Annotated in this window: 191 protein-coding genes and 1 pseudogene (2 of these 192 only partly in view); 102 read left to right on the top strand and 90 right to left on the bottom strand. The window is 58.7% G+C overall.

Annotated features, from left to right (window positions below; all coding sequences use genetic code 11):
• The 5 genes in view from lptB to AO353_RS05155 are tightly spaced (at most 7 nt apart) and all read right to left on the bottom strand, a layout consistent with a single transcriptional unit that may run on beyond the window.
• A protein-coding gene (gene lptB, locus AO353_RS05175) for an LPS export ABC transporter ATP-binding protein (RefSeq protein ID WP_019691895.1) crosses the window boundary here: on the bottom strand, positions 1-218 show its start. It extends 508 nt beyond the left edge of the window; only the first 218 of its 726 coding nucleotides appear in the window; it begins with the start codon at positions 216-218; its stop codon lies beyond the left edge, outside the window.
• The gene (lptA, locus tag AO353_RS05170) at positions 218-763 is read right to left on the bottom strand and encodes a lipopolysaccharide transport periplasmic protein LptA (RefSeq protein ID WP_019691896.1); all 546 of its coding nucleotides are present in this window, start codon (positions 761-763) and stop codon (positions 218-220) included. Before lptA ends, lptB begins: the two co-directional genes overlap by 1 nt.
• Positions 750-1322: an LPS export ABC transporter periplasmic protein LptC gene (gene lptC / locus AO353_RS05165; RefSeq protein ID WP_054593992.1), complete on the bottom strand. Its 573-nt coding sequence runs from the start codon at positions 1320-1322 to the stop codon at positions 750-752. The genes lptA and lptC overlap by 14 nt, the downstream gene beginning before the upstream one ends.
• A gap of 7 nt (positions 1323-1329) precedes the next feature.
• Entirely contained in the window at positions 1330-1854 is a 525-nt protein-coding gene (locus tag AO353_RS05160) for a KdsC family phosphatase (protein ID WP_054593991.1), read from the bottom strand.
• Positions 1854-2828: a KpsF/GutQ family sugar-phosphate isomerase gene (locus tag AO353_RS05155; RefSeq protein ID WP_054593990.1), complete on the bottom strand. Its 975-nt coding sequence runs from the start codon at positions 2826-2828 to the stop codon at positions 1854-1856. The genes AO353_RS05160 and AO353_RS05155 overlap by 1 nt, the downstream gene beginning before the upstream one ends.
• 276 nt (positions 2829-3104) lie before the next feature.
• Between AO353_RS05155 and AO353_RS05150 the strand changes: the two genes are divergently transcribed.
• The 10 genes from AO353_RS05150 to hisC all read left to right on the top strand — a co-directional run bounded on the left by AO353_RS05150 (position 3105) and on the right by hisC (position 11071).
• The gene (locus AO353_RS05150; protein ID WP_054593989.1) at positions 3105-3914 is read left to right on the top strand and encodes an ATP-binding cassette domain-containing protein; all 810 of its coding nucleotides are present in this window, start codon (positions 3105-3107) and stop codon (positions 3912-3914) included.
• Positions 3914-4711: a lipid asymmetry maintenance ABC transporter permease subunit MlaE gene (mlaE, locus tag AO353_RS05145; RefSeq protein WP_054593988.1), complete on the top strand. Its 798-nt coding sequence runs from the start codon at positions 3914-3916 to the stop codon at positions 4709-4711. Before AO353_RS05150 ends, mlaE begins: the two co-directional genes overlap by 1 nt.
• Entirely contained in the window at positions 4711-5178 is a 468-nt protein-coding gene (gene mlaD / locus AO353_RS05140; RefSeq protein ID WP_054593987.1) for an outer membrane lipid asymmetry maintenance protein MlaD, read from the top strand. Before mlaE ends, mlaD begins: the two co-directional genes overlap by 1 nt.
• 11 nt (positions 5179-5189) lie before the next feature.
• Positions 5190-5849 (top strand): MlaC/ttg2D family ABC transporter substrate-binding protein, encoded by a 660-nt coding sequence (locus AO353_RS05135; protein ID WP_054593986.1) that lies wholly within the window; start codon positions 5190-5192, stop codon positions 5847-5849.
• A complete protein-coding gene (locus AO353_RS05130) occupies positions 5846-6151 on the top strand; it encodes an STAS domain-containing protein (RefSeq protein WP_054593985.1) in 306 nt (101 codons plus the stop codon). Before AO353_RS05135 ends, AO353_RS05130 begins: the two co-directional genes overlap by 4 nt.
• Before the next feature lie 114 nt (positions 6152-6265).
• On the top strand, positions 6266-6517 hold the full coding sequence (locus tag AO353_RS05125) for a BolA family protein (protein WP_019691904.1): 252 nt from the start codon (positions 6266-6268) through the stop codon (positions 6515-6517).
• A 22-nt stretch (positions 6518-6539) separates the two neighbouring features.
• Positions 6540-7805, top strand: coding sequence for a UDP-N-acetylglucosamine 1-carboxyvinyltransferase (murA, locus tag AO353_RS05120; RefSeq protein WP_054593984.1), 1266 nt, complete (start codon positions 6540-6542; stop codon positions 7803-7805).
• A 125-nt stretch (positions 7806-7930) separates the two neighbouring features.
• Positions 7931-8566, top strand: coding sequence for an ATP phosphoribosyltransferase (hisG, locus tag AO353_RS05115; protein ID WP_007941260.1), 636 nt, complete (start codon positions 7931-7933; stop codon positions 8564-8566).
• A 124-nt stretch (positions 8567-8690) separates the two neighbouring features.
• The gene (hisD, locus tag AO353_RS05110) at positions 8691-10016 is read left to right on the top strand and encodes a histidinol dehydrogenase (RefSeq protein WP_054593983.1); all 1326 of its coding nucleotides are present in this window, start codon (positions 8691-8693) and stop codon (positions 10014-10016) included.
• Positions 10017-10018: 2 nt separating this feature from the next.
• Positions 10019-11071, top strand: a complete 1053-nt coding sequence (gene hisC / locus AO353_RS05105; protein ID WP_054593982.1) for a histidinol-phosphate transaminase — start codon at positions 10019-10021, stop codon at positions 11069-11071.
• Between the two features lie 162 nt (positions 11072-11233).
• Here the strand turns inward: hisC and AO353_RS05100 are convergent, their stop codons facing one another.
• From AO353_RS05100 to algW, 3 genes are all read right to left on the bottom strand, one after another.
• Positions 11234-11962 (bottom strand): DUF4198 domain-containing protein, encoded by a 729-nt coding sequence (locus tag AO353_RS05100; protein ID WP_054593981.1) that lies wholly within the window; start codon positions 11960-11962, stop codon positions 11234-11236.
• Positions 11963-11974: 12 nt separating this feature from the next.
• A complete protein-coding gene (locus tag AO353_RS05095) occupies positions 11975-14080 on the bottom strand; it encodes a TonB-dependent siderophore receptor (RefSeq protein ID WP_054593980.1) in 2106 nt (701 codons plus the stop codon).
• 141 nt (positions 14081-14221) lie between these two features.
• Entirely contained in the window at positions 14222-15376 is a 1155-nt protein-coding gene (gene algW / locus AO353_RS05090; RefSeq protein WP_054593979.1) for a Do family serine endopeptidase AlgW, read from the bottom strand.
• 102 nt (positions 15377-15478) lie between these two features.
• Between algW and AO353_RS05085 the strand changes: the two genes are divergently transcribed.
• The 3 genes from AO353_RS05085 (at position 15479) to cysN (ending at position 19231) form a co-directional block, all read left to right on the top strand.
• Positions 15479-16237, top strand: a complete 759-nt coding sequence (locus tag AO353_RS05085) for a Nif3-like dinuclear metal center hexameric protein (RefSeq protein WP_054593978.1) — start codon at positions 15479-15481, stop codon at positions 16235-16237.
• A gap of 168 nt (positions 16238-16405) precedes the next feature.
• On the top strand, positions 16406-17323 hold the full coding sequence (gene cysD / locus AO353_RS05080; protein ID WP_019691910.1) for a sulfate adenylyltransferase subunit CysD: 918 nt from the start codon (positions 16406-16408) through the stop codon (positions 17321-17323).
• Between the two features lie 9 nt (positions 17324-17332).
• On the top strand, positions 17333-19231 hold the full coding sequence (gene cysN, locus AO353_RS05075) for a sulfate adenylyltransferase subunit CysN (RefSeq protein ID WP_054593977.1): 1899 nt from the start codon (positions 17333-17335) through the stop codon (positions 19229-19231).
• Between the two features lie 203 nt (positions 19232-19434).
• On the opposite strand, the gene AO353_RS05070 is transcribed toward cysN, so the two are convergent.
• The 3 genes from AO353_RS05070 to AO353_RS05060 form a co-directional block, all read right to left on the bottom strand.
• Positions 19435-20343 (bottom strand): acyltransferase, encoded by a 909-nt coding sequence (locus AO353_RS05070; RefSeq protein WP_054593976.1) that lies wholly within the window; start codon positions 20341-20343, stop codon positions 19435-19437.
• Entirely contained in the window at positions 20344-22443 is a 2100-nt protein-coding gene (pta, locus tag AO353_RS05065; RefSeq protein ID WP_054593975.1) for a phosphate acetyltransferase, read from the bottom strand.
• A 61-nt stretch (positions 22444-22504) separates the two neighbouring features.
• Positions 22505-22843 carry a DUF3565 domain-containing protein gene (locus tag AO353_RS05060; RefSeq protein ID WP_081013853.1) on the bottom strand — a complete coding sequence of 113 codons (339 nt, stop codon included), beginning with the start codon at positions 22841-22843 and terminating at the stop codon, positions 22505-22507.
• On the opposite strand from AO353_RS05060, the gene AO353_RS05055 reads away from it, so the two are divergent.
• From AO353_RS05055 to AO353_RS05045, 3 genes are all read left to right on the top strand, one after another.
• Entirely contained in the window at positions 22812-23297 is a 486-nt protein-coding gene (locus AO353_RS05055) for an FKBP-type peptidyl-prolyl cis-trans isomerase (protein ID WP_054593973.1), read from the top strand. The genes AO353_RS05060 and AO353_RS05055 overlap by 32 nt on opposite strands.
• 124 nt (positions 23298-23421) lie before the next feature.
• On the top strand, positions 23422-23904 hold the full coding sequence (locus tag AO353_RS05050) for a glutathione peroxidase (protein ID WP_019691915.1): 483 nt from the start codon (positions 23422-23424) through the stop codon (positions 23902-23904).
• Between the two features lie 188 nt (positions 23905-24092).
• On the top strand, positions 24093-25196 hold the full coding sequence (locus tag AO353_RS05045; RefSeq protein ID WP_054593972.1) for an NADH:flavin oxidoreductase: 1104 nt from the start codon (positions 24093-24095) through the stop codon (positions 25194-25196).
• On the opposite strand, the gene AO353_RS05040 is transcribed toward AO353_RS05045, so the two are convergent.
• Complete coding sequence (locus AO353_RS05040) at positions 25165-26400, bottom strand: glycosyltransferase family 4 protein (protein WP_054593971.1); 1236 nt, start codon at positions 26398-26400, stop codon at positions 25165-25167. The genes AO353_RS05045 and AO353_RS05040 overlap by 32 nt on opposite strands.
• A gap of 83 nt (positions 26401-26483) precedes the next feature.
• Positions 26484-28076: a family 20 glycosylhydrolase gene (locus AO353_RS05035; protein ID WP_081013698.1), complete on the bottom strand. Its 1593-nt coding sequence runs from the start codon at positions 28074-28076 to the stop codon at positions 26484-26486.
• 285 nt (positions 28077-28361) lie between these two features.
• Here AO353_RS05035 and AO353_RS05030 point away from each other — a divergent pair, with 285 nt between their 5' ends.
• Positions 28362-29003 carry a hypothetical protein gene (locus tag AO353_RS05030; protein WP_054593970.1) on the top strand — a complete coding sequence of 214 codons (642 nt, stop codon included), beginning with the start codon at positions 28362-28364 and terminating at the stop codon, positions 29001-29003.
• Positions 29004-29315: 312 nt separating this feature from the next.
• Positions 29316-32354 carry a hypothetical protein gene (locus AO353_RS05025; protein WP_152031060.1) on the top strand — a complete coding sequence of 1013 codons (3039 nt, stop codon included), beginning with the start codon at positions 29316-29318 and terminating at the stop codon, positions 32352-32354.
• 219 nt (positions 32355-32573) lie between these two features.
• On the opposite strand, the gene cysZ is transcribed toward AO353_RS05025, so the two are convergent.
• Entirely contained in the window at positions 32574-33329 is a 756-nt protein-coding gene (gene cysZ / locus AO353_RS05020) for a sulfate transporter CysZ (RefSeq protein ID WP_054593968.1), read from the bottom strand.
• A gap of 315 nt (positions 33330-33644) precedes the next feature.
• On the opposite strand from cysZ, the gene trxB reads away from it, so the two are divergent.
• Entirely contained in the window at positions 33645-34607 is a 963-nt protein-coding gene (gene trxB / locus AO353_RS05015) for a thioredoxin-disulfide reductase (protein ID WP_054593967.1), read from the top strand.
• Between the two features lie 164 nt (positions 34608-34771).
• On the opposite strand, the gene AO353_RS05010 is transcribed toward trxB, so the two are convergent.
• Positions 34772-35110 (bottom strand): HopJ type III effector protein, encoded by a 339-nt coding sequence (locus AO353_RS05010; RefSeq protein WP_054593966.1) that lies wholly within the window; start codon positions 35108-35110, stop codon positions 34772-34774.
• 565 nt (positions 35111-35675) lie between these two features.
• Between AO353_RS05010 and AO353_RS05005 the strand changes: the two are divergent.
• The 5 genes and pseudogenes from AO353_RS05005 to AO353_RS04985 form a co-directional block, all read left to right on the top strand.
• Positions 35676-35843: pseudogene (locus AO353_RS05005) on the top strand (2-isopropylmalate synthase); the annotation flags it as partial.
• 62 nt (positions 35844-35905) lie between these two features.
• Positions 35906-36646, top strand: a complete 741-nt coding sequence (locus tag AO353_RS05000; protein ID WP_054593964.1) for an AraC family transcriptional regulator — start codon at positions 35906-35908, stop codon at positions 36644-36646.
• A gap of 204 nt (positions 36647-36850) precedes the next feature.
• Positions 36851-38353, top strand: a complete 1503-nt coding sequence (locus AO353_RS04995; RefSeq protein WP_054593963.1) for an efflux transporter outer membrane subunit — start codon at positions 36851-36853, stop codon at positions 38351-38353.
• On the top strand, positions 38350-39522 hold the full coding sequence (locus AO353_RS04990; protein ID WP_054593962.1) for an HlyD family secretion protein: 1173 nt from the start codon (positions 38350-38352) through the stop codon (positions 39520-39522). The genes AO353_RS04995 and AO353_RS04990 overlap by 4 nt, the downstream gene beginning before the upstream one ends.
• Positions 39515-41059, top strand: coding sequence for an MDR family MFS transporter (locus AO353_RS04985; protein WP_054593961.1), 1545 nt, complete (start codon positions 39515-39517; stop codon positions 41057-41059). Before AO353_RS04990 ends, AO353_RS04985 begins: the two co-directional genes overlap by 8 nt.
• A gap of 215 nt (positions 41060-41274) precedes the next feature.
• Here the strand turns inward: AO353_RS04985 and AO353_RS04980 are convergent, their stop codons facing one another.
• The 7 genes from AO353_RS04980 to AO353_RS04950 all read right to left on the bottom strand — a co-directional run bounded on the left by AO353_RS04980 (position 41275) and on the right by AO353_RS04950 (position 46065).
• Positions 41275-41661: a cupin domain-containing protein gene (locus AO353_RS04980; protein ID WP_054593960.1), complete on the bottom strand. Its 387-nt coding sequence runs from the start codon at positions 41659-41661 to the stop codon at positions 41275-41277.
• A 32-nt stretch (positions 41662-41693) separates the two neighbouring features.
• A complete protein-coding gene (locus AO353_RS04975; RefSeq protein ID WP_054598174.1) occupies positions 41694-42557 on the bottom strand; it encodes an AraC family transcriptional regulator in 864 nt (287 codons plus the stop codon).
• 734 nt (positions 42558-43291) lie between these two features.
• Entirely contained in the window at positions 43292-43588 is a 297-nt protein-coding gene (locus AO353_RS04970; RefSeq protein WP_054593959.1) for a DUF1244 domain-containing protein, read from the bottom strand.
• A 68-nt stretch (positions 43589-43656) separates the two neighbouring features.
• Entirely contained in the window at positions 43657-44028 is a 372-nt protein-coding gene (gene folX, locus AO353_RS04965) for a dihydroneopterin triphosphate 2'-epimerase (protein WP_054593958.1), read from the bottom strand.
• A 2-nt stretch (positions 44029-44030) separates the two neighbouring features.
• Positions 44031-44591 (bottom strand): GTP cyclohydrolase I FolE, encoded by a 561-nt coding sequence (gene folE, locus AO353_RS04960; protein ID WP_054593957.1) that lies wholly within the window; start codon positions 44589-44591, stop codon positions 44031-44033.
• A 23-nt stretch (positions 44592-44614) separates the two neighbouring features.
• Positions 44615-45325: a dihydromonapterin reductase gene (gene folM, locus AO353_RS04955; RefSeq protein ID WP_054593956.1), complete on the bottom strand. Its 711-nt coding sequence runs from the start codon at positions 45323-45325 to the stop codon at positions 44615-44617.
• A 170-nt stretch (positions 45326-45495) separates the two neighbouring features.
• Positions 45496-46065 carry an antibiotic biosynthesis monooxygenase gene (locus AO353_RS04950; protein WP_054593955.1) on the bottom strand — a complete coding sequence of 190 codons (570 nt, stop codon included), beginning with the start codon at positions 46063-46065 and terminating at the stop codon, positions 45496-45498.
• Positions 46066-46271: 206 nt separating this feature from the next.
• Between AO353_RS04950 and AO353_RS04945 the strand changes: the two genes are divergently transcribed.
• Positions 46272-47222 (top strand): MerR family transcriptional regulator, encoded by a 951-nt coding sequence (locus AO353_RS04945; protein WP_054593954.1) that lies wholly within the window; start codon positions 46272-46274, stop codon positions 47220-47222.
• Between the two features lie 3 nt (positions 47223-47225).
• On the opposite strand, the gene AO353_RS04940 is transcribed toward AO353_RS04945, so the two are convergent.
• Together AO353_RS04940 and AO353_RS04935 are read right to left on the bottom strand one after the other, a co-directional pair.
• Positions 47226-47831: a hypothetical protein gene (locus tag AO353_RS04940; protein WP_054593953.1), complete on the bottom strand. Its 606-nt coding sequence runs from the start codon at positions 47829-47831 to the stop codon at positions 47226-47228.
• A 54-nt stretch (positions 47832-47885) separates the two neighbouring features.
• Positions 47886-48359: a PAS domain-containing protein gene (locus AO353_RS04935; RefSeq protein WP_054593952.1), complete on the bottom strand. Its 474-nt coding sequence runs from the start codon at positions 48357-48359 to the stop codon at positions 47886-47888.
• A 153-nt stretch (positions 48360-48512) separates the two neighbouring features.
• On the opposite strand from AO353_RS04935, the gene AO353_RS04930 reads away from it, so the two are divergent.
• The 12 genes from AO353_RS04930 (at position 48513) to AO353_RS04875 (ending at position 62301) form a co-directional block, all read left to right on the top strand.
• Positions 48513-48968 (top strand): flavodoxin, encoded by a 456-nt coding sequence (locus AO353_RS04930; RefSeq protein ID WP_054593951.1) that lies wholly within the window; start codon positions 48513-48515, stop codon positions 48966-48968.
• Between the two features lie 195 nt (positions 48969-49163).
• Entirely contained in the window at positions 49164-49946 is a 783-nt protein-coding gene (locus AO353_RS04925) for a class II aldolase/adducin family protein (RefSeq protein ID WP_054593950.1), read from the top strand.
• A complete protein-coding gene (locus AO353_RS04920; protein ID WP_054593949.1) occupies positions 49946-50848 on the top strand; it encodes an alpha/beta fold hydrolase in 903 nt (300 codons plus the stop codon). The genes AO353_RS04925 and AO353_RS04920 overlap by 1 nt, the downstream gene beginning before the upstream one ends.
• Before the next feature lie 199 nt (positions 50849-51047).
• Positions 51048-51623, top strand: a complete 576-nt coding sequence (locus AO353_RS04915; RefSeq protein WP_173860022.1) for an RNA polymerase sigma factor — start codon at positions 51048-51050, stop codon at positions 51621-51623.
• Positions 51620-52609, top strand: a complete 990-nt coding sequence (locus AO353_RS04910; RefSeq protein ID WP_054593947.1) for a FecR family protein — start codon at positions 51620-51622, stop codon at positions 52607-52609. The genes AO353_RS04915 and AO353_RS04910 overlap by 4 nt, the downstream gene beginning before the upstream one ends.
• 178 nt (positions 52610-52787) lie before the next feature.
• Positions 52788-53195: an ExbD/TolR family protein gene (locus AO353_RS04905; RefSeq protein WP_054593946.1), complete on the top strand. Its 408-nt coding sequence runs from the start codon at positions 52788-52790 to the stop codon at positions 53193-53195.
• 4 nt (positions 53196-53199) lie between these two features.
• Positions 53200-53949 carry an energy transducer TonB family protein gene (locus AO353_RS04900; protein WP_054593945.1) on the top strand — a complete coding sequence of 250 codons (750 nt, stop codon included), beginning with the start codon at positions 53200-53202 and terminating at the stop codon, positions 53947-53949.
• A 58-nt stretch (positions 53950-54007) separates the two neighbouring features.
• Positions 54008-56251 (top strand): TonB-dependent receptor family protein, encoded by a 2244-nt coding sequence (locus AO353_RS04895; RefSeq protein WP_054593944.1) that lies wholly within the window; start codon positions 54008-54010, stop codon positions 56249-56251.
• Positions 56252-56286: 35 nt separating this feature from the next.
• On the top strand, positions 56287-56931 hold the full coding sequence (locus tag AO353_RS04890) for a MotA/TolQ/ExbB proton channel family protein (RefSeq protein ID WP_054593943.1): 645 nt from the start codon (positions 56287-56289) through the stop codon (positions 56929-56931).
• A gap of 38 nt (positions 56932-56969) precedes the next feature.
• Positions 56970-58670, top strand: coding sequence for a bifunctional metallophosphatase/5'-nucleotidase (locus tag AO353_RS04885; protein WP_054593942.1), 1701 nt, complete (start codon positions 56970-56972; stop codon positions 58668-58670).
• Positions 58671-58807: 137 nt separating this feature from the next.
• Complete coding sequence (locus AO353_RS04880; RefSeq protein ID WP_054593941.1) at positions 58808-61249, top strand: TonB-dependent siderophore receptor; 2442 nt, start codon at positions 58808-58810, stop codon at positions 61247-61249.
• Positions 61249-62301, top strand: a complete 1053-nt coding sequence (locus AO353_RS04875; protein WP_054593940.1) for a hypothetical protein — start codon at positions 61249-61251, stop codon at positions 62299-62301. Before AO353_RS04880 ends, AO353_RS04875 begins: the two co-directional genes overlap by 1 nt.
• Before the next feature lie 21 nt (positions 62302-62322).
• On the opposite strand, the gene AO353_RS04870 is transcribed toward AO353_RS04875, so the two are convergent.
• The gene (locus AO353_RS04870; RefSeq protein WP_054593939.1) at positions 62323-63198 is read right to left on the bottom strand and encodes a helix-turn-helix domain-containing protein; all 876 of its coding nucleotides are present in this window, start codon (positions 63196-63198) and stop codon (positions 62323-62325) included.
• Positions 63199-63337: 139 nt separating this feature from the next.
• Between AO353_RS04870 and AO353_RS04865 the strand changes: the two genes are divergently transcribed.
• Entirely contained in the window at positions 63338-64240 is a 903-nt protein-coding gene (locus tag AO353_RS04865; protein ID WP_054593938.1) for a DMT family transporter, read from the top strand.
• Between the two features lie 48 nt (positions 64241-64288).
• Here AO353_RS04865 and AO353_RS04860 read toward each other — a convergent pair whose 3' ends face one another.
• A complete protein-coding gene (locus tag AO353_RS04860) occupies positions 64289-64798 on the bottom strand; it encodes a DUF2165 family protein (protein ID WP_054593937.1) in 510 nt (169 codons plus the stop codon).
• A gap of 248 nt (positions 64799-65046) precedes the next feature.
• Between AO353_RS04860 and AO353_RS04855 the strand changes: the two genes are divergently transcribed.
• Complete coding sequence (locus tag AO353_RS04855; protein ID WP_054593936.1) at positions 65047-65439, top strand: hypothetical protein; 393 nt, start codon at positions 65047-65049, stop codon at positions 65437-65439.
• A gap of 62 nt (positions 65440-65501) precedes the next feature.
• On the opposite strand, the gene AO353_RS04850 is transcribed toward AO353_RS04855, so the two are convergent.
• Both AO353_RS04850 and AO353_RS04845 read right to left on the bottom strand, forming a co-directional pair.
• A complete protein-coding gene (locus AO353_RS04850; protein ID WP_054593935.1) occupies positions 65502-66476 on the bottom strand; it encodes a 2-hydroxyacid dehydrogenase in 975 nt (324 codons plus the stop codon).
• 737 nt (positions 66477-67213) lie between these two features.
• Positions 67214-68182 carry a LysR family transcriptional regulator gene (locus tag AO353_RS04845; protein ID WP_054593934.1) on the bottom strand — a complete coding sequence of 323 codons (969 nt, stop codon included), beginning with the start codon at positions 68180-68182 and terminating at the stop codon, positions 67214-67216.
• A gap of 188 nt (positions 68183-68370) precedes the next feature.
• Between AO353_RS04845 and AO353_RS04840 the strand changes: the two genes are divergently transcribed.
• From AO353_RS04840 to AO353_RS04820, 5 genes are all read left to right on the top strand, one after another.
• Positions 68371-69882 (top strand): efflux transporter outer membrane subunit, encoded by a 1512-nt coding sequence (locus AO353_RS04840; protein WP_054593933.1) that lies wholly within the window; start codon positions 68371-68373, stop codon positions 69880-69882.
• Between the two features lie 10 nt (positions 69883-69892).
• A complete protein-coding gene (locus AO353_RS04835) occupies positions 69893-72079 on the top strand; it encodes an FUSC family protein (RefSeq protein ID WP_054593932.1) in 2187 nt (728 codons plus the stop codon).
• Entirely contained in the window at positions 72069-72269 is a 201-nt protein-coding gene (locus tag AO353_RS04830) for a DUF1656 domain-containing protein (protein WP_054593931.1), read from the top strand. The genes AO353_RS04835 and AO353_RS04830 overlap by 11 nt, the downstream gene beginning before the upstream one ends.
• 10 nt (positions 72270-72279) lie before the next feature.
• Entirely contained in the window at positions 72280-73143 is an 864-nt protein-coding gene (locus tag AO353_RS04825; protein ID WP_054593930.1) for an HlyD family secretion protein, read from the top strand.
• Positions 73144-73338: 195 nt separating this feature from the next.
• Positions 73339-74082 carry a hypothetical protein gene (locus AO353_RS04820; RefSeq protein ID WP_054593929.1) on the top strand — a complete coding sequence of 248 codons (744 nt, stop codon included), beginning with the start codon at positions 73339-73341 and terminating at the stop codon, positions 74080-74082.
• Between the two features lie 151 nt (positions 74083-74233).
• Here AO353_RS04820 and AO353_RS04815 read toward each other — a convergent pair whose 3' ends face one another.
• The 12 genes from AO353_RS04815 to AO353_RS04765 form a co-directional block, all read right to left on the bottom strand.
• A complete protein-coding gene (locus AO353_RS04815; protein WP_054593928.1) occupies positions 74234-74605 on the bottom strand; it encodes a DUF6124 family protein in 372 nt (123 codons plus the stop codon).
• Between the two features lie 225 nt (positions 74606-74830).
• Complete coding sequence (locus AO353_RS04810; RefSeq protein ID WP_054593927.1) at positions 74831-75229, bottom strand: hypothetical protein; 399 nt, start codon at positions 75227-75229, stop codon at positions 74831-74833.
• Between the two features lie 197 nt (positions 75230-75426).
• Complete coding sequence (locus tag AO353_RS04805) at positions 75427-76698, bottom strand: hypothetical protein (RefSeq protein ID WP_054593926.1); 1272 nt, start codon at positions 76696-76698, stop codon at positions 75427-75429.
• A 241-nt stretch (positions 76699-76939) separates the two neighbouring features.
• A complete protein-coding gene (locus tag AO353_RS04800) occupies positions 76940-77764 on the bottom strand; it encodes an SDR family oxidoreductase (protein WP_054593925.1) in 825 nt (274 codons plus the stop codon).
• A gap of 39 nt (positions 77765-77803) precedes the next feature.
• Positions 77804-78268 carry a hypothetical protein gene (locus AO353_RS04795; RefSeq protein WP_054593924.1) on the bottom strand — a complete coding sequence of 155 codons (465 nt, stop codon included), beginning with the start codon at positions 78266-78268 and terminating at the stop codon, positions 77804-77806.
• Positions 78269-78770: 502 nt separating this feature from the next.
• Positions 78771-80156 (bottom strand): IS4 family transposase, encoded by a 1386-nt coding sequence (locus AO353_RS04790; RefSeq protein WP_054593923.1) that lies wholly within the window; start codon positions 80154-80156, stop codon positions 78771-78773.
• A 282-nt stretch (positions 80157-80438) separates the two neighbouring features.
• Positions 80439-83003, bottom strand: a complete 2565-nt coding sequence (locus AO353_RS04785; protein ID WP_054593922.1) for an Ig-like domain repeat protein — start codon at positions 83001-83003, stop codon at positions 80439-80441.
• 144 nt (positions 83004-83147) lie between these two features.
• Entirely contained in the window at positions 83148-85106 is a 1959-nt protein-coding gene (locus tag AO353_RS04780; RefSeq protein WP_054593921.1) for an Ig-like domain-containing protein, read from the bottom strand.
• A 56-nt stretch (positions 85107-85162) separates the two neighbouring features.
• Complete coding sequence (locus AO353_RS04775; protein ID WP_054593920.1) at positions 85163-85690, bottom strand: hypothetical protein; 528 nt, start codon at positions 85688-85690, stop codon at positions 85163-85165.
• A 64-nt stretch (positions 85691-85754) separates the two neighbouring features.
• The gene (locus AO353_RS04770; RefSeq protein WP_237142962.1) at positions 85755-90053 is read right to left on the bottom strand and encodes a neuraminidase-like domain-containing protein; all 4299 of its coding nucleotides are present in this window, start codon (positions 90051-90053) and stop codon (positions 85755-85757) included.
• A 16-nt stretch (positions 90054-90069) separates the two neighbouring features.
• Positions 90070-90348 (bottom strand): neuraminidase-like domain-containing protein, encoded by a 279-nt coding sequence (locus AO353_RS31470; protein WP_237142961.1) that lies wholly within the window; start codon positions 90346-90348, stop codon positions 90070-90072.
• A gap of 154 nt (positions 90349-90502) precedes the next feature.
• A complete protein-coding gene (locus AO353_RS04765) occupies positions 90503-95638 on the bottom strand; it encodes a Tc toxin subunit A (protein WP_054593919.1) in 5136 nt (1711 codons plus the stop codon).
• 1138 nt (positions 95639-96776) lie between these two features.
• Here AO353_RS04765 and AO353_RS04755 point away from each other — a divergent pair.
• The 4 genes from AO353_RS04755 to AO353_RS04740 all read left to right on the top strand — a co-directional run bounded on the left by AO353_RS04755 (position 96777) and on the right by AO353_RS04740 (position 112144).
• On the top strand, positions 96777-101408 hold the full coding sequence (locus AO353_RS04755) for a SpvB/TcaC N-terminal domain-containing protein (protein WP_054593917.1): 4632 nt from the start codon (positions 96777-96779) through the stop codon (positions 101406-101408).
• Positions 101405-104257 carry an RHS repeat domain-containing protein gene (locus AO353_RS04750; protein WP_219731481.1) on the top strand — a complete coding sequence of 951 codons (2853 nt, stop codon included), beginning with the start codon at positions 101405-101407 and terminating at the stop codon, positions 104255-104257. Before AO353_RS04755 ends, AO353_RS04750 begins: the two co-directional genes overlap by 4 nt.
• 201 nt (positions 104258-104458) lie before the next feature.
• Positions 104459-109264, top strand: a complete 4806-nt coding sequence (locus AO353_RS04745; protein WP_054593916.1) for an NEL-type E3 ubiquitin ligase domain-containing protein — start codon at positions 104459-104461, stop codon at positions 109262-109264.
• Positions 109265-109399: 135 nt separating this feature from the next.
• Positions 109400-112144 carry an RHS repeat domain-containing protein gene (locus AO353_RS04740; protein WP_054593915.1) on the top strand — a complete coding sequence of 915 codons (2745 nt, stop codon included), beginning with the start codon at positions 109400-109402 and terminating at the stop codon, positions 112142-112144.
• 111 nt (positions 112145-112255) lie between these two features.
• On the opposite strand, the gene AO353_RS04735 is transcribed toward AO353_RS04740, so the two are convergent.
• From AO353_RS04735 to yaaA, 13 genes are all read right to left on the bottom strand, one after another.
• Positions 112256-113707 (bottom strand): mannose-1-phosphate guanylyltransferase/mannose-6-phosphate isomerase, encoded by a 1452-nt coding sequence (locus tag AO353_RS04735; protein ID WP_054593914.1) that lies wholly within the window; start codon positions 113705-113707, stop codon positions 112256-112258.
• A gap of 309 nt (positions 113708-114016) precedes the next feature.
• Positions 114017-114670, bottom strand: coding sequence for an alginate O-acetyltransferase AlgF (locus AO353_RS04730; RefSeq protein ID WP_054593913.1), 654 nt, complete (start codon positions 114668-114670; stop codon positions 114017-114019).
• Between the two features lie 14 nt (positions 114671-114684).
• Positions 114685-115860: an alginate O-acetyltransferase gene (locus AO353_RS04725; RefSeq protein WP_054593912.1), complete on the bottom strand. Its 1176-nt coding sequence runs from the start codon at positions 115858-115860 to the stop codon at positions 114685-114687.
• An 11-nt stretch (positions 115861-115871) separates the two neighbouring features.
• Positions 115872-117428 (bottom strand): MBOAT family O-acyltransferase, encoded by a 1557-nt coding sequence (locus tag AO353_RS04720; RefSeq protein WP_054593911.1) that lies wholly within the window; start codon positions 117426-117428, stop codon positions 115872-115874.
• Between the two features lie 209 nt (positions 117429-117637).
• The gene (locus AO353_RS04715; RefSeq protein WP_054593910.1) at positions 117638-118762 is read right to left on the bottom strand and encodes a mannuronate-specific alginate lyase; all 1125 of its coding nucleotides are present in this window, start codon (positions 118760-118762) and stop codon (positions 117638-117640) included.
• An 8-nt stretch (positions 118763-118770) separates the two neighbouring features.
• Positions 118771-120219 (bottom strand): alginate O-acetyltransferase, encoded by a 1449-nt coding sequence (locus AO353_RS04710; RefSeq protein ID WP_054598173.1) that lies wholly within the window; start codon positions 120217-120219, stop codon positions 118771-118773.
• An 11-nt stretch (positions 120220-120230) separates the two neighbouring features.
• Positions 120231-121823, bottom strand: a complete 1593-nt coding sequence (gene algG, locus AO353_RS04705; RefSeq protein ID WP_237142960.1) for a mannuronan 5-epimerase AlgG — start codon at positions 121821-121823, stop codon at positions 120231-120233.
• Positions 121824-121849: 26 nt separating this feature from the next.
• Entirely contained in the window at positions 121850-123334 is a 1485-nt protein-coding gene (locus tag AO353_RS04700; protein WP_054593908.1) for an alginate export family protein, read from the bottom strand.
• Positions 123331-124755, bottom strand: coding sequence for an alginate biosynthesis TPR repeat lipoprotein AlgK (gene algK / locus AO353_RS04695; RefSeq protein ID WP_081013697.1), 1425 nt, complete (start codon positions 124753-124755; stop codon positions 123331-123333). Before algK ends, AO353_RS04700 begins: the two co-directional genes overlap by 4 nt.
• 9 nt (positions 124756-124764) lie before the next feature.
• Positions 124765-125934, bottom strand: coding sequence for an alginate biosynthesis protein Alg44 (locus AO353_RS04690; RefSeq protein WP_054593906.1), 1170 nt, complete (start codon positions 125932-125934; stop codon positions 124765-124767).
• A gap of 35 nt (positions 125935-125969) precedes the next feature.
• Positions 125970-127451, bottom strand: a complete 1482-nt coding sequence (gene alg8, locus AO353_RS04685) for a mannuronan synthase (protein ID WP_162491268.1) — start codon at positions 127449-127451, stop codon at positions 125970-125972.
• Between the two features lie 74 nt (positions 127452-127525).
• The gene (locus AO353_RS04680; protein WP_054593904.1) at positions 127526-128842 is read right to left on the bottom strand and encodes a nucleotide sugar dehydrogenase; all 1317 of its coding nucleotides are present in this window, start codon (positions 128840-128842) and stop codon (positions 127526-127528) included.
• An 805-nt stretch (positions 128843-129647) separates the two neighbouring features.
• Entirely contained in the window at positions 129648-130427 is a 780-nt protein-coding gene (gene yaaA / locus AO353_RS04675) for a peroxide stress protein YaaA (RefSeq protein WP_054593903.1), read from the bottom strand.
• A 305-nt stretch (positions 130428-130732) separates the two neighbouring features.
• Here yaaA and AO353_RS04670 point away from each other — a divergent pair, with 305 nt between their 5' ends.
• The 6 genes from AO353_RS04670 to AO353_RS04645 all read left to right on the top strand — a co-directional run bounded on the left by AO353_RS04670 (position 130733) and on the right by AO353_RS04645 (position 136008).
• A complete protein-coding gene (locus AO353_RS04670) occupies positions 130733-131857 on the top strand; it encodes a polysaccharide deacetylase family protein (RefSeq protein WP_054593902.1) in 1125 nt (374 codons plus the stop codon).
• 349 nt (positions 131858-132206) lie between these two features.
• Positions 132207-133598 carry a PhoH family protein gene (locus tag AO353_RS04665; protein WP_054593901.1) on the top strand — a complete coding sequence of 464 codons (1392 nt, stop codon included), beginning with the start codon at positions 132207-132209 and terminating at the stop codon, positions 133596-133598.
• A 152-nt stretch (positions 133599-133750) separates the two neighbouring features.
• A complete protein-coding gene (moaC, locus tag AO353_RS04660) occupies positions 133751-134224 on the top strand; it encodes a cyclic pyranopterin monophosphate synthase MoaC (RefSeq protein ID WP_054593900.1) in 474 nt (157 codons plus the stop codon).
• Positions 134221-134463 carry a MoaD/ThiS family protein gene (locus tag AO353_RS04655; protein WP_054593899.1) on the top strand — a complete coding sequence of 81 codons (243 nt, stop codon included), beginning with the start codon at positions 134221-134223 and terminating at the stop codon, positions 134461-134463. The genes moaC and AO353_RS04655 overlap by 4 nt, the downstream gene beginning before the upstream one ends.
• A 3-nt stretch (positions 134464-134466) precedes the next feature.
• Complete coding sequence (moaE, locus tag AO353_RS04650; protein WP_054593898.1) at positions 134467-134919, top strand: molybdopterin synthase catalytic subunit MoaE; 453 nt, start codon at positions 134467-134469, stop codon at positions 134917-134919.
• Between the two features lie 312 nt (positions 134920-135231).
• Entirely contained in the window at positions 135232-136008 is a 777-nt protein-coding gene (locus tag AO353_RS04645; RefSeq protein WP_054593897.1) for an ABC transporter substrate-binding protein, read from the top strand.
• 176 nt (positions 136009-136184) lie between these two features.
• On the opposite strand, the gene AO353_RS04640 is transcribed toward AO353_RS04645, so the two are convergent.
• From AO353_RS04640 to AO353_RS04620, 5 genes are all read right to left on the bottom strand, one after another.
• The gene (locus AO353_RS04640; RefSeq protein ID WP_054593896.1) at positions 136185-136811 is read right to left on the bottom strand and encodes a helix-turn-helix transcriptional regulator; all 627 of its coding nucleotides are present in this window, start codon (positions 136809-136811) and stop codon (positions 136185-136187) included.
• Between the two features lie 89 nt (positions 136812-136900).
• Positions 136901-138028 (bottom strand): NAD(P)/FAD-dependent oxidoreductase, encoded by a 1128-nt coding sequence (locus tag AO353_RS04635; RefSeq protein WP_054593895.1) that lies wholly within the window; start codon positions 138026-138028, stop codon positions 136901-136903.
• A gap of 124 nt (positions 138029-138152) precedes the next feature.
• Positions 138153-139109, bottom strand: a complete 957-nt coding sequence (locus tag AO353_RS04630) for an ornithine cyclodeaminase family protein (protein ID WP_054593894.1) — start codon at positions 139107-139109, stop codon at positions 138153-138155.
• Between the two features lie 128 nt (positions 139110-139237).
• The gene (gene rhlB, locus AO353_RS04625; RefSeq protein WP_054593893.1) at positions 139238-140713 is read right to left on the bottom strand and encodes an ATP-dependent RNA helicase RhlB; all 1476 of its coding nucleotides are present in this window, start codon (positions 140711-140713) and stop codon (positions 139238-139240) included.
• 96 nt (positions 140714-140809) lie between these two features.
• Positions 140810-141466, bottom strand: a complete 657-nt coding sequence (locus tag AO353_RS04620; RefSeq protein WP_054593892.1) for an alpha/beta hydrolase — start codon at positions 141464-141466, stop codon at positions 140810-140812.
• 466 nt (positions 141467-141932) lie between these two features.
• Between AO353_RS04620 and AO353_RS04615 the strand changes: the two genes are divergently transcribed.
• The 9 genes from AO353_RS04615 to AO353_RS04575 all read left to right on the top strand — a co-directional run bounded on the left by AO353_RS04615 (position 141933) and on the right by AO353_RS04575 (position 150477).
• The gene (locus AO353_RS04615) at positions 141933-142964 is read left to right on the top strand and encodes an amino acid ABC transporter substrate-binding protein (RefSeq protein ID WP_019691964.1); all 1032 of its coding nucleotides are present in this window, start codon (positions 141933-141935) and stop codon (positions 142962-142964) included.
• A gap of 65 nt (positions 142965-143029) precedes the next feature.
• Positions 143030-144211, top strand: coding sequence for an amino acid ABC transporter permease (locus tag AO353_RS04610; protein WP_054593891.1), 1182 nt, complete (start codon positions 143030-143032; stop codon positions 144209-144211).
• Between the two features lie 10 nt (positions 144212-144221).
• Positions 144222-145319, top strand: a complete 1098-nt coding sequence (locus AO353_RS04605; RefSeq protein WP_054593890.1) for an amino acid ABC transporter permease — start codon at positions 144222-144224, stop codon at positions 145317-145319.
• 10 nt (positions 145320-145329) lie between these two features.
• A complete protein-coding gene (locus tag AO353_RS04600) occupies positions 145330-146094 on the top strand; it encodes an amino acid ABC transporter ATP-binding protein (protein WP_008053474.1) in 765 nt (254 codons plus the stop codon).
• A gap of 450 nt (positions 146095-146544) precedes the next feature.
• Entirely contained in the window at positions 146545-147204 is a 660-nt protein-coding gene (locus AO353_RS04595) for a FadR/GntR family transcriptional regulator (RefSeq protein ID WP_054593889.1), read from the top strand.
• Complete coding sequence (locus AO353_RS04590) at positions 147194-148510, top strand: CynX/NimT family MFS transporter (RefSeq protein ID WP_054593888.1); 1317 nt, start codon at positions 147194-147196, stop codon at positions 148508-148510. Before AO353_RS04595 ends, AO353_RS04590 begins: the two co-directional genes overlap by 11 nt.
• 113 nt (positions 148511-148623) lie before the next feature.
• Entirely contained in the window at positions 148624-149094 is a 471-nt protein-coding gene (locus AO353_RS04585) for a nuclear transport factor 2 family protein (protein WP_054593887.1), read from the top strand.
• A 39-nt stretch (positions 149095-149133) separates the two neighbouring features.
• On the top strand, positions 149134-149454 hold the full coding sequence (locus AO353_RS04580; RefSeq protein WP_054593886.1) for a GIY-YIG nuclease family protein: 321 nt from the start codon (positions 149134-149136) through the stop codon (positions 149452-149454).
• A gap of 87 nt (positions 149455-149541) precedes the next feature.
• Positions 149542-150477 (top strand): glutathione S-transferase family protein, encoded by a 936-nt coding sequence (locus tag AO353_RS04575; protein ID WP_054593885.1) that lies wholly within the window; start codon positions 149542-149544, stop codon positions 150475-150477.
• A 162-nt stretch (positions 150478-150639) separates the two neighbouring features.
• Here AO353_RS04575 and AO353_RS04570 read toward each other — a convergent pair whose 3' ends face one another.
• Both AO353_RS04570 and yejK read right to left on the bottom strand, forming a co-directional pair.
• Complete coding sequence (locus AO353_RS04570) at positions 150640-150990, bottom strand: glutaredoxin family protein (protein ID WP_054593884.1); 351 nt, start codon at positions 150988-150990, stop codon at positions 150640-150642.
• Positions 150990-151994: a nucleoid-associated protein YejK gene (gene yejK, locus AO353_RS04565; RefSeq protein WP_054593883.1), complete on the bottom strand. Its 1005-nt coding sequence runs from the start codon at positions 151992-151994 to the stop codon at positions 150990-150992. The genes AO353_RS04570 and yejK overlap by 1 nt, the downstream gene beginning before the upstream one ends.
• A 396-nt stretch (positions 151995-152390) precedes the next feature.
• Here yejK and AO353_RS04560 point away from each other — a divergent pair, with 396 nt between their 5' ends.
• Complete coding sequence (locus AO353_RS04560) at positions 152391-152672, top strand: HU family DNA-binding protein (RefSeq protein WP_007905514.1); 282 nt, start codon at positions 152391-152393, stop codon at positions 152670-152672.
• Positions 152673-152819: 147 nt separating this feature from the next.
• On the opposite strand, the gene rlmF is transcribed toward AO353_RS04560, so the two are convergent.
• The 5 genes from rlmF to AO353_RS04535 form a co-directional block, all read right to left on the bottom strand.
• Positions 152820-153842 (bottom strand): 23S rRNA (adenine(1618)-N(6))-methyltransferase RlmF, encoded by a 1023-nt coding sequence (rlmF, locus tag AO353_RS04555; RefSeq protein ID WP_054593882.1) that lies wholly within the window; start codon positions 153840-153842, stop codon positions 152820-152822.
• 245 nt (positions 153843-154087) lie between these two features.
• Positions 154088-156934 carry a valine--tRNA ligase gene (locus AO353_RS04550; protein ID WP_054593881.1) on the bottom strand — a complete coding sequence of 949 codons (2847 nt, stop codon included), beginning with the start codon at positions 156932-156934 and terminating at the stop codon, positions 154088-154090.
• 219 nt (positions 156935-157153) lie between these two features.
• Positions 157154-157576 (bottom strand): hypothetical protein, encoded by a 423-nt coding sequence (locus AO353_RS04545; RefSeq protein WP_054593880.1) that lies wholly within the window; start codon positions 157574-157576, stop codon positions 157154-157156.
• Between the two features lie 7 nt (positions 157577-157583).
• Positions 157584-158012 (bottom strand): DNA polymerase III subunit chi, encoded by a 429-nt coding sequence (locus AO353_RS04540; RefSeq protein ID WP_054593879.1) that lies wholly within the window; start codon positions 158010-158012, stop codon positions 157584-157586.
• A 60-nt stretch (positions 158013-158072) separates the two neighbouring features.
• A complete protein-coding gene (locus AO353_RS04535; RefSeq protein WP_054593878.1) occupies positions 158073-159563 on the bottom strand; it encodes a leucyl aminopeptidase in 1491 nt (496 codons plus the stop codon).
• Between the two features lie 307 nt (positions 159564-159870).
• On the opposite strand from AO353_RS04535, the gene lptF reads away from it, so the two are divergent.
• The 8 genes from lptF to pdxJ all read left to right on the top strand — a co-directional run bounded on the left by lptF (position 159871) and on the right by pdxJ (position 168322).
• Positions 159871-160989 carry an LPS export ABC transporter permease LptF gene (gene lptF, locus AO353_RS04530; RefSeq protein WP_054593877.1) on the top strand — a complete coding sequence of 373 codons (1119 nt, stop codon included), beginning with the start codon at positions 159871-159873 and terminating at the stop codon, positions 160987-160989.
• Positions 160982-162043 carry an LPS export ABC transporter permease LptG gene (gene lptG / locus AO353_RS04525; RefSeq protein WP_054593876.1) on the top strand — a complete coding sequence of 354 codons (1062 nt, stop codon included), beginning with the start codon at positions 160982-160984 and terminating at the stop codon, positions 162041-162043. The genes lptF and lptG overlap by 8 nt, the downstream gene beginning before the upstream one ends.
• A 171-nt stretch (positions 162044-162214) precedes the next feature.
• A complete protein-coding gene (lepA, locus tag AO353_RS04520; protein WP_054593875.1) occupies positions 162215-164014 on the top strand; it encodes a translation elongation factor 4 in 1800 nt (599 codons plus the stop codon).
• A gap of 5 nt (positions 164015-164019) precedes the next feature.
• Complete coding sequence (gene lepB, locus AO353_RS04515) at positions 164020-164874, top strand: signal peptidase I (RefSeq protein ID WP_054593874.1); 855 nt, start codon at positions 164020-164022, stop codon at positions 164872-164874.
• A gap of 179 nt (positions 164875-165053) precedes the next feature.
• A complete protein-coding gene (gene rnc / locus AO353_RS04510) occupies positions 165054-165743 on the top strand; it encodes a ribonuclease III (protein ID WP_019691997.1) in 690 nt (229 codons plus the stop codon).
• Positions 165736-166638, top strand: a complete 903-nt coding sequence (gene era, locus AO353_RS04505; protein ID WP_054593873.1) for a GTPase Era — start codon at positions 165736-165738, stop codon at positions 166636-166638. The genes rnc and era overlap by 8 nt, the downstream gene beginning before the upstream one ends.
• 201 nt (positions 166639-166839) lie before the next feature.
• Positions 166840-167529, top strand: a complete 690-nt coding sequence (recO, locus tag AO353_RS04500) for a DNA repair protein RecO (protein WP_054593872.1) — start codon at positions 166840-166842, stop codon at positions 167527-167529.
• 49 nt (positions 167530-167578) lie between these two features.
• The gene (gene pdxJ, locus AO353_RS04495; RefSeq protein ID WP_054593871.1) at positions 167579-168322 is read left to right on the top strand and encodes a pyridoxine 5'-phosphate synthase; all 744 of its coding nucleotides are present in this window, start codon (positions 167579-167581) and stop codon (positions 168320-168322) included.
• Positions 168323-168446: 124 nt separating this feature from the next.
• Here pdxJ and mltF read toward each other — a convergent pair whose 3' ends face one another.
• On the bottom strand, positions 168447-169907 hold the full coding sequence (mltF, locus tag AO353_RS04490) for a membrane-bound lytic murein transglycosylase MltF (RefSeq protein ID WP_054593870.1): 1461 nt from the start codon (positions 169905-169907) through the stop codon (positions 168447-168449).
• Positions 169908-170193: 286 nt separating this feature from the next.
• On the opposite strand from mltF, the gene purL reads away from it, so the two are divergent.
• The 4 genes from purL (at position 170194) to AO353_RS04470 (ending at position 176203) form a co-directional block, all read left to right on the top strand.
• Positions 170194-174090 carry a phosphoribosylformylglycinamidine synthase gene (gene purL / locus AO353_RS04485; RefSeq protein ID WP_054593869.1) on the top strand — a complete coding sequence of 1299 codons (3897 nt, stop codon included), beginning with the start codon at positions 170194-170196 and terminating at the stop codon, positions 174088-174090.
• A gap of 5 nt (positions 174091-174095) precedes the next feature.
• The gene (locus AO353_RS04480; protein WP_054593868.1) at positions 174096-174407 is read left to right on the top strand and encodes a YqfO family protein; all 312 of its coding nucleotides are present in this window, start codon (positions 174096-174098) and stop codon (positions 174405-174407) included.
• 916 nt (positions 174408-175323) lie between these two features.
• The gene (locus AO353_RS04475; RefSeq protein ID WP_054593867.1) at positions 175324-175713 is read left to right on the top strand and encodes a DUF6124 family protein; all 390 of its coding nucleotides are present in this window, start codon (positions 175324-175326) and stop codon (positions 175711-175713) included.
• A 190-nt stretch (positions 175714-175903) separates the two neighbouring features.
• The gene (locus AO353_RS04470) at positions 175904-176203 is read left to right on the top strand and encodes a hypothetical protein (RefSeq protein ID WP_054593866.1); all 300 of its coding nucleotides are present in this window, start codon (positions 175904-175906) and stop codon (positions 176201-176203) included.
• 240 nt (positions 176204-176443) lie between these two features.
• On the opposite strand, the gene nagE is transcribed toward AO353_RS04470, so the two are convergent.
• The 7 genes from nagE to AO353_RS04435 all read right to left on the bottom strand — a co-directional run bounded on the left by nagE (position 176444) and on the right by AO353_RS04435 (position 185131).
• Positions 176444-178159, bottom strand: coding sequence for an N-acetylglucosamine-specific PTS transporter subunit IIBC (nagE, locus tag AO353_RS04465; RefSeq protein WP_054593865.1), 1716 nt, complete (start codon positions 178157-178159; stop codon positions 176444-176446).
• A 28-nt stretch (positions 178160-178187) separates the two neighbouring features.
• Positions 178188-180704 carry a phosphoenolpyruvate--protein phosphotransferase gene (gene ptsP, locus AO353_RS04460; protein WP_054593864.1) on the bottom strand — a complete coding sequence of 839 codons (2517 nt, stop codon included), beginning with the start codon at positions 180702-180704 and terminating at the stop codon, positions 178188-178190.
• Positions 180705-180728: 24 nt separating this feature from the next.
• Entirely contained in the window at positions 180729-181739 is a 1011-nt protein-coding gene (locus tag AO353_RS04455; protein WP_054593863.1) for an SIS domain-containing protein, read from the bottom strand.
• Complete coding sequence (gene nagA / locus AO353_RS04450) at positions 181732-182838, bottom strand: N-acetylglucosamine-6-phosphate deacetylase (RefSeq protein ID WP_054593862.1); 1107 nt, start codon at positions 182836-182838, stop codon at positions 181732-181734. Before nagA ends, AO353_RS04455 begins: the two co-directional genes overlap by 8 nt.
• A 31-nt stretch (positions 182839-182869) precedes the next feature.
• Positions 182870-183601, bottom strand: coding sequence for a GntR family transcriptional regulator (locus AO353_RS04445; RefSeq protein ID WP_054593861.1), 732 nt, complete (start codon positions 183599-183601; stop codon positions 182870-182872).
• 435 nt (positions 183602-184036) lie between these two features.
• Positions 184037-184540, bottom strand: a complete 504-nt coding sequence (locus tag AO353_RS04440; protein ID WP_054593860.1) for a L,D-transpeptidase family protein — start codon at positions 184538-184540, stop codon at positions 184037-184039.
• A 39-nt stretch (positions 184541-184579) separates the two neighbouring features.
• Complete coding sequence (locus AO353_RS04435; protein WP_054593859.1) at positions 184580-185131, bottom strand: NUDIX hydrolase; 552 nt, start codon at positions 185129-185131, stop codon at positions 184580-184582.
• Positions 185132-185279: 148 nt separating this feature from the next.
• On the opposite strand from AO353_RS04435, the gene AO353_RS04430 reads away from it, so the two are divergent.
• The 5 genes from AO353_RS04430 (at position 185280) to purT (ending at position 188659) form a co-directional block, all read left to right on the top strand.
• Entirely contained in the window at positions 185280-185879 is a 600-nt protein-coding gene (locus AO353_RS04430; RefSeq protein ID WP_054593858.1) for a CoA pyrophosphatase, read from the top strand.
• Positions 185880-185945: 66 nt separating this feature from the next.
• Positions 185946-186470, top strand: a complete 525-nt coding sequence (locus AO353_RS04425; RefSeq protein ID WP_007936184.1) for a gamma carbonic anhydrase family protein — start codon at positions 185946-185948, stop codon at positions 186468-186470.
• Positions 186467-186682, top strand: coding sequence for a DUF1289 domain-containing protein (locus tag AO353_RS04420; RefSeq protein ID WP_054593857.1), 216 nt, complete (start codon positions 186467-186469; stop codon positions 186680-186682). Before AO353_RS04425 ends, AO353_RS04420 begins: the two co-directional genes overlap by 4 nt.
• Before the next feature lie 228 nt (positions 186683-186910).
• Positions 186911-187378, top strand: a complete 468-nt coding sequence (locus AO353_RS04415; protein WP_054593856.1) for a VUT family protein — start codon at positions 186911-186913, stop codon at positions 187376-187378.
• Between the two features lie 99 nt (positions 187379-187477).
• A complete protein-coding gene (purT, locus tag AO353_RS04410) occupies positions 187478-188659 on the top strand; it encodes a formate-dependent phosphoribosylglycinamide formyltransferase (RefSeq protein WP_054593855.1) in 1182 nt (393 codons plus the stop codon).
• Positions 188660-188761: 102 nt separating this feature from the next.
• Here purT and AO353_RS04405 read toward each other — a convergent pair whose 3' ends face one another.
• The 3 genes from AO353_RS04405 to AO353_RS04395 all read right to left on the bottom strand — a co-directional run bounded on the left by AO353_RS04405 (position 188762) and on the right by AO353_RS04395 (position 192240).
• On the bottom strand, positions 188762-190078 hold the full coding sequence (locus tag AO353_RS04405) for an MFS transporter (protein WP_054593854.1): 1317 nt from the start codon (positions 190076-190078) through the stop codon (positions 188762-188764).
• A 71-nt stretch (positions 190079-190149) separates the two neighbouring features.
• Positions 190150-191415, bottom strand: a complete 1266-nt coding sequence (locus AO353_RS04400) for a transporter associated domain-containing protein (RefSeq protein WP_054593853.1) — start codon at positions 191413-191415, stop codon at positions 190150-190152.
• 12 nt (positions 191416-191427) lie between these two features.
• Positions 191428-192240, bottom strand: coding sequence for a cytochrome C assembly family protein (locus AO353_RS04395; RefSeq protein ID WP_054593852.1), 813 nt, complete (start codon positions 192238-192240; stop codon positions 191428-191430).
• A gap of 208 nt (positions 192241-192448) precedes the next feature.
• On the opposite strand from AO353_RS04395, the gene ffh reads away from it, so the two are divergent.
• The 11 genes from ffh to AO353_RS04340 all read left to right on the top strand — a co-directional run bounded on the left by ffh (position 192449) and on the right by AO353_RS04340 (position 202979).
• Entirely contained in the window at positions 192449-193825 is a 1377-nt protein-coding gene (gene ffh, locus AO353_RS04390; RefSeq protein ID WP_019692014.1) for a signal recognition particle protein, read from the top strand.
• Positions 193826-194074: 249 nt separating this feature from the next.
• On the top strand, positions 194075-194326 hold the full coding sequence (gene rpsP / locus AO353_RS04385) for a 30S ribosomal protein S16 (protein ID WP_003209587.1): 252 nt from the start codon (positions 194075-194077) through the stop codon (positions 194324-194326).
• 5 nt (positions 194327-194331) lie between these two features.
• On the top strand, positions 194332-194871 hold the full coding sequence (rimM, locus tag AO353_RS04380) for a ribosome maturation factor RimM (protein ID WP_054593851.1): 540 nt from the start codon (positions 194332-194334) through the stop codon (positions 194869-194871).
• A 2-nt stretch (positions 194872-194873) separates the two neighbouring features.
• On the top strand, positions 194874-195626 hold the full coding sequence (trmD, locus tag AO353_RS04375; protein WP_019692017.1) for a tRNA (guanosine(37)-N1)-methyltransferase TrmD: 753 nt from the start codon (positions 194874-194876) through the stop codon (positions 195624-195626).
• Between the two features lie 45 nt (positions 195627-195671).
• Positions 195672-196022, top strand: coding sequence for a 50S ribosomal protein L19 (gene rplS / locus AO353_RS04370; RefSeq protein WP_054593850.1), 351 nt, complete (start codon positions 195672-195674; stop codon positions 196020-196022).
• A gap of 145 nt (positions 196023-196167) precedes the next feature.
• On the top strand, positions 196168-197064 hold the full coding sequence (gene xerD / locus AO353_RS04365; RefSeq protein ID WP_054593849.1) for a site-specific tyrosine recombinase XerD: 897 nt from the start codon (positions 196168-196170) through the stop codon (positions 197062-197064).
• A 331-nt stretch (positions 197065-197395) separates the two neighbouring features.
• Positions 197396-198127, top strand: a complete 732-nt coding sequence (locus AO353_RS04360; RefSeq protein WP_054593848.1) for a DsbC family protein — start codon at positions 197396-197398, stop codon at positions 198125-198127.
• Positions 198128-198263: 136 nt separating this feature from the next.
• Positions 198264-199568 (top strand): homoserine dehydrogenase, encoded by a 1305-nt coding sequence (locus tag AO353_RS04355; protein WP_054593847.1) that lies wholly within the window; start codon positions 198264-198266, stop codon positions 199566-199568.
• A gap of 66 nt (positions 199569-199634) precedes the next feature.
• Positions 199635-201044: a threonine synthase gene (thrC, locus tag AO353_RS04350; protein ID WP_054593846.1), complete on the top strand. Its 1410-nt coding sequence runs from the start codon at positions 199635-199637 to the stop codon at positions 201042-201044.
• A 119-nt stretch (positions 201045-201163) separates the two neighbouring features.
• Positions 201164-202507 carry a transporter substrate-binding domain-containing protein gene (locus AO353_RS04345; protein WP_054593845.1) on the top strand — a complete coding sequence of 448 codons (1344 nt, stop codon included), beginning with the start codon at positions 201164-201166 and terminating at the stop codon, positions 202505-202507.
• 184 nt (positions 202508-202691) lie between these two features.
• Entirely contained in the window at positions 202692-202979 is a 288-nt protein-coding gene (locus AO353_RS04340; protein WP_054598172.1) for a DUF3509 domain-containing protein, read from the top strand.
• A gap of 167 nt (positions 202980-203146) precedes the next feature.
• Here the strand turns inward: AO353_RS04340 and AO353_RS04335 are convergent, their stop codons facing one another.
• Together AO353_RS04335 and AO353_RS04330 are read right to left on the bottom strand one after the other, a co-directional pair.
• Complete coding sequence (locus AO353_RS04335) at positions 203147-204100, bottom strand: TIGR02285 family protein (RefSeq protein WP_054593844.1); 954 nt, start codon at positions 204098-204100, stop codon at positions 203147-203149.
• Entirely contained in the window at positions 204054-205253 is a 1200-nt protein-coding gene (locus tag AO353_RS04330) for a CaiB/BaiF CoA transferase family protein (protein ID WP_054593843.1), read from the bottom strand. The genes AO353_RS04335 and AO353_RS04330 overlap by 47 nt, the downstream gene beginning before the upstream one ends.
• A 149-nt stretch (positions 205254-205402) precedes the next feature.
• On the opposite strand from AO353_RS04330, the gene AO353_RS04325 reads away from it, so the two are divergent.
• The 3 genes from AO353_RS04325 to AO353_RS04315 all read left to right on the top strand — a co-directional run bounded on the left by AO353_RS04325 (position 205403) and on the right by AO353_RS04315 (position 209208).
• Entirely contained in the window at positions 205403-205945 is a 543-nt protein-coding gene (locus AO353_RS04325; protein WP_054593842.1) for a YaeQ family protein, read from the top strand.
• A gap of 66 nt (positions 205946-206011) precedes the next feature.
• Complete coding sequence (gene recJ / locus AO353_RS04320) at positions 206012-207721, top strand: single-stranded-DNA-specific exonuclease RecJ (RefSeq protein ID WP_054593841.1); 1710 nt, start codon at positions 206012-206014, stop codon at positions 207719-207721.
• Positions 207722-208101: 380 nt separating this feature from the next.
• Positions 208102-209208 carry an NADH:flavin oxidoreductase/NADH oxidase gene (locus tag AO353_RS04315; protein WP_054593840.1) on the top strand — a complete coding sequence of 369 codons (1107 nt, stop codon included), beginning with the start codon at positions 208102-208104 and terminating at the stop codon, positions 209206-209208.
• Between the two features lie 186 nt (positions 209209-209394).
• Here the strand turns inward: AO353_RS04315 and AO353_RS04310 are convergent, their stop codons facing one another.
• Positions 209395-211029 carry a glucan biosynthesis protein D gene (locus AO353_RS04310; protein WP_054593839.1) on the bottom strand — a complete coding sequence of 545 codons (1635 nt, stop codon included), beginning with the start codon at positions 211027-211029 and terminating at the stop codon, positions 209395-209397.
• A 484-nt stretch (positions 211030-211513) separates the two neighbouring features.
• Here AO353_RS04310 and AO353_RS04305 point away from each other — a divergent pair, with 484 nt between their 5' ends.
• Positions 211514-211699 (top strand): hypothetical protein, encoded by a 186-nt coding sequence (locus AO353_RS04305; RefSeq protein WP_054598171.1) that lies wholly within the window; start codon positions 211514-211516, stop codon positions 211697-211699.
• Positions 211700-211777: 78 nt separating this feature from the next.
• Here the strand turns inward: AO353_RS04305 and AO353_RS29510 are convergent, their stop codons facing one another.
• The 11 genes from AO353_RS29510 to AO353_RS04255 form a co-directional block, all read right to left on the bottom strand.
• Entirely contained in the window at positions 211778-212068 is a 291-nt protein-coding gene (locus tag AO353_RS29510; protein ID WP_081013696.1) for a type II toxin-antitoxin system RelE/ParE family toxin, read from the bottom strand.
• Positions 212037-212294 (bottom strand): CopG family ribbon-helix-helix protein, encoded by a 258-nt coding sequence (locus AO353_RS04300; protein WP_054593838.1) that lies wholly within the window; start codon positions 212292-212294, stop codon positions 212037-212039. The genes AO353_RS29510 and AO353_RS04300 overlap by 32 nt, the downstream gene beginning before the upstream one ends.
• 173 nt (positions 212295-212467) lie before the next feature.
• A complete protein-coding gene (locus tag AO353_RS04295; RefSeq protein WP_054593837.1) occupies positions 212468-213955 on the bottom strand; it encodes an APC family permease in 1488 nt (495 codons plus the stop codon).
• Positions 213956-214215: 260 nt separating this feature from the next.
• Complete coding sequence (locus tag AO353_RS04290) at positions 214216-215640, bottom strand: gamma-aminobutyraldehyde dehydrogenase (protein ID WP_054593836.1); 1425 nt, start codon at positions 215638-215640, stop codon at positions 214216-214218.
• Between the two features lie 176 nt (positions 215641-215816).
• A complete protein-coding gene (locus tag AO353_RS04285; protein WP_054593835.1) occupies positions 215817-216659 on the bottom strand; it encodes an ABC transporter permease in 843 nt (280 codons plus the stop codon).
• Entirely contained in the window at positions 216649-217596 is a 948-nt protein-coding gene (locus tag AO353_RS04280) for an ABC transporter permease (RefSeq protein WP_054593834.1), read from the bottom strand. The genes AO353_RS04285 and AO353_RS04280 overlap by 11 nt, the downstream gene beginning before the upstream one ends.
• Before the next feature lies 1 nt (position 217597).
• Positions 217598-218635, bottom strand: a complete 1038-nt coding sequence (locus AO353_RS04275) for an ABC transporter ATP-binding protein (RefSeq protein WP_054593833.1) — start codon at positions 218633-218635, stop codon at positions 217598-217600.
• A gap of 237 nt (positions 218636-218872) precedes the next feature.
• Positions 218873-220024: a putative ABC transporter substrate-binding protein YdcS gene (ydcS, locus tag AO353_RS04270; RefSeq protein ID WP_054593832.1), complete on the bottom strand. Its 1152-nt coding sequence runs from the start codon at positions 220022-220024 to the stop codon at positions 218873-218875.
• Between the two features lie 87 nt (positions 220025-220111).
• Positions 220112-221602, bottom strand: a complete 1491-nt coding sequence (locus AO353_RS04265; protein ID WP_081013695.1) for a gamma-aminobutyraldehyde dehydrogenase — start codon at positions 221600-221602, stop codon at positions 220112-220114.
• Between the two features lie 103 nt (positions 221603-221705).
• The gene (locus AO353_RS04260) at positions 221706-222620 is read right to left on the bottom strand and encodes a LysR family transcriptional regulator (RefSeq protein WP_054593830.1); all 915 of its coding nucleotides are present in this window, start codon (positions 222618-222620) and stop codon (positions 221706-221708) included.
• 283 nt (positions 222621-222903) lie between these two features.
• Entirely contained in the window at positions 222904-224184 is a 1281-nt protein-coding gene (locus AO353_RS04255; protein WP_054593829.1) for a glycoside hydrolase family 68 protein, read from the bottom strand.
• A 657-nt stretch (positions 224185-224841) separates the two neighbouring features.
• Between AO353_RS04255 and AO353_RS04250 the strand changes: the two genes are divergently transcribed.
• The 6 genes from AO353_RS04250 to AO353_RS04225 all read left to right on the top strand — a co-directional run.
• Entirely contained in the window at positions 224842-225210 is a 369-nt protein-coding gene (locus tag AO353_RS04250) for a DUF6124 family protein (RefSeq protein ID WP_054593828.1), read from the top strand.
• A gap of 237 nt (positions 225211-225447) precedes the next feature.
• A complete protein-coding gene (locus AO353_RS04245; RefSeq protein WP_054593827.1) occupies positions 225448-227070 on the top strand; it encodes a methyl-accepting chemotaxis protein in 1623 nt (540 codons plus the stop codon).
• Entirely contained in the window at positions 227070-227606 is a 537-nt protein-coding gene (locus tag AO353_RS04240) for a chemotaxis protein CheW (protein ID WP_054593826.1), read from the top strand. Before AO353_RS04245 ends, AO353_RS04240 begins: the two co-directional genes overlap by 1 nt.
• Positions 227603-228880 (top strand): CheR family methyltransferase, encoded by a 1278-nt coding sequence (locus tag AO353_RS04235; protein WP_054593825.1) that lies wholly within the window; start codon positions 227603-227605, stop codon positions 228878-228880. The genes AO353_RS04240 and AO353_RS04235 overlap by 4 nt, the downstream gene beginning before the upstream one ends.
• On the top strand, positions 228877-229560 hold the full coding sequence (locus AO353_RS04230) for a chemotaxis protein CheW (RefSeq protein ID WP_054593824.1): 684 nt from the start codon (positions 228877-228879) through the stop codon (positions 229558-229560). Before AO353_RS04235 ends, AO353_RS04230 begins: the two co-directional genes overlap by 4 nt.
• Positions 229557-230686, top strand: partial view of a hybrid sensor histidine kinase/response regulator gene (locus tag AO353_RS04225; protein WP_054593823.1) — the 5' end (the start) only. The gene runs 1165 nt beyond the window's last position; the window shows 1130 of its 2295 coding nt (coding positions 1-1130); it begins with the start codon at positions 229557-229559; its stop codon lies beyond the right edge, outside the window. The genes AO353_RS04230 and AO353_RS04225 overlap by 4 nt, the downstream gene beginning before the upstream one ends.

Here is a 230686-nt window from a genome sequence, read left to right as displayed (position 1 = left end):
TGCATTGGCTGGTGGCTGACGTCCAGGTCGTCGATCAGTACGCGACCCTGATCGGCCTGGACCAGGCCCACGATCATGTAGAAGCAGGTCGTCTTGCCGGCACCGTTCGGGCCAAGCAGGCCGACGATCTGGCCGCTGTCGATCGACAGGCTGACGTCACGCACGACCTGGCGGCTCTTGTAGCTCTTGGCCAGATGCTGGGCTTTCAGAGTTGCCATTACTGGGCCTTCTGCTCGTCGGTTTTCTTTTTCGGCTGGATCACCATATCGACCCGTGGGCGCGGCGCGGTGACCGAGGCACCGGTAGCGCGGCCTGCGTTAGCAACCTGCTTAACGGTGTCGTAGACGATTTTCTCGCCTTCGGTGGTGTTGCCTTCGTTGATCACCTTGGCGCGGTCGATCAGTACGATGCGGTTTTGCGCGGCATGGTACTGGATAGTCACCCCGTAGCCCTGGACGGGTTTCGTGTCGGTCGGCTTTTGCAACTGCTCGAAATACGCCAGGTTGCCCACCGAGGTCACGACATCGATGTCGCCGGCCTTGGTGCGGGTGATGGTCACGGTGTTGCCTTTGATGATCATCGAGCCCTGGGTAATGATCACGTCACCTTTGTAGGTGGCCACGCCATTCTTGTCGTCCAGCTGAGCATCGTCAGCCTGAATGCGAATGGGTTGCTGGCTATCGTTCGGCAGAGCCCAGGCGCTCACGCTTCCCAGTGCTGCGCCCAGACTGAGCAAAATAGGGAGAGTTTTAACGAGCCTCATACTGTCCTCTTACGTTCGATAGCAGGTGTATCCTGCTGTCTTTCAAATACGCTTTCATTCCGTTACCAGTCGATACACCACCAGCGCCGTCGATTCTAACGGCTTGCTGGGTCTGCGCATATTGCTGTTGCGGGAATACCGTCATACGACTACTGGTAATCAGCATCGGGCGGTTCTGCTCGTCCGTGCGTGCGATACGTACCGAGTCGATCAATTCAACTTCAGTGCCGCCTGAGTTGACCTCGCCACGCTTGCTCTGGACGTGCCAGGGGTACGCGGTGCCCCGATACATGTTCAGGTCGGGGTTGGTCAGCAGGGTGATGTCGGTCGCTTTGACGTGCTCGACCTTGTCGGACGTCAGGTCATACTGCAATTTGCCATCGGGCAGGTACTGCACGCTATGGGCGTTGATGGCGTAGTAGTCGATCTGGCTCTCGTCGACGTGCGCTACCGGCTTGTCGAGAAAGCGTTCCGGGCTGATGTTCCAGTAGCCAACGGCCGCGAGCAACGCGGCAATGACCCCGAAAAACACTATGTTGCGAATTTTCTTGCTCAGCATAAGTGGCTCACAGGTACGCGGCATTAGCCGCTTCAAGGTTGCCCTGGGCACGCAGGATCAGCTCACAGAACTCGCGAGCGGCACCTTCGCCGCCACGGGCCTGAGTGATGCCGTGAGCGTTTTCGCGGACGAAGCTGGCGGCGTTGGCCACTGCCATGCCCAGGCCAACACGGCGAATCACCGGCAGATCCGGCAGGTCGTCGCCCAGGTAGGCAACCTGTTCATAGCTTAGGCCCAGTTGCGCCAGAAGCTCGTCGAGCACTACCAGTTTGTCCTCGCGGCCCTGATACAGGTGAGGAATACCAAGGTTTTTGGCGCGTCGCTCGACCACCGGGGTCTTGCGTCCGCTGATGATGGCGGTCGTCACGCCGGAGGCCATCAGCATTTTGATGCCCTGGCCGTCGAGCGTGTTGAAGGTCTTGAATTCGCTGCCGTCTTCGAGAAAGTACAGGCGGCCGTCGGTCAGCACGCCATCGACGTCGAAGACCGCGAGCTTGATGTTTTTGCCGCGTTGCAGCAGGTCGGTGCTCATTACATTACTCCCGCGCGCAGCAAGTCGTGCATGTTCAAGGCGCCCACTGGACGGTCCTCGTTGTCGACCACCACCAGTGCGTTGATTTTGTGGTCTTCCATGATTTTCAGGGCTTCGGCGGCGAGCATTTCGGCGCGCGCAGTCTTGCCATGAGGCGTCATGACGTCGTCAATGGTGGCTTGATGGATGTCAATGGTCCGGTCCAGTGTGCGACGCAGGTCGCCGTCGGTGAAAATGCCGGCGAGTTTGCCGTCAGCTTCCAGTACCACGGTCATGCCCAGGCCCTTGCGGGTCATTTCCATCAGCGCGTCTTTGAGCGGTGTGCCGCGGACTACTTGCGGCAGCTCCTGGCCGGCATGCATGACGTTTTCGACTTTCAGCAACAAACGGCGACCCAGAGCGCCGCCCGGGTGTGAGAACGCGAAATCTTCGGCAGTGAAGCCGCGGGCTTCCAGCAAGGCGACGGCCAGTGCATCACCCATTACCAGCGCTGCCGTGGTGGAGGAGGTCGGTGCCAGGTTCAGCGGGCACGCTTCGTGCTCGACATGAACATTGAGGTTCACCTCGGCAGCCTTGGCCAGCGGCGAATCAGGATTGCCGGTCAGGCTGATCAGCTTGATGCCCAGACGCTTGATCAGCGGCAGCAGCGTGACGATTTCATTGGTGGAGCCGGAGTTCGACAGCGCGAGGATGATGTCATCGCGAGTGATCATGCCCATGTCGCCGTGACTGGCTTCAGCCGGGTGTACGAAAAAAGCCGTGGTGCCGGTGCTGGCGAGGGTGGCGGCAATCTTGTTGCCGATGTGCCCGGATTTGCCCATGCCGACCACGACCACGCGGCCTTTGCTGGCCAGAATCATCTCGCAAGCGCGTACGAAATCTGCGTCGATGTGGGCCAGCAAGCCTTCTACGGCTTCAAGCTCGAGGCGGATGGTGCGTTGTGCTGATTGAATCAGGTCGCTGGATTGGCTCATGTCAGAAATCGTATAGCCTGAGAAAAGGCGGCGATTATAGCGGTAATGAGCAAATCCCTCACGTTAGTTCGTCGTGCTTTATTCAGGCGCCCCCCGCAAACGCTGAAACTTGTGTCTATTTGCCTGTCTTGATGCTGAACACCGCGGGCTTCGGCCTTGGGCGCTTTGCATTAGCGGTGATATAGTTCGTCGCCAGTTCGGCCTGCCCAGGATGTTGTGTGCTCTCGGCAGGGAGCCCGGCGTCCGAGTGAGAGGCTTGCATCGCAAGGAGTTTAGATGAGTGCCGATAACGCCTACGCGGTCGAGCTGAAGGGAGTGTCCTTCAAGCGCGGCGCGCGCAGCATTTTCAATAATGTCGATATTCGCATTCCGCGCGGTAAGGTCACCGGCATCATGGGACCTTCCGGTTGCGGAAAAACCACGCTGCTGCGCCTGATGGGCGCACAGTTGCGCCCTTCAAGTGGCGAAGTGTGGGTCAACGGGCAAAATTTGCCCACGCTGTCTCGTAGCGACCTGTTCGATGCGCGCAAGCATATGGGCGTGCTGTTTCAGAGCGGCGCGCTGTTCACGGACCTCGATGTTTTCGAAAACATTGCCTTTCCGCTGCGTGTTCATACCAAACTTCCGGATGAAATGATCCGAGACATCGTCCTGCTCAAATTGCAGGCGGTGGGGTTGCGCGGTGCTATCGACCTGATGCCCGATGAGTTGTCCGGCGGCATGAAGCGCCGTGTTGCGCTGGCACGGGCGATTGCCCTCGATCCGCAAATTCTGATGTACGACGAGCCTTTTGTCGGTCAGGACCCAATCGCCATGGGCGTTCTGGTGCGCCTGATCCGTCTGCTTAACGACGCCTTGGGCATCACCAGCATCGTGGTTTCCCATGATCTGGCCGAAACCGCGAGTATTGCCGACTACCTGTATGTTGTAGGTGATGGGCAGGTGTTGGGGCAGGGGACTCCCGATGAGCTGATGAATTCCGATAATCCGCGGATTCACCAATTCATGAAGGGTGATCCAGACGGGCCGGTACCGTTCCACTTTCCAGCGACGGATTACCGCGCAGATCTTCTGGGGAAGCGCTGATGCGCAAGATTTCACTAATAGAGAGAGTTCGTCGATTCGGCCAGGCCGGCATCGACAGCGTCGCGGTGCTCGGTCGTTCATCACTGTTCCTGTTTCACGCCCTGCTGGGGCGTGGTGGCGTCAGCGGCGGATTTGGCTTGCTGGTCAAGCAGTTGCACTCGGTCGGCGTGATGTCCCTGGTGATCATCGTGGTCTCCGGGATATTCATCGGCATGGTGCTGGCGCTACAGGGCTTCAACATTTTGTCCAGCTACGGTTCGGAGCAGGCGGTCGGGCAGATGGTTGCGCTGACGCTGTTGCGTGAGCTGGGGCCGGTGGTGACCGCATTGCTGTTCGCCGGGCGTGCCGGTTCTGCGTTGACCGCCGAGATCGGCAACATGAAGTCCACCGAGCAGTTGTCCAGTCTGGAAATGATTGGCGTCGACCCGCTCAAGTACATCATTGCCCCCCGTCTGTGGGCCGGCTTCATTTCCCTACCAGTGCTGGCGATGATTTTCAGCGTGGTCGGTATCTGGGGCGGTTCCTGGGTGGCTGTCGACTGGTTGGGTGTGTATGAAGGTTCCTACTGGTCGAACATGCAAAACAGCGTGACGTTCGACGGTGACGTATTCAATGGCATCATTAAAAGCATTGTCTTTGCCTTTGTCGTGACCTGGATCGCCGTATTTCAAGGCTATGACTGTGAGCCCACTTCGGAAGGGATCAGTCGTGCCACCACCAAAACCGTGGTGTATGCCTCATTGGCCATCCTCGGCCTGGACTTTATTTTGACTGCCTTGATGTTTGGAGATTTCTGATGCAAAACCGCACCCTGGAAATCGGTGTCGGCCTTTTCTTGCTGGCTGGCATCCTGGCTTTAGTGTTGCTTGCCCTGCGGGTCAGTGGACTGTCCCCTGTTTCGAGCACCGACAGCTATAAACTTTATGCGTACTTCGACAATATCGCCGGTTTGACGGTCAGATCAAAAGTGACCATGGCCGGTGTGACCATCGGCAAGGTCACGGCAATCGATCTGGATCGCGACAGCTTCACCGGACGAGTGACCATGCAGCTGGAAAAGCGGGTAGATAATCTGCCGACCGACTCCACTGCATCTATCCTCACCGCTGGCCTGTTGGGTGAGAAATACATCGGTATCAGCGTGGGCGGGGAACAGGCCCTGCTCAAGGATGGCGGGACCATCCATGACACGCAGTCGTCGCTGGTGCTCGAAGACCTGATCGGTAAATTCCTGCTCAATACCGTTAGCAAAGACGCCAAATAAGGAGTTTTTTCATGATCTCAACCTTGCGACGTGGCCTGTTGGTATTACTGGCGGTCTTGCCGTTCATGGGTAACGCCGTGGCTGCGCAGTCCGCGCACGATATCGTGCAGGACACCACCAATCGGTTGCTCGCCGATCTGTCGGCCAATAAAGCGAAGTACAAGCAGGATCCGAACGGTTTCTACGATGCCTTGAACACCATCGTCGGGCCCGTGGTGGATGCCGAGGGCATCTCCAAGAGCATCATGACGGTCAAGTACTCGCGCAATGCCACACCTGCGCAAATGAAAACCTTTGAAGATAACTTCAAGCGCGGGCTCTTCCAGTTCTATGGCAATGCTTTGCTTGAGTACAACAATCAGGGCATTACCGTTGATGCGGCCAAGGATGAATCGGGAGACCGTACCAGCGTTGGCATGACGGTCAAAGGCAGCAACGGCGCGATCTATCCTGTGTCCTACACACTCGAAAAGATCAATGGCGAGTGGAAGCTGCGTAACGTGATCATCAACGGCATCAACATTGGCAAGCTGTTCCGTGATCAGTTCAGCGACGCGATGCAGCGCAATGGCAATAACCTGGACGCGACCATCAATGGTTGGGCCGGTGAAGTCGCCAAAGCCAAGGAAAAGACCGACGCAGAAACGACTCAGAAGAAGCCCGCCCAATGAGTGAGTCGGCTGTCAGCATGGGCGAGGCCGGTGAGCTGATGCTCAGCGGCGTACTCGATTACCGTACCGGGCCGGCCCTGCGCAAGCAGGGCCAGGCCTTGATCAAGTCGAGCACGGCGTCAGCCCTGGTAGTTGATTGCTCGGGTGTGCAAAAGTCCAGCAGCGTCGGTTTGTCGTTGTTGCTGTGTTTCATGCGTGACGCGCAAGCGGCGGGCAAGGCGCTGAGCATCCGTGCCTTGCCTGACGACATGCGTGAAATCGCTCAGGTCAGCGAATTGACCGAGCTGTTGGCACACCCCTAACTATCATCTATAAAGAAGCCCCCCGTCAGAGTCCTGCTATGCGGGGTTCGCAGGCGCGGGGCTTTTTTGTATGATGTCCGACCCGCGCGCACAGGGCGCCGATTGAGGTTGAGCATGCAGGCCAACGAAGTGAAGAGCTTTCTTGAAGGAAAGCTGTCCGAAACTCTTTTATCAGTACAGGTAGAAGTTGAGGGCGAAGGCTGCAACTTTCAGCTGAACGTGATTAGCGATGAACTGGCGGCATTGAGCCCGGTCAAGCGTCAGCAGCAGATCTATGCCCATTTGAACCCATGGATCACCGATGGCAGCATCCATGCGGTCACTATGAAATTTTTCAGCAGCGCGGCCTGGGCCGAGCGCACCTGAGCCCAAGGGCGTCGAGATTCTTATGGATAAACTGATTATTACCGGCGGTGTTCGTCTTGATGGCGAAATCCGCATTTCCGGGGCAAAGAACTCTGCCCTGCCGATTCTGGCGGCAACGCTGCTGTGCGATGGCCCGGTTACCGTCGCCAACCTGCCGCACCTGCACGACATCACCACCATGATCGAGCTGTTCGGTCGCATGGGCATTGAGCCGGTGATCGACGAGAAACTCAGCGTCGAAATCGACCCGCGGACCATCAAGACCCTGATCGCTCCGTACGAACTGGTTAAAACCATGCGTGCGTCGATTCTGGTTCTGGGCCCGATGGTTGCGCGTTTCGGTGAAGCTGAAGTCGCACTGCCTGGCGGATGCGCCATCGGTTCGCGTCCGGTCGACCTGCACATCCGTGGCCTTGAAGCCATGGGTGCAGTCATTGACGTGGAAGGCGGCTACATCAAGGCCAAGGCGCCAGAAGGCGGCCTGCGCGGTGCACATTTCTTCTTCGATACCGTCAGTGTGACCGGTACCGAGAACATCATGATGGCAGCCGCCCTGGCCAAGGGCCGCAGCGTTCTGGCTAACGCCGCTCGTGAGCCTGAAGTCGTCGACCTGGCGAACTTCCTGAACGCCATGGGCGCGAAGGTTTCCGGTGCTGGCACCGACACCATCACCATCGACGGCGTCGAACGTCTGCACACGACCACTTACAAAGTGATGCCGGACCGTATCGAAACCGGTACTTACCTGGTGGCTGCTGCCGTGACTGGCGGCCGTGTGAAGGTCAAGGACACCGATCCGACCATCCTTGAAGCCGTTCTGGAAAAACTCAAGGAAGCGGGTGCCGAAATCACTACCGGCGAAGACTGGATCGAGCTGAACATGCACGGCAAGCGGCCGAAAGCCGTCAACGTGCGAACCGCTCCGTACCCGGCGTTCCCGACCGACATGCAAGCGCAGTTCATCTCCCTCAACGCGATTGCCGAAGGCACGGGCGCTGTGATCGAGACGATCTTCGAAAACCGCTTCATGCACGTTTACGAGCTGCACCGCATGGGCGCTCACATCCAGGTCGAAGGTAATACCGCGATCGTCACCGGCATCGAAAAGCTCAAGGGCGCGCCAGTCATGGCCACCGACCTGCGGGCTTCGGCCAGCCTGGTGATTTCGGCGCTGATCGCCGAAGGCGACACGCTGATCGATCGCATCTACCACATCGACCGTGGTTACGAGTGCATCGAAGAGAAACTGCAGATGCTCGGCGCGAAAATCCGCCGCGTACCGGGCTAGTTTCTGCTTCATGGGCGCAGGGACGTGCCCGTTGATTTGTTAAGATCGAGCCCGTTACGGCTCGATGTGTGTCCGGCGCCATTTGCGACCGGGCATGAGTACCTTGATAAGGACTGACGTTTCCCATGTTGACCATCGCACTGTCCAAGGGCCGCATCCTTGACGACACCCTGCCGCTTCTGGCTGAAGCGGGCATCGTGCCGACCGAGAATCCGGACAAGAGCCGCAAGCTGATCATCCCCACGACCCAGGCCGATGTGCGCTTGCTGATCGTGCGCGCCACCGATGTGCCGACCTACGTCGAGCATGGTGCCGCTGACCTGGGCGTCGCCGGTAAAGATGTGCTGATGGAATACGGCGGCCAGGGCCTGTACGAGCCACTGGACCTGCAAATTGCCCAGTGCAAGCTGATGACCGCGGGCAAAGTCGGCGCGGTCGAGCCCAAGGGCCGTCTGCGCATCGCCACCAAGTTCGTCAACGTTGCCAAGCGTTATTACGCAGAGCAGGGTCGTCAGGTCGACATCATCAAGCTATATGGCTCGATGGAGTTGGCACCGCTGATCGGTCTGGCGGACAAGATCATCGACGTGGTCGATACCGGCAACACGCTGCGGGCCAACGGCCTGGAGCCACAGGATTTCATTGCTGCCATCAGCTCCCGGCTGATCGTCAACAAAGCTTCGATGAAAATGCAGCACGCCCGTATCCAGGCGTTGATCGACACCCTGCGCAAGGCAGTGGAGTCTCGACACCGCGGCTGATTCACCTGCGCGACGTTGAGTCGCGCCCGTCTATCCGCCTCATAGCCAGAATTCTCAGGTGCCCAAGCGGATCGAACGGTAGCTTCGGGCGCCTGAGTTTTTGCCAACCTATGAGGCTCTCGCTATGACCGCACCGACTGCAATTCGCCGACTCAACGCTGCTGACCCGGATTTCGCGCATCATCTGGATCATCTGCTGAGCTGGGAAAGTGTGTCTGACGACTCGGTCAATCAGCGGGTGCTGGACATCATCAAGGCTGTGCGTGAACGCGGCGACGCGGCGCTGGTTGAATTCACCCAGAAGTTCGACGGTCTGCAAGTGGCGTCGATGGCCGACCTGATCCTGCCGCGCGAGCGCCTGGAACTGGCACTGACCCGGATCACCGTGCCTCAGCGCGAAGCGCTGGAAAAAGCCGCGGCGCGGGTGCGCAGCTACCACGAAAAACAGAAGCAGGACTCCTGGAGCTACACCGAAGCCGACGGCACGGTGCTGGGCCAGAAAGTCACGCCGCTGGATCGCGCCGGTCTGTACGTCCCGGGCGGCAAGGCGTCTTACCCGTCTTCGGTGTTGATGAATGCGATTCCGGCCAAGGTGGCCGGTGTGACCGAGGTGGTCATGGTCGTACCGACGCCACGCGGTGAAGTCAACGAGCTGGTGCTGGCGGCGGCGTGCATCGCGGGCGTCGACCGGGTGTTCACCATCGGTGGCGCGCAAGCGGTTGCCGCGCTGGCCTATGGCACCGAAAGCGTGCCGAAGGTCGACAAGGTCGTCGGCCCGGGCAACATCTATGTCGCCACCGCCAAGCGCCACGTGTTCGGCCAGGTCGGTATCGACATGATTGCCGGCCCTTCGGAAATCCTTGTGGTGTGCGACGGCCAGACCGATCCGGACTGGATCGCCATGGACCTGTTCTCCCAGGCCGAGCACGACGAAGACGCCCAGGCGATTCTGGTCAGCCCCGACGCCGGGTTCCTCGACCAGGTGGCGGCAAGCATCGCCAAACTGCTGCCGACCATGGAGCGCGCCGAAATCATCAACACCTCGATCAATGGCCGTGGTGCGCTGATTCAGGTTCGCGACATGCAGCAAGCCATCGACGTGGCCAACCGCATTGCGCCGGAACACCTGGAACTGTCGGTGGCCGATCCGCAAGCCTGGTTGCCGCAGATCCGCCACGCCGGCGCAATCTTCATGGGCCGCCATACGTCCGAGGCTTTGGGCGATTACTGCGCCGGTCCCAATCACGTGCTGCCGACTTCCGGCACCGCGCGTTTCTCCTCGCCGCTGGGCGTGTATGACTTCCAGAAACGTTCGTCGATTATCTTCTGCTCCGAGCAGGGTGCCTCCGAACTGGGCAAGACCGCTTCCGTGCTGGCCCGTGGCGAGTCGCTGACCGCTCACGCCCGCAGCGCCGAATACCGCATCGTTGACGACAAGCAGGGGAACTGAGCATGAGCAAATTCTGGAGTCCATTCGTCAAGGATCTGGTGCCATACGTACCGGGCGAGCAGCCGAAACTGGCGAAGCTGGTCAAGCTCAACACCAACGAAAACCCTTACGGCCCATCGCCTAAAGCACTGGCGGCGATGCAAACCGAACTGAATGACAACCTGCGTCTGTACCCGGACCCCAACAGCGACCTGCTCAAGCAGGCAGTGGCTGAGTATTACGATGTACAGGGCAATCAGGTGTTCCTCGGCAATGGTTCCGATGAAGTCCTGGCGCACATCTTTCACGGTTTGCTGCAACACGATAAACCGCTGCTGTTCCCGGACATCAGCTACAGCTTTTATCCGGTGTATTGCGGCTTGTACGGCATTCCATTCGACGCGGTGCCGCTGGACGAGCAGTTCCAGATTCGTGTTGCGGATTATGCCAAGCCGAACGGCGGGATCATTTTCCCCAACCCGAACGCCCCGACCGGTTGCCTGTTGGCGCTGGACGCCGTCGAGAAAATTCTCAAGGCCAGCCCTGATTCGGTGGTGGTGGTCGACGAAGCCTATGTCGATTTCGGCGGTGAAACCGCAATCAGCCTGGTCGACCGTTACCCGAACCTGCTGGTGACTCAGACCCTCTCCAAGTCGCGTTCGCTGGCCGGTTTGCGCGTGGGCCTGGCGGTGGGGCATCCGGACCTGATCGAGGCGCTGGAGCGGATCAAGAACAGCTTCAACTCCTATCCCCTGGATCGCCTGGCGATTGTCGGTGCGGCAGCGGCGTTTGCCGATCGTGCATACTTCGACAAGACCTGCCAGCTGGTGATCGAGAGTCGCGAGTGGGTGGTCAAGCAAATGCAGGAGAAGGGCTTTGAGGTGTTGCCGTCGGCGGCGAACTTCATCTTCGCCCGTCACCCGCAGCATGATGCGGCAGGCCTGGCAGCGAAGTTGCGCGAGCAAGGCGTGATCGTCCGGCACTTCAAGCAGGAACGGATTGCCCAGTTCCTGCGTATCACCATCGGTACACCAGAGCAGAACCAGGCGTTGATCGACGGCCTCGGCGATCTCTGAAGCTGCAGCTGATCCTGTGGCGAGGGAGCTTGCTCCCGCTCGACTGCGAAGCAGTCGTAAATCCAGCACCTGCGACCTGTCGTTCAGAACGCAGTAGCTGATTTAAGGGCCGCTTCGCGACCCAGCGGGAGCAAGCTCCCTCGCCACAAGGATGTGCAAGTCTTACTCGTGATGCGGTTCACCGAGGAACGTCAACGAACTGAACACCCCTCGCGACGCCACATCGGGATTGTCCTTCAACGGGATTTCCACCTGCGCGGCAATCACATTCAATCCTTCATTGCGCACCAGCACCTGCGCCCGGCCTTCAGCATCGGTTTCCGTACTCAAGGTGTTCGGCGCATTGCGATAGTCGCCAATCAACTTGATCCCCGCCGCCGGTTTGCCATCAAGCAGCACCCGCACCGGCAATGATTTGCCCGGGCCGACGGTCAGCGGATCAACTTCCGGCAAAATCAGCAGTTTGATCTGATCAAGTGCAGGTAGCTTCGCTCCTGGCTGATAAATCGCCAGGCTGTACTTGAACGTCTGGGTCGACTCGATGGCGCCCGGCACTTTGCTGCGCCCCTGATTGATCCACTTTTTGTCGGCGGTCTGCGACCACATGCCATTGTCCAGCGCCACGGCCAGCACCGCTGGCGATTTGAGCGGTTGCAGGCGCGCGTGATCGGCCAGGCGTTCTACGGTAACCGGGATCATCTTGCCGCCGATGTCGTAGGCCCAGGCGCCGCTGATTTTCTGCGCCTTGAAGGCATTGTCTTCGGCGCCGTGGCCGTAGATGACTTCGATGTTGCCGCGACGTTGTTCGGTCCACAGGCCATGGGCCGAGACCTGGCCGGTAAACATCAGGCCGAGCAGCAGGCTGAGCGCTACGGGTTTGAGGTGTGGCATGGTGACTTCCTTTTACAGGTTGAGTGTCAGGCTGACGGTGAAATTGCGCGGCTCGCCGGGGTTGACCCAGTAGTTGCTGTAGGAGCGCTCGAAGTATTTCTCGTCGAAAAGGTTGTTCAGGTTCAGCCCCAACGTGACGTTTTCACTGGCCTTGTAATGGGCCAACAGGTCGACGGTGTGGTAGGCCGGCAGTTCGAAGTCGCTGCCGGCTTCGCCCGATCGATCGCCGACATAGGTGTAGGCCGCGCCGACATCCGAGCCACGCAGCAGACCTTCCTGAAATTCATAAACGCCCAGCAAACTGCCGCTGTGCCTGGCCACGCCGAGAATCCGGCTGCCGGTCGCAATGGCTTTGTCGCCTTGGGTAACCTCGGCGTCGATGTACGCAAACGCACCAATCACTCGCACAGCGTCAGTGAGTTGCCCGCTCACTTGCAGATCGAAACCCTGGCTGCGGGCCTTGCCCATGGCGCGGTTGCTATCGGTGGCGGGGTCGAGGGCGAGGACGTTTTCTTTTTCGATATGAAAGGCGGCGAGGGTGCTGCTCAGGCGCTCATCGAACAGCTCGCTCTTGATCCCGATCTCGTAGCCAACGCCTTCTTCCGGATCGAAGGATTTGCCTGTGGCATCCAGGCCGTTGTTGGGTTTGAACGAGGTCGAGGCGTTGGCGAACAGTCCATGCTGTGGCGTCAGTTGATAGAGCAGGCCGGCGCGTTGGGTCAGAGCGTCGTGGTTCTGTCGGCTGCGGTTGTTCAGCGTGTGATCGTCGATGGTTTGCTCGAAGTGTTCCAAGCGTGCCCCGAGCATGCCGCGCAGGCGGTCGGTGAACACGATCTGGTCCTGAAGGTTCAGTGCCTGACTTTCGACCTGCTCGAAAAAGTCCGGGCCCGAGCGCTTGCCATCGGGTTTGGGCTGACCGTAAACCGGGTCGTAGATATCGATCGCGTAAGGGCCGCCAGCGATAGTGGTGACCCGCTCGTTCTTGCGGAAGTTTTCGTACTCGCTGCCAATCAGCAGTTCGTGTTGCCAGCTGCCGATGTCGAACAAACCGCGCAGTTCGAGCTGGGTGATGCTGTCGTGCCAACGGTTGTCGCGCTCACGGTAACGGCGGTTGACCGTGTGTTGATCGGCGTTCAACGGGCGGGCTTCCGAGGCAAAGCCCCAGAGTTTACCTTCTTTGTAATGGCTGGCCAGGCGCAGTTTCCAGGCGTCGTTGAGGTGGTGTTCGAGGGTCGCCTGCAACAGATTGTTGTGGTTGTCGATGTTGCCGTCGTCAGGTTCACCGAGGAAGGTCGAGCGCGAGACACCGCTCCAGCTGTTGTTCGGCGTGACGATGCCGCGGTCGAAGGTCGAGCTGTGCCGGACAATCTCGCTTTCCAGCAGCAGGCTGGTGTCCGGGTTGAGTTGCCAACTGAGCGACGGCGCAACGAACACTCGCTGGCTGTCGACGTGATCACGAAAGCTGTGGTTGTCCTCGACCGCCAGATTGACCCGTGACAACACATTGCCTTGCGGGTCGAGCGGGGTGTTGACGTCCAGCGCGGTACGGTAACGATCCCAACTGCCGGCGCTGGTCTGCAAGGTGCTGAAGGCTTCGGGCTGCGGTTTTTTGGTGACGATGTTCACTGTACCGCCAGGGTCGCCGCGCCCGTAAAGACTGGCGGCGGGGCCCTTGAGCACTTCGATGCGCTCGACGTTCGCGGCGTCCGGGGTGCTTGGGTAACCGCGGTTCGCGCTGAAGCCGTCCTTGTAGAACTCCGAGGTGGTGAAGCCACGCACGCTGTACTCATACAGCGTCAGGCCGCCGAAGTTGTTCTGTTTCGATACGCCACCGGCAAACTCCAGAGCGCGCTCGACATTGTGGCTGCCCAGGTCCTTGAGCACGCTGGCAGGAATCACGCTGATGGATTGCGGGATATCGCGGATTGCCGTGTCGGTTTTGGTCGCGCTGGATGATCGCGTGGCGCGATAGCCGTTCACCGGGCCGGTGGCAGACTCGTAATCAGAGGTGACACTGATGGTGTCCAGTTCAAGCGGTTGTGGGTCTTCGGCGAACACCGGATCCCCGAGCAGGCCCAGGGCCAGGCCTGCCAGAGGAGCAAATTTACGAGACGGCATGAGAGCGTTCCAATAGCGATATTGAAACAATATAACATGCCTAATGAGAATGTATGCTTTTAGGGCTCGTCTGCATCAGCAGAGGTATTGGGTGTTGCCGAAGGCGTTAAAAGATCACAGCCTCCGGCAACTCCTATGGGCTTACTCTTCTTCTTTGACCGGGGCGGGTGGCGGACGCAAGCCGATTTCCGCAGTCAGCTTGAGCTCCTTACCGTTGCGCATGACCTGAACGGTGACCTTGTCAGTCGGCTTGATCCGCGCCACCTGGTTCATCGAACGGCGGCCATCGCCGGCCGGTTCGCCGTCAATGCTGAGGATCACATCGCCCAATTGCAGGCCGGCTTTTTGTGCCGGGCCGTCGCGGAAAATCCCCGCGACGACAATCCCCGGACGCCCGGACAAGCCATACGATTCCGCCAGTTCCTGGCTCAATGGCTGCACTTCAATCCCCAACCAGCCGCGAATCACCTGGCCGTGTTCGATGATCGACTTCATCACTTCCATCGCCAGCTTGATCGGAATCGCGAAACCAATGCCTTGTGAGCCGCCGGACTTGGAGAAAATCGCGGTGTTGATCCCGGTGAGGTTGCCGTTGGCGTCTACCAGCGCACCGCCGGAGTTGCCCGGGTTGATCGCGGCGTCGGTCTGGATGAAGTCTTCGTAGTTGTTCAGGCCCAATTGGTTGCGCCCGGTGGCGCTGATGATGCCCATGGTCACGGTCTGGCCGACGCCAAACGGGTTGCCGATGGCCAGCGCGACATCGCCGACGCGGATGTTTTCCGAGCGGCCGACGGTGATCGACGGCAGGTTCTTCAAATCGATTTTCAGTACCGCGAGGTCGGTTTCCGGGTCGCTGCCGATCACGCGAGCCAGGGTTTCACGACCATCCTTGAGCGCGACGACGATCTGGTCGGCGCCGGTGGTCACGTGGTTATTGGTCAGCAAATAACCTTCAGGGCTCATGATCACCCCGGAACCGAGGCTCGACTCCATGCGCTTCTGCTTGGGCGCGTTGTCGCCGAAGAACCGCCGGAACTGCGGGTCTTCAAACAGCGGATGGCTGGTTTTGTTGACCACTTTGGTGGTGTAGAGGTTGACCACTGCCGGTGCGGCAATGACCACGGCATCGGCGTAAGACACCGGCCCCTGTTGGGTCTGAGTGGTTTGTGGGGCTTGTTGCAGGTTCACATCCAGACTTGGCAGTCCGACCCATTGCGGGTAACGCTGGATGATCAACAACGCGATAAGCACGCCGGCCAGCAGCGGCCAGCCAAAAAAACGCAGACCCTTGAACATTGAACAAATCCTGGGAGGTTACGGAGGGCCGCCTGTGGCCCATAATGTCGCGCATTATACGAGGCCGCGCGCGCCTCTGAACGGGATATTTAGGAGTCTTTTATGGCCGTCGCCCTGAGCACCCTGGTAGAAGAAGCGGATCGTTACCTTGCCAGTTCGCGGATTGCCGACTATTGCCCCAATGGCTTGCAAGTCGAAGGTCGGCCGCAGGTCACGCGTATCGTCAGCGGTGTCACGGCCAGCCAGGCGTTGCTCGATGCAGCGGTCGAAGCCAAGGCCGATCTGGTGCTGGTACACCACGGCTACTTCTGGAAAGGTGAAAACCCCTGCATCACCGGTATGAAGCAGCGTAGGCTCAAAACCCTGCTCAAGCACGATATCAGCCTCCTGGCTTATCACTTGCCGCTGGATTTGCACCCGGAAGTGGGCAACAACGTGCAATTGGCTCGCCAACTGGACATTACCGTCGAAGGCCCGCTGGACCCGGAAAACCTCAAAGTGGTCGGGTTGGTCGGCTCGTTGGCCGAACCTATGACCGCGCGCGACTTTGCCCGTCATGTGCAAGAGGTCATGGGCCGCGAGCCGTTGCTGATCGAGGGCAGCAAAATGGTCCGGCGCGTCGGCTGGTGCACGGGCGGTGGCCAGGGCTATATCGATCAGGCGGTGCAGGCCGGTGTCGACCTGTACCTGAGCGGTGAAGCGTCCGAACAAACCTTCCACAGCGCCCGAGAGAACGACATCAGCTTCATCGCCGCCGGTCATCACGCCACCGAACGCTTCGGCGTACAGGCGCTGGGGGATTATCTGGCTCGACGGTTTGCCCTTGAACACATTTTCATCGATTGCCCGAATCCGATTTGATAACCGAAAATCAACGATGGGAGCGGGCCTGCGGCGCCCGAACGAGCAGGTATATTCATATGCTCTTTCGATCTAGTCGGCGTCCTGATTAGAAGAGGTCGCTGTGCTAGCATTCGCCGCTCGAACACGGCCCGCTGGCCGTTCATAAGAAAGCTTTCGTGAGTAGCCATGGTCGACAAACTGACGCATCTGAAACAGCTGGAGGCGGAAAGCATCCACATCATCCGCGAGGTGGCCGCCGAGTTCGACAACCCGGTGATGCTGTACTCCATCGGTAAAGACTCCGCCGTGATGCTGCATCTGGCACGCAAGGCGTTCTTCCCGGGCAAGCTGCCGTTTCCGGTGATGCACGTCGACACCCAATGGAAATTTCAGGAGATGTACAGCTTCCGCGACAAGATGGTCGCAGAGCTGGGCCTTGACCTGATCACCTACGTCAACCCGGAAGGCGTGGCTCAAGGGATCAACCCCTTCACCCACGGCAGTGCCAAGCACACCGACATCATGAAGACCGAAGGCCTGAAACAGGCTTTGGACAAGTACGGCTTCGACGCAGCCTTCGGTGGTGCGCGCCGCGATGAAGAGAAATCCCGCGCCAAAGAGCGCGTGTACTCGTTCCGCGACAGCAAGCACCGCTGGGATCCGAAAAACCAGCGCCCGGAGCTGTGGAACGTCTACAACGGCAAGGTCAACAAAGGCGAATCGATCCGCGTATTCCCGCTGTCGAACTGGACCGAGCTGGACATCTGGCAGTACATCTACCTTGAAGGCATCCCGATCGTCCCGCTGTACTTCGCCGCCGAGCGCGAGGTCATCGAGAAGAACGGCACGCTGATCATGATCGACGACGAGCGCATCCTCGAGCACCTGAGCGACGAAGACAAAGCCCGCATCGTCAAAAAGAAAGTGCGTTTCCGTACCCTTGGCTGCTACCCGTTGACGGGCGCGGTGGAGTCCGAGGCCGAAAGCCTCACGGACATCATTCAGGAAATGCTCCTGACGCGAACTTCCGAGCGCCAGGGCCGAGTCATCGATCACGATGGCGCCGGCTCGATGGAAGACAAAAAACGTCAAGGTTATTTCTAAGGGGCTGTCATGTCGCATCAATCTGATTTGATCAGCGAGGACATCCTCGCCTACCTGGGCCAGCACGAACGTAAAGAGCTGCTGCGCTTTCTGACTTGCGGTAACGTCGACGACGGCAAGAGCACCCTGATCGGGCGTCTGCTGCACGACTCCAAGATGATCTACGAGGATCATCTGGAAGCCATTACCCGCGACTCGAAAAAAGTCGGCACCACCGGTGACGACATCGACCTGGCGTTGCTGGTCGACGGCCTGCAGGCCGAGCGCGAACAAGGCATCACCATCGATGTTGCGTACCGCTATTTCTCCACCGCCAAGCGCAAATTTATCATTGCCGACACCCCTGGCCATGAGCAGTACACCCGCAACATGGCCACCGGTGCATCCACCTGTGACCTGGCGATCATCCTGGTCGACGCCCGTTACGGCGTGCAAACCCAGACCCGTCGCCACAGCTTCATTGCCTCGTTGCTGGGCATCAAGCACATCGTCGTCGCCATCAACAAGATGGACCTCAAGGACTTCGATCAGGGCGTGTTCGAATCGATCAAGGCCGATTACCTGAAGTTCGCTGAAGGCTTGAAAATGAAGCCTACCAGCATGCACTTCGTGCCGATGTCGGCGCTGAAGGGCGATAACGTGGTGAACAAATCCGAGCGCTCGCCGTGGTACACCGGCCAGTCGCTGATGGAGATCCTTGAAACCGTGGAAGTCGCGGGCGACCGTAACTTCACCGATCTGCGTTTCCCGGTGCAATACGTCAACCGGCCGAACCTGAACTTCCGCGGTTTCGCCGGCACCCTGGCCAGCGGCATCGTCAAGAAGGGCGACGAAGTCGTGGTGCTGCCGTCGGGCAAAAGCAGCCGCGTGAAATCCATCGTCACCTTCGAAGGTGAGCTGGAACACGCAGGTCCGGGTCAGGCCGTAACGCTGACCATGGAAGACGAAATCGACATCTCCCGTGGCGACTTGCTGGTGCATGCCGACAACGTGCCGCCGGTCACCGACAGCTTCGAAGCGATGCTGGTGTGGATGGCTGAAGAGCCGATGCTGCCGGGCAAGAAATACGACATCAAGCGCGCCACCAGTTACGTGCCGGGCTCGATCGCCAGCATCGTCAACAAGGTCGACGTGAACACTCTGGAAGAAGGCCCGGCCAGTGCCTTGCAGCTGAACGAGATCGGTAAGGTCAAGATCAGCCTCGACGCGCCGATTGCCCTCGACGGTTATGAAAGCAACCGCACCACCGGTTCGTTCATCATCATCGACCGCTTGACTAACGGCACCGTCGGCGCCGGCATGATCGTCGCCCAGCCTTTGGCGCATGGCAGCTCCACGCATCATGGAAAATTGGCCCATGTAGCCACCGAAGAGCGTGCCCAGCGCTTCGGCCAGCAACCGGCTACCGTGCTGTTCAGCGGCCTCTCGGGCGCGGGCAAAAGCACTTTGGCCTATGCAGTTGAACGCAAGCTGTTCGACATGGGCCGTGCGGTGTTTGTGCTCGATGGGCAGAACCTGCGTCACGACCTGAACAAAGGCCTGCCACAGGATCGCGCCGGGCGTACCGAGAACTGGCGTCGTGCGGCTCACGTCGCACGTCAGTTCAACGAAGCCGGTTTGCTGACCCTGGCGGCGTTTGTCGCACCGGACGCCGAAGGCCGTGCACAGGCCAAGGCGCTGATTGGCGATGACCGCTTGCTGACCGTTTACGTGCAGGCGTCGCCGATGGTCTGCGCCGCACGCGATCCGCAAGGGTTGTATGCTGCCGGTGGCGACAACATCCCGGGCGATTCCTTCCCGTATGACGTGCCGCTGGACGCCGACCTTGTGGTCGACACCCAGACGCTGTCGCTGGAAGAAAGCGTCAAGCAAGTGCTGGACCTGCTGCGTAAACGCGGCGCGATTTAAGCTTCACGCGCACTAAAAAGCCCGCAACCGAGTGATCGGTTGCGGGCTTTTTGTTGATCCGCTTTTGTGGCGAGGGAGCTTGCTCCCGCTGGAGCGCGAGGCGGTCCTGAAATCAGCGAACGCATTCTTTCTGTAAGAGTGCGTCGGCTGGTTTTGCGGCCGCTGCGCGACCGAGCGGGAGCAAGCTCCCTCGCCACAGGAGGTCAGCGTTTTCCGGGATACTCGCGATGCATCTGCTCAAGCAGTGCATCCTTGTCTTGCCACAACTGGTTGATCCAGCCCTGGAACTCCAGGCGGTACACGCCATCCTGGTCGTAGTTCTTGCCGATGAACTGCGGCGGGATCTTCAGTTCCTGAAAGTGCACCACCACGTCTTTCACGTTGCCACACAGCAGGTCCCAATAACCGGGGCGCCCGGCCGGGTAGTGAATGGTCACGTTGACGATGGCTTCCAGTTGCTCACCCATGGCGTCCAGCACAAACGCGATACCGCCCGCCTTGGGCTTGAGCAGGTAACGCAACGGCGATTGTTGTTGCGCATGCTTGCCTTCGGTGAAGCGCGTGCCTTCGACGAAGTTGAAAATCCCCACCGGATTATTGCGGAACTTGTCGCAGGTCTTGCGAGTGGTTTCCAGGTCTTTGCCTTTCTTCTCCGGGTGCTTTTCCAGATAGGCCTTGGAGTAACGCTTCATGAACGGGAAGCCCAGCGCCCACCAGGCCAAGCCGATCACCGGCACCCAGATCAGCTCTTGCTTGAGGAAGAACTTCAGCGGGCGAATCCGGCGATTGAGCACGTACTGCAACACCATGATGTCGACCCAGCTCTGGTGGTTGCTGGTGATCAGGTACGAGTGCTGATAGTCCAGCCCTTCGAGCCCGCTGAGCGTCCAGCGCGTGTGCCCGAGCAAATCCATCCAGGCCTTGTTGTTGCTGATCCAGGCTTCATGGATGTGGCTCATCAGCCAATCGGTGAAGCGCTGTGCGGTCGGGAAGGGCAGTAACAATTTGAAGATTGCCACGACAAACAGCGGTGTGCAGCAGACGATCGTGTTCAGCGCCAACAACAGCGAGGCGATCACGCCTCGCAAGGGTGCAGGTAGAGAATCCAGCATTTAAACATCCATGGGTCGGTTGGCGGCTTGAATCGCAGTCAGGGCAATGGTGTAGACGATGTCGTCGACCTGAGCACCGCGCGGCAAGTCATTTACCGGTTTGCGCAGGCCTTGCAGCATCGGTCCGAGGCTGACGCAGTCGGCGCTGCGTTGCACGGCTTTGTGGGTGGTGTTGCCGGTGTTCAGGTCGGGGAAAATGAACACGGTTGCCCGACCGGCTACCTGACTGTTCGGCGCCAGTTGCCGGGCCACGTTTTCGTTGGCCGCGGCGTCGTACTGCAACGGCCCGTCGATCAGCAGCGCGTTCTGCGCTTCGTGGGCGAGCAAAGTGGCTTCGCGGACTTTCTCGACTTCTTCGCCGCTGGCCGATTCACCGCTGGAGTAGCTGAGCATCGCCACTCGTGGCGTGATCCCGAAGGCGGCGGCAGAGTCGGCACTTTGCAGGGCGATCTCGGCCAGTTCACTGGCGCTCGGGTGCGGGTTCATGATGCAGTCGCCGTAGACCAGCACTTCTTCCGGGAACAGCATGAAAAACACCGACGACACCAACGTGCAGCCGGGTGCGGTCTTGATCAGTTGCAATGCCGGGCGAATGGTATTGGCGGTGGAGTGGATGACCCCGGACACCAGTCCGTCGACTTCATCCAGTGCGAGCATCATGGTGCCGATCACCACGGTGTCTTCCAGCTGTTGCTCGGCCATTGGCGCGTTGAGGCTTTTGGTCTTGCGCAACGCGACCATCGGCTCGACATACCGCTGACGGATCAGGTCCGGGTCGAGAATCTCCAGGCCCTCAGGCAACTCGATACCCTGGGCGCGCGCGACTGCTTGCACGTCTTCGGGTTTGGCCAGCAACACGCAGCGAGCAATCCCGCGGGCCTGGCAGATCGCTGCCGCCTGTACCGTCAAAGGTTCGCTGCCTTCTGGCAGGACGATGCGCTTGTTGGCAGCCTGGGCGCGCTGGATCAGTTGATAGCGGAACACCGCTGGCGACAGGCGCATTTCACGCGGCGTGCCGCAGCGCTGGTGTAGCCAGTTGGCGTCGAGGTGGCTGGCGACGAAATCGGTGATGATCTCCGCACGCTCGCGGTCGTCGATCGGGATTTCCTTGTTCAAACCGTTCAACTGGTTGGCGGTTTCGTAGGAGCCAGTGCTCACCGACAACACCGGCAGACCGGCCTGCAAGGCGCCTCGGCAGAGGTCCATGATCCGTGGGTCGGGCAGGGTGCCGCTGGTCAGCAGCAGCCCGGCCAGCGGCACGCCGTTGATCGCGGCGAGGCTGACGGCGAGGATGATGTCGTCGCGATCGCCGGGGGTTACCACCAGCACGCCGGGCTTGAGCAGTTCGACCGTGTTGCGCATGGTGCGGGCGCAAATGATGATCTTGCTCATGCGGCGGGTTTCATAGTCGCCGGCATTGAGCACCTGAGCGCCCATCAAGTCCGCGACGTCACGGGTGCGCGGGGCGTTCAGTTCCGGCTGGAACGGAATGCAGCCAAGCAGCCGGAAGTCGCCGCTGCGCAGCAAGGGCGAGTGTTCCTTCAGGCGCGCGGCGAAAGCCTCCATGCTTTCATCGGTTTTGACCTTGTTGAGAATCACGCCGAGCACTTTCGGGTCTTTTGGACCGCCAAACAATTGCGCTTGCAACTCGACCCGGCCAGACAATTCGGTGAGCACTTCGTTTTCCGGTGCCGAGACCAGAATCACCTCGGCATCCAGGCTTTTCGCCAGGTGCAGGTTGACCCGCGCGGCGTAGCTGGCGCTGCGGGTCGGGACCATGCCTTCGACGACCAGCACGTCTTTGCCGATGGCGGCTTGCTGGTACAGGGTGATGATTTCTTCCAGCAACTCATCCAGCTGACCGTCGCCGAGCATCCGCTCGACGTGAGCCAGGCCCAGCGGTTGCGGCGGCTTCAGGCCGTGGGTGCGGGCCACCAGTTCGGTGGAACGTTCAGGGCCGGTGTCGCCAGGGTGCGGCTGGGCAATCGGTTTGAAGAAGCCGACTTTCAACCCGGCTCGCTCAAGGGTACGTACCAGCCCGAGGCTGATGGAGGTCAGACCCACACCAAAATCGGTGGGCGCGATAAAAAAAGTTTGCATGCGGATTCTCTGGAGGTGCATGGCAAGGGTGAACGCCTATGACTGGCCTTCTACCGATATTTCAGACGTCAAGGTTATCGCTAACCGAGCCCTGAGCGCACCAACCGCAATCAAAGGGTTGGCCTATTTTTTCAATACGCTTGGCAGGGTCCAGAACCCAGGTTCGTGATTGCCAGGGTGGCTGGTGGCGCAGATGCTGGGTATGGCCGCAGGAAAGCTCTACAACCCAGTGTCCGTCCTCGTCCTGATGGAAGCCCTGGATCGTCGACCCTGCCGAAGCGACCCGTCCGTCCGGGTTCTGTTCGCTTTCGGGCGTTTGCTTCGCTAAACTGGGTCTTTCTATATTCTTATGCAAAAGGTCTCGCCCCATGCTGATCGCCGCCAATAAGGCTGTCTCCATCGACTATACCCTGACCAACGACGCTGGTGAGGTCATCGACAGCTCCGCCGGCGGCGCACCGCTGGTGTACCTGCAAGGCGCAGGTAACATCATCCCGGGCCTGGAAAAAGCCCTGGAAGGTAAAGCAGTCGGTGACGAACTCAACGTCGCCGTAGAACCTGAAGATGCCTACGGTGAATACGCTGCCGAACTGGTCAGCACCCTGAGCCGCAGCATGTTCGAAGGCGTCGACGAACTGGAAGTGGGTATGCAGTTCCACGCTTCCGCGCCAGACGGCCAGATGCAAATCGTCACCATCCGTGATCTGGACGGCGACGACGTGACCGTTGACGGCAACCACCCGTTGGCCGGTCAGCGTCTGAACTTCAAGGTCAAGATCATCGACATCCGTGATGCCAGCCAGGAAGAAATCGCTCATGGTCACGTCCATGGCGAAGGTGGCCATCACCACTGATTTTCTGCGCTAAGCTTCGAGAACTGGAGAGGCGCCCGAGGGGCGCCTTTTTAGTCCGCGGCTGTCCTTGGCGACATCGCCAAGAGGCTGTTTCGAGAAGAACACGGGAAATTTGGAGTTCGTCATGAGTGCTTTTCACGACCTTACATTGAAAGCTTTGGATGGCCAGGAGTTACCTCTGGCGCCCTTCAAAGGGCACGTCGTGCTGGTGGTCAACGTCGCCTCCAAGTGTGGTTTGACCCCACAGTACGCTGCTCTGGAAAACCTCTACCAGCAATACAAGGGCAAAGGTTTCAGTGTGTTGGGTTTGCCGTGCAACCAGTTTGCCGGGCAAGAGCCAGGCACTGAAAGCGAGATCAAAGAGTTCTGCAGCCTCAACTACGGCGTGACCTTCCCGCTGTCCAGCAAGCTGGAAGTCAACGGTCACGACCGTCATCAGCTGTACCGGTTGTTGGCGGGCGAGGGCGCGGAATTCCCGGGTGACATCACCTGGAACTTCGAGAAATTCCTCCTCGGTAAAGATGGTCGCGTGCTGGCGCGTTTCTCGCCACGTACTGCACCGGATGATCCGACGATCGTCCAGGCGATCGAAAAAGCCCTGGTCTGAATCTGTCTCCCGCAGGAGCACGGCTTGCCGGCGATAGTGATCTCAAGAACGCCATCGCCGGCAAGCCGTGCTCCTACAGACCCCTCCCTGTCTTTTGAACCTTAATCACCTAAATCAATAGTGCTATTCAAGGCTGGCAAGTCTCCATATTATCGCCGTCATAAAGTTATTTTCACGTGGAGCGTCCCATGCCCGTCAAAGCCTTGTTCAAACCGTTCAGCCTCGGTGCCCTGAAGCTGCCGACCCGTGTGGTCATGGCGCCGATGACCCGTTCGTTTTCCCCGGGCGGCGTACCGAATTCGAAAGTCATCGAGTACTACCGCCGCCGTGCTGCGGCGGGTGTAGGCCTGATCATCACCGAGGGCACAACGGTTGGCCACAAGGCTTCCAACGGTTACCCGAACGTCCCGCACTTTTACGGCGAAGCGGCGTTGGCCGGCTGGAAAAAAGTCGTTGATGCGGTCCACGCCGAAGGCGGCAAGATCGTTCCGCAGTTGTGGCACGTCGGCAGCGTACGGCGCATCGGCACCGAGCCGGATGCGAGCGTGCCGGGCTACGGGCCATCGGAAAAACTCAAGGACGGTCAGGTCGTGGTTCACGGCATGACCCAACTAGACATTCAGGACGTGATCGCGGCCTTCGCCCAGGCCGCAAAAGACGCGCAGAGCATTGGCATGGACGGTGTGGAGATCCACGGCGCCCACGGCTATCTGGTCGACCAGTTCTTCTGGGAAGGCAGCAACCAGCGCACCGACGAATACGGTGGCAGCCTGGCCAATCGTTCGCGCTTTGCCATTGAGCTGATCCAGGCCGTGCGTGCGGCGGTTGGTCCGGGCTACCCGATCATCTTCCGTTACTCGCAGTGGAAGCAGCAGGACTACACCGCACGTCTGGTGCAAACTCCGGAGGCGTTGGGCGAATTTCTCCAGCCACTGTCCGATGCCGGCGTGGATATCTTCCACTGTTCTACGCGGCGTTTCTGGGAGCCGGAGTTCGACGGCTCCGAACTGAACCTGGCAGGCTGGACCCGCAAACTGACGGGCAAGCCGACGATCACCGTGGGCAGTGTGGGGCTGGACGGTGAGTTCCTGCAGTTTATGGTCAACACCGACAAAGTCGCGCAACCGGCCAGCCTGGAGAACCTGCTGGAACGTTTGAACAACCAAGAGTTCGACCTGGTGGCCGTGGGACGCGCCTTGCTGGTCGACCCGGACTGGGCGCAGAAAGTCCGCGAAGGTCGCGAGCAGGACATCCTGCCGTTCAGTCGTGAGGCGTTGATGACGCTGGTTTGATCGAATGGGGCATGGCCATCAAGGGCTGTGCCCCGATTTGCATCTCGCAAGCCCCGCGCAACTGTCCTTCAAATTGCTCGACGATTGCCCCCCAGCCCTGCCGACTGGCGTGCTGACGCGCGTTGAGTCGTATGCAGCGCAAGGTTTCTGCCTCTTCCAACAACCAACGGGCGGCATCGCAAAATGCCTCTTCGTCCCCCGGCATCGCCAACACGCCGTTGTAACCATGGCGAATGTGTTGAGCTGCGGCCGCCTGATCGTAAGCCACCACGCCCAATCCGGAGGCCAGTGCTTCCAGCACCACATTGCCGAAGGTTTCGGTCAGGCTCGGAAACAGAAACAGATCCCCGGACGCGTAGTGACACGCCAAGGCTTCTGCGCGCTGCGAGCCACAGAAGATCGCGTCGGGCTGTGCCTTTTCCAGCAGCGCACGTTGCGGACCATCACCGATCACGATCAGCTTTATTCGTCGTTGTGGATAAGACGACTGCAAAGCCTGGTAGCAACGTTTGAGCAGACCGAGGTTTTTTTCCTGAGCGAGCCGGCCGACGTGAATCAACGCGATGTCGTCGTTCTCCAGCCCCCAGCTTTCACGCAGCGAACCCAGGCGTTTAGCCGGGTGGAACAGTTGACTGTCGACGCCACGGGACAGCAGCGCCAGGCGCTCGAACTGCCGACGTTCCAGCTCCATTCGCTGGCTGGCGCTGGGCACCAGGGTCAACTTGGTGCGGTTATGGAACCAGCGCAGGTAATGCGTCAGTAACCGGGTCAACAGTCCCAGGCCGTACTGGTTGGAGTACTGCTGGAAGTTGGTGTGAAACCCGCTCACCACTGAAATACCCAGCCGCCGCGCCGCGCGCAAGGCCGACAACCCCAGTGGTCCTTCGGTAGCGATGTAGAGCACGTCCGGGCGATGACGCTGCCAGCGCCTGAGCAACTTGTGCATCGACGACTGGCCCCATTGCAGCCCCGGATAACCCGGCAGCGGCCAGCCGCGGCAGAGCAGTAGTTCATCGTCGCTGAGGCGGGTCTGATCGCTGCCCTGGCGCGGTCGCACCAGTTCTACCAGGTGTCCGCGTGCGCGCAGACCTTCGCACAGGCGGCCAAGGGTATTGGCCACGCCATTGATTTCCGGAGGGAAGGTTTCGGTGATCAGAGTGATATGCAGAGCTGTCGTCATGGCCTCAGTGTCGACTGAGGCCATGTCGCCATTGTGTCAGCGCGATGATGGATTTATGACGATGAGCTCGTACGGCTGCGCTGAGTCTCTAGCTGGCCACCGAGGTATCAAGGGCGTGGTGGGGCATAGCGAACCGAACGGGCGATCAGTGACAGGGATTTATAGTCTGGGGCGGCATTCGGTGACCCCCATGCGCGCTGCCCCAGTGGCAACATCCACTGTCTCAGATGCGACCAGATCTTTTCAGGTGTCATGTGCGCGGCTTCGTCGGCCCATATCTGTATGCCTCCCCCCAGCACGGCGGGATGGGCTGGATCTATGACGGTATGCCCAGACCCCGCATCGTCCATGAACATGTTGGGGCGCCAGTGATCATAAATACCGTGGGGTGAGTGCAGGGGATCAAAAAGGTTTTCCCAGCCTGGCCTAATGACAAAATAAAAGTCACCGTGGGCATTTATCACGCGGTAGCCGTCATCGATCAACGCTTGCACATTCTTCTCGTTGCGCTTGCTGCCCCAGATACTCCAGCACTTGATTGCAACGTTTTTATCCACAGAAATCTTTTGATCTTTTTCAACGACTGCATCGTTCCACATTCGCGCAACCTTGCCTTTTTGCTGCACAAAGCTCGCGACTTCGTTGACGAATTTCCTTACACCATCCCGTGAGTCTGCGTTGGACGGCCCGGAATCTTCCCGCGCGTACCGAGCCAGTTGTGGCGTGTTGGTCGGAAAGATCGGACTGAGGAAGTACTCGTCGGCCTCCAAGTTGTAACGGGTGCAATCCGGAAACATATCGAGAAGGTCGCTGACAAGCGCCATGAGAAATTCGCGAGCGGCCGGGATGCTGAAATCGAGCGCTTTTGGCACGATCGTGTTGTTCGAGAGCTTAAGCTGAAACTCCGGCCTGTTTTGCAGAATCCACTGCATATGCCCAGGCCATTCCATCCCGGGGATGACCTCAATGTGAAGGGTGGCTGCTGCATCGAGGATTTTCTTGAGGTCCTTTGCGCTCCAGGCATCGGGGCTGGCGGTGTCCTGGGCGGAAGGGAATACGACCCGTACCCCCTGATCGTCGGTGAGGTGTAAATACAGGGTGTTGAGCTGGTTCCAGGCCATCTCATGCAGCAGGTCTATCATCCATTCAGGACTGTAATACTTGCGGCCCACATCGATTAGCACCGAGCGCTCCGCATAAGCAGGTGCATCAATGACAACCCCAGGTTCAAGACTGGTCGAAACGAGTACCGCTTTATGCAGGGTCGTCAGTGCCAGGGCCATGGCTTCCAGGGTTTTCGCGGTGACATGGACGGTGTTGGTGATATCGATTCGGTAGGTCTCGGGTGCGCCGTTGACCGGAATTGGAACACCAGCGGTATCCGGGTCGGACAGTGTCAGCTTTACATCACCCGACGCAGGGCTATTCCCTGACGCAAGCATAATGGCAGGCGGTTGCACGAGCGCGGCGGCGAGGGCGAAGCCGAATGCCAACCGTGTCGCCAAAGGACGCAGGCTCTCATCGTCAATGAGGATGCGCGTCTTTTCGCTGATGAGGTAGACAAAACCGGCTTCAGGGTGAGCGTGCAGCGCGGCTGGACTCATGTCGAACCAGGGAAAGCGCGGGTTTTGATATCCGTTAGCGGGATTGTTGGACGCCACTATGCTGGCGGCGATGGAGCTTTGGATGGACGTTGTCATTGAACCGGATCTCCATATGCTGAGGTCGTGACTCATCCCTGAATGCTTGAGGGTCTGGACGTGGGTGAGCCCTCGTGACTCATTGGATACCTGATGCTCGAGGCTGGCTACTGTAAGAAATACTAGGTCGGGGTAAATATCGCTATGGGGGTTATCAGCATTGCTTGTGCTGATAGCCGTTCGTCTGGACTGTCAGTTTTTACAGGTAGCTTTACGCGTGTGTCGGAGATAGAAGTGCCCCAGAAGCCGCAGGCAATTGTGCCGGGTACCAGGAGCATCGCGATCATGACTGCCCCAGAAAAAGCACCTAAAAAACCGAAGTCTGACAAATCAGCAACCAGCCTCTCCAGTGCCGCAGAGGGTACGGTCGCCTCTACCCCCGCCCCGCCGACGATTACTGCGCCTTTAAACAAAAGCAAACACATTGTCGGCCGTGTATTTCTTGAGGGGATTTGTTCGCAGGACGCCAGGGTTGAAGTGTGGAACTACGACAATAGCAAGTTGGCCAATGCCACTGTCATAGGCACGCGTTGGTTTTATAGTCGCAAATGGGATGCAGGCGACAAGCATTTCAAGGTCGTGCAATTCGTGGCGGGGGTGCGTTCTTTGCCAAGTGAGCAGCATGAGTTCCGAGTCACCGTGGGACGCTGTGCACCGCTGATTACGATTCCGGCGGATGGACAGGTCTTCAAACCAGGGCTGATTCGGATCAGCGGAACCTGTTGGACGGAGGCGTTATCGGTTCGAGTGCTGAGTCATGACAATAGTGAACTGGGCGTCGCCACGAGACAGCCGGGCAGTAGCACTTGGTATTACGAGCGTATCTTCGATGTCGGCATTGGCATAAAGCACATTATGGTGAGACAAGAGGTTGCGGGTGAAACGTCTGACACCGGCGGCGTGATTGAGTTTCACGTCAGGACGTAGCACTGGTTCATTGCGCACAACACGGCAGATTGATGGTCTGCCGTTACCCTTCGTCTGCATCATTGTGCAGTGGCGAAGCTGCATTTTAACGTGCTCGTTTACACAAAATCCGGAACACGCCTCTGCGTGCAATCACTTGGAGCTGCTTTCGCCAGCCCATTCATATCTGACTATCAAGCGCTCCTCGCCGCTGGTCGGAAACCGCGGCCTACCTGTTATTTCTGACAGTGGTCAGCGCCTTGAAGCCAGATGTTAGATGGCGTCAACGCTGCCGCTCACGTTGCGGCGACTCTTGCGAAATGGAGATTGCTCATGACCGCTCAAGTTACTGCATCCCAAACACACGCCCCTGTCCCGGATCTCGACAAGTTTAACGTCGATCCGACGGTGGGTGACGATGATCTGGACTCATTCGGCACCATCCGCACGTTCGGAGCGCTGATACCTACAGATAAACTGCTGCCCGATGACATGATCTATGTCGAAATGACTGGTGAGCCCGGCACCCCGGAAGGTGGAAAGTCCAAGAGCCGGACGGTGCTTCTAGGGCCGAGAAACCCCAGGCTTCTGAATCTCGATAATGAGGTCGTTGCGTTTATTCTGGGCAAAAAAATGCTGGTGACCTACACCATCCTGCGTGAAGGCGAGATCGATAAAACCTCTGATCCGCTGATTCTCAACGTGCTCCCCCTGCCCCGAAATGAGTTGAAAGCCGCCCGGATCATCGAGGCTCAGGACAACGGTCATGGCCCAGAACTGGACCTGACCAGTAACACTGCCGAGTGCACGGTACGTCTTGGAGACTGGCCGCTGCGGGCCAAAAATCAACGGTGCTGGGTTTACCTGAAGGGCAAGAACGCCGGTGGTGATTACCTGTATCCCGTGATGGAATCGGAGCCGGTGGATGAGGACTGGCTCACACAAGGTTATCGCAAGGTGAAGGTGCCTTATGATTATTTCAAGGCGTTACTTAATGGCTCGCTGTTGAAGGTCTTCGTCAAGGTCGCACTGAATCAGGTGGACGATGAGACCCAGGCGTTCGATTTCGAGGAGCGGGTCTATACCGTTAAAAATGTCGAGGTAGCAAAGCCTGAGATCACCACGGTGACCGATCTCAAAGGTGTCGAGATATCCAACCCCGGTACGACCAAGTACACCACAGTCAAACTCAAAGGCCGCGCCGAGCCCAATCAGCTTCTCGACATTTTTGATGGAGAATTGATTGTGGGTAACCCCACGGCCGATGAACAGGGCGATTGGGAGCACAGGCTCGAACGCTTAAAAGAGAAAGACTACGAGATTTTCGTCGAGGGGCCCAAGGGGCTGACGTCTGATGGCTGGGAATTCCGGGTGGAAGAGTTGCAGGCACCCACCATCGATACAGTGAAAGACAGCAAGGGCGAGCCTGTGGGCGAGGGCGAAACAACGCTAGATGGTGACCTGAAGGTAGAAGGCAAGGCAGAGGATGGTTACGAAGTCGAGATCTTTGATGGCAAGACTTCAGTGGCTTTGCTCAGGGTTTACGGTGGTATCTGGGAGCTGAGGAAGTCGTTCAGCAATAGAGAACATGTTTTGAAAGCCGTGGGGCGCTATGGCGATGATCGGCCGGCAGAGTCCGCACCGCGGAGTTTTACGGTGGCGGTGCAGGCCAGCAAACCCACGATCGAGAAGGTGACAGACTCCAACGGCAAGCCTGTCCCCCACGGTAGTAAGACCAGGGATACCAGGGTAAAACTTGAAGGCACAGCGTTGCCTTACCAGGAATTGAAAGTTTTTGATGGCGAGCAGCACATCGACAGCGTCACGACTGGAAAGGACGGTGTCTGGCTGTGCGAGCTGATCGACTTGAGTCAATCAGAGCATCCGATCAGGGTCGAGGTGAGGCCTGGGGTGGATTCGGGTGTCTGGAGTTTTACCGTAGTCGAGTTGGTGAAACCGACGATTGACGAAGTGAAGGACGTCGCAGGCACAACGATTGGCGATACCGTCACGACCAACAAAACACCGTTGACGCTCAACGGCACGGTAGCTGCCGGTAATCAAGTCGACATGTACGACGGCGCCAGCAAGCTGGGCGTAGCCACGATGACGGGGTCTACCACGTGGGAGTTCAAGACGCAGGTACTGTCTCTAAAAACGTATGTGTTCAAAGCCGTAGAGCAAGGTGTCGGCGGGCCGGAATCAGCGACCCGGACCGTTACCGTGACGGCGGTGGTGAAACCGACGATTGATGGAGTGAAGGACGTCGCAGGCACAACGATTGGCGATACCGTCACGACCAACAAAACACCGTTGACGCTCAACGGCACGGTAGCTGCCGGTAATCAAGTCGACATGTACGACGGCGCGAGCAAGCTGGGCGTAGCCACGATGACGGGGTCTACCACGTGGGAGTTCAAGACGCAGGTACTGTCTCTAAAAACGTATGCGTTCAAAGCCGTAGAGCAGGGTGTCGGCGGGCCGGAATCAGCGACCCGGACCGTTACCGTGACGGCGGTGGTGAAACCGACGATTGATGGAGTGAAGGACGCCGCAGGCACGACGATTGGCGATACCGTCACGACCAACAAAACACCGTTGACGCTCAACGGCACGGTAGCTGCCGGTAATCAAGTCGACATGTACGACGGCGCCAGCAAGCTGGGCGTAGCCACGATGACGGGGTCTACCACGTGGGAGTTCAAGACGCAGGTACTGTCTCTAAAAACGTATGTGTTCAAAGCCGTAGAGCAAGGTGTCGGCGGGCCGGAATCAGCGACCCGGACCGTTACCGTGACGGCGGTGGTGAAACCGACGATTGATGGAGTGAAGGACGTCGCAGGCACGACGATTGGCGATACCGTCACGACCAACAAAACACCGTTGACGCTCAACGGCACGGTAGCTGCCGGTAATCAAGTCGACATGTACGAAGGCGCGAGCAAGCTGGGCGTAGCCACGATGACGGGGTCTACCACGTGGGAGTTCAAGACGCAGGTACTGTCTCTAAAAACGTATGCGTTCAAAGCCGTAGAGCAGGGTGTCGGCGGGCCGGAATCAGCGACCCGGACCGTTACAGTGCAAGCAAGCGATGTGATTCCGCAAATCATCAAGATGACCTACACCAATGGAGGAGCCCCTGTCTACGATGGCGACATCATCACGGATGGCCGTGTGACAGTGACCGTGGGGATTACAGCTGGAAAACAGGGCAGGATTGCTAGCGCTACGGTCTCGAACGGTCCCTTCCCTGTGAATGGAGCGGGCCAAGCTACCGTGTCCATGATCTTTGGCAAGGGAGACCATTACATTCGCGTTCACGAAGTCCCTGCCGGGAAAGACTCTCCAGTTTTTACCCTCTATGTGAAATAAATACGGTCGTTTTGAGCGGCGATTTCCAGTTCGTACTTGATCCGTCATCGGGCTCTTGCTGCAGATGATGACAGGCAAGTCGCCGGCCACCGATCAATGGCATCGAGCAGAACCTGCTCAAACAAAAGCCCACGCAAGATCATTGCGTGGGCTTCTTTTTAAGTGCTGCGTCGCCCGTTACGCAACCGTCCGCGGCTCGGCTGCGGCAGCGGTTCTTGCTCAGGCGGAGTTTTTCTTCAGTGCATGGTCCCCACGCTCACGCACCCAAAACAACGTCGCGCCAGCCACGGCCGCCGGCATCATCAGGATGTTGACCAGCGGGATCAGCAGCGCCAGATAGACGATCCCGCCAAAACTCATGCTCTGCCAGCGTTTCTGGCGCAGCCAGGCGAGCATCTCGTTCCAGCCGAGTTTGTGGTTATCCGCCGGGTAGTCGATGTACTGGATTGCCATCATCCATACGCCAAACGCCAGCCATAGTGGGGCAGCGACCAGGTTGACCACCGGGATGAATGAAAGGATCAGCAACGCGAGGGCCCTGGGCAGGAAGTAGCCGAGTTTGCGCATTTCCCGGGCGAACGTGCGCGGGATCATCGCGATCAGTTCGCTCCAACTGAAGGTCGGGAAGTCATCAGTGCCACGCACCACCACTTCGACTTTCTCCGCGAGAAAACCGTTGAAGGGCGCGGCGATCACGTTGGCGAGCATGGTGAAGGTGAAAAACACCATCAGCGCCACCAGAACGACGAACAACGGCCAAAGTACATAGCTGAGAAAACTCAGCCAGCTCGGCAGTGAAGGCATCAGGGTGTCGACCCACAGGCTGAACTGATGGCCGGCGAAATAAATCAATCCGACGAACAGCACCAGGTTGATGACCAGCGGCAACAACACGAACAAACGCAGGCCGGGACTCAAGACCAGCTTCAGGCCTTCGCGCAGGTATTGCGGGCCGGACAGAACGGGGGCGGGCATAGTGGGCTCCGAGCAATGGGAAAACGCGCCGACCTTACCGGCTTTGCCACACAGGCGAAAGCGCGGTAATGACATCGACATTAACTGTAACAAAGGCGTCTTTAAATCAGCCTCCAGGGGATAGAGACCGCCTATGAGCTGGATTGTTATTCCGTATTTCCTTAATCTTCGCCTCCTCGATACGCTGCACCCACTATTTTTCAGGGCTGTCCAACTACGGCGCTTCCCCAAGTGCTTGCACAGTCCTTTTTTAATTCCAGCCGGTCATCCGGCGTTCCGCGCCAGGTAATACCGGCCGGTCGATAGGAGTGAGTCATGTCTGATGTACGTCATTCGCGAGTGATTATTCTTGGTTCCGGCCCAGCCGGTTACAGCGCTGCGGTCTATGCTGCCCGCGCCAACCTCAAGCCGTTGCTGATCACAGGCATGCAGGCTGGCGGTCAACTGACCACCACCACCGAAGTCGACAATTGGCCGGGCGACGTGCACGGCCTGACCGGCCCGGCACTGATGGACCGGATGAAAGAACACGCCGAGCGCTTCGAGACCGAAATCGTTTTCGACCACATCAACGCTGTCGACTTCGCCTCCAAGCCGTACACCCTGACGGGCGACAGCGCCACTTACACCTGCGACGCACTGATCATCGCGACCGGTGCCAGCGCACGTTACCTGGGCCTGCCGTCGGAAGAAACCTTCATGGGCAAAGGCGTGTCGGCCTGCGCAACCTGCGATGGTTTCTTCTACCGCAACCGTGAAGTGGCCGTGGTCGGCGGCGGTAACACTGCTGTCGAAGAGGCGCTGTACCTGGCCAACATCGCCAGCAAAGTGACCCTGATTCACCGTCGCGAAACCTTCCGCGCCGAGAAAATCCTGATCGACAAGCTGCATGCACGAGTTGCCGAAGGCAAGATTGTCCTCAAGCTGAACTCGACTCTGGACGAAGTGCTGGGCGACAACATGGGCGTGACCGGCGCTCGTTTGAAGAACAACGACGGCAGCTTCGACGAGCTGAAAGTCGACGGCGTGTTCATCGCCATCGGCCACACGCCGAACACTTCGCTGTTCGAAGGCCAACTGACCTTGAAAGACGGTTATCTGGTGGTGCAGGGCGGTCGTGAAGGCAACGCAACGGCGACTAGCCTCGAAGGCATCTTTGCTGCCGGCGACGTGGCTGATCACGTTTACCGTCAGGCGATCACCTCGGCCGGCGCTGGTTGCATGGCGGCCCTGGACGCAGAGCGTTACCTGGACGACCTGCAGAACGCCAAGTTCTGAAATCGTTGAAATGAAAAAACCGGCCTCGGCCGGTTTTTTTGTACCCACTGCTTTTGTGGGAGCCGAGCTTGCTCGCGATAGCGATGTATCAGTCGACATCAGTTTTGAATGTGACGCAGCCATCGCGAGCAAGCTCCCACAGGGTGTTGCATCCAATCTGGAAATCAGCGACGGGTCAGTGGCTGCGCTGTGAACTTCACCCCAGCCAAACCCTGCGCAATCAACGCGCGGATGTTGCCATGGTCGCTGCCATCCGGCGTAGCAACCACCGAGCGGTAATGCTCACCAAACGCCAGCAGCGCTTCTTCATCGCTCAAGCCTTCCAGCAGCGCCAGGCCGAGGGTCTTGCACGAGCCTTCGTTCTGTCCGGCGGCGTTTTCCACGCCACCATTGTTGAAGGCTTGAGGCTGGTAATCATAGCCAGCGGCGATGAACGCCAGGGTATCGGCGAAGGCGTGTTCACCGCTCTTGAGGCTGGCGCGCAGGGTGTTCAGATCGGTCATCGCTTACGGATCCTTCTTAACTGTTATATGCGATATTTACGAGTGTATTCAGGTAGTTGCAGATAGTAACTTTTTTTACTTTCTTTGAGCTCATTTCGAACCACATGCAAGCTTGCAGACGCGGTCCTTTGCTATCGTCCGAGCACCTGCTGAGTTATGGCGAGAGAGTGTATGGAGCTTCAGGAGTATTTCGCATCTGGCTGCTGATTGCTCCGTATAGACACCCGTGACGTTTGCGTAGGCACGAGTCCTGAGTGTCACAAACACAAGGTGCGGAACTGCACTCCACTTGACCACAAGAGCTTCGCGGTCATTGGACTGCAGCGATCTGGCAATGTAGCTGAACTCCCTCCTTTCAGAATTCAAATTGTGCTTTTTTGCCATGCTCAAGCATAAAGAACTCATGAATTTAATATTTTTAGTGAAAATTGTGATTTTTTTGATGTTCTGAGTGTGAGAACACAATTTGTGTCAAACCATGTTCGTTTAGTATTTGATCCAGTGATCGATGGCGGCAGGTGCCGAGCCTGCCGTCAGACGGACTGTTCTAAAAAGGAGAAGCGCTATGATGCTCAAGGACCCTTCCAGCAAATATCGACATTTCACCACGGTAGACCTGCCAGACCGCGCATGGCCCGGCAACGTCCAGTCAGTTGCGCCTACGTGGTGCAGCGTCGATATGCGCGACGGCAATCAGGCCTTGATTGAGCCAATGAATGCCGAACGCAAGCGCTGTCAATCGTGCGTCGCACCTTGGGCTGCTCAGCGTAATGAACGTTGCAGTGCCTTGCTGACATGACTGCGCGTACAGCCCTGGCGACGCTCGCCGGTAACTACGGTCATGGGGACATAGTGGCTTCGCATCGGCATGCCGAAGGGCAGTTGGTGTACGCCATCAGTGGCGTGATGCTGGTCTCGGTCTCCGGGACGACTTGGGTGGTGCCTTCCGGTCATGCGCTGTGGGTACCCTCGGGTATGGAGCACGAGATTCGCATGACTGGCGAGGTACGCATGCGCACCTTGCTGATTACGCCTGGCGCCCACGACGTTCTGACGCAAGAGTGTCAAGTCATCAAGGTTTCGCCGCTGCTGCGTGAGCTGATCGTAGCGGCTGGCGATCAGTCCGACGATAAAGGTGCTTTGGCGCGCCATGCACAGATTGTCGAGCTGATCTTCTCGGAGCTCGACAGGGCACAGAAGGTGCTGGCTCATGTACCGATCCCTACCGAGCCTCGGCTCAAGTTGCTGTGCGCCGGCTTCATCGATAATCCATCTCAGGACTCGAAGCTGGAGAGTTGGGCTGAACAGCTCAACATGAGCTCTCGCACCCTGGCTCGCCTGTTCCAGAAAGAACTGGGCATGAGCTATGGGGAGTGGCGCAAGCGCACCCGGTTGCTTCTCTGCCTGCAGCGGTTGGCTTCTGGCGTGTCGATTCTGGATGTGGCACTGGAACATGGTTACCAAAGCCCCAGCGCATTCGCCGCCATGTTCAAGCGCACCATGGGCTTCACTCCGAGCCACTGCCGTTCGGCGTAGCTTCCTCCTGTAGTCAGCAATCCTTACAGAGCATGGCTCACTTTATGTGGGCCATGCTTGCGCTTGCCTGCGGCTCGGGAGCTCTCAAGGCGGTCGCGAAGGGCATGTTGTCTCAATCGAAACGACAGTTGTCTGGAACTCGGGAGAAGCGCAGACCTGCGCTCTCATAACCTGCATCCCTACTCAGAACTCTGGATTTCTGCGATGCGTTCGCCCTTTTTTACCGCGTGGCACGGCCGTCTTTCGCTTGTGGGCATGGCCTCTATTGTCTTGGCTGGCTGTGCCGCATGGACGACTCATCAGCCGGCGCAGCCGCACCCGGAGCGCATCAATGCCCTGAGCCACCTGCCCCAAGGCGTTTCAGCCCAGGCGTTGCCCGAACGTTGGTGGCAGTTGTACAACGATCCGAAACTCGATGCGCTGGTGCAGCAGGCGCTGGAGCACAACCGAGATCTGGCGGCCGCCCAGGCCCACGTTCAATCGATGCTGGCCGGGATCATGCAGGCCGATGCCGAGCGCTGGCCGTCCACTCAAGCGTCACTGGGAGCCGCCTATGGCAAAACTACCGATGACCAGACACTCGCCAAGGCCACCGACAGCCACGCCCCGTCTCAATGGGCGTTCAATCCCGGCTTCGAATTGGCGTATCAAGTTGATATCTGGGGCCAGGTTCAGCACGCCATCGAGCGAGCTCAGGTTCAGGCCGCTGCCGCACAGGATGCTGAAGACTTGTTGCGCATCACGATCGTGGCGCAAACCACCCGGGCCTATGTGAATGCTTGTGTCTTGGGCGCACGGGCCAAGGTCGAGCGCCATTCACTGGAAGTGGTTGGTCAAAGTCTGGCGTTGATTGACCGTCAGCGTCAGGCCGGTGTGGTGACTGATTTTGAATATGTTCGGATGCAGGCGTTGCAGGGGGAAACCCTGGCCCTTCTGCCAATGCTGGAGGCGCGTCGGCAAGCAGCGCTGTACGAACTGGCGATGTTGACCGGTGTGGCCGATCTGGAGCAGGACTCTGGCGCGGCGACCTGTGAAGTGGTGCCGAAGCTCAATGCTGCGCTTCCCGTGGGGGATGGCTGGCAACTGCTGGCGCGTCGCCCTGATATTCGCCAGGCCGAGCGAGTGCTGCAAGCGGCTTCGCTGCAGGTGGATATTGTTCAGGCCGATCTGTACCCGAAGGTGACCTTTGGCGCTTCGGTGTCCTCATCCAGCCACACACCCCATGAGCTGGGAGACAGCAGCGCGGTGATGTTTGGTATCGGTCCGCTGATTTCCTGGCAGTTTCCCAACTGGCGAGTCAATCGCGCACGGGTCAACCAGGCCCGGGCACTCGAGCAGGTCGACGTGGCGCAATTCGAGGCCAGTGTGCTCAAGGCCCTCAAGGAAGTGCGTCAGGCCTTGGCTTTGTATGACGGAGAGCGGCAGCGCCACGCAGCCTTGAGTCAGGCGCTGGACAGCAGTCGCCAGGCCTACAAGTTGGCCCAGCTCAATTACAACGCCGGGTCTATCGACTTCCTTGACGTGCTGGACAGTGAGCGCGAGCTGATTCGCTTGCAGGCCACGCGCGCCGATGCAGATGGCCGTTTGCTGCAGCGCCAGATCGCTCTATTTAGCGCCCTCGGCGGCGGTTGGCAGTCGTCTTCCTCTGATATCCCGGTCGATGCGCCTTCTCACGCTCCCCTCACCTTTTCCGGTACCCAGCCATGAATATCGCCGTTGATGATAAAACCGCTTTCCAGCATGAGCATGAGAGTGTGATCCAGCAGCTCATGCATGAGCGTAAGCAGCGTCGCAAAAGAACTCTGATCCTGCTGGGAGGTGGCGCGGTGTTGGTCGGGGCGGTGGCGTTCGGCATGTATTGGATGACAGTCGGCCGTTACCTGGAGCAGACCGATGATGCGTATGTGCGTGCTGATTGGATTCCCATCAGCCCCCGGATTTCCGGATACGTGGCTCAAGTGCTGGTGGAGGATGATCAGCCCGTCAAGCGCGGGGATGTGCTTGTGCGCATCGAGGATAGAGACTATCTGGCGCGGCTGGAACAGGCGCGCGCCGAATTGGCTGAAACTGAAGCATCGGTGGCAGCGCAGCAGGCCAACCTGCAAGTCACCGACAGCCTGATCGCCCAGCAGAAGGCCGGCCTTACCCAAGCTGACGCTCGCCTGCGCAGCGCGCATGCCGAGCGGCGTCGCGCGAGCCTCGATGAGCAACGCTACGAAGGCTTGGTCCGCGAACACGCCGCCAGTGCCCAGCGTTTGGAAAGTGCAGCCGCCAGCTACGCCCAGGCCAATGCCGCGGTGGACATTTCCCAGGCGATGCAGCGTCAGCAAGATACTCGGTTGAATGTCGCCATTACCCGGCGTCAAATGGCTGAAGCCTCACTCAAGCAAAAGATCGCCCGGCGCAGCCAGGCTCAGGCTCAGTTGAGCCTGGCGACTAACGCTTTGGAGGATACGTTGATCCGCTCGCCGATCGACGGTGTCGTGGGGCAGCGCAAGGTGCGTACTCGCCAATATGTGGCGCCGGGGTTGCCGCTGCTGGCGGTGGTGCCAACGCAGCAGGCCTACGTGGTGGCCAACTACAAGGAAACCCAGCTGCGCGACATGCGCGCCGGACAAGCGGTTGATATCAGTGTCGACAGCTATTCGGGGCGCAAGCTCAAGGGCCACGTAGTCAGTTTCTCGCCGGGTTCGGGTGCGATGTTTGCCTTGCTGCCCTCGGACAACGCCACCGGTAACTTCACCAAGATCGTGCAGCGTTTTCCCGTGAAGATTGTGATTGATCAGCACGATGACGGCGGCCCCATTCTGCCGGGCATGTCCGTGATCACGACCGTCGACACCCACCCAGCCGGGCAGGGCGATTCGCATGACTGACGCCGAAGAGAAAGCGGTTTCCTTTCGCGCATGGGTTGCGGTGATCGGAGGGCTGTTCGGTTGTTTCATGGCAGGCATGAACGTCCATGTGACGAGCGCGGCGCTGCCGGAAATCGAAGGCTCATTGGGGGCGACCTTCGAGGAGGGGTCCTGGATTTCCACTGCTTACCTGGTCGCAGAAATCGTGATGATCCCGCTGACCGCCTGGCTGGTGCAGGTATTCTCCCTGCGTCGCGTGATGCTTGTGGGCTCATGTGTATTTCTAGTGGCATCCATTGCCTGTTCCTGGGCACCGAACCTTGAGGTGATGATTATTATTCGGGTGATTCAGGGGGCTGCCGGCGCGGTGCTGATTCCCTTGTCATTTCAGTTGATCATCACCGAGCTGCCGCCCAGCAGGATTGCGATGGGCATGGCGTTGTTCGCCCTGTCCAACAGCGTTGCCCAGGCGGCCGGGCCGTCCATCGGCGGCTGGCTGACCGACGCCTATTCCTGGCGCTGGATCTTCTATCTACAGCTGGCTCCGGGCATTCTTTTGCTGCTGGCGGTGGCGTGGTCAATCGACGCGAAACCCATGCAATTGAGCTTGCTCAAGCGCGGCGACTGGGGCGGTATTACCGCCATGATCGTCGGCTTGGGCGGATTGCAGATTGTCCTTGAAGAAGGCGGCCGCAAGGATTGGTTCGGCTCTGACTTTATTGTCTGGATGTCGGTGATAGCCGGCGTGGCACTGTTGTACTTCGTACTGTCACAGCTGTACGGCAGCCGTTCCTTTATCAACCTGCGCTTGCTCAAAAGCTACAACTTCGGGGTGGCCAGCGCGGCAATGTTCATTTTCGGCGGAGCTACCTTCGGCCTCGTGTTCCTGGTCCCCAACTACCTTTCCCAACTGCAGGGGTATAACGCCAGAGAAATTGGCATCAGTCTGATTGCCTACGGCATGGTGCAACTGGTGCTGGCGCCGTTCATGCCGCGCCTGATGAAGTGGCTGAACCCTAAAGTCATGGTCGCCTGCGGGTTTTTCATCATGGCCTTGGGTTGCTATCTCGGTGCGCACCTGAACGTCGACAGCGCGGCCAACGTGATCATTCCTTCCACCGTGGTGCGGGGCATCGGACAGCCCCTGATCATGGTGGCTCTCTCGGTACTGGCGGTTTCCGGGTTGGCCAAAAGTGAAGCAGGCTCCGCTTCTGCATTGTTCTCCATGTTGCGCAACCTCGGCGGTGCCGTAGGCACTGCAGGGCTGACGCAGGTCGTCGCTCTGCGCGAACGCTTTCATTCCGAGCGGGTAGGAGAGTCCATCACCTTATTTTCCCCTTCCCTTCAGGAGCGCCTGCGCATTGGCATGGCGGACAGCGAGGCGTTCGTATTCAACCAGCTTTTGCCCGCTCAACAACAAGTGATCGAGGGCCTGATTCACACCGTGCGCCGTGAGGCGTACCTGATGGCGTACAGCGATGCGTTTTATGTGTCCTGTATTGCCCTGACCCTGTGTGGGTTGGCAGCGCTGGTGTTACGGCAACAACCGAAGGACTGAAAAAAATCGCAGCGGTATGACTGACCCACATAGGTAACAAAACGGTTCAAGCACATAGGTAACAGTTTTTAACTGGCCCTGGATCATCCACTGCGGTTACCCAAAAACGTTTTTACGCAGCCGGGGCTGAAAATCGCCATTCGCTGCACAAGACTGGCAAAGATCTTCTGTGAAAGGCGAGCGCCGTCAAACCCAGGCGAGACGGCGCCAGCTATTTAGATCCAAATGTCGTTGTTGGCCGTGCGCTCTCCACCTTCATGGCCCGTATTCAGTATCCCACGAGGTTCGATCATCATCAGTCTTGCCTCACCTTCTGCGGCTGTTCTGTGCTCCACTCCTCGTGGCACGACATACAACTCGCCTGGACCTACGTATACGCAGCCATGGGGTAGGTCGATACGCAGCTTTCCCTCGATCACGAGAAATGCCTCGTCGGTCTCAGGGTGGGAATGCCAAATGAACTCGCCTTCGATGCGCACGACCTTGAACTGGTAGTCGTTCATTTCGGCGACGACCCGCGGGCTCCATTGCTGATCTATGAGCGAGGCTTTGTGCGCGAGGTTAATGGCTTGCAAGTTCGGTTCGTTATGGGCGTGGTGCATGACGGATCCTCTATCAAACGGGAGTCGTCAGCCTAGCGAAGGAGCGCTGAGGCATTCTTGTACGATCCTGCAAGTTGACGGTGTGCTCGGATGCGTTCTAGCCAAGACGATGGGGGGACGCCATAACAACGAGTGAAGTGCCGTGTCATATGGCTCTGGTCATGGAAGCCGGCCGCAAGAGCGGCATCCACCAGCGTGAATCCATCCAGGATCAATGCGCGGAATTGATCCAGACGACGCAAGGTCACGAACCGGTAAGGACTGGTGCCATACAAGACCCTGAAGTCTCGGGAGAGGCTCCAGCGTTCGCGCCCGCTAATGTGCTCAAGCATCTCCAGGGTAATGCTCAGGTGAAGATGAGCCATGATGAATTCCCTTGCCCGCTCGGTAGCCCGGTAATCCAGGCGCTTGCGCCCGCGCGGTTTACCTGCGACCGCCCGTAATGCAGTTGCCAGATCAAACAGTGCGTCCTGTTCTTCCAGCGCGTCGAGAGGATGATCCATTGCCTGCACAAAAGATTCACTGGCCTGATACAGGCGAGGGTCGTTCGACAGCCCGCCGACAATGTATGGCAATGGTTCACCACCCAGTACTTGCTGAATCAGGGCCGGATCAACATAGGCCATACGATAGCGGAAACCCGCCTCTGTTCCCGCCATGCCGTCATGCAGTTCATCCGGGTGCAGTATTAGCGTGTTTCCCGGCAAACCGTGGCGCAGTGCGCCCTTGTAGTGAAAACTCTGCACGCCCGAGAGTGTTCGACCAATGGAGTAGGTATCGTGGCGGTGCGGATCGTAGCCATGACCGCCGAACCAGGCTTCGATTCGCTCAACTCGCCCTGGTTGAGCGTTTCGCACGACCCAGTCGGTGGCTGGTGCCAGTTCGGTTCGATCCATGAATTCGGCACCCAAGAGGACGACGGTATCTCTGCTCGGTGAATGAGCGTTATAAAATCACTATACCTGCGACCAAGGGTTGGTGTCAGGGGCCTCTTGCCAGCCAGAGTGTTGAAACGCATCCGCGAACGATTGGCGCTGGGCTTTCGATAGCGGTGTTTCGCCCGTTGTCTTTCGGTTGCTGTTCGGGAAAGGGCTGCGTGGGAAGGTGGCTGCGTCACCAGTGATGATCAGGATAGTCAGACCACGCCGGCCGAGCGCCTGAAGCACGGACTTTGTACAGTCATGGATGCGTCTCCGGGAGGTAGTAGCCCCCCTTGGTCAGCCATGTGGCCGAGATAGCCGTTGATCAGTTCGTTGATCAAATGCTCTTGGCCTCGCCACGGTCAACGTCGCGCCAATCGATGTCATGCGCCTGGAGGAAGCTGAAGAAGTCTTACAGAGCACGGCCAGTACTTGGCCAGGACTTCATTGACCCTATGACCCCGTGCAGAAGGTAGCGAAGGAACACCACTTTCCATCGTGTCCCAAAGCAGGATCGGAAAGCCGCTATACGGACGCCCGGCAATCACCAGATCTTCGGTAGCCCAAACAAGCTCCATCAGCCAGCCCGACTCTGATGAATCGAAAATCCTTATCGAATAGAGTCAGAGTCAGAGGCTTAAGCCATAGCGTCTGAAGCTGTTTAACTCCTTGTTTGTAAAGCTAACCTGTTACCAACGACTGGCAAGTGCCTAATCATGGGTTTTTCCTTTGGCGAACGCCGCTTGCTGGTCGGCGCTGGCTTCTTGCTGGTATTGGGCTTTCCACTCGGCGTACGGCATGCCGTAAACCACTTCGCGGGCGTCATCGAGGCTGACCTCGATCTGGCGTTCGTCGGCGGCGGCCTTGTACCACTTGGACAGGCAGTTGCGGCAGAAACCCGAAAGGTTCATCAGGTCGATGTTCTGCACATCCTTGCGACTGTCCAGGTGCGCGACCAGTCGGCGGAAGGCAGCAGCTTCAAGTTCCAGGCGTTGTTGTTCGGTCATGATGGGCTCGGTGCTATCAAATCGTGGCGCGGATAATAAAAGCCTGGCGGTTTATGCGCCAGGCACGGTCAGCGACTCGCGGCGAGGGTAATCGATACCGACTCGGCGAAACGCAGGGCGTGGGGTTTGTCGACTTCGACTTCGGCGTAAAGCACGCTTTGGTTGGCCATGATCAGATCGAGTATCTCCTGGGTCAGGCGTTCGAGCAGGGCGAACCGGTTGCCTTCCACATGGGCGATGATCGCCTTGGTAATGGTGCGGTAATTGAGCGCATGATCGATATCGTTGTCGCGCACGGCGTCTTGCGCGGCATAGAGGATGGTCAGGTTGATCAGCACATCCTGCTTGTTGAGGATTTCGTCCTCATTGATTCCGATGAAGGTCCGTAGACACAGGTCCTTGACCCGAATGCGGGCCATTCCTGGTTGAAGTTGTGGCATTGCTACTTGCTCCGTCCAATCAATTGCAGGAACTCCTGACGGGTGTTGCTCGACTCGCGGAAGGCGCCGAGCATCACCGAGGTGTTCATGGTCGAATTCTGTTTCTCGACGCCGCGCATCATCATGCACATGTGCTGGGCTTCGATCACTACCGCAACACCGGCGGCCTGGGTGACGCGCTGCACCGCCTCGGCGATTTCCCGGGTGAGGTTTTCCTGGATCTGCAAGCGCCGGGCGAACATGTCGACGATTCGCGCGATCTTCGACAGGCCCAACACCTTGCCGGTAGGAATATAAGCCACATGGGCCTTGCCGATGAAGGGCAGCAGGTGATGTTCGCAGAGCGAGTAGAGCTCGATGTCGTCGACGATCACCATTTCATCGTTGTCAGAGGCGAACAGCGCGCCATTGACGATCTCGTCGACGCTCTGCTCGTAACCATGACACAGGTACTGCATGGCCTTGGCCGCTCGGGCCGGAGTGTCCAGCAAACCTTCGCGTTCAGGGTCTTCGCCCAAGCCTATTAAGATTTCACGATAATTCTGGGGCAGCGATAGGGTCATGGAACATCCTCGCGGGGGGCGGCCTATTTGACGTGCCGTCCGCCGTTGACGGTCAGGGTCGTGCCGGTGACATAAGGGTTGTCCAGCAAGTAGCGCAGGCTCTGGTAGACAACCTCGCTGCCGGGTTCGATACCCAGCGCAGACTTGGCCAGGGCCTTGGCGCGGTACGCCGCGTCGTCGTCGGGGTTAAACAGTAGCAGGGCTGGCGCGATACCGTTGACCTTGATTTTCGGGGCGAATTTCGCCGCGAAGGACAAGGTCAGGCTGTCGAGCCCGGCTTTGGTGGCGCAGTAGGCAATGTGCTTGCTGCTGCCCTTGCGCGTGACATCGTCGCTGATATGCACGATGTCGGCGGGGCTGGAGCGCTCCAGCAAGTCGGCACAATGCAGGTTGATCAGATAGGGCGCAAGCATGTGCACGCTGAACATCTGGGTGAACGCAGCCACTTCGGTGTCAGGGGTTTCGGCCAGCCAGGCAGAAGCGTTATGCACAATCGCCCGCAAGCTCTGGGTATGGGCTTTGAGTTGCGTGATAAACGCCAGGATTCCGGCCTCGCTGGAGAAGTCGGCAAACAGTGTAATCGCGCCTAGGTCGCGCAGTGTTTGCACGCCCGGGCGTTCGCTGCGGTAGCTGATGATCACGCGGTGACCTTCTTCCAGCAGCCGCTGCGCGCAGTGCAGGCCGACACGTTGGCTGGCGCCGGTAATGAGGATCGGAGCTGAGGAAGAGGTCATGGATGGCTCGCATCGCGGGTATGGCAAAACTATACCAGCGACGAGTGCTGCATACCTACGTCAAGCGCTACCCCTGTAGGAGCAAGGCTTACCCGCGATGAAGGCGACCTGGTCTATCTGTTACAACGAGTTATCGTTTATCGCGGGCAAGCCTTGCTCCTACAGGAGGGCTAGCGATTCTGGGTGGACGGTGCCGTGGGCAATGGCCGCCCCTGTGTGTTGTTCAACCAGCCGGCCAGCAGGTGGGTCGACAGCGGGATGAAGAAGTAGACCATCAAAGGCGTCAGGGCCAGGGTGCTGACGAACACTCGGGGCAGCAGGCTTATGTCGCCCAGCAGCGGGCCGAGTACAAAGTTGAACAGTAGCGAGACCGGGAAAAATGCCAGCCAGATCGCCACGGCCTGTTTCCAGCGAGGTGGACGTTGCCCGACTGCACCGAACCAACCGTCGATGCCGCTGACCCGATGCTCGGAAGGGTGGGCAAACAACTCGCTGCCACGTGCCAGCCACGCCGTGCGCGAGACGGAATGCTCCCACGCATGCAGGGTTTGCTCATCGGCGAAGCGGAAAATAATCTGGAATTCGTCATCGCCGGGCGGCGGTGCAAGCACGCCAGAGCCGAGATAACCAGGAAAATCAGTGGCCAGTTGTTCGCCTTCGCGCAACCAGGCGATCAGGTCCTGATAACGCCCGTTGGCAACGCGACGTGCAACCATCAGGGTGACGGGTGAGGTAGACATTGTGTATCTCCGTAGGACAAGCACGCGGTTCCGGGTAGGAGGCGTACAAAACGCAGCACCGGGGTAAAGGGCTGCGTTTAAAAGCAAGCAAGGATTATTCCCGATTTCACTCGATACTCCAAAGATGTTGGTCGAATAAGCCCCTCTTGAATGTAGAAGACCGATCAGGGCTAAATGGGATCCAATCTGACACGGACGTCCTAGTAATGGCTATTACGGCTATGCCTCACCCGCCTCCGCTCTTGATAAAGCAGGAGCAGCTGTTCCCTATTCGTGAAGTGTCACGCCTGACGGGCGTCAATCCGGTGACCTTGCGTGCCTGGGAGCGGCGCTATGGTTTGATTCAACCAGCACGCACCGAAAGTGGGCATCGGCTGTACTCCATGACCGATATTGAACGGGTTCAGAGCATTCTTGGCTGGATCGGACGGGGTGTGGCAGTCAGCAAGGTGGGCAGGATTCTGGCGAAGATCAGCGAAGTCCAAGCATCGCCCAGTATCATTGCGGACGAGTCAGTTCAGGCTGACTATGTTCAATGGCAAACACAGATCAAAGCGGCGCTCAATCATTTCGACGATGTGGAATTGGGCCGGATTTATGGGCAGGTATTTTCCACGTATTCCCTGACCGTGGTGTTCCAGCACATTTTGATGCCGCTGTGGATACAGTTACTCCAGCAACACGATCTGTTCGGAGAAACCAGCGAGTGGGTGATGCTGGACGGGTTTCTACGTACCAGGGTTCTTCAGCGTTTATTTTTGTTGCGGGGGACGCAGCCGTTGCGGGTAGTCGTTTCTGCTATTGATGGGCAGTGCCGCAAGCTTGAGTTGCTCTTGGCGGCTTTGTATATGGGCAGTGTGCAGGTGGGAATCAGGCTGTTGGCACTGGGGCAGCCCTTTGATGAACTGACTCTGGTCTGTGAAAAGATCAAGCCGCACGCGCTGGTGCTGTTCTCCAATCAATCGCCTACACCTGACTTTATCCGTCGTCTGAATCGCTTGGCGATGGGCCTGGATTGCCGTCTGATGCTCGCTGGTGATTCGGCGGATCTGGCACAGGAGAGCCTGGTCGGATCGTCGATTGGCTGTATTGGAAGTGAAGGGGGACTGATGCAGCAACGTTTGCAGCAGTTCCTCGCGGGAACGCTCGATACCTGAGGCTCAGATGTGCAGCGCGGGATGTGTCAGGCGATGCTGCTGGAGAATGTACTGACGCAGGCGTTCGGTTTCATCCTTGTCGCTTTGGTTGAGCCGATAGGCGTAATAGCCCTGTTCGGTTTCTCGCTCGAAAGCCCCGCGCAATGCAATGCGTTCGTAGCCTGAAGGGCTGAACCACAGTGCGAAACTTTTCGGTGGCTTGGTACGGTTGCGTACCTCCAGCAAGACTCCCTTGAACGACACTTCGTGCACCCATAGCGTGCCGGGTTGGCCTTTGGCGTTCTCCAGGGCTACGGGTTCTTCAAGCGCCAGGCGCCAGGGGCGAACCATCGGTCCGTCCTCGTAGATGCTCGGTACGCCCAGGCGCAAATGCAGCGCATGAAACTCATCCTCCACCAGGTGCAGAGGAAAGGTCATTTGCTGATTTTCGAAGTGTGCCTGGATGGTGACCTGCTCGTTGGCCGCCAGGCGTGTCAATAAATCGCGGATTTGCGAGCCCCCATTCACCAGCAGGCTCGACGTCGCATCGCGAACATTGAGCTGCGGGTTGTGCTGCATGGTCTGGATGAAATCCAGTTCATCCTGAGTCAGGAGGGTATCGCGATGCATGGTTCGCTCGAAAGAAGTAATTACAAAGTCACTGGTGATTGTAGTTAATGACCATTAATTCGACAGCTGGTTTTGACCGTTTGTCGCTTTGAGTGCCTGTAGTTCCGCTTGAACTTCGGCTAGTTGGGCTTCCAGTTGGTTAACCCGTTGTTGCGTCTTGACCTGAAGGGTGACGTCTTTCTGCACGCCGATAAAGTAAGTCTGCTTGTCATTTTCGTTGTAGACGGTTGAAAGCGACAGCTCATTCCAGAAGTGTGTGCCGTCCTTGCGATAGTTGTGCAGTATTTCCCGGCAGGATTTTCCAACCTTCAACGTTTCACGGATCAGGCTGAGTGCAGCCTGGTCGCGGTCCCCGGACTGGAGAAAGCGACAGTCCTGATACAGGATTTCTTCAGCGCTATAGCCGGTCAGTTTTTCGAAGGCGGGGTTAACGTAGATCAGGATGTTGTCTTCGCCTTCCCTTTCCGCGATGACGATTCCATCGTTCGAAGCGTTGATTGCCAATTGCATCAGTTGGGCATTGATCATCAGAGAATCCTTTCTGCATCGAATGACGAGATGCATTCTATGACATGGCTGTGGACTGTCCACTGGCCACCAGACCTAATTGCGAGGCAATCGCAGCTTTTTTGCCTCAGCTGTTAATATCCGGGTCTTTTACTCTGCTTCAGGATCAGATTGATGAAAGTCGCCATTCTTTCCGGCTCGGTGTACGGCACGGCTGAAGAAGTCGCCCGGCATGCGGCCAACCTTCTCAAGGCTGCAGGTTTTGAAACCTGGCACAACCCGCGTGCAACCCTGGCCGATGTCCAGGCGTTCGCTCCCGAAGCCTTCCTGGTCGTAACCTCGACCACGGGTATGGGCGAGTTGCCGGACAACCTGCAACCGCTGTATTCGATGATTCGCGATCAACTGCCCGCTGCCTGGCGCGGTTTGCCGGGAGCGGTGATTGGCCTGGGGGATGCCAGCTACGGCGATACTTTCTGTGGTGGCGGTGAACAAATGCGTGAGCTGCTCGGTGAATTGGGCGTGCGCGAAGTGCTGCCCATGCTGCGCCTGGACGCCAGCGAAAGCGTGACCCCGGAAACTGACGCCGAACCTTGGTTGGCGGAACTGATCAGCGCGCTACGCGGCTGACCGCACACATGCACCTGTTTGCGACGCCGCTAATGATCCGGGTGTTGTGACATCGCTCACGTCTTTTAGCGGCCGAAGGCTTGCTGACTCGTTGGGTCAGTAAGCTGGCTGCGAATGCAACTACACGAACCCCGACAGCTGACTAGACTGCATTTACCCCTACGAAATTAATAATAAGAACCAGAGGTCCTTGCCGTGAGCGTAACCCCCGTTCAATCGACATCCGATGTGCAAGACCGGGTTAGCGCCGCCGAGTGGCAAACCCGTGTCGATCTGGCGGCCTGCTATCGGCTGGTGGCGCTGCAGGGGTGGGACGATCTGATCTTTACCCACATCTCCGCCAAAGTGCCGGGGACTGAAGATTTTTTGATCAATCCGTTCGGAATGATGTTTCACGAAATGACCGCGTCGAGCCTGGTGAAAGTCGATCAGGCCGGCAACAAGCTGATGGACAGCCCCTACGAAATCAATCCCGCCGGATACACCATTCACAGCGCCGTGCATGAAGTGCGTCACGACGTGGTGTGCGTGCTGCATACCCACACGGCGGCCGGTGTGGCGGTTTCCGCGCAGAAGCAGGGCGTATTGCCCATCAGCCAGCAATCACTGTTTGTGCTCTCCAGCCTGGCGTATCACGCCTATGAAGGTGTCGCACTCAACCACGACGAAAAGGCGCGCCTGCAAGCCGACCTCGGTGAAAACAGTTTTCTGATGTTGCACAACCACGGGCTACTGACCTGTGGCAGCAGCATTGCCGATACCTTCTTGATGATGTTCACCTTCCAGCGTGCTTGCGAGATCCAGGTGCTGGCGCAGAACGGCGGGGCTGAACTGATTGCCATCGAACCGCAGATCCTTGCAGGCGCCAAGGCGATGATTGCCGGCGTGACCAAAAGTGCTCAAGGGATGGGCGGCGCGCTGGCCTGGCCGGCGCTGCTGCGTAAACTCGATCAACAAGCTCCGGGTTTCAGACTCTAATGCCACTCTCCGAGATCCCTCTGTGCGTCTGGCGCAAACGCGGACAGAGCTTTGTGTTCCGTGGCCAGACCATTCGCTATTGGGTGGCCGGGCAAGGTGAGCCCTTGTTGCTGATCCATGGATTCCCCACCGCCAGTTGGGACTGGCATTACCTTTGGCAACCCTTGACCCAGCGGTATCGGGTGATCGCCTGCGACATGCTCGGTTTTGGTGACTCGGCCAAGCCACTGGACCATGAATATTGCCTGTTGGAGCAGGCCGATTTGCAGCAGGCACTGCTGGACTATCTGGGTGTCCGGCAGCCTGTGCACCTGCTGGCGCATGATTACGGTGACAGCGTGGCTCAGGAGTTGTTGGCCCGACATAATGAGGCGCGTGTCGAGATTGGCAGTTGTGTGTTCCTCAACGGTGGCCTGTTTCCCGAAACCCATCAGCCGGTGTTGATGCAAAAACTGTTGCTCAGTCCGTTGGGCTGGATGATCGGACGGGCGTTCAGTCGGGATGGGCTGGTCAAGAGTTTCCGGCAGATCTTTGGTCCCCGGACCCGTCCAAGTGAAAGCGAGCTGGATGATTTCTGGAGCCTGATCGACAACAACCGTGGCACGCGGATCATGCACAAGCTGATCAACTATATCCCGCAACGCCGCATACAGCGGGACAGGTGGGTCAAGGCCATGCAAGCGGGCACCGTTGCGATGCGGGTGATCGATGGCGAAGTCGACCCGGTGTCCGGCGCCCACATGGTCGAACGCTACCGCCAGTTGATCCCCAATCCGGACACGGTATTGCTACACGGAATTGGTCATTACCCGCAAATCGAGGCGCCGATCCAGGTGCTCAAGCACTACCTGGCGTTTCGTGACCAGCTGGATCCCCCCGCGTTGAAAACCGCCTGTTCCTGACCCCGCGTATCGACCCTTGTTGTCACCCATCACACGGGAGCAGCCTGGTTCCCGTGTCGCAAATCACTGCATTCGCCAATCAGCTCAGACCGACTGAGTAGCGGGCTCTGATCAGAGTCTTTTGCACATGAGAATATTTATCATTAATATTGGCGCACCGTTGACCCTGCGTAGGGCATGGACCACGTTGAGTCGGCCTTTGATGATCAATACTCCACCCGAATCCCAGAACATCGACGGCTCCGACAGCCCGGACAGTCGCGCGTATTTTCTGAGGGTATTCTTGTCCCAGCGGCCGCAAATGGAAGCGTTGGTCAGTCGGCGCGTGGGCTGTCGGGCGACGGCTGCCGATCTGGTGCAGGACCTGTTTCTACGTTTCTGGCGTCGACCATTGGTGCAAGTCGAAGAACTCAGCACGTACCTGTTGCGCTGCGCCGGCAACATTGCTATCGACCATCTACGCAGCGAAGGTGCGCGGGTGCGACTCAACGAAGGCTGGCTGCCGGAGCAACAGCACAACCTCAGCGTCGAGCCGCAAGCGGCGCTGGAAGCTGGCAATGACCTGCGTCATGTCGAGGCGGCGTTGCGCGGTTTGCCCGAACGTACCCGGCAGATTTTTCTGCTCAACCGCATCCACGGGCGCAAGTACGCCGAAATCGCCAAGGCCATGGGGCTTTCCCAAAGTGCCGTGGAAAAACATATGATGCGCGCCCTCGAAGCCTGCAAGGCCAGTCTGCGAGAACCTGAATCACGCACGCCAGGGACAGCCCCGTGAATCACACCGTCAATGTCACTCCGACGCCGGCTCAGGAGCAGGTCGCGCTGGCCTGGCTGAGCCTGTTGCAGGATCAGCCGAGCAGCGGCGATCACGCCACGTTCGGTCGCTGGTTGCAGGCCGATCCGGCGCATGCCGAAGCCTACGCCCGGGCGCAAGTGGTCTGGGAAATGAGCGAAGCACCGGCTCGTACCCTGGCCGACGAAGACGCCTTTGCCCTGCAGGGTTATCTCAATGCGATGCAGCGCTCCAGACGTTCCGGCGTGCGGCGCTGGTCTGGCGGTTTGGCCATGGCCGCCTGCTTGCTGCTGATGGTTTCGATAGGCGCCGGCTGGCAGCCCTCGCGTTGGTTCGATGATTTAACGGCGGACTACGTCTCGGCACCGGGTGAAGTGCGCAACGTGACCTTGGCCGATCAATCCCGAGTCATCCTCGATGCCGACAGCGCCATTGCCGTGGATTTCAGCCACGGTGAGCGGCATGTTCGGCTGCGCCGCGGTGCAGCCTTTTTCAACGTGAGCCATACCGGCGAGCCCTTTGTGGTCGATGCCGAAAAAGGCGAGGCGCGGGTGCTCGGCACGCAGTTCGAAGTGCGCTTGCAACCGGCGGGCGTGCAGGTGACGGTACTTTCTGGACGCGTCGGTGTGACGCCGACCAAGGGCGCCGAGCAGCAGGTGCTGACGGCCGGCCAGCAAGTGGCTTATGGCGCTGGCAGCGCAGCAAAACTCCACGCCGTCGACAGTGAAGCGCAACTGGCCTGGCGTCAGGGCTGGCTCAATTACTACAAGTCACCCTTGGCCGATGTGGTGAAAGACCTCGACCGCTATTACCCGGGGCGGATCGTGGTGCTCAACGACGACCTGGCCGCGCGACGGATCAGTGGCAGCTTTCCGAGCAAAGACCCGCAAGCGGTGCTCGATTCCCTGCAAGGGGTGTTGGGGTTCGAGCAGCACAGCCTGTTGGGACGGGTGATTATTCTGCGCTGAGGGTGAGGGCGATATCGAGCCCTCACGATGCGTCATCCAATGGTCATCTCAATAGTCCCTTTCTGTAACCAAAACGATACAACTCCCGAGGATGATCTTCGCATTCCTGAGCAAATGGTCAGGAACCGCCGGAGGGCACATTCATCGTTCAGATGATTGAATAACAGGGAGAGGTGCGATGCGCAGTTGGGATGTTACCCACAAGAAAAAAGCTCACATCGAGATCATTCCGATGATCGACGTGATGATGTTTCTGTTGGTGTTCTTCGTATTGATCAGCCTGAACGTGATTCCGGCCGTGGGCATCAAGACCCAGTTGCCGGTCGCCAGTCAGGCACAACAACTCAAGCCACAAAACAAAGCCATCATTACTCTTGGCCTCGACGAGCGCTTGCAACTCGACGGTCAGGACATCAACGAAAGTACCTTGCTAGCGCAACTTAAAGTGCTGAATAACGGCGCCGAGAAGTTGGTCATTATCATCAACAGCGATCAGGGCGTTGAAGTCAAACGCCTGGTGTCGGTGATGGATTTGCTCAAGGGCAATGGCTTCTCCTCCGTTTCTATTGCTACGCGCAAGACCTGACGCCATGTTCAGTCTTTATAAAGCTCGCCAATGGATCGCGTGCCTGCTGCCGGCTTGCCTGGTGGTTATCGTGATCTACACCAGCCAGTTGCAGAGTTTGCAGATCAAACCGGTGTATGACGACAGCACGGTAGAAATCGCGCTGATGGATGCGGCCGAGTTGCTGGCCGCCGTCGAACCCACGCCCGAGCCTCCACCCCCGGAACCCGAGACACCGCTGGTCGAGCCCGAAGTAGTGGAGCCGGTGGTCATCGAACCGCCTAAACCAAAGCCTGTGGTGAAACCCCGGCCGCCAGCGCCAAAACCGGTAGTGGTCAAGCAAGCACCAGCGCCTGCCGCCACCGCAGCCATAGCGAAAAGCACTGCGCCGGTACCGGCTCCGGTGATCACGACCGCCGCGCCAAAACCCGCCACAACCGTTGCAACAGCGGCCGCGGAGCCGAGCAATGCAGCGCTGGAAAGTGTGTACACCACCGCGCTGCGCAACGAACTGGAAAAGCACAAGCAATACCCCAGCAGCCGCGAAGCGTCACTGCAACGCCCGCATGGCGATGTGGTGATCTGGCTGGAAGTCGATCGCGCCGGCAACGTGTTGAACAGTGGTATCGAAAGCAAGGCACCGAACATGTTGCTCAATCGGGCGGCGCAAACCAGTTTGCGTCGGGTGGAGAAAGTCTCGCCATTTCCCTCTGATGCGTTTTCCGGCAAAGACAAACAGCGGTTTACCGCGACCTTTAGTTACAACCTTGAATAGTTTCAACCTGGAATAACCCGCCATCCACTAACAGATAGATGTATGTAAGGGATTACCCGTGAAGATCAATAAACTCTATGCCCTGCTATTAGCATCGGGCCTGGGCGGCTTTGCGCCGCAGGTACTGGCTGATGACTCGGTAGATGTCGGCGCGGTGAATGTGACCGGCAAACAAACCCTGGGCAACGGCCATATGATCAAGGAAGAAAGTGCCAAATCGCGCTCCACCGTGACCAAAGAAGCCATGGACGAAATGGCGCCCACGGCCAACGCCCTGGACAAGCTCAAGTACACACCGGGGATCAACGTTTCCAGCACCGATGCCACCGGACTGAGCGGCACCAGTTTCACTATGCGCGGGATGAACTCCGATCAGGTCGGTCTTTCTTCCGACGGATTCCCGATCAATGATTCGGGTGACTACAACATTTACCCGAACCTGCTTGGCGATCCGGAAAACCTCGCCGAAGTGTTTGTCACTCAGGGCTCCGCCGAGGCTGACGGTCCGCACATCGGCTCCAGTGGCGGTAATATCGGTCTGGTGACGATTCGCCCGGAGAAAGATCCCGGCGTCTTCGTCAAACAGGCCCTGGGTTCAAACAACCTGCACAAGACCTTCGCGCGGATCAACACCGGTGATCTGGGCGGCTTCAAGACCTGGGTTTCGGCGTCGCATACAGAGGGCGACAAATGGCGGGGCAAGGGCTCATTGCTGGCTGACAAGGTGGAATGGAACACCTTGTTCGAGGACGGCAATGGCAACTCGACCAACGCCATCGTCAAATACAACCGGCAGGAAAACTACAACTACAACACCCTGAGCAAAGCCCAGTTCGAGAACCAGGGGCGACGACTGGATTACGCCGAAAACACCGTATACAACAAGGCCGGCCAGGTGTTGCAGTCCTTCAAGCTCAATCGCAATCCCTTTGAAAGCGTGACGTCTTCGGTCACTCAGCGCTTTCAACTGCGCGATGACCTGAGCCTGACATTCAACCCGTATTACGTCTGGTCCAGCGGCGGCAGCTACAGCAGCCAGACCTCCACGGCACTCTCCAGCACCTCGGACAAGGCCGGTAACTTTGACCTCACAGGGCTGGGTGCCAATACCTACTACCGACCGTCCTGGACCGAGACCTGGCGCCCCGGCATGACCAGCAAACTCAAATGGGACATCAACGATGAGCACAGCCTGGACGTTGGCTACTGGTACGAACGCGCTCGCCAACGCCAGACCCAGCCGTATATCGCGATCGATCCCGGTGGCAGTCCGGTGGATATATGGGGCGACTACGGTGCGTCCAATCAATTGGTCGACCGAAACGGCAAGACCGTTCAGGGCCGCCATCAATACACCGTGACCCCGGCACAAAAACTGTGGATTCAGGACACCTGGCTCGCCACGCCGGACCTGACGTTGACCGGTGCACTGGCGTATCAGTACGTCGAGCGTGAAGGCGACAACCTTGGCAGCCTGACCGACAAGCCGGAAAAGAAGGACGCCCGCTACCACGAGTTCCTGCCCAGCTTCAGCGCCAAGTACCAGATCGATGCGCGCAACCAGACGTTCTATAACGTCACCCGCAACATGCGCACCCCACCCAATTACGTGCTGTACAACAAGGGCGACTCCATCAGCCTGAAACCCGAGTTGAGCTGGAACCAGGAGTTGGGTTGGCGTTACAGCGAAGAGGCCATGGCGCTCAGTGCGAGCCTGTTCTACATCACCTTCAAGGATCGGCAGCTGTCGACTACCGACCTCAATGGCGACTTTGTCGTGGCCAACGTCGGTGAGGTGACCAACAAAGGCCTGGAGCTGGAGTGGAGTGGTTTACTGCCGCACAACTTTAACTATTACGCCTCGTACACCTACACCCGTTCCGAGCAGCAGGACGACTTCAAGAACAAGGGCGTGTTGCTGCCAACCTCCGGCAAGCAGCTGACCAACGTGCCGCAAAACATGCTCAACCTCAGCCTGGGTTATGACGACAACCGCTTCTACGGCAACGTCGCGGGCAAGTACGTGGGCAGTTACTACGGCGATTTGACCAACGACGAGAAGATCGCCGGGCGCACTGTGGTCGACCTCAATGCCGGCGTGTACCTGCCAGTCGATAAGAAGGTGTTCAAGAAGGCGACCCTGCGCTTCTCGATGCTCAACGTATTCGACAAGGAATACCTGGCCTCGGTGCGCACCGTGTCGTTCAACTCGCAACCCACCAATGGCCTGGCCCCAAGTACCGCGTACTACAACGTCGGCGAAGAACGCACGGCCGTGGTTTCGCTGGAAGCGGCTTTCTGATTTCGCTGAATTCGTTCTGACCCGAGGGTTTACCGATGGACATGAATCTGCTGCACGACATTACCTTCTACACCCTGTACGGCGCGGCTGCGATTGCCGCTTTCATCGCCGTCGAACGCGGAATTTACTTCAGCTTCAGCCTGCGGCAGGCGAAAAAACTCGAAGCAGTGCTAAACCCGACCATGCACGCTGTCGAGGACCTTCCCGCCGCGTTGTGCCAGCGCAACAGCCTGCCACTGGAAATGCTTGAAACGCTGTTTGCGCACAAACAAGGGCTGGCGACGCACAAGGATCTGGAAGACCTCAGTGAGTCGATCTACATTTCTACCCGCAGCAAGCTGATGCACGGTTTGTGGTTGCTCGAAACCGTGGTTACCGCAGCGCCATTGCTGGGGTTGCTGGGGACGATTCTGGGGATCATCGACACCTTCAAGGCATTGGCCGAGACCGGCGTTTCGGACCCCGGTGAAGTCTCCAAAGGCATTGGGACTGCGCTGTACGCCACGGCGCTTGGGATCGCCGTCGCGTTGGGCAGCATGATTTTCCACAACCACTTCCAGGACCGGGTCGAGCGTATTACCGACCACCTGAAAATCCTCCTGCTGCGTGCAGGGATGGGGACTACGCTAAAACAGGTTGAAGTGCCGCAAGCGATACACGGCCAACTGCAATCGGCCTGATCTCCTGCGGATTTCGATTAGCGAACAAGGATGACCCCATGACACATCATTCCCTGCCAAGGCTGCTCAGTGCCGTCGCCCTGGCTATCGCCGCGCTGGGCGGTTGCGCCCATGTTCAGCCACCAGCCCAACCGGTTGCCGTGAACATCGTGGCGCTCAACGACCTGCACGGTTACTTGCAGGCCAACCCGTATTCGGTTCGTGACAGCGCGGCCGCTGACGGTGTGCGCATGCTCAAGGCCGGGGGCATTGCGACCCTCGGCGGGATGCTGACGCAACTGCGCAAGGACGATCCACAGCTGTTGTTCATCGGTGCCGGTGACCTGGTGGGTGGCAGTCCACCGCTGTCGGCGATGTGGGCCGACGAACCGACGCTCGAAGCGCTGCGGTCCATGGACATGAAACTCAGCGCCATCGGCAATCATGAGCTGGACAACGGCAAGGCAGAGTTCCTGCGCCAGCTCAATGGTGGCTGCAAATCGACTCGTCCGACCAAGGCCTGTCAGTTTCGCGCCCGCTATCCCGGCAGCGGTTTCCCGTACCTGGCGGCGAACCTGATCGACACCGATACCGGCAAAACCCTGTTGCCGCCGTACCGTATCGAAGAGGTCAAAGGCCAGAAAATCGCCTTTGTCGGCGCGGTGCTGCGCGATGTTGCCTCCGTGGTCAGCGCCAAGGGCCTGCAGGGTTTGCGTACCGAGGACGAAGCCGAGTCGATCAATCGGCTGATCCCGGAACTCAACCGCCAGGGCGTCAATGCGATTGTCGCGGTGGTGCACCAGGGCGGCTCAACCCCCGAACCCTACGACAAACAGGACTGCAGCCAACTGAGAGGCGATATCGTTGATGTGGCCAAGCGACTCGATCCGGCGGTCGATGTGTTGATCTCCGGGCATTCCCATCAAGGTTATCTGTGCAAGGTCGGTCCTCTGCTGGTGACTCAGGGCAGTTCGTATGGGCATCTGATGACCCGCCTGACGCTCGATGTGACTCCTGGTCAGCATCGGGTCACGGGTATTCACGCAACTAATCTGTTGGCCGATCCGACGCAGTATCCAGCCGATCCACAGATGCTTGCCTTGCAGCGGGAAGTTGAAGTACGCAGCAATAACGTGCTGCTCAAACCGGTCGGCGCTATCGCGGCTTCACCGATCACTCGACGTGCCAATGCGGCGGGGGAGACGCCGTTGGGAGACTTGATCGCCGATGCTCAATTGGCGGCAGGCGCCACACATGGTGCGCAAATCGCTTTCATGAACAACGGTGGCATTCGTGGCGACCTGGCCCTGGAGCCTGGTCTCAAACGCCTGAATTATGGGCAGGTGGCGACGGTGCAGCCGTTTAACAACACCCTGATCGCCTTCGACCTGAACGGTCGGCAACTCGAACAATTGCTCAATCAGCAATGGAAGGCCGGAGGCAGTTTTGATGCGCTGCAGGTTTCCAGGGGCTTCAGCTATCGCTGGGATTCCACGCGCCCGCTGGACAGTCGGGTGATTCCAGGCAGTGTTCGTCTCAACGGTAAGCCAGTGCAGCCTGAGCGCAACTATCGACTGGTGGTGAACGGCTTTCTGGCCGACGGTGGCGATCGCTTCAGTCTTTTCAAACAGGGCATCAACCGTAGCGATTTGGAAGTGACGGACCTGGATAGCCTGATCAATTACTTGCACCGCATGGATCAACAAGGCAAACCCGTTGGTTCTGCGAAGAGTGCAGGGCGCATCGTGAAGGTGAAATAGCGCGGCATGTCTGGTTGTGTAAGGGGCTTTGAAACTATTTTCAATTTTCATGTGAGGTAAACCCGAGTGACATTCGTGTAGTGGTGAAAGTGCGATTCATTCGCATCCGCAGCATTTCTACACACAGGTCACGAGCAATGAAGTCCAGGGCAAAATCGGCGGCAGGCGGTTCGGTTAAACAGTGGTTTGGTGCTTCTGCGCTAGCCGTTTCGGTGTTGGCCTTGTTGCCGTTGAGCGTGGCGTGCGCTGCGCAGTCCAGTGAGCAACACCGCGCGCTGTTCAGCTTCAACATTGCCAGCAAACCCTTGCCCCAGGCGTTGAGCGACTTCAGCCGGGTCACCGGCATCAGCGTGGTTTACACCGATGAAGCGCCCTACGGTCTCAGTGCACCGGCCATCAAGGGCGAGATGAGCGCCGAGCAAGCCATGCAACGCTTGCTGAGCAAATCCGGTTTCACCTTTCGTCAGACCGACGCCCACACGCTGGCCCTTGAACCACAGCCCACCGAAGGCGCGCTGAATCTCGGTGCAACCACCATCACCTCGGCGGTTGAGCAACCGATGAGCTATCAGCCGCCGTCCACCACCTCAGTGGCACGTTCATCGGCCTCGCTCCAGGAAATCCCCCAGACCATCAACGTGGTCCCGGCCCAGGTGCTGCGTGACCAAGTGCCGCGCAATCTGGACGATGCGCTGGCCAATGTCAGCGGCATTACCCAAGGCAACACGCTGGGGAGTACTCAGGATTCGGTGATGACTCGCGGGTTCGGTGACAACCGCAACGGCTCGATCATGCGCGATGGCATGCCGCTGGTGCAGGGCCGTGGCCTGAACGCCTCGGTGGATCGGGTTGAAGTCTTGAAGGGACCGGCCTCGTTGCTCTACGGCATCCAGGACCCCGGTGGCGTGGTGAACATGGTCAGCAAGAAGCCCGAACTGACGCAATACAACGCCTTGACCCTGCGCGGCTCGAGCTATGGCAACGGCAAGAACGGCAGCGGTGGCAGCCTCGACAGCACCGGGCCACTGGGCGACTCCGGTCTGGCCTACCGAATGGTGCTGGACCACGAAGATGAAGACTACTGGCGCAATTTCGGCACGCATCGCGAGACGTTGATCGCGCCGTCCCTGGCCTGGTTCGGCGAGAGCACCAAGCTGTTGTTTGCCTACGAGCACCGCGAGTTTCTTGCACCGTTCGACCGTGGCACGGCCATTGACCCGCGCACCAATCATCCGTTGGACATCCCGCGTGGCCGGCGTCTCGACGAGCCGTTCAACAATATGGAAGGCCGTTCGGACCTGTACCATTTCGAAGCCGACCACGAGCTCAATGACAACTGGAAAGCCCACTTCGGCTACAGCTGGAACCGCGAAACCTACGACGCCAGCCAGGTTCGCATCACCGCCATCGACCCGAAAAAAGGCACGCTGACCCGCAGTATGGACGGCACCCAAGGCGCCCTGACCACCGATCGCTTCACCACCGCCAGCCTTGAAGGCAAGGTCGATGTGGCCGGCATGCAACACGATCTGGTGTTCGGTGTGGATGACGAATACCGCAAGATCTACCGCGCCGACCTGATCCGGCAGAAGAGCCTGTTCCCGTCCTTCAGCTATCTGGACCCGGTCTACGGTCGTGAAGTGGCAGGCACCACGGTCAGCGCAGCGGACAGCAATCAGACCGATCTGCTGCGCAGCGATTCGGTGTTCCTGCAGGACTCGATCCACCTGAACGACCAGTGGATTCTGGTGGCTGGCGGACGCTTCCAGGAGTACGACCAGTACGCCGGCAAGGGCCGTCCGTTCAAGGCCAACACCGACAGCAACGGTCAGAAATGGGTGCCGCGTGCCGGCCTGGTGTATCGCTATACCGACGAGTTGTCGTTCTACGGCAGCTACACCGAATCCTTCAAACCGAACTCGACCATTGCGCCGTTGAGCGGCAGCTCGATCGTGCTCGATGGCAGCATTGCACCGGAAGAAGCCAAGTCCTGGGAACTGGGGGCCAAGCTCGACATGCCGGGTCGCGTGACCGGCAATATTGCGCTGTTCGACATCAAGAAACGCAACGTGCTGGTGTCTAACTCCGAGAACCCGTTGGTCACCACCTACAGTGCGGCCGGTGAAGTGCGTTCCCGTGGCCTGGAAGTGGACCTGACCGGTCAGTTGAGCGACCGCTGGAGCATGATCGGCAGCTACGCCTACACCGACGCGGAGGTCACCGAAGACCCGACCTACAAAGGCAAACGACTGCAAAACGTGGCGAAAAACACCGGCTCGCTGTCGGCAGTCTATGACTTCGGCACCATCGTCGGTGGCGACCAGTTGCGGGTCGGCGCAGGCGCCCGGTATGTCGGCGAGCGGGCCGGTAACGCGGTGAACGACTTCGACCTGCCGAGCTATACCGTGGCCGATGCGTTCGCCACCTACGACACCAAACTCGACGGGCAGAAGGTCAAGTTCCAGCTCAACGTGAAAAACCTCTTCGACCGCACCTACTACACCTCGGCCGTCAACCGGTTCTTTGTGTCGATGGGCGATTCGCGCCAGATCTCGCTGTCCAGCACGTTGGAGTTCTGATGAAAGCTTTGAAGATTGCTGTTTTGGCGCTGGCATTTAGCGGTGCGGCGTCTGCCACGCCGGCACCGGATGCCCGGGTTTACCATCGCGAGCAGCAGGTGAGCTTGCCCGGCTCGGGAGACAGCTGGGGTTTTGTCGCCCTCGACCCGACCCGGCCTTATCTGTTTCTGGCCCGCCGGGAAAACGGCCTGAGCGTGTTCGATGTCGAGCAGCAACGTCTGCTGAAAACCATCGACGGCTCAGCGGGCGCCAACGGCGTGGTGTTCGTGCCGACATTGAACCGGGTGTTTGTGCTCAACACCGACGGCAGCCTGGGCGTGGTCGAGTTGTCCACACTCAAACTGCTCAAGCGCATCCCGGTGGCCCAGAGCAACCTCAACAGCGCGGTGTATGAACCGCGCACGGGTCAGGTGATCATCGTCAGCGGTCGGCGCGCCGATCGTTCGACCTTGTTCGTGTTCGATCCGAAGCAAGAGCGCATCAGCGCCGCGCATGAACTGGACGTGAAGAAAATCGACCCGTTGCTGGTCAAGGGCGACGGCAGTTTCTTCCTGCCGATGCGTGATGAGGGCAAGGTCGCTCGTTTCTCGGCGAGCAGTTTTGAAGTCCTCGACACCTGGCAATTCGAAGGCTGCGCGCGACCCAGTGCGCTGGCGCAGGATGCCGAGCGCGGACGTTTGTTCATTGCCTGCCGGGGCGAAAAGCCGCAACTGGTCGTCGCCGATCTTCAGAGCGGTGCGCTGAAGGCCCGTCTGCCGATCACCCGTGACGTCAACGCGCTGGCCTATGACGCGGACAACCGGCAGTTGCTGATCCCCAGCGGAGTCGATGCCAACCTGAGCATCGTCAAGCAACTCGATGCCGATCATTACCAGGCGCAGGCCAGCGTCAGCACCTTGCCGATGGCCTACAACATGGCCTTCGATCCACTCAGTAAAAAGGTTTACCTGCCAGCGATGGACTTCACCCAGCCTGTGCCGAGCAAGGCTGAGCCCAAGCCGGATCCGCTGTTTCACGCCAACACCTTTTCGGTCACCACCCTGGCTCCGTAGGAGCATTGCATCGGGGCCGTGTTAACGCAAAAACGCCTGGCGGTATTCGCCGGGCGTGCCCTTCATGGCCTGGCGAAAGCGATTGGTGAAATGACTGGCGCTGGCAAAGCCGCAGGCGAGGGCAATCTCCCCAAGCGGCTGTGAGCTGTTGCGCAGCAAATGCCGGGCGTGAGCCAGGCGGCGGGCCAACAGGTATTGATGCGGCGGCAGGCCGAAGCTTTCGCGAAACATCCGCGCGAAGTGGTACTCCGACAACGCGCACAAACCGGCCAACTGACCAAGGCTGATCGGCTCGGCCAATTGCTGGTCGATGTACTCGATCAGCTGTCGACGCTGGTGCGCCGCCAGCCCACCCTTTAGGCGCAAACCCTGTCGCAGGCCGACTTGGCTGAGCAACGTGTGGCTGAGCATTTCGTGTGCGAGGCTGCTTGTCAGCAGGCGTTCGCCGGGCTCGTCCCAGTTCAATTCAATCAACTGACGGAAACGCCGGGCTTGCACCGGGTCTTCGAGAAAGGTGCTTTCCTGCAATTGCAGTTCACGCGGTTCACGGTCGAGCAGGGTGACGCAGCCGAGGGCAAATTGCTCGGGGCTGAAGTACAGGTGAGCCAGGCGGATTCCACCGTTGATCACCCAGGCCGACTGGTGTTCGGCGGGCAAGATGCAGAGTTTGTCCGGGCCGCCCTTGGTGCCGGGCTGCTCGCGGCGAAAGGTCCCGGTGCCACCGGCGATGTAGCAGGAGAGGGTGTGATGACCGGGCGCTTCATAGTCCTGGGCGTCGTGATGATTGCTCCACAGGGCTGCAGCCATGCCGTCACCGAGCTCGGCGCTGTGCTCAAGGCGAGCATTCGGCGAGCGGTTGAGGGCTTGAAAGACTTGCAGGGTTTCCAGTGCGGGCATGATCGGCTCTCTCCAACGCCTTGCATCCTACTCCGTCGCCTCGACGCTGCCAGCCCGTCGCCTGACAAAAGCGCAAGTTTATGCAAGCGCACGGCCTGCCTCGAGAACAGACTGAAGGCCATCTTCAGGAGTTGCCGACATGAACCTCTCGCTATACCTGCTCACGGTGCTGATCTGGGGCACCACCTGGATCGCCCTGAAACTGCAACTGGGGGGGGTGGCGATTCCGGTGTCGATCGTTTATCGCTTCGGCCTGGCATCGCTGGTGCTGTTCGTGATGTTACTGCTCAGCCGACGCCTGCAAGTGATGAACCGGCGTGGACACTTGATCTGCCTGGCCCAGGGGCTGTGCCTGTTCTGCATCAATTTCATGTGCTTCCTCACCGCCAGCCAGTGGATTCCCAGCGGTCTGGTCGCCGTGGTGTTCTCCACTGCCACGCTGTGGAATGCGCTGAATGCGCGGGTGTTCTTCGGTCAGAAAGTGGCCCGCAATGTGTTGATGGGCGGCGCGCTGGGGTTGATTGGGCTGGGCTTGTTGTTCTGGCCGGAACTGGTCGGCCATACCGCCAGCCCGCAAACCTTGCTTGGCCTGGCTCTGGCGCTGCTGGGCACACTGTGTTTCTCGGCCGGCAACATGCTCTCGAGCCTGCAACAGAAAGCCGGCCTCAAGCCACTGACCACCAACGCCTGGGGCATGGCCTATGGCGCCGCGATGCTGTCGATGTACTGCCTGGTCAAAGGTATTCCCTTCGACATTGAATGGAATACTCGTTACATCGGCTCGTTGTTGTACCTGGTGATTCCGGGCTCGGTGATTGGTTTCACCGCGTACCTGACCCTGGTCGGACGCATGGGCCCTGAACGTGCGGCGTATTGCACGGTGCTGTTCCCGGTAGTGGCTTTGAACGTGTCGGCCTTCGCCGAAGGCTATCAATGGACCACGCCGGCTTTGGCCGGGTTGGTACTGGTTATGTTGGGTAACGTGTTGGTGTTTCGCAAACCCAAGACGCGAGTGACGGTGGGCAGTGGCAAGTTGGCGTGATCGATCAAGTTACACTTTGCCTTATCGGGGGGATCCGTACGGCGTTGGTTAATTGTCGGTTTTCAGTGACAGATAAATAAGTGCGGTCATCATGTAACCGATAATGCTTCGGGTCCATGCCATGGCATTCCATTCTGCGGAAGTGTCCATGTCGAACCATTCATTGGCGATAACCTGTATGCAGAAGTAATACAAGAAAATGCCGATCATCAAGCCGACAATTCCGTATTTCTTTGCCTCGTGGAACTCTTTACGTGGCGCATTGAGTTTTGTGTAAAGCTGATAGGCCCCCAATAAACAACAGGCGGTGTAGGTTGTCTCCAGGGTGATCATCATCCAGTAGATTCTATGGTGCAGCATGGGGGAGGTGATGGCGCGATAGCGTAGGGCGTCGTTGGGCCGGGTCGTATCCATGCTGAGAATATGTCCAACGAATTCGTAGTTGGAGGTGTAGTCAGTTACATTGCTGATTACAACAAGCAGGCCAAACCCTCCCGCCATTAAAACCAGGGCCAACTTACTGCGCCTGATCAGGCAGGCAGTGGTGAAATTTATCATGGTGCGTACTCTCCATCTCCGGGTCCTGCAATGTGCAGGCAGTTGGGGCAGGAGTTTATAACGCGAAATAAATGGCGGGCAGAGGACTGAATTGCAAGTTGTGTCCTGGCGTACTTAGAGCGGTCGGGTGGTAACTTTTATTTCAGGTTTGTCTACTGTCAGATGTGACAGTAGACGCCTGAGTGCGTTCTGTTTAGCGTGGTCCGGGTTCAGGAAGGCGTCTAGACAATTTCTCAGGTGGAGCTCCCATGAATAAAGATCAACTTGCAATCATCGCGAATATTCGTAAGTCTTTAAATGATCAGCATTATTTGAACGCGGCTTTGCCGTCGGCGCCATTTATCCAGTTGCTGGATGCTGATGGCAAGTTGAGTCATGCGCGTGTTTCGAAGGATGGGCTTTGGGTCGATCTTGTTTATGACGAATTCATGCCCGGTGACACAGTCCTGTTTTATCTGGGGAGCGCCACCCCTGGAATTGTCGATTATGAAGACCGATTTACGCTGAGCGAAGAGAAGAAAATCGTGGCGCTGGTGCCTGAAGACACGATCAATCGATTGATTGGCCAAACGGCATTTGCACTGTACTTCGTGAATGAAACGACACCGTCCAATTTCAAGTACTTCGATGTCATCGAATGACATGATGCGTTGTCATAACGGGGGGGGCAGGGCGCGTTCAGCTGGAACGCGCCCTGTTTCTATCAACCCTTCCACACCTGCGGATTCACCAGATCCTGCGGCCGCTTGCCCAACAGCGCGCTGCGCAAGTTGGCCAAGGCGCGGTGGGCCATGGCTTCGCGGGTTTCGTGGGTGGCCGAACCGATGTGCGGCAAGGTCACGGCGTTCTTCAGCTGGAACAGCGGCGACTCGGCCAGGGGTTCCTTCTCGTAGACATCCAGACCCGCCCCGCGGATCCGGTTGTTCTGCAAGGCCTCGATCAGCGCTGGTTCATCGACCACGGGGCCACGGGAAATATTCACCAGAATCGCGCTCGGCTTCATCAGTGCCAGTTCGCGATGGCTGATCAGGTGCCGGGTCTTGTCGCTGAGCGGCACCACCAGGCAGACGAAATCGGCTTCGGCCAGTAACTGATCAAGGCTGCGAAACTGTGCGCCGAGTTCCTGTTCAAGCTGGGGCTTGCGGCTGTTGCCGCTGTACAGAATCGGCATGTTGAAGCCCAGACGACCGCGTCTGGCGATGGCCGCGCCAATGTTGCCCATGCCGACGATGCCCAGGGTCTTGCCATGTACATCGCAACCAAACAGCGGCGCGCCGACCGTGGCCTGCCATTGCCCGGCCTTGGTCCAGGCGTCCAGCTCGGCGACACGTCGGGCGCTGCTCATCAGCAAGGCAAAGGCCAGGTCGGCGGTGCTTTCGGTCAGCACGTCCGGGGTGTTGGTGAGCATGATCCCGCGTTCGTTGAAGTAGGCCAGGTCGTAGTTGTCGTAGCCGACCGAGACACTGGACACCACTTCGAGTTTGCTGGCGTTCTCCAATTGGGCCCGACCAAGCTTGCGACCGACGCCGATCAAGCCGTGTGCGTGGGGCAGGGCTTCATTGAACTGGGCATTGATGTCACCCAGCTTGGGGGTGGGCACGATCACCTCGAAGTCGTGTCGCAAGGACTCGACCATTTCGGGCGATACACGGCTAAAGGCAAGTACAGTCTTTTTCATCGCAGGAAGGCTCGACAGGCGGAGGAGAATGCCAAGCACGCTAACATTCTCTGACGGGTTTTTGCGAGAGCCGTAGGCTGTGGGCGAACACAAACCCTGTGGCGAGGGAGCTTGCTCCCGCTCGGCTGCGCAGCAGCCGTCAGCCTTTCAATCTCGACTTACCTGAATTAGCTCATTGACGCGATTGCGAGCGCTGCGCACTCGAGCGGGAGCAAGCTCCCTCGCCACACTGGATCGGGTCAATCCTTAGGATCAATTGGCCAACCGTGCCCCGCCCAGACTCCTGCTCAACTCATACGCCACCATGCGAGAGCCGCAGGCTGTGGGCGAACACAAACCCTGTGGCGAGGGAGCTTGCTCCCGCTCGGCTGCGCAGCAGTCGTCAGCCTCTCAATCTTGACTTACCTGAATTAGCTTATTGACGCGATTGCGAGCACTGCGCACTCGAGCGGGAGCAAGCTCCCTCGCCACACTGGATCGGGTCAATCCTTAGGATCAATTCGCCACCCGAGCCCCACCCAGACCCCGCTCAACTCATACGCCGCCATGCGAGAGCCGCAGGCTGTGGGCGAACACAAACCCTGTGGCGAGGGAGCTTGCTCCCGCTCGGCTGCGCAGCAGTCGTCAGCCTTTCAATCTCGACTTACCTGAATTAGCTTATTGACGCGATTGCGAGCGCTGCGCACTCGAGCGGGAGCAAGCTCCCTCGCCACACTGGATCGGGTCAATCCTTAGGATCAATTGGCCAACCGTGCCCCGCCCAGACTCCCGCTCAACTCATACGCCGCCAATTCCGCCTGATGCGCCGCGAGGATCTCCGGCAGCGAGCCCCGCAGGTACTCGACCCAGGTCTTGATCTTCGCATCCAGGTACTGGCGCGACGGGTAGATGGCGTACAGGTTCAGCTCTTGCGAGCGGTAGTTGGGCATGACCCGCACCAGACTACCGTTGCGCAAGCCTTCGATGGCGGCGTAGACCGGCAGCACACCAACGCCCATGCCGCTGATGATTGCGGTTTTCATCGCGTCGGCGGAGTTCACCAGAAACGGTGAGCTGTTGATGGTGACCATTTCCTGGCCTTCCGGGCCGTCGAACAGCCATTTCTCCAGCGGAATCACCGGGCTGACCAGGCGCAGGCAGGCGTGATTCAGCAGGTCGCTGGGCTTCTGCGCGCAGCCGTTGGCTTTTACATAAGCAGGCGACGCGCAAACGATGCTGTAGGTGATGCCCAGCCGTTGCGAAACGAAACCCGAGTCCGGCAGTTCGCTGGCCAGCACGATCGATACGTCGTAGCCCTCGTCCAGCAAATCCGGTACGCGGTTGGCCATGGTCAGGTCGAAGGTCACGTCCGGGTGGGACTTGCGATAGCGGGCGATTGCATCGATCACGAAGTGCTGACCGATCCCGGTCATGGTGTGCACCTTGAGCTGCCCGGCCGGGCGTGCATGGGCGTCGCTGGCCTCGGCTTCGGCCTCCTCGACATAGGCGAGGATCTGCCCGCAGCGCAGCAAATAACGTTTACCGGCCTCGGTCAGGGCGATGCGGCGGGTGGTGCGGTTGAGTAAACGGGTTTGCAGGTGGGCTTCCAGGTTGGAGACCGCGCGCGAGACGTTCGCTGTCGTGGTATCGAGCTGCACGGCAGCGGCAGTGAAGCTGCCGGCTTCGGCGACACAGCTGAAGGCGCGCATGTTTTGCAAAGTGTCCATGGGGTGCTCTCGGGTGCGATGACAAATTGTGACACGAAGTTACGGAGTGCTGTGACCCCGACCAAGGGATTATCTCGTGAACGGTAACAAAGATTCACAGGATTCCCGGCTTATCGCTGCTCAAGCCCACCCCTAGAATTGCGCCCATCTCTTACGGGACGTCCTCCCCACCTCAGGAATTTGCAGCAGTGCCGCGTCGCATCAGCAGAGAGCTGAAGACTCTCAGTGTTTGGGTTTTATCGTTAGCAATCAGCGGCTGCATCGGAACCGGAGGTATTGCGCCACAGGGCAAGGCATTCGACGCCAATACATTGGCCACCGACGAGGCCATTCAAAGCGCCGCCAAGGATGCTCACTGGCCCACCGCGCAGTGGTGGCAGGCCTATGGCGACCCGCAACTCAATCACTGGATCGACCTCGCCGTGCAAGGCAGTCCGAGCATGGCCATGGCCGCTGCTCGTGTGCGTCAGGCCAAGTCCATGGCCGGTGTTGCCGAATCGGCCGAGTCGTTGCAGGTCAATGGCCAATCCACCCTCAAGCGCCATAACTGGCCCACCGATCAGTTTTACGGTCCGGGCGAGCTGGCCAACACCACCACTTGGGACAACAACGCCGCTCTCGGTTTCAGCTACGCCCTCGACCTTTGGGGCCGCGAAAGCAATGCCACCGAACGCGCCGTCGACATGGCCCACATGAGCGCCGCCGAAGCGCGCATGGCTCAGCTCGAATTGCAGAACAACGTGGTCCGCGCCTACATCCAGCTGTCGCTGCATTACGCGCAGCGGGACATCGTGGCCGCGACCCTCAAGCAGCAACAGCAGATTCTGGAGCTTGCACAAAAGCGCCTGGATGGCGGCATCGGTACCCATTTCGAAGTCAGCCAGGCACAAACCCCGTTGCCGGAAACCCATCGACAACTGGATGCACTGGACGAAGAAATCGCCCTGAGCCGCAATCAACTTGCGGCATTGGCAGGCAAAGGTCCAGGGGAGGGCGCACAGTTGCAGCGTCCGACGCTGTCCCTTGGTACCGCACTGAAACTACCCTCGGCATTGCCTGCGCAATTGCTCGGCCAACGCCCGGACGTGGTTGCCAGTCGCTGGCAAGTCGCGGCCCAGGCGCGCGGGATCGAGGTGGCGCACGCTGGCTTCTACCCCAACGTCGATCTGGTCGGCAGCCTTGGTTACATGGCCACCGGTGGCGGGGCGCTGGAGTTTCTGACCGGCAAGAAGCTCAACTACAACGTCGGGCCGGCGATCTCCCTGCCGATCTTCGACGGTGGGCGCTTGCGCTCGGAGTTGGGCGAAGCTTCGGCCGGCTATGACATCGCCGTGGCCAAGTACAACCAGACCCTGGTCGATGCGCTCAAAAGCATCTCCGATCAGTTGATCCGCCGCGAGTCCATGGACAAACAGCAAGCCTTCGCCGAGGAGTCGGTGGCGGCGGCGCAGAAAACCTACGACATCGCGATGATCGCCTATCAGCGCGGGCTCACTGATTACCTCAACGTGCTGAATGCCCAAAGCCTGCTGTTCAAGCAGCAGCAAGTGCAACAACAGGTTCAGGCCGCGCGTTTGAGCGCCCATGCCGAACTGGTCACTGCCCTTGGTGGCGGGCTCGGCGCCGGTAACGACGTGCCGCTAGACGGCAAAGTCCAGGCGCCGAAAACCCCAGCCATTCTCTCTGCCCTCGACCACTGAACAGGACACCATGACTCCCTTGCCTGCACCGCTGCGCTGGCTGTATTCCCTTGAATGGCGCCGGGGTTTTTTCGACTGGGCACGCAGTGACGGCGTGACTTGGGTCTACATCTTCAAGGTGCTGACCGCCGCGTTCCTGACCCTCTGGCTGGCCATGCGCCTGGAACTGCCGCAACCGCGCACCGCGATGATCACCGTGTTCATCGTCATGCAGCCGCAGAGCGGTCAGGTGTTCGCCAAGAGCTTCTATCGCTTCCTCGGTACGCTGGCTGGCTCGGCGGTGATGGTCGCGCTGATTGCCTTGTTCGCCCAGAACACCGAACTGTTCCTCGGTTCGCTGGCGATCTGGGTCGGCATCTGCACGGCCGGTGCCGCGCGTTATCGCAACTTCCGCGCCTATGGTTTTGTGCTCGCCGGTTATACGGCGGCGATGGTCGGCTTGCCGGCGCTGGCGCACCCGGACGGCGCGTTCATGGCGGCAGTCTGGCGGGTGCTGGAAATCTCCCTGGGGATTCTCTGCTCGACCCTGGTCAGCGCCGCGATTCTCCCGCAAACCGCCAGCGCGGCGATGCGCAACGCCTTGTATCAGCGCTTCGGAGTGTTTGCGCTGTTCGTCACCGATGGCTTGCGCGGGCGCAGCCAACGCGAGGCGTTCGAAGCCGGCAACGTGCGCTTTATCGCCGAAGCCGTGGGCCTGGAAGGCTTGCGCAGCGTCACCGTGTTCGAAGACCCGCACATGCGTCGGCGCAATGGTCGGCTCAGTCGCTTGAACAGCGAATTCATGGGCATCACCACCCGGTTCAACGCCTTGCACCAATTGCTCGAACGCTTGCGCAGCAGCGGCACCGAACAGGTAGTGGCGGCGATCAAACCCGGGTTGCAGGACCTCGCCGAAGTGCTCGATGGCTTCTCGGGTCGTGCGCTGACGCATGCCGACGCAGCGCGTCTGGCAGCGCAATTGGCCGCCTATAAAGAAGGGCTGCCGGCGCGGGTGCGCAGCTTGCGGGCGAGCTTTCAGCAGAGCGAACCGAGCGACGCCGAGCAACTGGATTTTCACACCGCCTACGAGTTGCTCTACCGCTTCGTCGACGAAGTGCACAGTTATGCACAGACCCACGCCTCGCTGGCCGAGCACCGCCACGAACGCGAGCAATGGGATGAGCCCTACACCCCGAAAACCAACTGGCTGGCGTCGACCGCGGCAGGCATTCGGGCGTCGTTCATTCTGATTGTGCTGGGCAGTTACTGGGTCGCCACCGCGTGGCCGAGCGGCGCGACCATGACCTTGATCGCTGCTGCCACGGTCGGTCTCTCGGCGGCCACGCCAAACCCCAAGCGCATGGCGTTCCAGATGGCCTGCGGGACGTTGCTCGGGGCGCTGATCGGCTTCGTCGAGATGTTTTTCATCTTCCCGTGGATCGACGGTTTCCCACTGTTGTGCGTGATGCTGGCGCCGGTGATCGTGCTCGGTTCGTTCCTCACCTCACGGCCGCAGTACGCCGGTGTTGGCCTGGGTTTGCTGATCTTTTTCAGCACCGGTTCAGTGCCGGACAACCTGACGGTCTACAACCCGTACACCTTCATCAACGACTACATCGCGATGATCATGGGCATGCTGGTGTGCGCGGCGGCCGGGGCGATCATCCTGCCGCCCAACAGTCGCTGGTTGTGGTGGCGTCTGGAGCAGGACTTGCGCGGGCAAGTGGTGTTCGCCATCAGCGGCAAACTCAAGGGGCTGGCGTCGGGTTTTGAAAGCAGCACCCGCGATCTGGTGCACCAGGCTTATGGATTGGCCACCGGACAGCCTAAGGTGCAACGCGATCTGCTGCGCTGGATGTTCGTGGTGCTGGAAGTCGGTCACGCGATCATCGAGTTGCGCAAGGAACAGGCGATCTTGCCGGTGCACCCGGCCTATGCCGAAACCCAGCCATGGCGTCAGGCGATCAGGGTCATGGGTCGCTCGCTGGTTCGGCTGTTTCTGCAACCGAACCAGAGCAATCTGGAGCGCAGCCTGGTGGCGGTCGACCACGCCATCAGCCGCGTCCAGGCCACCGACGAACCCTTCGCCCCGCACTTCGACACCTCGGCCTTGCGCCGGGTGAAGAGCTACCTGCATTTCATCCGCACCTCGTTGCTCGACCCGCAATCGCCGCTGGCAGCGCTCGCTGCCCCGCAAGGACCTGACCATGCCTCGTGAAATCGCCTTCCACGGCGTGTACATGCCGACCATGACCCTGATGTTTTTCATCGCTGCGGCAATGGCCTGGGCACTCGACCGGTTTTTGTCCGGGTTTGATCTGTACCGCTTCTTCTGGCACCCGGCGCTGCTGCGCCTGAGCCTCTTCACCTGTTTGTTCGGCGCTCTTGCGCTGACTGTTTACTCTTGAGACCGATTCGATGAAAAAACTCTTCAGCCTGCTCGCGACCTTGTTGGTACTGGCCCTCGCGCTGTGGATCGGCCGGACCCTCTGGGTGCATTACATGGACACCCCGTGGACCCGTGATGGCCGGGTGCGCGCCGACATCATCAATGTCGCCGCCGACGTCACCGGCGAAGTGGTCGACGTGCCGGTACGTGACAACCAGTTGGTGAAAAAGGGCGACCTGCTGATGCAGATCGATCCCGAGCACTACCAGATCGCGGTGAAACAGGCGCAATCGCTGGTCGCTTCGCGCAAAGCCACGTGGGAGATGCGCAAGGTCAACGCGCACCGTCGCGCCGACCTCGACAACCTGGTGATCTCCAAGGAAAACCGCGACGACGCCAGCAACATTGCCGACTCGGCGCTGGCCGATTACCAACAGGCCCAGGCACAGCTTGAGGCCGCAGAGTTGAACCTCAAGCGCACCAAAGTGCTGGCGGCGGTGGACGGTTATGTCACCAACCTCAACGTCCATCGCGGCGACTACGCGCGCATCGGCGAAGCGAAAATGGCCGTGGTCGATATGAACTCGTTCTGGGTCTACGGCTTCTTCGAAGAAACCAAACTGCCGCATGTGAAAGTCGGCGATCAGGCCGACATGCAATTGATGAGCGGCGAAGTGCTCAAGGGCCATGTCGAAAGCATATCGCGCGGCATCTACGACCGCGATAACCCGGAAAGCCGCGAGCTGATCGCCGACGTGAATCCGACCTTTAACTGGGTGCGTTTGGCACAACGGGTGCCGGTGCGGATTCACATCGATGAAGTGCCGGACGGGGTGCTGTTGGCGGCGGGAATTACTTGTACGGTGGTGGTCAAGCAAGATGACGTCGAGTAACTTTGCAGCGGGTGAGTTGTTGTTTTTTTGGTGTTAATTGTAATGGGAAGTTAGTTTGGGTTTTTGAATATTTTGTTGTGTGTTAGTTTGCGGGTCGTCACTGTTGTAGGTGGCTTATATTGATTTATATTTAAGGGCTGGTACTTAACCGGCTCTATTTTTTAGTGTGGCAGTATTTTTAAAAAGGATTTTAAAATGACAAAGCTGATAGATATCAGAATGGATAACGGTATCAATGGTATTAAAAAAAGCGTGCCGGTAACACTCGGATTTACCCTTGAAACGGATGGCGCCCCCCCTCCTGTCGGATCACGTCTGGAGTTCCGGGTAAACGAGGACGTGACCTTTCTGCACGTTTCGATGCCTGTCAACGGTGCGCAGATGATTTTTAGACCCAGTTTTAACTCCAGCATGATCACCATTACCGATACGCAAACTCAGGGGTGGAACCCTGGTCGCACAGTAACGTTAATCTCCGAAAAAGAGTTGCGGCCTTCATCCGTTGCCGAGTTGTGCTCCATTCGTTATTACCAGCCGACCCATATGGAGCATTTCTATTGTGGTGTTTTGGCGAAGTATATTGAAGAACAAGAAATTCAGGTGCGCCAGACGTTTAAAGGGGCATGGCAGGATCAGGCCACTAAGGGGTGGATATACAGTTATGACTTTATTCTAAGAGCCACCAGACACTCGATTGCGCAGTGGAAAGTTTCGAGCGCAGGATTACCACTGGGCACGAAAATTTACGCCAATCCCTGGCTCGACATGAGCCATGACGGTACAGAAGGGATTATCGAGTTGCGCACGCCTAAGGGGGGCAAGTATGTGCTGGAGCCGGGCATAGACCTGCCTGTTTCCGTTCAACTGCTTTACCCGGTTGCGTCGGGTCAGAACCCGTCATTCCAGAACGTCCCTAATCTGGTTGCCTACCCGCTCTGACAGGGCAGGATGTGATGAGGCCGGGCCGGGCCATGATCATGGCTCGGCTTTTTGGGGGATTGATAAGATTAAAGTCAAAAGATCGCAGACGCCTTATCTGTTAGCGATCTGTCAGATCAGATGCCGCGAGTCGGTGTGGTGAACACAGTTGCTACGCCGGTTCAGGTGGATCGAGGTGATCCAGTGCCCGATTCACCGCCAACTCGGCCAGTGAAATCATCTGCTGAATCGCCAGTGCGGTATTGCGCTTGGGACCTTCAAGCTCAAACGCCAGATCGCTGGCCATGACGTTCACCGACGCGAGCGTCTCGCAGGCGTGGGCCAGTAGGGTTTCAGAGTCGACATCGGGGGCGATGACGAAAATGCAACCGGGACGTCGGTCGGCCAACAATTGCTTGGTCTCGGGCAGCACCAGGTAATGGTCGAGCGCACGGTGCGCGGCGGCGTGGAGTTCTTTTGAATCGAGGGAGGCGTAGGGGGAGGTGCTGTCGGTTTCAGTGGGATTGGGGGTAGCTTTAGACATGGTGATGCTCCAATAGGTTAAGTCACTCCTATGAGATATCCGGGCTACCACACCCGATCGCTGAATGGGCAGCGACCCGAAAAGGCTATCCGTCCCCCATCACCCAACGCAACCGTCAAAACGTGTCGGAACCGTCCTCAGACGCGCGGGCCATTGTCCTTCAAAAACCTACGCGAGATAAACGTCCTTTTGATCGCTCCCACTCTTCAGTGGGAGCGATCTCATTCAGCCCTGACAATACGTCTCATGCAAATGCCGCCACAGCAACGCACCTGACGGCAGTTTTTCAATCACCGCCGTCGCACGCCGATCATTCAGCACGCCGCTCGCATCGGATTGCACCTCGCGGTAGCTGACGGTGGCGCCGCCTGCGTGTTGGTCAATCCCGCTCCATTCGCTCAGGCTGATTTTCAAGCCCGGGCGAGCGCCGCCGAGTTTATCGAACAGCTCGCTCAAACCTGGATAATCCAGCACATTGCCGCCGGGCACGATCATCGAAAACTGCGGCGAGAAACGCGCCAGCAACTGCGTCAGTAGGCCTTTGTCGGCGCTGCCGGAAAACCATTGCTCGATGTCGACAAGGGTCTGGGTCACTTCGTTGAAGTATTCGCGATAGTCCGTCATGCGGTTTTTCTCCTTGGGTGAGTGAGGGGTAATGTGCGTCAGCAGCTTGGTGGTGTCCAGACGCAGGATGGCTGACAAGGGGAATAGCGCAAGGGCCACTGAAGGTGCAGGCGTTTATTGATTTCATGAAGGTTAAAGGCTGACCACACAGCTCTAACAAGCTGTGTGGTCAGGGGCGCTTGGCAGGGTAGGGAGAATCAGCCCTGATAGCCGTAAACATGGCCGAGTGCGCCACCTAAGCCCAAGGTGTTACCCGCCAGCAGAATACGGCCGGTTGCTTGTGTTTGTAGAAGCGCTGGTGTGGTCACCAGTTGAGTGTCTTCCTGGATGCAACCGTTTTGACCGAAGCTTCGGTCAACGGAGCCGTTGGCCAGATAGCGCGCGATATACAAGCGACTGGAACCGCCAGCGGTGATGATGCTGCCATCCGCCTGCCGGGTCGCACACACCCACTCGTTCCCATGGTCGGCATTGAACGAAGTCAATACCGGGCGACCCTGATTGAACTCGGGGAATGGGTTGCCGGTCGTGTCGAAGCCCACAAGCAGGCCCCAGTTTCTTTGGCCGGAACTTGCCTGGCCAATACCCACGACGTTGCCGGCGGCGGTGTCGATTAGTTCGTGAAAGATAACCGTACCATTCGGAATGTTCACCAGGGAGAAACCGGGTGTTTGAGTGCCGCCAAAGTTCGTATCAAGTTCACCCGTGTGAGAATAACGAGCGACATAGCCTTGTGTTTCAGACGGTGAACGTCGAGCACTACCCGCGACCAGAATAGTGTTATCGGCCTGCACCCGGATGGCAGTGACTGACAGACTGCTGAACGCCTGATGATTGATCTCGAGTTGTCCGGTTTTATTGAAGCTTTTATCCAGATTGCCGCGAGTGTCGACTCGCAACACCAGACCGCTAGAGGTATCCCCCTTCAAGTAGGTTGCGCTGACGAGGATTGTTCCGTCGGCCAGCAATTGCAGGGTGCTGGAGTCGTCAACCAACTCCCCGAGGGCGCTGTTTTCAATGACCACGCAGCCCTGTTCACCAAAGCTGCGGTCAACCAGGCCATTGATATCGAAGCGAGCAATGACCAGGCGTTTCGGGCTGTAAACGTCTACTTCGCGGGACCAGCCCAGCATGATGATGTGGCCGTCGTCCTGAACGGCGAGCTGGCCGCCTGTCGAGTCGTATCCATCGGCAAAGTTGCCTTGCGCCAGGCCCATGTCGGCAAACGAGGTGTCGACGCTGCCATCAGGATTGAAGCGTGCCAGCCCATAGATCCCTTTCAGGTCGCGGGCCAGCCATGCACTCACCAGAATCTTGTCGTCTGCCAACACAGTGAAACCTTTCACATGCCGGTCGGTGTCAAGTGCGTGCTTGAGTTCAAACAGAGTGATAACGCCTTCGAGACCGAAATGCGGATCACGGTCTCCCGGGATGAAAAAAGTAATCTGGTTATGGGTAATAGCGTCCATGGTATTTACCTTGTGTGAGTTTCAGTGTCCGATATGAAGAACGGATTAATTGTTTTTTAGATGTGGTTTTTCATGGGGGCTGATAGGCAGGCCTCATGAGTGAGCAAGTTATAGATCGGTAGATGCTATTGCTATATTTAGTTGCTGGTTTAATGTGTTTGTTTATGTCTGTTGTTTGATTGGTTAGTTGAGGTTTATTGCGGTTGGCTGCGGAGCGATGTCCGCAGCGCGAGGGCGGATGTTAGAGCGTGTTATTGAGCGCAAACTTCTTCTTCAGGATGATATCGAGCAGACCTCTGGGCAGTAACGCGGCCATTAGCGGCAACGCTCGACTGCCATTACCCAGACGCAACAAGTGCGGCGGTTTGCTGTGCTGCACAGCCTTGAGCAGATCGTTGGCAAATGTGCTCGCCGGGGTCGGGTTGTTCTGAGAAGCCTTGGCCCGGGCACGAATTCCCTCGCGCAGCGGCCACCAGGGCGATTGTTCGCTGATCAGTTGTTCGGCTTCAACGCCTGCATTCCTGGCAAAACTGGAGGCGATGGCGCCGGGCTGGACTTCCATCACCCGGATGCCGAAGGGTGCCAGTTCCATGCGCAGCGCATCGCTCAAGGCATGCACCGCGGCTTTCGAGGCGCAATAGGCACCGGCGAATGGTGTGACCAAAACGCCGGAGACGCTGCCGATATTCACCACTAATCCCTTGGCGCGACGCAGCACGGGAAACAGCGCGCGGGTGACACCGACCACGGCAAACACATTGGTTTCGAACTGCCGTTGCATCGCCGCGACACCGCCGTCGAGCAGTGGCCCCATGGCGCCGTAACCGGCGTTGTTGATCAGTACGTCAAGGCCGCCGTGTTGCTGGTTGATCCGCTCACTCAATTGTTCGAGTGCCGGCCCGTCATTGACGTCCAGTTGCACGGCGGTGAACCCGGCTGCGGCGAGTATCGCCACATCTTCAGCCTTGCGCGCGGTGGCCAGGACCTCGAACCCGGCGTTTTTGAAGGCATCAGCCAGGGCGCGGCCAATGCCGCTGGAACAACCGGTGATTAATGCGACGGGCATGGCGCGGTCCTTGTGCAAGTAGAAGGGTGGAGAAAAGGATCAGTCAGAGAAACTACCTTGCAAATGCTCGGCGCGAAACTCCAGGGTTTGCGGGCGATAGCCCGGACGCAGCGGCGGCATCGGCAAGCAGTCTTCCCACGTGGCGCCGGCCTGTAATTCGCCGGGGCCACGGTAGCGCGGCGCGGCGTATTGATTGTCGGCCAGGTTGACCGTATCGCCCGGCGCATAGGCGGCGATCCGCCAGCGCAACTCGGTCAGCGGCACGTCGTTGCCGTTGTTCAGCTTCAGTTCCAGCGGACGATCCGCCGGGCAGTGTTCCGGTGCGTAGCTGATGCGCAACTCCAGCCGCGCCAGTTGCTTGATCTCGCGGTTGTCCAGCCATATCACCCAGGTCGCGACCAACCCCAGCCCGATCGCCGCCGCCAAAGAGACCGGCAAGGCTTTGGCCGGATAGCGTAGCAAGAGGATCAGCCAGGTGATGACGAGCAGGACGCCGATGAACATGACGCGAAACCTCGGGCAGGGGAGGGTCATGCTACCTAAGCGTAGATGGGATTGGCGATGGGTGGTTTGGTGAGTTCATCTTTGAGTTCGAGACGAAATGGCTGGATATTGAAAGCCACAGCTGGATTTACAGTTACGACATTGTGCTGAAAGCAACCCGTCATGCCGTTTCAAATTGGAAACTGTCGTTTGCCGATTTGCCGATTTGCCGATTTGCCGTTGGGCACAAAAATTCACAGTGAACTTTGGGCTGAGGTGATACACGACGGTAGCGAAGGCATCACTGATGCTGGTCACTCCCGGTGATGACAAGTACGTATTGGAGCCGGGAAAAGAGTTGCCAATCTCCATCCAGCTACGCTATCCCGCCGTTGTGGGCCAGAAGCCTGAGTGCGCTATCTGGTTGCTTATTTGCGATAACTAAAAAGCCTCCTGCTCAATTGGTTGGGCGTGGGGGGAGCAATCGGCATGATAATTATATATATCAGTGGTCGAATGGCACTTACTTAACATGTTTAGCGTGCCCGTTTTTCCTAACATCTGCCCTTGCTGATCGACGTGATTGGGTCAGCAAGGGGTAGGCTTGAGGTCTTCGTTTTATGGCTCGCGGCTCGATACGACCGGGTCGGTTTTCAACGCGCCTTTGAGCGATCAGCGTCAATAAATTTGACAGGCCATCCTCTTCTTCAAGGCGGCCGTATTGTCGCAGGGCCAGCCATAACTGAAGGCTGTGTTTGAAACTCAGCTCGCGAGGTAAGCAGTCAGCTAATAAAGCCGATTGTGCCATGAGCATTCGGATCAGATTGTGTGCCAACAGATAGACCCATAACTCCTTGACTGCCATGCCTGGGGTTTTGCAGCTTAACTTTCCAAGTCCCAGCGTAGCTTTGAGATTGCGTAAATCTAACTCGACATGCCATCGCCCCTTGTACAGCGATTTTAGGGCTGTTTTGGGTGTCTGCCTCGGGCAATGCAACGTGGTCACCAACGTCTTTCCGCCTGCCTTAAGCTCTCGCACTGTCAGCCTTTCAGGCGCCTGTTCGTAATGCGCCTGACTCATCCAGGGCGGCCTTCTTTCGGGCTTCTTCAACTCGATCAGATGATCTTCCGAACCGAGACTTTGACCCAGGCGAAAGTCCGTGCTGCGCCGTCGAGCGCCATATTGTTCGAACACGCCATCGACACCTCTACGTTGCAACTCGCACAGCAGGAAATAAGTAGCGTAGTAAGCATCGCCCAACAAAATGTCGCCTGCTTTCAACGTGTCGAGCATTGATCTGAGCAGCGTCTGTTCATCGCCACCCTTGCCTCGGAAACGCCCAAGGGCGGCATCTAAAACGGCGCCGCTGGAGAGGCAAACGATGCCAACCACTCGACACAGCGGAAAACCAAGACCGACTTTCTGACCGCGAGACTGCGGATAGGCCCCCTGATTGGCCGCGGTGTCGGGCATGCTGACCGTCGTACCGTCCACAAGGCGTACAGGCCGCCCCATCCAGCGCCACGACGATGGTGCTTTATCACTAATCGAAACACCGGTGTGCCTGACCAATGTGGAAACCATCTTCACAGGCAGTCGCTTTCTGGCCTTACAGTAGGCGCCCGTGCGAGTGCTATTGGGCTTCATGCCGCCACAAGACCGTTTGATGGACAAGTCGTTGACGGCGTTCTGGCAGGAGCGGTCGGCACTCATCGCTTGAGCCAGAAACATAGACAGCGTTTCAGTCGGCGGAAACAGACGCTCCCGATATTCTGGCAGTGCAGATTCGACGCGCTGTAACAGCTCGGGAGCAGTGAGAAGATTGAAAAAAGCATAGGCATCACAGTTCGAAGCATGTCGGTGAAAACGTTGCTGTTGATGCTGGAGAATTTGACGTCTACGATTCATTGGGGCTGTGTCCTTGGTTCATCGGTGTGCGTTCGCAACTATCACCGTAGACCAAGACCAGCTCTTCTTCATTTTTTGCTTTTAGCTCAACTGGTTAGCTGCTAAGTAAGTGCCATTCTATCAGTGGTCCTTTTCTCTTGGGTTCGTTAAATGTGGATGGTGGGTTTTATCTTGATTTAAAGACTAAAGATCTGCAAGCAAGAGACTAACCCCGCGGGTTGCTATAAGGGTTAGCCGTTAACCTGATGAAATGCTCCATTTCTTGCTGGTCGGTGCCAGTTATTATTCAACTTTCAGCAATAATTTTTGCTGTGTAGAACTGCCGTCTATGTTCTCTCGCAAAAGAATTTCATGCAGGCCAACTGGCTTGGCACTGAATAAATTGAAATCGAAAGCACCAAATGAATTGCTTACCGTATAAGCTGAATCGATTCCAGGGACATGAAGCACGAGAGGCACATTCCTTATGGAGTTATTGCCTATTGCCTCCAGCGTTCCATAAATATGGCAGGTTTCCGAATAACGCTTTGAGAGCCACTCTGGAGGTAAAGGCCAATTGGTTACTTTGAATACGAACTTTTGTTTGATTAACCTGTTATTCGGCGTTAGTAGTACCCCTTTCTCTCCTTCGCTGAACAGCTTCAATGTAAAAGTACCCGCCTTCGACGCAGTCCCCCTGATGTTCCATTCGTGTCGCGTGGAAAGTTGGCGAAGGGGTGGTTGGCTTGAAAGGTCACCACGTATAAGGCCAGAGCCAGGAACCCAGTCAAGGGCCAAAGTAACGCCAACTAACACATCTGCGTTCTTGTAACTAAGGGTGAGTACTTTTGTTTGGCCTCCAATGAAATCTGCCCCGTTTTGCGGCAGTGTAACGCCGTCCAATAAAACCGTCGCCTCGTCCGCCAGGTTGGTCGACAGCAGCTTGCTGAGCGCCACGGTGATAGGCGTGGTCATGCCCAGGCCGGCCGCAATTAACTGGAAGGTGCCGCTCTTGGTCGACCCGGTCACGACCCAGCTGTGAACTTTTTGCTCACTGCCCAATGCCGGCGCACTTACCACATTGGCTACGTCCAGACCACTTTTGATCACGCAGGTCAGCGTCACCGGATGCCCGGTCAGCGGACTACCGAGTTTAGGCTTCAGCGTAACGGTCTGGCCTTGGCCACGGAAGAACGTGTTGCCCCCGACCGGAACGACCATGCCGCCAATCTCGATCTCTGCCTCATCGCCCAGGTCGGTCGACAGCAGCGTGCTGAGCGCTACGGTGATCGGTGTGGTCATGCCCAGGCCGGCCGCAATTAACTGGAAGGTGCCGCTCTTGGTCGACCCGGTCACGACCCAGCTGTGAACTTTTTGCTCACTGCCCAATGCCGGCGCACTCACCACATTGGCTACGTCCAGACCACTTTTGATCACGCAGGTCAGCGTCACCGGATGCCCGGTCAGCGGACTACCGAGTTTAGGCTTCAGCGTAACGGTCTGGCCTTGGCCACGGAAGAACGTGTTGCCCCCGACCGGAACGACCATGCCGCCAATCTCGATCTCTGCCTCATCGCCCAGGTCGGTCGACAGCAGCGTGCTGAGCGCTACGGTGATCGGTGTGGTCATGCCCTGGCCGGCCGCAATTAACTGGAAGGTGCCGCTCTTGGTCGACCCGGTCACGACCCAGCTGTGAACTTTTTGCTCACTGCCCAATGCCGGCGCACTCACCACATTGGCTACGTCCAGACCACTTTTGATCACGCAGGTCAGCGTCACCGGATGCCCGGTCAGCGGACTACCGAGTTTAGGCTTCAGCGTAACGGTCTGGCCTTGGCCACGGATGAACGTGTTGCCCCCGACCGGAACGACCATGCCGCCAATCTCGATCTCTGCCTCATCGCCCAGGTCGGTCGAAAACACTCGGCACACTATTTCCCAATCAACACTCACCGCTGGACTGCTGATGCGTAGCTTGCAAAAGCCGCTTTTGTCCTTTCCTGGCGTGAGGGTCCATAACTGCCCGGTCGGCGGCATGGGCTGTTCAAGTTCGAATGGCGGATTCGCCTCTACATTCAGCCCTGCGTCAGACTCGACCAGCTGTAAAGTGAACCCATAACCTGTCAGCTGCGCAAACTCGAGTGTCAGGTCATTTTGCTGTCCGCGAAAAATAACAAGATCCTGCTTGCTCAGATCGACCGGAGTCCCATTCATGGACAGCGTGGCTTGCTCCCAGGGGCTGTTCTCCAACACCTCGAAGTCAAATGACTGTTCAACGGGAACATCGGGGCCATAGTAGAGGCTTTCTACCTCGGCAGTGATGGTGTGTTCTCCGACCGTCTCGGGAGTGAAAGTGAATGAACTCTGGCCATTGGCCGTGGTTACCACCTCATCGACAACCGTATTGCCTACACGCCACTTAACCTTGACGTCGCCCAATGCCTTCTGGGTGTAATACGACTCAACCTGAATGATCGCCTTTACCTCTTGCCCCACCACCGAGAGCCGAATCGGGCTAAGCACGACCTGAATAACGACCCGGTGATGCCCCAGTGACACAGGGATTTTATACGCGGGTGAGGTGAACTCGGTCTGGACCCATAGCTGAAATGTTTCCACTGGTGCATCAGCACCTTTGGCTGGGCAGTTGATTGTCCAGACAGCGCCGCTCTCTTCAAATTTCTGAAACTTACCAATCTCTGGCATGGCCGACAGTGGCAGCGTCGTGCCCGGTTGACCATTAAGGCTGACCCCATAATTAATCCAGGGGCTGTCTTTTTCCGCCGTAATGGAGATTTTATGATCTCCGCCGTGGCAAAGATATACTAGGGGAATGGACGTGGTTTTGGATTCGCGATCAAGTGCCATCGTGTTTGTCTCCAATTGCAAAAGAGAATTCAACAAAATTAAATAAATCAGTTCCCTTTATGTTTTATGCGGTCGGGAACTCCTTGAACCAATCCTGAAAGATAAATAGAGGATTTGACAAGGGGGGTAATTGAGGTTTTGTTATTACTGCACTACTAGGGTGAAGAGTGTAGATGCAATTAAGGATGGGGCAATAAGTGTCCCTTTCCAAATATAGACCCTTGCCGAAAATACGCCGATTTCAGGGAGCGTCATATCCCATTTAAAATACCCACCGGTCATTATTATCTGGTGGCTCCCCATATCTGGATCAATTTTTACCCCCGTTCCAGTGGGAGGTGTGCCCCAGCGCATCATGGCAGTTTGTGCAGTAGTAAATTCGTGGCTTCTGCTGAGACGAAAGCTACACGGGACATTTCGGGGCAGAACTATTCGCTGGACAACTCCCAGATAAGTGCCATCGAGATAAACAGTAAAAACGTCCGTTCTGTTGTCAGTGGACAACCTGCAAACCGGCACAAGCAAGGCCTGGGTCATATCATTGCCCACCAGCTCTAGTTGGAACGTGCCGTCTGCGGGCAAACCGGTCATGGTCCATCTGTACTCCGTTTGCTCCCGGTCGAAAGGCGGCTCACACTTCAAGTCTTCAGGTTCTAGCCCCGTGATGATCGAGCGCTTAAGTATTACGGAATGGTCCGTCAAAGGGCTGTTGGGTTTGGGTTTGAGCGTAACAACGTAGGGGGTCGCTGGGGAAAAGTCGATACCAGTAGACGGAACATCCTTGCCATCTATCAGGACGCCGACCTCATCGGCCAGGTTGGTCGACAGCAACTTGCTGACCGCAACGGTGATCGGCGTGGTCATGTCCTTGCCGGTCAGAGTTAACTGGAAGGTGCCGCTCTTGGTCGACCCGGTCACGACCCAGCTGTGAACTTTTTGCTCACTGCCCAATGCCGGCGCACTTACCACATTGGCTACGTCCAGACCACTTTTGATCACGCAGGTCAGCGTCACCGGATGCCCGGTCAGCGGACTACCGAGTTTAGGCTTCAGCGTAACGGTCTGGCCTTGGCCACGGATGAACGTGTTGCCCCCGACCGGAACGACCATGCCGCCAATCTCGATCTCTGCCTCATCGCCCAGGTCGGTCGAAAACACTCGGCACACTATTTCCCAATCAACACTCACCGCTGGACTGCTGATGCGTAGCTTGCAAAAGCCGCTTTTGTCCTTTCCTGGCGTGAGGGTCCATAACTGCCCGGTCGGCGGCATGGGCTGTTCAAGTTCGAATGGCGGATTCGCCTCTACATTCAGCCCTGCGTCAGACTCGACCAGCTGTAAAGTGAACCCATAATCTGTCAGCTGCGCAAACTCGAGTGTCAGGTCATTCTCCTGTCCGCGAAAAATAACAAGATCCTGCTTGCTCAGATCAACCGGAGTCCCATTCATGGACAGCGTGGCTTGCTCCCAGGGGCTGTTCTCCAACACCTCGAAGTCAAATGACTGTTCAACGGGAACATCGGGGCCGTAGTAGAGGCTTTCTACCTCGGCAGTGATGGTGTGTTCTCCGACCGTCTCGGGAGTGAAAGTGAATGAACTCTGGCCATTGGCCGTGGTTACCACCTCATCGACAACCGTATTGCCTACACGCCACTTAACCTTGACGTCGCCCAATGCCTCCTGGGTGTAATACGACTCAACCTGAATGATCGCCTTTACCTCTTGCCCCACCACCGAGAGCCGAATCGGGCTAAGCACGACCTCAATAACGACCCGGTGATGCCCCAGTGACACAGGGATTTTATACGCGGGTGAGGTGTACTCGGTCTGGACCCATAGCTGAAATGTTTCCACTGGTGTATCAGCGCCTTTGGCTGGGCAGTTGATCTTCCAACGTGCTCCTGACTCTTCAAACGGTTGATCTGTGCCGATTTTTGGCTCAGCAGTCAGTGTCAGAGGTTTACCGGACTCACCATTAAGGCTGACGCCATGATTGGTCCAGGGGCTGTCTTTTTCCGCCGTAATGGAGAAGTCATGAACTCCACCGTGGCAAAGATATACTGAAGGAATGAACGTAGCTTTGGATTCGCGATCAAGTGCCATGGTGTATCTCTCCAGCTGCAAAAAAGAGAACTCAACAGGGAACAATCTGTTATTGGTTAAACTTCATAGGGGACTTCATCGACCTGAAGACGACTCAACTTCAAAGGCTCAAGATGCAGTTGAATATTGACGTCGGTCATGCGTAAACCACTCGATTCCTTTAAGTCAGAGCCGTGCAGTTCAATCGTGATGATTTCGTAGTCTGCAATGATATTAGTGAGCGGATAAGGCGGAAAATAGTTCCAGTCCGCCATGGGTTTGTCGGGGATTTTGCCGCTGAGATCAATCGGCTGCTCGATCCCATCGCCGGTAATTATTATCACTTTGGAGTTTGAACCGTCGCCGTAGTTTTCATACTGAAAACTCAGCCCATACCACGCTTTTTCCAGTTGGGCCGCTGTGAAATCCGCTGTCTGGAATATCTGGGTAACTACCGCTTTGTCATTCATAAGCAAGTAATAACCGTAGTCAGGATCGGCAAGAGTACGCGCGAAGCCACCGGCATGTGTCCAGCTATCCTTCCAGGCTGAGGGGAATCTGCCAGCTTTAATAAAATTACGCCCCGGGATTTCGTCTTCGTTCATGATGTTTTTACCTCGATTGATTCAGGGTTGTTGAATGCTTATTTCGCAACTCCGCCACGCTCTACTATGAGTCTCCCAACTTATCCAGAACTGCGTCGGTGTACGCCGTACCCCCGGACTTCGCCAGATAACGCACGTGCACGATGATGTCCGTCAGGCTTTTGATCAGTTTTTTTTGTTCAGTCGACTTGGCGGCCCGTGGAAAGTGAAGCCGCCATCTTGAACCAGCCCCTGTCCCTTCAAAGGGCAGATAACGCTCATCACCGAATGTCAGCTGGTGCAAGCCGGCATCCACCTGGCTGCGGCTGATGGCCACTGCCTGGTGGCTGCGCAGGTTGAGCAAAATACCGGATCGCGGCATCTGGTCCTGCTCGCCGTACAGGTAATCGAGCGAATCGATGTTGGCTTTGAGCACCGTGGTGCTACCGGTTTGCGTCAGCGTCGCGCGTACATCCTGATGGGGGCCCACTGTCACCGGCAGGGACAGCTCGACGGTGACGATCTGCCGGCAGTAATGACCGGGGTAATCGCTGTCGAACAGCTGCTGAGAGAACTCGAAATCGAGTTTGCCCGTCTGGAGGAGTTCCTTTATCACCTCAGCCCAGTGTATTTGCTGTTGCTCGAACAGGTTGCGCAGCGAGATGGTCTTGGTCAGCTCCAGCCGACGCTCGTTACGCTCAAGGAACATGCGTTCCAGGCGCAGCAGGTCAAGCAGTATTGACTCACCTGCGCACAGGCCATGGTGGTTGTCCATCCAGACGTTGGGGCGAATCACCTGCGTGTCGAAATCGCCCATCTCATACTGCCAACTGGCCTCGGCGCTCAGGCACAACCCCACCACGGCGTCATACGTCTGGAAGTACAGCGTGGCCATCTGGCTCAGCAACCAGCGGTAGAGTTCGACGTTGGTGGCCCGGGTTTTGTAGAACGAATAGAGCTCCTGGGCCTGTACGTTGGCTTTTTGGGTCTGCGCCAGGCTGGCTTTGGCGGCTTCGAGGGTGTGTTGATGGGCGGTGAGCTGCTCCGCGACCACCGAGAGTTCGCTGTTGGCCTGGGCTTCGGCGAAGCTCCATTCTTGACCTCGACGGTGGTAAAAGGCGGCTCGCTGGAAGCCTTCACCAGTTGCATATGCGACACCACCGAGTATCGACAGCGCAGTACCGACGGCATTCACGGGCGCCCCGCGTTCCCCGCCTACAGTACCTGCGAGCGCGGCGGGAAACGGGCCAATTTGCCCGGGGAGCAGTTGCTCCTTAATGGTTGCGTTGATAGCACTCCCAACTGCGTGAGGGATCATTGCCGCAGCACCCAGTAACTTGCCGGTTAACGCGAAAACATCCCCAGCTATTTCTGGCAGCAGTAACGGGTTCTTATTGAGATTTTCATAATGTTTAACCCGCTCTTGAATCATCTTCTTACTTTGTTTTAGCCCTTCCAGCGAGGCCTCCAGTTGCTTGATCGTCTCCTCCTGAATGGTCTTGGCATGCCCTCCCAGTGCAAGGACATGGCTTTGCTGGAGCTCCTCCAGTTGCCCACGATCACGCGCCTCCATCAACTGACGCACTTCCCGGCCAAAGCTGATAAGTATCTGCGCCGCGTTTTGCGCGGTAGCCAGCAGGGTGCGGAAACGATAGTGCGGAATGTTCCGCCAGCCACCCGCATTGCGTGATGCGCCAGAAGAACCACCCGCCTGGGCTCGCAACAGATCGAACGGATTGGTCGCTGGGGCATACAGCGCCAGCATCATCGGTTTGCCATCGATGGTCAGGTTATGCCGCATGTTCCACAGGCATTCGTCGATGTATTTCCAGACGTCCAGCAGTTGATCATTGATAAAGGGGCGCAGGACATTTTCCAGGGCCAATAGCTTGAAGTCTGGCGTACCCTCGACCCGCGCCGGCAGGTTCGCGACGTCGACGTCAAGCGAGCGTGCGAACGCCTCCAAAGCAGTGGCACGGGTCTCGGGCTCAGGCTCAGGCTCAGGCTCAGGCTCAGGCTCAGGCTCGAGAATGTCGAATGCCGACATGGGTTTCCAGTGGCTCATGGATTCGCCAGTGGGTGCCGTGCCCATCAGCGACAGGGCGCGCACATATTGCAGTTTTGCCGCCACCAGGCTGTCGCGGGTCAACCGCCGATAAAGCGAATCAGCATGGGCAATGATGCAGCGTACATAACCCATAAAAATGGCTTTTCGATAGTGAATCCGCTTCGAAAAGGCAATGGCGTCGGGGTCCACCAGCCCCTTGGCTTCAAAGCAGATGTTGCCGACCTCCAGCAACGGGCGGCAAAGCCAGTAGCGTTCACTCGGATCCTCTTCTTCCGGCCGTGCCGTTCGGATGTGCGGGTTGAAAATGTATTGGTACCAGCGCTGCGACTCATGGTAGTTGCGCTCTTCGCACAGACGATGGGCAACCAGGAACGGCAAGTGGAAGAACAACTCCCAGTAAAAGGTGCCGTGGGCGCCGTTGAAATCGATGGGCGCTGTAGCTGCACCAGCGCCCAGAGGCTCAGGTTCCGGGGTGTTTTGAGTAGCCAGGGACAAGACTTCGTCGATGGAGATGGCCGCTTTGGCCACCAGTTCCGGGCCAAACAGGGAGTTGAGGCGGATCCATTTCAACGCCTGGAGATTCAGTGGCCGCATATCCAGGAACTGTGCGCCAGAGTCCTGGTTGCTGAGCAGCGGTACGCTGCTGGCGTTGGGCACTTGCTTGATCTCGATGTCATCGCGGTCACGACCATAACGGCCATCGGCGTCCTCGCCCCACACGACACTCAGTTTTTTACCGACAGGATTACCTGTCCAGCGATACTCGATCCATGGGGTTTGAAACCAGCCGTTCAACTCGCTTGTTTGCTGCCAAACACCCGGAGCAACAGTGTCCCCATCCATGATTTTCAGGGCTAACGCAACGGTCTCCGGTTTTTTCAACATTGAGAGTTTGTTGTCGCTGCTACTCAATGGCACGGACTGAGTGCCAATCAAGACTGAAAAGCCGGCACCGCCTTTTATTTCAAGCGGCTTGCATAACCACAACAATTCCAGTTGCTGAGGGGAAAGCACTATATCTTTTTTCACCGACACCCAGTCGTTCGCTAATACGAAGTCTGTCCTTTTGAATGTCCCTATTGCAACGGGCTTACCGTTTACATCTTCTAAACATAGCGAAAAGTCAAATCCCGAAGTTGACTGGTGGAAACAGGTCAACTTGATCCCTTTGGTACCGACCCTGGATATTTCAAAAAACGTGATAAAGCTTGCCACCTCCTCTTTAACGACAAAGGCAATATCCTTCAGGTCGAACTCGGGCCGAGTCAGATCACAGACCCCTTGCACTTGTAATACGTTAACGTTCTCAAGCGCGCCTTCGACCACACGTTGCCGACTACTGAAGTTGATATTCAATGAGAGAAATTTACTCAGTATGCCGTCCCGACTGTCATCAACTGCCGCAACGCTCTTCGGCGGTACACGCACTTGAGTCAACACGGCAGACTCACTGAGCAAGAGCTTATGCTGCAAACTATCTTGATTGGCAAAGCGCCCATTGGCCAATACCTTCAGGCTTGCGATGTTCGGTGTCTGAGTCTCGAATAACGCATTGCGCGCTGCGAAAATCCATCCGTGTTCTTTCTCGTCCTCTACCGTTACTGCTTGCTCCGGCGGCAAATCCGTCGTGGTAAAACACATCTGCATAATGTCATCGACACCTTTTTCGTTGCCGGCATGGGTCACCACCACCAAACGAGCGGATTCCACAGACGCCTTGGCAAACGTCTTTTTTTTCCCAAGACTCAAGGGTGTCGACCAGATCCCATTCACCGGCAAGTAGGAGAGCTTGGCCTCGATTTGCCAGGTGCCCTCTGTAATGATTTCGTTACCGTCGTTGTCTTTTTCCTTGAGGGGCGGGGCTTGTTCCCCCTCCACCTGAACGACCATCAAACGCCCGGCAAAAAACACTGGCCGCATCGCCAGTACAATCGCACAGGCAGGGATACCGATGGGTTTCCACTCGGTCCAGGCCGCCGGGTTAAGGAACGTGCAGCCAGCGGTTACCTCGACATGCGCCTTGCGCCAGAAATAACCAAAGGGTTGAACATTTTGCTGACCAATAAAGTAGTAATCGGCATTCTTGAAGTTCTTACCTTTCTCGCTTGCAGTGCCTTCGATACTGTCGATATAGGCCGATATCAATTTGAGGTTGCACACCTCTTCAAATTGCTTCAAATGTTCGAACAGGGCCATTTGTACAGCCGCATCGCTGAGGCTGGCATGCCCCAGGCTATTTTCCAGTTCCTTGAACGAATCGGATTTTTTCAGACGTAATGTCGGGCAGATATAGTTTTCCGGATAATCTTGAAGCATCTGATAACCGGCCCAGTCACTGATGTTGCAATAACGCTGATGCCAGGCCACTGTAAATAGCGCCGATATACTGTTGCAGGCAAGCAATGGCTTCTGCCAGTCGTGATGTTTCCAGTTGTTGGCCAATCTGGGTGTCCAGCAACAGGTATTGATACAGGTCATCGAGTGAAGTGAGCTTCAACTTGGATTCGTCGGGGCGAGCCTCATCTTCTTTCGGCGCTATTTGCCCCAAATAGAAGTCTGCCAGGGCCATGCAACGACGTTCTTCCAATGTACCAATAATGGACGTGTCCATTGTTTTGCTCCTGTTCTGTTGTCGGCCGTCGAGTCATGCTCTGGCGATAAACTGCCGCATCAAGTTTGTTTACACTCGATTACCCGTTTGTTATGCCGAGCCACCAATGCGGGTTACGCAAAGGCAGTACGTGGGGAATACCCGCGAAAAACCGTCATTCTCGAATTACAATCTCGACCATTTGCGCTTGCGACCATTTGGGATTCGAATAATCGTCATTCACAAAACACCCACTGATAGTCGAGTACTCGCCTGCGGTTTGCAGTTTATTAAGCTGAACTCGCCAACGACCGTCCTTGCCGACGAGCCCACTGCCATAAACAATGTTGCCGTTCAATGCATTTGCCACTCGAACTGTTGCACCGGGTAAACCCAATCCTTCAAACCAGGGCTCAGGCCTGACTTTTGCGTCTGGCAGAGGGCTCAAGACCTGAGGCGGTGCAACATAGTTCGTGTCCACATTGACCCAGACGTCCGGCGCCCATGCCTCGGTCGTGTCGATATGCCGCTGCTTGACCGAGAACACATGCTGTCCCGCCGACAGAGGTTCGGCAATCCTTACCGACCACTTGCCATCGTCACCGACACTGGTCCGGGCCAACAGCGCTCCCCCCCGACCTTCGAACACATAGATCTGGGCCGACGGGCTGCCGGTGCCGGTGAGCAACGGTTGGACTTCCACGCTATCGCCAGTGGCGGGATCCAGCAGTATCGGTTCTGGCGCATCCAGACGAGCAGGCAACACCAGTCGCTGATTGAGTCGATTGCAGTAGAACGTCAAGTCGAAAGTGCCGTTGCGCAGGTCCTTGCAGTCAATATTCCAACGGAGGGTTTTGTAGGCGCCGATCTCGACGTAGGCACCGGTTGGCGGGTTGAAGATCATCCCCAGCCCCTTGGCCGAGAATTCTCCAGTCCAGGCCAGCATCGCCCGGGCGTCATTAAGGTCAACCGGCTCAGGCAAATCGATCTCGAGCGTATAGGTATGGCCTCTGACAAACGCCAGTGGCTCTTTGGCGGACACCCGGCTGACAACAGCAGTCGTTGCGGGTTCGGTCAACCTGAACGTCCACTCAATTGCCGGGACAACTTTAAGGGCGAACGTGCGCTTATCTTCAGGGGTGCCTTTACGGACTGCAGTTACCACATAGTCCCCTTCTTTTACGGCCTCGAAGGGAAAGGTAGAGCGCCCTAATGCATTGGTTGGATAGCAGACGGGGTCTGGCGCCTCCTTGTTCTCACCACCGGAGACGCTCCACCAGATCGGACAGTTGGCGATCGTCCTGGCCTGGTTATCAGCCCGCTCCCTGACTGCGACCCACAACAGGGTGGATGTACCCGAATTCGCAACTGGATACACATACTCGGCAGACTCGCCATAAATCACCGCCGCACTGGCGACATCGATTTCAAGGCGCTGCTCGTGCATCGTGACCTTGGCGATGTATATCTCTTTTCCTGTTTTCGGCGCTTCTACGGTGAGTTGCGCCATGCCATCGTCATCAGTCACGACTGTTTTGATCGGATTGGGGTCAGACCCGGAATAAAACTTGACCTCCACTTTGGGCGACGGTTGCTTGCCAAGGCCGACCACATGACATTCAAGCACCAGCGGTTGTCCGGCGACGGCCATCGACACTACCTTCAGGAGTTTGATAGAAGGTTGGTCGACAAAGGTGATGTTGTTGATGACCAGCGAATCCTTGGTGCTGTAACTGGCCTCCAGGCTCGCTTTCTCCACGGGCTCGATACTTCTGACTCTGGTTCTGGCAATACCTTGTTCGTCAGTGCGCGACGCCTTGGGATCAGCATCGACAACCCGCCCGGAAAATGTCACGGTACGGCCCACCCCTGGGTTGTGGTGCGTGTCTACAAGTTTTACAAACACTTCGAAAAACGCCTCGCCGCCCGCCAGGAATGTTTCGTCAACTTCCGGGTCTAGAGTGCTGTCAGCGCTGAAGCCCAGTGTGGACTCATCGCAATCAATCAGGATCTTCGGTGCGTAAACCACTTGAGCCAAGCCATAGGTGCCTTTGACTTGCACTGCACCCATCCATGGCCCCTTCTGCGGTTTGAAGCGAACCACTGCACGTCCCTCATCATCGGTTTTTGAAGCTTCCTCCTCTAACCCGGGGCGGTCACAGGTCCAGGTCACCGTGATGTTCGGCAAGGGCCGGTTGGTGAGATCGCGTAGCGTCAATTCGATCAGGGCAGATTCATTGCTCACATTGGCAATCAGGGTGTCGTTGATGCACCTGATTTCGTGAGTCACGCTCTGGCCGACTTCGCCAATGGCCTGAGACTGACCCTGCACGGTTGACCCTGAGAAACACTCCATAACGTGTTCTGCCGCGCTGCGGCAGGCATGTTTGTCGCTGTCTGGAGTGAGTGAGCCCAACCCGATGATGGCCTTCGCATCCAGTTTACTGCTGATCGCCAGCCCTCGAATGCGCAGCAGCGTATCCAGGGTGGACAGATCGCGGATCACCGGCGTTGACGGGCTCAGATAAAGGATACATTCGAGCACTTCTCTGACGCTCCACTTCATGACGTCGGCCAGCTGGGTTGCCGCAGAATCACGGATCAGGCGCAGATCTTCAGGCTCCAGGACTTTTGGAAGCCCATTGACCAGCTCCAAATACTGCAGGAGCTTTTCGGCAGGTTGCCCGGTGTGGGTCACCATCCGCTGAAACAGCGTCAGGTAATACAGCGTACTGAGGGTGAGTTCTTCCGGATGCTTGAAGCCGAACCACTTCCAGTTTTCCCCGGTGGTCAGGATCACCAGCATCGCTGAACTCAACGCCAGTTTTTGAATGACTTCCGCACGCCGTACCAGGTGTGCCAGCAGGCTCAGCACATCATCGCCGACATTGACTTTTTCCGTACCCGAGGTGACTGCGTCCAGCGCCCGGGCTGTCTCCATGAGTAGCAGGTAGGCCCCCCCCCTGTTGACCCATTTGAGTAACGGCAGTACAAGGTCCTGCGAAAGACTCAAGTACACCGACAGACTTTCCTGGACCACCGCATGTTGAGCGTCCCTGGCTTGCAGCAGCAGCGCCAGAATCACCGGGCGGACCCGTTCAGCCTCCGCTTTCGATAGCTGCGCCAGTGCTACGGCTGCTTGAATTTCTGCACGTGCCACCTCCTCGTTACTGGTAAGCTCCAGAATGAGACCGTCGCGGTCAACCAGGTCTTTAAGCAACCACAACCAGCCCTCAGAATTGGCATCATTGCTCTGTGGTACACCTGCCGCCCGAAGTGTCTCTTCAGAGAACCGTACCGGCTGCAGTCGCTTGTGGATTTCTTGCAGTAACGCGACCTCCGCTTCGGTGGCCATGGGGGGGGCAATCACTGGAGCCACACGCTGCACCAGCCAACCCACACTCAAGTCGTTGTCCTGTGCCCACTGGACGCAGGATTGCGCGGCATGCATCACGCTCAACACATCACCAACGCCGCCGGTGCCGCTGACCAGCAGGCGGGACTCACCGAGCATCCTTTGAAGCAACTCGCTCCCGTGCCGCTCGCTCAAGGTCTCCAACAAGGCCGCCAACTCGATGGCGCTAATGCGCAGAAAAGAGGCCAGCAGTACCAGGCGATAGAAGGACGAGAGTATCGGCAGACTGCATTGCAGTTCGTCCGTCAGGTTGTAGCTCTTGGCCACGAAGCGCGCGAGGTAACTCCAGGTCTCCTGGTTGATCCCCAGGCTGATGCAAATCTGATCGACGATGCGCTTGTCGGCTCGCGTTTGCGCTTCGATCGCAAAGCAACTGCCGTCGATTGTCAGGGGCGTGTCGAATAGGGCCTGAGCGTTGAAGATCTCGTCGAACTGTGAAGGCTCCTTCCCTCGTCCATAAGGGGAGATTTCGTCAATCAGGGCGGAAAATTGCTTGGCGGAGCATTTGAACCGCAGACGAAACTCCTGAAACAGACCGATGGCACGGAGGGTATTGTTGGTGATCCTGAAAGGCTTGTTTGCCAACTCGCGTTTTCGGGTCTCAGGGTCAGCGATTTCACCCCGTAGCTCTGCATTGAATGCGGCATGGAGCAGCCGATCGCACTGGTCTGGAGGCAGTTTCAGCCAACGGCTCAGACGCAGAATACGGTTCATCCGCTCAAAACGGTTGAGGCTGGAGTCTTTGAATTGGCGCGTGCTGCCCTCGACCGGAGGCGTGAGGTCCATCGGCGTGCTGTCACCGTTATTGATGAATACCGAACCAAACACTTCGGGTGACGCCGCCGGTACGACCGCTGAGTTCACATTGTTGGAGCGTGTTGGTATGTTGTCTTCAATCGACAACAACGAGGTCAACGTCTTCGCATCTATCGAGGTCTGGGCGCAGAAATGCACCGAGTCCTTCATATGCGTCTCGGTGGAGCCAAAGTTGTCTTTGTAGAACTTTGTAAGTTGGTCATTGTCGGCGTCGGCGGGGAGAAAATTCTCGGTCAACAACCGCTGACCTTGAGGCCCGATGTTGCACGATTGATGAAGTGCAATATCCGACAGATCACCCCGAGCGCCTGGTTGTTTGAAGTAGGGAGCCGTTCCGTCGATGGTGCGCACTACCTCGCCCAGAGACAGCTTGATTTCCTCCAGTACCTGCTTCCATTGCTCTGCATACCACTCGAACGGCATGGACTGATGCGGAAAACGCGTTACCAGCAATAGGTCATCGACCACTTGATCCTTCAATACCGCAGGACCGATGAAGGTTTTGATGATGCTTTCCAGCACCTCGTTCACCAGGACAACGGTCGGTTTGATCTGAAACATGCTGGCCGTGTCAATGACGAGCCGAGTCAGATCCGGTCGCCGGGTTTCAAAGGTAATGAGCCCGGCACCGCCTTTTTCGCGTTGTTCAAGATCCCGCGCCAGCAGAACCAGCCTCAAAAAATACGCTGCCGGGGAAATGCTCGAGTCCGGACTTTCTGAAGGGCTGGCATTCCCCCACTTAGGCTTGAATAAATCCCCAAAGGTGGGCGTCTCCACCAGCGAGCTGATACCGGTACGATGCAGCGGATTGGGCGGCACCGAACTCACCAGACGCTGCTCGCGAAATTCGCGAGCGGTATACACCGCCAGACTCATGGCTTTGTCCAGCAGCACTTGCGCATCACAGCTGTGCAGCCCGAACGTCTCTACTACACCTTGACGCCCCATCTTCAGAAGCTCGAACACCGAGCCTCCCTCTGCAATGAAGTGGTCGCAGCGGGTCTGGGTCGCCAGGTCATGAGCGCCAGGAGTCAGCTCGAAAAGCTTCTTGAGGGAGGAGTCGGTGAAATCCCTGCTCATCGTAGATCTCCAGTAAGCCAGGGTATGTCCCCTGAGCGACACGAATGGGAGAGCGTGAGTCTGTGTTTGCTCTGTGGTGCTTTTTCTACGCTCAAGGTGGACAGGCACCTACCTGTAAAAACTGACAGTTCCGACGAACGGTAGTTTGCGCCTTTGCAGATTCCCGAGCACATGGGAGGGGCGATGGTTGGCGGATGGCCATATTGATCGCGACAAAATGCACACCACCGGTAAACCCCAGGCAACTTCAAAGCCGGTGCTTCCAGTCCCGGGAAATGGGCACGGACTGTCACCAAAAAGTTGCTTTGCTTTTTGATAAGCACTCGATATCAGAAGGGGGGGATTACTCGGGGGCGGTCCGTATGTAAAACATACCCGTATTGTATTTAACCGAATCTTCGTCTTTTGGGGGGGATGAAGTCCGTTTATGGTACTGAATAACCAGCGAACAAGGCCCCGGCGGCAAAGGTTTGTTATGGACGTAATCGCCCCCCGATCCTTGTTTAGCCTCTGCGCTCTCAGCGTATTCATATTCCGAAAAGGGCTGGTAAGTCAGCAGCGCAAGGGAGATAACACCTGGCGAGCTAGCTCCAAACTCGCTTCTCCCAACAACCCACAACGGCGAGTCGTATGCCATATCCTTAAAGGGAGACTCCATATTCGGAGGGGGGGTAGCAGCTACATCAAGCTTTTCTTCTGACATGTCTTCCAACTCCTGTACGCGTCACCGTCAAAAACTCACCGTGCTATTGATACTGTCCCCGTCACGGATTTCCTGCCTGTAATAACTAACAGTCGCGACGAACGGTATCTCCCTTCCTCCGATGATTTGCTGTTGTCAGCCACTGACTACACCACCTTGCGCCCCGGCCTACACTTACAAGACCTATTGCCGACGATAGCGATTTCACAGGCGTCATTGTTGGCAAGTCAGACTTCTACGGTCTGCTGGCAGCTGCAGGCAGTTTTTTTACCAGAAAAAATGGCGATTAAAACGCCGTATTTCGAACGAGCTCAATCTAGGAAAATCTCTGCGACCTGTCAGGTTTGACAGGTCGCAGATGGCCCCCTCACCTGATAAGTTGAGTCCATCCGGGCATTCTGCCCGCGCTAAGCATCTGTCACGGTGGACCCCACGATGGCCATGGACAATCAAGGTAAGGTCGAAATCACCCCTCCCTCCCTCCCCAAAGGCGGCGGTGCGATCCAAAGCATCGGCAAGGGCTTGGGCGCAGTGGGCACCAGTGGGGCGGCGTCGCTGGAGTTACCCTTGCCGATTTCCCTCGGGCGCGGTTTTGCCCCGGCGCTGGGGCTGGGCTACAGCAGCGATGTGGGCAACAGTCCGTTCGGGATTGGTTGGCGGATGACGGTCAATGCCATCACCCTGCGCACCACCAAGGGTGTGCCGACCTACGACGGTAACGACCAGGTGGTCGGCCCCGGCGGCGATGTATGGATGCCCGAGCGGTATGACGACGGCAAGGTCATTTCCCGAGAGGTCAAGGCGTACGATGGTACAGAATTCGCCGACAACCATTTCGTCGTGCGTCACTGGCCCAGGGTCGAAGGCGGGTTCGACCTGATCGAGCACTGGTCCACCACCAAAGACCCCGCAGGGTTCTGGCTGATCCACGGCGCCGATGGCAGCTTGCATATCTATGGCAAAACCAACGATTCGCGCCGGGCCGACCCGAATGAGCCAACGCATGTCGGTGTCTGGATGATCGAGGAAAGCCTCGACACCCGGGGTGAACATATCGTCTACGAGTACAAGGCGGAAGAGGACGCTCCGGCACCGCCGCAGTTGCGCGACTACCGTGCCCAGCGCTACCTCAAGCACGTGTACTACGGCAATGAAAAGGCTAATCCCCATCTGTATGCCTGGGACACCGGCAGCTGGAAAGCCCAGCACTGGCACTTTCACCTGGTGTTCGATTATGGCGAACGCAGCACCGATCTCGAACAGATGCCGACCTTCGACGAACAGCAGCCATGGCCCGAGCGCAGGGACACGTTCTGGAACTACGCCTACGGTTTCGAACTGGGCACCCGGCGCCTGTGCCGGCAGGTGTTGATGTTCCATCACTTCGTCAAGGAGCTGGGGGATAAACCGGTGCTGGTCCAGCGCCTGTTACTGGAACACCGGCCCAGTCCGTTGGGCTACAACCACCTGACGGCCGCTCACATCCAGGCCTATGACAGCCTGGGGCAGGTAGAAAGCCGACCGCCGATGGAGTTCAGCTACAACGCTTTCGAACTTGACCCGCAACGCCAGGGCTACACCCGGTTTCCGGACATGCCCGGGCTAAACGACGGGCTGCATTACCAACTGGTGGATCTGTACGGCGAAGGCATGTCGGGAGTGCTGTGTCGCTATGACAATGTCTGGTACTACAGCGAGCCGTTGCGCGCTAAAACCTGCGGTGACGACGTGTGCTACGGTGACTGGAAACTGTTGCCGCTCATTCCGCACGCTGACAGCAGCAAGCCGATCCACCAGTCCCTCATGGACCTGACCGGTGACGGCAAGCTGGATTGGGTGGTAGCCATGCCTGGGATGTGCGGTTTCTTCACCCTCGACCCGGACCGAAACTGGTCGAACTTCGTGCCCTTCGAGGCCTTCCCCAGCGAATTTTTCCACCCCATGGCGCACATGGCCGACCTGGTGGGCGATGGCCTGAGCGACATGGCGCTGATTGGTACTCGCAGCGTGCGCCTCTATGCCAACCGTCGTGAGGCAGGGTTCGCCGACGGCATCGACATGCCACACCCGGATAAAACGGTGGGAGGGGATGACGATGACCTGCCACTGCTGAGCAACACCCCGACCGAATTGGTGCTCTTCGCCGATGTACTCGGCAGTGGAAAGCCGCACCTGGTACGCATCCGTCACAACGAGGTCAAGTGTTGGCCGAACCTGGGCCACGGGCGTTTCGGCAAAGGCTTTGTGTTGTGTGCCTTGCCGTTCGATTACGCCGAGTTCAATGCCTCCCAGGTGTTGCTGGCCGATCTCGACGGCTCGGGGGCGGTCGACTTGATCTATCTGGAGAGTGATCACTTTCTGGTGTTCATGAACCATGCCGGTAACGGTTATCAACTGATACCGGATGAAAAACTGCCCTGGCCAGACGGTGTGCGTTACGACTCACTCTGCCAGGTCAGCACCGCCGACCTGCAGGGGCTGGGTTGCTCCAGCCTGATCCTGACGGTGCCGCACATGGAGCCACGGCATTGGCGCTACGATTTCGTCAAGGCCAAGCCCTACCTGATTAACGGAACTTGCAACAACATGGGCGCCAGCAGCCGCGTGACCTACCGCAGCTCGGCCCAGGAATGGCTGGATGAGAAGCGGGATCAGCAACAGGCAGGGGTGGAAAACCCTGTGGCCCATCTGCCATTCGCCATGCACCTGGTGAGCCAGCAAACCCAGATCGATGACATCACCGGTAATCGGCTGACCCAGAGCTTCACGTACCGAGGCGGTTATTACGACTGCGTCGAACGAGAATTCCGCGGCTTTCGCCTGCTGGAGCAGACCGACGCCGAAGCTACCCAGGCTGAACGGGCAACTGCGGGCTTCACTGCGCCTATCCGCAGCATGACCTGGTTCCACACGGGCGAGTCCATCGACGCGTCGAGGGAGGGTTATTACATTCGCGATCTGCGGGCCGTTCCCCTCGAATCCACCCTGCTGCAGAACTACCACTTCAACGACCGCGCGGCGCAGCCACTCGACCAGCCGGACGAAGACACTGCCCGAGAAATAGCCCGCTGCCTGAGCGGCAGGGTCGTGCGCTCGGAGGTTTACGCGGATGACCACGGCAGGGACAGCGCCGTGCCTTACGTTGTTCAGGAGAACCGCGCACTGGTGCGGGTATTACGCCCCAAAGGCGAGCATCAGCCTTACGCGGTACTCCAGCCCATGGAGCTGGAATCGATCAGTTACCAGTATGAGCCGCACATCGCCGAGGACCCGTTGTGCCAGCACACGATCAATCTGGAGTGGGACGAGTACGGCAGTCTCCTTCATGGCTGGGCCGTTCATTACGCTCGCCGCAAAACTCCCGGAGACTCACCGCCTTTCAGCGATGAACATGAAATACGCTACTGGAGGGACGCCCATGACCCCGCTCAGCAACGCTGGTACCTGACACAGGTCAAAGCGAAGCCCATCCACCATATGGGTAACGACCAGCCGAACCCTGAGGCCTGGCGCCTGGGCCTGGCTTATCAGCAGCGCAGCAATGCCCTGGTGCTGGAAAAATCAGAGCTGAGCGCCGAGGAGATCAACTATAAAAGCTTCCTCGATAAGAGCGAGGACGATGGCAACTGGGCGAAACATTCGGTGCTGACCAGTTTGTCGATGCAGCACTACATGGACCCGGTCAGTTGTCAACCCCTGACGCCGGGCAAAGCGACCTTCGAAGGATTACCGGCCTACGTGGAAACGGCGGAACTTGATGGAGTCGCCCTGAGCGCTTACGACAAACTCAAGGATGAGCAGGGCAACATGCCCTTCAACTTGAAGGAAAAACTCGAATCGCCCGAGGTCGGTTACCACATCATGGAACTGTTCTTGCCCGCGGTGAAAAAGGAATCGGTTCCGGACCCGGAGGACGCGAAAAGTTATTTGTGGTCCGTGCACCGGGGCTTCCCGACCTACCATGGGCTGGATGGTTTTTATAACGTCAAGGAGTACCGGGAGACGCAAAGCCACGGCATTACCCGGATGACCTACGACAACTACTGGTGTGTGATCACCGCCGTCACATTGCCGGACGGTTGTACCACCCGCAGCCTTGACATTGACTACCGCTCATTCCTGCCAGCGGCTATCGAGGATGCCAACCGCAATATCCAGGAGGCGCGTTACAGTGCATTCGGCGAGCCGATGGTGACCAGTTTCCACGGCACAGAACTGGGAAAAGCCGTAGGCTTCGATCCTCTGGAGACCTATGTGGCACCTTCAGACCGCGACCCTGCTATCGCCATTGCCGAGCCGAAAGCCGCCATCGGCAATTTCGCCAGTGCCGGTTTCTGGGACACCTTCTGCTGGATGGGGCGTGTCTCCCGCGAACCGTCACCGCCCGCTGAATGGCTGGCCTGGGCCAGAACCGAAGGTTTTATTCTGCCCAGCGGACATATCTGCGAAAGGGCTCGACAGCATCTTCAAGGTCTGGAAAGCCCTGACGCGAACGAGCAGATCCTGAAGAACGAGATCGATGCGGCACACCGTGAGCCGGTGTACGCCGTCACCCTGCTGGCCGACCGCTACCCCGGTGATGCAGAGATGCAAGTGAGGGTGAGCATCGGGTGCCTGGACGGTTTCGGTCGGCCGTTGCAAACCAAGGTGGAGGTCGAACCGGGCAAGTCGTGGCTGGTCGATGCAAAGGGCGAGCTGATCCTAAAGGACGACGGTACACCGGAAGAAGCCGAGGTGCCGCGCCGTTGGCGGGTCAGTGAGCCGGTCGAGTACAACAACAAGGGCGAAAAGGTACGGATTTATCGGCCGTACTTTGCCGACAAACCGCGCTACATCAATGATCAATCGATGCGCAAGCACGCCTATCACGATCAGCAGTCCTACGACGCGGCAGGCCGACCGACCGAGACCGTACTGGCGAAGAAAATGCTGCAAGGCAACCCGGCGCAATTACAACCGTTGCGCCGGGAGATCTGGTACTGGATCTGGTGCACCGTGGCCTTTGATGAGAACGATCTGTTTGAACCGCCGCCCGCACAAAGACGAACGACCAGGACGCTCCATTGAACCCCTGCATTCACTCACATACCCCGCGCCTGGCGATCATTGACAGCCGTGGTTTGTCGGTGCGTCAGGTGGCGTACTATCGACGGGATATCAGCGAACTCATTCCCGAAACGCGGGCTACTGTCCAGCAGCATGACGTCGCCGGGCGGTTAGTGGCGCAGCGCGATCCGCGGTTCCTGGCACCGATCGCCCGGCCAAACCTGAGCACGATTTACAGCCTGTCCAGCGCGACGTTGTTCACTGACAGTATCGATGCCGGGTGGCGTCTTGGGTTATCGGGCGAGGCCGGACAGGTGTTGGAGTGCTGGGACGGCCGGGGCAGCCATTGGCAGAACGAGTATGACGGACAACTGCGACCGACCGCGATCCATGAGCAAATCCAGGACTCGGACTTACGAACCATCGAACGCCTGATCTATGCCGACAATACGACCGAATTCGCCGAGCGAAATCAATGCGGGCAGGTGATCCGCCATGACGATTCGGCCGGTACCGTGTGGTTCAAGCAGCAGTCTCTGAGCGGCGGGCTGATCCGCCAGACCCGACGTTTTCTGCCGGATCAGGCAGACCAGTTTGCTGACTGGCCCGCCGCGGAGTCTGATAGCGACCGCTTGTTGCAACTCGGCGAGGGGGACACCACCGAAAGCCGCTACAGTCCGTTGGGCGAAGTACTCGTGCAGACCGATGCCGGTGGTCATCAACAACACTTCAGCGTTGACCGCGCGGGGCAATTGCAACGCATTGGCCTGACCCTCAAGGGGCAGGCACTGCAACCGTTACTTAAAGCGACCGAGTACAACGCAGAAGGCCAACTGCTGACCCAGATCGCCGGCAACGACGTCATCAGTACGGCTATTTACGAGGCGTCGACCGGCCGGCTGGAGCGCTTGACCGCCGTGACATCAAAGCGCGAGCGCTTACAGGAGTTGAGTTATGAGTACGACGCTGTCGGCAACATTGTCCGACTTGTGGACCATACCCAACCCGTCAGCTATTTTGCCAACCAGCGCGTGGCACCAGAAACCACCTACACCTACGACAGCCTCGACCAGCTCATATGTGCCAAGGGCCGTGAAACGGTGGATGCCGGCCAGAACCCGGGCTTGCCGAAGCTGATCATCCCCAGCCCCATCGACCCCAATCGGTTGCTCAACTACACCGAGCATTACGAGTACGACGCGGGGGGGAACCGAACCGGATTGCGTCATGAGAGCGACAAGAATCCATTCACCCGTACACTGCGTGTTGATTCGCACAGTAATCGCGCTTTGCCATGGGACGAAGGCGAAGACGAGCCGGACTTCAAGCGTCAGTTCGACAAAAACGGCAACCTGCAACACCTGGTTCCCGGTGCCCAATCGATGACCTGGGATGCGCGCAATCAGTTGCAAAGCCTGACCACCGTTCGCCGCTCGTCAGCCGCCAATGATGGCGAGTGCTATCGCTACAGTGCTGCGGGTGAACGGGTCGTCAAATTCAGTACCCAACTGGCACACGCCGTTACCCACCAACGTATCGTCCACTACCTTCCCGGCCTGGAAGTCCGCACCACCGACGACGGTGAAGAACTCCAGGTCATCTGCGTGCCACTGGCCCGTGGCAGCGTACGTTGCCTGCAGTGGGTCAAGGGTCAACCGGACGATATCGACATCGATCAACTGCGTTACAGCCTCGACGATCACCTGGGTTCCAGCAGCCTGGAAGTGGATAAAGACGCGGCAGTCATCAGTCATGAGGGCTATTACCCCTATGGAGGTACCGCGTGGTGGGCCGCTCGTTCGCAGGTTGATGCCGATTACAAGACCATTCGCTATTCGGGCAAGGAACAGGATGCCTGTGGGCTCTATTACTATGGATTCCGGTATTACGCGCCGTGGTTGGGGCGGTGGGTTAATCCGGATCCGGCGGGGACGGTTGATGGGTTAAATCTTTATGGGATGGTGCAAAACAATCCCATTGGCAAAGTCGATAGGCGGGGGTTGAGTGCGGAAATTCCCGAGTTGATAGCCGGGGCAGCTGTGGTTGGGGCGGTACTGATTGGAGCTCTCGGGTTTTATTTCTCGCGCAGGAATAACCAGGCACAATCAGCGCCGCCTCTGTCTCCAAGTAGCCTGTTACAACAAACATTTAATCTATCGGAGGCGGAACGTCAGAAAGTTCGAAATTTTAATTATAACAAGGGTTTAGTGTCCGACCCTAGCTTGACCGATATCAAAGGATTTTCTGATGGGTCAAAGCATGCGTACGCCCCCAAAAACCCTGATCACGCCAAGATTCTTAAAGGATCAAATTCATCTAGTCTCAGTAGCCAAATAAAGAGTGGTTCTATCAACTCCGTCATGTTACAAGCGGCAAATGCACAGCCCGAGGTACCAAGAAGGGCGACGACCGTGCCGCAATCTTTCGGATTTGAAGTATTCGCTCCACGCTTCCTCTCCAGGCAAAAGACAGCAAATATAGCCGCTCCAGTTGATCCGGGCCAAGCCCAGGCTCAGGCACCTATTGCCGTCCCCTACACCGTCGACGTTGAGGGGTTCAAAGAAACCAATAACTACATGGCACTAACAAAAGAGCAAAAGACAAAAGTGCACAATGTCATTGACGAATGGTTGGCGCGAGAAGATATCAGCTCCTATAGCTACCATAAATATAAAGGCGAAGTAAAGGATCCGATTTTTGGAATGCAAAAGGTGTACACAATCGATTTAAAGGGGTATGACGACACGGGGGGTGGTCGGGGTGATTGGCGACTTGTTATGTATAAGATAGATGGGGTATATAACCCCCAACGTGTTAGTCGACACAGAGACATAGACGCGAGAATCAAGAGTAAAAGCGGTTTCTCCTGAAAACAAAAAAAACGGCGGGGTATACCGAGTCCCCGTTGCGTCCATATCCTGATGCTATCAAGCGTACTGTCCCGCATCGAGTAGGCACTGGTCGACATATTACTTGCGAACACTTCTCCATCTAAGGCGGTATATAGTTACCGCCTTTATTTTCGGGAGGTGTATAGCGTAAGGCATCCATACATAAATGATGCCTCTCCAATGTCAGACGCCTACATTCATCTCGCAACCCCCCATATGTTTTCTCATACAATCAACAACAAAAACACTCACCTTGGTCTCATTATAAGCTCTATTCCAGAATGGCTTTCCAGCGCCTCAATGGAGAAACGCGACTCCTTAAATAACAGCCAATTCATCATCGCTGACGAATACAAGGCAGCCCCCTTCACTCAGCGCAGCTCATTAAAGAAAGCTGTTGAAGAGAGCTGGAAGTCCCAAAATAAACTGGACCGGATGTTTGAGACACTTCAGGACATCAACAGCTTCGCCGAACCCTTATTAAAAACCGCATTAAAAAATCACTATGGGCTCGAACTGGATGTCAAGAAAACCTACTTGCGGCTTTACATCCCTTCGACTATCCCCTGGTTTCCCATCAAGACCGGCGCCGCCCGGACCAGAACCGTCTCTTTACTTGCGGCGGCGTTGCATAACTTCGAAGCCTTTGAAACCCAACCGCAAGCGTATGAGCCTGACTCGTGCTTTATTACCGAGCCTTCTCCCTCAGGACAATTCGATATCCTGCCCCTGTGCCACAGGATCAAGGTCCACGAATTCATCGCACTGTGTCGAACACTGGACATCGGCGCTCAGTACAAAAAACATCTCGAATCGTTCTTGTTGCCCGGCGACGGTCTCGCCAAGGCTGTATTGCAGTTAAACGTCATCGATAGCCAAAAAGCCGCGTTCAACGCCGCTGCGCACCTGGCCTTGCTGGAAAAAGACATCACCGCAAAAGCCCATCGCCAGTTGATCGGTCTAATCGATGGCCACAAGGGGCTGGTCCTTGAGGGGCAAACTCTGCTGCCTCATACGTTAACGATGCTGGACACCCCGTTAACCGGAATTGTGCTCATCGTTCCGATGCTTGCACATCGTCAAGGGGCCCACAGAGTGATCGCCTATGTTCCCGACGACCCTGAACATCCTGTCAAGGAATACCCCGATTCAGGTGCCTTCCTGCTCGAACTGACCCGTCAAATGCGCTCGCCGATCTATCAACAATTTTTCAGCCGCTTCGTGGCCCACGAACAGCGAGGGGATTTCTTCAGCAAACTCAACGATCAGCTCACCCGGATCATGTGGCATCCACCCGCATCTCTGGACCCTCGACCGACCTGGCGAGAAACATCGGTCGAGCGGCCCCACCTGCGACTGGACACCACCGTCATCCGGGACGAACTCTGGGCGTTTCTCTTCCAGGAGAAACTCAACAAGATCCTCAATGACGCACGGGTCATTGCTGTCCCCACTGACGATGAAGACCGGAAAACCCGTTGGGACCGCCTCGACAGATTGCTGAGCGTGGCGTCGACAATCCTCAACATCGCAGCCTTTGTTGCTATCCCTTTTGTGCCATTTCTGGGCGAACTGATGCTGGCCTATACGGCTTATCAACTGCTCGACCAGACCTTCGAAGGGATTATCGATTGGGCAGAGGGTGAGACAACCGAGGCGTTCGAGCACCTCATGGGGGTGGTCGAGAGTGTTGTACAACTGGGGGTGTTGGCGGCGGGCGGGCAATTCGTGAGCACGGCCCTGTCGGTCAAACCCTCAGCCTTCGTCGACAGTCTGATAGTCATCCAGAAAACCGACGGCGGTACTCGCCTCTGGAAACCGGATCTCGCACCCTACGAACACAAGGTGCCGCTGCCCAAAGGCTCGCAACCGAACGAGCAGGGGGTGCATGGGCATGAGGGCCAGGATGTTTTGCGACTCGGCGGCAAACACTATGGCGTGACAAAAGACCCTGACACCAACCAGTTCCGCATCCTCCATTCCTCCAGACCCGAGGCTTACCGACCACGGCTCAAGCACAATGACAAGGGAGCCTGGGTTCATGAAGCTGAACAGCCGCGTACATGGCAAGGAACGATCCTGATGCGTCGCCTCGGCCACACTGTAGACGAGTTCACTGATGCCGAACTTGAACATATCCGGCTCGTGAGCGGCATCGATGAAGGAGCACTGCGCAGACTGCATGTCGACCTGGAGTCCCCAGCGGACCTGCTGAACGATACGATTCAGCGCTTTAAATTCTATAACGAGGCGAATAAGGAACTGGCGAACACTCCACGGGAACCGCTAGAAGAGGGACTCCAGGAAAGATTCAAGAGGCTGTATGACAACCAACAACGCTCTAACGACGCCCGGGTGCAGTTGCTGCAGAACGACTTCCCGGATCTTGCGACTAGCACCGCACAGAAAGTCCTGAGCTGTGCCAGCACCACGGAGCTGCAACAGATGACCGCCAAAGCAAAGGTGCCATTACGCTTGAAGCAAGTGTTGCGAGAGCTCCAGTTTGAAACGCGTATTTCTCGTGTCTATGAAGGGTTGTATCTGAGTGAACTCGCTTCTGCGGACACCGAAACGATGGTCTTCAATACCCTCAGGCTTCAACCGGGCTGGTCAGGGAATGTGCGAATCGATATCCGTGAACACTCATTCAACGGAGCATTGCGCAGCAGTATTGGTGCCCCCAACGCCCCCGAACACAAAGTATTAATCTGGAGAGCGGATGGCCGGTACGAGGCTCGCGACGCGCAAGGCCACCACCTGAATGGCGCCAGCGACCTCTTCGAATCGATTCTGCGCGCACTCCCTGACACCGAGCGCAATGCCCTGGGTTACAACATCGGCCAGGGACAAACATTGCGCCAGACCCTGACACTCAAACCGTTGCCCCGCAGCGAACTCAGGGCCGTTCTCGCAGAGCCTCCCCTGCGCAAGACATCCGAGCGGGAAACGATGCGGCTGCTTCAAGGTCCCGGATACAGCAGAATTCGTCAACCTACCCGGGGAGCAACGCAGTCGCTGGAAGACAGGGTCCAGCAGCTTTACCCCACTTTTTCTACTGATGAAATCACAGCCTTTGCTCGGTCGTCAGGTACTCAAGAGCAAGCGCACCAAACCTTGAACAGATTGGAGCTTGAGTTTGAAGAGTTGATCAACGACTTGAGCGCCTGGCTGCAATCGTCCACCGAGGCTCGGACAGGGACTGTCGAAGCTCGCAATGAAAGCACCGGTAGGCAGACGTTTGCCCGAGCCCTCAAGCTTTGTTGGCAGAGGGCAACAGACGTACTTGCTGACGATGAGGGCAACTGGCTCGGTCATCACCTTGTTCTGCAGGATCTACCCTTGAATACAATCCTGAGGAGCCTGCCCGAACTGAAGGCGGACTTCAGTCATGTCGCTTTGCTTGATTTATCCAATACCGGGTTCAGTGCCTCGGAAGCACACTTCCTGAAAAAATTCCCCGCGCTCCGAAGCCTCCTTCTGCGCAACAACCACCTGACTACCATCCCGCCGGCAATCTTTGATATGCCCCACCTTAGAGGGTTGGCGCTGAGCAATAACCAGATCGCGTTGACCCCACAGGCGGTGGCGCAACTAAGAGAGTTGATCCATCTGGAGCGACTGGCACTCATGAACAACCCACTTGGGCACGTTCCCGATGTCAGCCGTATGCCCCGTCTGCAAGGACTGTATTTGGGAAATACCGGCATCGAGACCTGGCCCGTCGGAGTCTTTGGCCAACCCCGCCCGCGTAATTTCTATCTCGATCTTCAAAACAATCGACTCTCGACAATACCCGAGGTGGCTCCAGGCTCCCCGCGAGCAGAGATTCTGGCACGTACATTACTCAGCCGTGATCAGCTTTCAGCGGAAAATATTCAGCACATTGAAGCCTATATCGAGTCTGTCGGTTTGGATCCGTCGCGTTCTTATCCGTCCCGTGGAGAGCTCGATAGCCATTATTGGCTCGACGACTTGCCCTCCGAGCAAAGAGCGCAGAAACAAAAAAACTGGGACGCGCTGGAAGATGAGCTTGGCTCCGAGCCTTTTTTCAATGAAATCCGCAAACTGACTGAATCTGTCGATTACACCTCGACCTTCAAGAAAGACCTCACCCAAAAGGTTTGGCGAATGCTGGATGCTGCCGTCGACGACACCCCACTGCGAGAGAAACTCTTTGAAATGGCTACGGCTCCCACCACGTGTGTCGATGCCGGGGCACAGCTGTTCAATAGTATGGGTGTCGAAGTGCTGATCCATGAAGCCTATGCCCTGGCCAATAAAGATCTGGTCGAGGCCGAGCTGCTGGAAATAGCGAAAGGCAAATCCCGGCTCAATGATTTGAGCAAAATTGCCCGTAGCACTGTCCGCGAGCGAGAAGCCAACGGCGAGACTTTCAGAACCGAAGATGGTGAAGGCAACGTAACCGGAACCATTGATGAAGTGGAAGTACATCTGGCGTACATGACAGACTTGGCGGATCGGCTGGACTTGCCATGGCAATCGCGGGGTATGAATTTCCGGGAGATAGCGAGTGTCACGCCTGCCATGATCGAATCGGCCTATGAGAGAGTATTAGCACTCGAGCAAGGTGATTTGCTGAGGGACTCGATCATCGACCAGGACTTTTGGGTGCGACATATCACAGGCGCGAATCGACGCTTATTTAAAGACTTTGGACGTCAAATCAATTGGCTCATCGAATTGCAGACAGTGCAAAAGCGATGGGTGCACGTCAGGAATTTACCGTTTGAAGAAAGGCACACGTTGAAGGAAACGTTGAAAGTTCTCACCGCGCAACTCGATAAAACCGATGGTGAAGTGTTTACCGGCCAGGAGATGAAAACCGAGGACTTTGACAGAGACTTCAACGCTATTGTTGAGAACAGAAATGCGTTGCTCAAACAACTGACTCAAGAAGCGATGGATAGAGTCAGGCTGCAACGCGCGGAGAAGGTATCGGTAGGCGAAATGGACTCGTCCCGATAGGGGCCACAGTCGGCTGGAAGAGGGCTTCTTGTTCAGTCATCGATCAGTGCCGTTGATCCAACCTGTAATTTCTGACAGTAGCCAAACGCAGTTTTTCAGCATTAGCTGTCGTAAAGCCCAAGGATGACGATAGCCATGCCGGTTCAGGCGCTCACCGTACACAGCCACACCCCGACGCTGGTTGTTACCGGCCAGAGTGGTTTGACGCTGCGTTCAGTCGGCTACTGCCGCAGTACCCTCGCAGAACCCGTCGAAGCGCGCATCAACCACACCACTTATGACCCTGCCGGGCGAGCGATTGAGCTGCGGGATCCGCGATTGGTGTCGGATGCTTCAGCCCCCGCCAACCTGATCACGATTTATTCCCTGTCCGGCAAGGTGCTGTGCACGATCAGCGTCGATGTCGGACTGCGGGTCAGTTTGTTTGGTGAGGCAGATCAACCGGTGCAGGGTTGGGATGGTTGCGGAAGCCAGCGCTGGACAGAGTATGACGATCAGTTGCGCCCGCTGACGGTGTTTGAACAGGCGGTTGAGGATGAGCCGTTGTGTTCGGAACGTTACGGCTATGGCGGCGCTGATCCGACAGCCGCCGCATACAACCAGTGCGGGCAACTGATTCGTCACGATGATCCGGCGGGTCGGTTGTTGTTCGCGGAGTTTGGCGTGAGCGGCGGGCTGCTGGAGCAGACGCGGGATTTTCTGCGAGAGCTGGAGCCCCCTGACTGGCCCGAGCTTGTGGCAGATCGTGAGAAGCTGCTGGAATCGGTGGCGGGTGCGACCACCCGCTCGCGCTTCAATGCGTTGGGCGAGGCGTTCGAACAGACCGATGCCAAAGGCAACCGGCAGTTTTTCAGCCAGACCGTCGCCGGCCAGTTGCGCGAAGTTCGCTTGCAACTGGCGAAAGACAGCGCGCCAACCCCCCTGGTCAGCGCCATCCAGTACAACGCCCACGGCCAGACCGAGCGGGAATTCGCCGGCAATGGCGTGCTCACCACGCTCGATTACGACCGTGAAGACGGTCGTTTGATCCGGCTTCAGGCCATACGCGGTAACGCCACGCTGCAAGACCTGCGCTATGCCTACGACCCGGCGGGCAATGTGCTGAGCATCGAAGATGCGGCGCTGCCGATTCGCTTTTTCGCCAACCAGTGCATTGAGCCGATCAGTTGGTATGACTACGACAGCCTTTATCAGTTGATCGCAGCCACCGGCTGGGAGGCGGGGGCTGCCAACCGCGGTCCGCAGTTTTCGACCTTTGACGATCCCGCCGCGGTGGGCCATTACCGCCAGACCTATCGCTACGACGCCGGCAACAACTTGTTGGAACTGACCCACGTCGGCCCGCAGAACCACGGCCATCGCCTGGTCGCTGCAGCGCACAGCAACCGTTGTTTACCGGTGCTCGAAGGTGTGGAACCGGGCGAGGAGGACTTTCGCCACGGTTTCGACGGCAACGGCAATTTGCTCAACCTGCAACCGGGGCAGTCGTTGAGTTGGGACCTGCGCAACCAGTTGCGCGAAGTGCGACCGGTAGAGCGCGATCTCGGAGACGACGATAGCGAATGCTATGTCTACGGCTCCGACGGCATGCGCGTGCGCAAAGTGCGCTCGACGCACACCCATGCCCGGACGCTGATCGTTGAAGTCCGTTATCTGCTGGGTCTGGAACTCCGCAGCCACAGCGGTACCGGCGAAGTGCTGCAGGTGATCAGCGTCCAGGCCGGGCGCAGCAGCGTGCGGGTGTTGCACTGGGAACCAGCGCTACCCAAGGACAGCGCCAACGATCAATACCGTTACAGCCTGAATGATTACCTGGGCTCCTGCACCCTGGAGCTCGACGGCGCGGGTGAAGTGATCAGCCAGGAGCGTTATCACCCGTTTGGTACGACCGCGTGGTGTGCCGGACGAGGGGAGAGTTATAAAACGGTGCGCTATTCGGGGAAAGAGCGGGATGCGACGGGGCTTTATTATTATGGGTTTCGGTATTACATATCTTGGTGGCAGCGGTGGTTGAATCCGGATCCGGCGGGAGCAGTTGACGGCCTGAATCTCTATCGCATAGTTCGAAACAATCCAGTCAACCTCAAAGATGTCGATGGTAGGCAAAGTAACTTCAAAGATTTATTTAAGCCTGAGCAGGGTGACCTGATTTTTGGCTTGGCAAATGTTCTGGATAAGGGGTACTTGAGCTGGTGGGCAGTGTTGAGCAAACGCGGTGATTATTTGGCGAAGTATCTTGAAGGGAATGAAATTGCGAAACTGGAAGAAGGACTGAATTCTAAACGTGATAGTTATAGCTCTATTCGGGGCGCGACCAGGCTCATGGGCTTATATTCTCAGGCAGGGGCGAAAGTTGATAGTAGTAAGCAGTTTTGGGCGGGGCAATATAGCTCGATTGCCACGCTGGTCTTCAGGATGGAAGAGCAATATTACGCGAATATAAAGGCAAGGTATGGCGGATGGAGATCGACCAGTGCAAACAGACAATTTTCAGAAAGTTACGCGGCCGAGCTTGCGAATGGTCACTACTCTGTACGTAAGACGTTTGAAAAGTATGTTGATGCTGATGATAAATTTGGTCATAAATTAATTAGTCGAGCCAGTAAAGCAGGCTTGTCAACAATACTGAGCTCAGGGCGCACGGATGTTATTCATTTCACGCTTGACGATTTGGACATGGATCAAGTTGTGATGAAGACCCGGCGATCTGCAACCTCGTCAGAGTTGCGTTATCTTTTTCGCAATCGCGAGAAATTGGTAGATAAAGTACTGTTTTATCAAAATAACAAACTTGTGGATGCACCTTGGCGGACAGATCGGACAGGGTGGAGTCGCTACAAGCCAAAAAGTACGTTGGGCGGCGCTTCCTCGTCCAATTGAAAGTTGCCATTGGGGAAGAGGTAATCAATATTTTGGAAAAAGCCCCCACCCAACCCACTGCGGATAGGGCGCGCAGTCGGCTGGACGGAGGCTACTTGTTTTACCGATCAATCACTGGGCGATGGTTTTCACCGACACACCACGTTCAATCGGGGTAGAGCGACCGTAGATATCTTCAAAGCGCTCGATATCGTCTTCGCCCAGATAGCTGCCCGATTGCACTTCGATGATTTCCAGCGGGATCTTGCCCGGGTTGCGCAGGCGATGGACCGAGGCGATCGGGATGTAGGTCGACTGGTTTTCACAGAGCAGGAACACGTTTTCGTCGCAGGTCACTTCGGCGGTGCCGCTGACCACGATCCAGTGTTCGGCGCGGTGGTGGTGCATCTGCAATGACAGGCAGGCGCCCGGCTTGACCGAGATGTGCTTGACCTGGAAACGCCCGCCCATGTCCACCGAATCGTAGGAACCCCACGGACGGTAGACCTCGCAGTGGTTCTGGGTTTCGCTGCGACCCTGTTCGTTGAGGGTGTTGACCATCTGCTTGACGCCTTGGACCTTGTCCTTGTGGGCGATCATCATGGCGTCCTTGGTTTCGACCACCACGATGTTCTCAAGGCCAATCACCGACACCAGTTTGCCGTTGCCGTGGATCATGCAGTTGCGGCTGTCCTGGATCACCACGTCGCCTTTAGTGACGTTGCCGTTGGCGTCTTTTTCATGCACGTCCCACAGCGACGACCAGCAACCGACATCGCTCCAGCCAGCGGACAGCGGCACTACGCAGGCGCGTCGGGTTTTTTCCATGACCGCGTAGTCGATGGAGTTGTCCGGGCAGCAGGCGAAGGTGGCTTCGTCGAAGGTGATGGTGTCGGCGTCCTGTTCGCTACGTTCCAGGGTCAGCAGGCAGGTGTCGTAGATGTCCGGGTCGTGTTTTTTCAGCTCTTCGAGGAAGCGGCTTGCGCGGAACAGGAACATGCCGCTGTTCCAGAAATAACCGCCGGCTTCGACGAACTCGGTGGCGCGTTTCACGTCGGGTTTTTCGACGAAGTGCGAGACCCGGCTGACGCCTTCGGGCAGCAACGCATCGTTGGCGGACTTGATATAGCCGTAACCGGTTTCCGGTTTGGTTGCCGGTACGCCGAACAGCACCATTTCGCCGCGCTCGGCGGCTACAGTAGCCAGGGCCAAGGCGCGTTGCAGGGCTTTCTGGTCTTCCAGTACGTGGTCGGCCGGCAACACCAGCATCAGTTCGTCACGACCTTCATTGACCAGCATCATCGCGGTCATGGCCACCGCAGGTGCGGTGTTACGGCCGAAGGGTTCCATGAGGATGCGCTGGGCTTCCAGTTTGCGGTTGCTCAACTGCTCGTTGACGATGAAGCGGTGGTCCTTGTTGCAGACCACGATGGGGCTGTCCATGCCTTCGAACACCAGGCGTTCGAGGGTTTGCTGGAACAGCGTTTGTTCCCCGGTCAGGGCGAGAAATTGCTTGGGGAACTGTTTGCGCGAAAGCGGCCAAAGACGTGAGCCGCTACCACCTGACAAGATCACTGGAATCATGGTGTTACTCCTTCAAAATCGTAATGGATTAGAGCGACGAGGTTTTGTCGTTTCACTCTTGTTCTTATTTCGTGTCGGTCACCTTTTTGGGGTGACCACAATGCCGGTCGGTCCAAAGACTGTGGCGAGCGGGCTTGCCCGCGCTCGGCTGCATAGCAGTCGTAAAACCGCTGCGCGCGTTCGATCTGGCACACCGCGATCGCCAGATTTGGGACCGCTGCGCGCTCCAGCGCGGGCAAGCCCGCTCGCCACAAGTACTTCACTTGACTCGATACCTAGGATGATCGGCAGGCATTCCGGGCAAATTCATTAACGCGTCGAGACCGGGCGTTTTACCCAGACTGGCGACAGGCTGCTGCCGTTGCCGGTGACGTAGAGCACTGCCGCTTCACCGCGCTCCAGGGCGACCGGCTTCACGTCGCTGACTTTCTTGTCGCCATCGAACAGCGCCAGGCTGACTTTCACCGGGTTGATTTCACGCTCGCCACGGCTCTTGGCAGCGACGGCCTGGACCACTTCGGTCTTGCCGTCGGCAGTCTTGAGGGTCAGTGCCTTGTCGCTGAGGTTCTGCACGCGGACCAGGGATTTCTGCTTGTTCTTGAACGGTGGTTCTTCGATCAGTAGCGGCTGGCCGCTGGCGTTGTTGACCAGGGTGTAATAGTGGTCGGCGGCAAGTTTCAGCGGCAGGCTTTGGCTACCGACCTTGGCGCTGTAGTCGCCACCGGGCATGAAGCTGAAGTCACTGCTGCCCAGTGGCGCGACATCGCTGATAGCGGTGCTGCCGACACTGGCGCTGACTTCGGCATTACTGGCGTTGTAGATCCGCACAAAGGTCGAACCTTTCGGCGCGACTGGGCCGTAGAGTGCCGCGTCGCCACCGGCGAAGGCCTGGGACAGCAGACCCATACCTGCTACGAGGACAAAGGTCTTGGCGAGACGACGAGGAGTTGTAGTGAAAGTCATAGGAGTTACCTCTTTCAGTTTTGCGCCCGGTCGGGCGTCTCGGATTTGCGGTTAATTGCTAGGTTTTGCTGGCGAGCACCGGCTTGCTTGAGCTCTGCGACCCACTGCGGGTCGGCGTCGCCGATTTCGTTGTTCACAGGCAGATAGCGTTCAGGAAACTCCCAGATCAGCACCTGTGGCGGGCTGTTCTTGAAGGCGTCGCTGTTCAGGTAGCTGAGCATCGGCAGGATCGGGCCATGGCCGTCTTCGGCGTAATTGACCACGTCGCTGTGCAGCGCTTGCTTGAGCGCGCCGACGAAGTTCCAGTTCGGGTTGGCGCTGTAGCTGGTGCCGATCAGCGCTACCGGTACTTCGTTGTTGGCGAACAGCGCGTCGTCACCGGCTGGCTGGTTCTCAACCGCGTGGGTGTTGCGCTTTTGCAGGGGCTCTGGCGCCGGCATCAGGTTTTCGAACAGCGGGTCCAGCGGCAGGAACAGTCTCAGGTCGCCCTTGTGGCTGACTTGCTCTGCCGGCTCGGTGACAAAGCGCTGCGGCTGGCCACTGAGCGGAGTTTTGTCGGCGATGGTTTTGGCCAGTTGTTCGGCGGCGATTTGCGCGCCCTCTGGCGTCCAGTGCGTGTCGGTGCGCAGGAACACTTGCTGGCCATTCTGCTTGGCTTTCTGCAGCGGACCGAGCAGGTCGGGGGCGAGAATTTTGTCGGCGGCGACACGGGCGTGAAAATCCTTGTAGAGGTCGGCATGGATGCGCGCCGGTTTCACTTCACCCAGGTGTTCCGGGTACAGGCGAGTCTTGGCCGGGACAATCGCCATCACCAGTTGCACGCCTTTGGCTTTCAGGGTTTGGCGCACGCCTTCGACCAGCGCGTAGTTGCCTTGCAGGTTCAGCTCTTCATTGACCACCGGGTTGAATTCTTCATCGCTGTACAACCACTGATCGCGACCGAGCACTACGCCCGGACGACCTTCGTTGAACAGTTTGAAATCCAGTGCCGCCCAGAGGTTGGTGCCCAGGCGTTTGATCGGGAAATGGTCGTCGTAGTGAGTCTCCACGGCTTTGCTCCAGCGGCCGTTGAGCACGGTTGCATCGGCGTTGGTGCTGAAACCAAAGAAGCTGCGCATTGACCACAGGCCCAGGACCATTAGAGTCACGAGGAACAGGGCGATGTAGAACAGGCGTAATGAGCGGGTCATGGTCAGATCCCTCAGAACTGGAAGTAAAGGAACGGCGAGAAGCTTTGCGCCGAGAGTTTCAGGATTGACGCGATGAACAGCAGCAGCACCAGCGCACGCATGGCATAACGCGGCCAGTCCGCGACCCAGTAGGCCGGTTGCACTTGGGCATCAACGCCCACGCTGTAACCCGGTGTATGGAGGCTGCCGGGGTTGTCGCCCTGGACGGCTTTGATCAGACCTGGTTGCGCAGTGGCTGGACCGTCAGCTTCGACAGGCTTGCTCTTGACCGCTGGCCGATTGCTGTAGAAATCGCGCAGGCCGAAGAACGCCAGCGTGGCGTACGCCACTGCCAGGGTCGCGACTTGCAGGCCGGTGAGGCTGGCGCGGTTGAGTTCCGACAGCGACCACTCGCTGAAGCTGAACATTGCACCGTACATGCGAGCGGCAACGTGCAGGTTTTCCGCACGGAAAATCACCCAGCCCATTACCACCAGCAGAAAGGTCAGCGCCCAGCGGATCGGGTTGAAACTGCGGGGCGAGGTGTTCAGGCCGATGGCTTTTTCAATCGCCAGCCACATGCCGTGCCACGCACCCCAGACGATGTAGGTGATGTTCGCGCCGTGCCACAGACCACCGAGCAGCATGGTCAGGAACAGGTTGCGGTAGGTGATCAGTGTGCCTTTGCGGTTACCGCCCAAGGTGATGTAGAGGTAGTCGCGCAGCCAGGTCGACAGGCTGATATGCCAGCGGCGCCAGAACTCGGTGATCGACTGGCTGATGTACGGCTGCTTGAAGTTTTCCATGAAGCGAAAACCCATCATCAGGCCCAGGCCGATGGCCATGTCGCTGTAGCCGGAGAAGTCGAAATACAGCTGCGCGGTGTAGGCGAGGGCACCGAGCCAGGCATCGCCCGTGGTCGGGTTTTGCAGGGCGAAGCAATGGTCGGCGACCACCGCCAGGGTGTCGGCGATGAACACCTTCTTGATGAAACCCTGCATGAACCGCGTCGCGCCCTCGGAGAATTTGTCGAGGGTGTGAGTGCGGTTGTTGAACTGATCGGCCAGGTCGCGAAAGCGCAACACCGGGCCGGCGATCAGGTGCGGGAAGATCGCCACGAACGCCGCGAAGTCGATCAGGTTGCGGGTCGCCGGGGTATCGCCGCGGTAGACGTCGATGATGTAGCTGATGGACTCGAAGATGTAGAACGAGATTCCGATCGGCAACAGCACGTGGGTCAGGATGAACGGCGACAGGCCCATGGAGCTCATGATCGCGTTGATGCTGTCGACCCCGAAGTTGGCGTACTTGAAATAGCCGAGGATGCACAGGTCCACCGCCACGCCGAGCAACAGCCAGCGCTGCGCCGGTTTGCTCCGTACGCCGGCCGCCCCGACTTTCAGGCCGATCCAGTAGTTCCACAGCGTGACGCCGGCGAACAGTGCCAGGAAGTCCACGCGCCACCAGGCATAAAACACATAGCTGGCGATCAGTAGCAGCAGGTTGCGATAGCGTTGCCCGCTCAAGTAGTACAAGCCGAGAAAGATCGGCAAGAACAAAAACAGGAACACATTGGATGAAAACACCATCCTGATCTCTCCTTGTGTAACCAACAGTCAAGGGCCAACGGCCCCCCCAAACCCCCCGTGAAAAACCGGAAGGTTGTATTGCATTCGATCCCGTCACGCCCCCCGTAGGAGCAAGGCTTGCCCGCGATGGCCGCAACGCGGTGTAGCAGATGGACCGCGTCATCGTTCATCGCGGGCAAGCCTTGCTCCTACGGGTTTTGCGTCTCGGCTTATGAACCTTTGTTGCCCTTTTCATGGCTTGGGTCGTAGACCTTGGTCAAATCCCCACCCAGTCGAAAGCTCTTGAACGGCTGCATCGCATGCTTGCGTTCAAGCACGTCCGCCGGGCAGGTGTAGAGCGTGCAGAAGGGTTCGAGCCAGGCGAATTTCGAGTCGACCTTCAGGTCGGTCATGTCCTGTTCCTTGCCGTTCTTCTGCTCGAACGTTTGCGGGTCTTTCACCCCGGCGAGCACCCGGTCACCGAGGCGTTTCAGTGCGCCGTTGTTTTCCTGGCGCAAGTCCACACCGTTGGCCTGAGCGAAACTGGCGATCATCGCCAGCGGTGGCAGGGCGTAGTTGTGATAGGCCAGGGCCCGTTGCTGACGCTTGAGTTCGTTGGGCAGGAAACCCTGGGCGTCGACCTGATTGGCGCCGACCTTGTATTCCTTCACGGCCCAGTCGAACAGGTCGTGGCGGTTGGTCGCGACCGACGTTGCCATCACCGACCAGGCGGCCCAGTACGAGTGGTTGTTGGTTTGTTCGAGCGGCAGGTTGTCCCAGTCGCTGACCACCTGATCGGCCATCTTGCTGAACCACGCCTCGATCACTTGGGCTTCCTGCTGATGCGTTGCCAGCGGATGAGAGTCGGAGAACTTCAGGCGGATGTAGGCCGAAGCCATGCTGCCCAGCGCCCATTTGCGCATCGACTTGCCGGTGTGGTTGAAGTCCCTGGACATCAACGCATCGGCCTTGGCCCAGGCGGTAAGCCAGTTGAGCGTGCATTCCAGCTGTTCCGGGCGACCGTCGCGCATAAACTGCATCACCCGTTTGCTGGTGCCGCGTTCGAGTGTGGTGATGTCGGCGGTGGTGTCGCGGAAGGCTTTTTCCGACGCGACGTTGAGGGTCGAACGTGCCTTGTCGGAGCCTTCGTATTTGCTGCGAAATTGCAGGGCGCCGGTGTACGGCGTCGGCATCGCATCGCAGCCTTCGCTGCTGTCGCCGTTCTTGAATTTATCCACAGGCGCAAAATAGCCCTGCGGCGGACGCAGTGGCGTGGCGGCGTGGGTCGCCCCGGCGAACATCGCCAGGCTCAAGAGCGTAGGTGCAAGCAGGGTTTTCAGTTTCTGATTTCGCATAACAGACCTCATTGCCCGACCTGAGCGGTACGTTGCTCGGCGCCTGGGAACACGTTGCGTTTGCAGATTTTCGCTTCGACTTTTTGTGGCGCAGCACCCGCTTCCGGGCCCTGGATTTCGACCGCCAACAGGTTCTGCGTGGCCCAGTCTTCATCGGTGCGCAATTCAAAGGCGAAACGCCCGTCGGTATCTGCGGTGTGGGGTTTGTCGATCTTGATGTCTTCGTGGCGACCGTTCATGTACCAGAGAGTGGCTTGCAGGGTTTTCACCGATGGATCGGCGAAACGGATGTCGACCTGATGGTCGCTGTTGCGCAGGTCGATGTTCTTGCTGTTGACCATCAACTCGTTTTTGCCCGGCTTGAGCGTGGCGCTGCCGGACATCCGTGCCTCTTTGCCTTCGCAGCCGTTATCGAGCAGCGCCATCATCTGTCGGTAGATGGTTTGCTGGTCGAGGCGATAGAGCGGCGAAAATTCCCAGATGAGGATTTTCGGCGGCTTCTTCTGGAAGTCTTCACTGCCCAGGTACTGCAGCATCGAACCTTCCAGACCACCGCCGGGGAAAGCGACGTTGAGAATGTCGGCGCCAATGGCCTCTTCGAGGAACCCGGCGAAGTTGTAGTTCTTGCCGCTGTGGCTGGTGCCGACCAGGGTAATTTCCGGGTTGCCGGAATCACCGAACAGGTCGCCGTCTGCTGCTTCACCCTTAGGCTCGGTGGTGAACTGGTCCATGTACTGGATCGCGTAACTGGTACCGCAGAGCTGCCCGGCCATGTTGTGCAGGGTGCCGGTCTTGCCCATGCGCCCGGACCGCTTGGTCTCGAATTCGCGCTTGGGAATGCCGGCGAAGGCCGGGAGCTGCTTGACCTTCTCGGCGACGATTTTCGCCGTGCGCTGGGCACCGTAAGGCGTCCAGTGCTGGTCGCCACGGAAGTAGAAATCGTGGGCGGGCAGGGTGTCTGGCAGCGATTCGTTAGTCAGTGGCGACAGGTCAGGCACCACATAGCCCATCTCGGCAAAACGCCCGAGCATGCCCTGGTAGTTTTTCAGCGCCTTGTCGTAATCGAACGCGGCTTTTTCTTGCGGGTTGAGCTTATTGCGGTTCACCAGACCACGGGTCGGCTGATACACCACCACCAGTTCAACACCTTTGCTCTTGAAGGCGTCGTGCAGTTGCTTGAGCCGGCGATAGCCTTCGGGCGTGGTGTTGAATTCGGTGCGCAGGTCTTCCTGGGTGCGGAACAACCAGTCGCCTTGCGCTTGCACCAGGGTGGTGAAGTTTTGCTGATAACGCGTGGTGTAGTTCTTCGCGTCGTGCGCTTGCGGGCATAGGTTGCAGCAGGGTTCGGCGCTGAAGTTCGGTGTCTTGGCGTCGTCTGCACTCGCCGTAAAGCTTGCGGCAGACATCGCGGCAGTCAGGCCGGCGAGGCTGAACAGTTTGATCAAATGGGGTTTCATGAAAGTCATCCTCAGTCGCGCATTTCGGTCTGGCGTTCGACGGGGTCGATCAGCACGGCTTTCTGTTGGCGCACCAGCAGGTCGAGGATTTCGTCCTGGCGTTCGCCAAGGATTCCCGAGAAGCTGATGCCGCTGGATTTGGTCGGGGCGAGCATCGACACCCGGTACAGCTCGACGCTCAATGGCGAGTCGATGGACAGCGGTCCGCTGCCATTGGCCGCCAGTTCGCCGCCGACGACGATCAGCGAGACCTCGGCATCGAACGGGTCGAGCTTGATGTCGCGGTCGGTGTCGGTGAGGTCCTTGATGTGCCCGTAGACCCCGGTCAGGCCGTTGTTCATGGCGACGTTTTCGTAGAGGCGAATGTTCACGCTGTTACGAATCCGGATGCCGTGGCGCTGGTTGCTGATCACCTTGTTGCCCCACAACAGGTTGTCGGCACTCTCGTAGAGGGTGATGCCGTCGGTGTGGTTGCGGTAGATCTCGTTGTAGGCGATCAGGTTGTTGACGCTGTTACGGTCGATCACCAGCCCCGAGAGGTGGTTGTCGTAACTGCGGTTGTTGAAGATGAAGCTGTCGTTCACTTCGCGGGAAATGATGATGCCGTGCTTCTTCTTCGTTCCATGCACCGTGTTGTCGGCGATGATCAGCCCGTGGGAACGGTCGTGGGGGTCGATGCCGTAGACGATGTTGTCGCGGTAGGTGTTGCCCTTGACCACGAAGTCGCGGGTTTCATAGCAGTAGAAGCCGTACCACATGTCCGAGAACTCGGAGCCGATGATCCAGCCAGTCGGTTCCGGGCGCTTGAGTACCTTGGCCATGTTCGGCGTGTACTGGGAAATACTCACCCCGTAGGACTTGCTGTTGGAGTAACCGAAACTGGCCAGCTTGCTGTTGACGATGTAGGTCTGCGTGCCGCCCCAGGACAGCAGGAACGGACGGAAGTCCTTGGGCGAACGGAAGGTCGCCGGGCCGTTGTCCTTCTCGCGCCAGCCGGTGATTTTGCTGTCACGCACAAACAGCTGGCCGTCGTTGATCATGAACGAACCGGCCTCTTCGGACAGACGCAACTCCTGGGTCTGTTGGTCGATTTCGAGGATGCCTTTTTGCCCGACCACGATCGGCAACCTGGCGAGGAACACGCCGGGCGAGGTCTCGCTGAAGTACTGCTTGGGCAGCTTCTGAGCCAGGTCCTTGAGGTTGATGTAACCGTCGTCGATGAAGATCGCCTGAGGAATGCCATGTTGACGCACTACCCATTCAGCCATCTTGTTATCGCCGCCGATGAAGTCCTTCAAGGCGTCTTCCTGCATCATCCGACGCGTGCTGACTTTGCCGGCCTTGCTGCGCACGATCTTCGCCGCGACGGCTTGCGCGGTGTAGCCGGACAGGTCAGGTAGCTTCGGTGCGGCCAGTTCCAGCGATTCGGTCGGCGCGCTGCTGACGGTGTAGGTCTTGGCCTGTTGCAGTCCTTTGGCCACAGTCGCTTGCGGCCCTTTTGGCACCGGTGCTACCGGCTCGACGTTGGCGAATACCGCTGAGCTCGCCAGCAGCATCGCGGCGGCCAACAGGCTGAGCGAGCCTTTGAGCGCTGGGTGGTTCATCTGGGGCACTCCCTTGGCGGCTCGCATCAGAAGCGCCAGATCACGTCGATGAACGCGCGGTGCATGTACGAGTCGACCTGTTTGCCGTAGGCATCGCCCGGCTTGAACACACCGCCACGAAAGCGCACCAGCGCCGAGGGCTCATCGATCGACTGACTCAGGCCGGCCGGCAGCAGGCCTTGCTTGAAGTACTTGGTGACCACCAGATCCACTTCCTGGCCGAGGTCGGTCTTGCCATCCACCAGCGGCAACGAGGTGCTGGACAGCAGCGCGCCGGTGACGTCGTCGTAGTTGTTTTCCACGGCGTTGATGCCGTTGTTGCCGACCGGCTTGTTGCCGTCGACGCGCCAGAACTTGTGGTAGACCAGGCTGGCGTCGTAATCGTCCTGCAGCATCCAGGAGCCGAACAGCGTGGCGCTCTGCATGTTGTTCATGTCGCTACGGAAGGCCTCGCCAAAACGGTGAACCCGCGAGCGCGTACCGGTGTAGTTCGAGCGGTTACTCTGTAAACCGTTTTGCTCGTAATCGGCGCTGGCACGGGCGTAGGCCGCGCCGACTTGCCATTGCGGATCGAGGCGCAGACGCACGCCGAGGTCGGTGGCCCAGCCGCTGACGTCGCCGTTTTTCGAGGCATCGATCGGGCGGCTGCCATCGGCGTTCAACGGATTGACGGTGTCACGGTTGCCGCTCATGCCGGTGAGGCTGGCCCAGTAGTTGACCGTGTTGGTGTTACGCCAGTTGTAGGCGTCGCTGTTGGCTTCCACGCCGAGCCAGCTCAGGTCGCCGTTTTGTTTCTTGGCGAGCGAGTCAGGGGCTTCGCCGGGTGTCGGGAAGTCGAGCTTGCCGTCATCATGGGTGTGATGGGCACGCAGCCCGACCCATTGACCAGGCGTCCATTGGGTTGCGATATCGCCGAACACGTGCAGGCGATCCTTGTCCTTGGGCGCCAGTTCGGTGAGGTCGGTGCGGTACTCGCTGAAGCGTTCGGCGACACCGACGTTAGCCCGCAACAGGGTGGTGTCGAAGGTCCAGTTCAGCGCTTCGATGTTGGTGTCGCGCCATTGGCCGTCGTCGTTGCGCAGGCGTTGGCGACCGAGTTTCAGCTGCTCGCCGGGGTAGGGCGTCAGGCCGCTGTAACCGATCCAGAACTCACGCATTGCCAGGTAATTTTTCTTGCTCTGGCGGCCGTTGTTGCCGCTGCTCTGGGCGCCTTGCGTATCGGACTGCAAGGTGTCGGTTTCGATGATGTCGGTCGCAGTCACCGCCTGGCCCATCGCGTAGGCGCTCCAGTTGCCGCTTTCACCGTAGACCCATGGACGCAGGTCCAGGGCAACGCCGTTGACGTCGCCGCCGGGCTTGGTGCCAAGGTCGCTGTCGTCTTCGGACTGGCCGGTGACTTTCACTTCCAGGCCGTAGTTCTTGGTGTCAGTCATCGCGGCCAATGTCGGGCAGGACCACAACAGGGCGAAGGTCAGGCCGATTCCGGCTTGAACGAATGGATTGAGCTTCATAGGGATTCCTCGCCGTCTTTTTCTTGCAGGGCCTCGACTTGCAACGTGCTATGGCTCGAGGCGCCACGTGTGGCCTGTTCCTGTTTCAACAGACGTTGGGCCTCGGCCAGCTGTGCAGGCGGCAATTGGGTTTCGAGTGTTTGCGCCAGCTCAGTGGCTTGCGGGGTGTTTTGTGTCTTGGCCAACTGGCTGAAGACATAGGCGTTGAGCGGGTTGGGCTTGGTGCCCTTGCCTTGGGAAAACAACTGGGCGATGGCGAAGTCGGCACTGTTCTGGCCGTTGCGCGCAGCGGTCAGCAAGTGGTCCAGGGCTTTTTGCGAATAGACCTTGCCCAGGTAGCCACGGCGGTAGATCTGGCCGAGGTAGTAATCGGCGGCGACTTCCTTGCCCACGGCTTTCTGGAAATGTGCTTCGGCGACCTTGGCGTCGGCCGGCACCCACTTGCCTTCGTAGTAGAGTTTGCCCAGCAACAGTTCGGCGCGCGGCTGATCGGCGGCTCGGCCGTTTTCGAGGTATTCCATCATCTTGGCGACGTCACCCAGTTCGGGGAAGTCGTAGAGCAACTGCGCCAGGCTGACCCAGGACGCCGGGTAGCCGGGGGCGATTTGCTCGAGCATGGCTTGCGCGGTTTTTTCGTCCGGTTTGCCAAGGCTGGCATCGCCGAGCACGCGGGCCACGCTGTCCATGCGTTGGGCGGAAACTTTGCCAAGGCTGTAACCGGCCTGCAGTTGCTTGAGCAGTTGCGCCTGTTGTTCCGGTTGGGCACGTTTCTGATAGACCGTGGCCAGCTCGACGTAGCAGATGTCGGTGGTGTTCAGCGACGCTTTGCAGATGCGTTCGACGTCATCCAGGTGCTGGTCGTAAGTGCCTTGCGTGCGATACAGCAGCACTTGCGCCAGACCGGCTTCCGGATAGCGGGCGGCGCGCCATTGGTTGATCTGCTGCTGGGCGTTGATGTTCGGGAAGCTGTGGGGATATTGCAGGTACAGCATGGCCAATGGGATCAGGGTGTTGCCTTCGCCATTGGCAAAGGCTTTCTTCAGCAGGCCTTCGGCCTCGTGTTGCTCGGCTTCGGTCGATCCCGGTTTGGCCACCAGCAGACGGCCCAGGCGCGCTTGTGCTCGCGGCGAGGTATCGGCGGCAGCACGGTAGGTGGCTTCGGCGGCTTTGATCTGCGCCGGGTCGCGGCTTTCCACCTGGATATCGGCCAGCCCGACCTGTGCTTCGCTGTAACCCAGGTCGGCCAGTTGTTTGTAGTTCTGCTGCGCAAGCGCAGTGTCGCCGCGCTTCAGGGCTTCATTGGCCAGACGCTGGTCGGGCAGGCCGGCGCAACCGGCCAGGCTCACCGCAAGGGCGACTGCGCACAGTGTTCCCATGTGGGAGCGCGGTGTTCTGAGGATAGGTGGAGTGGTCACAGGCATGTCCTCCGCTTAAAGACCCGCGGCCATGGCTTTGTCGATCAGCCAGTTCAAGGAAGGGCCGCGGTTGCTGCTGACTTCTGCCGGGCGACCGGCGAAGGTGCTGTCCAGCGGTGCGTCAGGCTTGATCTGCACGCGGATGTCGGACGACAGGTCTTCGCTTTTCAGGCTGGTGCTGCTGACGATGGTGCCGGTACGCGTAGCGTCTTCGCCGGCGATCTGGAAGCTCACTTTCGTACCCGGACGCACGTCAGCGAACTGGCGATAGGAGAAGCGTGCTTCGACACTGGCCTGGCTGCCCTGCGGCACCAGTTTGAAGATCACGTCGCCTTTGCTGGCGTACTGACCGTCGGCGACCATTTGTTGGGCCACGGTGCAATCGCACGGCGAGGTGAGGGTGCCGGTCATCTGCTTGCCGAACAGCTCTTCAACCTTGGCCGGCTGCAACTGGTTTTCGTCCAGATGACCCTTGAGCACGTCGAGCATGCTGGTACTGAACGTCGCCAGTGGCGCGCCCTTGGCCGCAACGCCATCGGTCTTGATCAGGCTTTGTACGGTGCCGTCGCGAGGCATGGTGACGTTCATGCCGGAAACACTGACCAGACCGGCCTGGGCGTGGCTGACGAAGTACATGCCGTACACCGATTTGAAAACGAAGCCGAACGCTGCGAGGCCGACGACGAAAATCCCCAGGCTGAAGGTCACTGCCCGCAAGCGCCCGAAAGCGCTCATGCCGTGGCCACCGTCCTTGAGCTTGCGCGCCTTGGTGAAGTTGTCGCGTTGCAGGGTCGCCAGCACATCGCCCATGGTCACGATGTCACCGGACAGGTGCGACGTGATCAGGTGGCGCAGGGTCGAGATGTCCTGCGGTTCGAGATTCTGGAACTGGCAACCGGTGCGACCGGTCTGGCGGTCGAACGAGCGAATCTGTATCTCGACGTCCATGGCCAGGCCGAGGTTGTCGATCAAGAATTGCAGTCGGCCCTTGTGCACATCCCCGACCTTGAGCAGTACTTGGCCGGCATTGAAGCTCAGGCCACCGGCGGACAGGTCGATGAGGCGTGCGTCCACAGGCGTGCGGTCGGGTCCGAAGAAGCGCAACTTGGCCGGGATTTTCACTCGGGCGTGTTGGCGTTGGGCTTCGGATTCATGCACTACGTTGATGTTCGCGGCGGTATTCATAGGGGGTATTTCCTCGTTAATTCAGGCAAGGCAGGTCAGACCATCAACAGCAGCACGGCGACGAAGATGCTGCCGGCGGAGAAGGTCATGGTCCGAGACGACCAGGTGTTGAACCAACGTTGAAAGCTGGCCAGATCACGGGTCAATTTGGTGTCCTGACGGGTCCAGGACTGTTGGTCGAGGCGGAAGAACACGTAGATCTTCACCAGCGCGCCAACGATCTGGTTGTAATAAAGAATCGCCGGGTAGGCCGGGCCGATCTTGTGTCCCGAGCAGGAGAGCAACAGGGTCAGGATCAGGCGGGTGATGCCGATCCACAGCAGGTACACGAGGATGAACGCAGTGCCGTATTTGAAGCTGGCGATCAGTGCCACGGTCAGGCCCAGCAGCGAGGTCCACATCGACACGCGTTGGTCGAACAGCACCACCGAGGTGAACAGGCCCAGGCGTTTCATCCCCAGGCCCAGTGCCCGGGAGTTCTGCCGCAGATTGTTGCCGTACCAGCGGAACATCAGCTTGCGGCTGGCCTTGATGAAGCTCTTTTCCGGCGGGTGTTCAACGGTGTTGATCGCCGCGTCGGGCACGTAGAAGGTGTCGTAACCCAGGCGCATCAGGCTGAACCAGCTGGACTTGTCGTCGCCGGTGAGAAACTTGAAACGGCCCAGGCGCCAGTGTTGCAGCGAGTCGCTTTCGACGTCGGCGATGAAGTCCGGGTCGGTGACCACGCTGGCGCGAAATACCGACATGCGCCCGGTCATGGTCAGCACGCGCTTGGACAGGGCCATCGAGCACATGTTGATGTGACGCTGGGCGAAGCGCAGCTTGTGCCATTCGCTCATGATGTAGCCGCCGCGCACTTCGCAAAACTCGTTGGTGGTCAGGCCGCCGACATTGCCGAACAGCTGGAACCACGGCACGGTTTTACGTACTACGCCTTCGGCAAGCACGGTGTCGCCATCGATCACCGCCACGACCGCGCGGTCGTCCGGCAGGTGGCGCGAGATGGCGCGGAAACCGAAGGCCAGGCCATCGCGTTTGCCGGTGCCGGGGATGCGCACGAAGTCGAGCTTGACCCGGTCCGGCGGGTTCATTTTGGCCCAGAGGCTTTTCACCAACAGCTCATCGGACATTTCCACGATCGAGCAGACCACGGTGGTCGGAAGCTCGCACTCGATCGCTTCGCGAATCACCGAGCTGTAGACCTGGGCGGTGGTCAGCGCGTCGATACGAAAACTGGTGACCATCAAAAACACGTGGGACGGGTCTGCCGTCTTGCCGAGCTTGCGCACTTTGCGCCGCAGGTGCGGGTAGACCACGTAGAGAAACAGCATGCCGCGCAGAAAGTGCGTGGCACCCATCGAATAGCGCCAGATACCAACGGCGCCAATCAGGAAAATGAAGTCCTTGGACTGCGAGTCGAAAGTGCTCACAGGCAGCGCCATGGCGATGCCCATCAATAAACTGAGGTAAAACAGCCAACCGGCAGCCTGAAGTAGGCGGTGCTTTAGCCTGTGCATAATCTGCATCCATTGTGTTTCGGCGATGAGCAGTCGTAGGCGCTGGCAGAACCAGCGCCTACGGGGAACGGCGGTTACCAGCAGATACCTTCGGTGCGGCCACTGACGCTGGTGGCTTTGGACATGAAGCCGACCAGGTCGACCACTTGCTTGCCGTGCGGCGCGGTCTCGGCCAGGGCGCGGAACTTCTCGTCGCGGTTGCCGAGGATGATCACGTCGGAGTTGTCGATCACCGAGTCGAAGTCCGAGTTGAGCAAGGACGAGACGTGAGGAATCTTCGACTCGATGTAATCCTTGTTCGCACCGTGGACGCGGGCGTATTCGACGTTGCTGTCGTAGATGCTCAGGTCGTAACCCTTGCCGATCAGCATTTCCGCCAGCTCCACCAGCGGGCTTTCGCGCAGGTCATCGGTGCCGGCCTTGAAGCTCAGGCCGAGCAGGGCGACTTTGCGTTTGTCGTGGCTGGAAACGATGTCAAAGGCGTTCTGCACCTGGGATTCGTTACTGCGCATCAGCGAGTTGAGCAGCGGCGCTTCGATGTCCAGGGAGCTTGCGCGGTAGGTCAGGGCGCGCACGTCCTTCGGCAGGCACGAGCCACCAAATGCGAAGCCCGGGCGCATGTAGTACTGGGACAGGTTGAGGGTCTTGTCCTGGCAGACCACTTCCATCACTTCGCGACCATCGACGCCGACCGCTTTGGCGATGTTGCCGATCTCGTTGGCGAAGGTCACTTTGGTGGCATGCCAGACGTTGCAGGTGTACTTGATCATCTCGGCGACTTCGATGTCCTTGCGGATGATCGGCGCGTCGAGCTCTTCGTACAGCGATTGCAGAACGTCACCGCTGGCCTTGTCGAACTCACCGATGACCGTCATCGGTGGCAGGTCGTAGTCCTTGATCGCGGTGCTTTCACGCAGGAACTCAGGGTTCACGGCAACGCCGAAATCGACGCCGGCCTTTTTGCCCGAGCAGTCTTCGAGAATCGGAATCACCACGTTTTTCACGGTGCCCGGCAACACGGTGCTGCGGACCACGATGGTGTGGCGGGTGGTTTTGTCACGCAGGACAAAGCCGATCTCGCGGCACACCGATTCGATGTAGTTGAGTTCCAGATCGCCGTTCTTCTTGCTCGGTGTACCGACGCAGATCATCGACAGGTCGGTGTCACGGATGGCTTCTGCGAAGTTGGTGGTGCCGCGCAGACGACCGGTATGAATGCCCTGGGTCAGCAGCTCGCCCAGACCCGGTTCAACGATCGGAGATTTACCGGCATTGATCAGGTCGATCTTGTCTTTGGAAATGTCCACGCCAACCACGTCGTGGCCTCGTGCAGACAGGCAACCGGCACAGACTGCGCCGACGTAACCCAAACCAAATATGCTGATGCGCATCGCAATTACCTCTGTATTGATCACGCCATTAAAGGCGCGAAGTTAATAGTGTTCAGCGGTCGAAGTGCACTCGGAAGTGTGGACGGCAGGCGCCACAATACCGTGTGCAGGCATACTCAATTCCGAGTGTCTAAATAAGTGCACTCAAGGTGTGCGAAACTTGGCCTGATAGTGAAGGCGTGCCCTGAACTGCAGCCGGCATTTCTTTTGAATACCGTGGTGCAAAAGGCTGGTGGTACTTGAAAGTTGGCATAAAGCCAGCAATATCAAGCACTCAGATGCTCAGGTGAGCACGTTTACAGGGGGGGCAGCCTTGGCCTTGTAGGGGATAGTAATGGTGCGTTATCTCCTGTTATTGCAAATAAGTGGCCTGAAAGCAAAGTTGAATATGACAACTTGGCGATAGGGCCTGCACGCTGTGTAAGTTATCTCGTACACGCTCGGAGATAATCGTTACCGGTGGTATGAGCGGTGTATTTTCAGATAGTTCATGGCGGCTTATCCCGATTTTTGAAATTTTCTGAAATATTGCAAAAGATGGCACTGCTCTCATATTGATAGCACTTGCCGTTTCGACCTTTATTAATGGGGAGTTAATTAACGTGAATAGTTTTTTGCCACTACGCTTGAAAAAAATGCGTGCCACTACTGAAAAAATTCACGCTTGTCGAGTGAAAGAAATTTCATAAATGGAATTGATGTGTTTTTGGCGCCAAAAAAATGACGAATTGGGCGAGGGAGATGGAGGGGGAAACCACGTTTCGGCGCACGCACATTGATCAATGTCGTGCGCCATCGTGATGCTTTATTCGGGGGCGTGGTCGCGCAGGAAAACCAGGTTGTCGGGTTTCGACTGTTCGGCGCTGTAACGGTAACCCTGCACGTCAAATTGCTTGAGCGCAGCCGGGTCGTTGATGCGTTCCTGGATCACGAAACGGCTCATCATCCCGCGGGCTTTCTTCGCGTAGAAGCTGATGATCTTGTACTGGCCGTTCTTCAGGTCCTTGAACTCGGTGTTGATGATCCGGGCGTTCAAGGCGCTGCGTTTGACCGCCGAGAAGTACTCGTTGGAGGCGAGGTTGAGCAGCACGTCATCGCCTTGCTCGGCCAGGGCTTCGTTCAGCCATTCGCTGATTTGCGTGCCCCAGAAGGCATACAGGTCCTTGCCGCGGGCATTGGCCAGTTTGGTGCCCATCTCCAGCCGATACGGTTGCATCAGGTCCAGCGGGCGCAGCAGGCCGTAGAGGCCCGAGAGCATGCGCAAGTGTTGCTGGGCGTAGTCGAAATCGGCTTCGCTGAAGGTCTGGGCATTCATGCCGGTGTACACGTCACCCTTGAACGCCAGCAGCGCCTGCTTGGCATTGGCTGGCGTAAACGCCGGGGTCCAGCTGCCGAAGCGTGCAGCGTTGAGGCCGCCGATCTTGTCGGAAACGTGCATCAACTCGCTGATCTGTGCCGGGCTCAGCTCGCGCAATTGCAGGATCAGCTCCTGGGAATGGTCCAGGTATTGCGGTTGAGTGAAACGCTGGGTGGCCGGCGGTGTTTCGTAATCGAGGGTCTTGGCGGGGGAAATCACCATCAGCATGAAGTCGTCTCCTTTAATCGTGCGGGGATTCTAGGGGGTTGTCCCGGTTGACTCCAGCTATGGAAGTGATAGCTGATCGGTGGTGTCGAGTCCTTTGTGGCGAGGGAGCTTGCTCCCGTTGGGCTGCGAAGCGGCCCTGAAGTTTGCAACTTCATCATGTCAGGCAAATCGTGGTCGCTGGCTTTGCGACCGCTTCGCGATCGAGCGGGAGCAAGCTCCCTCGCCACATTGGGTACGCAGGCGCAGCAGGGAGGGTCGCAAGATCAGCTATAGTGCCGCGCGGGTTTTGTTATGGAGACATCCCTTTGCGTATCGCTTTACTGTTTTGTGCCTGGTTGTTCAGCGTGAGTGCCTATGCCGCGCCCAACGACCCTGCCACGCTGGACCGCAGCACCTGGCCGGAGCAACTGGGCAGCCCGACCCTGTTCGATGTCGCTTCACGTGCGGAAATCCTCACCTTCGCCCGGGCCTTGCTCGCCAGTGAAGCGCTGGATGAAGCTGCTTTAAAGCAGCGCCTGGGGTTGCGCATGATCAACCTCGAGTCGATCAACACGCTGCGCGCGCGTATGTGGAAGCGTTTGCTTGCCAACTATAACTTTGCCCAGCAGAGCTGCGATCAGGATGCGTCCTTCTGTTTTCTGGTCGAAGACATGGACACCCTGCGCGAGCAGGCCGCCAAGTTCGAACTCGGCGAAGACTCCTATTACGCCCGCTGGGCCGAGCCGAGCCGGCATTTTCACGAGCGCTATCTGGACGAACAATTGCGCAAGGCCGCGCTGTTTCCGCAGACCAGTAGCGAAGTCGAACTGTTTGGCGACTACGAGCGTAACGGCGATGAACTCAACGATCGGCTGTTTGTGCTGAGTTTCGATAGCGCCGCCAACCTTGCGCCGGACAACACAGCGTGGCTGGCCGAGTACCTGCGCAAGGCGAACCTGAGCGGGACCTTTTTTGTACTGGGCAGCGATATCCAGAACCGCTTGGCACAGCATTCGGTGGCCGAGCTGCAAACGTTGTACTCAAAGCAATGCATCGGGGTGCAGGGCTGGGAATTTCGCTCCCACAGCCATTGGCAGGATTGGCAGTACTCAGTGACTCGCAGCGTCGAACTGGTGAAGAGCAAACTGCCAGAAAACTTCGTGCCGTTGTTCCGCCCGCCGAACGGCCAGCGTCGCGCCGATGCGCAGGGTTTCTTCAAGGCTCAGGGGGTGCAGGTTGCGCTGTGGGACATCGATCCTGCGGACGGCAGTCGGCAGCTCACGGCTGAGCAGAGCGCACAGCGGGTGCTGACATTGATGCTGCTGTGGCGCCACGGGGTGATCAATTTCAACGCCAAACAGGACGTGGTGAAAACGGCAATGCCCTGGCTGCTGATGCACACCGCGCAAAGCGGGATCGGCTGGGAAGATTGTCAGGAGGCTTTTCGCTGAAACGCGGAACCCAGTAAACAGTGGGGCAGGGGGAATTTCAGAAGGGATTTAGATACAGACGGACTTCCGACTTTAACGGTGCCGGCGCGGCGCGCCAAGGGCTTTTCGTCACTCTGAAAAATAAACTTCAAAAAAGCGTCAAAGTGCTTTTTTCTGTCATGGGTTTTGGAGTATTACGAAGACAGACCGCCGAAACCTGCAACACAGGTGGCGTCTTCCAAGACCCCGTGTGTGCAGTTCACTTGAGTCGTGCAGTTCATTTCAGTACGGCAGGTGAATTCGGTGGCCACTTCGAGGCGCAGCACTGTCATGGTATTGCGTCGACTGGCTCCCACAAAGGTGACCGAGTATGGATGATCACGGACGTAGCCCCTCCAACCTGCCAATCCTTTATGTACTCGATACCAACGTATTGATCCACGATCCAAACGCGCTCCTGAACTTCGAAGAACACCACGTTGCCATCCCGATGACCGTCCTTGAAGAGCTGGACAAGCTCAAGAGCGGCCATCACAGCGTTGCGGCCGAATGTCGTCAGGCCATTCGGCTGATCGACAACACACTGGGCGACGCCTCTCCCGAAGACGTTGAACAGGGTGTACCGATCCAGCGCGGAAAAAGCGGGCCCAAGGGTTTGCTGTCGATTCTGATGAGCAAGCGTACCGAGCCGAACATCGTTCTGCCCGAACACTTGAACGACAACATCATCATCAACCAGTTGATCGACCTGCACGCGCGGGACAAGGAACTGCGCGTGGTGCTGGTGACCAAAGACATCAACATGCGCCTCAAGGCCCGGGCCTGCGGGATTGCGGCCGAGGACTACAGCACTGACCAGTTGGTTGACGACGTGTCGTTGCTGCCCAACGGGTATCACAACATGACGGGCTCGTTCTGGGACCGTGTGAGCAAGGTCGAAACCCGTCAGGACCATGGCCGCACCTGGCACCAGGTGCAACTGATCGACAACCTGCCGGCCGTGCATATCAACGAGTTCATCATCGACGAACAGGGCTTTGTCGGCTGGATCAAGGAAATCCAGGTCGACAAGCTGCTGATCCTCGACCTGCATCAGGAACCCCTGTTGCACCAGGAAGCCTGGGGCCTGAAACCACGCGACATCTATCAGAGCCTGGCGCTGTACGCCTTGCTCGACCCGGACATTCACCTGGTCAACCTGTCGGGTGCTGCGGGTTCGGGTAAAACCATCCTGGCGCTGGCTGCGGCAATCGAGCAGACCATGGTCAGCAAACGCTACCGGCGCATCATCGCCACCCGTAGCGTGCAGGGGCTGGACCAGGAGATCGGTTTCCTGCCGGGCACCGAAGCAGAAAAAATGGAGCCTTGGCTGGGCGCCATCACCGACAACCTCGAAGCCTTGCACATGGATGACGAAAGTACCCATGGCAGCGTCGACTACATCCTCAGCAAAGTGCCGTTGCAGTTCAAATCCCTCAACTACATCCGGGGCCGCAGCTTCCAGCAAAGCCTGATCCTGATCGACGAATGCCAGAACCTCACGCCGCACCAGATGAAAACCATCATCACCCGTGCCGGCGCCGGTTCCAAAGTGGTGTGCCTGGGCAACCTGGCGCAGATCGACACCCCTTACCTGTCCGCGACCAGCTCCGGGCTGACTTACCTGACTGAACGCTTCAAGGACTTCCCCAACGGGGTGCACATCACCCTGCAAGGGGTGCCACGTTCGATTCTGGCCGAATACGCCGAATCGCATTTGTAAATGTCCCACCAGAACCGGGCGGCCCCAAAGCCGCCTGGTTTTTTATGCCCGACGACCATCCCCTCCTACAGGGGCGTATCGATTCAACAATCAAACTCGCGAAAAATTGACCCACGGGTTTACAATCGGGGCTCCTGATCAGGAGTAAGGCTGTGCTGACTCATCTCGATTCCCAAGGTCGCGCCAATATGGTCGACGTCACCGAAAAAGCCGTGACGTTCCGTGAAGCCACGGCCGAAGCGCTTGTGCGTATGCTCCCTGAAACCCTGCAAATGATTGTCAGCGGTGGTCACCCCAAAGGTGACGTGTTTGCCGTGGCGCGCATCGCTGGCATTCAGGCGGCGAAGAAAACCTCCGATTTGATCCCGCTGTGCCATCCGTTGATGCTCACCAGCGTCAAGGTCGAGCTCAGTGCCGAAGGCCTCGATGCGGTGCGCATCGTCGCCCGCTGCAAACTGTCCGGGCAGACCGGGGTTGAAATGGAAGCACTGACCGCAGCCAGTGTCGCAGCATTGACGATCTACGACATGTGCAAGGCCGTGGACCGTGGCATGGTCATCGAAACCGTGCGCCTGCTGGAGAAGCTCGGCGGCAAGAGCGGGCATTATCAGGTGGCCGATCAATGAAGCTGACAGTGAAGTTTTTTGCCCGTTACCGCGAGGCGCTGGGTGTTGATTCGTTGAGCGTCGAAGGTGATTTCGCTTCGGTCGACGATGTGCGCTTGCTGTTGGTGCAACGCGAGGGCGCCGAGGTGCTGAGCGAGCAGAACCTGATGTGCGCGCGTAATGAAGACTTGTGCCAGCTCGACGAACCGCTCGTCGATGGTGATGAAGTGGCGTTTTTCCCCACCGTTACCGGAGGCTGATCCATGGCGATTCGCGTGCAGTCCACGGCGTTCGACCCTGGCGCTGAAGTCAATGCGATGCACGCGGCGAATGTCGGCGTCGGTGCGGTGGTGAGTTTTGTCGGTTATGTCCGCGACTTCAACGACGGGCTCGATGTGGCCGGGATGTTTCTTGAACACTACCCGGGCATGACCGAAAAGGCCCTCGGCAAGATTGCCGTCGAGGCCGAGCAACGCTGGCCGCTGCTCAAACTGGAAGTGCTGCACCGCATCGGCGCATTGGAGCCGGGCGAACCGATCGTTTTCGTCGGCGCGGCGAGTGCCCATCGCCAGGCGGCATTCGACGCCTGCGCCTTTGTTATGGACTACCTGAAAACCCGAGCACCGTTCTGGAAAAAAGAAACCACCAACGACGGCCCGCGCTGGGTGGAAGGGCGCGACAGTGATCACGCGGCGGCTGATCGCTGGAAGAAGTAGTCCCTCAGCGCTCTTGAGTACGTCATCGCGGGCAAGAACTAGGCGTCCCCCCGCTCCTACAGGTGTTGAGTCGACCGCGTATTCGCGAACGACATAAAACCGTAGGAGCAAGGCTTGCCCGCGATGAGGCCAACAGACGCGCCCAAACTCTCTCTGATTCACCGCCCGACCAAGGGCGCAAAGAACTGCGCACGCCCGATTGACGGAAAATACATAAAAGTCCAGTATGGAATTATAAGTACAAAAAAAGGCGTTTCCCGTTTCACTTTCTTCTGTCTTGCCAAACCAACAACAACCCGCGAGAAAACGAACATGAAGAAGCTCCCCCTGATCGGTGGCCTGGCCCTGAGCCTGTTGGCGTGCAGCAGTCTGTTTGCCGCCGAGAAAACCCTGCGCATTGGTATCGAAGCGGCGTATCCGCCGTTTGCCTCCAAGACTTCGGATGGAAAAATCACCGGTTTCGACTACGACATCGGCAACGCGTTGTGCGCCCAGATGAAGGTCAAGTGCGAGTGGGTCGAGGGCGAGTTCGATGGTTTGATTCCTTCGCTCAAGGTGAAGAAAATCGACGCTGCGCTGTCGTCCATGACCATTAACGAAGACCGTAAAAAGTCGGTGGACTTCACCCACAAGTACTACTTCACCTCATCGCGGCTGGTGATGAAAGACGGTGCGGTGGTTGATGACCAGTACGCAAGCCTCAAGGGCAAGACCATTGGTGTGCAACGGGCAACCACCACCGACCGTTACGCCACGGAAGTCTTCGAGCCCAAGGGCATCAAGGTGGCGCGCTACAGCAACAATGAAGAGATCTACATGGACCTGGCCGCCGGGCGTCTGGATGCCATTTTCGCCGATACCATTCCGCTGAGCGACTTCCTGTCGATGCCGCGCGGCAAGGGCTACGCCTTTGTCGGGCCGGAGCTCAAGGACCCGAAATATGTGGGTGAGGGCGCCGGGATTGCGGTGCGCAAGGGCAACACCGAATTGGTTAGCCAACTGAACAATGCCATCGATGGGATTCGCGCCAATGGCGAATACCAGAAGATTGAAGCCAAGTACTTCAAGTCGGATATCTACGGCGATTGATTGATCTGTGGCGAGGGAGCTTGCTCCCGCTCGGCTGCAAAGCAGTCGTGAACCTGGCAAGCGCTTTGTACCTGACAGAGCGCACTGCCTGAATTCAGGGCCGCTTCGCCCGAACGCGGACCGGCCCACGGGAGCAAGCTCCCTCGCCACACGGCTAATTTCAACCTTTTAAGGTTTTAGACTTTCAATTCTTTCAAATGTTTGTACACCGTCGCCCGTCCCATGTTCAGCACGTTGGCTACATAGTTGGAGGCGCTTTTGCCTTTGAAGGCGCCTTCGGCGTGCAACGCCAACACCAGCTCGCGTTTGTGCTCGCGAGTCAGCATATTCAGACCCAATTGTCGCTCTCGCAGCCAGTTATGCAGGAAGGTGTTGATGCGCTCCTGCCAGTCGTCGCGAAACAGCGCGTCAGGTTGCGGGATCAATTTACTCGGTGAGAGAAACAGATCCAACGCCGCCTTGGCGTTTTCAAACAGCGAGATATTCAGGTTGATGCACAGCACGGCAATCGGACGCCCTTCGCTGTCGCGCAGCACGCTGCTGAGGCTGCGGATCTTTTGCCCATCCCAATTGAGCTTTTCGTACGGTCCGATATTCCGCTCGCTGACTTCTTCGCTGAGCATGTCTTCCAGTGCGGCATCGTCACCGACTTCACGCTTGGACAGGTTGTTGGCGATGTAGTCGATTTTCTGCGTGCGCAGGTCGTGCAGCACCACCTCGGCGTGGGGGAAAAACAGCGTGGCAATGGCGTCGGCGATCGCCCGGTAGTTATCCAGTGCGGGATCTTGAAGAGGTGGGGTCATGGGTGTTGCTCCAGGCAATCAGCGCCCTGTAGAAAAAGGGCGCTGGGAGTTTGCCGTAATCGGGGGCAGACGTCACCCCGCAGGCAGGTTCAGCCAAGGCGGGAAGGGGAGAGCATCGCGGCGCTGAGGCCGAAGCGGCTGAGTTGTTCCGGCAAGGCTTCGCCACGAACCAGCGCGGCACTGGCCTGGCCCATGGCGGGCGAGGTTTGAATGCCGTAACCGCCCTGCGCAGCGACCCAGAACAGCCCCGGTACATGCGGATCGAAGCCGCTGATCAGATCACCGTCGCCGACAAAACTGCGTAAACCCGCCCAGGTGCGGGTTGGTCGACGGATGGTCAGGGTGGTGGCTTCTTCGATCTGGTAAATGCCCATGGCGATGTCCAGCTCTTCGGGCTGCACGTCATGCGGCTCGACCGGGTCGGCATTGGCTGGCGAACCGAGGAACATTCCGGCATCGGGCTTCATGTAGAACGATTCGTCGAGGCTGACCAGCATCGGCCAGTCGTGGATATCCACACCTTCGGGGCCGGCGAAGATGAAGGCTGCACGACGTTTGGGGACCAGGCCCAGAGGTTTGGCGCCGGCCATCTCACCGAGTTGGTCGGCCCAGGCGCCGGCCGCATTGATGATGATCGGTGCGCTAAAGGTCTGCTCGGCGGTTTTCACGTGCCAGAGGTTGTCGGCATCGCGCGTCAGGCTCAGGACTTCGCTGTCGGTATGCACTTCGCCTTGGTTGCGGCGGATGCCGCGCAGGTAGCCTTGATGCAGGGCATCGGTGTCGATGTCCGTGGCGGTTGGGTCGTAGATCGCTCCGTGAACCTTCTCGCGACGCAGGATCGGCATGCGGGCACAAGCTTCGTCGGCGCTGAGCAGTTGCATCTGCGGCACGGTCGCCTTGGCGCTCAGGTACTGATTGTTCAACTCGTTCGGGTCGCCAGTGAAGTCGACCGTCATCTCTCCACGCGGGGTCAGCAGCGGGTGTTCGCAAAAACCGGCAGGCGGCGCATCGAAGAAGTCCCGGCTGGCCTGGGTCAGTGCGCGCACTTGCGGCGTACCGTAAGCGGCGGTGTACAAAGCGGCCGAACGCCCGGTGGAGTGATAGGCCGGGTGGGATTCGCGTTCGAGCACGATTACCCGACCGTGTCGTGACAGCCAAAAACCGCTGGAAGCACCGGCGATACCACCGCCGATGATGATGAAGTCTGCCTGGGTCATAAACGTCTCCTGTGGGGGGATGTAGGAGCAAGGCTTGCCCGCGATAGCATCGCCGCAGGTTTATGACAAACCGCGGCGTCTGCATCGCGGGCAAGGGCTAGGCGCCCCCCCTGCTCCTGCGGATTTAGGCCGGTTGTTTTTGTAGATGATAAAGGGCATTGGCCAGGGCGATGTCTTCCAGGCCCAGACCGATGGAACGGAAGAATACATGGCGATCATAAGCCGGACGTGGCGTCTGTTCGCTCAGCAGTTCGGCCAGGTCGCCCGCAATCGCACTTTTGTCCCAGCCATGCTGTTCACTGGCAATCAGCATTTCGCCGGCGGAATCCGGAGTGGTCAGGCGATAGTCGCAATAGACCTGCATCTCGCTGAGTGTTGCAGGCGGCACCTCGTGGGCGCGCACCGCGTTAGTACTGATGGAGGTAATCAGTGTCGGTTTGCTCAGGGTCCGTGGGTCGATGACGGGACCGGCAGAGGAGGTGCAGAGCATGATCACATCGGCGTCCTGGATCGCGACTTCGCGGCTATCGAACACCTTCAAGCGTGAGTCGATGGCCGTCAGTTGTGCGAGCAAGTGCGGATCCCGGTTCGCCAGGTTCGGCGAATAGAGGCTGATGCTTTGCCATTCCCGCACGCTCCTCGCGTAATGCAGGTGAGCCTGGGCGACCGGGCCGCTGCCGATGATTGCCAGATGCTTGGCGTTCGGCGGGGCGAGTGCATCAATGGCGACAGCAGTGGTCGCGGCGGTGCGCGCGGTGGTCAGTTCACCAGCATCGCAGAGCAGCAACGGCTGGCCGGTGTGCATCGACATCAGCAGCGTCCAGGCGGTCACCAGGGGACCGTCCTGGCGCACGATGTAGGGCGAGGTTTTCACGCCGTATACACCGTCTTCGGCCAATACCCCGAGGTAGTTGATGAAGTCACCGGCGCCTTGCGGAAACTCCACCCATTGCTGGGCCGGTTGCACGGCCTGACCCGCGGCCAGATCGCGGAACAGCTTGCGCAGGATCTTCGGCACGTCGACTTGCTCAAGCAGTTCGCGGGCCTGGGGTTTGGCGATCACATAAGGTGTGCTGGGCATGCGGATGCTCCGTGGATTCGCAAATAAACTAATTTGTCCATTCTGGACTTATTGTTCCGTTTGGCAATATCCAGGCGCAAAAAAAGCGCAGTCCGTTTCCGGCTGCGCTTTGTCGTTGCGACGCGAGTTTAAGGGCGTTTGCGTTCAACCGCTCGCAACAGATGAGTCGGCGGGGTTTCACAACTGATCTTGCGACCCAGCAACGCCTCGATGGACGGTAGCTGGTAGGAGTCGTCTTCACCGGCAAAGCTGATGGACACGCCCTCGGCGCCAGCACGACCGGTACGACCGATGCGGTGTACGTAATCGTCTGGCACTTCCGGCAGGGTGAAGTTGATCACGTGGCTGATACCGTCGATGTGAATCCCGCGACCGGCAACATCGGTGGCCACCAGCACGCGGATCTTGCCTTCGCGGAATCCTTCCAGGGTCTTGATGCGCTTGTGCTGCGGAACGTCCCCCGACAGTTGGGCCGCGTTGACGCCGTCACGCACCAGGCGTTCTTCGATGCGCCGCACTTCATCCTTGCGGTTGGCGAAGACCATCACCCGTTCCCAGCCGTTGTCGGTGATCAGGTTGTAGAGCAGCTTGTATTTATCGGCGCCGGCAACGGCGTAGATGTGCTGTTCGACGTTTTCGCTGGCAACGTTCTCGGATTCGATCTCAACGATGGACGGGTCGGTGGTCCATTGCTTGGCCAGGTTCATCACGTCTTCGGTGAAGGTGGCGGAGAACAGCAGGGTCTGACGTTCGCTTTTCGGTGGGGTCTGGCGAATGATCTGACGCACTTGTGGGATGAAACCCATGTCGAGCATCCGGTCGGCTTCGTCGAGCACCATCACTTCGACCATGTCCAGGTGCACGTCGCCGCGCTGGTTGAAGTCCAGCAGGCGGCCCGGGGTCGCGACGAGGATGTCGCAGTGGCGGGCTTCGAGGTGCTTGAGTTGCTTGTCGAAGTCCATGCCGCCAACGAAGGTCATGACGTTGAGACCGGTGTACTTGGTCAGGTCGGCCGCGTCCTTGGCGATCTGCACCACCAGTTCACGGGTCGGAGCAATGATCAGCGCCCGTGGCTCACCCATGTAGCGCTCTTTTGGCGGCGGGGTTTGCAGCAGCTGGGTGATGATCGAGATCAGGAATGCGGCGGTTTTACCGGTGCCGGTCTGGGCGCGACCGATGGCGTCTTTGCCGGCCAGGGTAAAACCCAATACTTGCGCCTGGATCGGTGTGCAGTACGGGAAACCCAGGTCCTGGATGGCGTGCATCAGTTCCGGGGCCAACTTGAAATCATGGAAGCGGGTTTTGCCTTCCTGGGGCTCTACGACGAAATCTTCGAGTTTCCAGGCGACTACGGGCGGTTTCGGCGCACGTTCGCGGCGCGGTTGCGCAGGTTTTGGCGTTTCGCTGCGCGGTTTTTCCGCAACAGACTCGGCGGCCGGTGTGTTCGCGGGCGTATGTTTCGGTGCCGCGACAGCTGCGGTCCGGCCAGGCTGATGACCGTCGGTGCGGCTGCTGGGTGTGTGGGAAGGTGCGCTGGAGCTGGGCGCGAGCTGCTCAGCCTCGCTTTTACCGAACATTTTCTTGAGTGCTTTGAGCACGGTCATCTCATCAATTGGTTAAGGAATGTACGCCGGCCAGTGTAATGCAAGAAACCGGCGCGGCGTAGTGTGTTGCTCATACAGCTACAGGAAGTTTCTGTATTAGCGCAAGCGATCCGCGAGCCAGACGCCAATATCACGAATTTCTTCGGGTAACACTTCGTGACCCATTGGGTATTCCTGCCATGTCGCGGTGACACCACGGGTCTTCAAATGCTCGTACGCACTGCGTCCCATGGAGTTCTGCACGACATCGTCGTATTGGCCATGCAGGCACAGCACCGGGATCCGCTGTTGGCTGGCTGAAAGCTCCAGTTCATCGCTGAATGTCGGCGCATAGGTAGAGAGGGCAAGTACGCCACCCAGCGGTCCCTGCCATTTCAGGAAAGCGCTGTGCAGCACGACGGCGCCGCCTTGGGAAAACCCTGCAAGAAATATCCGCGAGGCGTCTATTCCGCTGGCTCGCTGCTCTTCGATCAGCGTTATGACGGTTTGGGCCGACACCTCCAGCTCTTCATGATTGATGCTCCGGGCGGGGCTCATGGCCTTGATGTCGTACCAGCTCGGCATCTCGTAACCACCGTTGATGGTCACTGCGCGGGTCGGCGCCTGGGGCAGGACGAAGCGGGTGGTCAACAGGCTTTCCTGCAGGGCTTCGGCCACCGGCAGGAAGTCATAGCGGTCGGCGCCCAGGCCGTGCAGCCATATAACGCAGGCATCGACAGGCTTGTTGGGCTGAAGAATCAAGGGCTCGGTCATGGTTGCTCCATTGTGGTGCGCGTACTCCCGGGCAGTGCGAGAAGATAGGGCGCGACTGGTTTGTTGGTTAATAAAATGTCGTGATTCTATAAGTTTTTCTATTGATCCATGGCTGAAACGCTTAAGCCACAACTATGGTACGGGCCTTGCTATGGGGAAGACGAAGTGATTGCTCTCAGCCACGGCGGTAACACTATCAGTCACTGTCGGCTGTGGGATAGCAAGAATCCGGTGATGGATGTTCGCCAGTGGCCGCTACGGGCTTCGCGAACGTAAAAGGGCTACAGCCCGTTCGGCCGATTGGTGAGAAGTGAGTTTTCCATTATGTGGATTTTCTCCTACTAGACTCATAGCTAAGGTCTTACGCCGCTTGACCCAAAGAAATGCCAACACGGGTTAACAGCGCCTCATAAGGGTGCGGCAGGACTCAAGCTCCGACACAACAAGAGCAAAACTGGAGGTTTGAATGAAGATGTTGAAATCCACCCTGGCAGTCGTGACTGCGGCCGCAGTACTCGGTGTCAGTGGGTTCGCTCAGGCGGGTGCAACCCTGGATGCGGTGCAGAAGAAAGGCTTTGTGCAATGTGGCGTGAGCGACGGTTTGCCAGGTTTTTCGGTTCCGGACTCCACCGGCAAGATCGTCGGTATCGATGCTGATTACTGCCGCGCCGTTGCCGCTGCCGTATTCGGCGACGCGACCAAGGTGAAATTCAGCCAGTTGAATGCCAAGGAGCGTTTCACCGCGCTTCAATCCGGCGAAATCGACATGCTGTCGCGTAACTCCACCATGACCAGTTCCCGTGACGCGGGCATGGGCCTGAAGTTTCCTGGCTTCATTACTTATTACGACGGCGTAGGCTTCCTGGCCAACAGCAAGCTGGGCGTGAAAAGTGCCAAGGAACTGGATGGTGCGACCATCTGTATTCAAGCCGGTACCACCACCGAGCTGAACGTGTCCGACTACTTCCGTGCCAACGGCCTGAAGTACACCCCGATTACTTTCGACACCTCCGATGAAAGCGCCAAGTCGCTGGAATCCGGTCGTTGCGACGTGCTGACCTCCGACAAGTCCCAGTTGTATGCACAGCGCAGCAAACTGGCTTCGCCTAAAGATTACGTAGTTCTGCCGGAAACCATCTCCAAAGAGCCTCTGGGTCCAGTCGTACGTAACGGCGACGATGAGTGGCTGGCGATTGTTCGTTGGGTTGGCTACGCCATGCTCAACGCCGAAGAGGCCGGTATCACCTCGAAAAACGTCGAGGCTGAAGCCAAGTCGACCAAGAACCCGGACGTTGCCCGTCTGCTGGGCACTGACGGTGAGTACGGTAAAGATCTGAAGCTGCCGAAAGACTGGGTGGTGAAAATCGTCAAGCAGGTCGGTAACTACGGCGAAGTCTTCGAGAAAAACCTCGGCAAGAGCACTCCGCTGGAAATCGACCGTGGCCTGAATGCGCTGTGGACCAACGGCGGCATTCAATACGCACCACCAGTGCGCTGATGGTTCTATCACCCGGTGGGCCAACCACCGGGTGATGTTCTGTTCCATTATTTCTGGGGCACTTCATGCAAAATTCAATCGGCGCACCAAAGCAGAGGCTCAGCCTCAGCGATCCGCGAGTGCGTGCGTGGCTGTTTCAGATCATCACGATTGTCGCGGTGATCTCGATGGGTTGGTACCTGTTCAACAACACTCAAACCAACTTGCAACACCGGGGCATTACCTCCGGTTTCAGCTTTCTGGAGCGCAGCGCCGGGTTCGGTATCGCGCAACACCTGATTGACTACACCGAATCGGACAGCTATGCCCGGGTGTTTGTCATCGGCTTGCTCAACACCTTGCTGGTGACCTTTATCGGCGTGATCCTGGCGACGATTCTGGGGTTCATCGTTGGCGTGGCACGGCTGTCGAAGAACTGGATCATCAACAAGCTGGCAACAGTTTACGTTGAGACTTTCCGTAACATTCCGCCGCTGCTGCAAATCCTGTTCTGGTACTTTGCGGTGTTCCTGACCATGCCAGGGCCACGCAATAGCCATAACTTCGCCGACACCTTCTTTGTCAGCAGCCGCGGCCTGAACATGCCGGCCGCGCAGATGGCCAACGGGTTCTGGGCGTTTGTGATCAGCATCGTGGTGGCGATCGTCGCCATCGTGCTGATGTGCCGTTGGGCCAACAAGCGTTTTGAAGCGACCGGCGTGCCGTTCCACAAGTTCTGGGTCGGCCTGGCACTGTTTCTGCTGATTCCAGCCTTGTGCGCGCTGATCTTCGGTGTGCCACTGCATTGGGAAATGCCGAAGCTGCAAGGCTTCAACTTTGTCGGCGGCTGGGTGCTGATTCCGGAACTGCTGGCCCTGACCCTGGCCCTGACGGTGTACACCGCGGCGTTCATCGCCGAGATCGTGCGTTCCGGGATCAACTCGGTCAGCCACGGTCAGACCGAAGCGGCACGTTCGCTGGGGCTGCGCAACGGCCCAACCCTGCGCAAGGTCATCATCCCGCAAGCCCTGCGGGTGATCATTCCGCCGCTGACCAGCCAATACCTGAACCTGGCGAAGAACTCCTCGCTGGCCGCCGGTATCGGTTACCCGGAAATGGTTTCGCTGTTTGCCGGCACGGTGCTGAACCAGACCGGGCAAGCGATCGAAGTCATCGCCATCACCATGAGCGTGTACCTGGCGATCAGTATCAGCATTTCCCTGCTGATGAACTGGTACAACAAGCGCATTGCGCTGATCGAGCGGTGAGGAAAAGCGCATGACGACTCATATTTTCAAACCTGACATGCCACCGCCAGGCACCAGAATCGGTATCTTGGCGTGGATGCGCGAGCACATGTTTTCCAGTTGGATCAACACGCTGCTCACGCTGTTCGCGTTCTACCTGATTTATCTGGTAGTGCCGCCGATCCTGCACTGGGCGATTCTGGATGCCAACTGGGTGGGCACCACGCGCGCCGACTGCACCAAGGAAGGCGCTTGCTGGGTGTTCATTCAGCAGCGTTTTGGCCAGTTCATGTACGGGTATTACCCGCCCGAACTGCGCTGGCGTGTCGACCTGACCGTGTGGTTGGCGGTCATTGGCGTGGCTCCGTTGTTCATCTCGCGCTTCCCGCGTAAAGCGGTGTACGGGCTGAGCTTTCTGGTGCTCTATCCGATCGTTGCCTACATCCTGCTGCACGGTGACATTCTTGGCCTGACCAACGTTGCAACCAGTCAATGGGGCGGCCTGATGCTGACCCTGGTGATCGCCACGGTCGGTATTGTCGGTGCGTTGCCGCTGGGGATCATGCTGGCGCTGGGGCGTCGCTCGAACTTGCCGGCGATTCGCGTGGTCTGCGTGACCTTCATCGAGTTCTGGCGCGGCGTGCCGTTGATCACGGTGCTGTTCATGTCCTCGGTGATGCTGCCGTTGTTCCTGCCAGAAGGCATGAACTTCGACAAGTTGCTGCGGGCCTTGATCGGGGTGATCCTGTTCCAGTCGGCCTACGTGGCCGAAGTGGTGCGCGGTGGTCTGCAAGCGATTCCCAAAGGTCAGTACGAAGCCGCAGCCGCGATGGGTCTCGGTTACTGGCGCAGCATGGGCCTGGTGATTCTGCCACAAGCCCTGAAGCTGGTGATTCCGGGCATCGTCAACACCTTCATTGCGCTGTTCAAGGACACGAGCCTGGTGATCATCATCGGCCTGTTCGACTTGCTCAACAGCGTCAAGCAAGCCGCCGCCGACCCGAAATGGCTGGGCATGGCCACTGAAGGCTATGTATTCGCGGCCCTGGTGTTCTGGATTTTCTGTTTTGGTATGTCCCGCTATTCCATGCATTTGGAACGCAAGCTGGACACAGGCCACAAGCGTTAGGAGTTTTGTGATGAGTGAAGCGATCAAACAGCCTGTGAGCCCTGAAGGCATTATTCAGATGCAGGGCGTGAACAAGTGGTACGGCCAGTTCCACGTATTGAAAGACATCAACCTGAACGTCAAGCAAGGCGAGCGTATCGTTCTGTGCGGGCCGTCCGGTTCGGGCAAGTCGACCACCATTCGCTGTCTCAACCGTCTGGAAGAGCACCAGCAGGGCCGCATCGTGGTCGATGGTGTAGAGCTGACCAACGACCTGAAACAGATCGAAGCGATTCGTCGCGAAGTCGGCATGGTGTTCCAGCACTTCAACCTGTTCCCGCACCTGACCATCCTGCAGAACTGCACGCTGGCACCGATGTGGGTGCGCAAGATGCCCAAGCGCAAGGCGGAAGAAATTGCCATGCATTACCTGGAACGCGTACGCATTCCAGAGCAGGCGCACAAGTATCCGGGGCAATTGTCCGGTGGTCAGCAACAGCGTGTGGCGATTGCCCGTGCGCTGTGCATGAAGCCGAAAATCATGCTGTTCGACGAACCGACTTCGGCACTCGACCCAGAGATGGTGAAAGAGGTTCTGGACACCATGATTGGTTTGGCCGAAGACGGCATGACCATGCTTTGCGTGACCCACGAAATGGGCTTCGCGCGGACCGTGGCCAACCGCGTGATCTTCATGGACAAGGGCGAAATCGTCGAACAGGCTGCGCCGAACGACTTCTTCGACAACCCGCAGAACGAACGCACCAAGCTGTTCCTGAGCCAGATCCTGCATTGATGCCGGGCTGACTCGCAAAAATAAACCCGGCCTCGTGCCGGGTTTGTTTTTTTCGATCAGGAAACCGAGATTACCGGCGGACCTCCGTCCGGGCGGCAGGTCACCTTGAGGTAAATCTCCATGAAACGTGTGGCGAGGGAGCTTGCTCCCGCTCGACTGCGAAGCAGTCGTGTTCTTTGTGGCAAGGATATGCCTGATGAGGTGTGGCGGTAGTTTTGGGGGGGGGGCGCTTTGCACCCCAGCGGGAGCAAGCTCCCTCGCCACAGGGGGGTGTTCTTTTCCATAAGAGACCTTGCACCTTGAGATACTAATCGCCCTTAAAGGGTAATTCTGGCAATCGACAATCCCGCTCCATTTCCAGCTTTGTAACCCTAGCCCGTTGTCCTCTCGGACGAAGCTGACTAACATGTCAGAAAATTCATCCTATGATTGGATGAAAGGGTGAATTCAATGACAGACACATCCCCACTGGTTAAGCGTTCTCTGGTCGATCAGGCCCTAGAACAGTTGCGCCTGCGCATCAACAACGGCACCTGGTCAGTCGGCCAGCGCCTGCCCACTGAACCTGAGCTGGCGACCGAGCTGGGTATCAGCCGCAACACCGTGCGCGAAGCCATGCGGGTGTTGGCGTTTTCCGGCTTGATCGAGATCCGGCAGGGCGACGGCAGTTACCTGCGGGCGGTTGTCGACCCGCTCGACACGATGAAAGCCTTGTCCCGCTGCTCCCACGAACAGGCCCGGGAAACCCGACACATCCTCGAGGTCGAGGCCATCGGTCTGGCGGCGTTGCGTCGTACCGATGAAGACCTCATCGCACTGCGTGAAGCCCTGGGTGTCAGCGGCAGTCACTACCACGGCGATCTCGATAGCTACATTGCCTGCGACCTGGTGTTCCACCGGCGTTTGGTGGACGCCGCGCATAACCCGACGCTTAGCGAGTTGTATCGCTTTTTCTCCAGCATCATCGGCGCGCAACTGCGCCAGACCCTCAACATCACTCCCAGACGTCAGGAGGTGTTCGATCTGCATATCGAACTGCTCGATGCCGTCGAGCAGCGCGATCCGGAACGGGCCAAAGCCATTTCCAGGCAGTTGATCAATGAACCTTGAAACCGAGAACCTCATGTCCAGCCAGCAGGCGAATACCAGCAGCACGACCCAACTCAAACGCACGGCTGAGCTCGAAGAGCTGTTGATCGATGCCGAGGCCGATGACGAACAGGTCCAGCAAAGCCATCCGGTTTTACGTCGTCCGTGGTTGTTGCTGCTGGGGCTGATTCTGGTGGCGCTGAACCTGCGCCCGGCGCTGTCGAGCATGGCGCCGCTGCTCAGCGATGTGTCGAAAAGTCTCGGGCTGTCGGCGGCCCAGGCCGGTTTGCTGACCACCTTGCCGGTGCTTTGCCTTGGGCTGTTCGCGCCGCTGGCACCGCTGTTGGCGCGGCGCTTTGGCGCTGAGCGAGTGGTGCTGGGGATTTTGCTGGCGCTGGCTGGCGGGATCATTCTGCGCAGTTCGTTCGGTGAAGTCGGGCTGTTTGCCGGCAGCATTCTGGCCGGCGCGAGCATTGGCGTAATCGGTGTGCTGCTGCCGGGCATCGTCAAGCGTGATTTTGCCAAACACGCGGGCACCATGACCGGCGTTTACACCATGGCCCTGTGCCTTGGCGCGGCCATGGCGGCCGGTGCGACGGTGCCTTTGAGCCAGCATTTCGACGAAAGCTGGGCGCTGGGCCTGGGCTTCTGGGTGATCCCGGCGCTGGTCGCGGCGATGTTCTGGTTGCCGCAAGTTGGCCAGAAACACGGCGCGCACAATGTGGCGTATCGGGTGCGCGGTTTGCTGCGTGATCCGCTGGCCTGGCAAGTGACCCTTTACATGGGCCTGCAATCCTCGCTGGCCTACATCGTCTTCGGTTGGTTGCCGTCGATCCTGATCGGCCGCGGCCTGACACCGACCCAGGCCGGACTGGTGCTGTCCGGTTCGGTGATCATCCAGTTGGCCAGCTCATTGGCCGCGCCATGGCTGGCGACGCGCGGCAAGGATCAGCGACTGGCGATCGTCGTCGTCATGCTCCTGACCCTCGGCGGTCTGTTCGGCTGCCTCTATGCGCCGATCGAAGGCCTGTGGGGCTGGGCGATTCTGCTCGGACTGGGGCAGGGCGGTACGTTCAGCCTGGCGCTGACCCTGATCGTGCTGCGTTCGCGCGATGCCCATGTGGCGGCCAACCTGTCGAGCATGGCCCAGGGGTTCGGCTATACGTTGGCCTCAATGGGACCTTTTGCGGTCGGTTTGGTACATGACTGGACCGGCGGCTGGACCGCGCTGGGCTGGATCTTCGGGGTTATTGGCCTCGGCGCGATCATCGCCGGTCTCGGTGCCGGGCGTTCGCTGTACGTACAGGTCGAAAGCGAACGCGTTTGAAGCCTGCGCAGTGCCGATATTCCTGATGCGAATGTCGGTAGTTTTCCCTGCATTGGCAGATTATCGTGCAGGGATCTTTCGAAGCCGTTTTTGCCAATGCAGGGAGCCTGCCCATGAGTGATGCCAACCGCGCCTTGATCACCCAGTTCTATCAAGCTTTCCAGCGGCTGGATGCCGAGGCCATGAGCGCCTGCTACACCGACGACGTGGTGTTCAGTGATCCGGCGTTCGGCGAACTGCGTGGGCGCGATGCCGGCGACATGTGGCGCATGCTCACGACTCGCGCCAAAGACTTTTCCCTGACCTTCGATAACGTCCGCGCCGATGAGCGTACGGGCGGTGCGCATTGGGTGGCGACCTACCTGTTCAGCCAGACCGGCAACACGGTGGTCAACGACATTCAGGCGCGATTTGTTTTCCGTGACGGCAAGATCTGCGAGCACCACGACCATTTCGATCTGTGGCGCTGGTCGCGTCAGGCATTGGGTTTCAAAGGTCTGTTGCTGGGCTGGACACCATTGGTGGGCAACGCTGTGCGCGCGCAGGCCTTGAAAGGCTTGAAGGCGTTCCAGGCCAGTCGCTGATAAGATCGCGGCTTGTTTCCTACAAGCCTTGATCGTCACGTGAACACCTTGAGCGAAGTCTCCGTCAGCGACCCTGCAACCCCACCCGCGCAGAGCAAACCCTGGTTCGTCTATCTGGTTCGTGCGGCCAACGGTTCGCTGTACTGCGGGATCAGTGACGACCCTGTCCGGCGTTTTGCCACTCATCAAAGCGGTAAAGGTGCGCGTTTCTTCCTCTCAAGCCCGGCTGTTGCATTGGTGTACACCGAAGCCTGCCGCGATAAAAGCGAAGCACTGCGTCAGGAACGCCTGATCAAAAAACTCAAGAAAAGCGCCAAGGAATGTCTGGTGGCGAGCGCCTCTGCGGGTTTATCAATCTGACTGATAAGTGCCCATCAGGCAGATGGGTAGGCCGCTATTCGATTGCGCGCTAAGCTGCTGACATCTAACACCAGCGGCGGGCCCAGCATGCCAGAGTTGATTCTTCACCATTACCCAACTTCCCCCTTTGCAGAAAAAAACCGACTGTTGCTCGGTTTCAAAGGCTTGTCCTGGCGTTCCGTGATGATCCCGCGAATGATGCCAAAACCCGATTTGACCGCACTGACCGGTGGTTACCGCAAGACCCCAGTGTTGCAGATTGGCGCCGATATCTACTGCGACACAGCGTTGATTGCCCGCCGTCTGGAACAGGAAAAGGCTTCGCCTGCATTGTTCCCGGAAGGTCGGGAGATGATCACTGCGAGCTTTGCCGCCTGGGCTGATTCGGTGGTGTTTCAGCATGCGGTGAGCCTGGTGTTCCAGCCAGAATCGGTGGCGGTGCGTTTTGCCAAGTTGTCTCCAGAAGCGATCAAGGCATTTGTCGCTGACCGTGCCGGGTTGTTCAGCGGTGGCAGCGCTACGCGGTTGTCGGCCGAGCAGGCCAGGCATCAATGGCCGACGATCATGGCGCGGCTTGAGCAGCAATTGCAGCGCGAGGATGGTGATTACCTGTTTGGTGAACCTTCGATTGCCGACTTCGCCATGGCTCACCCGTTGTGGTTCCTCAAGGACACACCGGTGACGGCACCGTTGGTCGATGTTTATCCGGCGGTGTCGGCATGGCTGGTTCGGGTCATGGGCTTCGGGCATGGTGCATTCAGCGAAATGACCTCTGAAGAGGCGCTGGAGGTTTCGCGTCATTCAACACCAGCGGCTTTGCCGGATGAGCAGTTCGATGAACCCAACGGCTTCAAGGCCGGCCAGCAAGTAGTCATTGCGGCGACTGACTATGGCGTTGATCCGGTCGTAGGTGAGTTGCTGTTTGCAGGGCGCGAAGAACTGATCCTGCGCCGCGAAGATGAGCGGGGCGGGCTGGTGCATGTGCACTTCCCGCGGTTTGGCTTTCGCATCGAGGCACGCTGACCCGGGCACGGGCATTTGTGGCGAGGGAGCTTGCTCCCGTCGGCCGGTCCGCGTTCGGGCGAAGCAGTCATAGAAATGGTATTCGCGTTTTGCCTGACAGAACCGGTTTACCTGTTTGCGAGCGCTGCGCACTCGAGCGGGAGCAAGCTCCCTCGCCACAGTCTATTTCAGGGCAGTGAGGATCGCCTCAGGCTCATAACCGCGGATCAATGTGCCGTTCACGTCCAGCATCGGTATTCCGCGTCCACCCAGCGCTTCATAAGTCTTGCGTGCTTCGGCATCTTTCTCGATGTCGAACTCGCGGTAAGGAATGCCTTTCTGGTCGAGAAAGCGCCGGGTCAGTTTGCAGTAACCGCACCAGTCGGTGGCGTAGAGCACGACCCTGGCATTGGCCTGGGTCTGCTCGGACACCACTTGCGAAGGATTGAACACCCGCTCGATCTTGCCCCAGTTCTGGTAGGCCACAACCACCAGCAGGATCAGCAGGAATTTCTTCAGTACGCCGTTCAGCATCAGTTGCGGCGCTTCAGCTGATCGGTCAGTTGGGTCGGCAGGCCCTTGATGATCAGCGTGCCGGCTTCTTCGTCGTATTCGATCTTCGAGCCCAGCAGGTGCGCTTCAAAGCTGATGGACAGGCCTTCGGCGCGGCCGGTGAAGCGGCGGAACTGATTCAGGGTGCGTTTGTCTGCCGGGATCTCTGGCGACAGGCCGTAATCCTTGTTGCGGATGTGATCGTAGAACGCTTTCGGGCGTTCTTCGTCGATCAGCTCAGACAACTCTTCGAGGCCCATCGGTTCGCCGAGTTTTGCCTGGCTGCTGGCGTAGTCGACCAGGGTCTTGGTCTTCTCGCGGGCGGACTCTTCCGGCAGGTCTTCGCTTTCGACGAAGTCACTGAACGCCTTGAGCAGGGTGCGGGTTTCGCCCGGACCGTCGACGCCTTCCTGGCAGCCGATGAAGTCGCGGAAATACTCCGAAACCTTCTTGCCGTTCTTGCCCTTGATGAACGAAATGTACTGCTTGGACTGCTTGTTGTTCTGCCACTCGGACACGTTGATTCGCGCTGCCAGGTGCAACTGGCCAAGATCCAGGTGGCGGGACGGCGTCACGTCGAGCTGGTCAGTCACCGCCACGCCTTCGCTGTGGTGCAGCAGTGCGATAGCCAGGTAGTCGGTCATGCCTTGCTGATAGTGCGCAAACAGCACGTGGCCGCCGGTCGACAGGTTGGATTCTTCCATCAACTTTTGCAGGTGTTCCACTGCAACGCGGCTGAACGCCGTGAAGTCCTTGCCGCCGTCGAGGTATTCCTTCAGCCAGCCGCTGAACGGGTGCGCGCCGGACTCGGCATGGAACAAACCCCAGGCCTTGCCTTGTTTGGCGTTATAGCTTTCGTTGAGGTCGGCGAGCATATTCTCGATGGCCGTGGACTCAGCAAGTTCGGAGTCGCGGGCGTGGAGAACTGCAGGAGTGCCGTCGGGTTTTTTGTCGATCAGGTGGACGATGCAATGACGGATCGGCATGGGCTTCTCGGCTGATTGAAGAGAGGAGGGCGTGCTCCCCCAAAAAAGTGCCCAGTGTACCGCACCTGCTGGTTTTGGCGGTGCTTGAAGGGTGTTCGAGGCGTGTCTGACCGGGCTTATGCGCTTTTTTCCGGATTTAGAGCAATAAAGCTGACCAAATGGGTAGGTAGAGGCGGATATTTCCCCGTCTCTGTGCTAGTTTTGCCCGGTCTTACGCGAAGTCACTGCGTTAAGCGTGCATTCAGCATTTGTCAGGTCGAACCAAACCCTGATTTCGGCATCTATAACCCCGACCCGTCGGTGTTGTAGCCGAGGGTGCCAGATCCAGAAGATCGGGCTCGATGGCTGACACTGCACTCTGCAATCCATATGAATTTGATAGGGAAGGAACACCACATGGCTCTTACTAAAGACCAACTGATCGCCGATATCGCTGAAGCTATCGACGCGCCAAAAACCACCGCGCGTAACGCTCTGGACCAACTGGGCCAAATCGTTGCTGATCAACTGGAAAACGGCGGCGAAATCACTCTGCCAGGTATCGGCAAGCTGAAAGTGACCGAGCGTCCTGCCCGTACCGGCCGCAACCCTTCGACTGGCGCTGCCATCGAAATCGCTGCCAAGAAAGTTATCAAGCTGGTCGTGGCTAAAGGCCTGACTGACGCTGTTAACAAGTAAGACCGCAGTAAAAAAAACCGTGCGCCGGGACAACCCGGGCACGGTTTTTTTGTATCCGCTATTCAGCAAATGCTGCAAGCCAATGTGGGAGCGAGCAAGCGAACGTCGCCCGGCCCTCCCCGCAGTTGATCTGCGTTGGTCAGTTACTCAGCTCTTGCGAACCCAGCGTTCGCGCCAGACTTGCTGCTCGGATTTAGTCTGGAAGGTCCAGGCGACAAAACGGCTTTGCTTCTGCCCCTGAGACATTTCCACGACCTGGCTCTCCAGTACGCCGGCCTTTTTCAGTGCGGTCTGGATGGCAGGCAGGTTTGAGGCTTTCGAGACAAGGGTGCTGAACCACAGCACTTTGTGCTGAAAGTGCGCGCTCTCGGCAATCAGTTGCGTCACAAACCGTGCTTCGCCGCCTTCACACCACAGTTCGGCCGATTGGCCACCAAAGTTCAGCACCGGCAGCTTGCGCTTCGGGTCGGCGCGGCCCAGTGCGCGCCATTTACGCTCGCTGCCCTTGGTAGCCTCGTCCATCGAGGCGTGGAACGGCGGGTTGCACATGGTCAGGTCAAAGCGTTCGCCGGGTTCGAGCAGACCCAGCAAAATGTGCTTGGGATTGCTTTGCTGGCGCAACTGGATGGCTTTGTTCAACCCGTTGGACTGCACGATGGCTTTGGCGGCGGCAACGGCGGTCGGGTCGATTTCCGAGCCGAGGAAGTGCCAGCGGTAGTCGCTGTAGCCGATCAACGGATAGACGCAGTTGGCGCCCATGCCGATATCGAGCACCTTGACCGGCGCGCCCCGAGGGATTTCGCCGTCGTTGACACTGGCCAGCAAGTCAGCCAGGAAGTGCACGTAGTCGGCACGGCCCGGAACCGGTGGGCACAGGTAATCGGCCGGGATGTCCCAATGGGCAATGCCGTAGAACGACTTGAGCAGCGCCCGGTTGAACACCCGCACTGCATCCGGGCTGGCGAAGTCGATGCTCTCTTTGCCGTAGGGATTGATGATCACGAACTTCGCCAGCTCAGGCGTGGTCTTGATCAGCGCCGGGAAGTCGTAACGGCCCTGATGGCGGTTGCGTGGATGCAAGCTGGCCTTCTCACGCGGCTCGACGGCTTTGGCCGGGGTCGCGGGTTTTGGCTTTTGGCGCGCAGGTCTTGGTGTGCGGGGGGCGTTCATGGGCGAGGTCGATTCGGGTATGGCTAAAAGTGACGGGCATTGTCCCACAGACGATGGTCGCGCGGGGATCCCGTAGGAGCAAGGCTTACCCGCGAGAATCACGATGCGGTGTAACAGATGCACCACGTTATCGTTCATCGCGGGCAAACCTTGCTCCCACAAGAAAGCGGAGTTTCGGTGTTTTGGGACAATGAAAATAAAAAAGGGAGACCACTCGGGTCTCCCTTTTTCAGTGCGATTTACCGTTACAAACTGGCAATTCGCGCATGCTGCTCGGCCAGTCTGCCCAGAGCCTGTTCGGCTTCGGCCAGTTTGGCGCGTTCTTTCTCGATGACGTCGGCCGGGGCCTTGTCAACGAAGCCAGCGTTGGACAGCTTGCCGCCGACCCGCTGCACTTCTCCTTGCAGGCGCTGGATTTCCTTGTCCAGGCGCGCCAGTTCGGCGTTTTTGTCGATCAGACCGGCCATCGGCACCAGCACTTCCATCTCTCCCACCAGCGCGGTGGCAGACAGTGGTGCTTCTTCGCCTGCAGCCAATACAGTGATCGACTCGAGCTTGGCCAGCTTCTTCAGCAGGACTTCGTTCTCGGTGAGACGACGCTGGTCTTCGGTATTGACGTTCTTCAGGAACAACGGCAGTGGTTTGCCCGGGCCGATGTTCATCTCGCCACGAATGTTACGCGTGCCAAGCATCAGGCCCTTGAGCCATTCGATGTCGTCTTCGGCGGCCTGATCGATGCGTGCCTCAACGGCCACTGGCCAAGGCTGCAGCATGATCGTCTTGCCTTGAACACCGGCCAGCGGCGCAATGCGCTGCCAGATTTCTTCGGTGATGAACGGCATGAACGGGTGGGCCAGACGCAAGGCGACTTCCAGCACGCGAACCAGCGTGCGGCGGGTGCCGCGTTGACGCTCTACGGCTGCGTTTTCGTCCCACAGCACCGGCTTGGAGAGTTCCAGGTACCAGTCGCAATACTGGTTCCAGATGAACTCGTACAAGGCTTGCGCCGCCAGGTCGAAACGGAACTGGTCGAGTTGGCGGGTCACTTCGGCTTCGGTGCGTTGCAGCTGCGAAATGATCCAGCGATCCGCCAGCGACAGTTCGTAGGCCTCGCCGTTCTGGCCGCAGTCTTCGCCCTTGTCCAGCACGTAGCGCGCAGCGTTCCAGATTTTGTTGCAGAAGTTGCGATAGCCTTCGACGCGGCCCATGTCGAACTTGATGTCGCGGCCGGTCGAGGCCAGCGAGCAGAACGTGAAGCGCAGGGCGTCGGTGCCGTAGCTGGCGATACCGTCGGCGAACTCTTCGCGGGTCTGCTTCTCGATCTTCTTCGCCAGTTTTGGCTGCATCAGGCCCGAGGTGCGTTTCTCTACCAGTGCTTCAAGCTCGATACCGTCGATGATGTCCAGCGGGTCCAGGACATTGCCCTTGGACTTGGACATTTTCTGGCCTTGGCCATCACGCACCAGACCATGCACATACACAGTCTTGAACGGAACCTGAGGCGTGCCGTCTTCGTTTTTCACCAAATGCATGGTGAGCATGATCATCCGGGCAACCCAGAAGAAAATGATGTCGAAGCCGGTCACCAGCACGTCGGTGGAGTGGAACTTCTTCAGGAATTCAGTTTGCTGCGGCCAGCCGAGGGTGGAGAACGTCCACAGGCCCGAGCTGAACCAGGTGTCGAGCACGTCGTTGTCCTGTTGCAGCGCAACGTCCGGGCCGAGGTTGTGCTTGGCACGCACTTCGGCTTCGTCGCGACCGACGTAGACTTTGCCCGACTCGTCATACCAGGCCGGAATCCGGTGGCCCCACCACAGCTGACGGCTGATGCACCAGTCCTGGATGTCGCGCATCCACGAGAAGTACATGTTTTCGTACTGCTTGGGCACGAACTGGATGCGGCCGTCTTCAACGGCAGCAATCGCAGGCTCGGCCAGCGGTTTGGTGGAAACGTACCATTGGTCGGTCAGCCACGGCTCGATGATGGTGCCGGAGCGGTCGCCTTTCGGTACTTTCAGCGCGTGATCGTCGACGCTGACCAGCAGGCCGGCGGCTTCGAATGCGGCAACGATTTCCTTGCGGGCCTGGAAACGGTTGAGACCGGCGTATTCGGCGGGCAGTGTGCCGTCGATCGCTTCGTTGACGCTGCCATCGAGGTTGAAGACCTGGGCTGCTGGCAGCACCTCGGCGTTCTTGTCGAAGATGTTCAGCAGCGGCAGGTTGTGGCGCTTGCCGACTTCATAGTCGTTGAAATCGTGGGCCGGGGTGATTTTCACGCAGCCGGTGCCGAACTCGGGGTCGCAGTAATCGTCAGCGATGATCGGGATGCGGCGGCCAACCAGTGGCAACACGACATACTTGCCGATCAGGGCTTTGTAGCGTTCATCGTTCGGGTTAACCGCCACGGCGGCGTCGCCGAGCATGGTTTCCGGGCGAGTGGTCGCGACGATCAGGTAATCGTTGCCTTCAGCGGTCTTGGCGCCGTCGGCCAGCGGGTACTTCAGGTTCCACAGGAAACCTTTTTCGTCGTGGTTTTCCACTTCGAGGTCGGAAATCGCCGTGTGCAGCTTGGTGTCCCAGTTGACCAGACGCTTGCCGCGGTAGATCAGACCGTCTTCGTGCAGGCGCACGAAGGCTTCCTTGACCGCTTCCGAGAGGCCGTCGTCCATGGTGAAGCGCTCGCGGCTCCAGTCGACAGACGAGCCGAGGCGGCGGATTTGACGGCTGATGTTGCCGCCGGACTCATCCTTCCACTCCCAGACTTTCTCGAGGAATTTTTCACGGCCCAGATCGTGGCGATTCTGACCCTTGGCTTCGAGTTGACGCTCCACCAGCATTTGCGTGGCGATACCGGCGTGGTCGGTGCCCGGCTGCCACAGGGTGTTGCGACCCTGCATGCGGCGGAAACGGATCAGGGCGTCCATGATCGCGTTGTTGAAGCCATGGCCCATGTGCAGGCTGCCGGTGACGTTCGGCGGCGGGATCATGATGGTGTAGGACTCGCCCGCGCCTTGCGGGGCGAAGTAATTCTCTGACTCCCAGGTGTTGTACCAGGAAGTTTCAATGGCGTGCGGCTGGTAGGTCTTATCCATGCGCGGCGGGACCCTATTGGCATTTATTCAGGAAAAGCCGGGAAGTATAGCGGGGATGTTCCCGTGCGCGTAGAGCGAGGTGATGGCGGGTGCCTGAAAATTGTGCAATGAGGTGAGATTTTTATCGGCAATGATGACGCCATCGCGGGCAAGCCTTGCTCCTACGGGCAGTAGGAACCTGTAGGAGTAAGGCTTGCCCGCGATGGTCGCGCAGCAGTTTCAGGATTCGTACTGGCTGAGCAACCGCTCCATCCGCGCATCAAGCCGACGCTTGATCTCGGTTTCGATGTGCGGGGCGAAGTCGTCGATCACGTCTTGCATGATCAATTGCGCGGCGGCGCGCAGTTCGTCGTTCAGGTGCAGCATGACATCGGCGCCTTGCTGGACAGATGAGGTCGGAGTCGGAGCCGCGACAGGTGCAGGCGCGGGTGTCGGTGGTGGGGCAGGTGGTTCGATGATTTCAGCCTGCGGTTTGCCGCCGACCTGATCGAACAACATCGGAATCTGGCCTTCATCACTGACTTGCTCGACGGTGTCGGTCAGCAGCGGTGGTTGCAGGTTGTCATCGCCGAGCAACTGGCGGATCGACTCGAGGTCGTCCAGCAGGTGTGCGGACTTTTGCAGCTGGTTTGACGTGTCCATCATGTGCTCAGAGTCGCTGTAAACGGTGATCTTGCAGAGGATAGCCCTGTTCGCGGTAGAAACGGAAACTCTCCCGCGCGGCCTGACGAATAGCCGGGTCTTCAACCACCACTTCGGCCACACGGGCAAAGCGCTGGGCAAAAGACGGGACTTTGAGGTCAAGATTGACCAGCAAGTCCTGGTGTTGTCCTGGATCGTCTCCCAGACCAAGCACCACTAAACCGTCCGGTTCGTTTTCGGCGGGGCCGTGAGGCACGAAGCTTTCGCCTTTGAACGCCCACAGGCGTGCATCGAGATCGTCGCGTTGGGCGGCATCGCTGCAATGCAGGTAGATGCGGTGGCCCATGCGCCAGGCTTTTTCGGTGAGCTTGCAGGCAAAATCCAGCCGCGCCGAAGGATCGGCGCTGGGCAGGATATAAAAGTCGACTTTGGTCATTGCGGTTCCTGATGCCTGCGCGGCGTCATCCGCGGATGACGCCGTTCAGGATCTTCAGTTTCAGGCTTTGGCGCGGTCCAGCAGGTATTGGGTCAGCAATGGAACCGGACGGCCAGTGGCGCCCTTGTCCTTGCCGCCACTGGTCCAGGCCGTGCCGGCGATGTCCAGGTGCGCCCACTTCAGGTTCTTGGTGAAGCGCGACAGGAAGCAGGCCGCCGTGATGGTGCCGGCTTTCGGGCCGCCGATGTTGGCGATGTCGGCGAACGGGCTGTCCAGCTGTTCCTGGTACTCATCGAACAGCGGCAGTTGCCAGGCGCGGTCGTCAGCCTGTTGGCCCGCGCTCAGCAGCTGGCCGATCAGTTCGTCGTTGTTGCCCAGCAGGCCTGAGGTGTGGGCGCCGAGGGCGACGACGCAGGCGCCGGTCAGGGTCGCGATGTCGATCACCGCCTGTGGCTTGAAGCGTTCGGCGTAGGTCAGGGCGTCGCACAGCACCAGGCGGCCTTCGGCGTCGGTGTTGAGGATTTCCACGGTCTGGCCGCTCATGGTAGTGACGATGTCGCCAGGACGGGTCGCGCCGCCGCTTGGCATGTTCTCGGCGCAGGCCAGGATGCACACCAGGTTGATCGGCAGTTTCAATTCGAGCACTGCGTGCAAGGTGCCGAAGACGCTGGCCGAGCCGCCCATGTCGTACTTCATTTCATCCATGCCGGCGCCCGGCTTGAGGCTTATGCCGCCGGTGTCGAAGGTGATGCCCTTGCCGACCAGCACGTAAGGCTTCTCGGATTTTTTGGCGCCGTGGTATTGCATGACGATCAGGCGTGGCGGTTGATCGCTACCCTGGCCCACGGCGTAGAACGCGCCCATGCCCAGTTCCTTGATCTTCTTCTCATCGAGGATCTCGACCTTCAGGCCCTTGTTGGCCTTGCCCAGGCTCTTGGCCTGTTCGGCGAGGAAGCTTGGATGGCAGATATTCGGTGGCAGGTTGCCCAGGTCACGGGTGAAGGACATGCCGTTGGCGATTGCAGTGGCGTGAGTCACGGCGCGCTCGACTTCAGCCTGTGCGGCCTTGATGGTCAGCAGGGTGATTTTCTTCAGGGCGCGCGGATCAGCCTTCTGGCTCTTGAACTGTTCGAAGGTGTATTCGCCGTCGACCAGGGTTTCGGCCAGCAGGCGGGTCTTGCCGTAGCTGTCACGCCCTTTGACCGCGACTTCGTCCAGCGCCAGAGCGGCTTCGCTGCCACCCAGGCCTTTGAGGGAGTTCAGTACGCCGGCGATGATTTTGCGGAATGGACGGTCGCCCAGTTCGGCGTCTTTACCCACGCCAACCAGCAACACGCGTTCGGCCTTGAGGTTTGGCAGGCTGTGCAGCAACAGGCTCTGACCCACTTTGCCGGCCAGATCGCCGCGTTTGAGGACTGCGCTGATCGCGCCACCGCAGAGCTCGTCGAGCTGTTTGGCGACCGTGCCGAGTTTGCGGTCTTCGCCGACGGCGACCACCAGAGTGGCGGTTTTCAACGTTTCTGGGCTAACGCTTTTTACAACCAGTTCCATGTCCGGGTCCCTGAATAAATGGTCAAAGTGCAGCGTGTTACGCGATGCGCGCACACGTTTGCCTATCTATAGAAAGACGCTGGTGCAGGCCAGCGACAAAGGCCGCAGTTTGAACCTCGCTCCGTGCGCCTGACAACCCTCGCGCAGGTGATCTTTACACCATTGCGCGGCTGCTTGAGCGTGCGCAGTGACAGGCGCGTTCAATCACAGGATAATGCGCCATCTTTTTCGGCGGCTCAGCCCTGTGGGTCGCCCGATATGTTTGCTTGTTTGGCCGCCTTAGCCTGACAACCCTGGAGTGTCTGGTTTGATTGTCTTCCGTTATCTGTCCCGCGAAGTCCTGTTGACCTTGAGCGCCGTCAGCGCTGTGCTGCTGGTCATCATCATGAGTGGGCGCTTCATCAAGTTCCTGGCCCAGGCCGCCTCGGGCGCCCTGGACCCAGGCTCGCTGTTCCTGATCATGGGCTTTCGTCTGCCGGGTTTCCTGCAACTGATTCTGCCTTTGGGGCTGTTTCTCGGGATCCTGCTGGCCTACGGTCGCCTGTACCTTGAAAGTGAAATGACCGTGCTCTCCGCGACCGGCATGAGCCAGCAGCGTCTGTTGGGCATGACCCTGTTTCCGGCTGCGCTGGTTGCCGTGATCGTGGCCTGGCTGAGCCTGAGCCTGGCACCGCAAGGCGCCAATCAGTTCCAGTTGCTGCTGAACAAGCAGGATGCCATGACCGAGTTCGACACGCTGGTGCCGGGCCGTTTTCAGGCGCTGCGCGATGGTTCGCGGGTGACCTACACCGAGCAGCTGTCCGATGACCGGATCAATCTGGGCGGCGTCTTCATCTCGGAAAAGCGTCTTTCCGCCGATCAGAAGGATCGCGGTATTTCCGTACTGGTGGCCGAGAAGGGTCGTCAGGAAATCAAGGAAGACGGCAACCGCTACCTGATTCTCGACAATGGCTACCGTTACGACGGTCAGCCGGGGCTGGCCGACTATCGGGCCATCAAGTACGACACCTATGGCGTGCTGCTGCCCAAGCCGGATGTCAGCGACGAGGTGACCGATCGCGATGCGATGCCGACCCGCACCCTGCTGGACAATCCGGATATTCGTGCACGCGCCGAGCTCGAGTGGCGTGTGTCGCTGCCGTTGCTGGTGTTTATCGTGACGTTGATGGCGGTGCCGCTGTCGCGGGTCAATCCGCGCCAGGGACGTTTCCTCAAGTTGCTGCCGGCGATTCTTCTCTATATGGCTTATCTGACGATCCTGATCGCCGCACGCGGTGCTCTGGAGAAAGGCAAGATCCCCCCGGCACTGGGTCTGTGGTGGGTTCACGCAATATTCCTGGCCATTGGCCTGGGACTGCTCTATTGGGAGCCGTTGCGCTTGAAAATGGCGAGTCGCCGCAGTGCGCTGGAGGTGACCCGTGGTTAAGCTCGATCGCTACATTGGTGGCAGTGTTTTCATGGCGATCCTGGCGGTACTGGGGATCATTCTTGGCCTGGCGACCTTGTTTGCCTTCATCGACGAGATGAGTGATGTCACGGATACCTACACCCTCACCGACGTATTGAGCTACGTGGCGCTGACAGCGCCACGTCGGGTCTATGACATGCTGCCGATGGCGGCACTGATCGGTTGCCTGATCGGCCTGGGCAGCCTGGCCAGCAGCAGTGAATTGACCATCATGCGCGCCGCTGGCGTGTCCATCGGCCGGATCGTCTGGGCGGTGATGAAGCCGATGCTGGTGTTGATGCTGGCAGGCGTACTGGTCGGCGAGTACGTTGCGCCCGCTGCGGAAAACGTGGCCCAGGCCAATCGCTCACTGGCTCAGGGCATTGGTGATGCGCAGAGCGCCAAGCACGGTATGTGGCACCGCCAGGGTGATGAGTTCATTCACATCAACTCGGTGCAGCCGGACGGCATTCTGTACGGTGTGACTCGCTATCGTTTTGACCGCGAGCGTCACATGCTGACCTCGAGCTTCTCCAAGCGTGCGCAGTTCGAAACTGATCATTGGCAGCTGAACGACGTCACCACCACGGTGTTCCATGACGGCAGTACCGAAGTGGTCACGGCCCCGCAAGAACGCTGGGAAGTCCCGTTGAGCCCGCAACTGCTGAACACCGTGATCATGGCGCCGGAATCGTTGTCGATCAGCGGTTTGTGGGGTTACATCCACTATCTGGCGGATCAGGGCCTGAACAATGGCCGTTACTGGCTGGCGTTTTGGGTCAAGGTGTTGCAGCCACTGGTCACTGTTGCCCTGGTGTTGATGGCGATTTCCTTTATCTTCGGCCCGCTGCGCTCGGTGACCCTGGGCCAGCGTGTGTTTACAGGGGTACTGGTCGGCTTTACCTTCCGTATCGCTCAGGATTTGCTCGGGCCTTCAAGCCTGGTCTTCGGCTTCTCGCCATTGTTCGCGGTGCTGGTTCCGGCCGGTATCTGTGGAGTGGCCGGTCTCTGGATGCTGCGCCGAGCCGGTTGATCGCGGGTATTTCCTGCTTCGGTTGACAGTCAAACGCCCCGTTCGCAAGAGCGGGGCGTTTTTGTATCCAATACCGTTGACCTGTGAACGTGACGCTTGCGTCGTGTATCAGGTACAATTCCCGGCTATTTTTCGGCGGGCTATGCCTGCAGCCTTTTTGAGTGTTGATCCGTGAGTGATTTGAGTCATATCCGCAATTTCTCCATCATCGCCCACATTGACCATGGCAAGTCGACTCTGGCCGATCGCTTCATCCAGATGTGCGGCGGCCTGGCCGAGCGTGAAATGGAAGCCCAGGTACTGGACTCCATGGACCTTGAGCGTGAACGCGGGATCACCATCAAGGCTCACAGCGTTACCCTGTATTACACCGCCCGTGATGGTATCAAGTACCAACTGAACTTCATTGACACCCCCGGCCACGTTGACTTCACCTACGAAGTCAGCCGGTCGCTGGCGGCCTGTGAAGGTGCCTTGTTGGTGGTCGATGCCGGTCAGGGTGTCGAGGCGCAATCGGTTGCCAACTGCTACACGGCAATCGAGCAGGGCCTGGAAGTGATGCCGGTCCTGAACAAGATCGACCTGCCACAGGCTGATCCGGACCGCGTAAAAGAAGAAATCGAAAAAATCATCGGCATCGATGCCACCGATGCGGTCGAGTGCAGTGCCAAGACCGGCCTGGGTGTCGATGAAGTGCTCGAGCGTCTGGTACACACCATTCCTGCGCCGACCGGCAACATCGAAGATCCGCTGCAAGCGTTGATCATCGACTCCTGGTTCGACAACTACCTGGGCGTTGTTTCCCTGGTTCGCGTGCGCCACGGCCGCGTGAAAAAGGGCGACAAGATTCTGGTGAAGTCCACCGGCAAGATCCACCTGGTCGACAGCGTCGGTGTGTTCAATCCGAAGCACACCGCCACCGTTGATCTGAAAGCCGGTGAAGTAGGCTTCATCATCGCCGGCATCAAGGACATTCACGGTGCGCCGGTAGGTGACACCCTGACCTTGAGCTCGACGCCGGACGTCGACGTGCTGCCAGGTTTCAAACGCATTCAGCCGCAGGTGTATGCCGGTCTGTTCCCGGTCAGCTCCGACGACTTCGAAGACTTCCGCGAAGCGCTGCAAAAGCTCACGCTGAACGACTCGTCGCTGCAATACACCCCGGAAAGCTCCGACGCCCTGGGCTTCGGCTTCCGTTGCGGGTTCCTCGGCATGCTGCACATGGAGATCATCCAGGAGCGCCTGGAGCGCGAGTACGACCTGGACCTGATCACCACGGCGCCGACGGTTATTTTCGAGCTGTTGCTGAAAACCGGTGAAACGATTTACGTCGACAACCCGTCCAAGCTACCGGACCTGTCGTCTATTGAAGACATGCGCGAGCCAATCGTTCGGGCAAATATTCTTGTGCCGCAGGAGCACCTGGGCAACGTCATTACCCTGTGCATCGAGAAGCGTGGCATTCAACACGATATGCTGTTCCTCGGTAGCCAGGTCCAGGTGACCTACGATTTGCCGATGAACGAAGTGGTCCTGGACTTCTTCGATCGCCTGAAATCCACGAGTCGCGGCTATGCTTCGCTGGATTACCATTTCGATCGTTATCAATCAGCTAATCTGGTGAAGCTGGATGTATTGATCAACGGTGAAAAAGTCGACGCCCTGGCGTTGATCGTGCACCGTGACAACGCGCACTACAAAGGTCGTGCGTTGACCGAGAAGATGAAAGAACTGATTCCGCGGCAGATGTTCGACGTGGCAATCCAGGCCGCCATTGGCGGACAGATTGTGGCGCGGACAACCGTCAAGGCACTCAGAAAGAACGTATTGGCCAAATGCTACGGTGGTGACGTTAGCCGTAAGCGCAAGCTGTTGGAAAAGCAGAAGGCCGGTAAAAAACGCATGAAGCAGGTCGGCAACGTGGAAATTCCACAAGAAGCCTTCCTCGCTGTGCTCAGGTTGGATAGTTAGGTCCTATGTCACTAAATTTCCCGCTGTTGCTGGTCATCGCCGTTTTCGTTTGCGGTCTGTTGGGGTTGCTCGACCTGATCTTTCTGGCGCCGCGTCGGCGTGCCGCCATTACCTCTTATCAGGGTAGCGTCACTGAGCCTGACATGATGGTGGTCGAGAAACTGAACAAAGAACCGATGCTGGTTGAATACGGCAAGTCGTTCTTTCCGGTGCTGTTCATCGTGCTGGTCTTGCGTTCGTTCCTGGTGGAACCGTTCCAGATTCCGTCTGGTTCGATGAAGCCGACCCTGGACGTTGGCGACTTCATTCTGGTGAACAAGTTTTCTTACGGGATCCGCTTGCCGGTGCTCGATACGAAAGTCATCCAGGTGGGTGATCCGCAGCGTGGCGATGTGATGGTGTTCCGCTACCCAAGCGACCCGAACGTCAACTACATCAAGCGTGTAGTGGGCCTGCCGGGCGATCAGATTCGTTACACCGCCGACAAGCGCCTGTTCGTCAACGGTGAGTCGATCGCAGAGCAGCTGGTTGGCTCCGAGCCGGGTACGCTGGGCAGTGCCGAGCTCTACAAGGAAAAACTCGGCGTCGCCGAGCACCTGATCCGCAAGGAAATGAGCCGCTACCGCGCAACCCCGGACCATCAATGGACCGTGCCTGCCGGGCACTACTTCATGATGGGCGACAACCGCGACAACTCCAACGACAGTCGCTACTGGGATGATCCAACTATTCCCAAGGATCTGCTGGGCATGGTTCCCGACAAGAATATCGTCGGCAAGGCCTTCGCCGTCTGGATGAGCTGGCCGGAACCCAAACTCAGTCACCTGCCGAATTTCTCGCGGGTTGGCCTGATCAAGTAATCACCCACGGCGCTGTTGAACACAGCGCCGAATGCATTTCTGGAGCCTGCAGAAGGTCACCGCAGATGCATGAAGCCAACGATATTCAGGATGTAATTTTTGAACACAGCGTTAATTGTCCAAGAGCCTAGCAGCGTTGCTGTGATGGACGTCGACCACGAACTCAGCGTGGGTAAACCGTGAGCGTCTCTTTAAGCCGTCTCGAGCGTCAGCTCGGTTATACCTTCAAGGACCAGGAACTGATGGTCCTGGCCCTGACACATCGCAGCTTTGCCGGGCGCAACAACGAACGCCTGGAATTCCTCGGTGATGCCATTCTCAACTTCGTTGCCGGTGAAGCGCTGTTCGACCGCTTTCCGCTGGCTCGCGAAGGCCAGCTGTCGCGTTTGCGCGCACGCCTGGTCAAAGGTGAGACGCTGGCCGTATTGGCGCGTGGTTTCGATCTTGGCGAGTACCTGCGCCTGGGGTCCGGTGAGTTGAAGAGCGGCGGGTTCCGCCGTGAATCGATCCTCGCCGATGCCCTCGAAGCGCTGATCGGTGCGATCTACCTGGATGCCGGCATGGACATGGCGCGCGAACGCGTGCTGGCCTGGCTGACGTCCGAGTTCGACAGCCTGACGCTGGTCGACACCAACAAAGATCCAAAGACTCGCCTGCAAGAGTTCTTGCAGTCGCGTGCCTGTGAACTGCCGCGTTACGAAGTGGTGGATATCCAGGGTGAGCCGCATTGCCGGACGTTCTTCGTCGAATGCGAAATCACCTTACTGAACGAAAAAAGCCGAGGTCAGGGTGTGAGTCGTCGTATTGCCGAACAGGTAGCGGCCGCCGCAGCACTGATTGCCCTGGGCGTGGAGAATGGCCATGACTGATTCAACTGCAACTCGCTGTGGCTATGTCGCCATCGTCGGCCGTCCGAACGTGGGCAAATCCACGCTGCTGAACCACATCCTGGGTCAGAAGCTGGCGATCACCTCGCGCAAACCGCAAACCACCCGTCACAACATGCTCGGTATCAAGACCGAAGGTGATGTGCAGGCGATCTACGTCGACACCCCCGGCATGCACAAAGGTGGCGAGAAAGCCCTCAACCGCTACATGAACAAGACCGCTTCGGCCGCGTTGAAAGACGTCGACGTGGTGATCTTCGTGGTTGATCGCACCAAGTGGACCGAAGAAGACCAGATGGTGCTCGAGCGCGTTCAGTACGTGACGGGCCCGTTGATCGTGGCGCTGAACAAGACCGACCGCATCGAAGACAAAGCCGAGCTGATGCCGCACCTGAGCTGGTTGCAGGAACAGCTGCCGAACGCGCAGATCATTCCGATTTCGGCGCAGCACGGGCACAACCTCGATGCGCTGGAGCGGGTGATCGCCGGTCACCTGCCGGAAAACGATCACTTCTTCCCGGAAGACCAGATCACCGACCGCAGCAGCCGTTTCCTCGCCGCCGAACTGGTGCGCGAGAAAATCATGCGCCAGATGGGCGCCGAGCTGCCATACCAGATCACCGTGGAAATCGAAGAGTTCAAGCAGCAGGGGAAAACCCTGCACATCCATGCGTTGATCCTCGTCGAACGTGACGGTCAGAAGAAAATCATCATTGGCGACAAGGGCGAGCGGATCAAACGCATCGGCACCGAAGCGCGCAAGGACATGGAGCTGCTGTTCGACTCCAAGATCATGCTCAACCTTTGGGTGAAAGTGAAAGGCGGCTGGTCCGACGACGAACGCGCCCTGCGTTCGCTGGGTTACGGCGACCTGTAATCAGGATCGGCACAAGGTTCAAGGCCTTGTGCTGGCCTTTGTGGCGAGGGAGCTTGCTCCCGCTGGGTCGCAAAGCGGCCCCAAAACCATTTGCCCCGGTGTGCCTGACTCTCCGCGGCTGCTTGATGTCGGGGCTGCTTCGCAGCCCAGCGGGAGCAAGCTCCCTCGCCACAGTTGATCTCCTCTGAGATTTGGACTCTGATGTCGACCACCGCGCCAACCGGCCAACCCGCCTACGTGCTCCATAGTCGTGCCTACCGCGAAAATAGCGCGTTGGTGGATTTCCTCACGCCGCAAGGTCGGCTGCGGGCGGTGTTGCGCAGCGCGCGGGGCAAGGCCGGAACGCTGGCGCGGCCATTCGTGCCGCTGGAAGTCGAGTTCCGTGGTCGGGGCGAACTGAAGAACGTCGGTCGCATGGAAAGCGCCGGTGTCTCGACCTGGCTCAATGGTGAGGCGCTGTTCAGCGGTCTCTACCTCAACGAACTGCTGATCCGCCTGCTGCCGTCCGAAGATCCTCACCCTGCGGTATTCGATCATTACGCCGCGACCTTGCTGGCCCTTGCCGAAGGGCGCCCGCTGGAGCCTTTGTTGCGCTCATTCGAATGGCGGCTGCTCGATGACCTGGGCTACGGCTTTGCGCTGAACGCGGATATCCACGGCGAACCTATCGCGCCCGACGGCCTGTATCGCTTGCAGGTCGATGCAGGTCTGGAGCGGGTTTACCTGCTGCAGCCTGGTCTGTTCAACGGTACCGAGCTGTTGGCCATGGCCGACGCCGACTGGAGCGCGCCGGGTGCCTTGTCCGCCGCCAAGCGCTTGATGCGTCAGGCGTTGGCCGTTCACCTGGGCGGTCGCCCACTGGTCAGTCGCGAATTGTTTCGCAAGCCCTGATCAACCCGTATGCTGTGCACCGAACTTTCTCTTCTTCTGGAGCGCTTCCGTGACCACCAGCAATCGCATTCTTCTTGGCGTGAACATCGACCACGTTGCCACCCTGCGTCAGGCCCGGGGTACGCGTTACCCTGACCCTGTGAAAGCAGCGCTGGACGCGGAAGAGGCGGGCGCTGATGGCATCACCGTGCATCTGCGTGAAGACCGCCGGCACATTCAAGAGCGCGACGTGTTGTTGCTCAAGGACGTGCTGCAAACCCGCATGAACTTCGAGATGGGCGTCACCGAGGAAATGATGGCGTTCGCTGAACGCATTCGTCCGGCGCACATTTGCCTGGTCCCGGAAACCCGTCAGGAACTGACCACCGAAGGCGGTCTGGATGTGGCAGGGCAGGAAGCGCGGATCAAGGCGGCGGTGGATCGTCTGGCGAAAATCGGCTGCGAAGTGTCACTGTTCATTGATGCCGACGAGCGCCAGATCGAAGCCTCGAAACGTGTTGGCGCACCGGCCATCGAATTGCACACCGGCCGTTATGCGGACGCCGAGACGCCGACTGCGGTGGCTGAAGAGCTGAAGCGTGTGGCGGATGGCGTGGCGTTTGGCCTGACGCAAGGCCTGATCGTCAACGCCGGCCACGGTCTGCACTACCACAACGTCGAAGCAGTTGCGGCGATCAAAGGCATCAACGAACTGAACATCGGCCACGCGCTGGTGGCGCATGCGCTGTTCGTCGGGTTCAAGTCGGCTGTTTCAGAGATGAAAGCGCTGATCCTCGCCGCAGCAAAAGCCTGACGTTCAACCCCATATCCGTAGGAGCAAGGCTTGCCCGCGATAGCATCGCCGCGGTGATTCTGGCGGACCGCGGCGATGCTATCGCGGGCAAGCCTTGCTCCTACAGGGGCGGGGAGGGGGGTGCCTAGAGCGGTGGGTTTTCTTCGGGCGGTTTGGTTTTGTCGATGCCCGGCACATGCAGGTTGCCTTGGGTGACCTGATCGCCCTCAAGCTGCGGCTGCGTGACCCACGTCAGAATGTCGTAGTAACGCCGGATGTTCGCCACAAAATGCACCGGCTCACCGCCCCGGGCGTAGCCATAGCGGGTTTTGCTGTACCACTGTTTCTGCGACAGGCGCGGCAGGATCTTTTTCACGTCCAGCCACTTGTCCGGATTCAGTCCTTCCTTGGCTGCGAGTTTGCGCGCGTCATCCAGGTGACCGCTGCCGACGTTGTAGGCCGCCAGCGCAAACCATGTGCGATCCGGCTCCTGGATCGAGTCGTCGAGTTGATCCTTCGTGTAAGCCAGGTACTTCGCGCCGCCCATGATGCTTTGCTTGGCGTCCAGGCGATTGGACACGCCCATGGCCTGCGCGGTGTTCTGGGTCAGCATCATCAGGCCGCGAACGCCGGTTTTCGAGGTGACCGCCGGTTGCCACAGCGATTCCTGATATCCGATTGCGGCGAGCAGTCGCCAGTCGACTTTCTCTTCCTTGGCCGAGGCCTTGAAGTGCTTCTCGTACTTGGGCAGTCGTTGCTGCAAGTGCTCGGCGAAGGTGTAGGCGCCCATGTAGCCGAGTACATCGACATGCCCGTAATAGCGGTCTTTCAGCCGTTGCAGGGTGCCATTTTTCTGCGCCTTGTCGAGGAAGTCGTTGATCTCGTTGAGCAGGCTGTTGTCGTCACCGGCGGCCACCGCCCAGCTCTGGTTGCTGGCGTCGCCCAGGTCGAAGGCGACTCGCGCATTAGTGAAGTACACCTGGTTCATCGCGACTTCGTTGGAGTCGACCAGTGTCAGGTCGATCTGACCTTCATCAACCATGCGCAGCAGGTCAACGACCTCAACCGCGTCGGATTCTTCGTATTCAATGCCGGGATATTTCTTTTTCAGCGCGGCCAGTTGGTCGGCGTGGGTGCTGCCCTTGAGCACCATGATTGTCTTGCCGACCAGATCGGCTGCCGAGGTCGGCCGAGACTGACCGTTGCGGTAGATGATCTGTGGGGTGACTTCCAGATACGAGTGGGAAAACCGCACTTGCTGTTTGCGTTTGTCGCTGCCGACCAGACCGGCGGCAGCCAGCACCGGGCCGCCAGGTTTGCCTAACTGACCGTACAGGTCGTCGAGGTTGTCTGCGGTTTCGATCTTGAGTTTCACGCCCAGATCGTCGGCGAAGCGCTTCACCAGCTCGTATTCGAAGCCGGTTTCACCGTTGCGATCCTGAAAGTAGGTAGCGGGGCTGTTGCGGGTAACCACACGCAGCACGCCATCCTCCTTTACGCGCTCCAGTGTGTTGGGTTTATCAACACAGCCACTGAGCATCAGGAAGAGTCCGGTTGCGATGAGCCATTTGGCGAATCGCGGACGCAAAGCCGTTGGGGAAAACATCTGCGCAGTATACGCAAAGGACCACGACCGCCATATCTCGACAGTAAAGGGCTTGTCTGCTAGAGCGTTCAAAAATCGGCAAAAGCCCGCAAGAACAGGCGCTCGGGCCTGATTGTGACAACAAAAATAACCCCCGGCGTGCCCCTTGATGCGCATGGGTTACAGGCTTTGAGCCCCGGGCCGACGTTCGGACAATACCGGGTGTAGCGTTTCGGGTGCTGTCGCGGGCGGTTTAGGCTAGAATGCACGGCCTCAAAGCACACCCCCTTCCGAGGCTGTCCCGAAGATGTTGATCCTGCGCGGCGCTCCTGCCCTTTCTGCCTTTCGCCACAGCAAACTCCTTGAGCAACTGAGCCAGAAGGTCCCGGCTGTCAGTGGCTTATATGCTGAATTCGCTCACTTCGCCGAAGTCACCGGCGTCCTGACCGGCGACGAACAGCAGGTGCTAGCGCGCCTTCTGAAGTACGGTCCTAGTGTTCCGGTACAAGAGCCGACCGGCCGTCTGTTCCTGGTGTTGCCGCGTTTCGGCACCATCTCGCCCTGGTCGAGCAAGGCCAGCGATATCGCCCGCAACTGTGGCCTGGCGAAAATCCAGCGCCTGGAGCGCGGTATCGCTTTCTACGTGACCGGTGAATTCACCGACGCACAAGCACAGCTGATTGCCGACGGTCTGCACGACCGCATGACCCAGATCGTACTGGAAAACCTCGAACAGGCGGCTGGCCTGTTCAGTCACTCCGAACCGAAGCCGTTGACGGCGATCGACGTTCTGGGTGGCGGTCGCGCCGCACTGGAAACCGCTAACGTCGAGCTGGGCCTGGCCCTGGCGGAAGACGAGATCGACTACCTGGTCAACGCCTTTATTGGCTTGAAGCGCAACCCGCACGACATCGAACTGATGATGTTCGCCCAGGCGAACTCCGAGCACTGCCGTCACAAGATCTTCAACGCCAGTTGGGACATCGACGGCGAGAGCCAGGAAAAAAGCCTGTTCGGCATGATCAAGAACACCTACGTGATGCACAGCGAAGGCGTTCTGTCGGCTTACAAGGACAACGCTTCGGTGATCGTCGGCTCTGTCGCCGGGCGTTTCTTCCCGGACCCTGAGACCCGCCAGTACGGCGCGGTGCAGGAACCGGTGCACATCCTGATGAAAGTCGAGACGCACAACCACCCGACCGCGATTGCCCCGTTCCCGGGCGCATCCACCGGTTCCGGTGGCGAGATCCGCGACGAAGGCGCGACCGGTCGCGGCGCCAAGCCAAAGGCTGGCCTGACCGGTTTCACCGTGTCCAACTTGCAAATCCCGGGCTTCGAACAGCCATGGGAAGTGCCGTACGGCAAGCCTGAGCGCATCGTTACCGCGCTGGACATCATGATCGAAGGCCCATTGGGCGGCGCTGCATTCAACAACGAATTCGGCCGTCCGGCGCTGACCGGTTATTTCCGTACCTTCGAACAATCCATCACCACCCCGCGTGGCGATGAAGTGCGCGGTTACCACAAGCCGATCATGTTGGCCGGCGGCATGGGCAACATCCGTGAGGAACACGTCAAGAAAGGCGAAATCCTCGTGGGCTCCAAGCTGATCGTGCTGGGCGGCCCGGCGATGCTGATCGGTCTGGGCGGCGGCGCGGCTTCCTCCATGGCTACCGGCACCAGCTCGGCCGACCTGGACTTTGCTTCGGTACAGCGTGAAAACCCTGAGATGGAGCGTCGTTGCCAGGAAGTCATCGACCGTTGCTGGCAGTTAGGCGAGCGCAACCCGATCAGCTTTATCCACGACGTCGGCGCAGGCGGTCTGTCCAACGCCTTCCCGGAACTGGTGAACGATGGCGACCGTGGTGGCCGTTTCGAACTGCGCAACATTCCAAATGACGAGCCGGGCATGGCCCCGCACGAAATCTGGAGCAACGAATCCCAGGAACGCTACGTCCTGGCGGTTGGCCCGGCCGACTTCGAACGCTTCAAGGCAATCTGCGAACGTGAGCGTTGCCCGTTTGCCGTTGTCGGCGAAGCGACTGCCGAGCCGCAATTGACTGTCACCGACAGCCACTTCGGCAACAGCCCGGTGGATATGCCACTCGAAGTGCTGCTGGGCAAAGCCCCGCGCATGCACCGTTCGGCTGTTCGCGAAACCGAACTGGGCGACGATTTCGATCCATCGACCCTGGCCATTGCTGACTGCGTCGAGCGCGTTCTGCATCACCCGGCCGTGGCCAGCAAAAGCTTCCTGATCACCATCGGCGACCGCACCATCACCGGCCTTGTGGCCCGTGATCAGATGGTTGGCCCGTGGCAGGTTCCAGTGGCTGACGTTGCCGTCACCGCTACCAGCTTCGACGTCTACACCGGTGAAGCCATGGCCATGGGCGAGCGCACTCCGCTGGCACTGCTGGACGCTCCGGCGTCGGGCCGCATGGCCATCGGCGAAACCCTGACCAACATCGCTGCTTCGCGCATCGGCAAGATCTCCGACATCAAACTGTCGGCGAACTGGATGTCGGCTGCCGGTCACCCGGGCGAAGACGCGCGTCTGTACGACACCGTCAAAGCGGTCGGCATGGAACTGTGCCCGGAGCTGGGCATTACCATTCCGGTGGGCAAGGACTCGATGTCCATGGCCACGCGCTGGAATGACGAAGGCGTCGACAAGACGGTGACTTCGCCAATGTCCCTGATCGTGACCGGTTTCGCGCCAGTGACTGACATCCGTCAGACCCTGACCCCGCAACTGCGCATGGACAAGGGCACCACCGACCTGATCCTGATCGATTTGGGTCGTGGCCAGAACCGCATGGGCGCCTCGATCCTGGCGCAGGTTCACGGCAAGCTCGGCAAGCAGGCACCGGACGTTGATGACGCCGAAGACCTGAAAGCCTTCTTCGCAGTGATCCAGGGCCTCAATGCCGACGGTCACCTGCTGGCTTACCACGACCGTTCCGACGGTGGTCTGCTGACCAGCGTGGTGGAAATGGCCTTTGCCGGCCACTGCGGTCTGAGCCTGAACCTCGACGGTCTGGCAGAAACTTCTGCCGACATCGCCGCGATCCTGTTCAACGAAGAACTGGGTGCTGTCATCCAGGTTCGTCAGGACTCGACGCCGGACATCCTTGCTCAATTCAGCGCCGCAGGTCTGGGCGACTGTGTGTCGGTGATCGGCCAGCCGATGAACAACGGCGAGATCAGCATCACTTTCAACGGCGACACCGTGTTCGAAGGCCAGCGTCGTCTGCTGCAACGTCAGTGGGCTGAAACCAGCTATCAAATCCAGCGTCTGCGTGACAACGCCGACTGCGCCGAACAAGAGTTCGACGTGCTGCTGGAAGAAGACAACCCGGGCCTGAGCGTCAAGCTGAGCTACGACGTGAACCAGGACGTTGCCGCGCCTTACATCAAGAAAGGCATTCGCCCACAGGTTGCCGTACTGCGTGAGCAGGGCGTCAACGGTCAGGTGGAAATGGCCGCAGCGTTCGACCGCGCCGGTTTCAACGCGATCGACGTGCACATGAGCGACATCCTCGCGGGCCGTGTCGACCTGAACGAGTTCAAAGGTCTGGTGGCGTGCGGTGGTTTCTCCTACGGTGACGTACTGGGTGCCGGTGAAGGCTGGGCGAAGTCGGCGCTGTTCAACAGCCGTGCTCGCGACGCGTTCCAGGGCTTCTTCGAACGTACCGACAGCTTCACCCTCGGCGTGTGCAACGGTTGCCAGATGATGTCCAACCTGCACGAGCTGATCCCGGGCAGCGAGTTCTGGCCGCACTTCGTACGCAACCGTTCCGAGCAGTTCGAAGCGCGTGTGGCGATGGTTCAGGTTCAGGAATCGAACTCGATCTTCCTGCAGGGCATGGCTGGTTCGCGTATGCCGATCGCCATCGCTCACGGTGAAGGTCATGCCGAGTTCGCCAGCGAAGAAGCGTTGCTGCAAGCCGATCTGTCGGGTTGCGTGGCGATGCGTTTCGTCGACAACCACGGCAAGGTTACCGAGCGCTATCCGGCCAACCCGAACGGCTCGCCGCGCGGGATCACCGGTTTGACCAGCCGTGACGGTCGCGTGACGATCATGATGCCGCACCCGGAGCGGGTGTTCCGCGCCGTGCAGAACTCGTGGCGCTCGGAAGAGTGGAACGAAGATGCGCCGTGGATGCGTATGTTCCGTAATGCTCGTGTGTGGGTGAACTAAGCGCTGTGTACAAGCTCAGTTTTTTTGTTCCTCAGAGCCATGTTGAGGTGGTCAAGGGTGCTGTGTTCGCTGCCGGTGGTGGGCGGATCGGTGCTTATGATCACTGTTCGTGGCAGGTGCTTGGGTTGGGTCAGTTTCGGCCTTTGGACGGTAGTCAGCCGTTTATTGGTCAGGCGGGGCTGGTCGAGCAGGTTGAGGAATGGAAGGTTGAGCTGGTGGTCAGCGATGAGTTGATTGGTGTTGTGGTGGCGGCTCTGAAGCAGAGTCATCCCTATGAGACGCCGGCTTACGAGGTGTGGCGGTTGGAGGATTTCTGATCTTCCTGCGCTTTAACAAGAAACCCGCTGAAGTGATTTCAGCGGGTTTTTTATTGCCCGGGATTCCATGAATGCACTCGTTCCACTGTGCGAGCCGAGCTTGCTCGCGATGGCGGCCTGACAGCCGACCCATCTCCCGCAGATGTACACCAATCAAAACTGTGGGAGCTGGCTTGCCTGCGAAGGCGGCCTGACAGCCGACCAATCTCTTGCAGGTGTACATATCCATTCCTGCGGTAACGGCCACTTACGGTTTCGCTCTTACAGCGACTCCCTTTGGCAGACGCCCCAAAGGAAGCAAAGGTCTTCGCCCCAAGCGTACGGCACCTCGCTTAGGCTCGGCGTTCCCTCGCTCCGGTGTCCATCAGGGGGCATCGCCTACGGTCTGCTTCGCGACGACCTCCTCTCGATGTGTCCGGCTGCGCCGTACGGCGCTGCGCGCCCACCCCCTGATGAACACCTCCACTCGGCCTCCCGAAGGGGCGGGTGGATCAAGATCAACAGCAAGAGCACGGCGGCCTGACAGCCGGCCTGAGTGGTTAGATGCTGCGCGTGGGGATGGCACTTGTGTAATGCCTGTAGGAGTCGAGTCGAATTCGACGACAGCATCACGGGCAGCGCAGAAATCTCTGACAAGTCTTTAAGGTTGCCCCTCGGAAGCACGGCCTCTAGCCTTTGATCGTCGCTGCCAATTCAGCGACCGGGACTGCAAGCCCGCCGATAGTTTGTTAGGCGCTTACATGCGCACCTATAATCGTGACGCTTTTTCAGTGTCCATCGATTTATGGTGGCTGTGTGCGGGAGACCTTCGGGTCTGCCGAGGGCCTAACAACTCGGTCTTGCAGACCCGCATACAGCTGCCACCCATCATCTGCAAGTGATGCTGGTAGCTCCAACTATTGTTAGGAGCTCCACCATGATCAAAGAAACTCCCAACCCCCCAGAACACGACGACGTCTCCCCCTACGAATCCCTCGATTCAAAAAAGCTCCACGACGCCGCGCACCGCGCCCTCGATCACTACCTGAAACCCACCCTCGCCAAACTGCGCTTCAGCGACTTGCGCTCAGACCGCTTGTTCAGCGTTTCACCCGACGTGGGCCTCGAAAGCCTGTTGGCCAATGCCTCGGAAGATCTGGCCTCGGTCAAGGTGATGGCCGCCGACCTGGCATTCGAGATCGAAGGTTCGCGACGCAGCGTGGCGCTGGCGATTTGCCGGATGGTCGATGGCGCCCTGTTATTGGTGGACAAGGCGCTGGATGACTACAACCCGTCGGAGTCGGACCAGTTTTACGTGAAGGAGTAGGTCCGTAGTACGCCAGAAAATGAAAAAACCACTGAACCGGAAACAATCAGCGGTTTTTTGTATTCGGGAAAAGTCAGGCTCTGCCATTGGTCTGAAGAGCGTGCCTACCTGTCAACTATGACAGTAGTCACACATGGATGGCTCGGGTTTGATAACTCTTCAATCCGAGTCATCCACAAGGAGCATCATCATGACTTCAGCAGTCAAAGCCGCACCCGTCATCACTACGGTTATCGATCCAAAGGGGAATCCAATCTCGAACGGCGGCACCACGAATGGAAACGAGGTAATAGTGAAAGGTATGTCTGAGCCCGGCAAGAAAGTGGAGGTGTATGACAACAATAGTCTGCATCTCACACTCTTTGCGGACAACACTGGCCGTTGGGTTGCCCAACTCACCAAATTGCAGGTGGGCGCACATGTCATCAAGGCTAAAAGCGATAACCAAGAGTCTGCTATCTGGTCTTTTTCTGTGATTGCGCCTAAGTAAGGCGAAACAAAAAAAACCGCTGAACCGAAAACAGTCAGCGGATTTTTGTTGGGCGGGGAACGTCGAGGTTCGGATGTACTTTGTGGCGAGGGGGCTTGCCCCCGTTGGAGCGCGAAGCGGTCCCAAAATCGGCGCCCGCGTTTATCGGGGAGAACGCATCAGCCTGTTTACGACTGCTGCGCCCGAACGCGGACCGGCCGACGGGGGCAAGCCCCCTCGCCACAGGAGTTGTGTCGATTTTCAGACTTTGGCGCTGACCTCACTCCGATTCACCAACCCCTCCAGCGCCTCACTCAAACTCAACGCCTTGTCGCCAATCAACAGGTGCCACACGCCACCGTCCAACGCGCTGACACCCTGGCAACCCAAGTCCTTCAGCTGACATTCCGACAGCGCTTTACCGTCCGCCAGTTGCAGGCGAATCCGGGTCATGGCCACGCAATCCAGTTGCAGCACGTTGTCGCTGCCACCCACGGCGTTAAGCCATTTCTGCGCTTCTGGTGTCTCCACGGGTGCTGCTTTCGGCGCTTCTTCGGTCACCACTACAGCGGCTACCAGAGCTGAACCAGCAGTCGGCATCGCCTGGCGAATTTCATCGGCGATGCTGTCCGCCAGCGGCCCGACCACTACCTGCAAGCTGCCGCCTTTGCCGGGGCGAACCACGGCCATGGCGCCGAGGGCTTTCAATTCGCTGTCGGAGGCTTTGTTGCGGTCGACCATTTCCAGGCGCAAGCGCGTGGTGCAAGCGCCGACGGTGATCAGGTTTTCAGCACCGCCCAAGGCTTGAATGTAGGCTCCGGCGCGTTGATTTTCGCTCAGCACCACCTTTTCACCGACGACGACACCTTCACGCCCCGGGGTTTTCAGGTTGAAGCGACGGATACAGAAGTCGAACACCACGTAGTAGATCACCGCGTACGCCAGGCCTACCGGGAACACCAGCCAGCCGTTGGTGGACTTGCCCCAGCCCAGTGCCATGTCGATGGCGCCGCCGGAGAAGGTGAAGCCCAAATGGATGTTCAGCGCGTTGGTGATGGCCATCGCCATGCCGGTCAGCAGCACGTGCAATAGATACAGCAGCGGTGCGAGGAACATGAAGGCGAATTCGATCGGCTCGGTGACGCCGGTCAGGAACGAGGTCAGGGCCATCGACAGGAAGATCCCGCCCATGACTTTGCGGCGTTCCGGCAGGGCGTTGCGGTACATCGCCAGGCAGGCGGCGGGCAGACCGAAGATCATCATCGGGAACATCCCGGTCATGAACTGGCCGCCCTTCGGGTCGCCGGCAAAATAGCGTGCCAGGTCGCCGGTGACGATGGCGCCGGTGGTCGGGTCGGTGAAGCTGCCGAAGATGAACCACGCCATGTTGTTGAGGATGTGGTGCAGGCCGGTGACGATCAGCAAGCGGTTGAACACGCCGAAGACGAAGGCACCGATGCTGCCACTTTCCAGCAGCAGTTGGCCGAAGCTGTTGATGCCGTGCTGGATCGGTGGCCAGATCAAACCGAAGATCACGCCCAGGCCAACGGCGCTGAACCCGGTGGCAATCGGCACGAAGCGTCGGCCGCCGAAGAACGCCAGGTATTCCGGCAGCTTGATGTCCTTGAAGCGGTTGTACAGCGCGCCGGCCATCAAGCCGCTGATGATCCCGGCGAGCATGCCCATGTTGATGCTCGCATCCAGCACTTTCAGTGTGGAGACCATCACCAGGTAACCAATCGCCCCGGCCAGCCCGGCGGTGCCGTTGTTGTCCCGGGCGAACCCGACTGCGATGCCGATGGCGAAGATCAGCGCCAGGTTGGCGAAGATCACTTGCCCGGCGTCGTGGATGATCGCGATGTTCAAAAGGTCGGTGTCGCCCAGACGCAGCAACAGGCCGGCAATCGGCAGGATCGCGATGGGCAGCATCAGCGCCCGTCCGAGGCGCTGCAAGCCTTCGATGAAGAGTTGGTACATGGCGTATCTCCCTGTGTTCTTGTTGTTTTTAGCTCAGAGGCCAATGTTGATGACAGGCGTGACGCACCGCCGTGGCGCTGCTCAGGTTGAGCAGGGTGGCGCTGAAGCGTCGGCAGTCGGCGGCGTCCAGTTGGCGGACGCGTTCCTTGATTTCACCGACTTGCGGCGGGCTGACGGACAGCTCGCTGATACCCAGGCCAATCAACACCGGGGTCGCCAGCGGATCGGATGCCAGTGCACCGCAAACGCCGACCCAACGCTGATGCTTGGCGGCACCGATGCAGGTCTGGGCGATTAGCCGCAGCAGCGCCGGGTGCAGGGCATCGACCCGTGCGGCGAGACCGGCGTGGTCGCGGTCCATGGCCAGGGTGTATTGGGACAGGTCGTTGGTGCCAATGGACAGGAAGTCTGCGTGTTCCGCCAATTGCTCGGCGAGCAGCGCCGCGGCCGGGACTTCGATCATCACCCCCAGTTCAAGACGCTGCGTGAGCGCAAGCTCGGCGCACAAGGCATCGAGGCGTTGGCGGATGTACAGCAATTCGTCGACCTCGGTGACCATCGGCAGCAAAATCCGGCAGCGCTGCAACGGGCTGACTTGCAGCAGCGCACGCAATTGTTGGTCGAGCAGTTCCGGGCGTACCTGGGCCATGCGGATGCCGCGCAGGCCGAGCACCGGGTTGGCTTCGGCCGGCAGCGGCAGGTAGTCGAGTTGTTTGTCGCCGCCGACGTCGATGGTGCGGATGATCACCGACTTGTCGCCCATGGCATCCAGCACCGCTTGATAGGCCTGGCGCTGTTCCTGTTCATCCGGCGCGGTCTGGCGATCGACGAACAGAAACTCGGTGCGCAGCAGGCCAACGCCATCGGCGCCGCCTTTCAACGCATCAGCCGCTTCATTGCTGGAGGCCACGTTGGCCGCGACTTCGATCCGCAGACCATCACGGGTGTGTGCCGGGGTGTGGGCTTGCGCTTGTTGGCGTTCGCGGCGTTGCAGATGTTCACGCTGGGCCTGGGCGACTTGCTCCAGGCGTTGGCTGTCCGGCGTCAGCTCCAGGCGTCCGCCGTCGGCGTCCAGCACCACCGACTGGCCTTGCGGTTGCTGGAGCAGTGAGGCGCTGAGGGCAACCAGGCACGGCAGGCCTTTGCCACGGGCAAGAATCGCTACATGGGAGGTCGCGCCACCTTCGGCCATGCAGAGTCCGGCGACGCCTTGCTGGCTCAGTTGCAGCAAATCGGAAGGGGTTAGCTCATGCGCGGCGACGATAGCGCCGGCCGGTACGTCGTAGTGCCAGTCCTGACCGAGCAAGGCGCGCAGTACCCGTTGCCTGAGGTCGCGCAGGTCGTTGGCGCGTTCGGCCAGCAGTGGGTTGCCGAGCTGTTGCAATACCTCGCATTGCGCCTCGATTGACTGGCTCCAGGCGTGGGTGGCGGCGCTGCCCTGATCGATCGACTGGATGGCCGCTTCAAGCAGCGCCGGGTCTTCGAGCAGCGCCAGGTGGGCGGCGAAAATCTGTTCCTCTTCGGTGTGTTTGTGCTTTTTGGCGTGGGACAGCGTTTCGCGGATTTCGCTGCGAACCTGTTCCAGTGCACGGTCGAGGGCTTGCAGTTGTTCTTCGGCGTTATGCTTGCCGGTGTCTTCCGGTAGAGGGATGGCCGCCAGTTGGAACAGCGGGCCGCCGACCAGGCCCGGCGCTGCACAGACACCATTGAGCACGCCGGCTTCGGCGGTACGGGTACGCTGGGCAATCGGTGTCGGTGCGGCCGCGTGGCTGTCGTCGTTGACCGCCGTGGACAAGGCGTTCAACAAGGCTTGCAGCGCCGCCTTGGCGTCCGCGCCCTTGCAACTGACTTGAACCTCGTCCTGCTCGCCAATCCCCAGGCCCATCAGCCCGATCAGGCTGTCGCACGACGCCGATTTACCGGCGAAATGCAGCTGCGATTTGCTGTTGAACAGGTGCGCGGTCTGGCGGATCAGCGCCGCTGGTCGGGCATGCAGACCGCCGCGATGGATGATGCGAATGTGCCCGTGAACCTCAGCACCTGAGCTGTCCGCCTCGACCTGTGCGCTGTGGGTGGTTCTTGGCACGATGTGCAGCAACGGCTCGCCGACCTTGACCGATTTGAGGGTGATCGGCAGCACCTGGAAGTCTTCGCTGTTGGTCAGGACCAACAGGCTGACCAGGCTTTTACAGCCTTGCGCGACCTGGTCCAGATCAAAGCGCAGCAGTGCCTGGCCATTGCTGACGCGGGTGCCTTCCTTGACCAGCATCGAGAACCCTTCGCCTTGCAGCTCGACGGTGTCCAGGCCCAGGTGCAGCAGCAGTTCGGCGCCATTGTCGGCGCGCAGGGTCACGGCATGGCCGGTGCGGGCGACATGCACCACCACCCCGGCACACGGTGCGTGCAGGGTGTTGTTCAGCGGGTCGATGGCAATCCCGTCGCCCATGGCGCCGCTGGCGAACACCGGGTCCGGAACCTTGGCAAGCGTGAGCACCGGTCCGCTGAGCGGGGCGCTGAGGGTCAAGTCTTTATTGTTGTTATGCATGGCGCGGTACTCGATTCGGGCGTGTTAGTGGGTGCGGGTCACTTTGCTCAAGTGACGCGGCTGGTCCGGGTCCATGCCACGGGCAACCGCGAGGCCGGCCGCCATGACGTAGAAGCTCTGGATGGCGAGAATCGGGTCCAGCGCCGGGTGTTCGGCGCGGCTCAGCGTCAGGTCGCGTTCGCTGACGTCATCCGGGGCGGCCAGCAATACGCGGGCACCGCGTTGACGCATCTCGGCGGCGAGGCTCAGCAGACCGGCCTGTTCGGCGCCGCGAGGGGCGAACACCAGCAAGGGGTAGTTATCGTCGATGAGTGCCATGGGGCCGTGTTTGACTTCGGCGCTGCTGAAGGCTTCGGCCTGGATCGCCGAGGTTTCCTTGAGTTTCAGTGCTGCTTCCTGGGCGATGGCAAACCCTGCGCCGCGACCAATCACCATCAAGCGTTGGCAGTCACGCAGTACGTCGACCGCCAGGCTCCAGTCCTGCGTGGCGGCGTCGCGCAATCCTTCTGGCAGCGCGAGGCCGGCTTGCAGCAATTCGGGATCCTGTTTCCAGTAGGCGATCAGCCGCGCGCTGGCGCTGAGGGTGGCGATGAAACTTTTGGTCGCGGCGACGCTGCTTTCGGTACCGGCGCACAGCGGCAGGCTGAATTCACAGGCGGCCTCCAGTGGCGAGTTCTCGGCATTGACCATCGAAATGCTCAGGGCGCCCCGTTTGCGCAGCAGACGCAGGCTGTTGACCAGATCCGGACTTTGCCCGGACTGCGAGAACGCGAATACCGCCTGACCGCTGACCTTCAGCGGCGCTTGCTGCATGGTCACCACCGACATCGGCAGCGATGCCACCGGAATACCCACGTGCTGCATGGTCAGGTAGGCAAAGTAGCTGGCGGCGTGATCGGAGCTGCCACGGGCGACCGTCATCGCCACTTGCGGCGGCTGACGGTTCAGGCGCCCGGCGATCTCGATCATCAGCGGATCCAGTTGCTGCAACTGAGCGTCGACCGCTTTGTACGAGGACAGCGCCTCTTCAAGCATTTTTGAAGTCAATGTCTTCTCCTTCGACCATTACGGCGGTCAGTGTGAGTGAGCGGTCCAGGCGCACGCAGTCAGCCCAGGCACCGGGTTGCAGGCGGCCGCGCTCCTGGATGCCGAGATAATCGGCAGGGAATTGCGACAGCCGTTGCGAGGCCTCGGCCAGTGGCAGGCCGATCTTCACCAGGTTGCGCAGCGCCTGATCCATGGTCAGGGTGCTGCCAGCCAGCGTGCCGTCGGGCAGGCGCACGCCGCCCAGGCATTTGGTCACGGTGTGGCTGCCGAGCTTGTATTCGCCGTCCGGCATGCCGGCAGCGGCGGTGGAATCGGTGACGCAATACAGGCACGGGATCGAGCGTAGGGCCACGCGGATGGCGCCGGGATGCACGTGCAGCAGGTCGGGAATCAGTTCCGCGTATTTGGCGTGGGCCAGTGCCGCGCCGACGATTCCCGGTTCGCGGTGATGCAGCGGGCTCATGGCGTTATAAAGGTGGGTGAAACTGCTGGCGCCGGCCTCCAGCGCCGCGACGCCTTCTTCGTAGCTGCCCAGGGTGTGGCCGATCTGCATGCGAATGCCGCGGTCGCTGAGGGCACGAATCAGTTTGTCGTGACCGGCGATTTCCGGGGCAATGGTGATCACCCGGATCGGCGCCAGCGCCAGGTAGGCTTCGACTTCGGCCATCAGCGCGGTGTGGGCAAAGTTCGGTTGTGCACCGAGTTTTCCAGGGTTGATGTACGGTCCTTCGAGGTGCACGCCGAGTACCCGGGCGCAGCCTTTCGGGCGCTGTTCGCAGAATTCGCCGACCTCGGCCAGCACCCGGGAAATTTCTTCCGGTGGCGCGGTCATGGTGGTGGCCAGCAGCGAGGTGGTGCCGAAACGCACGTGGGTTTTGGTGATGGTGTCGAAGGCCGGGGTGCCTTCCATGATGTCCTTGCCGCCACCGCCGTGGACGTGCAGGTCGATGAAACCCGGCAGCAGGTAAGGCAGGTCGTTGTCCGCCGGGTCGCACGGCTGACCTTCGATGCGCACGATCTTGCCGTGTTCATGGATCAAGCGGCCGCGGATCCAGCCTTGGGCGGTGAGGATGTTGTCTTCGGACATCAGTGGTTCTCCGGCTTCAATGACACAGGGCTCAGCGACGCAGCTCTGCGACAAAGTCGTAGTAGTCGTTGCGGCAATAGGTGTCGGTGACTTCGATCGGGGTGTTGTCTTCGAGGTAACCGACCCGGGTCATCAGCAGCATGGCGGTGCCGGGGGCGATGCCGACCAGCGCGGCGAATTCGTCCGAGGCGTTGATCGCCTGAATGTGTTGCAGGGCGCGCACCACCGGTTTTCCGATGCCATCGAGGTATTCGTAAAGCGAATCACCGACCGCTTGCGGCTGGGCAATGATCGAGGCGGGCAGGGTGCTCATCTCGATGGCCATCACGGTGTCGTCGGCTTTACGCAGTCGCTTGAGGCGCGCGACCTTGTCGTAGGGCGAGAGCGCAAGGCGGATCAGTTCTTCGTGAGTCGGCTGGGTGATTTCGCGCTCCAGCCATTGCGAACTCGGCACGAAACCTTTGAGGCGGAGCATTTCGCTGAAGCCGGACAGCCGGGACAGCGGTTGCTCGAGGCGCGGAGTGATGAAGGTGCCGGAGCCTTGGCTGCGACGGATCAAGCCTTGTTCGAGCAGCACTTCCAGCGCCTTGCGGGCGGTCACGCGGGAGATGTTCAGCATTTCGCTGAGGTTGCGTTCCGACGGCAATGCCTGCTCGGCTTTCCACTGGCCGGCATGAATCGCCGCTTCCAGGTTGCGCGCCAGTTGCAGGTACAACGGCGTTGGCTGGGTGTCGTCAGGGCGCAGGGCCAGGATGTGGTTCATGGGTGTAGGTCCGATGGGGAGAGTGGAGTGTTGTTGCCCCGGTCATGGCGCAAAACTAATACCACTTAAATACCATGTCAACGCCAGTGGTCCACTCGGGACGAGCGAATAAGCGCTGCGCTGGAGGGCGCGGCGGTATTGGGTTTTAAGTGGTATTAGGGGAGGGGGGTGTGGCAGTAGAAATCGCAGTCTGCGTCAGTGCCCGTGGTGTGAAGTGGTATTCACGCGAGGGGCTGGTGACGGTGACAATTTTTTTAATATATTTTCAATCTTTCAGGCACAACGGCCCTTGTGGCGAGGGAGCTTGCTCCCGCTGGAGCGCGAAGCGGTCCTGATGTCGGTTGTCGAGATTTATCAGGCAAAACCGGTTTGCAGGGTTTGGGGCCGCTTCGCAGCCCAGCGGGAGCAAGCTCCCTCGCCACAGGTATTGGGGGGTTATGGGCGGATTTCGATCATCGTACCGTCTTTGACCAGACCCCATACTTCGCGCATGTCGACGTTGCGCATGCCAATGCAGCCGTCGGTCCAGTCCAGGGTGTGGAACAGCTCTTCAGGGTTTTCTTCAGTGTCCGGGGTGCCATGGATCATGATCATGCCACCGGGCTGCACACCTTCGCGGCGCGAGCGGACGGAATCGCTGATGTTCGGGTAGGAAATGTGCATGGCCAGGTTGAAGCGGTCGCTGACCTTGCGCCAGTCCAGCCAATACAAACCTTCTGGAGTACGTCGATCACCCTCCATCAGTTTCGGGCCCTTGGGGTTTTTGCCCAGCGAGATGCGATAGGTCCGCAGTGGCTTGCCATCATTGATCAACTGCAACTGATGGGCAGATTTGAGCACCAACACTTTTTCAATGATTTTGCCGTCCAGGGTCTCCGTGGTGGCAGCGTGGGAAACCATGACAAACGACAGGCAGAAAGCGGCAAGCAACCAGCGCATTAAAACGATATCCCTGAGAGTACGGCGTATTTTTATAGTTTAAATGATCGCAGGCTGAGCAAGCGGAGGAATTGATTCGGAACGCACAGGAAAATGTTCTACCCGGCGGTCAGCGAAGAAGCATTCTAGGGTACGGCCGACCGTGCGGAAAGCCAGCTCCGACCACGGGATGTCGGCTTCATCGAAAAGCCTCACTTCCAGGCTTTCTTCGCCCGCGGCAAAGTCCAGGTCCGTCAGTTCAGCACGAAAGAATACGTGCACCTGGCTGATGTGCGGCACATCGATCAGCGTATAGATGTTCAGGTTGCGCACCCGTGCACACGCTTCTTCGGCGGTTTCGCGAATGGCTGCCTGTTCGATGGTTTCACCGTTTTCCATGAAACCGGCCGGCAAGGTCCAATAACCGCGGCGCGGCTCGATGGCGCGCCGGCATAACAACACCTGAGTACCCCAGATTGGCAGGCAGCCGGCGACAATATTCGGGTTCTGATAATGAATGGTCTGGCACTGGTCGCAGACGTACCGCAGGCGCGAGTCGCCTTCAGGAATGCGTTGGGTGACCGGGTTACCGCACTGGCTGCAGAATTTCATGCTGGGCTTCCGAAAATGCTACGCCTATCTTGGCGTGCGGTGGTGTCTGTCGGCAAGTTGTCGTTTAGCGACATGCCATGGTTCGGGGGGTTGGGCGGTCGATGTGTTTGGTGCATGATGCAAGGTAGCTAACAAATCGAGAGCACTCATGCTGGACGAGCTACTGCATCGGGTAAGCAACCACACGCCGCGTACGCTGGAAACCGACCTGCGTTTTCCGGAGGCCGCGGTCTTGGTGCCTATCACCCGCAGTGATGAACCGGAGCTGGTTCTGACCCTGCGTGCCAGCGGGCTCTCGACCCACGGCGGTGAAGTGGCCTTCCCCGGCGGGCGACGCGATCCGGAAGACCCGGACCTGATTTTCACCGCATTGCGCGAAGCCGAAGAAGAAATCGGCCTGCCACCCGGTCTGGTGGAAGTCATCGGCCCGTTGAGTCCGTTGATCTCCCTGCACGGGATCAAGGTCACGCCTTACGTCGGGGTGATTCCGGACTTCGTCGAGTACCGGGCCAACGATGCTGAAATTGCCGCAGTGTTCAGCGTACCGCTGGAGTTCTTCCGCAAGGACCCGCGTGAACACACGCACCGCATCGATTATCAGGGCCGCAGCTGGTATGTGCCGAGCTACCGTTTCGGCGAATACAAAATCTGGGGCCTGACCGCAATCATGATCGTCGAGCTGATCAACCTGCTCTATGACGCGCAGATCAGCCTGCATCAACCACCGAAAAACTTTATCAATATCTGAAACCGTCGCGCGTATGGCGTGAAGCCTGCTTTGCAAGTGAGCCTGCCTGGCCTTGAGGACAATAAGATGAAATACCGCCTGGGCGACGCCCGCGTCGAAACTCACCCGCAGAGCTGGGTCGCACCTAACGCCGTGCTGGTGGGCAAGGTCAAACTGGAAGAGGGCGCCAACGTCTGGTTCAACGCCGTGTTGCGCGGCGACAACGAGCTGATCCTGATCGGCAAGAACAGTAATGTGCAGGATGGCACGGTGATGCACACCGACATGGGCTACCCGCTGACCATCGGCACCGGAGTAACCATTGGCCACAACGCCATGCTGCACGGCTGCACGGTGGGCGATTACAGCCTGATCGGCATCAACGCGGTGATCCTCAACGGCGCGAAAATCGGCAAGAACTGCATCATCGGCGCCAACTCGCTGATCGGCGAAGGCAAGGAAATTCCTGACGGTTCGCTGGTCATGGGCTCGCCGGGCAAAGTAGTACGTGAACTGACCGAGCCGCAGAAGAAAATGCTCGAAGCCAGCGCCGCGCACTATGTGCATAACTCGCAGCGCTATGCCCGCGATCTGGTCGAGCAGGAACAATGAACGACAACGAAAGACCCGTACGCTCACCGTGCGTGAACATTTGCGCACTGGACGAGGACGATATCTGCACCGGCTGCCAACGCACGGTGGAGGAGATCACCCGCTGGAGTCGTATGGACAACGACGAACGCCGCAAGGTGCTGGGGTTGTGTCATGAGCGAGCGAAGTCGAGCGGGGTGCTTTGGATGTTGCCTTCCAAGTCCAGTACCTGAACCTGGCGGACCTAGCGAGCCTTGTGGGCATTTGTGGCGAGGGAGCTTGCTCCCGTTGGGCTGCGAAGCGGCCCCAAACCAACTGATGAACTCTATCTCACACACCGCATGCTCTGATTTCAGGGCCGCTTCGCTTCCTGAGCGGGAGCAAGCTCCCTCGCCACAGGTTATCCATGCATCGAAGATGAAGTACCCTGTGCACAAAATTGACAGGTATCCCAGCGCGCCATGTTCTTCCTGATTGCTTACATCAGCAGTGTCGTGCTGATCAACTACGCCTTTTCCACCGCCCCGCACCTGGACATCATCTGGTCAGCCTGGAGTGGCCTGGTATTTGTGCTGCGCGACATGGTGCAAACCCGTTTCGGTCACGGCGCGCTCGTCGCGATGCTGGCGGCGCTGGTGTTGTCCTACCTCACCTCCGACCCCTCCATCGCCCTGGCCAGCGCCATTGCCTTCGCCGTTTCGGAGTGCATTGACTGGCTGGTCTTCAGCATTACCAAGCGTCCGTTGCACGACCGTCTGTGGATAAGTTCGGCGCTGAGCATTCCGCTGGATACCTTCATCTTCTTCGGCATGATCGATGCCCTGACGCCGGGCGTGATCCTCACCGCCCTGGGCTCGAAATTCGCCGGCGTGACCATCGTCTGGCTGGCCATGGCCTGGCGTTTGCGCAAGAACGCGCTGGCAAGCTGAGCCAAACCCTCAGGTTCATGTAAAATGCCGCGCTTTCTCCCTAAGGGATGCGCGCCTGGCGCCGCATCCCTCGATGATCCGCTCCTTTGAGGACCTGAGATGACCCGTATCGGAACTCCATTGTCGCCAACCGCGACCCGCGTATTGATGTGTGGCTGTGGTGAGTTGGGCAAGGAAGTGGTGATCGAACTGCAACGCCTGGGCGTTGAAGTGATTGCCGTGGATCGTTACGCCAACGCGCCGGCGATGCAGGTGGCGCATCGCAGCCACGTGATCAACATGCTCGACGGCGCGGCCCTGCGTGCCGTGATCGAAGCCGAGAAGCCGCACTTTATCGTGCCGGAAATCGAAGCCATCGCCACCGCCACGCTGGTTGAGCTGGAAGCCGAAGGCTTCACCGTGATCCCGACCGCTCGCGCCGCGCAGTTGACCATGAACCGTGAAGGCATCCGTCGTCTGGCCGCTGAAGAGCTGGACCTGCCGACCTCGCCGTACCACTTCGCCGATACCTTCGAAGACTACCGCAAGGCGGTCGACGATCTGGGCTTCCCGTGTGTGGTCAAGCCGGTCATGAGCTCCTCGGGCAAAGGCCAGAGCCTGCTGCGTAGCGTCGATGACGTGCAGAAAGCCTGGGATTACGCGCAGGAAGGCGGTCGTGCCGGTAAAGGTCGGGTGATCATCGAAGGTTTTATCGACTTCGACTACGAAATCACCTTGCTCACCGTTCGCCACATCGGCGGCACCACGTTCTGTGCACCGGTCGGCCATCGTCAGGAGAAGGGCGACTATCAGGAATCCTGGCAGCCGCAAGCAATGAGCCCGATTGCGCTGGCAGAATCCGAGCGCGTGGCCAAAGCCGTGACCGAAGCCCTGGGTGGCCGTGGTCTGTTTGGCGTTGAGCTGTTCATCAAGGGTGATCAGGTGTGGTTCAGCGAAGTTTCTCCGCGCCCGCACGACACCGGTCTGGTGACCCTGATTTCTCAGGACCTGTCGCAGTTCGCCTTGCATGCACGGGCGATTCTCGGCTTGCCGATCCCGTTGATCCGTCAGTTCGGCCCATCGGCGTCGGCAGTGATTCTGGTGGAAGGGCAGTCGACTCAGACCGCTTTCGCCAACCTGGGTGCCGCACTGGCCGAGCCGGATACGGCGCTGCGCCTGTTTGGCAAGCCGGAAGTCAACGGTCAGCGCCGCATGGGCGTTGCCCTGGCGCGTGACGAGTCGATCGAGGCCGCCCGCGCCAAAGCGACCCGTGCCTCGCAAGCCGTCGTTGTAGAGCTCTAAAAGCATCGCGGGCAAGCCTTGCTCCTACAGGAATGGGTCAATGCACAATGGTGTGTTCGACATGTATCCGTAGGAGCAAGGCTTGCCCGCGATGACGATCTATCAGGCAACCTGATTCAGGTCGTTATGTCGCGTCTCTTTCAGGCACAGCACCGCGATCAAGCTGATCACCGCTGCCGCTGACACATACCCGCCAACCCAACTCAAGCCGCCCATTGCCACCAGCTTCTGTGCGAAGAACGGTGCTGCCGAAGCGCCAACAATGCCGCCCAGGTTGTAGGCCGCCGACGCGCCGGTATAACGCACGCGGGTGGGGAACAGCTCTGGCAGCAACGCGCCCATCGGGGCGAACGTCACGCCCATCAGAAACAGCTCGATGCACAGGAACAGCGCCACGCCCCAGGTCGTGCCGTGGGTCAGCAGCGGTTCCATGGTGAAGCCCGAGAGAATCGCCAGCACGCCACCGATGATCAGCACCGGTTTGCGCCCGAAACGGTCACTGGCCCAGGCCGACAGTGGTGTGGCTGCAGCCATGAACAGCACGGCGAAGCACAGCAGGCCGAGAAAGGTTTCGCGGCTGTAACCCAGGGTCGAAACACCGTAACTCAGGGAAAACACCGTCGAGATGTAAAACAGCGCGTAGCAGACGACCATCGCCGCCGCACCCAACAGCATCGGCGCCCAGTATTGGCTGAACAGCTCGACCAGCGGGATCTTCACCCGTTCCTGACGCGCCATCGCGTTGGCGAAGACCGGTGTTTCATGCAGTTTCAGGCGCACGTACAGGCCGACCATCACCAGCACGGCGCTGAGCAGGAACGGAATCCGCCAGCCCCAGGAGCGAAACTGCTCGTCGTTCAGGGTCATCGCCAGGGTCAGGAACAGCCCGTTCGCCGCAAGAAAACCGATAGACGGGCCGAGTTGCGGGAACATGCCGAACCAGGCGCGTTTGCCCTTTGGTGCGTTTTCGGTGGCGAGCAATGCTGCACCGCCCCATTCACCGCCCAGTCCAAGGCCTTGGCCGAAGCGCAATACGCAAAGCAGGATCGGTGCCCAGGCGCCAATGCTCTCGTAACCCGGCAGCACGCCGATCAGCGTGGTGCACACGCCCATCAGCAACAAGGAAGCGACCAGGGTGGATTTGCGCCCGATACGGTCGCCGAAGTGGCCGAACAGCGCCGAGCCTAAAGGGCGGGCCAGGAACGCGATACCGAAGGTCAGGAAGGCCGAAAGCATCTGGGCGGTGCCAGAGGTCTGCGGAAAGAACACCGGGCCGATCACCAGTGCGGCGGCGGTGGCGTAGACGTAGAAGTCGTAGAACTCGATGGCGGTGCCAATGAAACTGGCCGTTGCGACCCGCGTGGTGGAGTTCGTCGGTTGGGCAGGCACGGCGTCGCTGTAGGTGGTGCTGGTAGTCATGCGGTAATCCCTGACAGTCATGTGCTCCGGTGGAGCGAATTATTATGGTCGAACACCCAGGGATGTGGGTTTTACAGCGGTTTCGCTGCCGAACGCAGGCTTGTGGCCTCGCCAGCGGCTACGTGCCAGATCAATACCCGGCTGACACGGTTGTCTTCGGTTTCGAGGATTTCCAGGCGATAACGCCCGATTTTCAGGCACACCGCGCTGTCGGGAATGGTTTCCAGCGCTTCGGTGACCAGCCCGTTGAGGGTTTTCGGGCCGTCGCTCGGCAGGTGCCAGCCAAGACTCTTGTTCAGCTCACGAATCGAGGCCGCGCCCTCGATCACCAATCGGCCGTCGGCCTGCGGGTGAATGTGCGGGTTGTCGAGGCTGTGCTGGCTTTCGAATTCACCGACGATTTCTTCGAGAATGTCTTCCAGGGTGACGATGCCTTCTACTTCACCGTATTCGTCGACCACCATGCCCAAGCGGCGCTGCTGCTTGTGAAAGTTCAGCAATTGCAGTTGCAGCGGGGTGCTTTCCGGGACGAAGTAAGGTTCGTGGCACGCCGCCAGCAAGGCTTCTTTGGTCAGGCTCGCGTCGGGCAGCAAATGGCGGATCTGTCGGGTATTGAGTACCGCTTCGACCTGGTTGATATCGCTGTGAAACACCGGCAGGCGCGTGCGCTTGTTGGCGCGCAGCTGTTCGATGATTTCCTCGATCGAGTCGTCCAGGTTGATCCCGTCGACTTCGCTGCGCGGCACCAGGATGTCGTTGACGGTGATGTTATCCAGCGCATGAATGCCCGACAGCGCGTGTGGACGGCAGGCCGGGTGTTCGTGGTCGGTGCCGTCGTTCTGCGGAGCCGGTGGTTCGTCTTCGCTTTGCTGGACGACCTTGATCTTGCGTGCGAACGGCTTGAGCAGCAATTGGCTGATGCCGCCGAGCAGCCAGGCGGCCGGGTAAATTATTTTCAGCGGCACGCCGAGCAGGGTGTTGCCCAGCGCCAGAATGGTGTCCGGATAACGGCTGGCGAGGGTGCGTGGCAGGTAATCGGCAAATACCAGTAACGCAGCAGTGGCGCTCAGGCAGGCGAGCCATGGGCCTTTTTCAGCCCAGCCGAAAATCGCCAGCAGCGTGCTGATGACTACCACCAGTGCGCGGCACAGGGTATTGCAGAAGATCAGGCTGTTGAGCGGGAAGTTGAGTTTCGCCACCGGCTTGTCGCCAGAGCGCGAGGCGGTCCGCTGGGTCAATAGATGTTGCTGTGCGGCTTCGATGGCAGTGAACAGCCCTGACCACAAAATCAGCAGGGCTAGCACGGCGAGCAGCGGCCCTATGGGCAGGTTATCCATAACGAGCGCCCGTCAGATGTGCAGGATGAATTCGCGGACCAGCTTGCTGCCGAAATAGGCCAGCATCAGCAGGCAGAAACCGGCGAGGGTCCAGCGAATGGCCTTGTGGCCGCGCCAGCCAAGACGATTGCGGCCCCACAGCAACACGCTGAACACGATCCAGGCCAGGCATGCCAGCAGGGTTTTGTGCACCAGATGCTGGGCGAACAGGTTTTCGACGAACAGCCAGCCGGAGATCAGCGACAGCGACAGCAGGGTCCAGCCAGCCCAGAGGAAGCCGAACAGCAGGCTCTCCATGGTTTGCAGCGGCGGGAAGTTCTTGATCAGCCCGGACGGGTGCTTGTGCTTGAGCTGGTGGTCCTGGACCAACAGCAGCAAGGCCTGGAACACCGCGATGGTGAACATGCCGTAGGCGAGGATCGACAGCAGGATATGCGCCAGAATCCCCGGTTCTTCGTCGATCACCTGCACCGTGCCCGAAGGCGCGAACTGCGCCAGCAGCACCGTGGTCATCCCCAGCGGGAACAACAACACCAGCAGGTTTTCCACCGGGATCCGTGAGCAGGCCAGCAGTGTCAGCGCGATAACGGCCGCGGCGATCAGGCTGGCGGCACTGAAAAAGTCCAGGCCCAGGCCAGTCGGCATCATCAGGTGGGTCAGGAGGCTCGCGCTGTGGGCCAGCACGGCAAGGATGCCGAGCGAGACCAGCAGGCGTTTGTTCGCCTTGGCGCCTTGGGCCAGACGAGTGCCTTGATAGAGAGTCGCAGCGGCGTATAAGCAGGCGGCGGCGAGGGTGCTGAGCAAACTGGGTGACAAAGGGAGCATAAATCCTGTTAGGCAAGCCCGAAAGAGGCTGAGTTTGGCATACAACCGACATGACACGAAAGACCACTCAACCAGACGGCGGGTGTGCGCCAGACGCAGTCTTCGCTATAATCCGCGACCTGCCCACGCCGCAGGCTCGCCGAGCACATGTTTTTCACGGTCTGGGCCGCCATTACCTCGGTCTCCATAGGGCCTGAAAGGATCGCGCATGTTTGAAAACTTAACCGACCGTCTCTCGCAGACGCTGCGCCATGTTACCGGCAAGGCCAAGCTGACCGAGGACAATATCAAAGACACCCTGCGCGAAGTGCGTATGGCGTTGCTCGAAGCCGACGTCGCCTTGCCGGTGGTCAAAGACTTCGTCAACTCGGTCAAGGAGCGCGCTGTCGGCACCGAGGTGTCGCGCAGCCTGACGCCGGGCCAGGCCTTCGTGAAGATCGTCCAGGCCGAACTCGAAAGCCTGATGGGCGCGGCCAACGAAGATTTGAACCTGAGCGCCGTGCCGCCTGCCGTCATTTTGATGGCCGGTCTGCAAGGTGCCGGTAAAACCACCACCGCTGGCAAACTGGCGCGCTTCCTTAAAGAGCGCAAGAAGAAGTCGGTCATGGTGGTGTCGGCGGACGTTTACCGCCCGGCCGCGATCAAGCAGCTGGAAACCCTGGCCAACGACATCGGCGTGACGTTCTTCCCGTCCGACCTGAGCCAGAAGCCGGTCGACATCGCCGAAGCGGCTATTAAAGAAGCCAGACTGAAATTCATCGACGTGGTCATCGTCGATACCGCCGGTCGCCTGCACATCGACGAAGAGATGATGGGCGAGATCAAGGCCCTGCACGCGGCGATCAAACCGGTCGAAACGCTGTTCGTGGTCGACGCCATGACCGGCCAGGACGCCGCCATCACGGCCAAGGCCTTTGGCGACGCGCTGCCGCTGACCGGTGTGATCCTGACCAAGGTCGACGGTGACGCCCGTGGCGGTGCCGCGCTGTCGGTGCGTGCGATCACCGGCAAGCCGATCAAGTTCATCGGTATGGGCGAGAAGACCGAAGCCCTCGAACCGTTCCATCCAGAGCGTATTGCGTCGCGTATCCTCGGCATGGGCGACGTGCTCAGCCTGATCGAGCAGGCCGAAGCAACCCTCGACAAAGACAAGGCCGACAAACTGGCCAAAAAGCTGAAAAAGGGCAAAGGCTTCGACCTCGAAGACTTCCGCGATCAGCTGCAACAGATGAAGAACATGGGCGGCCTCGGGGGGCTCATGGACAAACTGCCGAACATCGGCGGAGTGAATCTGGCGCAAATGGGCAATGCCCAGGGTGCGGCAGAGAAGCAATTCAAGCAGATGGAAGCCATCATCAACTCCATGACCCCGGCCGAGCGCCGCGACCCTGAGCTGATCAGCGGTTCGCGCAAGCGTCGGATCGCCATGGGTTCCGGCACCCAGGTGCAGGACATCGGGCGCTTGATCAAGCAGCACAAGCAGATGCAGAAGATGATGAAGAAGTTCTCCGCCAAAGGCGGAATGGCGAAAATGATGCGCGGCATGGGCGGTATGTTGCCCGGCGGCGGCATGCCGAAAATGTAAAGAATTCGCGTCGGCATTCATGTCGGCGCGGCCCCACACGGACGTGGGACCCACAGCAAGCCCGCATTGGCGGGAGCTGACTCGCCGTTGTTCGCAACGGCTCTATAGCAAATCTGGATGGCACACTGACAGGTGCCGGAAAAAGACATTTGCAAAAGTCCGGATATTCCTTAGAATATGCGGCCTTTCGGGCACCTATGCCCGCTGTGCATTTAGATTTGCAGCACCGACTACAGGAACTATGTTCACATGCTAACAATCCGTCTTGCCCTTGGCGGCTCCAAAAAGCGCCCGTTCTACCACTTGACCGTGACCGACAGCCGCAACCCACGCGACGGTTCGCACAAAGAACAAGTTGGTTTCTTCAACCCGATCGCTCGTGGTCAAGAAGTCCGCCTGTCCGTGAACCAAGAGCGCGTAGCCTACTGGCTGAGCGTTGGTGCACAACCTTCTGAGCGCGTTGCTCAGTTGCTGAAGGACGCTTCTAAGGCTGCGGCCTGAGCGATATGAACGCGACGCCAGCAATCGCTGATGATTTGATCGTTATCGGCAAGATTTATTCTATTCATGGCGTTCGCGGCGAAGTGAAGGTCTTTTCCTTTACTGATCCGATTGGAAACCTGTTGGACTACAAAACCTGGACGCTCAAGCGTGAAGGCGATGTACGGCAGGTAGAGCTGGTCAGCGGCCGCGTACAAGGCGGCAAGTTTCTGGTCACAAAGCTCAAAGGTCTCGATGACCGTGAAGAAGCTCGTCTTCTGGCCGGTTTTGAAATCTGCGTGCCGCGTAACCTGTTTCCTGATCTGACCGACGGCGAGTACTACTGGTACCAGCTGGAAGGTCTGAAGGTCATCGACCACCTCGGGCAATTGCTCGGGAAGATCGATCACCTGCTGGAGACTGGCTCGAACGATGTCATGGTGGTCAAGCCTTGCGCTGGCAGCCTGGATGATCGCGAACGCCTGTTGCCCTATACGGAGCAATGCGTGTTGGCCGTCGACCTCGCAGCAGGCGAGATGAAGGTGGATTGGGACGCGGACTTCTAAGCGTGGCTAACTTGCGCGTCGAAGTGATCAGTTTGTTTCCCGAGATGTTTTCCGCCATCAGCGACTACGGCATCACCAGTCGTGCGGTGAAACAGGGGCTCTTGCAGCTGACCTGTTGGAATCCGCGAGACTACACAACGGATCGACATCACACTGTGGATGATCGCCCATTTGGCGGTGGTCCGGGCATGGTGATGAAGATCAAGCCCCTGGAAGATGCTCTGGTTCAGGCCAAGGCAGCAGCCGGGGAGGCGGCGAAGGTAATTTACCTGTCGCCCCAAGGCCGTCAACTGACTCAGTCGGCGGTACGCGAGTTGGCGAATGAGGAAGCATTAATCCTGATTGCCGGCCGCTATGAAGGCATTGACGAGCGTTTTATTGACGCTCATGTCGATGAAGAGTGGTCGATTGGCGACTATGTACTGTCTGGCGGCGAGCTGCCGGCGATGGTCCTGATCGATGCGGTTACACGACTGCTGCCTGGAGCTTTAGGGCATGCGGACTCCGCCGAGGAAGATTCCTTTACGGATGGTTTGCTGGATTGCCCGCACTACACCCGACCTGAGGTGTATGCGGATCAGCGTGTTCCCGACGTGTTGCTGAGTGGCAATCACGCGCATATCCGGCGTTGGCGTTTACAGCAGTCCCTTGGTAGGACCTTTGAACGACGCGCCGATCTTCTGGAAAGCCGCTCGCTTTCTGGAGAAGAGAAGAAGCTGCTCGAGGAATACATCCGCGAGCGGGACGATAGTTAACAACGTATCGATGGTAGATCCGACGATTTACCTTAGGAGCACAGCATGACTAACAAAATCATCCTTGCACTCGAAGCAGAGCAGATGACCAAAGAGATCCCTACCTTTGCCCCGGGCGACACCATTGTCGTTCAGGTGAAAGTGAAGGAAGGCGACCGTTCGCGTCTGCAAGCGTTCGAAGGCGTAGTAATCGCCAAGCGTAACCGTGGTGTGAACAGTGCTTTCACTGTTCGTAAAATCTCCAACGGTGTTGGCGTAGAGCGTACTTTCCAGACCTACAGCCCGCAAATCGACAGCATGGCTGTCAAGCGTCGCGGTGACGTACGTAAAGCCAAGCTGTACTACCTGCGTGACCTGTCGGGTAAAGCAGCTCGCATCAAGGAAAAACTGGTTTAAGTCCAGCTTCCGATGCAGAAAAAAGCAGCCTACGGGCTGCTTTTTTGTTGCCCGTGATTTATTCCTCTCCCTGAAAGCGCAGTGGTTTCGCGAGCGGTCGTGCTATGAAAGACTGTTCGTTGTTATCTGTCTTGCTTGAGCCTTTATGCCTGCCATTGATCACCCACTGATAGACCAGTTTCTCGACGCCCTGTGGTTGGAGAAGGGCCTGTCCGATAACACCCGTGACGCCTATCGCAGCGACCTGGCCCTGTTCAACGGCTGGTTGCAGGAGAAGGGCCTGGAACTGCTCAATGCCGGGCGCGAGCTGATCCTCGATCATCTGTCCTGGCGCCTCGAGCAAAACTACAAGCCCCGGTCTACTGCGCGGTTTCTTTCGGGTGTGCGTGGGTTCTATCGCTATTTGCTGCGTGAAAAGCTGATTGCTGTCGACCCGACATTGCGCGTCGACATGCCGCAACTCGGCCGGCCATTGCCCAAGTCGTTGTCGGAAGCGGATGTGGAAGCCTTGCTCGCCGCACCGGACCTGAGCGAAGCGATCGGCCAACGCGATCGAGCCATGCTGGAAGTGCTGTATGCCTGCGGCTTGCGGGTTACCGAGCTGATCAGCCTGACGCTGGAGCAGATCAATCTGCGCCAGGGCGTACTTCGCGTCATGGGCAAGGGCAGCAAGGAGCGACTGGTGCCGATGGGCGAGGAGGCGATTGTCTGGGTCGAGCGCTACCTGCGTGACGGGCGTAGCGAGTTGTTGGGCGGACGGCCCAGCGATGTGCTGTTTCCGAGCCTGCGTGGCGAGCAGATGACCCGCCAGACCTTCTGGCATCGCATCAAGCATCAGGCCAAAGTCGCCGGGATCGGCAAGTCCCTGTCGCCGCACACCTTGCGCCACGCCTTCGCCACACATCTGCTCAACCACGGCGCCGATTTGCGGGTGGTGCAGATGTTGCTTGGCCATAGCGACCTCTCGACCACCCAGATCTACACCCACGTTGCGCGTGCCCGTTTGCAAGACCTGCACGCCAAACACCACCCACGCGGCTAGCAGAACACCGGTGGCGAGCTTGATTCTGTGGCGAGGGAGCTTGCTCCCGCTGGGGTGCGAAGCGGCCCCAAGGTCGGTCACCGCAGTTATTCCGGTAAGCCGCAGCAACCGGTTTACGACTGCTGCGCCCGAGCGCGGACCGGCCGACGGGGGCAAGCCCCCTCGCCACAATGGTCGTCAGTCAGGTTTCGCATAGTGACTTGCGTCAGGCGCATTCGGCCACGCGGGCCTTATGTGATAGGCTTTGCTGGTTTGCACGATGGGCGGTTATGACCCGGTGTTTCAGTACCGGCGTTCTAGCCGACCCATTTGCCCGCCTTCAGGAGTTCTCATGCGTCTGACCCAGATTTTCGCCGCCGCAGCCATTGCGTTGGTCAGCACCTTTGCCATCGCCGATGATGCGGCTGATAAAGCCATCCGTAAAAGCCTGGAAACCCTCCAGCTCGACACCCCGATCGAGTCCATTAGTGCCAGTCCGCTGGCCGGTCTCTATGAAGTCAAACTCAAGGGTAGCCGCGTGCTGTACGCGAGCGCCGACGGCCAGTACATCGTTCAGGGCTATGTGTTCCAGCTCAAGGACGGCAAACCGGTCAACCTGACCGAGAAGGCCGAGCGTCTGGGGATCTCCAAACTGATCAACGGCATTCCGGTTGCTGAAACCGTGGTTTACCCGGCGATTGGCGAAACCAAGACCCACATCACCGTATTCACCGACACCACCTGCCCGTACTGCCACAAATTGCACGCCGAAGTGCCTGCATTGAACAAAATGGGCATCGAAGTGCGTTATGTTGCTTTCCCGCGCCAGGGCCTCGGCTCGCCGGGTGATGAGCAACTGCAAGCCGTGTGGTGCTCTGCTGACAAAAAAGCGGCGATGGACAAAATGGTCGATGGCAAGGAAATCAAGGCTGCCAAGTGCGCCAACCCGGTTTCCAAGCAGTTCGCCCTGGGCCAGTCGATCGGAGTGAACGGTACACCGGCTATCGTTTTGGCCGATGGCCAAGTGATTCCGGGCTACCAGCCAGCACCACAAGTCGCCAAACTGGCGCTGAGTGCGAAATAATCCTGCGTCGTCACGGTAAGCCTTTGACGATCATGGAGCGGCGGCAGCAGTCGACGCTCCATTAATAGAGAGCCGCACGCTGTGCGGCTGTTTTCCACGGCCGACCTTGAGTCGGCCGTTTTATGGGGAGTTCACAGTGAAACCGGTCAAAGTAGGCATCTGTGGGTTAGGGACCGTCGGTGGCGGTACCTTCAACGTACTTCAGCGCAACGCCGAGGAAATTGCTCGTCGTGCCGGGCGTGGAATCGAAGTGGCACAAATTGCCATGCGCACGCCAAAGCCTCAGTTCCAGACGACCGGTATTGCGATTACCAACGATGTCTTCGAAGTGGCCACGAACCCTGAGATCGACATCGTTATAGAGCTGATGGGCGGCTATACCGTTGCCCGCGAGCTGGTACTCAAAGCCATCGAGAATGGCAAGCATGTGGTCACCGCGAACAAGGCACTGATCGCCGTTCACGGTAATGAAATTTTCGCCAAGGCCCGCGAGAAAGGCGTGATCGTGGCGTTCGAGGCAGCGGTAGCCGGCGGCATTCCGGTGATCAAGGCGATTCGTGAAGGCCTGTCGGCCAACCGCATCAACTGGGTCGCCGGGATCATCAACGGCACCGGCAACTTCATCCTCACCGAAATGCGTGAGAAGGGCCGGACTTTCGAAGATGTGCTCGCCGAGGCGCAAGCGCTGGGTTACGCAGAAGCCGATCCGACGTTCGACGTTGAAGGCATCGATGCGGCACACAAGCTGACGATCCTGGCGTCCATCGCGTTCGGTATCCCGCTGCAATTCGACAAGGCCTACACCGAAGGCATCACCAAGCTGACCACCGCTGACGTGAACTACGCCGAAGCGCTGGGCTATCGCATCAAGCACCTGGGCGTGGCGCGTAGCACCGCTGCCGGCATCGAACTGCGTGTGCACCCGACGCTGATCCCGGCCGATCGCCTGATCGCCAACGTCAACGGCGTGATGAACGCGGTGATGGTCAACGGCGACGCTGCCGGTTCGACCCTGTTCTACGGGGCGGGCGCCGGTATGGAACCGACCGCTTCGTCGGTCATCGCCGACCTGGTGGATGTGGTTCGCGCCATGACCAGCGACCCGGAAAACCGCGTACCGCACCTGGCTTTCCAGCCGGATTCGCTGTCGGCCCACCCGATCCTGCCGATCGAAGCCTGCGAAAGCGCCTACTACCTGCGCATCCAGGCCAAGGATCATCCGGGCGTGCTGGCTCAGGTCGCGAGCATTCTGTCGCAGCGTGGCATCAACATCGAATCGATCATGCAAAAGGAAGTCGAAGAACACGACGGCCTGGTGCCAATGATCCTGCTGACCCACCGTGTGCAGGAACAGCGCATGAACGATGCGATCGCCGCCCTGGAGGCCCTGGCGGACGTGGTCGGTCCGGTGGTGCGGATCCGCGTCGAGCACCTGAACTAAGTCGTTATTGTTCACCGGGCTCGTGCGCGAGTCCGGGTTTGCGAACTCTGAATAGTGGAGCCAGTCATGCGTTATATCAGTACCCGCGGCCAGGCACCGGCCCTGAATTTCGAAGACGTGCTGCTGGCCGGTCTGGCCAGTGACGGCGGCCTGTACGTGCCGGAAAACCTGCCACGTTTCACCCAGGAGGAAATTGCTTCCTGGGCCGGCCTGCCGTATCACGAGCTGGCTTTCCGGGTGATGCGCCCGTTTGTTAGCGGCAGCATCCCGGATGCCGACTTCAAGAAAATCCTCGAAGAAACGTACGGCGTGTTCTCTCACAGCGCCGTGGCACCGTTGCGTCAGCTGAACAGCAACGAATGGGTGCTGGAGCTGTTTCACGGCCCGACCCTGGCGTTCAAGGACTTCGCCCTGCAATTGCTCGGTCGTCTGCTCGACTACGTGCTGGAAAAACGCGGTGAGCGCGTAGTGATTGTCGGCGCCACTTCGGGCGATACCGGTTCGGCCGCCATCGAAGGCTGCAAGCACTGCGAAAACGTCGACATCTTCATCCTGCACCCGCACAACCGCGTGTCCGAAGTGCAGCGTCGGCAGATGACCACGATCTTCGGCGAGAACATCCACAACATCGCCATCGAAGGCAACTTCGATGACTGCCAGGAAATGGTCAAGGCGAGCTTCGCCGACCAGAGCTTCCTCAAAGGCACGCGCCTGGTGGCGGTGAACTCGATCAACTGGGCGCGGATCATGGCCCAGATCGTCTACTACTTCCACGCAGCCCTGCAGTTGGGCGGCCCGGCGCGCTCGGTGTCGTTCTCGGTGCCAACCGGCAACTTCGGCGACATCTTCGCCGGTTACCTGGCACGCAACATGGGCCTGCCGATCAATCAGTTGATCGTCGCCACCAACCGCAACGACATCCTGCACCGCTTCATGAGCGGCAACCAGTACGTCAAGGAAACCCTGCACGCGACACTGTCGCCATCGATGGACATCATGGTCTCGTCGAACTTCGAGCGCCTGCTGTTCGACCTGCACGGTCGCAATGGTGCGGCGATTGCCGGCCTGATGGACACCTTCAAGCAAGGTGGCGGTTTCAGCGTCGAGCAAGAGCGCTGGACCGAAGCGCGCAAACTGTTCGACTCGCTGGCCGTGGATGACGCGCAAACCTGCGAGACCATCGCTGAAGTCTTCGAACAAACCGGTGAGCTGCTTGATCCGCATACCGCCATCGGCGTCAAGGCTGCGCGTGAGTGCCGTCGTAGCCTGGATATTCCGATGGTGATTCTGGGAACGGCCCATCCGGTCAAATTCCCTGAAGCCGTCGAAAAAGCCGGCGTAGGAAAAGCGCTTGAACTGCCTGCCCATCTTTCTGATTTGTTTGAGCGAGATGAGCGCTGCACAGTTTTGCCAAACGACCTGAAAGCCGTGCAGGCCTTTGTCAGTCAGCATGGCAACCGCGGTAAGCCACTCTGACAGGATTTACCTGTCACATTTTGAAGCCCGTCTCCTGACGGGCTTTCTCATTTCTGCATGGCACACTTGTCATCGTTTCGCCCCTCAAGGATGGGTGAGTGGACGTGAAGGAAGTGGGCATGTGGTTTTTTAATGGATTGAAGCCGGCTTTGTGCTGGGTGTTTTTATTGAGTGCCATGGGGCTTGGGCATTGTGTATTGGCGGCTCAACTCGGTGCTTTGGACGTAAGGTCTGCCGACAGTCATGACGGTCTCAAGCTTGAGGCTCACGAGCTCAAATGGATTGTCGAGCACCGGCGAGTGATCGTCGCGTCGGTGCAGTTCCCGTTGTACTTGTTCAAGGATGAGCACGGTCAATGGAGCGGCCTGAACAACGACATTCTCCAGCGTCTTTCGCGGATGACCGGGCTGGAGTTTGTTCATGAAGAGTCGTTCTCGACCGAACACCTGCTCGGACTGCTGGAAAGTGGCAAGGCAGACATGAACACGACACTGTCGGTGAACGATGAACGCAAAGGCTTTCTGGATTTCAGCCATGCCTTTGGCGGGGCTGGCTGGGTGTTCGTCGGGCGGGCCGGAGCTGCTTCGGTCGATTCGTTAGAGGACCTTTCGGGCAAGGTTCTGGCGCTACCGGCCAGGCATGCGCTGGAGGCCGGCATCCGCCGTGACTATCCACAGATCGAGCTGCGCTCGGTGAAAACCTACGCCGAGGCACGCGCCCTGGTCGAAAGCGGCGAAGCCGACGTCACCATTGAAAATGAAACGGGCGCCCACCTGTACCCTGCAGGCCGGCTGGCGATCGGCCCCAGTATCGAAGGTATGTGGGAGGCCGACCATCTCGCCCTGCGCAAAGGGCAGCCACAGCTGTTGAGCATTCTCAACAAGGCGCTCGAGGCTTTTCCTCCGGCAGAGTTGCGAGCCATTCGTTCCAAGTGGCTCAGCGGCGTAGTGCCCAGTCAGCCACCCTCGCTGTGGCAGCGGTTTTATCAGTGGGGTTGCTGGGGAGTATTTTTCGCGAGTCTGTTCGGGCTGATTTCACTGCTGTGGAACCAGCGGCTGAGCATGCAGATCAAGCAGCGACTGAAAGCCGAGCAAGGGCTTGGTGATCAATTGGCGTTCCAGCATGCCTTGATGGATGCCATGCCCGATCCGGTGTTTGTACGGGATCTGGAGGGGCGGTTGATCATGTGCAACAAGAGCTATGAAGAGCATTTGTCGACCCGCTTCGACCAGATGCAGGGAAAACGCCTGACAGAGGTCGACGTTTTGCCTGCCTCGACGGCCGAGCTTCTGCACGCGGAAATCATGGATCAACTCAGCAGTCGGAAAAACCGGTTTACCGAGCGCCAACTGACGTTCAACAGTGGTGTAAGGGATATTTATCAGTGGACGGTGCCGTTCTATAGCGCCGAAGGTTTGCTGCGAGGTGTCGTGGGCGGTTGGACCGATACCCATGGTCGGTAGCGTTATGTGCCTGGCTGACGCTGTTAACCTGCTGTTTTTTTCTTGTCATCTTTCCCATGCATGCTCTGAAGACTCAGGGTAAAAGCGACATACCGTCAGTCGAGTTCAGAACTTTCTTCTCGGGCCAGTGGTCATTTATCACGCCCTTGGCACTTTGTTTTCGGACTATTGAATGGTGATCGAGATGGAAAGTATCAGCCTATTGCTGGGTGAGGCATTGAGCCCGTATCAGGTAACACTGACCCCGTCAGGTACCCATGGCGAATGCCTGGTGACATTGAAGAGTACCGCTGGCGCTATCGTGGTTGAGCGTGAGTTCAATCAGGCGCAGTTCACGGATAAACGGTTGCTGACGGATGTTGTCGACGGATTGCACCGCGACGTTTTGATCGCCGAGGGACGGCTGGAACCCAGCGTGATTGCGGCTCTGCGCAATGTTGCGCAAGACAAACGTCTGGCTGGCAGAAGCTGATTTGTTTTTTGCGGGAACCTTCGCGCAATCAGGTTAGTCAGACCCTGTATCAACAAGAGCGAGCATTGTGCTCCGGTGCTTGTCGCTTGTTGGGCGGGTCTTTGTAGGCCACGTTTAACCCCGAGTCGTCTCCCCACTTCTCGGGGTTTCTTTTGCCTGGCGTTTGGTCAGGGTGTCTCATTCTGGAAAAACCTCTTGGCATCTTCCAGGTACTCGCTGCGCATTTTCGGGTCGAGCCATTGGGCGTAAAACTCGACCAGCCTGGTCTGCCCCGATCCGCGCAATATTTTGTTGATGTGAGCGATGGCCTGACGGCCCTGCTCGGTATCCGAGCAAGCAATATGAGTCGACTGGTACTTGTCCGTGCCGCGAATCGGGAAAAACTCCAGTTCATCGGGCGAGATTCCTTGCTGTTGCGCCTGATAACGAATTTCCGACCAGTACCCCAGCAGGGCGGTCAAACGACCCAGGCGCTGCATTTGCAGCAGACTGCCAAGAGCATCGTTACCGTAATGGGCTGCCAGGCTGTTGCTCGGTGCCTGTTGCAGCAGGCGGTCAACGACCTGGCCGTAACTGCGTTCGGCGACCACTCCCAGTTTCTTGTCCTGATGCGCCAGCAATCGCTCCAGATCAATGCTGTTGCCGATGATGAAGGGCGCAAGCGCTTCGCGGTCCGCATGGCGTATCACAATGCCGTTGCCAGGGACTCGATAGGCCGCGATGGAGTAGACGATCCGTTTTGCCCGTTCCGCGCTCCAGAGCAGCGAAGGGTCGCAGGTGAAGCTGGGTTCCAGGAGCATTTGCATGCCGCGCGCGCGGTTGACCTGAAAGGTTGTGTGTTGGTACTCGGGCATGCTGGCGATCAATTGCGGTAAATACCGGTCGATCACGCCCTGGTTTTTTTGCGGCCCTTCGACAATCGTCAGCGGCGGCAGATCGCGCAGCAACCAGATCAACGTGTCCTTGGCTTGAGCGGCCGAGGGGATTGCCAGCAGGCACGCTAGCGTTGTGCCGAAACCCAGCACACGCAGGTACTGCGCCGCGCATCTGCGAATGGCTGACAACCCTTGCAGTTTAGATTGCCCCATCTGCACGCAGTTGCGCGATCTGTTCCACGTCATAGCCAAGCTCGCTCAACACCTGCACGTTATGTTCACCGAGCTGCGCGCCAACCCATTCGCAAGCGCCCGGTGTTTCCGAGAGTTTCGGCACGATGCCCGGCATCTTGAAGTCTTTTCCATCGGGCAGCTTGGCTTGCAGGAACATTTCCCGGGCAAGAAATTGCGGGTCGCTGAACATGTCTTCGGCGCTGAAGATCCGGCTGGCCGGCACTTCGGCCTGGTTCAACTGCTCGATCACCGCATCCAGCGGCAACGAACTGACCCAGCGATCAATGACCCCATACAGTTCATCGCGACGGCTATCGCGGCCATCGTTGCTGGCAAGCGCTGGATCGTTGGCCAGGTCGTCGCGGCCAATGGTCTGCATGAAGCGCTTGAAGATCGCATCGCCATTGGCGCCAATCTGCACGTGCTTGCCGTCGGCGCTGGTGTGGATGGAGGAGGGCGTGATGCCGGGCATGATGTTGCCGGTGCGCTCGCGGATAAACCCGAATACATCGAATTCCGGGACCATGCTTTCCATCATGGCGAAGATCGCTTCGTACAACGCCACGTCCACCACTTGCCCCTGACCACCGTTGACCTCACGGTGACGCAAGGCCATCAGCGCGCCGATCACGCCCCAGAGCGCGGCAATCGAATCACCGATGGAGATTCCGGTACGCACCGGCGGTCGATCTTCGAACCCGGTGATATAACGCAAGCCGCCCATGGACTCGCCCACTGCGCCGAAGCCCGGTTGATCCTTCATCGGCCCGGTTTGGCCAAAGCCGGACAGACGGACCATCACCAGTTTTGGGTTCAGCGCATGCAGCACCTCCCAGCCGAGGCCGAGTTTTTCCAGCACGCCGGGGCGGAAGTTTTCGATCAGGATGTCGGCTTCGCCGAGCAACTGCTTGAGGATTGCCAGGCCGTCGGGGTGCTTGAGGTTTAGCGTCAGGGACTTCTTGTTGCGCGCCTGGACGAACCACCACAGCGAAGTGCCCTCGTAGAGTTTGCGCCACTTGCGCAACGGGTCGCCGCCGTCCGGAGATTCGATCTTGATCACTTCGGCGCCGAACTCGGCACAAATACGCGAGGCGAAAGGGCCGGCGATCAAAGTGCCGAGTTCGATGATTTTCAGGCCGGCAAGGGGTTTGGCGGTGAGCGGCATGGTCAATCCTGTAGGACAAAGGCTGAGCGAGTAGATCGTTTTATCATAGGCCGGAGCTCATCGCCCACGCTTGATGGCCGTCATGATTCGTTGATTGACCCCGGCATCGGTTAGACTTGCCGCCTTTCCTCGTATCAAGAAGCCCGTTCATGGCCCAGCCGTCCACGACCTACAAGTTTGAACTGAACCTTACCGACCTCGACCGCAGCGTGTACGAGAGCGTCAAGCAAACCATCGCCCGCCACCCTTCGGAAACCGAAGAGCGCATGACTGTGCGGCTGTTGGCCTACGCCCTCTGGTACAACGAGCAGCTGTCTTTTGGTCGTGGTCTGTCGGAAGTGGACGAGCCGGCCCTGTGGGAAAAGAGCCTGGATGACCGCGTTCTGCACTGGATCGAAGTCGGCCAGCCAGATGCCGATCGCCTGACCTGGTGCTCGCGTCGTACCGAACGCACCAGCCTGTTGGCTTACGGCAGCCTGCGCGTTTGGGAAGGCAAAGTGGTGCCAGCAGTCAAAAACCTGAAAAACGTCAACATTGCCGCGGTGCCTCAGGAAGTTCTGGAAACCCTGGCCAAGGACATGCCCCGCGTTATCAAGTGGGACGTGATGATCAGCGAAGGGACGATCTTCGTCACCGACGACCGTGGTCAACACGAAGTCCAGCTGCAATGGTTGGCCGGCGAGCGCGGCTGATTTTTCGCTGCAGGATCGCATCATCCGGTTTTATCCTACGTATTCAAGAGAAGCACCTGTCACCTCATGCGCATCGAACCTCGCCTATTGCCTGACACCCTGCCATTCCTCGGTGATATTCCACCCCTGCTAACCCGTTTATACGCGGCGCGGGGCGTGCAGTCTGAGGCGGAACTGGACAAGAGCCTGGCGCGCTTGATCCCGTATCAACAGCTCAAGGGTATCGAGGCGGCGGTGGACTTGCTGGTGGTGGCACTGGAGCAGCGTCAGCGGATTCTGATCGTTGGCGACTTCGATGCCGATGGCGCCACTGCGAGTACCGTTGGCCTGTTGGGACTGCGTCTGCTGGGCGCGGCCCACGTCGATTATCTGGTGCCCAACCGCTTCGAGTACGGCTACGGCCTGACCCCGGAAATCGTCGCGGTGGCGTTGCAGCGCGAGCCGCAGTTGCTGATCACCGTGGACAACGGCATTTCCAGCGTCGAGGGCGTGGCGGCGGCGAAACAGGCCGGGCTCAAGGTCCTGGTCACCGATCACCACTTGCCCGGTGACGAGCTGCCGTTGGCCGATGCCATCGTCAATCCGAACCAGCCCGGTTGTGAGTTCCCAAGCAAGGCGCTGGCCGGGGTCGGGGTGATTTTTTATGTGCTGATGGCGTTGCGTGCACGCTTGCGCAGCCTGGGCTGGTACGAGAGCAGGCCGCAGCCGAACATCGGCGAATTGCTGGATCTGGTGGCGCTGGGCAGCGTCGCCGACGTGGTGCCACTGGATGCCAACAACCGGATCCTGGTGCATCAGGGCCTGGAGCGGATTCGCGCCGGCCGGGCTCGGCCGGGCATCAAGGCGATTCTCGAAGTGGCCAAGCGTGATCACTCGCGTATCACCTCGACCGATCTGGGGTTCATCCTCGGCCCGCGCCTGAACGCGGCGGGGCGTCTGGACGACATGAGCCTGGGCATCGAGTGCCTGCTGACCGAAGACGTGGCACTGGCCCGTGAAATGGCCGCGCAACTCGATGGGATGAATCAGGACCGCAAATCCATCGAGCAGGGCATGCAGCGCGAAGCGTTGGCCCAGCTCAAGGACTTGCCGCTGGAGTCGATGCCGTTCGGCTTGTGCCTGTTCGATGCCGAGTGGCACCAGGGTGTCATCGGAATCCTTGCTTCGCGTATGAAAGAGCGCTATTTCCGTCCGACTATTGCCTTTGCCGATGCAGGCGACGGCATGCTCAAGGGCTCGGGACGTTCCGTGCAGGGCTTTCACATTCGTGACGCCTTGAGTGTGGTGGCGGCGCAACATCCGACGCTGATCAGCAAGTACGGTGGTCACGCCATGGCGGCGGGCCTGACGTTACCGGAAGCGAACTTTCCATTGTTCGCCGAAGCTTTCGACGCTGAAGTTCGCCGGCAAATGCGTGAAGAGGACCTGACCGGGCGTTTGCTGTCGGATGGCACCCTGGCAGTCGAAGAGTTTCACCTGGAACTGGCCCGCGCCTTGCGCCATGCCGGTCCTTGGGGCCAACACTTCCCGGAGCCGCTGTTTCACGGGGTGTTCCAGTTGGTCGAGCAGCGAGTGGTCGGTGAACGCCACCTCAAGGTAGTGCTGAAAAGCGAATGTGGTTCGGTGAAGCTCGACGGTATTGCGTTTGGCATCGACCGCGACGTCTGGCCGAACCCGACCATTCGCTGGGTCGAACTGGCCTACAAGCTCGACGTCAACGAGTTCCGTGGCCAGGAAACCGTCCAGCTAATGATTGCCCACATCGAACCGCGCTGAGCCCGGTTCCAGCAGAAATTTCAATGGGGCCTTTGTGGCGAGGGAGCTTGCTCCCGCTGGGGCGCGGAGCGGCCCTAAATGCATTTTGTCTGACGCATGTCGGTGAATGGTTTTACGACTGCTGCGCCCGAACGCGGACCGGCCGACGGGAGCAAGCTCCCTCGCCACAGGTTCCGTGCTGGCTTCTACTAATTGGAGCGTTTCGTTTCTGAACCCTCCCTCATCCCCCGATGTCGACTAGGCTCTAATCACTGCTTGATTGGCCTTGTGACGTTTTGTCCATTTTTTACCCGCGGGGGCGGGTGCCGCATCCTTTCCTGTCACTCGTCGACTATTCAAACAGAACCCTGGAGCCTGCCCACTGATTTGAGAGGTGCCCCATGAGTCTGCTGCTTGAACCGTATACCCTTCGCCAATTGACCCTGCTCAACCGCATCGCGGTGTCGCCGATGTGCCAATACTCCAGCGTCGATGGACTGGCCAATGACTGGCACCTGGTCCACCTCGGTAGCCGTGCCGTGGGTGGGGCCGGCCTGATATTTACCGAAGCCACGGCAGTCACCGCCGAGGGTCGGATCACCGCTCAGGACCTGGGCCTGTGGAACGATGAACAGATCGAACCACTGCAACGCATCACCCGCTTTATCACCGCCCAAGGCGCCGTTGCCGGTATTCAACTGGCCCACGCCGGACGCAAGGCCAGCACCCACCGGCCGTGGCTGGGCAAACATGGCAGTGTCAAACCGGCGGATGGCGGCTGGACCCCGGTCGGCCCCTCGCCGATTGCCTTCGACCCTCAACACACGCCCCCCACACCACTGACCGAGGCGCAGATCGCCGAGGTGATTCAGGCGTTCGTCGAGTCGGCCAAGCGTGCACTGACCGCAGGCTTCAAAGTGGTTGAAGTGCACGCGGCTCATGGCTATCTGCTGCATCAATTTCTGTCGCCGTTGAGCAATCAGCGCCGTGATCAGTACGGCGGGTCTTTCGAAAACCGCATTCGTCTGGTGCTGGAAGTGACCGAGGCGGTACGCGCGGTCTGGCCTGAAGAGTTGCCCTTGTTCGTTCGGGTATCGGCCACCGATTGGGTCGAAGATGGCTGGAACCCGGATGAAACCGTAGAGTTGGCGCGGCGCTTGAAAGCGTTGGGGGTCGATCTGATCGACGTGTCATCAGGCGGCACTGCGGCGAATGCGGAGATCCCGACCGGGCCGGGTTATCAGACGCGGTTTGCCGAGCGTGTGCGCAAGGAGTCAGGGATTGCCACCGGCACCGTCGGATTGATTACCGAACCTGCGCAAGCCGAACACATTCTGCGCACCTGTCAGGCCGACATCATCCTGCTGGCTCGCGAACTGTTGCGCGATCCCTATTGGCCACTGCACGCCGACGATGACCTGGGCGGACGCAAGGCCATCTGGCCGGCGCAGTATCAACGGGCGACGAGCCGCGATCAGCCGATTCATGAGTCGGATTTGCGGGACTGAGTGAAGCTGCAAAAACCAAAAGCCCCGGTTGTTTGGCCGGGGCTTGCTTGTCTGGCGGAAATTTTTATCGGCTTTACTGGCCTCATCGCGAGCAAGCTCAGCTCCTACGGGGGAGCGGGGTCGACGAGGTAGATTCCGTAGGAGCAAGGCTTGCCCGCGATGGGGCCCGTCCAGACGCCACTTATCTTATGACGCCGCCCAATCCGGGTACTTGCGCTTGTCCGGTGCTGGCGGGAAATACTGGTACAGCCAGGTTTCGCTCAACGTCCGGTCATGGGTGCGGATGAACAAGCGCAGTTCCACCGGCGCCACGCTGTCATCGGTCGGGACCCAGTCAAAGGTGATTCGATAGCCTTTGATGTCATCCAGCGCCAGCACATTGAAATCCTTGACCTGACCGCTCGACGCCGTGACCACCGGTTCGATGCCGGTGCCTTCAGGCAAGCGATCCAGTCCGCCGCCGGTGAAGTCGACCGCAAAACGCCGCGCCCAGACTTTCGGATAGTGCTCGCCGGGGGCCCAGCCTTCGACGAAACCGCCCATGCCCGAACGCGTGGCATTGACCCGTGCCAACGGCGTGCCCACCGGCGGCAGGGCGCTCCAGTAGAGCTTGTAGCCGTAGCTCAGCGAGTCGCCTGCGGCCACCGGTTTTTTCGGGGTCCAGAAGGCCACGATGTTGTCCAGGGTTTCGCCTGTGGTCGGGATTTCCAACAGGTCGACAGAGCCTTCGCCCCAGGCGGTGGTCGGCTCGACCCACAGGCTCGGGCGCTTGCTGTACCAATCGACGGTGTCCTGATAGCTGTCGAACTCATGGTCGGTCTGCACCAGTCCAAAGCCTTTCGGGTCCGTGTCGGCGAAGGCGTTGAATTGCAGGGTCGCCGGGTTATTCAGCGGGCGGCAGATCCATTCGCCATTACCACGCCACATCGCCAGCCGATCCGAGTCGTGGATCTGCGGGTGAAGGGTGTCGCACATGCGCCGCTCGTGAGTGCCGCAACTGAACATGCTGGTCATCGGCGCGATACCGAGTTGCTCAATGGCCGTGCGCGCGTTGACGTGTGCATCAATGGCCATCACCACCTGATTGGCCTGGCAGTCGATGTCAAAGCGGTAGGCACCGGTGGCACTCGGTGAGTCGAGCAGGGCATAGACCACGAAACGGGTGCTGTCCTTGTCCGGGGTTTCGAACCAGAACTTGGTGAAGTCCGGAAATTCTTCGCGCTTCTTCGCGTAGGTGTCGATCGCCAGGCCACGGGCCGACAAACCGTACTGGCCGGTGTTATCCACCGCACGGAAGTAGCTGGCGCCGAGGAACGACACCACGTCATGTTTATCCAGCTCCGGGGCCTTGAACAGCTTGAACCCGGCAAAGCCCAGGTCGCCCTTGAGCTGCGCGGTATCGACGCCGCTGTTCTGGTAATTGAACAGGGACGGGTGGAAATGCACCTCCCGCGCTTGACGGGTCTTGGGGTCGACGCTGTACATGCGCACCGGTTGCTTGAAGCCCATGCCGACGTGGAAGAACTGCACGTCGAGTTGCCCGTTCAAGTCATTCCACAGCGAATGTCTGGCGTCGTACTGAATCGCGTTGAACTGCTGCGGCGTCATGTTCGCCAGCGTCGGCGGCAACACCTGCTTGGTGTCGGCATAACCACTGCTGGCCAGTTGCTTGGCTTGTGCCTGCAACGCCTCGAAGTCGAAGGTCTGGGCCTCGCCGTCGGCCGTCCCGGCCCAGGCCCGTGCGGCCAGCAATCCAGTGGCCGAAAGGCCGGTGTAGGCAGCGATGGCCATGGAGGCTTTGAGCAAATTCCTGCGGTGCATAGGACAACCTGTGGTGGACGATCCCGCGGCGTTCCTGGCTGCGATACGGATCAAAATGTGTGGTTCGGACAAGCCTTCGGCCAAACGCGTCGGATTCTAAACAGATGCCCAATAAGATAAAGCGTTCGAAATAACTCGAAAATGATTAGTGTGCGTTTCCTGGAAAATTCCCACAGGCCGTGCCAGGGCTGCGTGTTACTTGCAACGCCAGACGTGCAATTGTATGAGCTGGCCCTCCGAGGATATTCAGCTGTCGTTCAAACCGACTTGGTGTTTCAAATAAGCGTTTTCATTTATTTGACTAATTACTCTAAAAACAGCTCGCAAACGTTTTTTTGTCCCTATTCTTAGGCTCATGACCGGCCTTTGCCCTTGAGGCCGGTGAACGTTCAGCAGCTGTCTGGCAGGTGCCGGTCGCTGCTGAAGAAGGAGCAGGGCGATGAGGTATCTGAAGTTTCAGTTCACGTGCAGAGGGATATCGTCCATGGAAAAAGCGCAAAGCTTCATCGGGTTTTTAGGGATTTTCTCAGGCTTGAGCCTCTCGCGAAGGTCTCGCCGGCTGAATTCAGAGGAGGCGAAACTCGTCGAGCAGTATCGAGCGTTATCGGAGAATGACCGGATTGCAATGCGCTATCTGGCGGATGCGATGCACCGTGTTTCGCGGTTTTGAGGCGGGTTGACGGCACCTCCCATATCCGCTTATGGGGGGGCTGTTTGTCTTGTGCACCAGCTCCGATTGCATTGAGTGTCACCACTCCTGATTACGCTCGGTTCGTTCATGCAATATTCGCAGGATCTGCACTTGGCCGAGTACCAGGCGATAAGGTGCAACAAATGGAAGCTGATTCAGAACAAATTCACGTATATCCGGTACCAGTGAAGGACGCCCGGAGCCGGGGAACAGTTCAAGTTGGCCAAAGGTGTTGAGGATGCTTGTCACCACATCGTTGGTAGCGGATGTGCCAATCAGCCCGCAATAGTGTTCATGAATGGCGTCCAGGTCACTCTCAGCTTTCTCGGTCAGTGCGACTCTCGGCACGATTTGCCCACTTAGCCTTCACGGCGTCCAGATCGGTCAGTTTTCCAGCATCGGCATCGGCAATACCTTCGCTGATTGCTTGCAGGTGCCAGGATTCGGCTTCTACATAACGCACCAGTGCGCGCTTGAGGTGGTACTGACGGTCACGATCGGTCGCTGCTGCAAGCTGATCCAGTTGCTGGGCAAGATTCTCTTCGACTCGAAAGGACAAAACGGGCGAGGCCATCGCGGCTCTCCTGTGAAGGTGTATACATTGTAAACGACGTAAACACCCTAGGCCCTGCCAAGATTTCAGTCAATCACCGTTGTGCGCTCGGTGTCAGGAAATCTTAGCGGGGCAGGTGCTGGAGAGAGTGAGCGATGTGTTGCCGAATGCTTGCTCCCTCTAGTAGTTGTCAGTCAATACCGACTGACTTTCCAGGCATCACCCGCAGGGGCGGTGCCGTGGTCATACGGTTTACCGAGCCATATATAGAGCAGCCCCAGGCCAATCACGATGGCAGTGCTCAAGACCATGGCGTAGTTGATGTACCACGCGGCATCCGGGGTACGTGGCCAGGCCATGTTGATGATGGCGCCCACGCCATAGACCAGCGCGCCGATGTTCACCGGCAGGCCCCAGGCGCCCAGGGTGAATTTGCCGCTGGGTTTCCAGCCGCGAGCGCGGGCGTAGAGGGCGGCGAGCACGATCATCTGGAACGCCAGATAGATGCCGATGGCCGCAAAGCTGACGATGGTGGCGACGGCGTCTTGCAGGACAAAACCGAGGGCGATGATCAGCGCTGGCAGGACGCCAGACACAAACAGTGCGGCAACCGGAACCTGAGTCGTCGGTGAAATCTTTTTCAGCAGTGCACTGCCAATGACCATTTCGTCACGAGCGTAGGAATACAGCAGACGACTGGCCGCGGCTTGCAGGCTGATGACGCAGGAGATGAAGGAAATCATCACCACGCCCATCACCACTTTCGAACCGACCGGACCGAAGGCGTTATTGAGGATGGTGGTTACCGGGTCCTTGTCGGTGCCGTTGATCACCGCTTGCATGTCCGGCACCGCAAGAATCAGCGCCAGGCAGGCGAACATCGCCGCGATGCCGCCGATGTAGATGGTCATGCGCATCGCCACCGGAATCTGCTTGCTCGGGTTCGGGGTTTCTTCGGCCACGTCACCGCAGGCCTCGAAGCCGTAGTACAGAAACATCCCGGCCAGGGAGGCGGTCAGGAACGCCGGCAGGTAGGAACCGTCGACACGGATATCAAAGGTGTTGAACAGCACGCTGAGTGGCTGATGGCGTTCGAAGACCAACAGGTACACGCCGACGACCACCGCACCGACCAGTTCGCAGAGAAAGCCGAACATGGCGATGCGCGCCAGCACTTTGGTGCCGCTGAGGTTCACCAGGGTGGCGAACAGCGTCAGCACCAGGGCGATGACGATGTTGGTGTTGTTGCTCGGTTCAAAGCCCATCATCGCCGCCAGGTAAGGACCGGCACCGACCGCAACGGCCGCGATGGTGACGCACAGGGCAATGGAGTAGATCCAGCCGACCATCCACGCCCAGCGTTTGCCGACCAAACGGCGAGCCCACGGGTAGACGCCACCGGAAATCGGGAACTGCGACACCACTTCACCGAAAATCAGGCAGACCAGCAGTTGGCCGCAACCGACCAGCAAATACGCCCAGAACATCGGCGGGCCACCGGCGGCGAGGCACAAGCCGAACAGGGTATAAACCCCTACGACAGGGGAGAGGTAGGTGAAGCCCAGGGCGAAGTTTTCCCATAGGCTCATGCTGCGATTGAAGTTCGAGGTGTAGCCCAGCTTGCGTAACTGCTCGGCATCGCTGTCGGCGGTTATTGCAGGGAGTTCAGGTAGTGCAGTCATGGCGTTGATGCTCCGGAAAATCGGCAGATTTCGGATGTCCGATACCGTGGCTGGGCCATGATGGCTCAACCCGGATCGGTGGTTATTGTTGTGGTCTGAATTACCGTGAAGCGTTTTTCTGTAGCAGCTGCCGAAGGCTGCGTTCGGCCGCGAAGCGGTCGTATGTTGAACACCCCGATCGTTCAGGAGGATCACTGTGGACCTTTTTGCGACCGCTGCGCGCTCGAACGCAGCCTTCGGCAGCTGCTACAAGGTCTGCGTTAGTGCTTGAACATCACATGTCGCACGGTGGTGTAGTCCTCCAGTCCGTACATGGACATGTCCTTGCCATAGCCGGACAGTTTCTGACCGCCGTGGGGCATTTCGCTGACCAGCATGAAGTGCGTATTCACCCAGGTGCAGCCGTACTGCAAACGGGCGGCGAGGCGGTGAGCGCGGCCGACATCGGACGTCCAGACCGACGACGCCAGGCCGTAGTCCGAATCGTTGGCCCACGCCAGCACTTGTGTTTCATCGGCGAATGAGGTCACCGACACCACCGGCCCGAACACCTCGCGGCGGACGATCTCGTCGTCCTGCCGGGCGTCGGCCAACACCGTTGGTTCGAAGAAGAAACCGTTGCCTTCCACTGCTTTGCCGCCAGTGATCAGGCGGATGTGCGGTTGCGCGATGGCGCGCTCGACGAAACCGGCTACACGGTCTCGATGTTGGGCGGTAATCAGCGGGCCCAACTCGGTGGACGGGTCATCCTGCAGGCCGTACTTGATGCTGCTGACGGCTGCGCCAAGCTTCTCGACGAATTTTTCGTAGATGCCGGCCTGGGCGTAGATGCGGCAAGCGGCGGTGCAATCCTGGCCCGCATTGTAGAAACCAAAGGTGCGAATACCTTCAACGGCGGCGTCGATGTCGGCGTCGTCGAAGATGATCACCGGGGCTTTACCGCCCAGTTCCATGTGCATGCGTTTGACGCTGTCGGCGGTGCTGGAAATGATGTTCGAACCGGTGGCGATGGAGCCGGTCAGCGAGACCATGCGAACTTTCGGGTGGGTGACCAACGGGCTACCGACTGTAGGCCCACGACCGAAGACCAGGTTGAGTACGCCCGCCGGGAAAATCTCCGACGCTAGTTCTGCCAGACGCAGCGCAGTCAGCGGGGTTTGCTCCGACGGCTTGAGCACCACGGTATTACCGGCTGCCAGCGCCGGGGCGATTTTCCAGGCGACCATCATCAGCGGATAGTTCCACGGTGCGATGGAGGCGATCACGCCGACCGGGTCGCGGCGGATCATCGAGGTGTGGCCCGGCAGGTATTCACCACCGGCCGAACCGCTCATGCAGCGACTGGCGCCGGCGAAGAAACGGAATACATCGGCAATCGCCGGGATCTCGTCGTTCAACGCGGCGCTGTAGGGCTTGCCGCAGTTGTCCGATTCCAGCTTGGCCAGTTCCTCGCCGTGGGCCTGGATGACGTCGGCGAGTTTGAGCAACAGCAGCGAGCGGTCTTTTGGTGGAGTCTGCGACCAGCCTTCGAAGGCGGCATCGGCAGCCCGCACCGCGGCATCGACCTGGGCTTCGCTGGCTTCGTTGATTTCTACCAGTACCCGACCCAGCGCCGGGTTGAATACCGCTTGGGCGGGGCCTTCGCCGGTGACAAGCTGGCCGTTGATCAAGAGTTTGGTTTGCATAGCGATGTCCTCATCGAAGCAGTTCTTGTTTTCTTGCTGGAACCGGTCCTTGTGGGAGCGAGCCTGCTCGCGATAGCGGTTTTACAGTCGACATCTCTGTTGAATGTCAGTCAGTCATCGCGAGCAGGCTCGCTCCCACAAAAAAACCAGGTTCCACAGTGAGTAGTCGTTGTCAGTTATTTACCGCCGCTGCCCGCGACGCTTTCGCCGCCGCGAGTCAGGTAATAGGCGCCAAGGATCGGCAGCATGGTCACGAGCATCACCAGCATCGCCACCACGTTGGTCACCGGTACGTCGCGTGGGCGGCTGAGCTGGTTGAGCAGCCACAACGGCAAGGTGCGTTCGTGGCCAGCGGTGAACGTGGTAACGATGATTTCGTCGAACGACAGCGCGAACGCCAACATGCCACCAGCCAGTAATGCCGAGCCAAGGTTCGGCAGGACGATGTAGCGGAAGGTCTGCCAACCGTCGGCGCCGAGATCCATCGACGCTTCGATCAAGCTGTACGAGGTACGGCGCAGGCGGGCGATGACGTTGTTGTAGACGATCACCACGCAGAAGGTTGCGTGGCCGACGATGATGGTGAACATCCCCGGCTCGATGCCCAGCGTCTTGAACGTCGCCAGCAGCGCAATACCGGTGATGATCCCCGGCAACGCAATCGGCAGGATCAGCATCAGCGAGATGCCCTGCTTGCCGAAGAACTCCCGGCGGTACAACGCCGCCGACGCGAGGGTGCCGAGGACCATCGCAATCAACGTCGCAATCGCAGCGATTTGCGCCGAAAGCTTGATCGCGCCCAGCACATCGGGCCGCGCGAACGCCACGCTGAACCACTTCAGGGTGAAGCCCTGGGGCGGAAAGCTGAATGCCGCGTCTTCAGTGTTGAAGGCGTACAGGAAGATGATCAGGATCGGGAAGTGCAGGAACACCAACCCGCCCCAGGCAGCAATGCGCAGGCCGAGAGAGGCTTGCTCTCCCCGAATCCCGGGCTCACGTTTTTTGGCATCAGAGCGCATCGAAGGCCCCCAGACGTTTGACGATGGACAGGTAGATGGCGATCAGTACGATCGGCACCAAGGTGAAGGCCGCGGCCATTGGCATGTTGCCGATGGCGCCTTGCTGGGCGTAGACCATGCTGCCGACGAAGTAGCCCGGCGGTCCGATCAGCTGCGGCACGATGAAGTCACCGAGGGTCAGCGAAAAGGTGAAGATCGAACCAGCCGCGATACCCGGAATCGACAGTGGCAGAATCACCTGCATGAAGGTCTGGTGCGGCTTGGCGCCTAGGTCGGCGGAGGCTTGCAGCAGCGATGGCGGCAGGCGTTCCAGCGACGCCTGGATCGGCAGGATCATGAACGGCAGCCAGATGTAGACGAACACCATGAACCGGCCCAGATGGGAGGTCGACAGGGTGCTGCCGCCCACGCCGGGAATCCCCAGCACGAACTGCAACACCGGCTCCAGCCCCAGGTGCTGAACGAACCACTGCGCCACGCCACCCTTGGCCAGCAGCAGGGTCCAGGCGTACGCCTTGACGATGTAACTGGCCCACATCGGCATCATCACCGCGATGTAGAAAAATGCTTTGGTGTTGCCGATGGTGTAACGCGCCATGTAGTAGGCAATCGGAAACGCGACGATGGCGCTGGCAATCGAGACCACGATCGCCATGCTCAGGGTGCGCAGGATGATGTCGAAGTTCGAGGGGGTGAACAGCGCTGCGAAGTTCGCCAGGGTCAGCTCGGGCGTGACCGTCATGGTGAAGTCGTCGAAGGTGTAGAAACCCTGCCACAGCAGCGTCAGCAGCGAGCCCAGATAGATCGCGCCGAACCAGATCAGCGGCGGCACCAGCAGCATTGCGAGGTACAGGTTGGGCCGGCGATACAGCAGGTTGGAAAACCTGTGCAGCGGCGAGCTGCCGACCGGGGTTTGGGTCAAGGTCGCACTGTTCATTTCAGACCCCGCTCGCAACGGCGTCGTGCAACGGGACCATGGCCTCGCGGGCCCAGCGAGCACTGATGCGTTGCCCGGTTTGATGTTGGACACTGACGTCCAGCCACTGGTTGTTGGCGTGGCTGATGCTCAGGGTCTGACCGTTTTCAAGCTTCATCTCGTAACGCGTGGCGCTGCCCTGGTACTGGATGTCGTGCAGCAGGCCGCTGACTTCGATCTCATGGCTGGCCTTTGGGCCTTCGGCAAAACGCACGTGTTCCGGACGGATCGAGAACGGCTGCGGATGGCCGCTCAACTGTCGGGCCAGCTCGCCGCGAATCACGTTGGAGGTGCCGACGAATTCAGCGACGAAGGTGGTGTTTGGTTTCATGTACAGGTTGCGCGGTGTGTCGACCTGCTCGATGCGGCCCTTGTTGAACACTGCCACGCGGTCGGACATCGACAGCGCTTCGGTCTGGTCGTGGGTGACGAAGATGAAGGTGATGCCGAGTTGGCGCTGGAGCTTCTTCAATTCCCCCTGCATTTGTTCGCGCAGTTTCAGATCGAGTGCGCCCAACGGTTCATCGAGCAGCAGCACTCGCGGGCGATTGACCAGCGCTCGGGCCAGGGCCACGCGCTGGCGCTGGCCTCCGGAAAGTTGCACCGGTTTACGCTCGCCGTAACCGCCGAGGGCGACCATGTCGAGGGCTTCTTCGGCGCGCTTGAGACGCTCGGCCTTGCCGACGCCTTTGACTTTCAAACCGTAAGCAACGTTGTCGCGAACGTTCATATGCGGGAACAGCGCGTAATCCTGAAACACGGTGTTCACGTCACGTTGATAGGGCGGCAAACCGGCAGCTTCAGCGCCGTGAATGCGGATCGAGCCGGCGCTTGGTTGTTCGAAACCGGCGATCAGCCGCAAGCAGGTGGTTTTGCCCGAGCCGGAAGGGCCGAGCATGGAAAAGAACTCGCCGTCCTGGATTTCGATGGAAACCCGGTCGACGGCTTTCACTTCGCCGAACTGACGGGAGACGTTGGTGAACTGGACTGCAAGCGTCATGGTGCGGTGCTCCAAAAAGGCCAAAGCCGTCGCAGCGGCCCTGCCTGGACTTCTGAAAAAGCTGAGTCGTGATCGATGTGCTAGTGAGCTTTTGTGGCGAGGGAGCTTGCTCCCGCTCGAGCGCGAAGCGGTCGCAATTTCGCCAACGCGTTCTAACTGACAGATCGCAGTCGCAGGTTTTACGACTGCTGCGCAGCCGAGCGGGAGCAAGCTCCCTCGCCACAGGGGATCGGTGTGTTATCTACCGCCCATGATCGCGATGTAGTCCTGGGTCCAGCGGCTATACGGTACGAACTTGCCACCTTCAGCCTGTGGGGTTTTCCAGAAGGCGATCTTGTCGAACTGGTCGAAACCGTTGTTTTTGCAGCCTTCGGCGCCCAGCAATTCGCTTCCCGTGCAAGCCGCCGGCACGGCTGGTAGCGAGCCGAACCACGCGGCTACGTCACCCTGGACTTTGGGTTGCAGCGACCAGTCCATCCACTTGTAGGCGCAGTTCGGGTGCTTGGCATCGGCGTGCAACATGGTGGTATCGGCCCACCCGGTAACGCCTTCTTTCGGAATGGTCGAGGCTACGGGCTGCTTATCGGCTTGCAGGCCGTTGACCATGTAACCCCAGGTGCTGGAGGCCGCGACGCCTTCGTTCTTGAAATCGCTCATCTGCACGGTCGCGTCATGCCAGTAGCGGTGCACCAGCGGTTGCTGGGCGCGCAGCAGGTCGAGCACAGCCTTGTACTGGGTTTCGGTCAGTTCGTAAGGGTTCTTGATACCCAGTTCCGGCTTGGTCGATTTCAGGTACAGCGCGGCGTCGGCGATGTAGATCGGGCCGTCATAAGCTTGCACCCGACCCTTGTTGGCCTTTCCGTCCGGCAGGTTTTGCGGATCGAACACCACGCTCCAGCTTGTAGGCGCGGTCTTGAACACGTTGGTGTTGTACATCAGCACGTTCGGGCCCCATTGATAAGGCGTGCCGTAAACCTGTTGGTTGACCACGTACCAAGGCCCGTCCTTGAGGCGCGGGTCGATGTTTTTCCAGTTCGGGATCAATGCCGTATTGATCGGTTGCACACGTTTGCCGCCGATCAAGCGCAACGAAGCATCGCCGGACGCGGTCACCAGGTCGTAACCGCCCTTGGCCATCAGGCTGACCATTTCATCAGAGGTGGCGGCGGTTTTGACGCTGACCTTGCAACCGGTTTCCTTCTCGAAACCGCTGACCCAATCGTAGGCCTTATCGCTCTCGCCACGTTCGATGTAGCCCGGCCAGGCGACGATATCCAGTTGGCCTTCGCCCGCGCCAACGGCTTTCAGCGGTTCGGCGGCCTGAATACTGGCACTGGCCAGCAGTAAGGGGGTGATTGCACTGAACAGTGCGGTCTTGTGCACGAACATGGGGTTTCCCTCTTCTTTAATTATCGTCGGGGCAGTGTTTGAACGTGGCAGAGCTGGCCTTTTCGGCTCGTTGTTAGCGTAGTGCGGTTATTTCAGATCGCTGCCGTGACGCGCCATGATGTGCCGCACCACGCTGTAGTCCTGGAGCGAGTCGCTGGATAAGTCTTTGCCGTAACCCGAGCGCTTCAAGCCGCCGTGGGGCATTTCGCTGACCAGCATGAAATGGCTGTTGATCCAGGTGCAGCCGTACTGCAACCGCGCTGCCACCTGCATCGCCTTGTCCAGGTTCTGGGTCCAGACCGATGACGCCAGGCCATATTCCGAGTCGTTGGCCCAGTCCACTGCCTGTTCCAATTCATCGAAGCGGGTCACGGTGACCACCGGCCCGAACACTTCGCGCTGGACGATTTCATCACTCTGTTTGCAGCCGGCCAGCAGAGTCGGCTGGTAGTAGAAACCGGCGCCGGAATGCACTGCCGCGCCGGTCACCCGCTCGATGTGCGGCTGGCCGAGGGCGCGTTCGACAAAACTGGCCACACGGTCGCGCTGGCGAGTGCTGATCAGCGGGCCGAGCTCGTTGTCGGCGTCACGTTTACCGGCGAAGCGCAGGCTGCTGACCGCAGCGCCGAGTTCGGCCACCAATTTGTCGTGAATCCCGGCCTGTGCATAAATCCGGCAGGCGGCGGTGCAGTCTTGCCCGGCGTTGTAGTAGCCATAAGTGCGCACGCCTTCGATCACCGCTTGAATATCCGCGTCGTTGCAGACGATCACCGGGGCTTTGCCACCGAGTTCGAGGTGTGTACGTTTCAGGGTTTTGGCGGCGGCCTGGAGGATTTTCTGTCCGGTGACAATGTCGCCGGTCAGCGAGACCATGCGCACTTTCGGGTGGCTGACCAAATGGCTACCGACACCTTCACCGCCGCCGCAAATAATGTTGATCACCCCGCGCGGGAGAATCTCGGCCAGCGCCGGTGCGAGGGCGAGGATCGACAGCGGCGTGTGTTCGGACGGCTTGAACACCAGCGTGTTGCCGGCGGCCAGGGCCGGGGCGATTTTCCACGCGGCCATCATGATCGGGTAGTTCCACGGCGCGATGGACGCTACGACACCTATCGGATCGCGGCGCACCATGCTGGTGTAACCCGGCAAATATTCACCGCTGAGCTGTCCGGTCTGGCAGCGCACGGCGCCGGCAAAGAAGCGAAACACGTCGACCGTCGCGCTCAAATCGTCCTGACGGGCCAGGTGCAATGGCTTGCCGCAGTTCAGCGATTCGAGACGGGCGAGGAGGTCGGCGTGTTTTTCCACCGCGTTGGCGATGTCCAGCAGGATGTTCGAGCGCTGTTGCGGGGTGGTGCGCGACCAACCGGCGAAGGCGCGGTGGGCGGCGAGGATGGCGGCTTCGACTTGTTCGGTGCTGGCTTCGGCGATGTGCGTCAGCACTTCACCGGTGGCCGGGTTGAGGATCGGCTCGACAAAGCCCTGGCCTGCGATTAATTCACCATCGATCAGCAATGCCGTGAACAACGGGGTTTGTGCGCCAGCCATTTTTCGGGTTCTCTTTTCTTGTGTGGCCATGGTGCTCCCTGTGACTGGAGGCCCGACCGTCTTATTTAGATGCACAGAGACTAGTGGTCGGGCTTGTGGGCGACAAATACTAAATACTGAATGCAGCGTTCGATTAAATAGATGACTTGCGCCCGCCGTGAGGCTGCTCGCGGGCGACGGTCAGGAACGGATCGACCAACGCCGGGCGGGCGGTGCCACGACGCCAGGCCAGGCCGACGTCGAGGGTCTGGCTGAGGTCGGCGATCGCTCGCGCTTCGATGATGTCGCCTTCCAGCGACCAGGGGCGGTAGGTCATGTCGGGTTGAATCGACACGCCAAGGCCGGCCGCCACCAGGCTTCGAACGGCCTCGGTGGAGGCCGTGCGCAAGGTGATGCGCGGTTGCAAAGAGGCTGCCGACCACATGCGCTGGGCGTTGCGGTCCATTTCATCGACGTTCAATTGAATCAACGGCTCACGGGCGACATCGGCGAGGTTGATGCTGTCGTGCTCCAGCAACGGGTGCTGGGCCGGCAGCCACAGGCGGTGCGGTGAATGCGTGAGTACCTCGGTTTGCAGCGCATGGCGATCCTCAAGGTTGGAGAGGATCAGCACCCCGACATCGATTTCGCCGCTGACCAGCAAATGCTCGATGTAGGGCCGCTCGTCTTCCGTTACGCGAATGTCGACGTTGGGGTAGGCGCGTTGAAAACGGGTGAGCAAATCGGCGAGGTAGTAACCAGCGACCAGGCTGGTTACGCCGATGGTCAACTGGCCGGCGACCTGATCGGTACTTTGCTGAAGGCTGCGTTTGGCGTTGTCGACCGTGGCCAGGATCAAGTGCGCCTGACGCAGGAACTGATGGCCCTGGTGGGTGAGGGTCATGCCCTTGGCGTGGCGATTGAACAGGCTGACGCCAATTTCTTGCTCAAGCTGCTGGATCGCCAGGGTCAAGGTGGACTGGGAAATGTACACCGCTTGTGCGGCAGACGAGATCGAGCCGGTCTCGGCCACGGCGATGAAGTGACGGATCTGACGCAAGGTCATCATGGGGAATTACCCGGTGGGCGGTTTTTATAGATTTGCCAGAGTGTATATCTTTTTAATCGATGCCCAGGCAGGGGCTTGGTTGGGGATAGGGGATAGGGGGAGGGGAGAGCCCCGTTACTGGCTGCATCCATGCAGCCAGTTCCGAAGGGTCGATGTTACGCATTGTTCAATGCGGCTCCCGATCAAGTCGCAGTGAGTCAGGCGCGGATATCTCGATCATATCCACAACGTGTTTGTTATCGAATTCAAACCCGGTGCCTGAAGGCCCTATATTGCTTCGATACTATTTCAGCGTTACATCAATCATCGGGGGAATGTAACCATAGTCATATTCGGCCACCACGAAAGTCTGCTGCCCTTTCACCTTGATGCCCACTGTCGGCGCTTCAGTGCCGCCGACCCGGTACTGCATTCCGGTGTCGCTTTCCTTTGTGGGTACGGTGTCGATGAACGAAGTCACCAGGCCATTAGGCATCACGTAATGTGAATAGGTTTGAAATGGCTGGGAAGAGGGGTTGCCCAGCACCAGACCGGAACCGTTCAGTGGCACGTAAGGGCCGAAGAGCGAATCCGCGACGAAACCGTACACCCCGTCCGGACCGGTCACACCGTCGGCATAAGTGAATTTATGGCTGATGGTGAACAAATAGTATTTGCCGTCCTGAAACAGGAAGTGTGGACGTTCGGTCTGGTCATTGACGCCTACTGCAGTCAGCAGTGGCGGCAACATTTCCCAGTCGTCGCCATCTTCGTCATTTGCTACGGCGATACCGACACAGGCGGTTTGGAAGCGCGAGTTACCGACATCTTCATAGCCCGGCGGTACGTCGCCGATTTCAGCTTCGCCGACCTTGTGCGAACCACGCTCACCGGCCACGTTGCCCTCAAACAGCATGTACAACTTGCCGTCTTTCGGATCGCGGAACGGCCATGGATCACGGAAGCCCCAGTACGGATTCTGCGTTTCGGTCTGATAGATCTCGCCGTCAGCCTCGAACAGCGACGTAACCTTTTTGAAGCCCACCATCTCGACGCCATGCTCGGTAGTGACCACGCGGCCACGCACCTTGACGATCGTGGCGCCCGGCGTGACGGCGGTGTAATACAAATCCACGTCGCCCTGGTCGTTCAGCAGAATCGGGGAGCCAGCCCATTCACGCGTGGTTGGAGACACACCTTGCGCCATCACGCGACCACCAAACTGCCAGTCTTTACCGGTGCGGGAAAACCAGTAGTACATCTTTGCCCGACCATGACGATCGTTCCAGTCTCGGATGATGTCGTAATTACCGTTCTCGTCGATGTACTCCGGATCATTCGGGTGACGATCTGCCGTCAAGGTGAAAATGACCGACCAGCCGTCGACAGAAGCCACGTTACCGTCGATATCGCGCAGCGGCATGGTGTCCCAGATGAACACCTCGTTGCTCAATACCGGGAAATCCGCACTGACCAGAGGCTGGGTAGTGGTCGGATCATCGGCGTGAACTTTTAGCGCGTCGGCGCGGGTCCACAAGCTGGGCTGGTGGGGAAGCTGACCAAGTTTTTCAGTGTTGCTTTTCATAGGGAGTACCTCATCCATGAATATATTTAAATGAATCTTCGTTAGTGACTGTATATCCATACAGTGATTTCACTGTAAGTCAGTGAATTTTCAAGATCAAGTAAAAATTCCATTTTTTTGAATTTATGGGTTTTTTGTTGCTAGCTGATACGTTTCATCAGGTGATTTTTTGCACAAAAAAGGCCTACCTCTCGGTAAGCCTCTGGTCGTCCGCCGTGCGGCATGATGTGGTTTTGAAGTGAAAAGATCTTTTTGGACCGTTACGCAGCCCAACGGAGGGCACGCTCCGCTCGCCACAAACCCGTGCGCAATTTCTGATCTGTTTATTCTTTCCCCAAAGCCTCGGTCGGAGGCTACGTTGCCTTGCGTCGCTGCCTACACCTGCGCCAGAATCCGCCGGCTTGTGCGTCTTGGTCGTCGCCTCTATTGTTCCCGTGTCACTGCCCATCAGTGATCGGGTTTAGTCGCCTGCCGTAGCTAAGTCGCATCAGTGCTGATCAGTCAGGTATCCCATCCCTGCACTTGATGGTGGCTGTGCGCAGGGCGCCCTCGGGCGCGCCGATTTCTTAGCTCGTCGGTCGACTAACCTGCGTATAGCCGCCACCCATTCGTTTAGTCGCGAACAGGTTGCAGCCTCACTCAAAGAGAGCTAAGCCAATGTTCAAAGCCACCCCAAATCCACCCGAAACCGACCCGGTTTCCCCCTACGCGTCCCTCGACTCAAAAGAACTCCACGCCGCCGCGCACCGTGCGCTCGATCATTACCTGGTGCTGCCGGAAACCAAGACGTTGCTAGCCGACCGCCGTCCCGGCTGCATTTTCGTCATTGCCCCCGACGTCGACAGCGAAACCCTGCTGGCCCACGCCTGCGAAACCCTCGCCTCGGTGAATGTCATGGCCAGCGATCTGGCGTTTGAGCTTGAAGGCCCCAAACGCAATACCGCGCTGGCGATTCAGCAGATGATTTCCCTGGCCGAGTTGGCGGTGAATCGGGCGCTGGATAACTTCGATCAGCCAGAGACTTAGCAGCACCACGGTGTGGCGAGGGAGCTTGCTCCCGCTGGGCTGCGTAGCAGCCCCAAAACCGGCGAATGAGATCCATCTGAAGAATTGTCATTGCCAATATTGGGAGCGCTACGCGCTCCAGCGGGAGCAAGCTCCCTCGCCACAGGTGTTTCGTTGCTACTTGAGATGCACCGCTTATAAAACGCAGCGAGCCCTCGGCTATACTCCCCTCCATTTGAACGGCCCCGAGGACTGACTGTGAAGAACTGGACGTTGCGCCAACGCATTTTGGCGAGCTTTGCGGTAATTATCGCCATCATGCTGCTGATGGTCATGGTCTCGTTCTCGAGTCTGCTGAAGATTGAATCCAGCGAGGAAACGGTCCAGTCGGATGCCGTTCCGGGGCTGTATTACAGCTCGATGATTCGTGGCGCCTGGGTCGACACTTACGTCTTGACCCAACGGATCGTTGGCCTCTCGGAACATCGCGACATGAGTGCCGCTGACCTGGAGCTGTACAAGGGCGCCGAGGCGCACCTGAAAGACGAGATGGGCAACTATCGGAAAACGATCTTCACCACCGAGGATCGGGCCGGGTTCGAAGCGTTCGAGGCTCGTTATCAAACGTACAACCAAGCGTTGGCTAAAGTCGTCGGGCTGTATCAGCAAAAACAATACGAACAGGCTCGTCTGGCGCTGGAGCAGGAGTTGACGCCCGCGTGGGTCGATGGCCGCAAGCAGTTGAATGCTGTGATTGATAGCAATCGTGATCAATCCGCTAACGCTACCGAGGCCATCCGCCAAGCAGTTACTGCGGCAAAAGCCAGCATGGGCGTGTCTTTGCTGGTGGCGGTCATCGCCGCCGGCCTCTGTGGCCTGCTGTTGATGCGCGCGATCATGGCGCCGATGAATCGCATCGTGCAGATCCTCGACATCATGCGCACCGGCGATCTCAGCAGCCGTTTGAACCTCGATCGCAAAGACGAATTCGGCGCGGTGGAAACCGGCTTCAACGACATGATGACCGAGCTGACCTCGCTGGTGTCCCAGGCGCAGCGTTCCTCGGTACAGGTCACCACCTCGGTGACCGAAATCGCCGCCACCTCCAAACAGCAGCAGGCGACCGCCACTGAAACGGCGGCCACTACCACCGAAATCGGCGCCACCTCGCGTGAAATCGCCGCCACCTCGCGGGACCTGGTGCGGACCATGACCGAAGTCTCCACCGCCGCCGATCAGGCCTCGGTGCTGGCCGGTTCCGGTCAACAGGGGCTGGCGCGGATGGAAGAGACCATGCACTCGGTGATGGGCGCGGCCGACTTGGTCAATGCCAAACTGGCGATCCTCAACGAGAAGGCCGGCAACATCAATCAGGTGGTGGTGACCATCGTCAAGGTCGCGGACCAGACCAACCTGCTGTCGCTGAACGCCGCCATCGAAGCGGAAAAGGCCGGTGAATACGGTCGCGGTTTTGCCGTGGTCGCCACCGAAGTTCGACGTCTGGCAGACCAGACCGCCGTCGCCACCTACGACATCGAGCAGATGGTTCGCGAGATCCAGTCGGCGGTGTCGGCCGGCGTCATGGGCATGGACAAATTCTCTGAAGAAGTCCGCCGTGGCATGTCCGAAGTGCAGCAGGTCGGCGAACAGCTGTCGCAAATCATCCATCAGGTTCAGGCGCTGGCGCCGCGGGTGTTGATGGTCAACGAAGGCATGCAGGCCCAGGCTACAGGGGCTGAGCAGATCAACCACGCGCTGGTGCAGTTGGGCGATGCCAGCAGCCAGACGGTCGAGTCCTTGCGTCAGGCCAGTTCCGCCATCGACGAGCTGAGCCAGGTGGCCGTGGGGCTGCGCGGCGGCGTCTCGCGATTTAAAGTCTGATGAGCGAACTCGTGGCGAAACGCGGCGCAGGCATGGCGCCCAGGCAGTCATTGTTTCTGGTGTTTCGTATCGGTGACGAGCGTTATGCATTGCAAGCCATTGAAGTGGCCGAAGTGCTGCCGCGCCTGCCGCTCAAACCGATTGCCGGGACGCCTTCATGGGTCGCGGGGGTGTTTGCCTATCGCGGCGCGGTGGTGCCGGTAATCGATGTCGGCGAGCTGGCGTTCGGTCAGCCGGCCCAGGCGCGCACCAGCACTCGATTGGTGCTGGTGCATTATCAGCCGGATGACACCACGCCCCGGCAATTGCTCGGGCTGATTCTCGAGCAGGCCACCGACACCCTGCGTTGCAACCCGGCGGACTTCCAGCCCTATGGCCTGGATAACCGTCAGGCGCCGTATTTGGGGCCGGTGCGTGAAGACGCCCAAGGCCTGCTGCAATGGGTGCGTGTCGCAGACTTGCTGGATGCCCAGGTGCGGGCGCTGCTGTTCCCGTCGCCGCCGCTGGACCTGGCGATGCTTGAGGAGCGCCTATGAGCTGCGACCAGCGCTTTTTCGACTTCCTCAAAGAACGTATCGGTCTGGACGTGAACTCCGTCGGCCCAGCGATCATCGAGCGGGCCGTGCGCCAGCGCATGACCGCGCAGCAGGTGGAAACGGCCGATGAGTACTGGCTGCGACTGCGAGGCTCGGCAGACGAGCAACAGGCATTGATCGAAGGCGTGATCGTCCCGGAAACCTGGTTTTTCCGTTACCCGGAATCCTTTGCCACGCTGGCCAGGCTGGCGCTCAAGCGCCTGGCCGAGATCAAGGGTATGCGTGCGTTGCGGATTCTCAGCCTGCCGTGCTCGACTGGCGAAGAACCGTATTCGATTGCCATGGCGTTATTCGATGGTGGGCTTGCGCCGCACCAGTTCAAGGTCGACGGGGTGGACGTCAGTCCGCTGTCGGTCGAGCGAGCCAAGCGTGCGCTGTACGGCAAGAACTCCTTTCGTGGGCAGCAAACCGATTTCCGCGAGCGCTACTTCAGCACCGAAGACGACGGCTATCGCGTCAGCGAGCGGGTGCGCGAACAGGTGCGTTTGCAGGTGGGCAACCTGCTGGACCCGACCTTGCTGGCCAATGAGCCAGCCTATGACTTTGTGTTTTGTCGCAACCTGCTGATCTATTTCGATCAGCCTACCCAGCAACAGGTTCTCCAGGTGCTCAAGCGCCTGACTCATATAGAGGGCGTGCTGTTTATCGGCCCGGCCGAAGGCAGTTTGCTGGGGCATCTGGGGATGCGTTCGATCGGTATCCCACAATCCTTCGCTTTCAGCCGTCACAGCGAGCCTGAACCCGCGCCGCCCTCCGTGTTTAGTGCACCGCCGTTGCCGGTGAGTTTGCCGCTGCGCAGCGTTTCACCACCGCCAGTGCGCAGCCGACCGTTTGCCGCTGTTGCACCGGCGCCGCGTGCGAGCCTTGAGAAAGCACCGAATACCGATGCGGCCGCGCTGCTGGCAAGCATTGCAACCCTCGCCAACGAAGGTAAAAGCCTCGAAGCGCAGGCCGCCTGTGAGGAATACCTGCGCCACCATGAGCCGGTGGCGCAGGTGTTTTACTGGCTGGGGCTGCTCAGTGATGTCGCCGGCAACGTGCTGGAAGCCCAGGGTTTTTATCGCAAGGCGCTGTATTTGCAACCGCAGCATCCCGAAGCACTGATGCACCTGTCGGTGTTACTGGCGTCCCAGGGGGATGCGTCCGGTGCCCGTCGATTGCAGCAACGCGCTGCTCGTAATGAGCGCACCGCTGACAGTGAGCGTAAACGATGACCGGTACTGTTTCGCTGAACGTGACCCATGCAGATGCCCAGGCTATCGACGACTGCTGGAACCGTATCGGTATCCACGGCGACAAGTCCTGCCCGCTGCTGGTCGAACACATTCACTGTCGCAATTGCGCGGTGTATTCCGCGGCGGCGACACGTTTGCTGGATCGCTATGCCTTGCAGCAGGACGACCGCGCGCAAGTGTCCACTGCCGTTGAAACGGACGTGGTCACGCGCTCGCTGTTGATGTTCCGCCTCGGCGAAGAATGGCTCGCCCTGGCCACCCGCAGCCTGGTGGAAGTGGCGCCGATGCAGGCGATTCATTCGCTGCCGCATCAGCGTTCGCGGGCGCTGCTGGGGGTGGCGAATGTGCGTGGCGCGCTGGTGGCGTGCCTGTCGCTGGTGGAATTGCTCGGGCTGGAAGCGACCGCCGGTGTTGCCTCTGGCGTGCGGATCATGCCGCGCATGTTGATCATTGCTGCTCACGGCGGCCCGGTGGTGGTGCCGGTGGATGAGGTGGACGGGATTCATGCCATTGATGAGCGGATTCTCGACGCCGCGTCCCGCTCAGGTGAGCAGGCCAGTGCCAAGTACACCCGTGGCGTCCTGCAATTCAGAGGTCGCAGCCTGCGCTGGCTGGATGAAGAACAGGTGTTGTCCGCCGTGACCCGGAGCCTGACATGACCCCCGATCAAATGCGCGACGCGTCATTGCTGGAACTCTTCAGTCTTGAAGCCGAGGCCCAGACCCAGGTGCTCAGCGCCGGGTTGCTGGCGCTGGAGCGTGACCCGACCCAGGCCGATCAGCTGGAAGCTTGCATGCGCGCCGCGCATTCGCTCAAGGGCGCGGCGCGGATCGTCGGTGTGGATGCCGGAGTCAGCGTTTCTCATGTGATGGAAGATTGCCTGGTCAGCGCGCAGGAGGGTCGACTTTTTCTGCGCCCCGAACACATTGATGCGCTGCTGCAAGGCACGGACTTGCTGATGCGCATCGCCACGCCAGGCAGTGCCAACGTGGGGCCGGGCGATATCGAAGCCTACGTGGCGCTGATGGGGCGTTTGCTCGATCCATTGGCGGCGGTTGCAGCACCTGCTGTGGCACAGCCCTCATTGCCGCCCGAGCCACCGGCACCGCACGTCGAGCCGCCGGACCTGGTGTCGGAACTCGAGTCGTCGCTGGCGGCCTCGGTCGAGGCGTCGCGTAAAGCCAAGCGCGTCACCGAAGGTGGCGAGCGGGTGTTGCGGGTGACTGCCGAGCGCTTGAACAGTCTGCTCGATCTGTCGAGCAAGTCGCTGGTGGAAACCCTGCGTCTCAAGCCTTACCTGGCAACAATGCAGCGTCTCAAACGCACGCAGAGCAACAGTCTGCGCGCCCTGGAAAACCTCAACGTGCACCTCAAGGGGCATGACCTGGGCCTTGAAGCCCTGGAGGCGCTCGGCGATGCGCGGCGGCTGTTGGCCGAATCGCAGCAGTTGCTGGCTGAGAAAACCGCTGAGCTTGATGAGTTTGCCTGGCAGGCGAGTCAGCGCGCTCAGGTGCTGTATGACACGGCGCTGGCCTGTCGCATGCGGCCGTTTGCCGATGTGCTGACCGGGCAGGCGCGAATGGTTCGCGATCTGGGACGTAGTCTGGGCAAGCAGGTGCGGCTGGAAATCGAGGGTGAAAAGACCCAGGTCGATCGCGACGTGCTGGAGAAGCTCGAAGCGCCGCTGACCCATTTGTTGCGCAATGCGGTAGATCACGGCATCGAAACACCCGAGCAACGCCTGCTGGCCGGCAAGCCTGCCGAAGGGCTGATTCGCTTGCGCGC

It is taken from the genome of Pseudomonas fluorescens, from assembly GCF_001307155.1.
Classification (GTDB): domain Bacteria; phylum Pseudomonadota; class Gammaproteobacteria; order Pseudomonadales; family Pseudomonadaceae; genus Aquipseudomonas; species Aquipseudomonas helvetica.
Note: the sequence above shows the minus strand (reverse complement) of the source record. Positions and strands in the feature narration are given on the sequence as shown.

What these genes read in the sequence shown, in the direction of transcription:
- lptA (WP_019691896.1), bottom strand. Translation starts at nt 763, where the DNA reads ATGAGGCTCGTTAAAACTCTCCCTATTTTGCTCAGTCTGGGCGCAGCA.
- lptC (WP_054593992.1), bottom strand. Translation starts at nt 1,322, where the DNA reads ATGCTGAGCAAGAAAATTCGCAACATAGTGTTTTTCGGGGTCATTGCC.
- AO353_RS05160 (WP_054593991.1), bottom strand. Translation starts at nt 1,854, where the DNA reads ATGAGCACCGACCTGCTGCAACGCGGCAAAAACATCAAGCTCGCGGTC.
- AO353_RS05155 (WP_054593990.1), bottom strand. Translation starts at nt 2,828, where the DNA reads ATGAGCCAATCCAGCGACCTGATTCAATCAGCACAACGCACCATCCGC.
- AO353_RS05150 (WP_054593989.1), top strand. Translation starts at nt 3,105, where the DNA reads ATGAGTGCCGATAACGCCTACGCGGTCGAGCTGAAGGGAGTGTCCTTC.
- mlaE (WP_054593988.1), top strand. Translation starts at nt 3,914, where the DNA reads ATGCGCAAGATTTCACTAATAGAGAGAGTTCGTCGATTCGGCCAGGCC.
- mlaD (WP_054593987.1), top strand. Translation starts at nt 4,711, where the DNA reads ATGCAAAACCGCACCCTGGAAATCGGTGTCGGCCTTTTCTTGCTGGCT.
- AO353_RS05135 (WP_054593986.1), top strand. Translation starts at nt 5,190, where the DNA reads ATGATCTCAACCTTGCGACGTGGCCTGTTGGTATTACTGGCGGTCTTG.
- AO353_RS05130 (WP_054593985.1), top strand. Translation starts at nt 5,846, where the DNA reads ATGAGTGAGTCGGCTGTCAGCATGGGCGAGGCCGGTGAGCTGATGCTC.
- AO353_RS05125 (WP_019691904.1), top strand. Translation starts at nt 6,266, where the DNA reads ATGCAGGCCAACGAAGTGAAGAGCTTTCTTGAAGGAAAGCTGTCCGAA.
- murA (WP_054593984.1), top strand. Translation starts at nt 6,540, where the DNA reads ATGGATAAACTGATTATTACCGGCGGTGTTCGTCTTGATGGCGAAATC.
- hisG (WP_007941260.1), top strand. Translation starts at nt 7,931, where the DNA reads ATGTTGACCATCGCACTGTCCAAGGGCCGCATCCTTGACGACACCCTG.
- hisD (WP_054593983.1), top strand. Translation starts at nt 8,691, where the DNA reads ATGACCGCACCGACTGCAATTCGCCGACTCAACGCTGCTGACCCGGAT.
- hisC (WP_054593982.1), top strand. Translation starts at nt 10,019, where the DNA reads ATGAGCAAATTCTGGAGTCCATTCGTCAAGGATCTGGTGCCATACGTA.
- AO353_RS05100 (WP_054593981.1), bottom strand. Translation starts at nt 11,962, where the DNA reads ATGCCACACCTCAAACCCGTAGCGCTCAGCCTGCTGCTCGGCCTGATG.
- AO353_RS05095 (WP_054593980.1), bottom strand. Translation starts at nt 14,080, where the DNA reads ATGCCGTCTCGTAAATTTGCTCCTCTGGCAGGCCTGGCCCTGGGCCTG.
- algW (WP_054593979.1), bottom strand. Translation starts at nt 15,376, where the DNA reads ATGTTCAAGGGTCTGCGTTTTTTTGGCTGGCCGCTGCTGGCCGGCGTG.
- AO353_RS05085 (WP_054593978.1), top strand. Translation starts at nt 15,479, where the DNA reads ATGGCCGTCGCCCTGAGCACCCTGGTAGAAGAAGCGGATCGTTACCTT.
- cysD (WP_019691910.1), top strand. Translation starts at nt 16,406, where the DNA reads ATGGTCGACAAACTGACGCATCTGAAACAGCTGGAGGCGGAAAGCATC.
- cysN (WP_054593977.1), top strand. Translation starts at nt 17,333, where the DNA reads ATGTCGCATCAATCTGATTTGATCAGCGAGGACATCCTCGCCTACCTG.
- AO353_RS05070 (WP_054593976.1), bottom strand. Translation starts at nt 20,343, where the DNA reads ATGCTGGATTCTCTACCTGCACCCTTGCGAGGCGTGATCGCCTCGCTG.
- pta (WP_054593975.1), bottom strand. Translation starts at nt 22,443, where the DNA reads ATGCAAACTTTTTTTATCGCGCCCACCGATTTTGGTGTGGGTCTGACC.
- AO353_RS05055 (WP_054593973.1), top strand. Translation starts at nt 22,812, where the DNA reads ATGCTGATCGCCGCCAATAAGGCTGTCTCCATCGACTATACCCTGACC.
- AO353_RS05060 (WP_081013853.1), bottom strand. Translation starts at nt 22,843, where the DNA reads ATGGAGACAGCCTTATTGGCGGCGATCAGCATGGGGCGAGACCTTTTG.
- AO353_RS05050 (WP_019691915.1), top strand. Translation starts at nt 23,422, where the DNA reads ATGAGTGCTTTTCACGACCTTACATTGAAAGCTTTGGATGGCCAGGAG.
- AO353_RS05045 (WP_054593972.1), top strand. Translation starts at nt 24,093, where the DNA reads ATGCCCGTCAAAGCCTTGTTCAAACCGTTCAGCCTCGGTGCCCTGAAG.
- AO353_RS05040 (WP_054593971.1), bottom strand. Translation starts at nt 26,400, where the DNA reads ATGGCCTCAGTCGACACTGAGGCCATGACGACAGCTCTGCATATCACT.
- AO353_RS05035 (WP_081013698.1), bottom strand. Translation starts at nt 28,076, where the DNA reads ATGACAACGTCCATCCAAAGCTCCATCGCCGCCAGCATAGTGGCGTCC.
- AO353_RS05030 (WP_054593970.1), top strand. Translation starts at nt 28,362, where the DNA reads ATGACTGCCCCAGAAAAAGCACCTAAAAAACCGAAGTCTGACAAATCA.
- AO353_RS05025 (WP_152031060.1), top strand. Translation starts at nt 29,316, where the DNA reads ATGACCGCTCAAGTTACTGCATCCCAAACACACGCCCCTGTCCCGGAT.
- cysZ (WP_054593968.1), bottom strand. Translation starts at nt 33,329, where the DNA reads ATGCCCGCCCCCGTTCTGTCCGGCCCGCAATACCTGCGCGAAGGCCTG.
- trxB (WP_054593967.1), top strand. Translation starts at nt 33,645, where the DNA reads ATGTCTGATGTACGTCATTCGCGAGTGATTATTCTTGGTTCCGGCCCA.
- AO353_RS05010 (WP_054593966.1), bottom strand. Translation starts at nt 35,110, where the DNA reads ATGACCGATCTGAACACCCTGCGCGCCAGCCTCAAGAGCGGTGAACAC.
- AO353_RS05000 (WP_054593964.1), top strand. Translation starts at nt 35,906, where the DNA reads ATGACTGCGCGTACAGCCCTGGCGACGCTCGCCGGTAACTACGGTCAT.
- AO353_RS04995 (WP_054593963.1), top strand. Translation starts at nt 36,851, where the DNA reads ATGCGTTCGCCCTTTTTTACCGCGTGGCACGGCCGTCTTTCGCTTGTG.
- AO353_RS04990 (WP_054593962.1), top strand. Translation starts at nt 38,350, where the DNA reads ATGAATATCGCCGTTGATGATAAAACCGCTTTCCAGCATGAGCATGAG.
- AO353_RS04985 (WP_054593961.1), top strand. Translation starts at nt 39,515, where the DNA reads ATGACTGACGCCGAAGAGAAAGCGGTTTCCTTTCGCGCATGGGTTGCG.
- AO353_RS04980 (WP_054593960.1), bottom strand. Translation starts at nt 41,661, where the DNA reads ATGCACCACGCCCATAACGAACCGAACTTGCAAGCCATTAACCTCGCG.
- AO353_RS04975 (WP_054598174.1), bottom strand. Translation starts at nt 42,557, where the DNA reads ATGGATCGAACCGAACTGGCACCAGCCACCGACTGGGTCGTGCGAAAC.
- AO353_RS04970 (WP_054593959.1), bottom strand. Translation starts at nt 43,588, where the DNA reads ATGACCGAACAACAACGCCTGGAACTTGAAGCTGCTGCCTTCCGCCGA.
- folX (WP_054593958.1), bottom strand. Translation starts at nt 44,028, where the DNA reads ATGCCACAACTTCAACCAGGAATGGCCCGCATTCGGGTCAAGGACCTG.
- folE (WP_054593957.1), bottom strand. Translation starts at nt 44,591, where the DNA reads ATGACCCTATCGCTGCCCCAGAATTATCGTGAAATCTTAATAGGCTTG.
- folM (WP_054593956.1), bottom strand. Translation starts at nt 45,325, where the DNA reads ATGACCTCTTCCTCAGCTCCGATCCTCATTACCGGCGCCAGCCAACGT.
- AO353_RS04950 (WP_054593955.1), bottom strand. Translation starts at nt 46,065, where the DNA reads ATGTCTACCTCACCCGTCACCCTGATGGTTGCACGTCGCGTTGCCAAC.
- AO353_RS04945 (WP_054593954.1), top strand. Translation starts at nt 46,272, where the DNA reads ATGGCTATTACGGCTATGCCTCACCCGCCTCCGCTCTTGATAAAGCAG.
- AO353_RS04940 (WP_054593953.1), bottom strand. Translation starts at nt 47,831, where the DNA reads ATGCATCGCGATACCCTCCTGACTCAGGATGAACTGGATTTCATCCAG.
- AO353_RS04935 (WP_054593952.1), bottom strand. Translation starts at nt 48,359, where the DNA reads ATGATCAATGCCCAACTGATGCAATTGGCAATCAACGCTTCGAACGAT.
- AO353_RS04930 (WP_054593951.1), top strand. Translation starts at nt 48,513, where the DNA reads ATGAAAGTCGCCATTCTTTCCGGCTCGGTGTACGGCACGGCTGAAGAA.
- AO353_RS04920 (WP_054593949.1), top strand. Translation starts at nt 49,946, where the DNA reads ATGCCACTCTCCGAGATCCCTCTGTGCGTCTGGCGCAAACGCGGACAG.
- AO353_RS04905 (WP_054593946.1), top strand. Translation starts at nt 52,788, where the DNA reads ATGCGCAGTTGGGATGTTACCCACAAGAAAAAAGCTCACATCGAGATC.
- AO353_RS04900 (WP_054593945.1), top strand. Translation starts at nt 53,200, where the DNA reads ATGTTCAGTCTTTATAAAGCTCGCCAATGGATCGCGTGCCTGCTGCCG.
- AO353_RS04890 (WP_054593943.1), top strand. Translation starts at nt 56,287, where the DNA reads ATGGACATGAATCTGCTGCACGACATTACCTTCTACACCCTGTACGGC.
- AO353_RS04885 (WP_054593942.1), top strand. Translation starts at nt 56,970, where the DNA reads ATGACACATCATTCCCTGCCAAGGCTGCTCAGTGCCGTCGCCCTGGCT.
- AO353_RS04880 (WP_054593941.1), top strand. Translation starts at nt 58,808, where the DNA reads ATGAAGTCCAGGGCAAAATCGGCGGCAGGCGGTTCGGTTAAACAGTGG.
- AO353_RS04875 (WP_054593940.1), top strand. Translation starts at nt 61,249, where the DNA reads ATGAAAGCTTTGAAGATTGCTGTTTTGGCGCTGGCATTTAGCGGTGCG.
- AO353_RS04870 (WP_054593939.1), bottom strand. Translation starts at nt 63,198, where the DNA reads ATGCCCGCACTGGAAACCCTGCAAGTCTTTCAAGCCCTCAACCGCTCG.
- AO353_RS04865 (WP_054593938.1), top strand. Translation starts at nt 63,338, where the DNA reads ATGAACCTCTCGCTATACCTGCTCACGGTGCTGATCTGGGGCACCACC.
- AO353_RS04860 (WP_054593937.1), bottom strand. Translation starts at nt 64,798, where the DNA reads ATGATAAATTTCACCACTGCCTGCCTGATCAGGCGCAGTAAGTTGGCC.
- AO353_RS04855 (WP_054593936.1), top strand. Translation starts at nt 65,047, where the DNA reads ATGAATAAAGATCAACTTGCAATCATCGCGAATATTCGTAAGTCTTTA.
- AO353_RS04850 (WP_054593935.1), bottom strand. Translation starts at nt 66,476, where the DNA reads ATGAAAAAGACTGTACTTGCCTTTAGCCGTGTATCGCCCGAAATGGTC.
- AO353_RS04845 (WP_054593934.1), bottom strand. Translation starts at nt 68,182, where the DNA reads ATGGACACTTTGCAAAACATGCGCGCCTTCAGCTGTGTCGCCGAAGCC.
- AO353_RS04835 (WP_054593932.1), top strand. Translation starts at nt 69,893, where the DNA reads ATGACTCCCTTGCCTGCACCGCTGCGCTGGCTGTATTCCCTTGAATGG.
- AO353_RS04830 (WP_054593931.1), top strand. Translation starts at nt 72,069, where the DNA reads ATGCCTCGTGAAATCGCCTTCCACGGCGTGTACATGCCGACCATGACC.
- AO353_RS04825 (WP_054593930.1), top strand. Translation starts at nt 72,280, where the DNA reads ATGAAAAAACTCTTCAGCCTGCTCGCGACCTTGTTGGTACTGGCCCTC.
- AO353_RS04820 (WP_054593929.1), top strand. Translation starts at nt 73,339, where the DNA reads ATGACAAAGCTGATAGATATCAGAATGGATAACGGTATCAATGGTATT.
- AO353_RS04815 (WP_054593928.1), bottom strand. Translation starts at nt 74,605, where the DNA reads ATGTCTAAAGCTACCCCCAATCCCACTGAAACCGACAGCACCTCCCCC.
- AO353_RS04810 (WP_054593927.1), bottom strand. Translation starts at nt 75,229, where the DNA reads ATGACGGACTATCGCGAATACTTCAACGAAGTGACCCAGACCCTTGTC.
- AO353_RS04805 (WP_054593926.1), bottom strand. Translation starts at nt 76,698, where the DNA reads ATGGACGCTATTACCCATAACCAGATTACTTTTTTCATCCCGGGAGAC.
- AO353_RS04800 (WP_054593925.1), bottom strand. Translation starts at nt 77,764, where the DNA reads ATGCCCGTCGCATTAATCACCGGTTGTTCCAGCGGCATTGGCCGCGCC.
- AO353_RS04795 (WP_054593924.1), bottom strand. Translation starts at nt 78,268, where the DNA reads ATGTTCATCGGCGTCCTGCTCGTCATCACCTGGCTGATCCTCTTGCTA.
- AO353_RS04790 (WP_054593923.1), bottom strand. Translation starts at nt 80,156, where the DNA reads ATGAATCGTAGACGTCAAATTCTCCAGCATCAACAGCAACGTTTTCAC.
- AO353_RS04785 (WP_054593922.1), bottom strand. Translation starts at nt 83,003, where the DNA reads ATGGCACTTGATCGCGAATCCAAAACCACGTCCATTCCCCTAGTATAT.
- AO353_RS04780 (WP_054593921.1), bottom strand. Translation starts at nt 85,106, where the DNA reads ATGGCACTTGATCGCGAATCCAAAGCTACGTTCATTCCTTCAGTATAT.
- AO353_RS04775 (WP_054593920.1), bottom strand. Translation starts at nt 85,690, where the DNA reads ATGAACGAAGACGAAATCCCGGGGCGTAATTTTATTAAAGCTGGCAGA.
- AO353_RS04770 (WP_237142962.1), bottom strand. Translation starts at nt 90,053, where the DNA reads ATGCTTCAAGATTATCCGGAAAACTATATCTGCCCGACATTACGTCTG.
- AO353_RS31470 (WP_237142961.1), bottom strand. Translation starts at nt 90,348, where the DNA reads ATGGACACGTCCATTATTGGTACATTGGAAGAACGTCGTTGCATGGCC.
- AO353_RS04765 (WP_054593919.1), bottom strand. Translation starts at nt 95,638, where the DNA reads ATGAGCAGGGATTTCACCGACTCCTCCCTCAAGAAGCTTTTCGAGCTG.
- AO353_RS04755 (WP_054593917.1), top strand. Translation starts at nt 96,777, where the DNA reads ATGGCCATGGACAATCAAGGTAAGGTCGAAATCACCCCTCCCTCCCTC.
- AO353_RS04745 (WP_054593916.1), top strand. Translation starts at nt 104,459, where the DNA reads ATGTCAGACGCCTACATTCATCTCGCAACCCCCCATATGTTTTCTCAT.
- AO353_RS04740 (WP_054593915.1), top strand. Translation starts at nt 109,400, where the DNA reads ATGCCGGTTCAGGCGCTCACCGTACACAGCCACACCCCGACGCTGGTT.
- AO353_RS04735 (WP_054593914.1), bottom strand. Translation starts at nt 113,707, where the DNA reads ATGATTCCAGTGATCTTGTCAGGTGGTAGCGGCTCACGTCTTTGGCCG.
- AO353_RS04730 (WP_054593913.1), bottom strand. Translation starts at nt 114,670, where the DNA reads ATGACTTTCACTACAACTCCTCGTCGTCTCGCCAAGACCTTTGTCCTC.
- AO353_RS04725 (WP_054593912.1), bottom strand. Translation starts at nt 115,860, where the DNA reads ATGACCCGCTCATTACGCCTGTTCTACATCGCCCTGTTCCTCGTGACT.
- AO353_RS04720 (WP_054593911.1), bottom strand. Translation starts at nt 117,428, where the DNA reads ATGGTGTTTTCATCCAATGTGTTCCTGTTTTTGTTCTTGCCGATCTTT.
- AO353_RS04715 (WP_054593910.1), bottom strand. Translation starts at nt 118,762, where the DNA reads ATGCGAAATCAGAAACTGAAAACCCTGCTTGCACCTACGCTCTTGAGC.
- AO353_RS04710 (WP_054598173.1), bottom strand. Translation starts at nt 120,219, where the DNA reads ATGAAACCCCATTTGATCAAACTGTTCAGCCTCGCCGGCCTGACTGCC.
- algG (WP_237142960.1), bottom strand. Translation starts at nt 121,823, where the DNA reads ATGAACCACCCAGCGCTCAAAGGCTCGCTCAGCCTGTTGGCCGCCGCG.
- AO353_RS04700 (WP_054593908.1), bottom strand. Translation starts at nt 123,334, where the DNA reads ATGAAGCTCAATCCATTCGTTCAAGCCGGAATCGGCCTGACCTTCGCC.
- algK (WP_081013697.1), bottom strand. Translation starts at nt 124,755, where the DNA reads ATGCCTGTGACCACTCCACCTATCCTCAGAACACCGCGCTCCCACATG.
- AO353_RS04690 (WP_054593906.1), bottom strand. Translation starts at nt 125,934, where the DNA reads ATGAATACCGCCGCGAACATCAACGTAGTGCATGAATCCGAAGCCCAA.
- alg8 (WP_162491268.1), bottom strand. Translation starts at nt 127,451, where the DNA reads ATGCACAGGCTAAAGCACCGCCTACTTCAGGCTGCCGGTTGGCTGTTT.
- AO353_RS04680 (WP_054593904.1), bottom strand. Translation starts at nt 128,842, where the DNA reads ATGCGCATCAGCATATTTGGTTTGGGTTACGTCGGCGCAGTCTGTGCC.
- yaaA (WP_054593903.1), bottom strand. Translation starts at nt 130,427, where the DNA reads ATGCTGATGGTGATTTCCCCCGCCAAGACCCTCGATTACGAAACACCG.
- AO353_RS04665 (WP_054593901.1), top strand. Translation starts at nt 132,207, where the DNA reads ATGGATGATCACGGACGTAGCCCCTCCAACCTGCCAATCCTTTATGTA.
- AO353_RS04655 (WP_054593899.1), top strand. Translation starts at nt 134,221, where the DNA reads ATGAAGCTGACAGTGAAGTTTTTTGCCCGTTACCGCGAGGCGCTGGGT.
- moaE (WP_054593898.1), top strand. Translation starts at nt 134,467, where the DNA reads ATGGCGATTCGCGTGCAGTCCACGGCGTTCGACCCTGGCGCTGAAGTC.
- AO353_RS04645 (WP_054593897.1), top strand. Translation starts at nt 135,232, where the DNA reads ATGAAGAAGCTCCCCCTGATCGGTGGCCTGGCCCTGAGCCTGTTGGCG.
- AO353_RS04640 (WP_054593896.1), bottom strand. Translation starts at nt 136,811, where the DNA reads ATGACCCCACCTCTTCAAGATCCCGCACTGGATAACTACCGGGCGATC.
- AO353_RS04635 (WP_054593895.1), bottom strand. Translation starts at nt 138,028, where the DNA reads ATGACCCAGGCAGACTTCATCATCATCGGCGGTGGTATCGCCGGTGCT.
- AO353_RS04630 (WP_054593894.1), bottom strand. Translation starts at nt 139,109, where the DNA reads ATGCCCAGCACACCTTATGTGATCGCCAAACCCCAGGCCCGCGAACTG.
- rhlB (WP_054593893.1), bottom strand. Translation starts at nt 140,713, where the DNA reads ATGACCGTGCTCAAAGCACTCAAGAAAATGTTCGGTAAAAGCGAGGCT.
- AO353_RS04620 (WP_054593892.1), bottom strand. Translation starts at nt 141,466, where the DNA reads ATGACCGAGCCCTTGATTCTTCAGCCCAACAAGCCTGTCGATGCCTGC.
- AO353_RS04615 (WP_019691964.1), top strand. Translation starts at nt 141,933, where the DNA reads ATGAAGATGTTGAAATCCACCCTGGCAGTCGTGACTGCGGCCGCAGTA.
- AO353_RS04610 (WP_054593891.1), top strand. Translation starts at nt 143,030, where the DNA reads ATGCAAAATTCAATCGGCGCACCAAAGCAGAGGCTCAGCCTCAGCGAT.
- AO353_RS04605 (WP_054593890.1), top strand. Translation starts at nt 144,222, where the DNA reads ATGACGACTCATATTTTCAAACCTGACATGCCACCGCCAGGCACCAGA.
- AO353_RS04600 (WP_008053474.1), top strand. Translation starts at nt 145,330, where the DNA reads ATGAGTGAAGCGATCAAACAGCCTGTGAGCCCTGAAGGCATTATTCAG.
- AO353_RS04595 (WP_054593889.1), top strand. Translation starts at nt 146,545, where the DNA reads ATGACAGACACATCCCCACTGGTTAAGCGTTCTCTGGTCGATCAGGCC.
- AO353_RS04590 (WP_054593888.1), top strand. Translation starts at nt 147,194, where the DNA reads ATGAACCTTGAAACCGAGAACCTCATGTCCAGCCAGCAGGCGAATACC.
- AO353_RS04585 (WP_054593887.1), top strand. Translation starts at nt 148,624, where the DNA reads ATGAGTGATGCCAACCGCGCCTTGATCACCCAGTTCTATCAAGCTTTC.
- AO353_RS04575 (WP_054593885.1), top strand. Translation starts at nt 149,542, where the DNA reads ATGCCAGAGTTGATTCTTCACCATTACCCAACTTCCCCCTTTGCAGAA.
- AO353_RS04570 (WP_054593884.1), bottom strand. Translation starts at nt 150,990, where the DNA reads ATGCTGAACGGCGTACTGAAGAAATTCCTGCTGATCCTGCTGGTGGTT.
- yejK (WP_054593883.1), bottom strand. Translation starts at nt 151,994, where the DNA reads ATGCCGATCCGTCATTGCATCGTCCACCTGATCGACAAAAAACCCGAC.
- AO353_RS04560 (WP_007905514.1), top strand. Translation starts at nt 152,391, where the DNA reads ATGGCTCTTACTAAAGACCAACTGATCGCCGATATCGCTGAAGCTATC.
- rlmF (WP_054593882.1), bottom strand. Translation starts at nt 153,842, where the DNA reads ATGAACGCCCCCCGCACACCAAGACCTGCGCGCCAAAAGCCAAAACCC.
- AO353_RS04550 (WP_054593881.1), bottom strand. Translation starts at nt 156,934, where the DNA reads ATGGATAAGACCTACCAGCCGCACGCCATTGAAACTTCCTGGTACAAC.
- AO353_RS04545 (WP_054593880.1), bottom strand. Translation starts at nt 157,576, where the DNA reads ATGGACACGTCAAACCAGCTGCAAAAGTCCGCACACCTGCTGGACGAC.
- AO353_RS04540 (WP_054593879.1), bottom strand. Translation starts at nt 158,012, where the DNA reads ATGACCAAAGTCGACTTTTATATCCTGCCCAGCGCCGATCCTTCGGCG.
- AO353_RS04535 (WP_054593878.1), bottom strand. Translation starts at nt 159,563, where the DNA reads ATGGAACTGGTTGTAAAAAGCGTTAGCCCAGAAACGTTGAAAACCGCC.
- lepB (WP_054593874.1), top strand. Translation starts at nt 164,020, where the DNA reads ATGTCACTAAATTTCCCGCTGTTGCTGGTCATCGCCGTTTTCGTTTGC.
- era (WP_054593873.1), top strand. Translation starts at nt 165,736, where the DNA reads ATGACTGATTCAACTGCAACTCGCTGTGGCTATGTCGCCATCGTCGGC.
- recO (WP_054593872.1), top strand. Translation starts at nt 166,840, where the DNA reads ATGTCGACCACCGCGCCAACCGGCCAACCCGCCTACGTGCTCCATAGT.
- mltF (WP_054593870.1), bottom strand. Translation starts at nt 169,907, where the DNA reads ATGTTTTCCCCAACGGCTTTGCGTCCGCGATTCGCCAAATGGCTCATC.
- purL (WP_054593869.1), top strand. Translation starts at nt 170,194, where the DNA reads ATGTTGATCCTGCGCGGCGCTCCTGCCCTTTCTGCCTTTCGCCACAGC.
- AO353_RS04475 (WP_054593867.1), top strand. Translation starts at nt 175,324, where the DNA reads ATGATCAAAGAAACTCCCAACCCCCCAGAACACGACGACGTCTCCCCC.
- AO353_RS04470 (WP_054593866.1), top strand. Translation starts at nt 175,904, where the DNA reads ATGACTTCAGCAGTCAAAGCCGCACCCGTCATCACTACGGTTATCGAT.
- nagE (WP_054593865.1), bottom strand. Translation starts at nt 178,159, where the DNA reads ATGTACCAACTCTTCATCGAAGGCTTGCAGCGCCTCGGACGGGCGCTG.
- ptsP (WP_054593864.1), bottom strand. Translation starts at nt 180,704, where the DNA reads ATGCATAACAACAATAAAGACTTGACCCTCAGCGCCCCGCTCAGCGGA.
- AO353_RS04455 (WP_054593863.1), bottom strand. Translation starts at nt 181,739, where the DNA reads ATGCTTGAAGAGGCGCTGTCCTCGTACAAAGCGGTCGACGCTCAGTTG.
- nagA (WP_054593862.1), bottom strand. Translation starts at nt 182,838, where the DNA reads ATGTCCGAAGACAACATCCTCACCGCCCAAGGCTGGATCCGCGGCCGC.
- AO353_RS04445 (WP_054593861.1), bottom strand. Translation starts at nt 183,601, where the DNA reads ATGAACCACATCCTGGCCCTGCGCCCTGACGACACCCAGCCAACGCCG.
- AO353_RS04440 (WP_054593860.1), bottom strand. Translation starts at nt 184,540, where the DNA reads ATGCGCTGGTTGCTTGCCGCTTTCTGCCTGTCGTTTGTCATGGTTTCC.
- AO353_RS04435 (WP_054593859.1), bottom strand. Translation starts at nt 185,131, where the DNA reads ATGAAATTCTGCAGCCAGTGCGGTAACCCGGTCACCCAACGCATTCCT.
- AO353_RS04430 (WP_054593858.1), top strand. Translation starts at nt 185,280, where the DNA reads ATGCTGGACGAGCTACTGCATCGGGTAAGCAACCACACGCCGCGTACG.
- AO353_RS04425 (WP_007936184.1), top strand. Translation starts at nt 185,946, where the DNA reads ATGAAATACCGCCTGGGCGACGCCCGCGTCGAAACTCACCCGCAGAGC.
- AO353_RS04420 (WP_054593857.1), top strand. Translation starts at nt 186,467, where the DNA reads ATGAACGACAACGAAAGACCCGTACGCTCACCGTGCGTGAACATTTGC.
- AO353_RS04415 (WP_054593856.1), top strand. Translation starts at nt 186,911, where the DNA reads ATGTTCTTCCTGATTGCTTACATCAGCAGTGTCGTGCTGATCAACTAC.
- purT (WP_054593855.1), top strand. Translation starts at nt 187,478, where the DNA reads ATGACCCGTATCGGAACTCCATTGTCGCCAACCGCGACCCGCGTATTG.
- AO353_RS04405 (WP_054593854.1), bottom strand. Translation starts at nt 190,078, where the DNA reads ATGACTACCAGCACCACCTACAGCGACGCCGTGCCTGCCCAACCGACG.
- AO353_RS04400 (WP_054593853.1), bottom strand. Translation starts at nt 191,415, where the DNA reads ATGGATAACCTGCCCATAGGGCCGCTGCTCGCCGTGCTAGCCCTGCTG.
- AO353_RS04395 (WP_054593852.1), bottom strand. Translation starts at nt 192,240, where the DNA reads ATGCTCCCTTTGTCACCCAGTTTGCTCAGCACCCTCGCCGCCGCCTGC.
- ffh (WP_019692014.1), top strand. Translation starts at nt 192,449, where the DNA reads ATGTTTGAAAACTTAACCGACCGTCTCTCGCAGACGCTGCGCCATGTT.
- rpsP (WP_003209587.1), top strand. Translation starts at nt 194,075, where the DNA reads ATGCTAACAATCCGTCTTGCCCTTGGCGGCTCCAAAAAGCGCCCGTTC.
- rimM (WP_054593851.1), top strand. Translation starts at nt 194,332, where the DNA reads ATGAACGCGACGCCAGCAATCGCTGATGATTTGATCGTTATCGGCAAG.
- rplS (WP_054593850.1), top strand. Translation starts at nt 195,672, where the DNA reads ATGACTAACAAAATCATCCTTGCACTCGAAGCAGAGCAGATGACCAAA.
- xerD (WP_054593849.1), top strand. Translation starts at nt 196,168, where the DNA reads ATGCCTGCCATTGATCACCCACTGATAGACCAGTTTCTCGACGCCCTG.
- AO353_RS04360 (WP_054593848.1), top strand. Translation starts at nt 197,396, where the DNA reads ATGCGTCTGACCCAGATTTTCGCCGCCGCAGCCATTGCGTTGGTCAGC.
- thrC (WP_054593846.1), top strand. Translation starts at nt 199,635, where the DNA reads ATGCGTTATATCAGTACCCGCGGCCAGGCACCGGCCCTGAATTTCGAA.
- AO353_RS04345 (WP_054593845.1), top strand. Translation starts at nt 201,164, where the DNA reads ATGTGGTTTTTTAATGGATTGAAGCCGGCTTTGTGCTGGGTGTTTTTA.
- AO353_RS04340 (WP_054598172.1), top strand. Translation starts at nt 202,692, where the DNA reads ATGGAAAGTATCAGCCTATTGCTGGGTGAGGCATTGAGCCCGTATCAG.
- AO353_RS04335 (WP_054593844.1), bottom strand. Translation starts at nt 204,100, where the DNA reads ATGACGTGGAACAGATCGCGCAACTGCGTGCAGATGGGGCAATCTAAA.
- AO353_RS04330 (WP_054593843.1), bottom strand. Translation starts at nt 205,253, where the DNA reads ATGCCGCTCACCGCCAAACCCCTTGCCGGCCTGAAAATCATCGAACTC.
- AO353_RS04325 (WP_054593842.1), top strand. Translation starts at nt 205,403, where the DNA reads ATGGCCCAGCCGTCCACGACCTACAAGTTTGAACTGAACCTTACCGAC.
- recJ (WP_054593841.1), top strand. Translation starts at nt 206,012, where the DNA reads ATGCGCATCGAACCTCGCCTATTGCCTGACACCCTGCCATTCCTCGGT.
- AO353_RS04315 (WP_054593840.1), top strand. Translation starts at nt 208,102, where the DNA reads ATGAGTCTGCTGCTTGAACCGTATACCCTTCGCCAATTGACCCTGCTC.
- AO353_RS04310 (WP_054593839.1), bottom strand. Translation starts at nt 211,029, where the DNA reads ATGCACCGCAGGAATTTGCTCAAAGCCTCCATGGCCATCGCTGCCTAC.
- AO353_RS04305 (WP_054598171.1), top strand. Translation starts at nt 211,514, where the DNA reads ATGGAAAAAGCGCAAAGCTTCATCGGGTTTTTAGGGATTTTCTCAGGC.
- AO353_RS04300 (WP_054593838.1), bottom strand. Translation starts at nt 212,294, where the DNA reads ATGGCCTCGCCCGTTTTGTCCTTTCGAGTCGAAGAGAATCTTGCCCAG.
- AO353_RS04295 (WP_054593837.1), bottom strand. Translation starts at nt 213,955, where the DNA reads ATGACTGCACTACCTGAACTCCCTGCAATAACCGCCGACAGCGATGCC.
- AO353_RS04290 (WP_054593836.1), bottom strand. Translation starts at nt 215,640, where the DNA reads ATGCAAACCAAACTCTTGATCAACGGCCAGCTTGTCACCGGCGAAGGC.
- AO353_RS04285 (WP_054593835.1), bottom strand. Translation starts at nt 216,659, where the DNA reads ATGCGCTCTGATGCCAAAAAACGTGAGCCCGGGATTCGGGGAGAGCAA.
- AO353_RS04280 (WP_054593834.1), bottom strand. Translation starts at nt 217,596, where the DNA reads ATGAACAGTGCGACCTTGACCCAAACCCCGGTCGGCAGCTCGCCGCTG.
- AO353_RS04275 (WP_054593833.1), bottom strand. Translation starts at nt 218,635, where the DNA reads ATGACGCTTGCAGTCCAGTTCACCAACGTCTCCCGTCAGTTCGGCGAA.
- ydcS (WP_054593832.1), bottom strand. Translation starts at nt 220,024, where the DNA reads ATGTTCGTGCACAAGACCGCACTGTTCAGTGCAATCACCCCCTTACTG.
- AO353_RS04265 (WP_081013695.1), bottom strand. Translation starts at nt 221,602, where the DNA reads ATGGCCACACAAGAAAAGAGAACCCGAAAAATGGCTGGCGCACAAACC.
- AO353_RS04260 (WP_054593830.1), bottom strand. Translation starts at nt 222,620, where the DNA reads ATGATGACCTTGCGTCAGATCCGTCACTTCATCGCCGTGGCCGAGACC.
- AO353_RS04255 (WP_054593829.1), bottom strand. Translation starts at nt 224,184, where the DNA reads ATGAAAAGCAACACTGAAAAACTTGGTCAGCTTCCCCACCAGCCCAGC.
- AO353_RS04250 (WP_054593828.1), top strand. Translation starts at nt 224,842, where the DNA reads ATGTTCAAAGCCACCCCAAATCCACCCGAAACCGACCCGGTTTCCCCC.
- AO353_RS04240 (WP_054593826.1), top strand. Translation starts at nt 227,070, where the DNA reads ATGAGCGAACTCGTGGCGAAACGCGGCGCAGGCATGGCGCCCAGGCAG.
- AO353_RS04235 (WP_054593825.1), top strand. Translation starts at nt 227,603, where the DNA reads ATGAGCTGCGACCAGCGCTTTTTCGACTTCCTCAAAGAACGTATCGGT.
- AO353_RS04230 (WP_054593824.1), top strand. Translation starts at nt 228,877, where the DNA reads ATGACCGGTACTGTTTCGCTGAACGTGACCCATGCAGATGCCCAGGCT.